At 61.6% G+C, this 172901-nt stretch carries 181 protein-coding genes, 2 tRNA genes and 1 pseudogene; 99 read left to right on the top strand and 85 right to left on the bottom strand.

Annotated features, from left to right (window positions below):
- The first annotated feature begins 569 nt into the window (after window positions 1-569).
- The 3 genes from EA795_RS15035 (at window position 570) to malE (ending at window position 4271) form a co-directional block, all read left to right on the top strand.
- Window positions 570-1862 carry a maltoporin gene (locus tag EA795_RS15035; protein ID WP_014852442.1) on the top strand — a complete coding sequence of 431 codons (1293 nt, stop codon included), beginning with the start codon at window positions 570-572 and terminating at the stop codon, window positions 1860-1862.
- Between the two features lie 148 nt (window positions 1863-2010).
- Complete coding sequence (locus EA795_RS15030) at window positions 2011-2934, top strand: MalM family protein (protein ID WP_122078182.1); 924 nt, start codon at window positions 2011-2013, stop codon at window positions 2932-2934.
- Window positions 2935-3011: 77 nt separating this feature from the next.
- Complete coding sequence (malE, locus tag EA795_RS15025; RefSeq protein ID WP_122078180.1) at window positions 3012-4271, top strand: maltose/maltodextrin ABC transporter substrate-binding protein MalE; 1260 nt, start codon at window positions 3012-3014, stop codon at window positions 4269-4271.
- A gap of 28 nt (window positions 4272-4299) precedes the next feature.
- Here malE and EA795_RS15020 read toward each other — a convergent pair whose 3' ends face one another.
- The 4 genes from EA795_RS15020 to EA795_RS15005 form a co-directional block, all read right to left on the bottom strand.
- Window positions 4300-5637, bottom strand: coding sequence for an MFS transporter (locus EA795_RS15020; protein ID WP_014852439.1), 1338 nt, complete (start codon window positions 5635-5637; stop codon window positions 4300-4302).
- 46 nt (window positions 5638-5683) lie between these two features.
- Window positions 5684-6010 (bottom strand): AzlD domain-containing protein, encoded by a 327-nt coding sequence (locus EA795_RS15015; RefSeq protein ID WP_014852438.1) that lies wholly within the window; start codon window positions 6008-6010, stop codon window positions 5684-5686.
- Window positions 6010-6723 (bottom strand): AzlC family ABC transporter permease, encoded by a 714-nt coding sequence (locus EA795_RS15010; protein WP_014852437.1) that lies wholly within the window; start codon window positions 6721-6723, stop codon window positions 6010-6012. The genes EA795_RS15015 and EA795_RS15010 overlap by 1 nt, the downstream gene beginning before the upstream one ends.
- A gap of 229 nt (window positions 6724-6952) precedes the next feature.
- Entirely contained in the window at window positions 6953-7522 is a 570-nt protein-coding gene (locus EA795_RS15005; protein ID WP_058075249.1) for a GNAT family N-acetyltransferase, read from the bottom strand.
- A 504-nt stretch (window positions 7523-8026) separates the two neighbouring features.
- Between EA795_RS15005 and EA795_RS15000 the strand changes: the two genes are divergently transcribed.
- Window positions 8027-11497, top strand: coding sequence for a hybrid sensor histidine kinase/response regulator (locus EA795_RS15000; RefSeq protein WP_122078178.1), 3471 nt, complete (start codon window positions 8027-8029; stop codon window positions 11495-11497).
- An 84-nt stretch (window positions 11498-11581) separates the two neighbouring features.
- On the top strand, window positions 11582-12826 hold the full coding sequence (locus EA795_RS14995; protein ID WP_058078220.1) for an MgtC/SapB family protein: 1245 nt from the start codon (window positions 11582-11584) through the stop codon (window positions 12824-12826).
- Between the two features lie 23 nt (window positions 12827-12849).
- On the opposite strand, the gene EA795_RS14990 is transcribed toward EA795_RS14995, so the two are convergent.
- Complete coding sequence (locus EA795_RS14990) at window positions 12850-14328, bottom strand: DNA recombination protein RmuC (RefSeq protein WP_122078177.1); 1479 nt, start codon at window positions 14326-14328, stop codon at window positions 12850-12852.
- A 520-nt stretch (window positions 14329-14848) separates the two neighbouring features.
- Here EA795_RS14990 and EA795_RS14985 point away from each other — a divergent pair.
- Genes EA795_RS14985 through EA795_RS14975 form a run of 3 tightly spaced genes read left to right on the top strand, consistent with a single transcriptional unit; the run spans window position 14849 to window position 18002 of the window.
- The gene (locus EA795_RS14985; RefSeq protein ID WP_170162238.1) at window positions 14849-17419 is read left to right on the top strand and encodes an intermembrane phospholipid transport YdbH family protein; all 2571 of its coding nucleotides are present in this window, start codon (window positions 14849-14851) and stop codon (window positions 17417-17419) included.
- Window positions 17420-17457: 38 nt separating this feature from the next.
- Window positions 17458-17649 (top strand): YnbE family lipoprotein, encoded by a 192-nt coding sequence (locus tag EA795_RS14980; protein ID WP_014852431.1) that lies wholly within the window; start codon window positions 17458-17460, stop codon window positions 17647-17649.
- Between the two features lie 8 nt (window positions 17650-17657).
- Window positions 17658-18002 (top strand): YdbL family probable chaperone protein, encoded by a 345-nt coding sequence (locus tag EA795_RS14975; protein ID WP_058078217.1) that lies wholly within the window; start codon window positions 17658-17660, stop codon window positions 18000-18002.
- A gap of 45 nt (window positions 18003-18047) precedes the next feature.
- On the opposite strand, the gene EA795_RS14970 is transcribed toward EA795_RS14975, so the two are convergent.
- Complete coding sequence (locus tag EA795_RS14970; protein WP_122078175.1) at window positions 18048-19034, bottom strand: lipid A deacylase LpxR family protein; 987 nt, start codon at window positions 19032-19034, stop codon at window positions 18048-18050.
- Window positions 19035-19160: 126 nt separating this feature from the next.
- Window positions 19161-19742, bottom strand: coding sequence for a methylated-DNA--[protein]-cysteine S-methyltransferase (locus tag EA795_RS14965; RefSeq protein ID WP_205891494.1), 582 nt, complete (start codon window positions 19740-19742; stop codon window positions 19161-19163).
- Window positions 19743-19824: 82 nt separating this feature from the next.
- Between EA795_RS14965 and EA795_RS14960 the strand changes: the two genes are divergently transcribed.
- Window positions 19825-20613 (top strand): AraC family transcriptional regulator, encoded by a 789-nt coding sequence (locus EA795_RS14960; RefSeq protein ID WP_122078173.1) that lies wholly within the window; start codon window positions 19825-19827, stop codon window positions 20611-20613.
- A 48-nt stretch (window positions 20614-20661) separates the two neighbouring features.
- Here the strand turns inward: EA795_RS14960 and EA795_RS14955 are convergent, their stop codons facing one another.
- The 4 genes from EA795_RS14955 to EA795_RS14940 form a co-directional block, all read right to left on the bottom strand.
- The gene (locus EA795_RS14955; RefSeq protein ID WP_205891493.1) at window positions 20662-21906 is read right to left on the bottom strand and encodes an MFS transporter; all 1245 of its coding nucleotides are present in this window, start codon (window positions 21904-21906) and stop codon (window positions 20662-20664) included.
- A gap of 288 nt (window positions 21907-22194) precedes the next feature.
- Window positions 22195-22614, bottom strand: coding sequence for a hypothetical protein (locus EA795_RS14950; protein WP_122078171.1), 420 nt, complete (start codon window positions 22612-22614; stop codon window positions 22195-22197).
- Between the two features lie 18 nt (window positions 22615-22632).
- A complete protein-coding gene (locus EA795_RS14945) occupies window positions 22633-24084 on the bottom strand; it encodes a GMC oxidoreductase (protein ID WP_122078169.1) in 1452 nt (483 codons plus the stop codon).
- Window positions 24085-24251: 167 nt separating this feature from the next.
- Complete coding sequence (locus tag EA795_RS14940; protein ID WP_122078168.1) at window positions 24252-25829, bottom strand: winged helix-turn-helix domain-containing tetratricopeptide repeat protein; 1578 nt, start codon at window positions 25827-25829, stop codon at window positions 24252-24254.
- A gap of 188 nt (window positions 25830-26017) precedes the next feature.
- On the opposite strand from EA795_RS14940, the gene EA795_RS14935 reads away from it, so the two are divergent.
- The 6 genes from EA795_RS14935 (at window position 26018) to arsH (ending at window position 30250) form a co-directional block, all read left to right on the top strand.
- Window positions 26018-26767 (top strand): SDR family oxidoreductase, encoded by a 750-nt coding sequence (locus EA795_RS14935; protein ID WP_122078166.1) that lies wholly within the window; start codon window positions 26018-26020, stop codon window positions 26765-26767.
- 56 nt (window positions 26768-26823) lie between these two features.
- Window positions 26824-27234: a cupin domain-containing protein gene (locus EA795_RS14930; RefSeq protein ID WP_122078165.1), complete on the top strand. Its 411-nt coding sequence runs from the start codon at window positions 26824-26826 to the stop codon at window positions 27232-27234.
- Between the two features lie 151 nt (window positions 27235-27385).
- Window positions 27386-27733 carry a metalloregulator ArsR/SmtB family transcription factor gene (locus EA795_RS14925; protein ID WP_122078193.1) on the top strand — a complete coding sequence of 116 codons (348 nt, stop codon included), beginning with the start codon at window positions 27386-27388 and terminating at the stop codon, window positions 27731-27733.
- Window positions 27734-27754: 21 nt separating this feature from the next.
- Window positions 27755-29038: an arsenic transporter gene (locus EA795_RS14920; protein ID WP_122078163.1), complete on the top strand. Its 1284-nt coding sequence runs from the start codon at window positions 27755-27757 to the stop codon at window positions 29036-29038.
- Window positions 29039-29065: 27 nt separating this feature from the next.
- On the top strand, window positions 29066-29536 hold the full coding sequence (locus EA795_RS14915) for an arsenate reductase ArsC (RefSeq protein WP_058075262.1): 471 nt from the start codon (window positions 29066-29068) through the stop codon (window positions 29534-29536).
- A gap of 12 nt (window positions 29537-29548) precedes the next feature.
- Entirely contained in the window at window positions 29549-30250 is a 702-nt protein-coding gene (gene arsH / locus EA795_RS14910; RefSeq protein ID WP_122078161.1) for an arsenical resistance protein ArsH, read from the top strand.
- Here arsH and EA795_RS14905 read toward each other — a convergent pair.
- The 3 genes from EA795_RS14905 to EA795_RS14895 form a co-directional block, all read right to left on the bottom strand.
- The gene (locus tag EA795_RS14905) at window positions 30235-31131 is read right to left on the bottom strand and encodes a LysR family transcriptional regulator (RefSeq protein ID WP_122078160.1); all 897 of its coding nucleotides are present in this window, start codon (window positions 31129-31131) and stop codon (window positions 30235-30237) included. The two genes, arsH and EA795_RS14905, sit on opposite strands and share 16 nt — an antisense overlap.
- Window positions 31132-31348: 217 nt before the next feature.
- Window positions 31349-32053, bottom strand: coding sequence for a ribonuclease activity regulator RraA (locus EA795_RS14900; protein ID WP_122078192.1), 705 nt, complete (start codon window positions 32051-32053; stop codon window positions 31349-31351).
- A gap of 22 nt (window positions 32054-32075) precedes the next feature.
- Entirely contained in the window at window positions 32076-32861 is a 786-nt protein-coding gene (locus EA795_RS14895; protein ID WP_170162236.1) for an SDR family oxidoreductase, read from the bottom strand.
- 278 nt (window positions 32862-33139) lie between these two features.
- On the opposite strand from EA795_RS14895, the gene EA795_RS21060 reads away from it, so the two are divergent.
- The 3 genes from EA795_RS21060 (at window position 33140) to EA795_RS14885 (ending at window position 38378) form a co-directional block, all read left to right on the top strand.
- Window positions 33140-33280 carry a hypothetical protein gene (locus tag EA795_RS21060; RefSeq protein ID WP_205891492.1) on the top strand — a complete coding sequence of 47 codons (141 nt, stop codon included), beginning with the start codon at window positions 33140-33142 and terminating at the stop codon, window positions 33278-33280.
- Window positions 33277-34434 carry an MFS transporter gene (locus EA795_RS14890; protein ID WP_122078157.1) on the top strand — a complete coding sequence of 386 codons (1158 nt, stop codon included), beginning with the start codon at window positions 33277-33279 and terminating at the stop codon, window positions 34432-34434. Before EA795_RS21060 ends, EA795_RS14890 begins: the two co-directional genes overlap by 4 nt.
- A gap of 539 nt (window positions 34435-34973) precedes the next feature.
- Entirely contained in the window at window positions 34974-38378 is a 3405-nt protein-coding gene (locus EA795_RS14885) for a P-loop NTPase fold protein (protein ID WP_240645031.1), read from the top strand.
- A 293-nt stretch (window positions 38379-38671) separates the two neighbouring features.
- Here EA795_RS14885 and EA795_RS14880 read toward each other — a convergent pair whose 3' ends face one another.
- A complete protein-coding gene (locus tag EA795_RS14880) occupies window positions 38672-39229 on the bottom strand; it encodes a nucleotidyltransferase family protein (protein WP_122078154.1) in 558 nt (185 codons plus the stop codon).
- Between the two features lie 671 nt (window positions 39230-39900).
- Between EA795_RS14880 and EA795_RS14870 the strand changes: the two genes are divergently transcribed.
- From EA795_RS14870 to EA795_RS14855, 4 genes are all read left to right on the top strand, one after another.
- Window positions 39901-40458 (top strand): PAAR domain-containing protein, encoded by a 558-nt coding sequence (locus EA795_RS14870; protein WP_122078190.1) that lies wholly within the window; start codon window positions 39901-39903, stop codon window positions 40456-40458.
- Complete coding sequence (locus EA795_RS14865) at window positions 40455-41234, top strand: hypothetical protein (protein ID WP_122078152.1); 780 nt, start codon at window positions 40455-40457, stop codon at window positions 41232-41234. The genes EA795_RS14870 and EA795_RS14865 overlap by 4 nt, the downstream gene beginning before the upstream one ends.
- A complete protein-coding gene (locus EA795_RS14860) occupies window positions 41231-41602 on the top strand; it encodes a DUF7079 family protein (RefSeq protein ID WP_122078150.1) in 372 nt (123 codons plus the stop codon). Before EA795_RS14865 ends, EA795_RS14860 begins: the two co-directional genes overlap by 4 nt.
- Before the next feature lie 74 nt (window positions 41603-41676).
- Window positions 41677-42375: a LysE family transporter gene (locus tag EA795_RS14855; RefSeq protein WP_240645030.1), complete on the top strand. Its 699-nt coding sequence runs from the start codon at window positions 41677-41679 to the stop codon at window positions 42373-42375.
- 52 nt (window positions 42376-42427) lie between these two features.
- Here EA795_RS14855 and EA795_RS14850 read toward each other — a convergent pair whose 3' ends face one another.
- Together EA795_RS14850 and EA795_RS14845 are read right to left on the bottom strand one after the other, a co-directional pair.
- A complete protein-coding gene (locus EA795_RS14850) occupies window positions 42428-43048 on the bottom strand; it encodes an FMN-dependent NADH-azoreductase (RefSeq protein WP_122078146.1) in 621 nt (206 codons plus the stop codon).
- Window positions 43041-43499, bottom strand: coding sequence for a GNAT family N-acetyltransferase (locus tag EA795_RS14845; protein WP_122078145.1), 459 nt, complete (start codon window positions 43497-43499; stop codon window positions 43041-43043). The genes EA795_RS14850 and EA795_RS14845 overlap by 8 nt, the downstream gene beginning before the upstream one ends.
- A gap of 205 nt (window positions 43500-43704) precedes the next feature.
- On the opposite strand from EA795_RS14845, the gene pdxR reads away from it, so the two are divergent.
- Window positions 43705-45111, top strand: a complete 1407-nt coding sequence (gene pdxR / locus EA795_RS14840; RefSeq protein ID WP_122078143.1) for a MocR-like pyridoxine biosynthesis transcription factor PdxR — start codon at window positions 43705-43707, stop codon at window positions 45109-45111.
- Between the two features lie 75 nt (window positions 45112-45186).
- Here the strand turns inward: pdxR and EA795_RS14835 are convergent, their stop codons facing one another.
- The 7 genes from EA795_RS14835 to EA795_RS14805 form a co-directional block, all read right to left on the bottom strand.
- On the bottom strand, window positions 45187-45666 hold the full coding sequence (locus EA795_RS14835; RefSeq protein WP_014852396.1) for a carboxymuconolactone decarboxylase family protein: 480 nt from the start codon (window positions 45664-45666) through the stop codon (window positions 45187-45189).
- 159 nt (window positions 45667-45825) lie between these two features.
- Window positions 45826-46371 (bottom strand): Tll0287-like domain-containing protein, encoded by a 546-nt coding sequence (locus EA795_RS14830; RefSeq protein ID WP_014852395.1) that lies wholly within the window; start codon window positions 46369-46371, stop codon window positions 45826-45828.
- 59 nt (window positions 46372-46430) lie between these two features.
- Entirely contained in the window at window positions 46431-46862 is a 432-nt protein-coding gene (locus EA795_RS14825) for an OsmC family protein (protein ID WP_058078202.1), read from the bottom strand.
- Window positions 46863-46891: 29 nt separating this feature from the next.
- The gene (locus EA795_RS14820; RefSeq protein WP_043942751.1) at window positions 46892-47080 is read right to left on the bottom strand and encodes a YgaP family membrane protein; all 189 of its coding nucleotides are present in this window, start codon (window positions 47078-47080) and stop codon (window positions 46892-46894) included.
- A 14-nt stretch (window positions 47081-47094) separates the two neighbouring features.
- The gene (locus EA795_RS14815) at window positions 47095-47514 is read right to left on the bottom strand and encodes a DUF6691 family protein (RefSeq protein WP_122078141.1); all 420 of its coding nucleotides are present in this window, start codon (window positions 47512-47514) and stop codon (window positions 47095-47097) included.
- Window positions 47515-47516: 2 nt separating this feature from the next.
- Window positions 47517-47951: a YeeE/YedE family protein gene (locus tag EA795_RS14810; protein WP_122078140.1), complete on the bottom strand. Its 435-nt coding sequence runs from the start codon at window positions 47949-47951 to the stop codon at window positions 47517-47519.
- Window positions 47948-48262, bottom strand: coding sequence for an ArsR/SmtB family transcription factor (locus EA795_RS14805; protein WP_014852390.1), 315 nt, complete (start codon window positions 48260-48262; stop codon window positions 47948-47950). The genes EA795_RS14810 and EA795_RS14805 overlap by 4 nt, the downstream gene beginning before the upstream one ends.
- Before the next feature lie 251 nt (window positions 48263-48513).
- Here EA795_RS14805 and EA795_RS14800 point away from each other — a divergent pair, with 251 nt between their 5' ends.
- The 3 genes from EA795_RS14800 to EA795_RS14790 all read left to right on the top strand — a co-directional run bounded on the left by EA795_RS14800 (window position 48514) and on the right by EA795_RS14790 (window position 50928).
- Complete coding sequence (locus tag EA795_RS14800; RefSeq protein ID WP_122078138.1) at window positions 48514-49272, top strand: class I SAM-dependent methyltransferase; 759 nt, start codon at window positions 48514-48516, stop codon at window positions 49270-49272.
- 129 nt (window positions 49273-49401) lie between these two features.
- Window positions 49402-50238 (top strand): AraC family transcriptional regulator, encoded by an 837-nt coding sequence (locus EA795_RS14795; protein WP_122078136.1) that lies wholly within the window; start codon window positions 49402-49404, stop codon window positions 50236-50238.
- A gap of 90 nt (window positions 50239-50328) precedes the next feature.
- Window positions 50329-50928 (top strand): LysE family translocator, encoded by a 600-nt coding sequence (locus EA795_RS14790; protein WP_122078134.1) that lies wholly within the window; start codon window positions 50329-50331, stop codon window positions 50926-50928.
- On the opposite strand, the gene EA795_RS14785 is transcribed toward EA795_RS14790, so the two are convergent.
- Complete coding sequence (locus tag EA795_RS14785; protein WP_122078132.1) at window positions 50925-51926, bottom strand: GlxA family transcriptional regulator; 1002 nt, start codon at window positions 51924-51926, stop codon at window positions 50925-50927. The two genes, EA795_RS14790 and EA795_RS14785, sit on opposite strands and share 4 nt — an antisense overlap.
- A gap of 142 nt (window positions 51927-52068) precedes the next feature.
- Window positions 52069-52617, bottom strand: a complete 549-nt coding sequence (locus EA795_RS14780) for a cysteine hydrolase family protein (RefSeq protein ID WP_122078130.1) — start codon at window positions 52615-52617, stop codon at window positions 52069-52071.
- Window positions 52618-52723: 106 nt separating this feature from the next.
- Here EA795_RS14780 and EA795_RS14775 point away from each other — a divergent pair, with 106 nt between their 5' ends.
- On the top strand, window positions 52724-53701 hold the full coding sequence (locus EA795_RS14775; protein ID WP_122078128.1) for a GlxA family transcriptional regulator: 978 nt from the start codon (window positions 52724-52726) through the stop codon (window positions 53699-53701).
- A 124-nt stretch (window positions 53702-53825) separates the two neighbouring features.
- On the top strand, window positions 53826-54719 hold the full coding sequence (locus EA795_RS14770; RefSeq protein WP_122078127.1) for an MBL fold metallo-hydrolase: 894 nt from the start codon (window positions 53826-53828) through the stop codon (window positions 54717-54719).
- A gap of 300 nt (window positions 54720-55019) precedes the next feature.
- Here the strand turns inward: EA795_RS14770 and EA795_RS14765 are convergent, their stop codons facing one another.
- Together EA795_RS14765 and EA795_RS21435 are read right to left on the bottom strand one after the other, a co-directional pair.
- The gene (locus tag EA795_RS14765; RefSeq protein WP_240645028.1) at window positions 55020-55964 is read right to left on the bottom strand and encodes an aminotransferase-like domain-containing protein; all 945 of its coding nucleotides are present in this window, start codon (window positions 55962-55964) and stop codon (window positions 55020-55022) included.
- Window positions 55965-56187: 223 nt separating this feature from the next.
- Window positions 56188-56364: pseudogene (locus EA795_RS21435) on the bottom strand (GntR family transcriptional regulator); the annotation flags it as partial.
- Between the two features lie 163 nt (window positions 56365-56527).
- Between EA795_RS21435 and EA795_RS14760 the strand changes: the two are divergent.
- From EA795_RS14760 to tcyN, 7 genes are all read left to right on the top strand, one after another.
- Entirely contained in the window at window positions 56528-57574 is a 1047-nt protein-coding gene (locus EA795_RS14760; protein ID WP_240645027.1) for a TlpA family protein disulfide reductase, read from the top strand.
- 34 nt (window positions 57575-57608) lie between these two features.
- Entirely contained in the window at window positions 57609-58529 is a 921-nt protein-coding gene (locus EA795_RS14755) for a protein-disulfide reductase DsbD domain-containing protein (protein ID WP_122078123.1), read from the top strand.
- Window positions 58501-58743, top strand: a complete 243-nt coding sequence (locus tag EA795_RS14750; protein WP_122078122.1) for a thioredoxin domain-containing protein — start codon at window positions 58501-58503, stop codon at window positions 58741-58743. Before EA795_RS14755 ends, EA795_RS14750 begins: the two co-directional genes overlap by 29 nt.
- A 130-nt stretch (window positions 58744-58873) precedes the next feature.
- A complete protein-coding gene (locus tag EA795_RS14745; protein WP_122078120.1) occupies window positions 58874-59893 on the top strand; it encodes a D-cysteine desulfhydrase in 1020 nt (339 codons plus the stop codon).
- An 89-nt stretch (window positions 59894-59982) separates the two neighbouring features.
- Window positions 59983-60780, top strand: a complete 798-nt coding sequence (gene tcyJ, locus EA795_RS14740; RefSeq protein WP_122078118.1) for a cystine ABC transporter substrate-binding protein — start codon at window positions 59983-59985, stop codon at window positions 60778-60780.
- On the top strand, window positions 60777-61445 hold the full coding sequence (gene tcyL / locus EA795_RS14735; protein WP_122078116.1) for a cystine ABC transporter permease: 669 nt from the start codon (window positions 60777-60779) through the stop codon (window positions 61443-61445). Before tcyJ ends, tcyL begins: the two co-directional genes overlap by 4 nt.
- Window positions 61445-62203, top strand: coding sequence for an L-cystine ABC transporter ATP-binding protein TcyN (tcyN, locus tag EA795_RS14730; RefSeq protein WP_122078115.1), 759 nt, complete (start codon window positions 61445-61447; stop codon window positions 62201-62203). Before tcyL ends, tcyN begins: the two co-directional genes overlap by 1 nt.
- A 169-nt stretch (window positions 62204-62372) precedes the next feature.
- Here tcyN and EA795_RS14725 read toward each other — a convergent pair whose 3' ends face one another.
- The gene (locus EA795_RS14725; protein WP_122078188.1) at window positions 62373-62852 is read right to left on the bottom strand and encodes a VOC family protein; all 480 of its coding nucleotides are present in this window, start codon (window positions 62850-62852) and stop codon (window positions 62373-62375) included.
- Between the two features lie 310 nt (window positions 62853-63162).
- On the opposite strand from EA795_RS14725, the gene EA795_RS14715 reads away from it, so the two are divergent.
- The 5 genes from EA795_RS14715 (at window position 63163) to EA795_RS20965 (ending at window position 66862) form a co-directional block, all read left to right on the top strand.
- Complete coding sequence (locus EA795_RS14715) at window positions 63163-63786, top strand: GNAT family N-acetyltransferase (protein WP_170162235.1); 624 nt, start codon at window positions 63163-63165, stop codon at window positions 63784-63786.
- 224 nt (window positions 63787-64010) lie between these two features.
- Window positions 64011-64607, top strand: coding sequence for a LysE family translocator (locus EA795_RS14710; protein WP_122078111.1), 597 nt, complete (start codon window positions 64011-64013; stop codon window positions 64605-64607).
- A gap of 129 nt (window positions 64608-64736) precedes the next feature.
- Window positions 64737-65213, top strand: a complete 477-nt coding sequence (gene soxR, locus EA795_RS14705; RefSeq protein ID WP_122078109.1) for a redox-sensitive transcriptional activator SoxR — start codon at window positions 64737-64739, stop codon at window positions 65211-65213.
- A 463-nt stretch (window positions 65214-65676) separates the two neighbouring features.
- Window positions 65677-66111 (top strand): hypothetical protein, encoded by a 435-nt coding sequence (locus EA795_RS20970; RefSeq protein WP_147456315.1) that lies wholly within the window; start codon window positions 65677-65679, stop codon window positions 66109-66111.
- 175 nt (window positions 66112-66286) lie between these two features.
- Entirely contained in the window at window positions 66287-66862 is a 576-nt protein-coding gene (locus tag EA795_RS20965; protein WP_147456314.1) for a hypothetical protein, read from the top strand.
- A gap of 135 nt (window positions 66863-66997) precedes the next feature.
- On the opposite strand, the gene EA795_RS14700 is transcribed toward EA795_RS20965, so the two are convergent.
- Complete coding sequence (locus EA795_RS14700) at window positions 66998-67234, bottom strand: DNA-binding protein (protein WP_240645026.1); 237 nt, start codon at window positions 67232-67234, stop codon at window positions 66998-67000.
- A 151-nt stretch (window positions 67235-67385) separates the two neighbouring features.
- Between EA795_RS14700 and EA795_RS14695 the strand changes: the two genes are divergently transcribed.
- The 5 genes from EA795_RS14695 (at window position 67386) to EA795_RS14665 (ending at window position 70950) form a co-directional block, all read left to right on the top strand.
- The gene (locus EA795_RS14695; protein ID WP_122078105.1) at window positions 67386-67604 is read left to right on the top strand and encodes a DNA-binding protein; all 219 of its coding nucleotides are present in this window, start codon (window positions 67386-67388) and stop codon (window positions 67602-67604) included.
- 20 nt (window positions 67605-67624) lie between these two features.
- The gene (locus EA795_RS14690; RefSeq protein ID WP_170162239.1) at window positions 67625-67819 is read left to right on the top strand and encodes a hypothetical protein; all 195 of its coding nucleotides are present in this window, start codon (window positions 67625-67627) and stop codon (window positions 67817-67819) included.
- On the top strand, window positions 67812-68201 hold the full coding sequence (locus tag EA795_RS14685; protein ID WP_122078101.1) for a hypothetical protein: 390 nt from the start codon (window positions 67812-67814) through the stop codon (window positions 68199-68201). Before EA795_RS14690 ends, EA795_RS14685 begins: the two co-directional genes overlap by 8 nt.
- A gap of 455 nt (window positions 68202-68656) precedes the next feature.
- A complete protein-coding gene (locus tag EA795_RS14670; protein ID WP_122078098.1) occupies window positions 68657-69937 on the top strand; it encodes a hypothetical protein in 1281 nt (426 codons plus the stop codon).
- Window positions 69937-70950: a phage integrase gene (locus EA795_RS14665; protein ID WP_122078096.1), complete on the top strand. Its 1014-nt coding sequence runs from the start codon at window positions 69937-69939 to the stop codon at window positions 70948-70950. Before EA795_RS14670 ends, EA795_RS14665 begins: the two co-directional genes overlap by 1 nt.
- A 375-nt stretch (window positions 70951-71325) precedes the next feature.
- Here the strand turns inward: EA795_RS14665 and EA795_RS14660 are convergent.
- The 4 genes from EA795_RS14660 to dapA all read right to left on the bottom strand — a co-directional run bounded on the left by EA795_RS14660 (window position 71326) and on the right by dapA (window position 74543).
- A tRNA-Ser gene (locus EA795_RS14660) sits at window positions 71326-71415 on the bottom strand.
- Between the two features lie 126 nt (window positions 71416-71541).
- Window positions 71542-72411: a phosphoribosylaminoimidazolesuccinocarboxamide synthase gene (locus EA795_RS14655; protein WP_122078094.1), complete on the bottom strand. Its 870-nt coding sequence runs from the start codon at window positions 72409-72411 to the stop codon at window positions 71542-71544.
- Window positions 72412-72525: 114 nt separating this feature from the next.
- Complete coding sequence (gene bamC / locus EA795_RS14650) at window positions 72526-73626, bottom strand: NlpB/DapX family lipoprotein (RefSeq protein WP_122078092.1); 1101 nt, start codon at window positions 73624-73626, stop codon at window positions 72526-72528.
- A gap of 38 nt (window positions 73627-73664) precedes the next feature.
- The gene (dapA, locus tag EA795_RS14645) at window positions 73665-74543 is read right to left on the bottom strand and encodes a 4-hydroxy-tetrahydrodipicolinate synthase (RefSeq protein WP_058075292.1); all 879 of its coding nucleotides are present in this window, start codon (window positions 74541-74543) and stop codon (window positions 73665-73667) included.
- A 236-nt stretch (window positions 74544-74779) separates the two neighbouring features.
- Here dapA and EA795_RS14640 point away from each other — a divergent pair, with 236 nt between their 5' ends.
- Together EA795_RS14640 and EA795_RS14635 are read left to right on the top strand one after the other, a co-directional pair.
- Window positions 74780-75340, top strand: coding sequence for a glycine cleavage system transcriptional repressor (locus EA795_RS14640; RefSeq protein ID WP_058075293.1), 561 nt, complete (start codon window positions 74780-74782; stop codon window positions 75338-75340).
- Between the two features lie 19 nt (window positions 75341-75359).
- Entirely contained in the window at window positions 75360-75833 is a 474-nt protein-coding gene (locus EA795_RS14635) for a peroxiredoxin (RefSeq protein WP_058078177.1), read from the top strand.
- Window positions 75834-75862: 29 nt separating this feature from the next.
- Here EA795_RS14635 and EA795_RS14630 read toward each other — a convergent pair whose 3' ends face one another.
- Entirely contained in the window at window positions 75863-76105 is a 243-nt protein-coding gene (locus EA795_RS14630) for a sulfurtransferase TusA family protein (protein ID WP_058078292.1), read from the bottom strand.
- Between the two features lie 106 nt (window positions 76106-76211).
- Here EA795_RS14630 and EA795_RS14625 point away from each other — a divergent pair, with 106 nt between their 5' ends.
- The gene (locus tag EA795_RS14625; protein ID WP_122078091.1) at window positions 76212-77642 is read left to right on the top strand and encodes a M48 family metalloprotease; all 1431 of its coding nucleotides are present in this window, start codon (window positions 76212-76214) and stop codon (window positions 77640-77642) included.
- Window positions 77643-77726: 84 nt separating this feature from the next.
- Here EA795_RS14625 and nadA read toward each other — a convergent pair whose 3' ends face one another.
- The 17 genes from nadA to aspS all read right to left on the bottom strand — a co-directional run bounded on the left by nadA (window position 77727) and on the right by aspS (window position 92689).
- Window positions 77727-78785 (bottom strand): quinolinate synthase NadA, encoded by a 1059-nt coding sequence (gene nadA / locus EA795_RS14620; protein ID WP_014852356.1) that lies wholly within the window; start codon window positions 78783-78785, stop codon window positions 77727-77729.
- A 384-nt stretch (window positions 78786-79169) separates the two neighbouring features.
- Window positions 79170-79245: transfer RNA gene (locus EA795_RS14615), tRNA-Lys, on the bottom strand.
- Window positions 79246-79304: 59 nt separating this feature from the next.
- Window positions 79305-79979 (bottom strand): 7-cyano-7-deazaguanine synthase QueC, encoded by a 675-nt coding sequence (queC, locus tag EA795_RS14610; protein WP_122078089.1) that lies wholly within the window; start codon window positions 79977-79979, stop codon window positions 79305-79307.
- 56 nt (window positions 79980-80035) lie between these two features.
- Complete coding sequence (gene queE / locus EA795_RS14605) at window positions 80036-80683, bottom strand: 7-carboxy-7-deazaguanine synthase QueE (RefSeq protein WP_058078175.1); 648 nt, start codon at window positions 80681-80683, stop codon at window positions 80036-80038.
- A 113-nt stretch (window positions 80684-80796) separates the two neighbouring features.
- Window positions 80797-81618: a tol-pal system protein YbgF gene (gene ybgF, locus EA795_RS14600; RefSeq protein ID WP_122078087.1), complete on the bottom strand. Its 822-nt coding sequence runs from the start codon at window positions 81616-81618 to the stop codon at window positions 80797-80799.
- A 6-nt stretch (window positions 81619-81624) separates the two neighbouring features.
- On the bottom strand, window positions 81625-82128 hold the full coding sequence (pal, locus tag EA795_RS14595; RefSeq protein WP_014852352.1) for a peptidoglycan-associated lipoprotein Pal: 504 nt from the start codon (window positions 82126-82128) through the stop codon (window positions 81625-81627).
- A 51-nt stretch (window positions 82129-82179) separates the two neighbouring features.
- Window positions 82180-83481 (bottom strand): Tol-Pal system beta propeller repeat protein TolB, encoded by a 1302-nt coding sequence (tolB, locus tag EA795_RS14590; protein WP_014852351.1) that lies wholly within the window; start codon window positions 83479-83481, stop codon window positions 82180-82182.
- Window positions 83478-84482, bottom strand: coding sequence for a cell envelope integrity protein TolA (gene tolA / locus EA795_RS14585; RefSeq protein WP_014852350.1), 1005 nt, complete (start codon window positions 84480-84482; stop codon window positions 83478-83480). Before tolA ends, tolB begins: the two co-directional genes overlap by 4 nt.
- On the bottom strand, window positions 84482-84934 hold the full coding sequence (gene tolR / locus EA795_RS14580; protein WP_014852349.1) for a protein TolR: 453 nt from the start codon (window positions 84932-84934) through the stop codon (window positions 84482-84484). Before tolR ends, tolA begins: the two co-directional genes overlap by 1 nt.
- Before the next feature lie 12 nt (window positions 84935-84946).
- A complete protein-coding gene (gene tolQ, locus EA795_RS14575; RefSeq protein WP_014852348.1) occupies window positions 84947-85639 on the bottom strand; it encodes a protein TolQ in 693 nt (230 codons plus the stop codon).
- Between the two features lie 2 nt (window positions 85640-85641).
- Window positions 85642-86085 (bottom strand): tol-pal system-associated acyl-CoA thioesterase, encoded by a 444-nt coding sequence (ybgC, locus tag EA795_RS14570; RefSeq protein WP_014852347.1) that lies wholly within the window; start codon window positions 86083-86085, stop codon window positions 85642-85644.
- 51 nt (window positions 86086-86136) lie between these two features.
- On the bottom strand, window positions 86137-87189 hold the full coding sequence (ruvB, locus tag EA795_RS14565) for a Holliday junction branch migration DNA helicase RuvB (RefSeq protein ID WP_122078085.1): 1053 nt from the start codon (window positions 87187-87189) through the stop codon (window positions 86137-86139).
- On the bottom strand, window positions 87189-87794 hold the full coding sequence (gene ruvA, locus EA795_RS14560) for a Holliday junction branch migration protein RuvA (protein WP_014852345.1): 606 nt from the start codon (window positions 87792-87794) through the stop codon (window positions 87189-87191). Before ruvA ends, ruvB begins: the two co-directional genes overlap by 1 nt.
- A 56-nt stretch (window positions 87795-87850) precedes the next feature.
- Complete coding sequence (gene ruvC / locus EA795_RS14555; RefSeq protein WP_014852344.1) at window positions 87851-88375, bottom strand: crossover junction endodeoxyribonuclease RuvC; 525 nt, start codon at window positions 88373-88375, stop codon at window positions 87851-87853.
- A gap of 263 nt (window positions 88376-88638) precedes the next feature.
- Window positions 88639-89808 carry an IS4 family transposase gene (locus EA795_RS14550; RefSeq protein ID WP_014851547.1) on the bottom strand — a complete coding sequence of 390 codons (1170 nt, stop codon included), beginning with the start codon at window positions 89806-89808 and terminating at the stop codon, window positions 88639-88641.
- A gap of 281 nt (window positions 89809-90089) precedes the next feature.
- Entirely contained in the window at window positions 90090-90836 is a 747-nt protein-coding gene (locus EA795_RS14545) for a YebC/PmpR family DNA-binding transcriptional regulator (RefSeq protein WP_014852343.1), read from the bottom strand.
- Window positions 90837-90913: 77 nt separating this feature from the next.
- A complete protein-coding gene (aspS, locus tag EA795_RS14540) occupies window positions 90914-92689 on the bottom strand; it encodes an aspartate--tRNA ligase (RefSeq protein WP_122078083.1) in 1776 nt (591 codons plus the stop codon).
- Between the two features lie 336 nt (window positions 92690-93025).
- Here aspS and EA795_RS14535 point away from each other — a divergent pair, with 336 nt between their 5' ends.
- Window positions 93026-93496: a Dps family protein gene (locus tag EA795_RS14535; protein ID WP_014852341.1), complete on the top strand. Its 471-nt coding sequence runs from the start codon at window positions 93026-93028 to the stop codon at window positions 93494-93496.
- Window positions 93497-93811: 315 nt separating this feature from the next.
- A complete protein-coding gene (locus EA795_RS21520; RefSeq protein WP_122078081.1) occupies window positions 93812-94432 on the top strand; it encodes a cold-shock protein in 621 nt (206 codons plus the stop codon).
- Between the two features lie 77 nt (window positions 94433-94509).
- Here the strand turns inward: EA795_RS21520 and EA795_RS14525 are convergent, their stop codons facing one another.
- The gene (locus EA795_RS14525; RefSeq protein WP_014852339.1) at window positions 94510-94716 is read right to left on the bottom strand and encodes a SlyX family protein; all 207 of its coding nucleotides are present in this window, start codon (window positions 94714-94716) and stop codon (window positions 94510-94512) included.
- A 3-nt stretch (window positions 94717-94719) separates the two neighbouring features.
- Window positions 94720-95142: an HIT family protein gene (locus EA795_RS14520; RefSeq protein ID WP_122078079.1), complete on the bottom strand. Its 423-nt coding sequence runs from the start codon at window positions 95140-95142 to the stop codon at window positions 94720-94722.
- 411 nt (window positions 95143-95553) lie between these two features.
- On the opposite strand from EA795_RS14520, the gene EA795_RS14515 reads away from it, so the two are divergent.
- The 4 genes from EA795_RS14515 to EA795_RS14500 all read left to right on the top strand — a co-directional run bounded on the left by EA795_RS14515 (window position 95554) and on the right by EA795_RS14500 (window position 100221).
- Window positions 95554-96795, top strand: a complete 1242-nt coding sequence (locus EA795_RS14515) for an OprD family porin (protein WP_058078168.1) — start codon at window positions 95554-95556, stop codon at window positions 96793-96795.
- Window positions 96796-96965: 170 nt separating this feature from the next.
- Window positions 96966-98681, top strand: coding sequence for a proline--tRNA ligase (locus tag EA795_RS14510; protein WP_122078078.1), 1716 nt, complete (start codon window positions 96966-96968; stop codon window positions 98679-98681).
- 8 nt (window positions 98682-98689) lie between these two features.
- Window positions 98690-99643 carry a hypothetical protein gene (locus EA795_RS14505; RefSeq protein ID WP_122078076.1) on the top strand — a complete coding sequence of 318 codons (954 nt, stop codon included), beginning with the start codon at window positions 98690-98692 and terminating at the stop codon, window positions 99641-99643.
- A gap of 5 nt (window positions 99644-99648) precedes the next feature.
- Window positions 99649-100221, top strand: a complete 573-nt coding sequence (locus tag EA795_RS14500; RefSeq protein WP_122078075.1) for a lytic transglycosylase domain-containing protein — start codon at window positions 99649-99651, stop codon at window positions 100219-100221.
- 163 nt (window positions 100222-100384) lie between these two features.
- On the opposite strand, the gene EA795_RS14495 is transcribed toward EA795_RS14500, so the two are convergent.
- Together EA795_RS14495 and EA795_RS14490 are read right to left on the bottom strand one after the other, a co-directional pair.
- On the bottom strand, window positions 100385-100861 hold the full coding sequence (locus tag EA795_RS14495) for a TlpA family protein disulfide reductase (RefSeq protein WP_058075310.1): 477 nt from the start codon (window positions 100859-100861) through the stop codon (window positions 100385-100387).
- Window positions 100858-102150 (bottom strand): YihY family inner membrane protein, encoded by a 1293-nt coding sequence (locus tag EA795_RS14490; protein ID WP_122078073.1) that lies wholly within the window; start codon window positions 102148-102150, stop codon window positions 100858-100860. Before EA795_RS14490 ends, EA795_RS14495 begins: the two co-directional genes overlap by 4 nt.
- 172 nt (window positions 102151-102322) lie before the next feature.
- Between EA795_RS14490 and arsC the strand changes: the two genes are divergently transcribed.
- The 4 genes from arsC (at window position 102323) to scpC (ending at window position 105494) form a co-directional block, all read left to right on the top strand.
- Complete coding sequence (gene arsC, locus EA795_RS14485) at window positions 102323-102676, top strand: arsenate reductase (glutaredoxin) (protein ID WP_014852331.1); 354 nt, start codon at window positions 102323-102325, stop codon at window positions 102674-102676.
- Entirely contained in the window at window positions 102673-103278 is a 606-nt protein-coding gene (gene wrbA, locus EA795_RS14480; RefSeq protein WP_122078071.1) for an NAD(P)H:quinone oxidoreductase, read from the top strand. Before arsC ends, wrbA (EA795_RS14480) begins: the two co-directional genes overlap by 4 nt.
- Window positions 103271-103681 carry a DUF2069 domain-containing protein gene (locus tag EA795_RS14475; RefSeq protein WP_122078070.1) on the top strand — a complete coding sequence of 137 codons (411 nt, stop codon included), beginning with the start codon at window positions 103271-103273 and terminating at the stop codon, window positions 103679-103681. Before wrbA (EA795_RS14480) ends, EA795_RS14475 begins: the two co-directional genes overlap by 8 nt.
- 304 nt (window positions 103682-103985) lie before the next feature.
- Window positions 103986-105494, top strand: coding sequence for a succinyl-CoA:acetate CoA-transferase ScpC (gene scpC, locus EA795_RS14470; protein WP_058075313.1), 1509 nt, complete (start codon window positions 103986-103988; stop codon window positions 105492-105494).
- 96 nt (window positions 105495-105590) lie between these two features.
- Here scpC and hda read toward each other — a convergent pair whose 3' ends face one another.
- The 3 genes from hda to EA795_RS14455 form a co-directional block, all read right to left on the bottom strand.
- A complete protein-coding gene (gene hda / locus EA795_RS14465; protein ID WP_058075314.1) occupies window positions 105591-106295 on the bottom strand; it encodes a DnaA regulatory inactivator Hda in 705 nt (234 codons plus the stop codon).
- Window positions 106292-107374 (bottom strand): AI-2E family transporter, encoded by a 1083-nt coding sequence (locus EA795_RS14460; RefSeq protein ID WP_122078068.1) that lies wholly within the window; start codon window positions 107372-107374, stop codon window positions 106292-106294. Before EA795_RS14460 ends, hda begins: the two co-directional genes overlap by 4 nt.
- A gap of 111 nt (window positions 107375-107485) precedes the next feature.
- Window positions 107486-108610, bottom strand: coding sequence for a DUF2066 domain-containing protein (locus EA795_RS14455; RefSeq protein ID WP_122078066.1), 1125 nt, complete (start codon window positions 108608-108610; stop codon window positions 107486-107488).
- Between the two features lie 289 nt (window positions 108611-108899).
- On the opposite strand from EA795_RS14455, the gene purM reads away from it, so the two are divergent.
- The 5 genes from purM to dapC are packed head-to-tail and all read left to right on the top strand — an operon-like array spanning window position 108900 to window position 113290.
- A complete protein-coding gene (purM, locus tag EA795_RS14450; RefSeq protein WP_058078161.1) occupies window positions 108900-109958 on the top strand; it encodes a phosphoribosylformylglycinamidine cyclo-ligase in 1059 nt (352 codons plus the stop codon).
- Window positions 109958-110605, top strand: coding sequence for a phosphoribosylglycinamide formyltransferase (gene purN, locus EA795_RS14445; RefSeq protein ID WP_122078064.1), 648 nt, complete (start codon window positions 109958-109960; stop codon window positions 110603-110605). The genes purM and purN overlap by 1 nt, the downstream gene beginning before the upstream one ends.
- Window positions 110606-110613: 8 nt before the next feature.
- Window positions 110614-111324, top strand: a complete 711-nt coding sequence (locus EA795_RS14440) for a DUF3108 domain-containing protein (protein WP_058078159.1) — start codon at window positions 110614-110616, stop codon at window positions 111322-111324.
- Between the two features lie 59 nt (window positions 111325-111383).
- Window positions 111384-112046, top strand: coding sequence for a COG3650 family protein (locus EA795_RS14435; protein WP_122078062.1), 663 nt, complete (start codon window positions 111384-111386; stop codon window positions 112044-112046).
- A 47-nt stretch (window positions 112047-112093) separates the two neighbouring features.
- Window positions 112094-113290: a succinyldiaminopimelate transaminase gene (gene dapC, locus EA795_RS14430; RefSeq protein WP_122078060.1), complete on the top strand. Its 1197-nt coding sequence runs from the start codon at window positions 112094-112096 to the stop codon at window positions 113288-113290.
- 173 nt (window positions 113291-113463) lie between these two features.
- On the opposite strand, the gene EA795_RS21055 is transcribed toward dapC, so the two are convergent.
- Entirely contained in the window at window positions 113464-113613 is a 150-nt protein-coding gene (locus EA795_RS21055; RefSeq protein WP_014852319.1) for a hypothetical protein, read from the bottom strand.
- Window positions 113614-113623: 10 nt separating this feature from the next.
- Window positions 113624-113869 (bottom strand): hypothetical protein, encoded by a 246-nt coding sequence (locus EA795_RS14425; RefSeq protein WP_014852318.1) that lies wholly within the window; start codon window positions 113867-113869, stop codon window positions 113624-113626.
- Between the two features lie 139 nt (window positions 113870-114008).
- Between EA795_RS14425 and EA795_RS14420 the strand changes: the two genes are divergently transcribed.
- The 5 genes from EA795_RS14420 (at window position 114009) to EA795_RS14400 (ending at window position 117574) form a co-directional block, all read left to right on the top strand.
- On the top strand, window positions 114009-114356 hold the full coding sequence (locus tag EA795_RS14420; RefSeq protein WP_065985012.1) for a thioredoxin family protein: 348 nt from the start codon (window positions 114009-114011) through the stop codon (window positions 114354-114356).
- Between the two features lie 37 nt (window positions 114357-114393).
- On the top strand, window positions 114394-114765 hold the full coding sequence (locus EA795_RS14415) for an ArsC family reductase (RefSeq protein WP_065985011.1): 372 nt from the start codon (window positions 114394-114396) through the stop codon (window positions 114763-114765).
- Between the two features lie 42 nt (window positions 114766-114807).
- The gene (gene dapD, locus EA795_RS14410) at window positions 114808-115842 is read left to right on the top strand and encodes a 2,3,4,5-tetrahydropyridine-2,6-dicarboxylate N-succinyltransferase (protein ID WP_122078058.1); all 1035 of its coding nucleotides are present in this window, start codon (window positions 114808-114810) and stop codon (window positions 115840-115842) included.
- A 113-nt stretch (window positions 115843-115955) separates the two neighbouring features.
- Window positions 115956-117161: an aminotransferase class V-fold PLP-dependent enzyme gene (locus EA795_RS14405; protein ID WP_122078056.1), complete on the top strand. Its 1206-nt coding sequence runs from the start codon at window positions 115956-115958 to the stop codon at window positions 117159-117161.
- Window positions 117158-117574, top strand: coding sequence for a SufE family protein (locus EA795_RS14400; RefSeq protein WP_122078055.1), 417 nt, complete (start codon window positions 117158-117160; stop codon window positions 117572-117574). Before EA795_RS14405 ends, EA795_RS14400 begins: the two co-directional genes overlap by 4 nt.
- A gap of 147 nt (window positions 117575-117721) precedes the next feature.
- Here EA795_RS14400 and EA795_RS14395 read toward each other — a convergent pair whose 3' ends face one another.
- Together EA795_RS14395 and tcdA are read right to left on the bottom strand one after the other, a co-directional pair.
- Window positions 117722-118222 carry a methyltransferase family protein gene (locus EA795_RS14395; protein ID WP_122078053.1) on the bottom strand — a complete coding sequence of 167 codons (501 nt, stop codon included), beginning with the start codon at window positions 118220-118222 and terminating at the stop codon, window positions 117722-117724.
- Between the two features lie 82 nt (window positions 118223-118304).
- A complete protein-coding gene (tcdA, locus tag EA795_RS14390; RefSeq protein WP_014852311.1) occupies window positions 118305-119120 on the bottom strand; it encodes a tRNA cyclic N6-threonylcarbamoyladenosine(37) synthase TcdA in 816 nt (271 codons plus the stop codon).
- A 168-nt stretch (window positions 119121-119288) separates the two neighbouring features.
- Between tcdA and dapE the strand changes: the two genes are divergently transcribed.
- The 3 genes from dapE to EA795_RS14375 are packed head-to-tail and all read left to right on the top strand — an operon-like array spanning window position 119289 to window position 121631.
- Window positions 119289-120437, top strand: coding sequence for a succinyl-diaminopimelate desuccinylase (dapE, locus tag EA795_RS14385; RefSeq protein ID WP_122078051.1), 1149 nt, complete (start codon window positions 119289-119291; stop codon window positions 120435-120437).
- On the top strand, window positions 120431-121237 hold the full coding sequence (locus EA795_RS14380; protein WP_122078050.1) for a putative RNA methyltransferase: 807 nt from the start codon (window positions 120431-120433) through the stop codon (window positions 121235-121237). Before dapE ends, EA795_RS14380 begins: the two co-directional genes overlap by 7 nt.
- 22 nt (window positions 121238-121259) lie before the next feature.
- A complete protein-coding gene (locus EA795_RS14375) occupies window positions 121260-121631 on the top strand; it encodes a hypothetical protein (RefSeq protein WP_122078048.1) in 372 nt (123 codons plus the stop codon).
- 190 nt (window positions 121632-121821) lie between these two features.
- Here the strand turns inward: EA795_RS14375 and EA795_RS14370 are convergent, their stop codons facing one another.
- The 5 genes from EA795_RS14370 to EA795_RS14350 all read right to left on the bottom strand — a co-directional run bounded on the left by EA795_RS14370 (window position 121822) and on the right by EA795_RS14350 (window position 126804).
- Window positions 121822-122031 carry a cold-shock protein gene (locus EA795_RS14370; protein ID WP_014852307.1) on the bottom strand — a complete coding sequence of 70 codons (210 nt, stop codon included), beginning with the start codon at window positions 122029-122031 and terminating at the stop codon, window positions 121822-121824.
- A gap of 146 nt (window positions 122032-122177) precedes the next feature.
- The gene (locus EA795_RS14365; RefSeq protein ID WP_122078046.1) at window positions 122178-124013 is read right to left on the bottom strand and encodes a GldG family protein; all 1836 of its coding nucleotides are present in this window, start codon (window positions 124011-124013) and stop codon (window positions 122178-122180) included.
- A 10-nt stretch (window positions 124014-124023) separates the two neighbouring features.
- Window positions 124024-124755 carry an ABC transporter permease subunit gene (locus EA795_RS14360; protein ID WP_122078045.1) on the bottom strand — a complete coding sequence of 244 codons (732 nt, stop codon included), beginning with the start codon at window positions 124753-124755 and terminating at the stop codon, window positions 124024-124026.
- Window positions 124752-125675, bottom strand: a complete 924-nt coding sequence (locus tag EA795_RS14355) for an ABC transporter ATP-binding protein (protein WP_058078147.1) — start codon at window positions 125673-125675, stop codon at window positions 124752-124754. Before EA795_RS14355 ends, EA795_RS14360 begins: the two co-directional genes overlap by 4 nt.
- 166 nt (window positions 125676-125841) lie before the next feature.
- Window positions 125842-126804, bottom strand: a complete 963-nt coding sequence (locus EA795_RS14350; protein ID WP_122078043.1) for an integron integrase — start codon at window positions 126802-126804, stop codon at window positions 125842-125844.
- Window positions 126805-126959: 155 nt separating this feature from the next.
- Between EA795_RS14350 and EA795_RS20960 the strand changes: the two genes are divergently transcribed.
- The 8 genes from EA795_RS20960 to EA795_RS20935 all read left to right on the top strand — a co-directional run bounded on the left by EA795_RS20960 (window position 126960) and on the right by EA795_RS20935 (window position 131977).
- Window positions 126960-127718 carry a hypothetical protein gene (locus tag EA795_RS20960; RefSeq protein WP_147456313.1) on the top strand — a complete coding sequence of 253 codons (759 nt, stop codon included), beginning with the start codon at window positions 126960-126962 and terminating at the stop codon, window positions 127716-127718.
- A 511-nt stretch (window positions 127719-128229) separates the two neighbouring features.
- The gene (locus tag EA795_RS14345) at window positions 128230-128808 is read left to right on the top strand and encodes a lysozyme inhibitor LprI family protein (RefSeq protein ID WP_122078041.1); all 579 of its coding nucleotides are present in this window, start codon (window positions 128230-128232) and stop codon (window positions 128806-128808) included.
- Between the two features lie 111 nt (window positions 128809-128919).
- Window positions 128920-129288, top strand: coding sequence for a hypothetical protein (locus tag EA795_RS20955; protein ID WP_147456312.1), 369 nt, complete (start codon window positions 128920-128922; stop codon window positions 129286-129288).
- 95 nt (window positions 129289-129383) lie between these two features.
- Window positions 129384-129590, top strand: coding sequence for a hypothetical protein (locus EA795_RS20950; protein ID WP_147456311.1), 207 nt, complete (start codon window positions 129384-129386; stop codon window positions 129588-129590).
- A 23-nt stretch (window positions 129591-129613) separates the two neighbouring features.
- Window positions 129614-129856 (top strand): hypothetical protein, encoded by a 243-nt coding sequence (locus EA795_RS14340; RefSeq protein ID WP_122078040.1) that lies wholly within the window; start codon window positions 129614-129616, stop codon window positions 129854-129856.
- 113 nt (window positions 129857-129969) lie between these two features.
- Complete coding sequence (locus EA795_RS20945; protein WP_147456310.1) at window positions 129970-130530, top strand: hypothetical protein; 561 nt, start codon at window positions 129970-129972, stop codon at window positions 130528-130530.
- Window positions 130531-130622: 92 nt separating this feature from the next.
- Window positions 130623-131138, top strand: coding sequence for a hypothetical protein (locus tag EA795_RS20940; RefSeq protein ID WP_147456309.1), 516 nt, complete (start codon window positions 130623-130625; stop codon window positions 131136-131138).
- Between the two features lie 179 nt (window positions 131139-131317).
- Window positions 131318-131977, top strand: coding sequence for a hypothetical protein (locus EA795_RS20935; protein WP_147456308.1), 660 nt, complete (start codon window positions 131318-131320; stop codon window positions 131975-131977).
- A 179-nt stretch (window positions 131978-132156) separates the two neighbouring features.
- On the opposite strand, the gene EA795_RS14335 is transcribed toward EA795_RS20935, so the two are convergent.
- A protein-coding gene (locus EA795_RS14335; protein ID WP_085988588.1) for an IS3 family transposase occupies window positions 132157-133244 on the bottom strand; the annotation gives its coding sequence in 2 pieces (ribosomal slippage) (window positions 132157-132992 and window positions 132992-133244; 1089 coding nt in all).
- Between the two features lie 79 nt (window positions 133245-133323).
- On the opposite strand from EA795_RS14335, the gene EA795_RS14330 reads away from it, so the two are divergent.
- The 7 genes from EA795_RS14330 to EA795_RS14305 all read left to right on the top strand — a co-directional run bounded on the left by EA795_RS14330 (window position 133324) and on the right by EA795_RS14305 (window position 136705).
- A complete protein-coding gene (locus EA795_RS14330) occupies window positions 133324-133725 on the top strand; it encodes an NUDIX domain-containing protein (protein WP_240645025.1) in 402 nt (133 codons plus the stop codon).
- Between the two features lie 76 nt (window positions 133726-133801).
- Window positions 133802-134413 carry a hypothetical protein gene (locus EA795_RS14325; protein WP_147456307.1) on the top strand — a complete coding sequence of 204 codons (612 nt, stop codon included), beginning with the start codon at window positions 133802-133804 and terminating at the stop codon, window positions 134411-134413.
- 380 nt (window positions 134414-134793) lie between these two features.
- Window positions 134794-135414 carry a hypothetical protein gene (locus EA795_RS20930; RefSeq protein ID WP_147456306.1) on the top strand — a complete coding sequence of 207 codons (621 nt, stop codon included), beginning with the start codon at window positions 134794-134796 and terminating at the stop codon, window positions 135412-135414.
- Between the two features lie 153 nt (window positions 135415-135567).
- The gene (locus tag EA795_RS21515; protein WP_276310935.1) at window positions 135568-135690 is read left to right on the top strand and encodes a hypothetical protein; all 123 of its coding nucleotides are present in this window, start codon (window positions 135568-135570) and stop codon (window positions 135688-135690) included.
- Window positions 135691-135756: 66 nt separating this feature from the next.
- The gene (locus EA795_RS21425; protein ID WP_349771816.1) at window positions 135757-135900 is read left to right on the top strand and encodes a hypothetical protein; all 144 of its coding nucleotides are present in this window, start codon (window positions 135757-135759) and stop codon (window positions 135898-135900) included.
- A gap of 3 nt (window positions 135901-135903) precedes the next feature.
- Window positions 135904-136164: a bacteriocin immunity protein gene (locus EA795_RS14310; protein ID WP_122078032.1), complete on the top strand. Its 261-nt coding sequence runs from the start codon at window positions 135904-135906 to the stop codon at window positions 136162-136164.
- A 136-nt stretch (window positions 136165-136300) separates the two neighbouring features.
- Window positions 136301-136705 carry a lysozyme inhibitor LprI family protein gene (locus EA795_RS14305; protein ID WP_240645024.1) on the top strand — a complete coding sequence of 135 codons (405 nt, stop codon included), beginning with the start codon at window positions 136301-136303 and terminating at the stop codon, window positions 136703-136705.
- Between the two features lie 104 nt (window positions 136706-136809).
- Here EA795_RS14305 and EA795_RS14300 read toward each other — a convergent pair whose 3' ends face one another.
- Window positions 136810-137220: an SRPBCC family protein gene (locus tag EA795_RS14300; RefSeq protein WP_122078028.1), complete on the bottom strand. Its 411-nt coding sequence runs from the start codon at window positions 137218-137220 to the stop codon at window positions 136810-136812.
- 157 nt (window positions 137221-137377) lie between these two features.
- On the opposite strand from EA795_RS14300, the gene EA795_RS14295 reads away from it, so the two are divergent.
- The 5 genes from EA795_RS14295 (at window position 137378) to plsB (ending at window position 141920) form a co-directional block, all read left to right on the top strand.
- Window positions 137378-137644 (top strand): hypothetical protein, encoded by a 267-nt coding sequence (locus tag EA795_RS14295; protein ID WP_122078027.1) that lies wholly within the window; start codon window positions 137378-137380, stop codon window positions 137642-137644.
- 46 nt (window positions 137645-137690) lie between these two features.
- Window positions 137691-138401: a class I SAM-dependent methyltransferase gene (locus EA795_RS14290; RefSeq protein WP_122078025.1), complete on the top strand. Its 711-nt coding sequence runs from the start codon at window positions 137691-137693 to the stop codon at window positions 138399-138401.
- Window positions 138398-138730 carry a hypothetical protein gene (locus EA795_RS14285; protein ID WP_122078024.1) on the top strand — a complete coding sequence of 111 codons (333 nt, stop codon included), beginning with the start codon at window positions 138398-138400 and terminating at the stop codon, window positions 138728-138730. Before EA795_RS14290 ends, EA795_RS14285 begins: the two co-directional genes overlap by 4 nt.
- Window positions 138731-138830: 100 nt before the next feature.
- Window positions 138831-139238, top strand: a complete 408-nt coding sequence (locus EA795_RS14280; protein ID WP_122078022.1) for an ester cyclase — start codon at window positions 138831-138833, stop codon at window positions 139236-139238.
- A 174-nt stretch (window positions 139239-139412) separates the two neighbouring features.
- Complete coding sequence (gene plsB / locus EA795_RS14275; RefSeq protein WP_122078020.1) at window positions 139413-141920, top strand: glycerol-3-phosphate 1-O-acyltransferase PlsB; 2508 nt, start codon at window positions 139413-139415, stop codon at window positions 141918-141920.
- Here the strand turns inward: plsB and EA795_RS14270 are convergent.
- The 3 genes from EA795_RS14270 to EA795_RS14260 all read right to left on the bottom strand — a co-directional run bounded on the left by EA795_RS14270 (window position 141908) and on the right by EA795_RS14260 (window position 146685).
- On the bottom strand, window positions 141908-143077 hold the full coding sequence (locus EA795_RS14270; RefSeq protein WP_122078019.1) for an L-lactate dehydrogenase: 1170 nt from the start codon (window positions 143075-143077) through the stop codon (window positions 141908-141910). The genes plsB and EA795_RS14270 overlap by 13 nt on opposite strands.
- Window positions 143078-143090: 13 nt before the next feature.
- Window positions 143091-144821, bottom strand: a complete 1731-nt coding sequence (locus EA795_RS14265; RefSeq protein ID WP_122078017.1) for a thiamine pyrophosphate-binding protein — start codon at window positions 144819-144821, stop codon at window positions 143091-143093.
- A gap of 262 nt (window positions 144822-145083) precedes the next feature.
- The gene (locus EA795_RS14260) at window positions 145084-146685 is read right to left on the bottom strand and encodes an FAD-dependent oxidoreductase (protein WP_122078015.1); all 1602 of its coding nucleotides are present in this window, start codon (window positions 146683-146685) and stop codon (window positions 145084-145086) included.
- A 334-nt stretch (window positions 146686-147019) separates the two neighbouring features.
- Here EA795_RS14260 and EA795_RS14255 point away from each other — a divergent pair, with 334 nt between their 5' ends.
- The 4 genes from EA795_RS14255 to EA795_RS14240 all read left to right on the top strand — a co-directional run bounded on the left by EA795_RS14255 (window position 147020) and on the right by EA795_RS14240 (window position 151590).
- Window positions 147020-148024, top strand: coding sequence for an AraC family transcriptional regulator (locus EA795_RS14255; RefSeq protein ID WP_058077381.1), 1005 nt, complete (start codon window positions 147020-147022; stop codon window positions 148022-148024).
- A 53-nt stretch (window positions 148025-148077) separates the two neighbouring features.
- Window positions 148078-148764, top strand: coding sequence for a DUF4197 domain-containing protein (locus tag EA795_RS14250; RefSeq protein ID WP_122078014.1), 687 nt, complete (start codon window positions 148078-148080; stop codon window positions 148762-148764).
- 21 nt (window positions 148765-148785) lie between these two features.
- On the top strand, window positions 148786-149403 hold the full coding sequence (gene trhA, locus EA795_RS14245) for a PAQR family membrane homeostasis protein TrhA (RefSeq protein ID WP_122078012.1): 618 nt from the start codon (window positions 148786-148788) through the stop codon (window positions 149401-149403).
- Between the two features lie 237 nt (window positions 149404-149640).
- The gene (locus tag EA795_RS14240) at window positions 149641-151590 is read left to right on the top strand and encodes a DNA topoisomerase III (RefSeq protein ID WP_122078011.1); all 1950 of its coding nucleotides are present in this window, start codon (window positions 149641-149643) and stop codon (window positions 151588-151590) included.
- 227 nt (window positions 151591-151817) lie between these two features.
- Here EA795_RS14240 and mdoH read toward each other — a convergent pair whose 3' ends face one another.
- The 8 genes from mdoH to EA795_RS14200 all read right to left on the bottom strand — a co-directional run bounded on the left by mdoH (window position 151818) and on the right by EA795_RS14200 (window position 162265).
- On the bottom strand, window positions 151818-154349 hold the full coding sequence (mdoH, locus tag EA795_RS14235) for a glucans biosynthesis glucosyltransferase MdoH (RefSeq protein ID WP_122078009.1): 2532 nt from the start codon (window positions 154347-154349) through the stop codon (window positions 151818-151820).
- The gene (locus EA795_RS14230; protein ID WP_349771815.1) at window positions 154342-155886 is read right to left on the bottom strand and encodes a glucan biosynthesis protein G; all 1545 of its coding nucleotides are present in this window, start codon (window positions 155884-155886) and stop codon (window positions 154342-154344) included. The genes mdoH and EA795_RS14230 overlap by 8 nt, the downstream gene beginning before the upstream one ends.
- Before the next feature lie 344 nt (window positions 155887-156230).
- Window positions 156231-158513 carry a beta-glucosidase BglX gene (gene bglX / locus EA795_RS14225; RefSeq protein ID WP_122078007.1) on the bottom strand — a complete coding sequence of 761 codons (2283 nt, stop codon included), beginning with the start codon at window positions 158511-158513 and terminating at the stop codon, window positions 156231-156233.
- Window positions 158514-158704: 191 nt separating this feature from the next.
- On the bottom strand, window positions 158705-159244 hold the full coding sequence (locus tag EA795_RS14220; RefSeq protein ID WP_122078006.1) for a DUF3087 domain-containing protein: 540 nt from the start codon (window positions 159242-159244) through the stop codon (window positions 158705-158707).
- A gap of 199 nt (window positions 159245-159443) precedes the next feature.
- Entirely contained in the window at window positions 159444-160043 is a 600-nt protein-coding gene (wrbA, locus tag EA795_RS14215; RefSeq protein WP_014853509.1) for an NAD(P)H:quinone oxidoreductase, read from the bottom strand.
- 309 nt (window positions 160044-160352) lie between these two features.
- Complete coding sequence (locus EA795_RS14210) at window positions 160353-161051, bottom strand: pirin family protein (protein WP_014853508.1); 699 nt, start codon at window positions 161049-161051, stop codon at window positions 160353-160355.
- 141 nt (window positions 161052-161192) lie between these two features.
- Window positions 161193-161903, bottom strand: coding sequence for an LrgB family protein (locus EA795_RS14205; protein ID WP_122078004.1), 711 nt, complete (start codon window positions 161901-161903; stop codon window positions 161193-161195).
- Window positions 161900-162265 (bottom strand): CidA/LrgA family protein, encoded by a 366-nt coding sequence (locus EA795_RS14200; RefSeq protein ID WP_122078003.1) that lies wholly within the window; start codon window positions 162263-162265, stop codon window positions 161900-161902. The genes EA795_RS14205 and EA795_RS14200 overlap by 4 nt, the downstream gene beginning before the upstream one ends.
- A gap of 404 nt (window positions 162266-162669) precedes the next feature.
- Here EA795_RS14200 and ccoG point away from each other — a divergent pair, with 404 nt between their 5' ends.
- The 3 genes from ccoG to EA795_RS14185 all read left to right on the top strand — a co-directional run bounded on the left by ccoG (window position 162670) and on the right by EA795_RS14185 (window position 165996).
- On the top strand, window positions 162670-164082 hold the full coding sequence (gene ccoG, locus EA795_RS14195; protein WP_058077371.1) for a cytochrome c oxidase accessory protein CcoG: 1413 nt from the start codon (window positions 162670-162672) through the stop codon (window positions 164080-164082).
- Window positions 164083-164170: 88 nt separating this feature from the next.
- A complete protein-coding gene (gene mapR, locus EA795_RS14190) occupies window positions 164171-165580 on the top strand; it encodes a GntR family transcriptional regulator MpaR (RefSeq protein WP_122078001.1) in 1410 nt (469 codons plus the stop codon).
- 74 nt (window positions 165581-165654) lie between these two features.
- Window positions 165655-165996: an FKBP-type peptidyl-prolyl cis-trans isomerase gene (locus tag EA795_RS14185; protein WP_122078000.1), complete on the top strand. Its 342-nt coding sequence runs from the start codon at window positions 165655-165657 to the stop codon at window positions 165994-165996.
- Window positions 165997-166017: 21 nt separating this feature from the next.
- Here the strand turns inward: EA795_RS14185 and EA795_RS14180 are convergent, their stop codons facing one another.
- Both EA795_RS14180 and EA795_RS14175 read right to left on the bottom strand, forming a co-directional pair.
- Window positions 166018-166797: a PhzF family phenazine biosynthesis protein gene (locus EA795_RS14180; RefSeq protein WP_204934989.1), complete on the bottom strand. Its 780-nt coding sequence runs from the start codon at window positions 166795-166797 to the stop codon at window positions 166018-166020.
- A gap of 57 nt (window positions 166798-166854) precedes the next feature.
- Complete coding sequence (locus tag EA795_RS14175; RefSeq protein ID WP_082641841.1) at window positions 166855-167697, bottom strand: MBL fold metallo-hydrolase; 843 nt, start codon at window positions 167695-167697, stop codon at window positions 166855-166857.
- A gap of 146 nt (window positions 167698-167843) precedes the next feature.
- Between EA795_RS14175 and EA795_RS14170 the strand changes: the two genes are divergently transcribed.
- Window positions 167844-168404 carry a TetR/AcrR family transcriptional regulator gene (locus EA795_RS14170; RefSeq protein WP_058075361.1) on the top strand — a complete coding sequence of 187 codons (561 nt, stop codon included), beginning with the start codon at window positions 167844-167846 and terminating at the stop codon, window positions 168402-168404.
- 23 nt (window positions 168405-168427) lie between these two features.
- On the opposite strand, the gene EA795_RS14165 is transcribed toward EA795_RS14170, so the two are convergent.
- A complete protein-coding gene (locus tag EA795_RS14165; protein ID WP_058075362.1) occupies window positions 168428-171508 on the bottom strand; it encodes an efflux RND transporter permease subunit in 3081 nt (1026 codons plus the stop codon).
- Between the two features lie 4 nt (window positions 171509-171512).
- The gene (locus EA795_RS14160) at window positions 171513-172613 is read right to left on the bottom strand and encodes an efflux RND transporter periplasmic adaptor subunit (protein WP_122077998.1); all 1101 of its coding nucleotides are present in this window, start codon (window positions 172611-172613) and stop codon (window positions 171513-171515) included.
- Window positions 172614-172901: the final 288 nt, after the last annotated feature.

Below are 172901 nucleotides of genomic sequence, written 5' to 3'. Positions count from 1 at the left end.
CGTGGCCCGCTCTAGCAGGCGGATTCGGTGCGGTAGGTCACAATCTCCAAGGGATGATGAACGGCGTGATCGAGCAAGGCCACGATGCGTCCCGTGGCACTCACAGCATGGCATTGGCCGGATCATGTTCCGATTCTTCGGCGCCGCCTTCGTTCTTGCATGGGGGCGTAGCCCTACGGGACGGCTGCCACTACGAAGGATGAGACGGTTCACCCCCGGAGGATAAGGCCCGCCAAAACGGGGGAATCCATCGACGTTCGCACTTTTCACCGACCTTCACGCGGCGATTCTCGGCTGCATGTCGAGCACTCGCGCCGTCATGCGCAAGCGCCTCTTCGCGGCGAAACACCTGCGCCACCGCTCTGGCATCCACTCTCTTGCCTGCCTACTCCCCTGACAGACAGCTACGCCCGACAACTCAGCCATCGTTTTTTTTCACCAGGGAGGATGTGGCGGCGCCATGCCATCACTGACTCTAGTTCACGTCGATCCGACCCCAGTGTGGCTGGCGCTGGAGCGGCAATGTCACGGCTATCGCAGCACCAACAAAAATAACAAGGACCCTCATCATGAAGCACAAGCAGATGCCCCCCTTCCTGTTCAAGCCCGGATACGTTCTGGCCGCGATGTTGGTCAGCGCCCCTGCCCTGGCAGTGGATTTCCATGGCTACATGCGTTCCGGTGTCGGCGCCACTGCGGGCGGCGGCGACCAGGCCTGTTTCCAGGCGGCGGGTGCGCCGGCCAAGTACCGCCTGGGTAACGAGTGCGAGACCTACGCCGAGATCGGTCTTGGCCAGGAAGTCTGGAAGGAAGGCGACAAGAGCTTCTACGTCGACAGCATGATCGCCTACAACTCGCGCCAGGCTAACGATTATGAAGCGACCCGCACCGACACCAACGGCGGCGCCAACCACCCCTTCGACGAAGGTGGTGACGTGGCCATACGCCAGTTCAACGTGGTCGGCCACAACCTGATCGAGAGTCTGCCGGGCGCCGACATCTGGGCCGGCAAGCGTTACTACAAGCGCCACGACGTGCACATCAATGATTACTACTACTGGGACGTATCCGGTCCTGGCGCGGGCATCGAGGACATCGACCTGGGCTTCGCCAAGGCCAGCATCGCCTGGATCCGCAATACCGACGGCGATTACGTCTACCAGGGCTCGGGCACCGGCACCAACATCGCCAACGACACCCTCGACATCCGCCTGGCCGAGATCGACGTCAACCCCAACGGCAAGCTGGAAATCGGCTACGACTACGGCAAGGCCAACCTCACCGACGAGCAGGAGCGCGACCCTGGTTACACCGACCAGAAAGGTCATCTGATCACCCTGGAGCACACCCAGGGCGACTGGTTCGGCGGCTACAACAAGCTCGCCCTGCAGTACGGCACCGACGGCATCATCGGCAGTAGCGGGCGCAACAGCACCGGCAACAGCGACGGCAAGATGTTGCGCCTGGTCAACCAGGGCGTGGTCGGCCTGACCGACAACATCGAGATGATGTACGTGCAGATTTACGAGGACCGCGATTTCGACAACGACTCCGGCCAGGAATGGCTCTCCTTCGGCGTGCGCCCGGTCTACAAGTGGAACGAGACCATGAGCACCGCGCTGGAATTCGGCTACGACCGCATCGACCCGCAGGCCGACGGCGAACGCAGCCGCGACCTGAAGAAGCTCACCCTGGCCCAGCAGTGGTCCGCCGGTCGTAGTTTCTGGGCACGTCCGCAGATTCGCGTATTCGCCACCTACGCCAAGTGGGACGGCGGCCGCTACCAGGCGGCCAGCGAATCCATCGATGCCGGCGACGACGACGGCCTGACCTTCGGCGTACAGGCCGAAGCCTGGTGGTGATTGGCTGAGACCCGACTGGTGGCGGTCCCTCTCCTCCCGCTCAGTCCATTCGGGCACAGCCTGTTTTTTCCGCTCCACCGTCTCGGCGGTGTTTCAACCCCGGCTTGGCTGGCCGGGGTCTTTTTTGTCTGGACCGGAGTACGTCTCAATGAAGAACAGCATGCCCCTGGTGCTCGGACTGGCCGCCGTCATGACGACCGGCTGCGGTAGCGAGCCGCTGAAGCGCGTCGATGCGTTTTCACACAGCCCCGCCCCGCTCGAACTGTCCGAAAGCAACGCACGGCAGGCACTCGCCGCGGCCGCTCCGTGCTGCGTGCGGATCGAGCAATTTCCGTTTCAGTCCATCCCCGTGGATTTCAGCGCGAGCGTGCTGATCGATACCAGCGCACCCGCCTTCGAGTTCGACAGCGGCAAGAGCTTCTTCCGCGCCTTCGCCCTGCCGCGTGACAGCAAATCCTTCGAGATTCGCCTGTACAGCCAGGCCGGCGACACGGTGCTGGCTCCCAGCGCCATGCTGCTCGACAGCCGGTTCCGCATGACTCGCCTGCTGGATGCCGACGATTTCAGCTACGTACCGGCCGAGGGCCTGAAGGGCGATAGCCTCGACGCCCGGCTGCGCATCGACCGGCTCTACCTGGACAACCCGGGCAACGAGCACTACCTGGTGCTCTTCAGCTCCGAGCGCGACAGCACCGGTCGAACTACCCTGCAGCACCCGGCCAAGGCTTACGCCAAGGCGCTGGGCAACGAGCCGCCAAGCATCCCCGACCCGGTCGCGCGGCACTCGCCGACGGGCGTGATCAAGATGGTACTGATCGAAGACAAGGTCGCCGGCCAGCAGGCCAACACCTACGTTCCGGCCTACAGCACCGGTCGCGAAATGGGCAATCAGTTGCCATCCGTACCCGCACCGGCGGTGCTGCCGGAAACCAAGGCGTACTACCGCCAGGGGATCGATGCTGCATTGGCGAGCAAGGATCTGGAGCGCGCGCTGCACCTGGCCGACGAGGCCGCACGCATTGGCGACGCAGACGCCCGTGCCTATCTGCTGGAGCGCATCCAGATCAAGTAGTCGTTTTCATCGCAACGGAAATCGCCACCCGGCCCTGACACGGCCGGGTGCGCCACTGCCAAGCAAGGAGCTGGAAGATGATCACGTTGCTCAATGCCGCCGTTCTGCTGGTTCTTCTCTGCCTGCCCGGCGCCACCCAGGCCTTCGAACGCGACAGGCTGCTGGTCTGGGTCAATCAGGACAAGGGGTTCAATGGTGTAGCCGAGATCGGTCGACGCTTCCAGGCCGAGACCGGCGTCGAGGTCGAAGTCACCACGCCGGATGATCTGGCCGCACGCTTCGACCGGCTCGCCGGTACCGCGAAGGGGCCGGACATCGTCATCTTCGCCCACGACCGCTTCGGCTCCTGGCTCGACGCCGGACATCTCGCCGCGCTGCAACCGAGCCAGGCCGCGCGGCAGCGCACGCCGGATTTCGCCTGGGAGGCGGTCAGCGTGGCCAACCGCATCTATGGCTATCCCCTGTCCACCGAAGTGGTCAGCCTGATTTACAACCGCGACCTGGTAGCGAAGCCGCCTCGTACCTGGCAGGACTTGATCGAGCTGGATCGGGACCTGCGTGCCCGGGGCAAACGTGCCATCGCCTGGGATTACGCCAACCTGTATTTCTCCTGGCCGGTCATCGCCGGCAGCGGCGGCTACAGCCTGCGCAAGCGTGACGGACTATACGACCTCGACGACCTGGGCATCGCCAATGCCGGCGCGGTGGCGGGCTTCGAACAGATCCGCCGGTTGCTCGAGCTCGGCGTGCTGACGCCCGAAGACAACTACGAACGGATGATGAAGGCCTTCAAGGCCGGCGAACTGGCCATGATGATCAATGGCCCCTGGGTATGGAATGAACTGCGTGAAGCGGGCATGCGCTTCGGCATCGATCACGTGCCGGGAATCGACGCCGACCGGCCCGGCAAGCCTTTCGTGGGCATCGTCGCCGCCGCGATCAACGCGCACAGCCCCAACCAGGCCCAGGCGCAGCGCTTTCTCGACGACTATCTGACCACCGCCGACGGCCTGCGTGTCATCGACGCCGACAAGCCGCTGGGCGCGGTGGCCAACCTGCAGTTGCTGGAAACGCTGCAGCGCGACCCCCTGATCGCCCACACCTACCGCTCGGCCGCCAGCGGCGAGATCATGCCCGACGTCCCCGAGATGAAGCGTTTCTGGAGCCTGTTCGACAGCCGCCTGCGCCCGATGCTTCAAGGCGAGCGGGAAATTCCCGCGACGCTGGAGCAGATCAGCGCGCGCCTCAGGCAGCACGCACAGATGCAGACGGTACGCCGCCGCTTCTACCCCACCGCCGAGATGGCCGTTGCGGCTGACTCAGTCACCCGCGAATGACGCCCTGCGGTACTCGCGGACTGGCATTTCAGCGTGCCGGCGGCAACTCAGGCTCGCGCAGTGCCCAGCGCCGGAACCGCACCACGAATTCCGGCACCGAGTGGAAGATCCAGCCGGCAACCAGCACGTTGAGCAGCGAGACGGCGAGGAAGAGTTGCGGAATCGACAACCCGACCACCGTCAGCACGAGGATGGCGAACAGCGCCGATACCACCATGAACAGCGCGTTGAGGATGTTGTTGGCCGCCACCACCCGCGACCGTTCCTGCAGGGCGGTACGAGCCTGGATCAGCGCGTACAGCGGCACTATGTACAAGCCGCCGAAGGCTCCCAGGCCCAGCACTGCGAGCAACGCCCACCAGGCGCCGGGCTCGAGCAGCAACGCCAGCCAGTCGCGGCTTTCCGTCACCGGCGGCAACCCGCCGGCCTGCCACCAGAGCAACACGCCGAACACCGTCAGACCGATGGAGCCCAGCGGCACCAGGCCGATCTCTACGCGATGCGCCGACAACCGCTCGCAGAGCATCGAACCCAGGGCGATGCCGATGGAGAAAGTGGCCAGGATCAGCGTCACCACGCCCTCGTCACCCTGCAGCAGTTCCTTGGCGAAGGCCGGTATCTGGGTGAGATAGGTCGCACCGAGAAACCAGAACCAGGAATTGCCGATCATCGCGCGCGACACCGCCCGCTCCTGCCCCAAGCCCAGCCGCATGATGTGCCAGGACTGGCGCAGCACCTGCCAGTCGATCTTCAGGTCCGCAAAGGCCGGCGTCGTCGCGGGAATCGCGCGGCTGGCCAGGTAGCCCAGCAATGCGATGAGCACCACGGCGATGGAAACCAGCACCGCGTAATCGGCATCGTTCATCAGGATGCCGGCGCCGATGGTGCCGCCGAGGATCGCCAGGAAGGTGCCCATTTCCACCAGCGCGTTGCCGCCGATCAGCTCGTCCTGGTGCAATTGCTGCGGCAGGATCGAGTACTTCACCGGGCCGAACAGCGCCGACTGGGTACCCATGCAGAACAGCACCACCAGCAACAGCGGCAGGTTGCCCAGCAGCAGGCCCAGCGCCCCCACCAGCATGATCAGGATCTCGGCGAACTTGATCCGCCGAATCAGCCAGGCCTTCTCGTACTTCTCGCCGAACTGGCCGCCCAGCGCGGAGAACAGGAAGAACGGCAGGATGAACAGCATGGCGCACAGGTTGACCAGCAGGCTGGTGTCGGCGCTCGTGCTGAACCGGAAGAGAATCGCCAGGATCAGCGCCTGTTTGAACACGTTGTCGTTGAAGGCACCGAGCAGCTGCGTCACGAAGAACGGCAGGAAGCGGCGTTTGCCCAGCAGCCGGATCTGCGATGGCTGGCTCATGACAACTCGCCGGATCGATTCGATGACGAGGCACGCGGCAGCGCGTTCACAGCGGCAACTGCCCGAACGCCCAGCGCAACAGGAAGAAACTCAGCAACCCACCGGCGATGGTCGCCAACAGGTTGCGACTGAGCGCCGCGATCAGGATCGCCAGCACGCCGGCCAGCAGATAGGCGTTGTGCCAATGCAGCGCCCAGTGCCCCTCCGGCATCAGCATGCCCGGCACCACGATGGCGGTCAGCACGGCCACTGGCACGTAGTGCAGGCCCTGCTCCACCAGGCGCGGGAAGCGCAGGTCGGGCCAGGCGAAGAAGCTGTAGCGAATCACGAAGGTGATGGCCAGCATGCCCAGGATCAGCAGCCAGATCTGCATCAGTGGGCCTCCTGTCGCACGCGGCGTTCGGCCAGTTGCTCGAGCCCGACGCCGACGACGATACCGGCCAGGGCCGCGGCGATCAGGCCCAGCTTGTAGGGCAGCTCCCAGGTCAGCAATGCCACGGCGCCGGCCACCAGCGCGGAGGCCACCTGTGGCCGGGTGCGCATCATCGGCACGGCGATGCCGATGAAGGTGGCGATCATGGCGAAATCCAGGCCCCAGCGAGCCACGTCGGGCACCGCCTGGCCGAAGGCGACGCCGGCGAGGGTCGCCAGTTGCCAGCTCAGGTACATGGTCAGCGCGGCCCCGAGGAAGAACCAGTGCTTGTGCGGCGAGGCATCGTCACGGGCATAGCGGTGCTGGATCACGGCGAAGGCCTCGTCGGTCAGCCAGAAGGCCAGCGGCACCCGCCAGCGGCTCGGCAGGTGGCGCACGAAAGGTTGCATCGCCGCGCTGTAGAGCGCGTGGCGCAGGTTGACCACGAAGGTGGTCAGCAACACCACCAGCGCACCGACGCCACCGGTGATCAGGGTGACGGCGATGAACTGTGCGGAGCCGGCGAATACCAGCAGCGACATGCCCATGGTCTGCCACGCCGACAGCCCGGCGCCCACCGCGAGCGTGCCGAAGATGATACCGAAGGGAATGGCACCGACGATCAGCGGCAGGATATCGCGACAACCATGCAAGAACTCTTGCGAGCGGGACATCGGGGCTCCTTGGGGTCCACAACGGAACCGGCTATATGCCGCTGTTGCGCTGCAGAGTACGGAATATCGAAGACGGATCGATGACGCGGGACGGATCGCCCGCGAAAACGGCAAACCTTACCCGATGTTGGCAGCCGAGGCGATGGGTCGTATGGCGATACCAGGCAATCGCCGCGCGGCTCGGCCGGAAACGCTCAGATGGTGCTGCGCCCGGCCCTCATGGAACGAATCAGTCGTTCGTTCCGCCCTCCAGCAACGCCTTCACCGCCGGCCATTCGCGGTCGGTGATGCTGTACAGCACGGTGTCATCCAGACGCCCCTCCGCGAGGCGGCGATGATTGCGCAGCAACCCTTCGCGCTGGGCGCCCAGTTTCTCGATGGCGCGTTGCGAGCGCAGGTTGCTCGCCGCGGTCTTCAATTGCAGGCGTACCAGTTGCCACTCCTCGAAGGCATGCTTGAGCAGCAGGTACTTGATCGAGGCATTCAGACCGCTGCCGTGCTCGGCGCGATCGATCCAGGTCCAGCCCAGCTCGGCGGCCGGCAGGGCCGGGTTGAAGTCGGCGACGCGCGTGGTGCCGATGATGCGATCGGCCAGGCGCAGGGTGAACACCACCGCACGTTCTTCCCGCTGCTCGGCCAGCGCGTGACGATACCAGTCGGGGCGCAAGGGCCCGTTCATGTAGATCAGCTCTTCACGGTTTTCTTCGGCCAGCTCGACCAGGGCAGGAATATCGGCCTCCGCCAGCGGGTCCAGACGCATGGCGCCTCGCTGCAAGGTGACCGGACGCGGCGTGAACATTGGTTTCTCCTGATGAATGAAGAGACGGCCAGGCTGTTGAGATCGTTCGCCGGGCCGGAAGTGCCCGGCGGCGCAACTCCCATTCGGACCGAACCGGCCATGGTGAACGAAACGACCAGCCGAACCTGCGCCCAATCGTCGCTGGGCGCCACGGATGATAACCCGAGAAAAGCGCCGAGAAGCTTCTGGCGCAGTACTTTCGCCTGTTCCGCAGCGGTTCGCCAGCTGCATGCGACCATGGTCGCAGCCGCCACACGCGCCCCTCGTTTGCTGCGAAACTTTATCCATATCCGATTTATATGAGCGGCAACATCCCGGTTCGTTGAAAACCAGCCAAGCTTGAGTATCACCACGGAACGATACGACCCTGGTCCGTAGCATGGCGCTGTTGCCAGCGCGCCAGCCGGCCGAATCGCTCCGGGTATGCTCGTTGGTATCGCTTGCCCGATTCGCCCGAATCGAGGTCGGGCGGGATGACCGCACGTCTTGCTGCTTGGAGTTCGCATGTCGCTGTCCGGTGGGCTGATCGCTCTGGTCGCCCTTTCCTACATGGCTGTTCTGTTCGCCATCGCCTTCTATGGCGACCGCAATCGCGACCAGATGTCGCCGCGCCTGCGCCCCTGGGTCTACAGCCTGTCGCTGGCCGTCTGGTGCACCAGCTGGACCTTCTTCGGCGCGGTCGGGCAGGCTGCCGAACAGCTCTGGTCGTTCCTGCCGATCTATCTGGGTCCGATCCTGCTGATGCTGCTGGCGCCTCATGTGTTCCAAAAGATGATCATGATCAGCAAGCAGGAGAACATCACCTCGATTGCCGACTTCATCGCCGCGCGCTACGGCAAGTCGCAGCTGCTGGCCATCGTGGTGACGCTGATCTGTCTGGTGGGCGTGCTGCCCTATATCGCCCTGCAGCTCAAGGGCATCGTGCTGGGCGTGAACCTGTTGATCGGCAATGAGGGCGAGGCCGTCGCCGGCTCCGGCACCCAGGACACCGCGCTGATCGTGTCCGTGGCCCTGGCCCTGTTCACCGTGCTGTTCGGTACGCGCAACCTGGACGTGACCGAGCACCATCGCGGCATGGTTCTGGCGATCGCCTTCGAGTCACTGGTCAAGCTGCTGGCCTTCATGGCCGTCGGGGCCTTCGTCACCTTCGGCCTGTATGACGGCTTTGGCGACCTGTTCAACCAGGCCCATGCCAGTGCGGAGCTGTCGAGCTTCTGGGAAGTCACGGTGAACTGGCCGGCAATGGTGGTGCAAACCGGCGTGGCGATGATGGCCATCGTCTGCCTGCCACGGCAGTTTCACGTCACCGTGGTGGAGAACATCGAGCCGAAGGACTTTCGCATGGCGCGCTGGGTATTCCCGCTGTACCTGGTGCTTGCCGTGTTGTTCGTCATCCCTATCGCGCTGGCCGGACAGATGCTGCTGCCGGCGGGCATCAGCCCCGACTCCTTCGTGATCAGCCTGCCGCTGGCCGAGAGCCATCCGGCTCTGGCGATGCTGGCTTTCATTGGTGGTGCCTCGGCGGCAACCGGCATGGTCATCGTCGCCAGCGTGGCGCTGTCCACCATGGTCTCCAACGACATGCTGCTGCCCTGGCTGCTACGCCGCCAGGAAGCCGAGCAGCCCTTCGAGGCCTTCCGCCACTGGATGCTCTCGGTCCGCCGCATCACCATCATCGTGATCCTGCTGCTGGCATACGTCAGTTACCGGCTGCTGGGCAGCACCGCGAGCCTGGCGACCATCGGCCAGATCGCCTTCGCCGCCCTCACCCAGCTGGCCCCGGCGATGGTCGGCGCGCTGTACTGGAAACAGGCGAACCGCCGCGGCGTATTCGCCGGCCTCACCGCCGGCTCGCTGATCTGGCTCTATACGCTGATCCTGCCGCTGCTCGGCTGGCCGCTGGAAATGTTCCCCGGCCTGCAGTGGATGTACACCACCGACCTGCCCTTCAATACCAGCGCACTGACACTCGGCGTGATGCTCTCGCTGCTGGGCAACGCCACGCTGTTCTTCTGGGTCTCGATACTGTCGCAGACGCGCGTGGCCGAGCACTGGCAGGCCAGCCGCTTCATCGGTCAGGAAATCGCCTCGCCCACCGGTAGCCGGCGCCTGCTGGCCGTGCAGGTCGAAGATCTGCTGATGCTGGCGTCGCGCTTCGTCGGCGCCGAGCGTGCCGAGCTCAGCTTCCAGCGCTTCGCCCGCCATCACGGCCAGGAGTTCTCCCCGCGACAACCCGCCGATGGCCAGTGGATCGCGCATACCGAGCGCCTGCTGGCCGGGGTGCTGGGCGCCTCTTCCACACGTGCGGTGGTCAAGGCTGCGCTCGAAGGCCGCGACATGCAGGTCGAGGACGTGGTGCGCATCGTCGGCGAAGCCTCCGAAGTACTGCAGTTCAACCGAGCCCTGCTGCAAGGCGCCATCGAGAACATCACCCAGGGCATCAGCGTGGTCGACCAGTCGCTGCGCCTGGTGGCCTGGAACCACCGCTATCTGGAAATGTTCGACTACCCCGACGGGCTGGTGTACATCGGTCGCCCCATCGCCGACATCATTCGCTACAACGCCGAACGCGGGCTGTGCGGCCCGGGCGATGCCGATACCCACGTCACCAAGCGTCTCTACTGGATGCGCCAGGGCCGTGCGCATACCTCCGAGCGCACCTTCCCCAATGGCCGGGTGGTGGAACTGATCGGCAACCCGATGCCCGGCGGCGGCTTCGTCATGAGCTTCAGCGACATCACCGCCTTCCGCGAGGCCGAGCGGGGGCTGAAAGACGCCAACGAGGGCCTGGAACAACGCGTCAGCGAACGGACCCAGGAACTGTCGCTGCTCAACCAGGCCTTGACCGACGCCAAGAGCACTGCCGAGGCGGCCAACCAGTCGAAGACGCGTTTCCTCGCCGCGGTCAGCCACGACCTGATGCAGCCGCTGAACGCCGCGCGCCTGTTCTCCGCCGCCCTGTCCCATCAGCACGACGCCCTGCCGCGCGAGGCGCAGGAACTGGTGCATCACCTGGACAGTTCGCTGCGCTCGGCCGAGGATCTGATCTCCGACCTGCTGGACATTTCGCGCCTGGAAAACGGCCGTATCACCCCAGATCGCAACGCCTTCGCACTGTCGAACCTGTACGACACGCTGGGCGCCGAGTTCACCGTGCTGGCCGCCAAGCAGGGCATTGATTTCCGCGTGCACGGCAGCCGTCTGCGCATCGACAGCGATATCAAGCTGCTGCGCCGGGTGCTGCAGAACTTCCTCACCAACGCCTTCCGCTATGCCAAGGGGCGCGTGGTGCTCGGCGTACGGCGCCAGGGCAAGTCGCTGCGCCTGGAAGTCTGGGATCGCGGACCGGGCATCGCCAAGGACAAGCTGCGGGTCATCTTCGAGGAGTTCAAGCGGCTCGACAGCCATCAGACACGTGCCGAAAAAGGTCTGGGCCTCGGGCTGGCGATCGCCGACGGCTTCTGCCAGGTGCTCGATCATCCGCTGTCGGTGCGCTCGTGGCCGGGCAAGGGCAGCGTGTTCAGCGTGACGGTGCCCATCGCCGCCAACGTAGTGAAGCAGTATCGTCTCAACGGCAAGATCGAGCCGCAGCACACCGCCCTGACCGGGGTGCAGGTGCTGTGCATCGACAACGAGGAAAGCATCCTGATCGGCATGCACAGCCTGCTGTCGCGCTGGGGCTGCCAGGTCTGGACCGCGAGCAATCGCGCCGAATGCGAAGCCCTGCTGGCCGAGGACGTACATCCGCAGCTGGTGCTGGTGGACTATCACCTGGATCACGGCGAAACCGGCTGCGATCTGATGGCCTGGCTGCGTATGCGCCTCGGCGAACCGGTACCCGGCGTGGTGATCAGCGCCGACGGCCGCCCCGAGCTGATCGCGACCATCCATGCCGCCGGCCTGGACTACCTGTCCAAACCGGTCAAGCCCGCCGCCCTGCGCGCGATGATGAGTCGACACCTGCCGCTGAACTGAATCGCAACGGATTTGCCTCAGCGCAAGTCCGCTGCGTGGTCCTGCGAATAGACTGGTCCTGTTCTGAACTGCAGGCTGCCGCTCATGACCCTGGAATTGCTCTTGAATCTGGCCACGGCTCTTGGCGTGGGTCTGCTGATCGGTACCGAACGCAGCTGGAGCGAACGACACCGCGACGCGCAGGAGCTGGCCGGCATGCGCACCTTCGGCCTCAGCGGCCTGTTCGGCGGGCTGGCGGTGCTCGGCGCCGATCACTTCGGCGCCATGGCCTGGATCGCCATGTTCGTGGTGCTGGCCCTGCTGGTCATCACCGGCTACCTGGTCGAATCCCGCGCCAATGCCGATCACGGCCTGACCACCGAGGTGGCGATGCTGCTGACCTTCCTGCTGGGCAGCCTGGCGGTGGCGGAAAGCCGGCTGCTGGCCGCTGCCCTGGCGGTGGTGGTGGCGCTGCTGCTGAGCCTCAAGGCACGGCTGCACGGCGCTCTGCACAAACTCAGCGAGGAAGAGGTCAGCGGCGCACTGAAGCTGCTGTTCATTTCCGTGGTGTTGCTGCCTGCCCTGCCCAACCAGGGCTACGGCCCGTGGCAAGCCTTCAACCCCTATACCACCTGGTGGATGGTGGTGCTGATCGCCGGGATAGGCTTCGCCGCGTACGTGGCGATCCGCCTGCTGGGTACCCGCCACGGGCTGATGATCACCGCGCTGCTCGGCGGCATCGTCTCCTCCACGGCGATGACCATCACCCTCTCACGCCTCGACGAGGGCAAGCTCCGGCCGGCGCTGGCGGCCGGCCTGCTGGTGGCCTCGGCCTTGATGTTCCCTCGGGTGTTGCTGGAAGTCGGCCTGGTCAATCCCTCCCTGCTGCCTTCGCTACTGCCCGCGCTGCTGGCGACCGGGCTGACCTATGCCGCCGGCGCCCTGTTTCATTACCTGCGCGCGGCCCAGCAGCCCGAGAACCCCGCCGAGCTGCCACTGAAGAACCCCTTCAAGCTGGGCCCGGCACTGCGCTTCGCCGCGTTGCTCGTGCTGATCCTGTTCCTGGTCGAAGGTGCGCAGCATGCTCTGGGCGATACCGGCGTCTACCTGGTGTCGCTGCTGTCCGGGCTGACCGACGTGGATGCCATCACCCTGTCGCTGGCCAGCAGCGCGCAGACCGACCTGAGCAACCAGGTCGCGGTGCGCGGCATCTTCCTCGCCGCGCTGAGCAACAGCCTGGCCAAGGCCATGCTGGTCCTGGTTATCGGAGGCCGCCAGCTGGCGGCGATGACACTGCCGTTCATGTTCGGCGGGATACTTATCGGGCTTGTAGTGCTGCTGCTCACCTAGGGTCGACGTTCGCGCTACAACCCCTATTCCTCGACTTCTCCCGGCAAGGGCGTTTCGGCGCCGGCGCGCTCCAGCCAGTCGGCTGGCAGGCGCTTGCTGGCGCGGGCGCCGAGCAGCTTGAGCTGTTCGGCGCGACCGACCAGATTGCCGCGGCCATCGGTGAGCTTGTTGCGTGCGCCCAGGTAGGCCTTGTCCAGCTGTTGCAGGCGGCTGCCGATCTCGTCCAGGTCCTGGATGAAGGCGGCGAACTTGTCGTACAGCGCCCCGGCGCGTTCGGCGATCTCACGGGCGTTCTGACTCTGCCGTTCCTGGCGCCAGAGGCTGTCGATCACCCGCAGCGTGGCCAGCAGCGTGGTCGGGCTGACGATCACGATGTGCCGGCCGTAGGCTTCCTGGAACAGCTCCGGGTCGGCCTGCAGGGCGGCCGCGAAAGCCGCTTCGATGGGCACGAAGAGCAATACGAAATCCAGGCTCTGCAAGCCTTCGAGACGCTGATAGTCCTTCAGCGACAGGCCTTTGAGGTGGTTGCGCAGCGATTGCACGTGCTGCTTCAGCGCCAGCGCGCGGCTGCCCTCGTCCTGCGCACCGGTCAGCATCTGATAGGCGGTCAGACTCACCTTGGCGTCCACCACCACCTGCTTATCGCCAGGCAGCTGGATCAGCACGTCCGGCTGGAAGCGCTCGCCGCTCGCACTCTTGAGGCTGACCTGGGTGTGGTACTCGCGCCCTTTTTCCAGCCCCGCATGCTCGAGCACCCGCTCGAGAATCAGCTCGCCCCAGTTGCCCTGGGTCTTCTGCCCCTGCAGGGCGCGGGTCAGGTTGGTCGCCTCGTCACCCAGACGCTGGTTGAGCTGCTGTAGGCGCTCGAGCTCCTTGGCCAGGGAAAACCGCTCGCGAGCCTCGCTCTGGTAGCTTTCCTCGACGCGCTTCTCGAACGACTGGATGCGCTCCTTCAGCGGATCGAGCAACTGCCCCAGGCGTTCGTGACTGGCCTCGGCAAAGCGCTGCTCGCGCTCATCGAAGATCTTCCCGGCCAGCTCGGCGAACTGCGCACGCAACTCGTCGCGAGCCGCCTGCAGATCCTGCAGGCGCTGCTGATGGGTCTTCTGCTGTTCGTTCAGCTCGGCGCTCAGGCTCGCGTGGGCGGCGCTCAACGCACGCAACTCGGCCTGCTGCGCATCGCGCTCGGCATGCAGATCGTCGAGGGCTTCCCGAGTCTCCAGGCGCTGGGCCTGCAACCACTCCGTCTCCCGGCGCAGGGCCGCCAGCTCGGCCTGCAGCAGCGAACGCGATTCGGCGAGGTCGGCCTGCTCCTGCTGGCTGCGCTCCAGCTGAGCGCTGAGCCCCTCCTGCGCCAGCGCGGCTTGCCCCAGGCGCTCGTCGAGCAGCGCCTGCTCGGTCTGGCTGCGCGATAGCCGCCGCTGCAGGACGCCCGCCAGCGCAGCCAGAACCAGGCAAAGGCTGCCGAGCCCGGCACTCAGGTAGTAAGGGTCGAGAGGCATGGGCTGCTCCGAGAAAAGTGTCCGGCAGTATATCGCGCGGAGTCAGGAACGACGGCCGTTCCGCGCTGTACGGATCAAACGGGCGGCACGAGCGCCGCCCAGGTACGAAAAATGAAGTGGGTCACAGAAAAAATTCCATCCACAGAAGCTGTGGATAACTCAGTGGACAAGCCGGTTACAGTTTTCTCCAGCGCCGATATTTCGGGGGCTGCGGTCAAACTGGCGGTTTTTTCGCCACTGCAAAATTCCCATATTTTTCAGCTAGTTAAATATTGCTCTATGTGCTTGACGGTTTGCGACACTTTGTCATAAGCGCTTGACAAAGCGGCATCGCAAAATGTGCACAAGTTGCCGGGACAACACGCGCATCGCCCGCGCCAAGCGGCTCCGCGGCTGTTCAAGCGGCAAAAATAATGGAACTTTTTCGCGGCATTGGTGTGCGGAACGCCAGCCCTGAATCCGTTCGTCATCGGTCATCCGCCCGGCTTATGCTGTGCCTTCGACCGGATCAGGAAGCACCATGACGAAGCGGCGACAACTACTGCTCGGGATGCTCTCAGGCGTGCTTCTGCTAACGCTGGGCCTGGGAGCCTACGGCTATTACCAGTGGCAGCAGTTCAAGCAGGCGCAGGGCATAGTCGCACTCGACCTCGACGGCCTGCGTCTGACATGGAAGGGGCTTCAGCTGGACCGGATCAAGCTGTCGCGCCAGTCGAGCGCAGGCGAAAGGCTCGATCTCGCAGTCGATGGCGTACGGCTTAAGCTGAACGCCTGGTGGCGGCCGCTGCCAGCCGACTCGCTGTATATCGAGCACGTCCAGCTGCAATGGCAGCCCGCACCGGAGCCGCATGCGGATGACACACCCGACGAACCCCTTACCTTGCCCGCCCGCGAGCAACTGGAGCGCTGGGCGGCCTGGATACCTCGCAACGGCCACATCGCCTCTATCGACCTGGCCTTGCCCTGTCTGCAAGGCACCTGTACCGAGCAGGCCGAACTTCACTGGCGACATGGCGGCGCGCAGGCCCTGCCGCTGACGGCAAGCCTGCATCTGCTGCGCAACGAGCATCGTCTGACGCTGCAGGCGAACGCCGCCGAGGAACAGGCCACGCTGCATTTCGACCTTCAATTGCACCTCGACGAGCAGCTGCGCCTCAGTTCGCAGCACCGGCTGACTCGTGCCGCGCAGGCGACAGGCTGGGAAGGCACACTGGCCATGAGCGAGCTGCCCGAGGCCCCATGGCTGCTGGACTGGCTGGGCGAATGGCTGCCTTACGAACCACCAGCGTTCGCAGAGCTGCCGCAGCAGATGCGCATCGGTGCCGGCTGGAGCATGCAGCTCGATGAGCGGAATCCGTCGAACTGGCGCGCGCTGCGCGGCGAATTCCGGCTGTCCGCTGATCTGCCGGCACCCTGGCCGATCGTAGGGCTCGGGCAGTTGCAGGGCCGGCTGGACCTGACCGCCACGGGTAACGATGGCCTGTGGATACCGACCGAGATGGCGGCGGACCTGCAGTTGCAACCGGCGCCCCCGCTGGTCGCCGACCTGCCCGAGCCGCTGCGCCCGACGGCCCTGCACCTGCGGGTCACACCCGGCGCGGCCAGCGAGTCCTCGGGAGAGCTGCCGCTACAGCTGCAACTGGCGGCCCAGGGCAACAGTCCCGCCACGCTGGCTGCACGCCTGGCCCTCGATACCGCCGCGCCCTACTCCCTGCGTTTCACCGAGACCCGACTGAAGCTTGAGAGCCCCGCGCTACAGCTTTCCGACATGGCCCTGAAGGGGCTGAACGCCGACCTTCGGCTCAGCGGCGAGGCCAGCCAGCAGGCGGCCCGTGTACGACTCGAAGCAGGCTCGCGGTTCACCCTGGCCGGCCTGACCCGCGGCCCAGATCTCGCCGCGAGCAAGCTGCAACTGGACCTCGCAGGCCTGGCCGTCGAAGCGGATCTGGCCGACCAGCAATTGCAGCGCCTGCAAGCCAGCGGCCCAATGGCGATCAAGCTCGCCCAACTGCGCCAGCCGGCGCTGCGCCCGCAAGGCTGGCGCTGGAACGGGCAGCTGGACACCGATCTGCAACGACTCTCACTGCAAGGGCCGCTGACCAACGATAGCGGGCTGGCACTGTCGCTGAAGCTCGCTCACGACTGGCCACGCGCGACCACCCGCCTGAACGCGAACCTGCCGGAAATATTCCTGCGTGCGGGCAATCCACTGGCCTCGACCCTGGCCGACTGGCCGCCTCTTCTGGAGCTGAATACCGGCCGGCTGCAAGCGCAGGGGCAGCTCGACCTGCCCGCCAAAGGCCCACTCGCCGCCAGCGCCACGCTCGATGCACGCGGGCTGGGTGGCATCTTCGACCGCACCGAACTGAGTGGGCTCGATACCAGCCTGGCGCTGACGCTGCAGGGCGAGCGACTGCGCCTGAAGGTGCCCGAGCTGACACTGAAGCAGGCCAACCCTGGAATAGCCTTCGGCCCGCTGAGTTTCCGCGGCGAGTATGTCGGCAGCCTGGAGCGGCTCGAACAGGGGCGGCTCGACTGGCAGAACGCCGAGGTTCGAGTGCTGGGCGGCCGGCTCTGGCTCGATCCCGGCGCCGCCGACCTGGCTGCCCGCGAGCAACGCCTGAGCGCACACCTGCGTGGCCTGCAGTTGCCGCTGCTGCTGGAGGCCTACCCGACCGAAGGCCTGGCCGGCACCGGCGTCATCGACGGCGAGTTGCAACTGCAGCGCAGCGAAGCCGGCCTGAGCATCGAGAAAGGTTCGCTACAGGCACGCGAACCGGGCGGCGTGCTGCGCTTTCGTTCGGCGAAGATGCAGGCGCTGGGCCAGTCCAACCCGGCGATGCGCCTGGTGGTCGAGGCGCTGGACGACTTTCACTACCACCTGCTCACCAGTGATGTGCACTACTCCACCGAAGGCAAGCTGGACCTCGGTCTCAAGCTGAGCGGCCGGAATCCGGCCCTGGAAGGTGGTCGACCCATCAACCTGACGATCAACCTGCAGGAGGACATTCCCGCCCTGCTGACGAGTCTGCAACTGTCCGACCGGGTCAGCGAAACCATCCGGCGGCGCGTGCAGGAACGCCTCGAATGAGGCACTGTATGCGCACCCCCGCCAAGGAGAAACCGGTCATGCGGTTGCGCCACCCGATCAGCATCCTGATGCTGGCCCTGCTCGCCAGCGCCTGTACCCCGAGAGTGGAACTGGCCGTGCCCAACGAGCCGATCAACATCAACCTCAATGTGAAGATCGAGCACGAGATCTATATCAAGGTCGACAAACAGCTCGACTCGATCATCAACGAAGACAGCGGTCTGTTCTGAGGAGCCTCATGAAAACCCATCTCAAACTCGGCACCCTGTTCCTGGCGCTGTGCCTGGCCCTGCCCGCCGCCGCCATGTCCCTCAACGAAGCCATGTCCGCGCTGGGTCAGGCCAAGGCCAGCGGCCAGCTGGGCGAGAAACCGGACGGTTATCTGGGCGTGGTGCAGTCCAGCGGCCAGGCCGAGGAGATCGCCAGCCAGATCAACCAGGCACGCCGCGCCGAATACCATCGCCTGGCGCAGAAGAACGGCATCAGCGTCAGCGACGTGGAGGCCATCGCCGGCAAGAAGGCCATCGAGAAAACCCCACCGGGGCAGATCATTCAGCTCAATGGCAGCTGGGTGAAGAAGTAACCGAGACCACGGGGCGCACCCCACTAGGCGTGCCCCGCCCTTTCCTCAGAACCAGGCCGAGAGCGTCAGCGAGCCGAACTGATCGTGCTCGTCCTGGCCATGAAATTCCTTCGTCCGCCAGACACTGGCGAATGCCAGCTGCCAGCTGTGCCAGGTCAGCGCGACGCCGGCCTTGGCATCACCGACCCATTCGCGGCTGTCCACCGAATGGCTGTCCTTGAAGGTGTTGCCCTCGAGCAGCATGTTGTGCGCCATGTAGCGACCTTCCAGGTTGGCGAACAGGCTCCAGGCGAAGCCACCACCCTGGTCGAAGTACATGCTGCCGCTCTGCGCCGGCGCCACCGCCGGGATGCTGAAGCTGCGCGCCAGCCCCTGCCCGATGCGCACACCCAGCCCCGCCGAACCATAGGTGTAGAGGTTGCCCAGCGAGCCTCCCAGGCTCGGCCCGTATTCGAGCTCCAACCCGGCGAAACGCTGTTGCAACCACCAGCGTTTCTGATAGCCGATGTTGACGAAGGGCTCGTTGCGCAGCTGGTTGTTCCAGCCCCTGGGCTCATCGCTGTCGGTGATCTTGTGCACGCCGCGCTGAATTTTCTTGCCACCCGCTCCCGGGCCGACCAGGCCGACATCCAGGTGCAGGCCACTGGTCTCGCGCCAACCCTCGTAGGCCAGATCGCTGAACATCGAAACGCCCGCGAACAGCAACCCGGCATAGGGCCGGTCGTCCTCGATCAGGTCGGCGGTCTCGATCTCGTTCGGCGTGTATATCTGGTGACCGAACCGATAGGCAACATTGTCGATTTCATCGGAGGCCCAACCCGGCATCGCGGCGGCGAAACGGCGCGACCAATGGTCGGCCTCCGGCTGGAAGGACCGCATCAGCTCGAAACCGTTGGTGTAATGACCATCACTGCCGCTTGAGATGATGTCGTTTTCGATCTTCAGCGAATACAGGTCCGCATGGCTGGCCAGCGGAACGAGGCCGATGAATACGGCGAGGGATGCACGAAGGGGAAGACGCGGGATTGCCATGACCCAACTCCTTGGTTACATGCAATTGAGAATGTATGCACCGGATTTAGAGCGGACCGTTCTGAAAAACGTTCAGTCAGTCGGAGCTGACGGGCCAAAGAAGCAGAGTCGGATGATGCGCGAGCTTCAGAGGGCGGTACCTTTCGAGGGGATATGGAACAGCGGCAGCATCGCGCCTTCGTGCTCCAACAACTGCACCTTCTTGGCGAGGCCGCCGGCATAACCCGTCAGGCTGCCGTTACGTCCAACGACCCGGTGACAGGGAATGATGATGGAGATCGGGTTGTGCCCCACCGCGCCACCCACCGCCTGGCTGGACATGCTGGGCAGGTTCGTCCGGTTGGCCACCACCCGGGCGATCTCTCCGTAGGTCGTGGTCTCGCCGTAGGGAATCTCGCACAAGAGCGCCCAGACGGCCTTGCGGAAGCTGCTGCCGGAGGGCTCCAGCGGCAGGCTCGCGATGGCCGGCTGCTCACCGGCGAAGTACTGATCCAGCCACTGTCGCGTCTGGATGAACAGCGGCAGGTCATCCTGCGGGACAAGGTCACCCGTTACGCAGCCTCCGAAATACTTCTGCCCTTCCATCCACAACCCCACCAGATGGCTGCCATCGCTCGCCAGATGCAGGGGGCCAAAGGGAGATGGGTGGATCGTCGAATACAACATAACGGTGTCGCTCCAGAAGCGGTCGTCAAGGTGGAATTCCATGGCAGGCCATGGAAAATACCTGTCTTTTCCAGTGTCGTGTCGCAAAACTGCCTACCACGATCGCCCCCAACGAAGGACAGCCATGATCAAGCCTTTGCCGATCTTCCTGAGAGAGATCGATGACGCCGCCTGGATCGTGCATTCCAGCGCGACGGACTATCCCGATGGCTGGGTCATCGAGCCCCATTCGCACAACAAGGATCAGCTGATTCATGCGATCGAAGGCGTCATGGTCGTGTACACCGATCAGTGCCAGTGGACAGTGCCGCCCAATCGCGGAATCTGGATGCCCAGCGGCCGGGTCCATTCGATTCGCTGCGCCGGCCCCCTGAAGATGCGCAGCGTCTTCATCCAGGCCGGCCGGACGTCGAGCCTACCGGCGGCAACGACGATCCTGAGCATTTCGCCGCTGCTCAGCGAACTCATCAAGGCATCGGTCGGCATGAAGCTGACCCCGCACGAGAACTCCCGCGAATCGCGGATCATGAGCCTCATCCTGGACGAAATCTCCCTGCTGCCCGCCGTGCCCCTGCAGCTCCCCCAGCCAGCCGACGCTCGCCTCAGACAAATCAGCGCCGCCCTGGTGGCCAAGCCCGACGACAACTCCACGCTGCATGACTGGAGTCGGGAGCTGGGGATCGATGAGCGAACCATCCAGCGCCTGTTCCAGAAAGAGACCGGCCTGACGTTCGGCCAATGGCGGCAGCAGTTCCGACTGTTGCTGGCGCTGGAGATGATCGCGCGTGGCGACAAGGTCATCGATATCGCCGCGCAACTCGGCTATGAAAGCCCGAGTGCCTTTACCGTCATGTTCAAGAAGCAGTTCGGCAAGACGCCGAGCAACTTCTTCAAAGACCAGGGCGGCAAGTAGCAGCACCGGGCGATGTCAGAGCCTGGCATCGCTCCCGTTCAATGCCGCTCAGCCTTTCGGTTGCAGCGCACGCGTGCGCGGCAGGAACGCGGTCACCAGACCGAGAAGCGGCAGGAACGAAACCAGCTGGTATACCCAGACGATGCCGTGACTGTCTGCCAGCTCACCCAGCCCGGCGGCGCCGATGCCGCCGATGCCGAACATCAAGCCGAACATCACGCCAGACACCATCCCCACGCGCCCCGGCACCGCCTCTTGCGCATATACGACCAGCGCCGCGAACGCAGACGACATGACCAGGCCGATCATGATGGCCAATACCGCAGTCAGCGTAGGGCCGGCATAGGGCAGCGCCAGTGCGAACGGCGCGACACCCAGGAACGAAATCCAGATGACCGCCTTTCGCCCTATCCGATCGCCCACCGGGCCGCCGGCGAAGGTGCCGGCTGCAACCGCCGCCAGGAAGATGAACAGATAGATCTGGCTCTCCTGGACGCTCAGGCTGAAGCGCTCGATCAGGTAGAAGGTGAAGTAGTTGGTGAAGGCGGCGATGTAGACGAACTTGGCGAACATCAGGATGGCGATCACCACGATTGCCTGAATCACCTGTGCGCGATTCAGGCCTACAACCTGGTTGCGGGCGAGACTCTTGAGCTTCGCCTGTCCGTGCCGGATGGTCCACGCGGTGAGCCTCGACAACACGAAGATCGCCAACGCCGCGGCGAGCATGAACCAGGCGATCGCGTGCTGTCCGTAGGGGATGACGATGGCGGCGGCCAGCAGAGGGCCGATGGCCGAGCCCGTATTGCCGCCGACCTGGAAGGTCGATTGCGCCGTCCCGAAGCGGCCGCCCGAAGCCATCCGTGCAACTCTCGAAGCTTCCGGGTGGAAGGTCGCAGACCCGACACCCACCACCGCGGACGCCACCAGGAGCATCTCGTAGCTGCCGGCAAAGGCGAGCAGCGCGATGCCGATGAAGGTCACCACCATGCCCGAGGGCAGCAGGTATGGCTTGGGGTGCTTGTCGGTGTACAGGCCGATCCATGGCTGCAGCAGAGAGGCCGTGACCTGATAGACCAGCGCGATCCAGCCGATCTGCGCGAAGCTCAGCGAAAACTGGGTTTTCAGCATCGGGTACACGGAGGGCAGTACGGCCTGGATGAGGTCGTTCAGCAGATGCGAGAAGGCGGCGGCCCCCACCACCGGCAGGAGAAACGGATGGGCCTGGTGGGACGTTGATGTGTCCTCTGGAACAGGCGCGACAGGAGCGAGTTCGGCTGTATTGGTTGTCATACGCAAGGCTTCGAATGGATAGATTCCGCGGCGGCCGGCCAAGACGTGGCGGGCCGCTGTTACGGCACGCAGGCAAGCTTAAGTTCGCTTCCCGCGACTGTCTCACGGGATTCGGGCGCGAAGCGTCGCGTTTAGGACATTTCGGCAATCAATCGACCCGGCGAGTTGTGGTCGACACCAATGCATTGCCGGAACGGGAAGGATGCGGCGAGCGATAATGAAGCCGCTCGACGGCATCCGGGGTGGGTGCGTAACGCCGAGCTTTCTGTCAGATACCGCTACGGCCGGTCAGCTCACACCCTCGAAGCGCGCATAAGGGTTGCTGCAGGGCAGTCGGTAACCGAGGAAAGACACCTTGGGGTTTTCCGCCTGGCGCTGACGCAGATAGTCGGTCGAGACCATGAAATCGGTGACCAGGCGCCGCTCGAACTGGTCCACTTTCGGGTTGGTGTAGTCGCTGCCCAGCCCCGTCTGCGCACGTATCTTGTACAGCGCCATCAACGCCTTGAGCTTGCGGGCACCATAGTGCTCGGTCATGGCATCGACGAACTTGCGCTGATCCTCGGCCTCCATGCGGAAGTCGCCGACCAGTTGCTGCAGCAGCTGCGGCACGAACACGTGGCTGTCTTCATAGACCCAGGCCGCAGAGCCCACGGCGGCGACACCGAGCGTGGCGGCGGAAGCGATCAGTAAGGTGCGACGTTTCATCGGTGGTGGTTCCTGGACTTAGCTATACAACAGATCGGCGGCGCGCAGAGACAAGGCGGCGGCGGTCAGGCTGGGGTTGGCGGGCGAGCAGCTGGGGTAGGTGGAGGTGCCCACCACCACCAGATTGCGCATGCGGTGGTGCAGCATCTGTCCGTCGACCACCGAGCCGTCATCAGCCTGCCCCATGCGCAGCGTGCCCTGCACATGGGATTCGGTCAGGCGCCATTCGCGGAAATGGATCGACTCCACCGGCAACGGCGCCAGCAGCTTTTCCAGGTTATCCAGGCCGAACCGCACCCCCTTCATGCCGTAGTCGGCCTCGCCCCGGTAATCGATGATCGCATCGCCCGTTTCGGGATCGACGATCACCCGGTTTTCGATATTGGGCAGGTCCTCGCCGACCACCATCAGCGGCAAGGTCTCGTTCCAGCGACCGCGTTCGGGACGCAAGCCATAGGGCCAGCGGTTCTCGAAGTACACCAGGCAGGCCGAATGCTCCTTGCGGAAATCACCGTCGTAGAGGGAATAGTTCAGGCCCGTGGTGATGGTGCTGCCATCGAAATTGCCCAGCCCGTCGAGATACACCTCGACGTTGGCACCCACCTGCTCATGCAGACCCATGCCGGTTTCGCCGTCATCGATACCCGAACGGAGCAGGATGGCCGGGCTCTGGATGGCGTTGGCGCCGAGCACGAACAGGTCGCCACGCACCTTGAATTCGCCCTCCTCGGAGCGAATGGTCGCCGCCTTGATGCTGTTCCCCTCGTATTCGAGCGTGCGCACCTCCGCCTTCAGGCACACGTCCACCTTGGGATGGCTGAACAGCTCGGCGAAGCCGTTCTGCGCGGTGAACTTGGCATTGACCGGGCACAAGTTGCAGGTCGCATTGGCGCAGCAGACGCCACGCTTGCCAGTGGCCACCCGCGCCCGCCCGGTGGGCATGATGAAATGATGATCGGGCATCGCCTGCTTCATGATCATGTCGATCGAGGAGCCCTTGTGCGGCGGCTGCGGGAAGGGCTGGCTGCGCGGCAGCACCTTGCCCATGTCCGGGTCGCCGGCGATCGACATGATGGTTTCGGCCTGGCAGTAGTAGGGCTCGAGATCGGCGTAGCTCAGCGGCCAGTCGTGGCCCACGCCGTAGCGCGTACGGAGGGCGAAATCGCTGGGATGCAGGCGCGGCGTCTGCGAGAACCAGCAGTTCATGCCGCCCCCCAGGGCAATGGTGGTGTTCCAGGGCTTCTCGCCGCGGTTGTCGTAGGTCGATTCCGGCTTGATGAGGGAGCTCTGCTGGTTCTGGATCTGCCAGTCCCAGGCATGAAAGTCGCCCCACTCGATGATCAGGGCGCGACCGGTGAGGTGTTTCAGCGCCTCGCTGAGAAAGAAGCACGAACCAAAACCGGACCCTATTACCACCAACTCGTATTGCGCTTCGTTGACGTCCCTGCTGCTGACACGATTGATTTCCACGAACTCTCTTCCCTTCTGCACAGCGACGTTTTCCGAGCCGAGCCGTCAGCTCGATAGCGGCACGCCCGTCGTTTCGCCTGAGCAATGCCAAGATAACGTGACTGGAGAGGCGCGATTAAGTTCCGAATCAGCCGGGAATCCGCACCTTTTGCAAGCGGCTGGGCGCGTCACTCGGGCAGGCCGGCCCTGCGCAGCCCATCGACCAGCACGGCGAGATGCTCCGCCCGCTGGATCGGCAACCAGTCGGCGACGGAGCCAAGCCGCAGGCGGGAATCGAGCCGGCGCAATTGCTCCAGCGCTCGCCGCGCCTCGGTCAATCTCCCCGCCAGCGCATGGCTGGCCGCCAGGATGGCGACGGCCAGGAGAAAGCTCGGCAGTTCCCGAAACGCCTTCTGCGCCCATGACGAGGCCGCCTCGAAGTGCCCCTGGAAAAGGTTCGCCAGCGCCATGCCCGCCTGCATGCGATACAGCTCCGGATCGAGCGGGCTCAAGCGCATGGCATGGGCGAGATATTCGATGGCAGCGCCGGTTTCACCGTGCCAGATGCGCAGGAAGGCACCGAGAAACCACGCCGCCGCCAGGTTCGGATTCAGCACCAGCGCCCTGTCCAGCAAGGCGATGCCGCCCTCCAGTTCGCCAGCAAGATGACCGAGGGCGTGTCCGCTGCGGGTCAGCGCGACGGCATCGCCCCGGTTCAGCTCCACCGCCCGCCGAGCCAGGCGGATTCCCTCCTGCGTTTCGCCTGGCCGATCCTCCATCCAGCCGTTGACCTTGCGCCAGCAGTGACACCAGGCCGCCATGGCGTAGGCCGAGGAAAAATCCGGGTCGATCTCGATGGCCTTGCGAAACAGCATCAGGGCCTGGTCGATGGTCTCCCGCGAGCCGTGATGCAGCCTGGCCATGCCACGCAGGTAGTAGTCATAGGCATCCAGGCTTTCCGTCGGCTTGTGCTTGGCGCGCTCCATCTCCACGCGTTCGAGCTGCGGCGCGATGGCGCCGACCACGCTCTCGGTGACCTCGTCCTGCAGCACGAAGATGTCCTCCAGCACGCCTTCGAAACGCCCCGCCCAATGGTGCGCCCCGCTCGCCGCGTCGACCAGTTGCCCCGTGATACGCACACGTTTCCCGGCCTTGCGCCAACTGCCCTCCAGCACATAGCGCACGCCCAGCTCGCGACCGACCTGCTTCACATCCACCGTGCGGTTCTTGTAGGTGAAGCTCGAATTGCGCGCGACGACGAACAGCCAGCGATACTGCGACAACGCCGCGATGATGTCCTCGACCACGCCGTCGGCCAGGTAGTCCTGTTCGGGATCGCCACTCAGATTCACGAACGGCAGCACCGCGATGGAGGGTTGGGTGGGCAACCTCGGTGCCGTGCCGCCCTCCTCGATTGCCTGTACCGGGTCGGCCGACGCACCGGCATCCATCGAACCCTCCACGACAAGCTCGGCCACGAAGCGAAACCCCTTGCGGGCAATGGTTCGAATCACGCGCTGTTGCTGGCCGTTGTCACCCACCGCCTTGCGCACCGCGTTGATGTGGCTGGCCAGGGTCGACTCCGAAACGATTCGCCCATCCCATACGGCGCCGATCAGATCGTCCCGGCTGACCACCCGCCCGCGGTTTTCCGCCAGGTAGGCCAGCAGGTCGAAGACCTTGGGTGCGACCGCGATGGCCTCGGCGGCGCGGAAAAACTCGCGTCGGTCCAGGTCGAGCACGCAATCGTCGAACAGATAACGCATACGGAGCTCCTTGCTCGGGGGCCGTCCAACGTGGGGCCGATGCCCTCCTGTTCAAAGGCCCAGGACGAATATCCAAGCGCAATCCAAGGGAAAGCCAAGGTCGTGACAAGGTCTTCCCGCCACCAGATCCGCATGCTGGAACCCTCGATCAACACAACGCTGATCGATAACGCATCGAGGACCACAACATGAAAATAGTCGTAGTTGGCGGTAGCGGCCTTATCGGGTCGAATGTCGTGCACAGGCTGCGTCGCGACGGTCACGAAACCGTCGCGGCCTCTCCGGGTAGCGGCGTGAATACCATCACCGGCGAGGGCCTGGCACGTGCACTGGAAGGCGCCCAGGTGGTGATCGACGTCGCGAACTCACCGTCTTTCGAAGATGGGGCGGTACTGAAGTTCTTCGAAACCTCCAGCCGAAACCTGCTCGCCGCCGAGGCGCAGGCCGGTGTGGAGCACCACCTGGCGCTCTCGGTGGTCGGCACCGATCGACTTTCGCAAAGCGGCTACTTTCGCGCCAAGATCGCGCAGGAAAAGCTGATCCAGGCCTCGAGGATTCCCTACACCATCCTGCGCGCGACGCAGTTCTTCGAGTTCGTCGGAAGCATCATCGAGGCCGCCAGCGAACGCGACGGCATTCGGCTTTCCCCGGCCCTCATACAACCCATCGCCGCCGATGACGTCGCTGCCGCCCTGGCCGACCTCGCGGTCGGAACGCCGCTGAACGGCATCGTCGAAATCGCCGGCCCGGACCGTTTTCCGCTCGATGAGCTCGCACGCAAGTTTCTGGCCGCGCGGGCGGACTCGCGCCAGGTCATCGCCGACGTCCACGCGCGCTATTTCGGCAGCGAGCTGAACGACCGATCCCTGGTCGCCGGCGACAGCCCGCGCATCGGCCCGACCCGTTTCCAGAACTGGCTCAGCCGCACCTCGCAGTAAGCAGCCACTCCGGGGCCCGCGCCGCCTGGTTTGCCTAACATTCACGAGGAACCGCCATGTCCACTTTCTTCAGACCCATCGCCCTTGTCATGGGGTTGCTCATTACAGCCACGACCGCCAGTGCGCAGGAGCACGCCCCACCGGTGCAGGTCACCGCCTTGATGACCAAGGCCCTGGCCGACCATCCGGGCAAGGAAGCCGCGATCATCGAGGTGACCTATCCACCGGGCGGAGGCGATCCCGTTCACCGGCACAACGCGCACGGCTTCGTCTACGTGATCGAAGGTTCGATCGTGATGGGCGTGCGCGGCGGCGAATCCGTCACGCTGAAGCCGGGCCAGCTTTTCTACGAAGGCCCGGACGACATCCATACGGTCGGACACAACGCCAGCGCCACCGAGCCGGCAAAGTTTCTGGTCTTCCTGCTGAAGAACAGCGGCGAGCCTATCCTGACGCCGGTGCGCTGATTTCGTCGCGGAATTGTTGCCGTTTCAGACGTGGCCGCGTTGAAACGGCAACAGGGCCAGTCGAACGTTAGAGACATTCGCGAAGCCAGCGACTTGCTCTTCACATATGGAAATCCGTATATTCGACTTTCCGTATATCCAAGCCCTCACCATGATCACCCCACCCGATGTCTTCAAGAGCCTGGCCGATGAGACCCGCGCTCGCGCCACCCTTCTGATCGCCAACCTGGGCGAACTCTGCGTCTGCGAGCTGATGTGCGCGCTCGGTGACAGCCAACCGAAGATCAGCCGCCACCTCGCCCAACTGCGCAACAGCGGCCTGCTGCTGGATCGCCGGCAAGGCCAATGGGTGTACTACCGCCTCAATCCGCAGCTGCCCGCCTGGGTACAGGAGCTGCTGCACGTGACACTGCAGGCCAACATCGAGTGGCTGCAGCACAACCTTTCCCGCCTGCAGAACATGGACGGCCGTCCCGTCCGCGATGCCGCCTGCTGCTGACCCCGCCTGAACGAGTCAACCATGCTGATTGCCGTTGCCGTATTCGTCTTCACCCTCGTGCTGGTCATCTGGCAACCCAAAGGCCTCGGTGTGGGCTGGAGCGCCACCATCGGCGCAGCCATCGCCCTGGGCGTCGGTGCGGTGTCGTTGCAGGACATCCCCGTGGTGTGGGCCATCGTCTGGAATGCCACCGCCACCTTCATTGCCGTGATCATCATCAGCCTGTTGCTGGATGAGGCGGGCTTCTTCGAGTGGGCGGCCTTGCACGTAGCGCGCTGGGCCAGGGGCAGCGGCCATCGCCTGTTCTGCTTCTGCGTGCTGCTGGGGGCGGCTGTTTCGGCGCTGTTCGCCAACGACGGCGCGGCGCTGATCCTTACTCCCATCGTCATGTCCATGCTCATCGCCCTGCGCTTCTCGCCCGCCGCGACCCTGGCTTTCGTCATGGCCGCCGGGTTCATCGCCGACACCGCCAGCCTGCCGCTGGTGGTGTCCAACCTGGTGAACATCGTTTCCGCCGACTATTTCGGGCTGGGCTTCGCCGAGTACGCTTCGGTGATGGTACCGGTGAGCCTGGCCAGCGTTGCGGCCACCTTGCTCGTGCTGTTCCTGTTCTTCCGGCGAGACCTGCCGCAACGCTATGCCCTCGATGCGCTGCCGGAGCCGAAGACGGCCATTCGCGATCGCGCCACCTTCGTCGTGGGTTGGTGGACGCTGCTGGTGTTGCTGGTCGGCCTCTTCGCCCTGGAGCCCCTGGGCATTCCGATCAGCGTGGTGGCCGCTGCCTGTGCGGCGATGCTCTTCGCCGTCGCGGCCCGTGGTCATCGGATTTCCACCCGGCGCGTACTGCGCGAAGCACCCTGGCAGGTGGTGGTGTTTTCCCTCGGCATGTATCTGGTGGTGTACGGCCTGAAGAATGCCGGCCTGACGGACTTTCTCACGTTGCTGCTCGACGGCCTGGCCGAGCAGGGCCTCTGGGCCGCGGCCATCGGCACGGGTGTGCTTTCGGCACTGCTGTCCTCGGTGATGAACAACATGCCCAGCGTGTTGATCGGTGCGCTGTCGATCCAGGCCAGCGGCGCCGAGGGCGTCGTCCGCGAGGCGATGATCTACGCCAACGTCATCGGCTGCGACCTCGGCCCGAAGATCACTCCCATCGGCAGCCTGGCCACGCTGCTCTGGCTGCACGTGCTGGAGCGCAAGGGCATGCGTATCACCTGGGGTTACTACTTCAGGGTCGGCATTTTGCTGACCTTCCCGGTCCTGTTCATCACCCTTTCGGCCCTAGCGCTGCGCCTGAGCCTTTGACGACCGCCCCGGCGGCAGGAGCACCCCATGCGAGTCCTGTTCATGTGCACGGCCAACAGCTGCCGCAGCATCCTTTCCGAAGCCATGTTCAACCATCTGGCACCGGCAGGCTTCGCTGCGGTGAGTGCCGGGAGCTTTCCCAAGGGGCAGGTATTGCCGCGCAGCCTCACCACATTGCAGCAGGCCGGTATTTCCATCGCCGGTCTGAGCAGCAAGGGCAACGACGCCTTCGCCGACAACCCGCCGGATATCGTCATCACCGTCTGCGACAAGGCCGCGGGCGAAGCCTGTCCGCTGTACTTCGGCCCGGCGCTGAAGACTCACTGGGGGCTGGAGGATCCATCCGAAGCAGTCGGTGACGAGGCTGCGATGGATGCCGCCTTCCGCGCCACGCTGGCCCGTATTGAGCAACGCTGCAGAGCTTTTCTCGCCCTGCCCTTCGACACCCTCGGGCGCGACGAGCTCAAGCACGAGCTGGATCGCATCGGCACTCTCTGAACCGGAGGACAGATGACAGAACAACTGCCCAACCTCGACCTTTCGCTGTTCGACGGCACGCCGGCCGTGGCCGGTTCGAGTAGCCACAAACCACGCATCCTGCTGCTGTACGGATCGACCCGCGAGCGCTCCTTCAGCCGCCTGCTGGTGGAGGAAGCCGCGCGCCTGCTGGAACACTTCGGTGCCGAAACCCGGATCTTCGATCCATCCGGCTTACCGCTGCCCGACGACGCTCCCGTGGAACACCCCAAGGTGCAGGAGTTGCGCGACCTGATGCAGTGGTCGGAAGGCCAGGTGTGGTGCTCCCCCGAGCGGCACGGCGCGCTGTCGGCGGTGTTCAAGGCGCAGATCGACTGGATTCCCCTGGCCCTCGGCGCCGTCCGCCCCACCCAGGGCAAGACGCTGGCGGTGATGCAGGTCTGCGGCGGCTCGCAGTCGTTCAACGTGGTCAACCAGCTGCGCGTGCTCGGCCGCTGGATGCGCATGTTCACCATCCCCAACCAATCTTCGGTACCCAAGGCCTACATGGAATTCGACGACGCCGGCCGAATGAAGCCCTCGGCGTACTACGACCGGGTCGTCGACGTGATGGAGGAGTTGGTGAAGTTCACCGTGCTGCTACGCGACCGGCAGGCGTTTCTGGTGGATCGTTATTCCGAGCGCAAGGAGACTGCCGAGCAGTTGTCGGCTCGGGTGAATCAGCGGTCGATTTGACGACGACTGCAAGTGCGGTCGGCAACGGCGTGAAGAATCTCGACAAAATCCATGATCGGATGGCCTGCTTCCTTTTCGGCCCGATACACCGTGCCGACTTCCCTGTGGAAGGTATCGACGCCCAGGTCGATTGACCTGATCCCGGCGGGCCAGCATCGCGTCCCCAGCGTTTCGGGAATCAGTGCCACGCCAACAGCGTTTTCCACGAGCTGCACGATCGCATCGAGCTCGTCCAGCTCGCATGTTTCTCGTGGACTCACATCCTTGCGCTGCAGGAACCGGTCGACTTGCCGTCCGCCAAAAGACGCCCGGTCATAGCGGATGAAGGGCTCGTTCGACAGGATTTCTCGCCAGTCGTCGCCCTGCGTACTTTTGGGCACGATCAACCTGTAGGGCTCGCAGGCTAACGTTCTCCAGCGCAAATCCGCCTGTATCGAGAAAGCGGGCCTTATCATCACGGCCATATCGATCTCACCCGAATCAACCAGATCGAGCAGATGGATCGATAGGCCAGGCAGGACTCTGCTACGCAACGTCTTGTGCAGTTTGTGAAACCTGGCGAGCGCCAGCGGAAAAACATTTCGCTGCAGTGAAGCGATCGCACCAATCGCGACCAGCGAGGGAGCCCCCGCTCCAGGCAGTGAGGCACCGAGGCCCTCGTACATCCGAATCAGGTCTTTCGCTTGTTGCAGCGCCTGGAGACCGATCGCGTTCAGTTGTGCGGAGCGACCGGACCGATCGAACAGCTCGACTCCGAGCTCAATCTCAAGCCTGTGAATCTGGGCACTCACAGCCGCTTGCGTCAGGCCGATCCTGTCGCCGGCAGCCGTGAAGGTTCCCTCGCGGGCAACGGCAATGAAGGTCTTGAGCTCTTTGATCATTCACAAATTTCCGTTGTGGTAGCTCAAAAAATATAGCGCCCCTTCGGTAATGTCACGGGCTCCGTATTGCCGGAGTCGACGCGCTTGCAATCCGCCTGCTGCTTCTCGGAAGGCCAGTTCCTGCATTTCCAATGGCTCATAAACGCAAGACGGGCCATGAGGCCCGTCTTCTTTCGGTCACGCTTTCTTTACGGAATCAGGCACACAAGCCGAGTTCCTACAGATCTTTCTTGGCCGCCTCATAGCGCGCCCGGTTTTCCTCATTGGCCGGATACAGGCCGGGAAGTGCTGCACCGTTCTTCACTTCGTTCATGATCCAGGCTTCCAGGCGTTCCTGTTCCACAGCCTCTTCGACCACCTCATCCAGGAGAGCCGCCGGGATCACCACTGCGCCGTCGATGTCGGCAACGATGACATCCCCGGGAAACACCGCCACGCCACCGCACCCGACAGGTTGCTCCCAATCGGCGAAAGTCAGCCCGGCGACCGAAGGCGGAGCTGCGGCACCGTTGGCCCAAATCGCCAGGCCTGTGGACTGGACCCCGGCCAGATCCCTGACGGCCCCATCGCTTACCAGAGCAGCCACGCCCCGCTCGGCCATGCGTTGACACAGGATATCCCCCCAGAACCCGGCATCGGTGACGCCGTTTGCATCGACGACCGCAATACAGCCTTCAGGCATCTGTTCAATGGCGCCGCGGGTAGAGTTTGGCGAACTCCAGGATGCCGGGGTCGCGAGGTCTTCCCGGGCGGGAATGAAACGCACCGTGAATGCACGCCCTACTTTCCGCTCGGAGGCGGAACACAATGGCCGCGCACCCCGTATCCAGACGTTACGAAGCCCTTTTTTCAACAGTACGGTGGTCAAGGTCGCCGTGGTGACCTTCGCCAGGGCGTTGAAGGACTGCTCATCATTGTTCATGGTCATGAGTTCCGATGGAGTTTTAGATGCTTGGAATGAGGCCGCCATCGATCCGGACGGTCGTGCCCGTCACGTAGCTGGCCCGCTCGCTGGCGAGGAAAGTCACCACATCGGCATATTCGTCCGTGGTGCCATAGCGCCCCAGCGGAATGCTTGCGGCGCTCTCCGCTTCGACCGACTCGACATCGCGCCCTTCGCGCTTGGCGCGCGCTTCGTCAAGGAAGCGCGTGCGGTTCGTACCGATGCGGCCAGGAATGACCACATTCGAGGTGATGCCATCCTTGGCCACGTCCCGGGCCAGGGTCTTGGACCACCCCAACAGCGAGGCACGCGCGACATTGGAAAGTGCAAGATTCGCAATGGGCGCAACCACCCCCGAAGAGGTGCTGGTGATGACCCTGCCCCAGCCGCGCTCACGCATGCCCGGAAGCAAGAGATCCGTGATGCCGATTACAGAGATCACCATGGATTCGAACGCCGCGCGCCAGTTCTCCAGCGACTGCCCGAACGCAGGCCCCGGCTGAGGGCCACCCGTGTTGTTGATCAGGATGTCGATACCCCCGACATCGGCCAGGATTTTCTGCACCCCCTCACGGCATTGTTCACTCTCGCTCAAATCCCACACGTAGGTCCGTACTTGGCCTCCTACCGCCTGGACGCGCTCAGCCGTGGCGGTTAGCGACTCTTCGCTGCGACCAGCGATGCACACCAATGCACCCTCTTTCGCCAACGCGACCGCTATTGCACCGCCTAGACCACCGCCAGCGCTGAGAACCAGAGCCCGCTTACCTTTGATACCAAGATCCATCGTCATCCCCGTGCGTTTTAGTAGAACCTGACCAACAACAGAACCTACCATCATCAGCAGGCAAGACAGGCAGGATGCCTAGGCCATACAGCCCCTGACATCGAGCTTATTCGTTGAGAACAGGTCCATCCTAGTGAGGGGAAAGCAGTCAAAAAAACAATAAATAATCGTGCAACTGAAAAAGAAAATTTATGAATGGACGGTACGCATTTGATTAGGCGGCCTGCCTGGCTCTCAACTAAACATCGGTTCTACGCCTTAAAATGCCTGCCGCTTTCATGCGGGTGATCTCTGCAATTTCCGCAGCCGCCATCGGTGCTTTTGGTTTTGTGCAGATGATTGTGGGATTGCACGCCGTTTATAACGGACGGCAGCCCGCTCTGAAGATTGATCCCGTTGGTGGCTTTCTGGAGTTCTGATGCTACCCATTCTGCTTTTGTCGGCCGCCGGTTTCACCGTGCTGACCACCGAGTTCATCATCGTCGGCCTGCTGCCCGGAATCGCCCGTGACCTGGCCGTCAGCATTCCCCAGGCGGGCTTGCTGGTCACCCTTTTCGCCTTCACGGTCGCGTGTCTCGGCCCCTTTCTGACGGCTTACTTTGCTCGATTCGAACGTCGCAAGCTGTTTGTCAGCATCATGGTGCTGTTCGGTCTGGCCAACCTGCTGGCGGCAATGGCACCCAACATTGAGGTGATGGCTGTGGCCCGCTTGCTACCAGCGTTGGCGCTGCCGGTATTCTGGGCCCTGGCCAGCGAGGCGGCGATGGATCTGGTCGGCGCAGAACAGGCCGGACAGGCAGTGGCAAAAATTTCGTTTGGCGTGGTGTGCGCCACGGTATTTGGCATTCCCGTCGGCGCGCTGGTCGCTGATGCGCTGGGTTGGCGTGCGGCCTTTGGCCTGTTGGGCGCGCTGGCATTTGCCAAGGCGCTTCTGCTGTTCTTTTTTCTGCCTACCATCCAGGTGCACAGTGCAGAGACGTCCTTGCTCAAACAGTTTCGGGTACTACGCAGCCTGGAAATGCAGGGGCACGTGTTGCTTTCGGTTCTGGTGTTTTGTGGGATGTTCACTGCCTACACCTACCTTGCGGACATCCTCGAACGCTTGGCCGGCTTCAATGGCACAGTCGTGGGTTGGTGCCTGATGGCATTTGGCGCAGTGGGATTGATCGGCAATTCGCTAGGCGGCCACGCTGTGGATCGCCACCCATTGTGGGCATCCATTGGCTTTTCACTGTTCATGATCATGGGCATGGTCGCGTTGATCCCAAGCATCCATTCGACCACTGCGCTAGCCATCGCCATGGCGGTGTGGGGCATCACTCAAGCGGCGCTCTTTTTGGTCAGCCACGTTCGGTTGATGAAAACAGCACCCGAAACGCCAGCCTTTGGTGCCTCGCTAAACATTTCCGGCGCGAACCTGGGGATTGGCTTGGGCGCCATTGTTGGTGGTCATGTAATCGACAATTTCGGCCTAGGCAGCTTGGGCTATGCGGCATCCGGCTTCATTGGTCTGTCGATCTTGCTAGCGCTGGTATTGATGCGTGGGCCACTGAGCGAGGTAACGCAAGTGTGAGCCGAGGTATTGGTTTTCCACGTTAGTTAGCGAGCGTCCGCTTCTGGCCCAGACTGTGTAAAAACCTGATCGGAAACTGAAGTGCGTGCTTCTGCGTCAATTCTGGAAAAGCAGGGCTGCTCTCTACAGACCAATAATTCACGTAAAGCGCGATTTTTGGGGTGTTTTTGCATCAGCCAAGCTGCGTTTGGTGTTTTTACACAGCCTCGGCCGGAAGCGACCCTGACAATCGGCTGCATTCAGCCAGAAGTAGGCATCCAGCGTCTGTTATCTTTCGTTCATACGAATCACCCGTTCCGATAGTCAGCCCTTGATACACGGTTGCGCATTAAGCCATGGAGCAGATTTGATGCGCTCCGGAAAATGCCCTCTACGCTAGCGTGCATGGCTACTTGCCATCCAAGTAGTACGCCACTATCTTGTGCTTTATATTAACGTGATTACTAAATATGGTGCTTTGGCTTGGGCGGATGTCTCGCTGACAATCTCATTTAGCTCCGAGCGAACTCACCCAGTGCAATCTGTTGTGAAGGTTTGACATGAAAGGGATTTCTATGCGGTTGATTAATTTCCATACCGAACACCCTGCAAGCGAGGATGTATTCCCTGGTGGCAGCCACGACAAGGTGGCGAGCGCAATACATGGTCATTTGCTGAGTGCTAAGCCATCTAAGGTGGTGGGGCTTGACGGTGAGTTTGGTTCCGGCAAGAGCTCGATCCTGAACATGTTGAAGGCGAAGCTGACGGCTGCTGACCCCGACTTCAGGGTCTGGTTTTTCGATTGCGAGCAAAACTACCAGGGCTCGATCAAAAGCAACTTCATCGAGCTGTTCACCGACGTGGTGCTTCAGGATGTGCCTCATGTCAGCAGGGCAGCGGCAGCTGTACAGGCCTCGCGAGACAGGGGATTAGGACGTCTTTTCGAGTACACCAAAAAAACAAACAGTCGCGTAAGTGTATGGGCCTTGGGCGTGATAGCCAGTCTGTTTTTTGCCGCTACCTCATTCCGAGAGATATTCGCCCTATCGCGCAGCGTGCAGGTTGCTACGGCGGTCAATGCCCCTGAAGCAACTTGGCTCCCAGGTTTTCTTCAAGGTACCTCTCCGTGGCTGATTGGCATCCACTGCATTTCCTTGCTGAGTCCGATATTTATCCTTGGAATCGCGAAACTGTGGCACTGGTATACCAAGGTAGGTGATGAGGATTGGAGCTTGCTCAGCCTGTTCAAGGGATCAAGCGACGATCGCATTAAGGAAAAGATCGAGGTGGGCAAGGAGGTCACACCCTTGGATCTTAAGAGGACGCTGATTGAACAACTGAGGGTTGTTGAGGACAAGCGCTTCGTCATCATCCTGGACAACCTAGATCGCTTGCCCAAAGACAGTCTGCGCTCAGTCTGGAGCGACTTGGAGATCTTTATCGCAGTCGCTGCCGAAGCTGCGAATCTAACCGTCATTGTTCCCTTCTGCTCGACGAAAATCGCAGAGTATTTGAAGGCAGATGGCGATCGCCGGTACGACAGCAAGGACTTCATTGCGAAGAAGTTCCCTGTCGTGTTCCGCTCACCACCTGTCATTACTTCAGGCTGGAAGGACGGATTCCGTCAGCTATGGAACCACTCGTTTCCAGATACAGATGGACGCCTCATTGAGCAAAGCGCTCAACTGCTGCAGCGTCACAGCCCGATGGCCAACAGCCTTGTCACACCTCGACTGCAGAAAAAATTCATTAACGACATTGCCGCCACTGCTCTCGTGGTAGGGGAAGAGATTAGTCTCCTGGCTATCGCTGGCCATCTTCTGCTCTGCAAGTATGCCGAGTTCCCCTTGGTAGAGATCCTTCGCACAGATGGGTTTTCGGCGCTCTATTTGGAGGAGTTCGAGAAAGTTCAGAAAGCCCAAATGGAGCTAGTCAGGGAGACTCAAACCCTGCTGAGCTCGATCCTTGGCGATACAATGGAGACAGGTTGGCAGATCCAGTTTCTGCAAATTCATTACCTAACAACGGGTGATATCGCAATCGCTGAGTTGTTGGACACACCGTTGGCTGAGGCTTTCGCGCGCAACGATCACGAGTCCTTGGGCAGGCTTACTGCTCTGTTCGGCTTCTCAGATGCCATAAAGCGGCTCATAGCTCAGCGACCGGTGCTGGCCTCTCTGCTGCCAACCATTTCCAACGCGCATCAGGCGGAAGAAGGCGAATGGATTACACCTTTGCTGGATCTGATCAACAACGCGCAACTGGAATTATTCAGCGAGTCGCTAACAGGGTCTGAAGATTTCTATGATGCTGTACGGTACTGCAAAGGCCGAGGGCTGGACGGTCGTCTGCTGATTAATCATGGTGATCATCTGAAGGCCAGTCTGATAAAGGTGCTGAATTCCAGTTTTGATCAGGAGCAGCTGGGGCTGGTATGGAACCTCATGGAGGAATATGACCGCTATCTCCACGCGCAAGGGTTCGAGTTTGAAAAGGTCATCGTCAAGCGGGCAGAGTATGTGATGCATTTGTTGCCCGATATGGCCCATCTGCATGTGATCAATTCCAAGGCGATTAGCATCGCTAAAACCGGTTTAGGCGAGGCGCAGTTGCAATTGGTCAGTTGTGCTGACTATCCGCTTGACCGAGTTCCGTTGCCTAGTGGATCTGTCGTGCAAGCGCTTGAATGGTTGTACGCGGATCTCGATCTGGGTGGCGGCGTGACTGATGGCATTGAGCCTGCAGAGGTCGCCGCGCTGGCAAAATTCGTTGGCACTGCTGGTGAGGCTGAAAATGCAGTGCTAGGTCTGGCGTTGGCCGCGAATGTTGATCAGGTCATAGGCACCACCATCACCACGTTGCTTGCAAATAATGCCAGTCCCCTGATCAAAGCGGTGGCTGCAGTTACCTATATCCGCCAAACAGATGCGGACGCTTTGGCCAAGCTGGAAGATTTAGACGGAGTCTTCGAATCGTCGGTCTTCCGCGCACTTGCGAACGCAACGCTGCAAACGGCCTCTCTGTTCAAGCTCCTAGCTAATGAACAAGTCGGTGAACCAGTCGGCGGTTTCTTGGCGTACTTAATCCGGGAACGGCGTATTGGGTCGTTGCGCTGTGACTGGGTAGCTGCTCACTTCAGGGTTCTGACAAACGCTGTTGCACCTTTTGAGATGTCTGAGCTTGACGTCGCAATCTGGTTGACCCCGTGGGACGTGCACATTGAAAAAGCATGCCGGGATGTTCTAAAAACGGACGACCAATTGATCAGAATCGTCATGGCGTCGGATGAGAAGGTACTGCCCAAAACACGGGAGGGACTGCTCAAACAGGTCACGATAGAAGAGCGAACTTGCGATGAGTGGGTTCAGCTCATCATGGCTGGAGAGAAGCAGTACTTGTCAATCGTGGATGCGGTTATGCAAAGAGGGATTTCTATACCAACCATTGATGCTGTCAACGATGCTCTGATCCAAGTGCTCAACTCCCTTGCTAATAGTTCGATAACGTCTCCGTGGGGGGGAAAGCAGTACGCAATGGTGAATGCACTGTTGAGGGGGCTTGATACCCAGCAACGAGATGTCATCGGTATTCGCTTGAGGTCGTTACTCTTTGCCGAATCTGTAGAGCCTGAGCACTTTGTTGCACCGCTTGCAAAATACGGCCACCTGATTCCAAGTATTCAGCCATCGAACCCGCAAGAGGTGCTACGGATCGTACTGTTCCTGTCATACCTCAGCCGAAACCCCGAAGGCCTTGCAGCTTTGGCCGAATTTTTCGATGCGAGGGCCGAGCAAATCGCTACATTTAAATACTCACCTGAACTCCGTAGCGCGATGGGGGAGGCCGTTGCCAAGTTGTCTCGGGTCACCCCTGCTTTGTACAAAAAGTTTGCTGAAACAAGGGGATTCAAGAAACTGATCCGGTCGCTCAAAGGAGTCGCGCGTGACACTGAACCTGAACAGTAAATCGCTCCGGTTTACCTAGATATCTCGGAGCCTATAAAAGAGGCAGCCTCAGGCTCAGGTAAAGATTTGATCCGTCCGCTTTTGGCCCAGACTGTGTAAAAACCTGATCGGAAACTGAAGTGCGTGCTTCTGGGTCAATTCTGAAAAAGCAGGGCTGCTCCACAGACCAAGAATTCACGTAGAAGCGCGATTTTTGGGGTGCTTTTGCATCAGCCAAGCTGCGTTTGGTGTTTTTACACAGTCTCGGCCGAGAGCAGACTGGACAGCAAACCGTTTTGTTGCCGCCAGCCACACTAGATTAGCTTCAGTTTGGGCCACGTAGCTTGCCAGTTCTTGGAGTGAAGGCGGTCCAGATAGATCTGCCTCTTTTCGGCCTGGAAGTTCGGGCCTGGTCGCACCACGAGCTCACATAGGTCCTCCAGCCCCAACGGCGCTGCTATTTCAATGAGATCGTTCTCTAGAAGCCTGACTGCTACGGCTGTAGCAGTCTCTGGCCAAGCCCTCATCGCTTCCACTGCCGAGCGATAGGGTCTGTCGCCGTTGCGGGCATGCATACGCGCCTGGTTCTTTACCGACCAGTTCAGAGTGCTATCGAACGCCTGCAGGCTGGCCTCTATCGCTGCGTCGACGTCAGGGTGATCGTTCATTTTGTCGAACCAGATGACATCGATGTCAGGAGGCAATGGCGAACTCGCACGACCGTGCTGCCGATCCCAAACAGCGCTACGAACAAAGCCCGCGGCGACCCAGCAATCGGGAAGACCAAGCGCACTCACGAACCGCAGAATCCGCAGGCGTGCGGGATCGTCTTTGATGACAACTTGTACCTGTCGTTTGTAGAGCAGATTCATGCGCTGAGTTCGATGATCCGAGGAAAATAGAGTGCAAGTCGGCGGGAGCTATCGATCACGAACGACCGAAACTGACCGCCCTATTAGGAGATATCAGTTCACCGCTCTCTGGTATGGATAATCCCCGCTATAAGAGCCACGAAGGGAGCGAGCAGCACCAAGCCACCGACGGCTACCGAACAGCCCCAAGCAAAGCCCCGTTCTCCCTGGAACCGCCGTCGCTTAGAAAGCCCAGCACGCAAACGCCGACACGTAAGCCAACAGATTGATTACGACGTCTGAGATGAAGTCCATTTGATATTTGTGCCCTGCCAAGCCCAGCGGCAAATGGCGATGGGTGTTAAGCATACCTATAGGCGGCCTGTGCTTCTGATTGCTGCTGGCAGCCGGCTCTCAACTCAACACCGGTTACCACGCTGCGCACACGCCCCCGAAATTTGCCCGATAGCCGACACCTTGATGCAGATGTTGAGCAATATTCTCCGAGAGGTTGAACTGACGCGGCCCATGAAGCGATGGAACTGATTCTCGCTGGAGAACACAGCACGTGTGGCTGATCAGAAATGACAATGCGCGATGAAGATCACCGCAACGCTCTACTTCGTTCGATACAGTCATCTGCGATGATCCAATGGATCTACACCCTGGACGAAACCACGAGAAGGACTCTCATGTCAGCCAAACCCGCCGCTCGTCTGAGCGACCCAACCTCCTGCCCGGTCCCCGGACATGGCACGCCGGCCATCCAGTCCGGTTCCCCGGATGTGCTGATCAATGGCCTCCCCGCCGCGCGCCTGGGAGACACCGCCGGCTGCGGCCAGACCATTTCCGGTGCCTACTCCACAACCGTATTCATCAACGGCAAGAACGCCGTGACGCTCGGCACCACGCTGAGTCATGGCGGGGTAATCATCGGAGGATCGGGCGACGTACTGATCGGCGATACGGTCGTCGCGGCCCCCTTCATCACTCCATCCCTTCTAGCGACCGAGAAGTGGATCAGCTTCCAAATCCCGGCAGTCGAGCGTTACAGCGGCTGGCGGTGCGTCGCGCACTTCGATGATGGATCGAGGCTCGTCGGCATCTTCAACAGCGACAACCGGGTGGCCTTCAGCAATCCGTCGGGATCGATCTGCACCCGCGTCGAGATTCCCGTACCGGATGCGGGCGAGCAGCCCTCCGTTACGGACAAGCTGCTCTCCATTATCACGGGGAGTGGTCAAGGATGAACAACCTTGAGGTTCTGGGCCAATACCAGACGCAGAACGGGCACATACTGCCACGCTCCCCGCTCGACGAGGCCCTTGCCGGCATGGAAGGCGCGGCGACAAAGTTTTCGCTCGATGCCATCAACGACGCCCAGACTCGTGCCAGCTATGCCGCCAACATCAAGCGGATGTCCGCGCAGGTACGCGCGGACGTGGCGGCCGGCAGAATCAGCAGCCAGGAGGGTGTCCAGTTCTGCCATGAGATGCGTAACAAAATCATGGCGGAACACCGCAAGATCACCTCGATTACCGGACTCGCCAAGGCGCAGCAGCACAAGAAAACGCCGCCGACCCTGCCTCACCTATTCGAAAAGTACGCCACCAACAAGTATGGCAAGTCCTACGAGGTGCTCTCAGTCGATCAGAAGCAACAGATTCACTACGAAATCATCGAATCTTCCGGCCGGGACAACGCCAAGTTCACCAAGGGCTCGGATCGACTGCGCATCATGGGCAAGGTAGGCATCCTGGTCACTGCGGCATTTGCCACCTACGAGATCCTAAACGCCGACAACAAGATCAAGGAGACAGCGCGCCAGGGGATGATCATCGGCGGAGGTGCTGCCGGCGGGTTTCTCGCAGGCCTTGGCGTCTCGCTCATCTGTGGCCCGGGCGCGCCCTTCTGCGCCATTGCCGTGGTGCTGGCAGGCAGTGCGGCTGGCGGAATTGCAGGCAGCTTGGCTGCCGACACCCTGGATGACGAACTCGAGGAGTTCTCCAAGTGGGAAGTATTTTGACCCGAGACGAGCGCATCCGGTTATGGTCGGCGCTGTCGGATGCCTTCGTGGACAACAAGGTCGACTACCCTGCCATCGCCCGTCAGTTGGCAGGATTCGACCGTGCCGCGATAAAGGCGGCCTTCTTCGAGGAAGTGGCACCAGTCTGCTATTCGAACCTGCAAGCACCTATCCCACCAATATGGACGGCGTTCGACAGCGCTTGGCTCGTCGAGACCATCGACGCTAACCAGCAAGCTCGCCGATCCTCGACGTTTCGCCGCATGCGCGACCGAGCCCTCGTAGCCTATCTGCGTAATCGGCTCAGGGAAGAGTGGCATCGCATCGAGCGAGAGCTGGAGCGACAAGATTCGGCGGAGACTGGTTGAGGGCAAGACCGACCGCACGACGCTTTGCGACCTATTGTGCAAGCGAGTAGCCAAAGCCACGGACAAGTGGCGCCATGGCGATGGTAATGTTTCATGTACATCAGGCGGCGCTCGCCGAGTTCCGATCAATAACGTCTCGAGTTGGATTCATGGAATACCTGTCTCAATTGCTCACGCTCTCCGGCATCGTTCTCCTGGCTTGCATCAGCCCCGGTCCGGATTTCGTCGCCGTCACGTCCAACGCCTTGAATGACCGACGATCCGGCATGCTCGTCGGTCTGGGCATCGCTTGCGCCGTGGTCGTCTGGGCAAGCTTGGCGATCCTCGGGTTTGGATTGCTCATCAAGGAGTTGTTCTGGCTCTATGAAACCATCCGCCTGGTCGGCGCGGCTTACCTGATCTACCTCGGCGCGCGGATGCTGATGGCCTCCTTCAAGGCCGGGAACAGCGAAGCGCGCGTCGAGGGTGTTCCGCGAGTCGGGGCGCTGCAAGCGTGGCGCCAGGGTTTCATGGTCGGCATCACCAACCCGAAGACGGCGACCTTCTTTGCCACCCTGTTCGTCACCGTGCTGCCGGTCGGCGCGCCGACCTGGGTCTATGTCAGCGTGGTTGCGCTGGTCGGTCTGATAACGGCTGGGTGGCTGGGGGCGCTTGCTGCGTTCTTTTCCGTGGGGCGCGTTCGATCCGTCTATGCGCGCATGAGCCGAGTGATCGATGCCGTGATGGGTGCAGCACTCGTGGGGTTGGGGATTCGCCTGGCCAGCAGTCGTTAAGGCGAGAGCCAAGTCAGGTGTTTGCGAACCGCACATCTATCATGCGCCGCGGTCATGCCGGCGCAAGCCCTGCGAACAGTGGCTCCAGGGATAAGCGTTGGCGCGCTGCCTCGTATTCGGCATTCACCGCACTCTCACCTGCGACCAGCCCTTCCAGATACACGAACTGAACGTCGAACAAACCGATGGTGCTCAGTACATGGCGCAGATACACCGTCAGAAAATCAGGCTGGCGAGCACGCGCGCCGCGATGGAAACCGCCGGAGCTGACGATCACATAAACGGGACGGTCTGCCAGCAGCCCGACTTTGCCATCGGGCGTGGCTGCGAAGGTGCGGCCGATCCGGACGACATGATCGATCCAGAGTTTGAGTGCCGCCGGTAGCGTGAAATTGTGCATGGGCGTGGCGATCAGCAGCGCGTCGCTGCGCTCGAGCTCACCAATCAGGCTTTCTGACAAGGTGAAGATCGGATCGGTATCCGGAGTTCGACGGGTAAGCGCGTCGGCGTAGCTGTCACCCAGTGGAGCAAGCGCGACACGCCCAAGATCCCGCCGCGTCACGATCAGATTGGGGCGGCGAATGCGCAGAACATCGACCAGCTCGTTCGCCAGCTGATAACCCACGGACGCGTCCGGGCGTGGGCTCGCATTGATCAACAAGACTTCATCCATGGCGCGCGTCCTCGCTCTGCAATGGCTGAACGAAGTGCATGCCCTTGGCAAGCAGGCCTTCGCGAAAATAGAACCGTTGCGCGAGCGGCATGTGCAGTCCGGTATCGAGTACCAGATGCGCGCTTCCCTCGCGTGCGGCCTCTCTCCGTACCGAGTCCAGTAGCTGCGCCCCAACGCCGTTCTGGCGCCACGCTTGTGCAACCACCAGATCGTCTACATAGACGAACCGGCCGTAGAGCAGATTCTCCAGCGTACGAAAGCCCGCCAGGCCGATCAGTTCGGTGCCAAACCATGCCCCGAGCATTCGATAATGCTGCTCGAACTGGCGCGCCATCTGAGCGAGGAATGCCGCACGCTCTGTCATGTGCGGCCTGAGTTCACGCATCAGTTCGAACGCGTCGTGCAGGTCGGCTTCCTCCGTCAGGTGGCGAAAGGTTGGCGCTGTCTTCATGGTCGATGCCTTCAACGAAATGGACCTTCACCATAGGTCGATGACCGCTCCGGCCACAGAGCCAAGAACGACGAAAATGCATGGGCCATCGCGGCGTGCGGCGGCTCGATCAGCTGCGCGACGAGACAACCGATCACCGTGCGCGCTTCTCCGACCGATACACCCGCTTGCGCTACTATCCGACAGCCAACTCCAGGAGGTCACGATGTCAGGTCGCGAAATGCCGGATCGCGCGAATGCCGTCCCTGTTTTCCGCCAACTGTACGTGCGCTACCGCGACGCCATCAGCTCCGGCCAGTTGAAGCCGGGCGATCGGGTGCCATCGGTGCGGGCGTTGGCGTCCGAACTGAATCTGGCACGAGGCACGGTGGAAGCGGCGTATCAGCTGCTGATCGGCGAAGGTTATCTGGAGACTCGCGGACCGGCGGGTACGATCGTGTGCCCACAGCTCTCGACACCGACATCCAGTATTCCACCGGCCCCGCCTGCGCCTGCCGCATACAACGGGATTCATACAGGCCGCGCGCCGCTGTCTTTGCAGATGGGCCTGCCGGCCCTCGATGCCTTTCCGCGCAAGACCTGGACGCGACTCGCCAGCCGTGTGATTCAACAAGGCGGCCTGGACGGAATGATCTACCCCAACCCGCAAGGCGATGAGGCGCTGCGCGTGGCACTCACCCGCTATCTCGCCATTTCCCGCGGGATCGCCTGCACGCCTGATCAGGTGTTCATTTGCGCAGGTTATCGTGCCTGTCTGGAGCTGATCTCGCGCAGCGTGCTGAAGGCGGGTGACCGAGGCTGGTTCGAAGACCCAGGCTACTTTCTGGCCAGGCGATTTTTCGAGGAAACGCACACGCGGCTCGTTCCTGTTCCGGTGGATGAGCAAGGGCTGTGCGTGGATGTCGGTGTCGAGCGTGCGCCCGACGCGCGTTTTGCGGTCGTCACGCCATCGCACCAGAGCCCTTTGGGCGTCTCCCTGTCCCTGCCCCGCCGGCAGGCACTATTGGCCTGGGCAAGCGATCAGCGCAGCTGGATCATCGAGGATGACTATGACAGCGAGTACCGCTACGTCGGGCGTCCACTGCCGGCCTTGAAGAGTCTCGATACGCAAGGACGCGTGCTCTACACGGGAACGTTCAGCAAAGTGCTGATACCCGGTCTGCGTCTAGCCTATCTCGTGGTGCCGAATGAGCAGGTCGCGCATTTCGCGAGAATGGCCGACGCCTTGCAGAACCATTGTCCGCAACTGCTGCAACGCACCACCGCAACGTTCATCGAAGAAGGCCATTTCGCTCGTCATCTGAAAAGGATGCGCAGCCTGTACGCCCACCGTCGAACTCTGTTGAGCGATGCCCTGACTGCGAGGCTCGGCGAACGCATGCAACTGGAGCTGCGAGCCGGTGGCATGCACGTGCTGGCCGGCCTGGCAGACGGACTGGAGGACAGCGCCATTGCCGATCGCGCATCCCGCGCCGGGCTGGCGTTGCAGGCACTGTCGGAATGGTATCAGGACGCGCCTGCGCGTCAGGGGTTGCTGATGGGGTTCACCAATGTGAAGGATGCGGACTCGGCGGCGGACATCGCCGAGCGCATCGCCGGACTGCTTGACTGATAGCTGCCTGCCGTATGGAGAACAAAGCGGACGCTGCGCACGTGTTCGGTCCGTTGCGTCCGCTCGGCTCGACCTTCAGTGAAGGTCGGCCTTGTCCAGTCCATAAAGCTTGTCTGCCGACCCCGGTACCGCCTGAAACGCCACGCTCAGCCGATTCCAGCCGTTGATGGAAATGACCAGGAAGGACAGATCGACGAGCTCCACATCGGACAGCTGTTCGCGCACGCTGTTGTAGATCTCGTCAGGTACACCGTGCGACCCAAGCCGGGTCAATGCTTCGGTCCATTCCAGCGCCGCACGCTCGCGAGCCGAGAACAGCGTCGACTCACGCCAGACCGTCACGTGGTGCAAACGCAACTCACGCTCCCCGTGAATCCTGGCTTCCTTGACATGCATGTCCACGCAGAACGCACAGCCATTGATCTGCGAGGCCCGCAGCGTGACGAGATGCCCCACCTCGGCGAGAAACGGCTTCTTGTTCAGCAGCTGCGTCAGCTCGATGTACTTGCCGGCGGCGTCAGGGGATAGCTTGTAGTAGTCAAGACGTTGGGACATGGCGTTTCTTCCTATTGGCGTGGGTTACACCGGCGCGGTTACGCAAGCGGTACGCACACTCTATCGCTACCATGTCCAGCCGAAAGGGCCAAAAAACACATTCTCCACTAGGCCATCGATGGCTAAGCAAAGCGCCGAGTGACTGCCATCACGCCTTCGCTACTTCACCGCCCGCCGCAGCGTGAAGGCGCCGCGCAGGTCTCCGACTTCGAAGCCGCGGGCCTGGTCCTCGGGGTAATACTGGTCGATCAGGGCAGCCAGCTCGGGTTCGACCGCGTGGCCATGGCAGGCCAGGCAGGCTTCCGCGGTGGGAATGGCTTTCATGAGACGCAACTCGCCATCCACCCGCTCGGCGTATCGCATCTGCTCCAACTGTTCACCGGCCGCAGCGCGCTGCCGGAATTGCTCCAGCACCTTACGTTCCCAGGCATCGGGGGCATTATCCGGGTTGCGCACGCGCAAGGCGGTGCGCCCGATCTGCCAGCTCCCGCCGCTGTGCTCGTGGGTGATCTGCGGCGCCAGCTCCTGGCAAGCCTGCACGGCCCTTTGCGGGCCGCCGCTGTCCCTGGCGGCTTTCACCGTAGCCATCAGTTGCTGCTGGAAAGGCGCGATCAACGCCATGCCCTGGGCAACCAGCGGATCGGTGGATTCGGCCTGGGCAGACAGGCTCAAGGCCAGACAGCAGGCGAGCGACAGACGACGCAATGCAGACTCCTTGGCAGCCAGGCTGGCTGCCGGCGATCGAAGGTATCGATAAGTTCGGTTCAGGCGGCCAACTCGCTATGCAGGCGCGTGCCGTGCAGCAGGTTGTCGACCAGGGGGCAACGGCGTTCCACTTCCCTAAGGAATTCAAGCTTCTGCTCCTGGTTCAGATCGGCATCGATCTCCACCCGCAACCGCACCTCTTCGAAACCCGGACGCACGGAGGCATCGCGCCCCAGCAGCCCGGCCGGATCGTAATCGGCCTCGATCTCGAAGCGCATGCCCCGCAGCACGATCTTGCGCTGATGGGCGACGAAGCGGCCGATGGTGCCGAAACAGCCACCCAGCGCCGCCAGAACCAGCTCTAGCGGGCTGGGCCCGGTATCGGTACCCAATGCGCTACGCGGCTGGTCGATAAACACCTGGTGGTTGCCGCAGGTCATGTCGATGGCAAAACCCGCACCCATGCTGCCTTGAACGCCGATGGTCTTCATGTGTCACTCCTTACCTTGCGAAGAAAGCTTCAGGAACACTTGCAGGAGCTGATACCCAGCAACCGGTAGGCCGGGCAGAACCGGAAGAGACCTGTGGCCAGCGGCACCACGCCGAGCCAGCCCCACCAGCCAATCACCCCGAACAGGCTGAGGACGATGAGAAACAGGCCTGCAGCGATGCGCAGGCTGCGATCCAGGGTGCCAATGTTTGCTTTCATGCCGATCTCCTCGATCAAAGGGCGCGCCTGCTTTCCAGCGCGCTGAACAGTCCCATGCCGGCCAGCATCGCCAGCACGAACAGAAATGCCTGCCAGTACCCCGCCAACAGCAGCGACAGCGCCGGTGCCGGACAGATACCCGCGATGCCCCAGCCGATGCCGAACAACAGGCTGCCACCGACCAGCCGGCGATCCGGCCTGCGCCTGAGCGGCAGTTGCATGAGAGCGCCGAGGAGCGAGCGCTGCTGCCTGCGGGCCCACTGCATGGGCACAATCGCCACGGCAATGGCGCCAGCCATGACCAGCCCCAGCGAAGGGTCCCATCTGCCGAACAGATCCAGGAAACCCAGCACCTTGGCCGGATCGCCCATGCCGGCCAGCAACAGCCCCATGCTGAAGATCAGCCCCGCGGCGAACGCCGTCAGCTTGCGCATGCTCAGCTCCCCAGCAGGTGACGCATGACGTAGACGGTGGCAACACCGCTGGCGATGAAACTCGAGGTCGCGATCAGCGAGCGCAGCGAGAGCAGTGACATCCCGCAGACGCCATGGCCGCTGGTGCAGCCGGAGCCGTAACGCGTGCCGATGCCGACCAACAGGCCAGCCAGCATCAGGCCGGGCAACCCGACCTGGAATTCAGCCTGCGGCCAGTCGCCGAACGCTCGCCACAGCAGTGGCGCCAGGACAAGCCCCGTCAGGAAAAGTCCCTTCTCCGCCCACCCTTCGCTACCGGGCCGCAAGAGGCCGGCCAGCAGTCCGCTGACCCCGGCGATACGGCCGTTGACAACGACGAACAGGCTGGCAGCCAGGCCGATCAGCACGCCGCCGGCCAGGGATGTCCAGGGTGTGAAGCTCGGCCAGTCGATATTCATTTGCCCTGCTCCGCGCAGAACAGCTGATACAGGGTGTTGATCACCGCCAGTGCCGCCGGGCTGTCGATCCGGTAGAAGATCTGCTTGCCTTCCCGGCGCGTCGCCACCAGCCCTTCCCGGCGCAAAACGCCCAGTTGCTGGGACAGTGTCGGTTGCTGAATGCCCAGCAGCGTTTCCAGCTCACTGACGCTGCGCTCGCCTTCGACCAACTGGCACAGCAACAGCAGGCGATCCGGATTACCCAACGCTTTCAGAAGCTGACCTGCAGCATCGGCATTGGCCCGCAGCTGCTGTATGTCCGATTGCTTCACGTATTCACCTCGGTAGATTTCGCGAAAGATATTATATTTTTTAATATTATGTCTGCAAGCATATTATTTGCCGAAGCATGACCACACTCACAGCCGATCCTGATCGAGCGGACCGGCTTGCAAATCAAGTTAGCGCTGATGCAAGTTGCTTCCAGCTGCGCCCGCGTACGGCAAGCAGCCTCGCTGCGGCAGTGTTTTCTCGCAGCGCCTGACCGACATCAAGCAATGCCCCGCAGCAGGAGTTTCCAACGATGAATAGCCCCGACGCGGAACGGAAGAACTGGTTCGACCAGGGCGGGCAGGCCTACGCGCGCTTCCGGCCCGAATACCCGCCGGCGCTCGCGGCCTACCTGGCCTCGCTGGTGCCCGACACGGCGCTGGCAGTCGATGTCGGCTGCGGCAACGGGCAACTGAGCAAACTCCTTGCCTCGCATTTCGAGGCGGTGGCCGGGTTCGACCCAAGCGAGGATCAGATCGCCCACGCCGCACCGCAGGAGAACGTCGTCTATGGTTGCGCTCCGGCGGAAGAGCTGCCCCTCCCGAGCCGCAGCGCCAGCCTGATCACCGCCGCCCAGGCGGCGCACTGGTTCGACTTGCCCAGGTTCTATGCCGAAGTACGCCGGGTAGCGGCACCGGACGCGATACTGGCGCTGGTCAGCTATGGCGTGCTGCGCCTCGGCGGCGAGCTGGGCACCCGTTTCGAGCAGTTCTACTGGGACGAGATCGGTCCGTACTGGCCCGCCGAGCGCAAGCTGGTGGACAGCGGCTACTCGACCATCGACTTCCCCTTTTCCGAGCTGCAAGGTCCTCCAATAGCCATTGAGCTGGAGTGGCGCCTCGAAGAGTTCCTCGGCTACCTCTCGACCTGGTCGGCGGTGCGCAGCGCCAGGGAAGCCGGGCGCGAGGATCTGCTGCATCGATTCGCCGCAGACATCGCCGAGCCATGGGGCGACCCCACGACCCGACACTCGATCACCTGGCCCATCAACATGAGGATTGGACGCGCATGAGCAACCCATCCCCCGCAACCCGTGCCACACGTGAACAAATCGAGCGCTGCCCTGCACAAATCTTCTAACCTTCCAGGTCCCGACCCGCTAAGGTCTGCATTGGCCTTGATACTCCCACCGGAATGCCCCTTGAACGCTCGCAACTGGATCGACCTTGCTCAGGATGCCGACACCGGTATCGAGTCGATCCGCGCGCATTTCCGGGGGCATGCCTATGATCCGCACTGGCACGACAGCTTCCTGGTGGGCGTGACCGAACAAGGTGTGCAGCAGTTCCACTGTCGACGGATGAAGCATGTGAGCACACCGGGCAAGGCCATCCTGCTCGAACCGGGTGAGCTCCATGACGGCCACGCGCCGACGGAGGACGGCTTCACCTACTCGATGCTCTACCTCGATCCGCGATGGCTCGAGCGCGAGCTGCACGCATTGTTCGAGCATGCGCCGGCCGACAGCCAGCCGAGCTTCGCCGACACCCTGAGCACCGATCGATACCTGTCGGGGGCCATCTTCCGCGCGTTCCACGCCTTGCACGCGCGCGAGCTGCGCATCGTGCGACAGAGCGCCATCGACGATCTGCTCGCCACCATGACCGGCCACCTGCACTGGCGCAAACGTGCCAACCCGGACCCGCGCCTGCCACTGGTGGCGCAGATCGCGCGGGACTACCTGCATGCACATTTCGCCCAGGACATCGGCCTGGACGAGCTTGCGGCGGTTTGCGCGGTGGACCGCTTTCGTCTCAGCCGCGCCTTCAAGAGCGCCTTCGGCCTGGCGCCCCATGCCTACCTGATCCAGCTGCGCCTGGCCAAAGCGCGTCAGCAACTCGCACGAGGCGACAGCCCTGCGGATGTCGCCTGTGCCCTGGGGTTCGCCGACCAGAGCCATCTGGGCCGCTGGTTTCGCCGCGCCTACCAACTCACCCCCGCCGACTACCGCCGACGCTGCTCAAAACTTCCAGACTGAACCAGCAACAGTGACCGAGCATGGCTTTCCATCGAGGAGAACCATGCCATGCCTGACAACCATCCACATAACAGCCGGAGGGACTGAACCATGCAGTCCCTGCTGCCCTTTCTCATCTTCGCCTTCGTCGCCAGCATCACGCCGGGGCCGACGAACATACTCGTCCTCGGCCACGGCGCGCGCTTCGGCCTGCGTGCAACCCTGCCGCTGGTGCTCGGCGCCAGCCTGGCCGCCGCGCTGATCGTACTGCTGGTGGGTCTCGGCCTGGGCGAGGCGCTGCAGCGCTACCCGCGCGTGCAGCAGGCGATGAGCCTGCTCGGCGCGCTATGGCTGAGCTGGCTGGCCTGGCAACTGCTGCGCAGCGCGGCGCAATCCTTCGAGACAGCTTCGGCAACGCATCGCGAGCTGGGACCGCTGGGCGCGGCGCTGCTGCAACTGGTCAACCCCAAGGTATGGATGATGGCCGTCGCGGTGGTCAGCGTGTTCGCTGCGGGCTCTGCGGACAAGGCCGTACGGGTCGCGGAGCTGTCGTTCGTCTTCCTGCTCATGACGCTGCCCTGCATGAGCGTCTGGGCGCTGCTCGGTGCGGGCAGCGCGCGTCTCCTGCAATCACCGCAACGGGTGCGGCGCTTCAATCAGCTGCTGGCGATACTGCTGCTGGCTTCGACCTGGCTGGCGTTGTTGCTCTAGAAGCCCAAGCTGCCTTTAATCGACTCAGCGCCTTTCGTGCGCAGCTCCTTGCAGAAGGTTCGCCGGTAATCCGAAGGCGTAGTGCCCAGTTGTGCAGCGAATTGCTGGCGCAGCGAAAGCGACGTTCCGAAACCTACCTCCGATGCGATGCAGTCGATCGGCATGTCAGTGGTTTCCAGGAGTTGCTGTGCCCGCGCTACACGTTCGGCGTTGAGCCATCTGATGAAGGTCGTGCCCGTGGTTTCGCGAAAGCGACGGGTGAAGGTGCGACGGCTCATGCTGGCCACATCGGCCAGCGTGTCGAGCGACAAGGGTTCGGCCAGATGTTCCCGCGCCCACTCCAGCACGCCGGGCAGCCGGCTTTCGCTCGGCAGCTGCGGAACAGGCTGTTCGATGTACTGCGCCTGCCCGCCTTGCCGGTGCGGGGGCGTAACCAGCAGCCTGGCCAGCCGATTCGCCACGTCGGCTCCATGTCGCTGACGCAGCAGGTGCAGGCAACAGTCGATGGCTGCGACCGTACCGGCCGAGGTGACGATGTTGTCGTCGGCAACGTAGAGCACGTCCGGGCGGAAGTGGCTGCTGGGGAAGCGCCGCGCGAACAGGTCGCGCGCCACCCAATGCGTGGTGGCTTCGCGGCCATCCAGCAGACCGGCATCGCCCAACACGAAAGCGCCCAGGCACAAGCCGACGACCAGCGCGCCCTGCGCATGACACCGGCGCAAGGCCGCGGTCAGTTCGGCCGGCGCGTGCAGGCTGGGATCGCTCCATGCCGGCACGATGACGATATCGGCACGCGCCATCGCCTCCAGCCCATCGGACACTTCGATCATCACGCCTTGTTCGCTACGGATCTGGCCCGGCTTTGCAGCGCAATAGCGCACTTCGTAATGCGGCAGGTCCGGTGCATCCTTGGCTGCGCCAAAGACCATTCCGGGCACGGAGAGGTGGAACAGGCTCACGCCATCGAACGCCAGGACGGCAACGCGAAGCATGGACATAGACGATCCGTCTTAGAAAAAAAGTTGGCCTGAAAATATCCATGACTACCATTCAGGTCAAACCGCGTAGCCAAGCGGTATCGCCGACGGGTGCTTTCCCGACCTGCGGATCGTGCACAGATCGGGGAAGCCAACGGATGGCTCAAACCGTCAGATAGGCTTGTGTCGAAATCACATTGGCGTAGCCGAACTTCAGTGCAGCCATCATGGCCGCATGCACCTGGGCTGCCGGAACCTGTACGCCCTCAAACTCCAGGTCGAGCGTCGCGCAGGCATCGTGCAGCACGGTCACCGAATAACCCAGATCCGCCGCGGCACGAACGCCGGCATCGACGCACATGTGGCTCATCGCGCCGACGATCACCACTTCCTCGATGCTCCGCTCGTCTAGCAGCTGCTGGAGTTCCGTTTCACGGAACGAGTTGGGGTAGTTCTTGACGATGAGGGCTTCGCCATCCTGCGGGGCGACAGCCGGCTGGATATCCACGTTGGGAGTGCCCGGGACGAAAACCGGCATTTCTCCATGAGCGAATTCATGGCGGACGTGAATGACCGGAACGCCCTTGGCGCGGGAATCGGCAATCACCTTCACCGCGTTGGCGACGGCGGCCTCGATACCGGTCAGCGGTAGATTGCCCGTCGGCAGATATTCGTTCTGCAGGTCGATTACGACCAATGCACGCTTGCTCATTACTGGCTCCTTGACGATGGTGTATGGGGGAACGCGACCATCATCGGCCAACGTGGCGCTTGTTGCGAAGTGGCGAGATCGACATCTTCAAGGGCTGTATCGACACATGTCGGATAGAAACATCATTGAGATAGGGATTCTGCTTTATCCCGCTGCGCAACTGGCGACGGTACTGGGCCTGACCGATCTGTTCGTTTTCGCACAACGAATCACCAGCGAGCGAGGGGTGCCAGACACGCCGCCCCTGCGCATCAGTCAGTGGCAAATGCAAAGCCCCTACGAATCCCCGGTGCGCATTCAAGATTCGCTTCCTGGCACGAATACCAGGCCCGCCGTGCTGATTCTTCCTCCCAGCCTGGAAGAACCGATTTCCACCAGCGCAGCCGCGCCGTACAGGGAATGGCTGCAGGCGCAGCATCGCGACGGGACCACGCTCGCATCCGTGTGTGCCGGCGCATTCCTGCTCGGCGAAACAGGCTTGCTGTCCGGTCGCACGATCACTACGCATTGGCTTTACGTGGAGAAATTCACGGAGCGCTTCCCCGGCGTGCAGCTCGATGTCGATCAGCTCATCATCGACACCGACGACATCATCACCGCTGGCGGCGTCATGGCCTGGATCGACCTGGGATTGCGCCTGGTGGACCGCTACCTGGGCGCTACGGTGATGATCGACACTGCCCAGATGCTTCTCGTCGATCCGCCCGGACGCCAGCAGCGCTACTACAGCGCCTTCGCGCCGCGGCTGGCTCATGGCGACCAGGCCGTGCTGGCCGTTCAGCACTGGCTGCAAGAGACGGGCGCCAGACAGGTCGTCCTGGCCGATCTGGCGCAACGTGCCAGCATGGAGGTGCGCACCTTTCTGCGCCGCTTCCAGAAAGCTACCGGCATGACCACCACCGAATACTGCCAGCGCCTGCGCGTGGGCCGCGCCCGGGAAATGCTGCAGGCGAGCCAGCTACCCATCGAGCGAATCGCCTGGGAGGTCGGCTATGGTGACCCCGGAGCGTTCCGCAAGGTGTTCACAGGCATCGTCGGACTCACACCTAGCGAATACCGACGACGTTTCAGCGCGGTTTCATAGACAGGCTTGGCGCAGCCCCGTCAAAGAATGGCCCGTTTTTATCCACGATTGTCTTTTGGGCCGCTATTGCTTCTTCCCTCCCGCTCCCACAATGCGCTCCTTCGAAACGAACCAGGAGTGTTCCATGCCCTTTGCAAACATCAGTGGCTCACTGGCCTTGGCCGTCGGCCTCGCCTTCACCAGCGCATTCGCCTCGGCACAACCAGCAGACACATCGCCCACATCTGCCGAGCAGGTGCAGTTGCAGCAAATCCGCAGCGCAACGCTGAAAATCTCCTATGCCGACACGACCTTCCTGATCGACCCGATGCTCGCCAGGAAAGGCACCTATCCCGGGTTCGAGGGCACCTATCGCAGCGAGCTTCGCAACCCGCTGGTCGAGCTGCCGATGCCGGCCGAAGAGGTACTCGCCGGGGTCGATGCGGTAATCGTCACGCATACGCACCTGGATCACTGGGATGACGCTGCCCAGCAGATGTTGCCCAAGGATCTCCCGCTGTTCGTACAGAACGAGTCCGATGCCCAGATCATTCGTGGGCAAGGCTTTCGCGACGTCCGAATCCTCGAGGACCAAGTGGCGTTCGGTGGCGTCACGCTGAACAGAACCGGCGGCCAGCACGGTACCGACACGATGTTCGCCACTCCTGAACTGGCAGAGTTTCTCGGCGTTGCGATCGGCGTCGTCTTCGAGGCGCCCGGACACAAGACGCTCTACCTCGCAGGCGACACCATCTGGCGCGACGAGGTCGACCAGGCGCTGACCCGGTACAAGCCGGAAGTCGTAGTGCTGAATGCGGGTTATGCGCAAGTGACTGGCTATGACGGCGCCATCATCATGGGCAAGGAAGACGTGCTGCGCGCCGCCCAGGCGTTGCCGGAAGCAACCGTGGTAGCGACCCACATGGATGCCATCAACCACATGGGCCAAAGCCGCAGGGAGCTGCGAGTCTATGTCCAGGAAAAAGGCATCCAGGAGCGCGTCGAGATTCCAGAGGATGGGGCGCTGCTGAAGTTCTGACCGAGCTCGAGTCCAGCTTCGAGGCGAGGTTCGCCGCACTGCGTTCTTGGGCTGGGCTGGCGCGAAGGCGCTACCCTGAACGATCCCCAAGCCGCTGCCCATAAACACGAAGCCCCTGATTTCTGGCTTGGAATCAGGGGCTTCGGTTTTCATGTAGTGGCGGAGATTTGAACCCCGCCGGGAATCCTTCAGGGCCGCTGGAGGCCGCTAAAATCCATGCTTCCCGCCAACCAGGCCGGTCCATAGCGGCGTCCAGCGGCACAGGCCGAGCACGCTTCAACGGTATGGTTTTCCCCCTTTCTATATAAACGCTTCAGTGAATCGAACCAGGCGGCTGCAACAGTCCTCGATGCCTTCGTCTGGAACGTTGGTGACGCACAGCAGCAAACCGCTTCGGGCCTGTGCGGCGTCGGCATACCAGATAGATAACGGTAAGGGCGCAAGCCCGACTGCCAGTGCTTGCTGGCTGATAGCAACGTCGTCCGCACCTTGAGGCAAGTGCACCAGCAAGGCTAACCCCGCCATCGCCTCGGTGGTGGCGGGAATGCTCAAGGCACGCTGTAGAGCAGCCAACCGGGCAGTATAGGTGCGCTTCATTCTGCGCAGATGGCGCAAGTAATGGCCCTTGCGCATGAACTCTGCGAGCGCCCATTGGCAGGTGATCGACGCAGCGGGTGCCAGCGCAGCCGCTGTATCTGCGACCCGGTTTGCCAAGGATGTTGGCGCCACCACGAATCCCAGACGCAGGCCCGGGTTGATGGTCTTGCTGAAAGTACCGATGTGAATGACCCGGCCTGAACGATCCTGGGAGGCAAGCGCAGGGGCCGCCCGACCGACGAGTTGAAGTTCGCTCAGGTAGTCATCTTCGATGATCCAGCTACCGTTCTCATCCGCCCATTCCAGCAGGCGAAGGCGCCGTGGCAATGACAACGTCACCCCCAGCGGGGCCTGTTGCCCTGCGGTGACGACCGCCAATGCCGCATTCGGCGCACGTCGGATACCTTCTTCGACGTCCAACCCATACTCGTCAACACTGACCGGTATCGTTTCGATACCCGCCATGGAAAGCGCCATTCGCGTCATTGGATAACCGGGATCTTCCATCCACGCCGTTTGCCCTCGCAAACCGAGCGCATGCAGGATCAGCCCAAGGCCACCGGAGTAGCCGGAGGTGATAACAACCTGCTCTGGCGCACAGATGATGCCTCGCGCCACTGAAAGATAGGCGGCGATTTCGGTCCGCAACCCCGGCAATGCGTGACCACACCTTGTAGGGAAAAACGTCCTGCGCGGGAATGCCGACCTGAAACACCATGGGCGAATTGCTGAATGGATGTTGGTAGAAATCCGGCAATGGCGAGCGCAGACTGCTGACTTCAGTCGGTCGGACCGCAGGCAACGGCTGCGCGACAAAGGTGCCCGCAGCGCCGCGGGAGACGATCAACTGTTCGTCGATCAGCCGTTCATAAGCCGCCCGCACGGTGCCACGAGCAACGCCCAGCTGGACGCTGAGGTCCCTCCAGGACGGCAATCGTGCACCGGCATACAGATGCCCCTCACGGATCGATCTGCCGATGGCTTCAACGATTTGCTCAACCAGAGAACGCCCTGCTTTCCGGTTGAGTTCAATGCGCAAATCTTCCATGCAGCCCTCACTCACTCGCTTGCGTTGATGAAGAAGGACGACATCAACTTCAGCGCACCGATGGTACAGTCAGAATGCGCCATTCATGGGCCTTTTTATTGGACCTTTAACCAATATGATGAAGCACTAGAACCTCAAGCCCATCATGGTCAAGGAGCTCCCCTTGCAATCACCGTCTCTCCTCTCATTCATCAAGCAATTCGCCGCCCTGCTCGTGCTCGGTAGCACGCTCCACTTGGCTCACGCGGACGGCAATCTGGACGATGAGGGTGAGCGGCGGGCACGTACCGCCGGCGCTTCGCTGATCGGACAGCCTGGGCCGGTTGCCGTACTCGAAACCATCGATGGAACAAAGATCGACCTGGCTGAGCTGTACGGGAAAAAGCCGGTTTATCTGAAATTCTGGGCCACATGGTGCGTGCCCTGCCGCCAGCAGATGCCTGGCTTCGAGCAGTTGCAACAGGCAATGGGTGACAAGGTTCAGGTCATCGCGGTGAACACGGGCTTCAGTGACGACATTGCCTCGATCCGCGCATACCGCAAGGAGCACCGGTTGACCATGCCGGTCGTGATCGATGATGGCAGTCTTGCGGCGGACCTTAACCTTCGGGTCACACCGCAGCATGTGGTGATCGGCCGCGATGGACTGATATCCCATATCGGTCACCTAGATGACCAGGCGCTGCATACCGCGCTGGAGCGTGCCGTATCAGAACAAACGGCCTCCGCCAGTCGCTCGGAGATCAATACAGCACCCAAGGCGCCGCAGTTCGCTGTGGGCGACACTGTAAACGACCTGAACATCGAGACTCTAGATGGCAATCAGGTGAGGCTGGGCAAGGGCGACAAGCCGCGCGCACTAGTATTCTTCGCTCCCTGGTGCGAGTCCTATCTCGAGGAAAGTCGGCCCGAGACGTCCCAGGCTTGTCTACGGGTACGCAAGGATGTGGACAGCCTGATGGGCCAGGTCGACATGGAGTGGCTGGGTGTTTCTTCAGGACTGTGGGTTTCGGCCAGCGACTTGCAAGATTACAAAAACACCACGCCTACCACCCTGCCGCTGGCGCTCGACGAGCAGGACGAGCTCTTTCGCGCATTCGCCATCCGGGACATTCCGACGGTGGTTCTCCTGGATGCGCAAGGTCGTGTCGCCAATATCCTCAAACCGCAGGACGACAATCTCGTAGAGGCAGTCAAGGCACTGCATTGATCCGGATCGCCCCGCAGTTACGGGAGGAAGCGCCATGACGCCTTCTATCTTCTATCCACTCAATACTTTCATCAGGAAGGCCATGCCAGTGCTATCGCTAAAAAGGCTCCTGCTCTGCTTTTGCCTGTGCGTTCACAATCTGCCTGGCCTGGCAGCAGAGATGCCCGGCCCTGACGACGTATTGATCGCCTCATCGCTGATCACTTCAACCGGATCACCTTCACCTGGATCGACCACGACATTGGCGATCCTCATGGAGCCTCAAGGCGAGTGGCACGGCTACTGGAAGCAACCAGGAGATGTTGGGCTCCCTGCCACGTTTACCTGGCATCTGCCGGACGATGTAACGGTGGGCGCCCCCGCCTATCCGTTGCCGCAAATGCTGCTGATCGAAGGTCTGATGAACCATGTCTACGAGCACCCCTACGCGCTGCTCGTTGACCTGACCCTCGACGACGACTTGCCAGACGGAACTCCATTGCCGATCCGTGTGGATATGCAATATCTGGCTTGCCGGTATGACGCCTGCGTCCCCGAGCACGCCTCGTTGGAAACGACATTACACGTAGGTGATGGTCACCAGTTGCCGGACGTTGCAGCCCGTTTCGCCAGTTGGCGCCAGGCGCTGCCCAGGCCGCTGGCTGCGCCGGCCAGTTTTGACGTGGAGGGTGATCTCCTACGCCTGCGCGTGCCCCTTCCGGCCAGCGTATCGATCCAGGACCCGCATCTGTTTTCTGCGACCAGGGGTGCGATCGACAACGCCGCCCCGCAACGCATCGAGCGCCGCGGCGATGAGTTGATTGTTGAAACGCGCGCGGGAGCCCAGATAGCTGATGCTTTCCAGGCCACGCTGAAACTGAGCGACAGCCTAGGCCTGGATATAGGCGCAAAACGCGGCAGCCCGACAAGCGTGCCTGACGGGGAAGGTGAACGAGCAAGACGCCATCAACCGTGACGCGACCGCACAGGCTTTCGCCGCGGCCGGGGTTGAAATGATGCGAGGTGACTGGACCAATGGCGATCCTGTGATCACCGCATTTCTCGAACGCCACGGTCGCTCAGGCGTTCCGTTGTACCTGTGGTACGGAGTGGGTGAAGCCGAACCGCGGCTGCCGCCCCAGATCTTAGGACCGAGTTCGCTGATCGAACTGGTGCAACGGCAATTCTGACTGTCGAAAAAGGAAATCGCCGGTCATGCATAGCGATGCGCAGCCCGTCAGCGCTCCCCGGGTATCGCCTTGCTGCACCTTCGAATTGCCTTCTACAGTGATAATTCATCCTTATTCAGAAGCCTGCCCGATGCTCACCGACGCCCTCGCCCGCTTCCCTCGCCTTGAACTGATCACCGCCTCCACGCCCCTGGAGCACTTGCCGCGCCTGTCACGCCACCTGGGTCGGGATATCTGGATCAAGCGCGACGACCTCACCCCGCTGGCACTCGGTGGCAACAAGGCGCGCAAGCTCGAATACCTCGGCGCCGAGGCCCTTGCAGAGGGCGCCGATGTGCTGGTTACCGCCGGTGCCATCCAGTCCAACCATGTGCGCCAGACCGCGGCCCTGGCGGCCAGGTTGGGCCTCGGCTGTCTGGCGCTCTTGGAGAATCCGCTGGGCACGTCCGAGGGCAACTACCTGGGCAATGGCAACCGCCTGCTGCTCGACCTGTTCGGCTGCGAGATCGAAGCCGTGGCCAACCTGGACAGTGCCGACGAATTGCTGCAGGCCGCTGCCGAGCGCCTTCGCGGCTCTGGGCGCAAGCCCTACGTGGTGCCCATTGGCGGTTCCAATGCGCTCGGCGCGTTGGGCTACGTGCGCGCCGGCCTGGAGCTGGCCGAGCAGATGCACGGCACCGGTGAGGATTTTGCCGCCGTGGTGCTCGCGTCCGGTAGCGCCGGAACCCACAGTGGCCTGGCCTTAGCGCTGGACTATGCCCGTCCGGGCAGCCGGGTGGTCGGGGTCACCGTGTCGCGCCCGGAGGCGGCTCAGCGGCCCAAAGTCGAGGGCCTGTTGCAACGCACCGCCGAGCTGCTCGGCGTCGAAGTGCCGACGGGCCTGCAGGTCGAGCTGTGGGACCAGTATTTCGCCCCGCGCTATGGTGAGCCAAATGCCGGCACCCTGGCCGCAATACGCCTGCTGGCCGAACAGGAAGGCGTGCTGCTCGACCCGGTGTATACCGGCAAGGCTTTCGCCGGGCTACTCGACGGCATTGCCCGGGGCGCCTTTCCCAGCCAGGGGCCGCTGCTGTTCCTGCACACCGGTGGTGCCCCGGCATTGTTCGCCTATTATCCATGGTCACTGGGTGCGGAAAACCTTATTCCCTAGACTCAGGACGTAATGCCTTCTAATTGTTTTATCGAATATATATCCGCCGTTAGAGTTGTGTGACCGTTCCGTCCCCCTGGAGGCCTGCCATGACGTTTGCCCTTCTGCGTCGCCATCTGCTGCTCGGCAGCCTGAGCCTGCTGCTCGGCTCGAGCCTGTTCATGCCAGTGTTCGCGGCCGATCTGCTCGATGAGATCAAGGCCAACGGCTCCCTTAAGGTCGGTCTGGAAGGCACCTACCCGCCCTTCAACTACCAGGACGAAAGCGGTCGGTTGACTGGCTTCGAGGTGGATTTCGCCAACGCCCTGGCAGAGGAACTGGGGGTCAAGGCCGAATTCCAGCCAACCAAGTGGGACGGCATTCTCGCCGCCCTGGAATCCAGGCGCCTGGACGTGGTGATCAATCAGGTGACCATCTCGCAGGAGCGCAAGCAGAAGTACGACTTCTCCACACCCTATACCGTCTCCGGCATCCAGGCACTCACCCGCAAGGCCGATGCCGACAGCATCAGGAGTCCGGCGGACCTCGCCGGCAAGAAGGTCGGCGTGGGCCTGGGCACCAACTACGAGCAGTGGCTGAAGGAGAACGTGCCACAAGCCGATATCCGCACCTACGACGATGACCCGACCAAGTTCCAGGACCTCGCCGTCGGCCGCATCGACGTCATCCTGGTCGACCGTCTGGCCGCCTTCGAGATGGTCGAGAAAACCGGCGATCGCCTGGCGGTGGCCGGTGATGCCTTCTCCCGCCAGGAATCGGGTGTCGCCCTGCGCAAGGGCAACCCGCAGCTGCTCGCCTCCATCGATGAAGCCATTGCCAAGCTGCGCGCCGATGGCACGCTCAAACAGCTATCGGAGAAGTGGTTCGGGGCTGACGTTACGCAATGATCGAGGGCAGCCTGCAACTGGTACTGGACTCCCTGCCCTTCCTGCTCAAGGGGGCGTGGTGGACCGTGGTGCTGAGCCTGGGGGGCATGTTCTTCGGCCTGCTGCTGGGCTTTGGCCTTGCCCTGCTGCGGCTGTACGCGTTCTGGCCGCTGCAGTGGCTGGCACGGGTCTATGTGTCGTTTTTCCGCGGCACGCCCCTGCTGGTGCAGTTGTTCATGATCTATTACGGCCTGCCGCAACTGGGCATCCAGCTCGATCCGCTGCCAGCCGCGTTGATCGGTTTCTCGCTGAACATAGCGGCCTACACTGCCGAGATTCTGCGCGCCGCCATAGCCTCCATCGACCGTGGCCAGTGGGAGGCAGCCGCCAGTATCGGCATGGGACGCGCGCAGACTCTCTACCGGGCCATCCTGCCGCAGGCCGCACGCACCGCCCTGCCACCTCTGGGCAACAGCTTCATCTCGCTGGTCAAGGACACCGCCCTGGCTGCCACCATCCAGGTGCCGGAGCTGTTTCGCCAGGCGCAGCTGATCACCGCACGCACCTTTGAGATTTTCACCATGTACCTGGCCGCCGCCCTGATCTACTGGTTGCTGGCCAGCGTGCTGGCGTACTTCCAGGGACGCCTGGAACACCGGGTCAACCGTCACGAGCAGGACGCCTGATGATCTCCGTGCGCAACCTGAGGAAATCCTTCAATGGCCAGGAGGTGCTCAAGGGCATCGACCTCGACATCGCTCCCGGCGAGGTGCTGGCGATCATCGGCCCCAGCGGCTCGGGCAAGACCACCCTGCTGCGCTGCCTCAACCTGCTGGAGCAACCCAGCGGCGGGCAGATCAGCGTCGGGACGATCCACATCGACGCGGACAAGCCGCTCAAGGCGCAGCAACGGCTGATCCGCGAGCTGCGCCAGCATGTCGGTTTCGTGTTCCAGAATTTTAACCTGTTCCCCCACCGGACCGCCCTCGAGAATGTCATCGAAGGCCCGGTGCAGGTAAAGAAGGAGCCGCGTAGCAAGGCTATCGAGCGCGGCCGCGCGCTGCTGGCCAAGGTCGGTCTGGACGGCAAGGAGGACGCCTATCCCAGGCGTCTCTCCGGCGGCCAGCAACAGCGCGTGGCGATCGCCCGCGCATTGGCGATGCACCCGGACGTGATCCTGTTCGACGAACCGACCTCGGCGCTGGACCCGGAACTGGTCGGCGAAGTGCTCGCCACGATCCGCGGCCTGGCCGAGGAAAGGCGCACCATGGTCATCGTCACCCACGAGATGAGCTTCGCGCGCGACGTGGCCGACAGGGCGATCTTCATCGACGACGGGGTGATCGTCGAACAGGGCGACGCCAGGCAGTTGCTCAGCGCACCGCAGCACGAACGCACGCGGCAGTTCCTGAGCAAGTTCATTGGCGACCACGACGGGTACTGACGAACCCGTTCGCCGCTGCCTCGATCCTCGACCATGCTCTTCGCGCTCGGCTGTCCGTCTCTGGTTTGGCTTCGGCCTTTCTCTGGCAAAGGTTCATCGTTGCCGATGGTCCAATGAACTGTCGGCCCGATTGGGCCTACTCGCCGGCCCGGCTCGGTTCGAAATGCCGTTAACCCTTCAATGCCGCTTCGATCGTAGCAATGTCGATCTTGCGCATCCCCATCATCGCTTCGAACGCGCGCTTGGCCGCCGCTTGATCAGGGCTGGTATAGGCGGCCGTCAATACGCGCGGCGTGATTTGCCACGACAGGCCCCATTTGTCCTTGCACCAGCCGCATTCGCTTTCCTGGCCGCCGTTATCGACGATCGCGTTCCACAAGCGGTCCGTCTCGGCCTGGTCGTCGGTTGCGACCTGGAACGAGAATGCCTCGCTATGTTTGAACGCCGGTCCCCCATTTAGCCCGAGGCAAGGGATCCCCATCACGGTGAACTCGACCGTCAGTACATCGCCCTGCTTACCCGAGGGATAGTCACCAGGCGCGCGATGAACAGCGCCCACTGTGCTGTCCGGGAAGGTTTCGGCATAGAAGGTAGCAGCCTCGAGCGCGGTACCGTCATACCAGAGGCAGATGGCGTTTTTGCTGGTCATCATTTTGGGGCTCTGTGTTGATCAACAGGATGTCACCAAGCCGGTGGGGTGAAGCGCGGCCGTAGGACTTGACGCTTTACACCGCATTCGCCTTGGCAATAGCCAGAACTAGTCGCACGAGCGCCTGTGAAATCGACACCTCGTACAGACTTGCGTTGCGGCAGATCGGCTGGACCCTCGGTCTCCCTCCTCGGTACCGGAAAAATCTTCGCTCCGGCTTATTGACCTCAAGTTCACTTGAACTTTTAGAGTCCTGGCGTCTGGCGCTCGCCTGCGGCGTCGCCTTCAACCAGAACAGGACTAGAAGCCGATGTGCCTTTTCAATGAGCTCTCGCTGGATACAGGCGAGTCTGTCGAACACAGAGATCACCGCCGTACCGATGCCGCTGGCGCTGGGCGTGGGGGCATCAGCATCGACCAAGGTCAAGGTGCCATCCATGGTCCAATGCACACCGGCTCGTTGCCGCAAGAGAGCCGGGTGGAACTTCGACGAGCGGCGTGCAGTGATCTGCTCAAGCTGTTCGAGATTCACCGGGCCGTGTTCCTGCCCCACATCGCGCGGACCTGGGGTTGGGACGAACGCTGGCAACGCGGCAATTTTCTGGAAGAGATGGCCACGGCTAGCACTTGGGTGGTGCAGGCGGATAACGAGGTCGCGGGTTACCTGCAGATTCAGAACCAAGCCGAGCGGATCTACCTGCGCAACATTGCGCTGCTGCCTGCGCTTCAAGGCCGCGGAGTCGGTACCCGACTCGTGGGCCAACTTCAGGTGAAAGCGGCCGAACGTGGTATGCCCATCGAGCTTAGCGTGTTCAGGATAAACGTGGCGGCAAGGCGCTTCTACGAGCGCCTCGGGTTCACCAGGACGCAAGACGGACAAACCCATATCGGCATGACTTGGCACAGCCCTGAGCGCGAGCAACGGGGGACGTGAACGATCTATGAATGCCGGCTGATGCTGCGATCGCCGGCGACCTGGGGTCACGGTACGCGCGTCGCGAGAGTCGCCCGCCGCATGCGCGGCCCAGGCAGTGCCACTGACCGGGTCGATTCGTTGATGGCTGTGCATGGATCACGGTCACTCGATGGCTGAGACTTCTTGGTTCATGCCTGCCAGCGAAAGCCAATCTTTCCGGTCGATAGCACTCGGAGGAACTCATGCCGTCAGAAACCCTGCTCGCCTTCATCACCTATGCCTTCGTGACCTCCGTAACTCCGGGGCCGAACAACACGATGCTGCTGGCCTCCGGCTTGAACTACGGGTTCGTACGTAGCCTGCCGCATGTCCTGGGAATCAGTATCGGCTTCGCGGTGATGGTAATGGGCGTGGGCGCCGGACTGGGTCGCCTGTTCGAGGCCTATCCCTCGCTGTATGCCGTGTTGCGCATCGTTGGCGGCGCTTACCTGGTGTACTTGGCCTGGCAAATCGCGACGGCCGCTCCGATGGGGGACGCTTCGACGCATGGCCGGCCGTTCGGGTTCTGGAAAGCTGCGGGTTTCCAATGGGTCAATCCGAAGGCGTGGATCATGGCCATCGGGGCCATCACGGCTTACTTGCCCGCCGGTGGCGGCATGCAGGCGGTCGTGGTGCTCTCGCTGCTGTTCGCGCTCGTCAACGCACCCAGCGTGACGGTCTGGGTCACGTTCGGTACAACCCTACGCCGCTGGCTGACCGACCTGAGACACCTTCGGGTATTCAACGTATCCATGGCGATAATGCTGGTGCTGTCGCTGTACCCACTTCTGTTTGAATGAGTCGCCGCCATCGATGCGCATCGCCAGTTTTCCATTTCGAGACCGCCGCAGGCTCTCGCGATCAAGCAGATGACCTGCTTCTCTTCAACCCAAACGTACCTTCATCTGTAGTTTCAGGGAGGCCACCGGATGCCTGGACAAGCGTTCAAGAAGGATCCTTTGCTACCGATCGGTGAAATTACCAAACGTAGCGGCGTGGCGGCCTCTGCCCTGCGCTACTACGAATCGCTCGGCTTGATCAGCTCGTCCCGTCAGGGAACTACCCGCCGCTACTTCCCCCGCTCGACGCTGCGCCGCGTGGCATTCATCCTCTTCGCGCAGAAGATCGGCTACTCGCTTGAGGAAATCGGTCAGCAGCTGGCGCGCCTACCCACCGACAAATTGCCAACGAACAGGGATTGGCAAGCGCTATCTCGAGGGTGGAAGCAACAGGTCGCCCAGCGCATCGAGGAACTGCAGCGACTCGACATGGACCTGGATCACTGCATCGGCTGCGGCTGCCTCTCGCTGCAGCGCTGCAAGCTGGCGAATCCAAACGACCTGGCCGGAACCAGTGGCACCGGTCCTCGGCTGTGGCTCTCCGATAAGGCGCCAGAACATGACTGAAGGCCGAGCCTCCGAATCTTGGAGGCACGACTTGGACTTGAAGTTTACTCGAGGCCCTATAAGAGCAGCACGGTTTACAGCGAGCTAGAGCGTGAAGATTTTGTCCTAATGCTGAACCCAGAAACACGAAGCCCCTGATTTCTGTTTTGAAATCAGGGGCTTCGGTTCTCATGTAATGGCGGAGAGATAGGGATTTGAACCCCATTTTTTGATTCGTGTTGCCCTGCAAAGCCCGGCATTACAGGGCTTGCCGCCCCGTGTCGCCCGCATTGCGCCGCGTTAATCGGCAGTGATTTCGACAGTTATTCGACATGGCAAGCCCGACGAAGGCGCGCTAGGTCGCACTCTAGTCGTTCCGCTGATACATACCATTTCAAGCTTCGCGCCAAATGGTTAAGCTGCGCTTAGCTCACAGGGACGCACAAAGGCCCCTTCCATCGGTCAAGGTCAAAAGGATTTCACCTTGGAAATAACGAAGAAAGACAAATACATTTCCGCAGCCACGCCCTTCATAATTTTTTTGTCGGGATCAATTGATACTTGGGCAATGCTAATAGCCCCAGTGCTTCTTTATTTCACCTACAGAAGATTATCTTTTAGCTATGCGCAATTGACAGCCCTAAAAATATTTGACTTATCTATCTCTCTATTGGTGCTAGCCTTTGCTTTGGGTCTAGTAAATTCATCATTAGCAATTGTTTCTCGTGATTTTCAAGTAGAAATTCTACTAGTTATGAGTGACCTATTAACTTACATCATTGTGTTTGGTTTGCTTGGCTACTACATTACCTATCTAGTAATCTTTACGATATTTTCATTCCGCCAGAGAGTTGCCTCACCTTATCTCTCATTCGGAATGTTTGAAGCACTTAGAGGAAAGCGTGTCGTTGCGCTCTAGGCTCTATTTGGTATCTATAAAGATATTTGGTGGCGCATGGTTCGCAGTAATGGGCGCCTGCATACTCACTAACATTAGCGCACGCTAGCCTAACTAGTGGTTCAGAAAAACCATTCGCTTCGCTCACTGGGATGGGCCAATGCCGGCCCCTCAACAAAATTCAAGGAGTCGGTCTATGTCATGGAAGGCAGCGCTCTATGGTTCTGCTGATGTTTCCAAAAGTCGAGTCATCATAACTAACGTCGCTCTAGTAGTGACGCTGATTAGCATTTATGGATGGTGGACAGATTTTGTGCCATCAGCAGCGTGGGTCGTTACAGGTTTTAGTATTGCGATGACAGCGACAATCATCTGCGTCGCGGCCTTCTACTGGGCTGTGCTAACAGAGCGAACGACATTCCGCCCTAACACCTCAGTGCCAATGAAAATACTTGTTGTTCTTTTTGGGCCTATCGTAGTCTTTTTAATTTTTTCACTATCGATAATGCATGGCGTTGGCGACATTACGACGCGAGTGATTGGTCGTGGCGAGCAGCTAATAAGCGATCTCTCCAAGCACTATAATCGCAGCAGAAGAAGCTGCGATTTCCGTCTTGAAGGTCATGACATCGATACTGCGTTTCCGAATCACGTGTGTATTACCGAAGCTGCGTTTACTCGCCTTCCGCAAAAAGGTGTGTATAGGCTACATATACTACGCTCCGAGTTAGGATTTCATATCGTATCGTTTGACCTTGCACCTAGCCGCTAGCATTGTGCTCAATGCGTTCGCTCCACTCCTTGAAAATGCCATGGTCCGCCCGTTAGCCAACGGTTTTAGTGCTGCTCCTTCACTTTGCTCCCTGCGCTCGGGCATACCATCGCCTAGCTACTTTCCGTGTGATTGCTATCCCGCGCTTGGTGGGCTCAAGTTTCGGTTGGCCTCGTCGTAGACCGGGCTGGTCTGGCCGATCTCCGGGGCAATCTGTCCGCTTGCCAACCATAGGGCGTACTGAGGGTAGATCTTCACCAGTACGTCTATCTCGTCTGCGCTTACGCGCACCGCGCCTTTGCTGACGTTCCGCCAGCGCTCGTAATCACCACCTTGTTCGCTTGCCCGTTTGGGGCCGATCAGCTTGAGCAACGCGCGTGCTCTATCGGATGCGCTGTGCATGCAGAAAAATTTCCTGAGTAGCTATTGCTCCACCATGCGAGATGGGTAACAATCGCTCCATGGGTAGTTGTTACCCATTAGTTGATTGGTTATCAAAGCCGAACATAGTGGAGTAAAGCCGATGGATACGGAAGGTCTTGACCCGCAAAAGCTGCACGGCGCTCCGCCCCTGATGCCGTGGCAGAAGTTCGCCGAGTGGATCGGTATGGGTGACGAGCCCATCGTGGTACGCACCTGGGTGGAGCGGAACTACCTGCCTTCGCAGAAAGTGGGCAAGCGCACCATGATCAACGTGGCCCTTCTGCATCAGCAGCTTCTTGAACAGGAGTGGACCCTGTGAGCACCAGAAAAGACGACAGCATGGACCTGTGCAGCATCAAGACCTTTGCCGAAATGAGCGGTGTATCGGTTGAGGAGGCCATCAACTGGGCCGACTCTGGCGCTATCCCGAGCATGAAGCTGGCCGACTTCCGCATGGTCAATCTGGCGCGCCTGCGTGATGACCTGCTCAAGGGCAAGACGGAGTTTCAACCGGGGGATTACAGCCATGTCTAGCCAACGTCTCGCACTCGACGCGCAAACCGCGCTGGCCTATGTCGGCCAAACCGTTCTGGTGGAGCTGCGCTGGGACGATGAACCGGAATCCTTCTGGCAATGCATGCACATCCTGGGTGTAGTGCTGCCGATGGAAGGGGTCTGTGATCTGGCCTATTTCATGGGGCTGAACGTCTCCAGCCAGCTCGACTACCCGAACGAAGTCTACTTCTCCGATATCTGCACCATCAGGGTGATGCGGCACCGCGACCGGCACGGTTCCGGCAACGTACTGGGCCGTATCACCCTTCCTAAGCACGCAAGGTCAAGGGCCGCGCTCCCGGCTCGTCGGAACAGCTCCACCGTTCCGTCGAACGGAAGCACGGGCGCAGCGCACCCTTGACCCTGCACGATCATGACCAGCCTATCGCGGGGAGTGTGGGGTAGCTTCTCCACCCCACGCTCCCGAGCCCTCGGCGGCAAGAGCGGGATGACAAGGGCAGCGCCCTTGGTGTTCTTCCTGTCGCGCCGCGCCGATCTCCGACTTTCCCACCTGCCTCTCGGGCTGGCCTGCCTTGCGCTCTGCATCGCACTGGCCGGCATTCCGCCGCCCGACCATCCCTACCTGATGACCTTCATCCAGGAACAACCCTGCCTGGATGACCCGCCCGTCGTTTTCACTGATCCGGTTACCAGAGATAGCCAATCAGAAGCATGCCTGCTCCCCGCTCACGCGGTTTGCCGAGGCACGAGGCATCGCGCGTGCGCGGGAGCAGGCTGGGCGCCTGACGTCCCTGTAACACGTCAGATAAACGAAGGTTGAGAACCGCATTAATCAGCATTAGGAAGTGAAACCAAATGGCCAAACCAAAAGATTTTCTCCGTCTGGACATGCTTGCCCGTGAAGATCGCAACGGGCGTCTGTTCGTAGATCCGGGCACGGCGGCAATCGTCGATCTGTCCAAGGTCCGTTTGCTGCGCTGCGGCGTCGATACGGTCCGCCAGCTGTACCGCGGGCTGATCCGCCCCGAGATCATGGCGCTGTTCGAGAAGCCGGGCGCGATGGTCGAGTTCGCCGGGGAGATCTGGCACTCGGGGCGAGTGGGCCGGGACTCGGGCTACCAGTACAAGCTGCAGAACGCTGATCTTGGCTTCGTGCTGCTGATCAAGAACTTCAACGCGAAGCTCGAACAGATCGGCCCACACCTGAAAATCGAAGTGTCACCGCACGCCATCGACGCGCTGTCGCCGGAACGCCTGCAAGAACGCATGGACTACTACGCCGCAGCCGTGATGACGCACCGCGAGCGTAACCAGTGTGCGGTCCATCTGGCGTTGGACCTGCAGGGCTGGAAACCGCCGGTGGATCTGGTCGCCCGCCTGCATTGCCGAGCCAGAACGCATCGGGATATCTCGGGCATCAATCAGGTGGAGTGGGCGACCAAGTCCAGTGTCTACGGTCGCGGCGAAACGTCCATGTTCGGCTCGGCTGGCGGCGTCCAGCTGTGTATCTACAACAAGACCGAACAGGCCCGCGCAACGGACAAGCTCGACTACTGGGAAAGCGTCTGGCGTCGCCGTGATTCGTTCGATGCCAAGGACCCCGAGAACTACAACCCGGCCCAGGACGTGTGGCGCGTGGAGCTGCGCTATCACCACTCGATCATCCAGCAGTTCGCCAGCGGCTCGACTGACGTGAAGACCGGCCAAGTCATTGATACGGACTCCTTCGCAGCCTTCTCGGCCCATCTGGACGGCCTGTGGCGCTACGGCCTCAGTCAGTTCAAGTTGCTCGCCCGACCCGGCTATTTCGATCCGATCTGGACGCTAATGCGCGACGACGCGCGGGTCGATCTGCCAGTCGACTCCCTGGTCGATGAAACCGAGTACAAGCGGTACTACAAGACCTCTCGAGGCTTCTCAGGCAAGAACGTGGAACTGTTCCTGGGAAACTTCGTAAGCCTGCTGGCAAGGGAGCGAGTGGGCGCTAAGAAAGCATTCGAGACGCTGAAGCAATGGGATTGCTGGCCGGTCATCCGCGACCACTACGCCGCCAAGGACATGAGCGAGCGGGATCTGTACAAGCACATCAAGGATCTGCTGCAGGAACGCCATGTAAGGTGGGGCAGAGCGATCTAATGGCGATCCAGCAAACCGACGATGGCCGCTGGAAAGTCGATGTAGAGCCGATCAAGGGCAAGCGCTTCCGCAAGACCTTCAAGACCAAGGGCGAAGCCCAGCGGTTCGAGGCGACGTGTCGGGCGAAGGTGATAGAGACGCCGGACTGGTACCCCAAGCCGAAGGACGCTCGCCGCCTGCTGGAACTCGTCGATCGCTGGTTCGTGTTGCACGGTCACACCCTGGCAGACAGCGAAGCACGCCGACGCCTGCTCGATGAAATGGCGAGACAGCTCGGCAATCCGGTGGCACGTCGAATCACTGGCAACCAGTACGCTGAGTACCGCGCCGCCCTGCTCGCCAATAAGGCCAACCCGAAGACGTTGAACAATCGCCTCGGCTACCTGCGCTCGGTTTACAACGTGCTGCGACAGCTCGGCGAGATCGACTATCCGAATCCGCTGGCCCAGGTGCGCCCGCTTCGCCTTCAGGAAAAGGAACTGGCCTACCTGACCGATGCCGAAGTCGCCCTGCTCTTTCAGACCATCCACACGCGCTGCAAGACGCCGCACGTGGCAATGGTGGCTGCTATCTGCCTTGCGACGGGCGCACGATGGGGCGAGGCTCAAGCATTGGTGCCTGAACGGGTGCGGTCGGGTCTGGTGACGTTCGTGAACACGAAGAGTAAGCGGGTCCGGTCGATCCCGATTGATCCCATCCTGGAACAGCGGATCTCCGAGCACTTTAAGCGACACGGCCAGTTCTCGAACTGCCTGAATAGCTTCGACAAGACCCTGACGGCATCAGGTATCACCCTGCCCGCTGGGCAATCGTCGCATGTGCTGCGGCACACCTTTGCCAGTCGCTTCGTAATGAACGGCGGAAACATCCTGACCCTGCAGAAGATCCTGGGTCATGCGTCGCTGGCGATGACGATGCGCTATGCCCATCTTGCGCCAGACCATCTCAAAGATGCGGTCACGCTTGGCCCACAATCATGGAGAAAGGCGTTTCAACCGGAGGCAGATCACTAGAGCAGCGACCTGCCTCGTACCCTGGTTTATTTCTTCCTGGGCTTGCCCGCGTCGCTACGTTTGTCGCGGATCTGCCCGTCGTTGTTTCGGGAGCGTGGCTGCTCTCCGCCACCGGGCTTGGGTACATTCACGTGCGGGTTAATCGGTCTTCTGTCGGCCATAAGTGACGCCCTCTATTAGCTGATGGATGTCGACCGCAATCTCTACATCCGAGCCGCAATATAAGGTGCTCGAGAAATGCTGGACCAACAAAAGCTAGCAAAGAGCCATCATCATCGCTACTGGTTGTTTCGACACTTCTTCGACAGTTGGCCCGCCTAGAAAAGCAAAAGCCCCCGAAACTCTAGGAATTTCAGGGGCTTAGGCTATATGTAGTGGCGGAGAGATAGGGATTTGAACCCTAGGAACAGTTGCCTGTTCAACGGATTTCGAATCCGTCCCGTTCGGCCACTCCGGCATCTCTCCAGCGGCGCGCATGATAGCAGCTCGGCGCCCTTTGTCGAACCCCGGCTGCATACATTTTTTTCAGCTTTTCAGCAGGTTGTGACCACAGCGGTGGCCACGCCGGTTGTTGCCATGGCTCCTTACCAGTCACGCGGTCAGGCGAGTCAGGGCTTCGCGGTACTTGTCGGCGGTCTTGCGGGCGATTTCCTCCGGCAAGGCGGGCGCTGGCGGTTCCTTGTTCCAGCCGGTGGAGTTCAGCCAATCGCGCACGAACTGCTTGTCGAAGCTGGGCGGGTTGCTGCCTTCGCGGTAGCTGTCGGCTGGCCAGAAGCGGCTCGAATCGGGGGTCAGCACTTCGTCCATCAGGGTCAGGGTGCCGTTTTCGTCGAGGCCGAACTCGAACTTGGTGTCGGCGATGATGATGCCGCGCGTGGCCGCGTATTCGACCGCGGCGCTGTACAGGGCGATGGAAACATCCCGCACCTTAGCCGCCAGCTCTGCACCGATAATGGCTTCGCATTGTTCGAACGAGATGTTCTCGTCGTGGTCGCCCACCGCCGCCTTGGTCGAAGGTGTGAAGATCGGCTGCGGCAGTTTCGCCGCCTCTTTCAGCCCTGCCGGCAACTGGATGCCGCAAACGGTACCGCTCTGCTGGTATTCCTTCCAGCCGGAACCGACGATGTAGCCGCGCACGATGGCTTCCACGGCCACCGGCTTGAGGCGCTTGGCAACCACCGCGCGACCTTCGACCAGCGGCAGCTGTTCGGCCGGCACCACGTCCTCGACCCTGTCGCCCGTGAAGTGGTTGGGTATCAGGCCGGCCAGCTTGTCGAACCAGAAGTTGGAGATGGCGGTGAGGATCTTGCCCTTCTCCGGAATGGGTTCGGCCAGGATCACGTCGAACGCGGACAGGCGATCGGTCGCGACCATCAGCATGCGTTTGTCGTCGATTTCGTAGAGGTCGCGGACCTTGCCAGAGTAGATTTTCTTCAGGCCGAGAGTGTTGCTGGTGCTCATGTGAGGTTCCCGCTGTAATCGACCATCAAGACGGACTCGATGGTGGCTCATCAAAAACGAATCAGGCGAAACCACTGGTTTCGCCTGATGGGTGGGTGATGCAGCTAGTGCCGGTCAGCCCAGGTTGTCTTTCAGCATGTTCAGCACACGCCGCGCCACGTCTGCAGGCGCCGGAGTGTCGACATCCTCGACCAGCGTGACCCGGACGGTACCGTCCGCTTCGCCGAGCCGAACCTGGTAGCGCTCGGCTCGTGCCTCGATCTCTTCCTTGTCCGCGCCGCCACCAAACAGACGGGAGAAGAAGCCGGGCTCGTCGTCGGGGTTCTCGGCACCTTCGGCCAGGTTGACGTAGTAGATGCCCTGGCTGCGATCCAGGTCGTCCACACGAATGTCGCTCGCCTCCAGTGCACGGCCGACGCTCGACCAGGCGCGGTTGAAATCGGTATCCAGTTGCAGCACCGGATGGCTGCCAGCCGCTTCGATCAAGCTGACGCGGCTGGGCGCATCGAAATCACGCTCGGCCAGCAGGGAGACGGAATCGCCCTTCTCCACGCTACGCGTGAGGTTGGCCTGCAGCTCATCGAGCAGTACGCGATCCAGTTCCTGGTTGACCGCGCGCTCCGGCCAGGACACATCGGCCGTGCTGCCTGCGGGCCGTTGAACGCTCAACAGGTAGATTTCGCTGGTATTGCGCTGCACGCCGGGCTCCACACGAACGCGAACCCGGGTCTCGTTCTGCTGCAGCCCGAGTTCGCGAACCAGCGCGGGGGCAATCTGATCGGGCGTCTGCCAGGCGGTGGTGAACTCGCCGGTCTGCGGGCGATCTTCAGCGATCTGGAAGCCGTTGTCGGTGAAGAACTGCCGGGCAGCGCTCCAGACCTGCGAAGGCGCACGCATCGCCACCAGCCAGCGCGCATCTTCCGAGGTCTGCAGGCTGAATTCGCTCTCTTCGATGGTGACCACCAGCTTCTGCGGACGCGGCACTTCGTACTCGCCGGTTACGCGCGCATCGGCGATCTGGTGCGGAATCGGCAGCAAAGGCTCGACCGGACGCAGTTGAACATCGGCCGGCACCTGCATGGGCGCCACCTGGTGTGCTTGCAGGTAGTCGCTGCCGCGATCACGGAAATATCCATCGTCGCCCCACAGCCAGCCACAACCGCTGGTTGCAGAAATGGTCAGGGCCAAGGTCGAAAGGCCGGCCAGTCGCTTCATGCATGTTCCTTCATTGTTGAGCCCGTTCAACGGGGTCGTTAAGCCAGCACACCGCATTGGCGCATCGCCTGACGCAGTGGCTCCTGGCAATGCTGGCTGAGCCAGGTCAATGGCAGGCGAATCCCATCCGACATCAGGCCCATCTCGTGCAACGCCCACTTCACCGGAATCGGGTTCGCTTCGATGAAGAGCATCTGATGCAGCGGCATCAGTTTGGCGTGAATCGCCCGAGCCGTCTCCGCATCACCGGCAAGAGCAGCCGTGCAGAGTTCGCTCATCGCGCGGGGCGCCACGTTCGCGGTGACGGAGATATTGCCCTTGCCGCCCATCAGTATGAGTTCGACGGCGGTGGCGTCGTCGCCGGAATAAACGAGGAAATCCTTGCCGACGCGATCGAGTACTTCCTGGCCGCGCTTGAGATCGCCCGTCGCTTCCTTGATGCCGATGATGTTCGACACCTTGGACAGCCGCTCCACGGTCTCCGGCAACATGTCGCAGGCCGTGCGACCCGGTACGTTGTAGAGAATCTGCGGAATCGCCACGGACTCGGCGATATGCCTGAAGTGCAGGTAAAGGCCTTCCTGGGTCGGCTTGTTGTAGTACGGGGTGACCAGCAGGCAAGCATCGGCACCAACAGCCTTGGCTTTCTCGGTCAGCTCCAGCGCCTCGCGCGTGGAGTTGGCGCCCGTGCCTGCGATGACCGGAATACGACCGTTGACCTGGTCGACCACACGGCGGATCACTTCGATGTTCTCGCTGTAGTCGAGCGTCGCCGACTCACCCGAGGTGCCGACAGCCACGATCGCATGGGTGCCTTCCTGCAAATGGAAGTCCACCAGCTTGCTCAGGCTATCCCAGTCGATACCGCCCTGCGCATCCATGGGAGTGACGAGCGCCACAATACTGCCTGAGATCATGCAACCACTCCTGCCGGAAAAAGAGAGGCGTAATGGTACAAGGCTCCTTTGCGCTTTGCGAGTAGCCTATTCGATGGCGCATGGCGGGCCGAACACTGCAGGCGGCCCGGCAGCTTTCGCCTCGTCCCCGGCACTTCATCATCGTTCGGCGCTTTTGCTACCCGTAGCGCTTTTCGCTACCCTTAGCCCTTTTCGGCTTGGCTGGCCGACCGATTCATCACCGCCAGGAATGCTGCATGTCCACCCCCCCCGTACCACGCGAACAGTTCCTCGTCATCAGCGCCCTGGGCAAGAATCCCATGGAGCTCACCAACGTGCTCTGCCGGGCCAGCAACGAGAACCGCTGCGCCGTCGTGAGCACTCGTCTGACGCGCCACGGCGAGCGTTGCGCACTGGTGCTGGAAATCAGCGGAAGCTGGGATGCCCTGGCACGCATGGAAGGCGCGCTGCCGGGCCTGGCGAAGAAACATGACTTCACCACCAACCTGGTACGCAGCGAGGCCCTGGAAAACCGACCACAGGCACTTCCGTACGTCGCCTACGTCAGCTCCGTCTATCGCCCGGACATCCTCAACGAGCTATGCCAGTTCTTCATCGATCACCATGTCGAACTGGAAAGCCTGACCTGCGACACCTATCTGGCACCCCAGACGGGCGGCACCATGCTCAATGCCACGCTGACGGTCACCCTGCCCGCCGGCACGCAGATCAGTTGGCTGCGCGATCAGTTTCTCGATTTCGCCGACGCGCTAAACCTCGACGCGCTGATAGAACCCTGGCGCCCCCAGAACCCATGAAACACCTGGAGAGCCGTGCATGACCCTCGAACTCGACCAATCCGTCCCACCCTTTCAGGCTCAGGCGACTGGCGATCGGCAGATCAGCCTCGAAGCCCTGCGGGGCCGCCAGGTCGTGCTGTACTTCTATCCCAAGGACAACACACCCGGCTGCACCACCGAAGGCCAGGACTTTCGCGACAGGCATGATGACTTCCTGGCGGCGAACACCCTGGTGTTCGGCGTATCACGCGACAGCCTGCGGACCCATGAGAACTTCAAGGCCAAGCAGGGCTTCCCCTTCGAGCTCATATCCGACAAGGACGAACAGCTCTGCCAGCTTTTCGGCGTCATCAAGCTCAAGAAGCTCTACGGCAAGGAATATATGGGAGTCGATCGCAGCACCTTCCTGATCGACCGCGACGGCGTGTTGCGCCATGAGTGGCGCGGCGTGAAAGTACCCGGCCACATCGACCAGGTGCTGCAGGCCGCCCAGGCACTGCAGCAGCAATAAAAAGGAAGCCGGCGACTGCCGGCTTTTCTTCAGGCCTTGCGCAACCAGTAGCGGTAGATGCCGCCCTCCTCTTCCTCGTGTATCAATGCATGGCCCGCCAGCTTCGCGAAGCTGCGGAAGTCCCGCTGGGAACCGGGATCGGTCGCGATGACCTTGAGAACGGCGCCGCTGTCCAGCCGATTGAGTTCCAGCTTCGCCTTGAGCAAGGGCATCGGGCAACTCAGGCCCGAGGCGTCCACTTCGGCATCACAGGCTATTGCTGTTCGAGTCATGATCATCTCCGCAAAATCCATGCAGGATACCCAGCGTAACCTGGCTCTGGCCAGTCACCCGAACACAAGGCTACAGTAGCGCTCTTCTTTCATGAGCCCGTTCTGGATGAAATTGCTGCGCCCCACACTGCTGACACTGGCCTGCCTGCTCACGACACCAGCGATGACCAATGAGCTGCCGTCACTCGGCGATTCCAGCTCGGGCATCGTTTCTCCCGAACAGGAACATCAGCTCGGACGCGCCTGGCTGAGTTTGCTGCGCGGCCAGGTGCAGCAACTGTCCGATCCGCTGGTGAAGGACTACCTGGAGCGCAGCGTCTACCGCCTGGCCGAGACCAGCCAGCTGCAGGATCGGCGCCTGGAATTCGTCCTGCTCGATAGCCCGCAGCTGAACGCCTTTGCCGCACCCGGCGGCATCATCGGCGTGAACGGTGGCCTGTTCATCCACGCCCAGACCGAAGCGGAATACGCCTCGGTGCTTGCCCACGAACTCGCGCACCTTTCCCAGCGCCACTTCGCCCGCGGCCTGGAAGCCCAGCAACGCATGCAGTTGCCACTCATGGCGGCGATGCTGGCTGGCGTCGTAGCGGCCGCCGCAGGGGCAGGCGATGCAGGCATCGCGGCGATCGTCTCGACCCAGGCCGCCGCCATCCAGGCGCAGCGACGGTTCTCGCGCCAGAACGAACAGGAAGCCGACCGCATCGGCCTCATCAACCTCGAGCGCGCCGGCTACGATCCGCGCGCCATGCCGGACATGTTCGGTCGCCTGATGCGCCAATATCGTTATGACCAGAAGCCGCCGGAATTCCTCCTCACGCACCCGGTCAGCGAGTCGCGTATCGCCGATACCCGAAACCGCGCCGAACAGTATCCCGACGGCGGAGTCCAGGACAGCCTGCGCTATCAGCTGATGCGGGCCCGTATTCAGCTGAAGTTCGAGAGCACACCAGGGCTGAGCGCCAAGCGTTTCCGCGCCATGCTCAGCGACGATCCGGGCCTGGATGCGGCACGCTACGGCCTGGCACTGGCACAGATCGCCAGCGGTCAGCTGGAAGACGCCGCAAGCAACCTGCAACCGCTGCTCGAAAAGATGCCGGATGATGCCACCTACAATCTCGCGCAGATCGAACTGGACATCACCGCCAACCGCCTGCAGGCGGCTCAACAGCGTGTGGAGCGCCTGCTTCAGCTATATCCGGGCAGCTATCCTGTGCGCCAGGCGAACATCGACCTGCTGAGCAAGCAGAACCGGCTTGACCAGGCCGAGCGCGAACTCGACAAGCTGGTCGAGGTGCGCCGCAACGATCCCGATGTCTGGTATCAGGTCTCGGAAATACGCGGCCTGACCGGCAACATCGTCGGCCTGCATGAGGCGCGCGCGGAGTTCTTTGCGCTGGTGGGCGACTACGACCAGGCTATCGAGCAGCTGGATTTCGCCAAAAAGCGCGCAAACAATTTCCAGATGTCGGCGCGCATCGACGCACGTCAGAAGGCCTTGGCCGACGAGAAACGCATGATAGAGAGCATGCTGCGCTAGCGAACGGCCGGGCCCGAAGCCCCTTCACTTACAGACCGCAGCCCCAGCCGAGGCCTGTGTTACCGGCCTTTCAGCTCCGTAGGCTCAGGCGTTACCAGCCTGTTTGAGGCGTGCCGCCTGGGTGAAATCGAGCATGCGCTTGAGCGGCCTGACCGCGCGCGGAATCAGCGCCGGATCGACGGTTATCTCGTTGCTGCCATCACGCAGGCACTGCAGGGTCCGCTGCAGGGTATTCATCGCCATCCAGGGACAGTGCGCGCAACTGCGGCATGTCGCCCCGCTGCCCGCCGTGGGCGCCTCGATGAACTCCTTGTCGGGGCACAACTGCTGCATCTTGTAGAAGATGCCGCGGTCGGTGGCCACGATGAACTTCCGGTTGGGCAGTGTCTGCGCCGCCTTGATCAACTGGCTGGTGGAGCCGACGGCATCCGCCAGCTCGATCACCGCCTCGGGAGATTCGGGGTGCACGAGAATCGCCGCCTCGGGATACAGCGCCTTCATATCCTGCAGCTGTTTGGCCTTGAACTCTTCGTGAACGATGCACGCGCCATCCCAGAGCAGCATGTCCGCACCGGTTTCACGCTGCACATAGCTACCGAGATGCTTGTCCGGAGCCCAGATGATCTTCTCGCCGTTGTCCATGAGGCTCTCGACGATTTCCAGCGCGCAACTGGAAGTCACCACCCAGTCGGCACGTGCCTTGACCGCAGCAGAGGTGTTGGCATAGACCACCACGGTGCGCTCGGGATGCTGATCGCAAAAAGCCGAGAACTCCGCAACGGGGCAGCCAAGATCCAGCGAGCAGGTGGCATCGAGCGTTGGCATCAGCACGCGCTTTTCGGGATTGAGAATCTTGGCCGTCTCACCCATGAACTTCACGCCGGCGACCACTACCGTCTGCGCCGGATGCTCATTGCCGAAACGCGCCATTTCCAGCGAGTCCGATACGCAACCACCGGTTTCCTCGGCCAACGCCTGGATCACCGGATCGGTGTAGTAATGCGCCACGAGCACTGCATTCTGCTTCTTCAACTCAGCGGCAATCTCGCCACGCAATTGCGCCTCCTGCTCGGGCGTCAGGGGCGTGGGCTGCTTGGCGGCCAGATGAGCCTGCACAAGGATGCGTTCGGGTATCTGCGTCATGTTCGCTGGTTCCTGCAAGCACACCAGGGTGCGTCGAGCGCCGAAAAAACTGCTTGCTAACAAGCAGTTACCGGCATGGCGAGAGGGTGGAGAGCGGGAGCGAAGGAAACGCTGCACAGTCCACCCGTACCTTTCAACGGGGGCAGCATGTTAGCTGAAGCGCTCGAAAAAAGGGAGCGATGCGGCCGAGAGCCCCCACGGATACACAGCTGGGAACCTCCCAGACGGCGAAACGGATAACTGCGGCCAGATTATGCTGAAGACGGAAGCCCTGAAAGAAAGCCCGATAGGCAGCCTACTGCAGGGCAAACTCAAATCACGAATAAAAAAAAGCCGGACGACTGCTGCTCAGTCTCCGGCTTCTGTCTCCATGAAGGAGCTATGTGGTGGGTCGTGTAGGATTCGAACCTACGACCAATTGGTTAAAAGCCAACTGCTCTACCAACTGAGCTAACGACCCGATGCGGGGCGCATGATACTGATTTGATTGGCTAATTCCAACTTTTTTTCAAAAAAAATTCAGTGGTAACGCGTTGGATCCTCGACACCCGCCGCCTGGAAGCCGGCCTTGCGCAGGCGGCAACTGTCGCATTTGCCACAGGCGCGACCCTCGTCATCCGCCTGATAACAGGACACCGTGATCGCGTAATCGACCCCCAGGCGAATGCCTTCCTGGATGATCTGCGCCTTGCTGAGGTTCTGCAGCGGCGCCTGAATACTGAAGCCCTGCCCTTCGACGCCCGCCTTGGTCGCCAGATTGGCCATGCGCTCGAACGCTTCGATGAATTCGGGGCGACAGTCGGGATAGCCGGAGTAATCGACCGCATTGACACCAATGAACAGATCTCGCGCGCCAATGACCTCCGCCCAGCCCAGCGCCAGCGAAAGGAACACCGTGTTCCGTGCCGGCACGTAGGTTACCGGGATGCCCTCTTCGGGCGCTTCGGGCACATCGATGGCACTGTCGGTGAGCGCCGAGCCACCAATACCGTTTAGATTCAGTCCGATCACCTTGTGCTCGACCACACCCAGCTGGCTGGCGACCCGCTCCGCCGCCTGCAACTCGGCGCGATGCCGCTGACCATAGTCGAAACTCATGGTGTAGCAGCTGTAGCCTTGCGCTTTCGCCATCGCCACCACCGTGGCGGAATCCAGCCCGCCGGACAGCAGAACCACCGCTTTCTTGTCGTTCATGGGTTTACCTTGTAAATGTGTCTGAGCCAGTACTGGTTACGCCGCAAAACAGCAGGTCAGTGACCCGGTGCGTCATTCCACAGGATCTTGTGCAGTTGCAACTGCAGACGCACGGGCAGATTATCGCTGACGATCCAGTCGGCCAGCGCGCGCAGGTCGATCTGACCATAGCTCGGCGAGAACAGCACCTCACCCGCGCGCGCATCCAGCCGATACTCGATCAGCTTGGAAACTGCCCAGTCGTAGTCTTCCCGCGAGCAGATGACGAACTTGACCTGATCGTTACGACTCAGATGCTCGATATTGGCGTAAAGATTGCGGCCGACCTCGCCCGAGCCCGGGGTTTTCAGATCGACGACGCGACTGACCCGCTGATCGATCTCGGCGATGGACAGCGCCCCGCTGGTTTCCAGCGACACTTCGTAGCCGGCGTCACACAGACGTTGCAGAAGCGCCTGACAGGCTGGCTGAGCCAACGGCTCCCCGCCGGTGACGCAGACATAGCGCGGCTTGTAAGCGGCGACGCGCTCGAGAATCGCCTCGAGCGACATGATTTCACCACCGCTGAACGCGTAAGCGGAATCGCAGTATTGACAGCGCAGGGGGCAGCCGGTCAGGCGTACGAACACAGTGGGCAAACCACTGGTGCGTGTCTCCCCCTGCAACGAGTAGAAAATCTCGGTTATTCGCAGGGTATGGTGCATATCAGCCACGGGCGTAACGGCTAAACAGGCCATCCGCCTCCGTTGCGGGAAAAGGGCCGGTAGTTTAACGAAAAAACCCGCCTCAAGGGCGGGTTTCGTTCAGGTCAGTGCAATCAGCGATTCAACTGGCGCTGCGCCAGCTGGGCAGCGGAGCTGTCGGGGTACTGCGCGATGACCTGACGCAGCATCTGTTGGGCTTTTTCCTGGTTGCCCAGGCGCAGCTCGACATCGGCAAGCTTGTAGAGCGAGTCGGGTACCTTGGCGTGTTGCGGGTAGGCCTGACTGACTTTCGCAAAGGCTTGCCCAGCGCCTTGCAGATCACCCTGGGCCAGGTTCACTTCACCCAGCCAGTATTGTGCATTGCCGGCGTAGCGGCTTTCAGGGTAGCGACGCAGGAAAGCCGTGAATGCCTGACTGGCCTTGTCGAAGTCCTTCGCCTTGATCAGGTCGAAGGCGGCGTCGTAATACAACTTTTCCTTTTCGGGGTCAGCCGACACGCTACTGGCGCCAGCTGGCGCCACATCACGGTTCGGCGACGACGAAGAGCCGCCGGCGTCTGCGCCAGCGGCTGGAGAATTCGGCGTGCTGGTTGCACCTGGGCCGGCGTTCATCAAACGCTGGTCGAGATCCTGGTAACGCTCCAGCCCTTCCTGTTGCAGGCGCTGGATCTGATTCTGCTGCTCCTCGAGCATGCCGCGCAATTGCGCGATCTCGCCCTGCATCTGTTGCAGTTGCATGAAGAGCATGCCCTGCGCCGAAGACGGAGCCGCAGCTCCGCCCCCGGCGCTGGTACCGCCATTACCCGGCCCGGACGCCGAATACCCCGGAGCGCTCACGGCGCCGCCGGATTCATATTCGACTACCGGCACCTGCGCCCCTGCAAGCAGCGGCAAACCAAGTGCAACAAAGGTCAGAGCATGGCGGTATTTGAGCATGGCTTATTACTTGCGCAGCTCTACACGACGGTTCTGAGCCCAGGACTGCTCGTCGTTACCCATGGCGACAGGACGCTCTTCGCCGTAGGAAACCAGTTCCAGCTGAGCCGGGGAAACACCCTGCAGAACCAGGTAGCGCTGTACGGCCTTGGAACGACGCTCGCCGAGGGCCATGTTGTACTCGCGGGTGCCACGCTCGTCGGTGTGACCTTCCAGAACGACACGGTTGCCGGCTGCCTGCAGGTCCTTGGCGTGGACGTCCAGTGCGCGCATGGCTTCCGGCTTCAGGTCGGAGCTGTCGTACTCGAAGTAGAAGGTGGTGATGGCGCGCAGAGCGGCTTCTTCGCTCAGGCTGCCGTCAACGGCACCGGTGTCCGCACCGTAACCGGCGTTGGGATCGATGGCAGTCGAACCTTCGCCCGAATCATCGCCGCCCTTGGAGGAACAGCCGACGGCAACAGCCATGGCCAGAGCGAGCGCAGCAAACTTACCGAATTTCAGCATTTCCATGTGTAACAACCCCAGGTTTGTGTTTGATTTTAGTGGAACATTGATACCGCATCAGTTCAGGTAAGGGGACCACGATGGCTCACGGACTTCGCCTTGAGCAGTAGGAAGCGGGAGCCTAACTCGACCATTGATGGATACGAGCATCAAGACTCCCCGGCCCTGCTGGCGGGTGGCGTAGATTAGCATGGTGCCATTAGGCGCAACAGTGGGTGACTCATCGAGACTGGTGTCCGAAAGCAACCTCAGATTGCCACGCTGCAGATCCTGCGCCGCTACCTTGAAGTTAGTGTAGCCATCCTGACGATGGATCATCACCAACGTCTTCTCATCAGCCGACAACTTAGGGTTGGCGTTGTAGTTACCCACGAAGGTTACCCGCTCGGCGTTGTTGCTACCGAGGCGCTGCTTGTAGATCTGCGGCTTGCCGGCACGGTCCGAGGTGAAGTAGATGGTCTGGCCATCAGCGCCCCAGAACGGCTCGGTATCGATCGCGTAATGATTGGTCAGGCGCTGAAGCTGGCGCGAGCCAAGGTCCATGACATAGACCTCGGGATTGCCATCCTTCGACAGCACGAATGCGAGCCGATTGCCATCCGGAGAGAACGCCGGGGCGCCATTGAGACCCTCGAAGTTGGTGATCTGCTCGCGCCGCCCGGTATCGATGTGCTGCATGAAGATGCGCGGTCGCTTCTGCTCGAACGAAACATAGGCGATACGGCGACCATCGGGCGAATAGCGCGGCGACAGGATCGGCTCGCGCGACTGCAACAGGGTCACGGCGCGGGCGCCGTCGTAGTCGGAGCGTTGCAACGTATAACGGGTGTTGTTCGCACTCATGCGCTCGGCGGTCACGTAGAGCAGGCGTGTGGAGAACGCGCCCTTGATCCCGGTGAGTTTTTCGAACGACTGGTCGGCAATGTAGTGGGCCATGTCACGCAACTGTTCAGGGGTGCCGCCGACGCTGCCGGTCATCACCTGCTGCTCGGTGGTCACGTTGAACACCGCGTACTGCACCTGCAGACGGCCACCGGAAGGCTGGATGTCGCCGATCAGCAGGTACTGGGCACCCAGGGCCTTCCAGTCACGGAAGATGACCTCGCTGGGCCGTGCCGGCATGCTGATCATGTTCTGCTTGGGAATGGGCTGAAATATGCCGGAGTTGCGCATGTCGTTGCCGATGATCTCGGCCATGTCTTCCGACAGCACGTTGCCGCCCTGCCAACCGAACGGTACGACGGCGATCGGAATCGCACGATCGCTACCGCTGGTGACGACGATATTTTTCTCCTGCGCGACGGCACTTCCCAGCACCAGCGACAGGAGAACGATAAAACCTCGGAGGTAGTTGATCACAACGCAAGATCCTCAGGCGTAAATGTCATCGTGAACGAGCGGTACGGCTGGAACTCCTGGGCGGAAAGCCCCTGCATCTCGGTCAGCCGACCGATATTCTTCACCGCGGCAACCGCGGAATTGTCGAACGGCGCATCACCACTCGACCGGGAAACGTTGACCGCGGTGATGGTGCCGTCCGGCAGCATGTTCACCCGCAGCGTTACCGACATGTTATTGCGCGCCGATGGCGGCCGGGTCCAACCCTGCGCCGCTCGCATACGGATGAGATCGTCGAAGTCGCCGGCCACCTGGTCGCCCTGGGTATCGGCCATGGCCTGCTGACGCTGTGTATCGTCGGCGAGCAACTCGGCAAGTGCCTGCGCCTTCCTGTCTTCCGCCGCCTTGCGCGCAGCCTCGGCAGCCGCTTTCTTCTTGGCCTCTTCGGCGGCTTTTTTCTTCGCAGCCTCGGCAGCCGCTTTTTTCTTCGCCTCTTCAGCCGCCTTTTTCTTGGCTTCTTCAGCGGCCTTCTTCTTTGCGGCTTCGTCGGCGGCCTTCTTCTTCGCCGCCTCGTCCGCCGCCTTCTTCCTGGCGATTTCCGCCTGCTTCTTCTGCTCGGCTACCTTTCGCGCTTCTTCGGCTTTCTTCGCATCAGCAGCCTTCTTCGCCGCTTCCACCTTCGCTGCTTCGGCCTTTCGAGCATCCGCAGCCTTCTTTTGTTCCGCAGCCGCCGCGGCCTGTTTTTCCTGCTCGATCTTGCGCTGCTCCAGCTGCTCGGCCTCGTACTGCTTGGCAGCCGTCTTCTGCGCCTCACCGGCAAGTTTCTGGTTGGTCTGGGTGGTGGCCTGGCTCTGCGACTTCAACTGGTACAGCGTCGCCTGGACGATAGGCTTGGACGGCGGCAGATCCGGCGTCATGGCGAAGCTGACGAAGAGCATGCCGAAGATGATGACGTGCAGCCCCACCGCCAGGACGGTAGGCCAGAAGTAACTCTGCGCAGATGAACGCTCGGTCGGCTGCATCAAGGTGCCTCGGTGATCAGGCCGACGTTGCCGACACCGGCCTGCTGCAGGCCACCCATGGCGTTCATGACCGAACCGTAATCCACCGCCTTGTCACCGCGCACGAATACCTGGATCTGCTTACCCTGGCTGCGATTCTGATTCATGATCGCAGTCACCGCGCGGGTCATTTCTTCCAGTGTCAGTGCCTGGTCCTGGACCGTTTCGGTATCGACTTCGCTGCCCATGTTCCAGTAGTAGGTCTTGTCGGCCTTGATCGAGATGGTCAGCACCTGGGCATCGTTGTCCTGGGGCAGCACTTCGCTGCTGACCTGCGGCAGATCGACCTTGACGCCCTGGTTGAGCATCGGCGCGGTGACCATGAAGATCACCAGCAGCACCAGCATCACGTCGATGTAGGGCACCACGTTCATCTCGGCGACCGGCTTGCGTCTGTTGCGAATTCTAGCCATGGCCTGGGGGCCTCAATCTTCGGTGGTGTGGACTTTGCGGTGGAGAATCGCCTGGAACTCATCGGCGAAGGTGTAGTAGCGGCCGATGAGCATCTCGCCACGTGCCGAGAAGCGGTTATAGGCGATGACCGCCGGGATCGCCGCGAACAGGCCGATCGCGGTCGCGATCAGTGCTTCGGCAATACCGGGCGCGACAGTGGCGAGCGTCGCCTGCTGCACCTGGGCCAGGCCGCGGAAGGAGTTCATGATGCCCCAGACGGTACCGAACAGGCCGATGTAGGGACTGGTCGAACCGACGGTGGCGAGGAACGGTAGGCTCTGCTCGAGCTTCTCTTCCTCACGGGAGATGGCGACGCGCATGGCTCGGTTCACGGCATCCATGACCGCATCGGGGTCCACGCCCTGCTGCTGGCGCAGACGGGAGAATTCCTTGAAACCGGCCCGGAAGATCTGCTCGACACCCGAATCCGGATCGGGATTGCTGCCCGCCTGGCGATAGAGCTTGGACAGGTCGATACCCGACCAGAAACGCTCTTCGAAAGTATCCAGCGAGCGCTTGGCGGCGCGCAGCAGGTTGCCGCGCTGGAAAATGAGGATCCATGAAGTCACCGAGGCAGCCACCAGGATCAGCATGACTAGCTGAACCACGAAGCTGGCATTGCTGATCAGGCTCCACATGGACATGTGATCGACGTTGGCTTCCACGCTTACTCTCCTGCAGGGGGTAGACCCGACTCGACGAACGCTGTGCGCAGCGCTTCGGGGATAGGTCGGGGTTTCAAATTCTCGGTGCGCACGCAAGCCACCAGAAACTGCCCTTCACAGAGCAGCAGATCATCCTGGGCCCGCCGCACCTGCTGCCGAAAACGCAGGCTGGCACGTTTCATCTCGACGACTTCGGCAGTTACCAGCAGTTCGTCGTCCAGCCGCGCCGGTGCGTGGTAGCGCGCCTCGCTGCTGTGCACGACGAAGAGCAGATCCTGGCCGGCCAGCTGCGACTGGGCGAAACCCAGGCTGCGCAACCGTTCGGTACGGGCCCGCTCCATGAACTTGAGGTAATTGACGTAATAAACGATGCCGCCGGCATCGGTATCTTCGTAGTACACCCGACACCGGTGGGTGAAGGGTTGACCAGCTGTTTCCGCGCGCATACTAGAGCCAGGCCCTGCAAATTCCAATTGGGTGAGACAACAATATTTTCATCACGCCGGATCGCTGCCGAACAGGTCACCAACCGGGGATTCTTCCATGCGCCGTGGCAGGTTCAGACCGAAATGCAGGTAGGCGTGGCGGGTGACCACACGCCCACGCGGTGTACGCATGATGTAGCCCTGCTGGATCAGGTAAGGCTCCAGTACATCCTCGATGGTGTGGCGCTCCTCGCTGATCGCCGCGGCAAGGCTGTCGATGCCGACCGGCCCGCCATCGAACTTCTCGATCAGGGTCAGCAGCAGCCGTCGATCCTGATGGTCCAGGCCGCGCTCGTCGACGTCGAGCATGTTCAGGGCAAGATCGGCAATGGCCCGGGTGATCTCGCCATTGCCCCGCACTTCGGCAAAGTCACGCACTCGACGCAGCAGCCTGTTGGCGATTCGCGGCGTGCCACGGGCGCGACGAGCGATCTCGAACGCCCCCTCGACCTCGATCGGCAGGCCGAGGATACCGGCCGAACGGCTGACGATGGTCGCCAGGTCCGCGGTGGAGTAGAACTCGAGCCGCTGAACGATCCCGAAGCGATCGCGCAGCGGATTGGTGAGCATGCCCGCCCGGGTGGTAGCACCCACCAGGGTGAAGGGCGGCAGGTCGAGCTTGATCGAGCGCGCCGCCGGCCCTTCGCCGATCATGATGTCCAGCTGGAAATCTTCCATCGCCGGATACAGCACTTCCTCGACGATGGGCGACAGCCGGTGGATCTCGTCGACGAAGAGGATGTCGCCCTGCTCCAGGTTGGTCAGCAGCGCGGCGAGGTCGCCCGGCCGCTCCAGCACCGGGCCGGAGGTGCTCTTGATCGAGACGCCCATTTCCTGCGCGATGATGTTCGCCAGCGTGGTCTTGCCCAGCCCCGGAGGACCGAATATCAGGGTATGGTCCAGCGCCTCGCTGCGTCCTCGCGCAGCGCGGATGAACAAGTCCATCTGCTCGCGCACCAACGGCTGGCCGATGTAGTCGGCCAGGCTCAGCGGACGAATGGCGCGGTCGAACTGTTCTTCGCGATCACGACCGGTGGGGGCAATCAGACGATCAGCTTCGATCACTACACCATTCCCTTGAGTGCACGGCGGATCAGGTCTTCACTGCTCAAATCGTCTTCCTGTACGGCGGAAACGGCACGGCTGGCCTCTTGGGGTTTGAAACCGAGGGAAATCAGCGCACTGACCGCATCATTCTCGGCGCTTGAGACTGCCACATTCGCCCGGGGTTCCACCACCAGAGGCGCGATGGACGGCATGTTCTCCCAGGCCTTGAAGCGATCCTTGAGCTCGACCAGCAAGCGCTCGGCCGTCTTCTTGCCGACTCCCGGTATCTTCACCAGCACGGAAGTATCCTGCGCCTGTACACAACGCACCAACTCATCCACTTCGAGCCCGGACATCAGCGCCAGCGCCAGCTTGGGGCCCACGCCATTGAGGCGGATCAGCTCGCGGAACAGCTCACGGTCGCGCTTTTCGGCAAAGCCGTAGAGCAGCTGTGCATCTTCACGCACCACCAGGTGGGTGTGCAGCGTCACCGGCTCGCCAAGCGCCGGCAAACGGTAAAGCGTGGTCATCGGCACCTCGACTTCATAGCCGACGCCGTTTACATCCAGAATCAAATGTGGCGGCTGTTTCTCAGCCAGGGTGCCGCGCAAACGTCCAATCACGGTAATCACTTCCTATTTCGACCGATCGAGCGGCCCGAATGACCTGCATGCCGCCTTTACAAACGCAGGCGTCCGCCTCTTCGCCTGGCGCCCGCCAGGCCGTGGGGGATCAGGCTTTGCCGATGGTGCGCATGGCACAGGGCGATCGCCAGCGCGTCGGAGGCATCGATCTGCGGCTTCTTCACTAGTTTCAGCAGGTGCATCACCATCATCTGTACCTGCTCCTTGTCGGCGCCCCCGGTACCGGCAATGGCCTGCTTGACCTGAGTAGCCGTGTATTCGGCAATCTCCAGCCCCTGCTCCGCCGCCGCCACGATCGCAGCCCCCCGCGCCTGCCCGAGCTTGAGCGCGGAATCGGCATTGCGCGCCATGAACACCTGCTCGATGCCCATGGTTACCGGGCCGTGCAGGCGAATCACCTCGCTGACCCCGGCGAACACTGCCTGCAACCGGGCGGACAGCTCGCCACTGCCCGTGCGGATACAGCCAGACGCCACATACTCGCAATTGCGACCGGTATCGCGGACGACGCCGTAGCCGGTGATGCGCGAGCCGGGATCGATCCCGAGGATAAGGGTCATGCGTCCGCCATACTGTCTATTTATCCAGCGGCAAGTATAGGGAGCTCGTGGCTCGGCGGCTAGCCACATAACTCCGCGTCCGCGACGCCAATAGGGCCGAACCTGTCCGAGATCGTTCCCACGCCTCCAGCGTGGGAACGCCAACCTTGCCGGGTGCCCACGCGGGAGCGTGGGCACCATCGGTTGAAGAAATAACCTCGCGCTACCCCATATCCAACGCTCGTTTCCACGCTTCCGCGCCACTAGTGTCCGGGGAAAATTGTTCATAGCTGAAGGCTTCCCATGGCGATCCTCAGCTTCGCCTGGTTACGTCGTCGCTCAGCCGCTTTGAGCATCGCCGCTGGCCGTTCGAACAGGCTGTACGCAAGCTGAGTAGCAAACTCATAAATGCTGCCGGTGGCACATGAGTGCCGCCGGTAGGCATGCAGCAAGAGAAACGCAAGCAGGGCACTGTAGATCTGCAGGCGCACGGCATTTTCCGAACAGCCGAAATAGTGCTTGAGCTTCAGATGCTGCTTGATCCATTTGAAGAACAGCTCGATTTGCCAGCGCTGCTTGTAGAGTGCAGCGATCTGCTGGGCGCTTCGTTTGAAGTCATTGGTGATCAGGATCAGGTCGGGCTTGTCGCCATCGCGGTTGACCCGAATACGGCGCACATCCTGTCCGAAATAGCGGTTGGGGCGTTTGGTGTTGAGGATTTTCTTGTTGAAGCGAACCACCTCGTCCGACTCGATACCGGGTTCAGTACCGGTCTTTGTCAGCTCTCGAATACGCGCCACATTGGCATTTTTCTTCAGCCGAGTGACAAAGACAGAACCCGCCTGATCGATGCGGTGCCACCAGTTGTAATCGCAGTAGCCCTTGTCGAATACGTAGGTAACACCCGCCTCGATAGGCATTTGCAGCGCATCGCTCAGGTCATTGAGGTTGGCGGGTGTGACGTTCACGTACGTTGGGGCCAGTTGTTGGGCATCCAGCCCGACATGGATCTTGAGCCCCTGGGTGATCCGCGTCTTGGTGGCGAGAGTCCAGTCGTCGAACCTGGGGCCTCGCAGGGTAATGCAGGTCGAGTCGATCAAGCTGATCATCGGCGCTATCGAGCGTCTCTGCTTGCGCCCGACCTGGGTCAGCAGTAGCTGACAGACCGCCTTTAACGGTTCGGGCGATCGCTTTTGCAAGGCATCACTGAGTGTCGAGCGGCTCAGACTGTTGGCGTTGAGGTGGTAACGATGGGGCTGCAACGCCTGTGAGGTCACAGCCAGCGAACGCAGGCTCCGCGCCTGAGTCAACTGCCCCAATAGCAGGGTAACCAACAGGTCCCATGAGCTGACCTTCTTGACGTACCGGTCGGCCTGACTCTGCTTGACCGCTGCATTAAAGGCCGCGCGTGGAATGAATTGCAGGATGTGGGAAAGGCGGATGGGTGAAAACATTTACGGCTGCTCAAATCGAGTCTAGAAACCCGATTATCAGCCAAAGGCCTACGGCAGCGGGGGGTGTGGGGCACCCCCGCGTTTTTACCGGACACTAGTGACGCTTCCGCGCGGGAATGCACCTAAGAGGTCCTGCCACCCAACGGACGCATCCCATCGGGGCGCCCACGCCGGAGCATGGGCGCCATCGACTACTGACGATCCAGTTGACAGCATCCGCTACTCCAATAAAAAACCGGAAGCACCAAGGTGACTTCCGGTTCCTGGCCTGCGCCGACGGATCAGTCCAGCTGTTCCATCAGCTCATCAGGAATTTCAGCGTTATGGTAGACGTTCTGCACGTCGTCCAGATCTTCCAGCGCGTCGATCAGGCGCAGCACCTTCTGTGCGGTTTCCAGATCGGCGAGCGGTGCGGCGATGGAGGGAATCATGGCGATGTCCGCTTCCTCGCCCTTGAAGCCGGCGGTGCTCAGCGCTTCGTTGACGGCATGGAAATCGGCGAAGCTGGTGGAGACCAGCGCCGAGCCATCATCACCCATCTCCACATCATCGGCACCCGCCTCCAATGCCGCTTCCATCAGCGCATCTTCGTCCACGCCCGCGGCAAAACTGATCTGGCCCTTGCGGTCGAACATGTAGGCGACCGAACCATCGGTGCCCAGGTTGCCACCATGCTTGCTGAAGGCATGGCGCACTTCGGCGGCGGTGCGGTTGCGGTTGTCCGTCATGGCCTCGACGATGATGGCCACGCCGCTGGGCGCATAGCCCTCGTAGGTCAGCTCCGTCATGTTGTCGGCATCGTTGGTGCCGGCACCACGGGCGATGGCACGGTCGATCACATCGCGCGACATGTTGGCCGTCAGCGCCTTGTCCACGGCCAGGCGCAGGCGCGGGTTGTCCGCCGGGACCGGACCGCTCTTGGCGGCAACGGTCAGCTCACGAATGATCTTGGTGAAAATCTTGCCGCGCTTGGCGTCCTGGCGCCCCTTGCGGTGCTTGATGTTGGCCCATTTGGAATGACCAGCCATAACTGCCTCCCTCTTTGATCAACTTTCTACTTGCTGTAACGCAGAAGCCCAGGTTTCCCTGGGCTCCGGCTTTGCCGTTATTCGGCTTTGGGCTGCTCGCGCAGGCGAATATGCAATTCGCGCAGTGCCTTGCTGTCCACCGCACCCGGCGCCTGGGTCATGACGTCCGCCGCGCTCTGAGTTTTCGGGAAGGCGATCACCTCGCGAATCGATTGCGCGCCAGTCATCAGCATCACTAGGCGGTCCAGGCCGAAGGCCAGGCCACCGTGCGGCGGCGCACCGTACTTCAGTGCATCGAGCAGGAAGCCGAACTTCTCGTTCTGCTCCGCCTCGTCGATACCGAGGATGCGGAATACGGTCTGCTGCATGTCCTTGCGATGAATACGGATGGAGCCGCCACCGAGCTCGGTGCCGTTGAGCACCATGTCATAGGCGCGCGACAGTGCGGCGCCCGGATTGGCTTCCAGTTCCTCGGGGGTGCACTTGGGTGCAGTGAAGGGATGGTGCAACGCCGACAGCGAACCGTCGTCGTTCTCCTCGAACATCGGGAAGTCCACCACCCACATCGGTGCCCATTCGCAGGTCAGCAGGTTCAGGTCATGCCCCAGCTTGATGCGTAGCGCACCCAGCGCCTCGGACACGATCTTCGCCTTGTCGGCGCCGAAGAAGACGATGTCGCCATCGACCGCACCCACACGATCGAGGATCGCATTGAGATTGGCTTCCGGGATGTTCTTGACGATCGGCGACTGCAGGCCTTCGACACCCTTGGCGCGCTCGTTGACCTTGATGTAGGCCAGCCCCTTCGCGCCATAGATGCCGACGAACTTGGTGTAGTCGTCGATCTGCTTGCGCGGCAAGCTCGCCCCGCCCGGCACGCGCAGCGCGGCAACGCGGCACTTGGTATCGTTGGCCGGGCCGGCGAATACCTTGAATTCGACGTCCTTGAGCTGGTCTTCGACATCGACCAGTTCCAGCGGGATGCGCAGGTCCGGCTTGTCCGAGCCGTAGCGACGCATGGCTTCCTCGAACGGCATGTGCGGGAACTCGCCGAACTCGACGCCCAGCACTTCCTTGAACAGCTTGCGCACCATGCCCTCGGTGATGCCGATGATGTCGGATTCGTCGAGGAAGCTGGTCTCGATGTCGATCTGAGTGAATTCCGGCTGACGGTCGGCCCGCAGGTCTTCGTCGCGGAAGCACTTGGCGATCTGGTAGTAGCGATCGAAGCCGGCCACCATCAGCAGCTGCTTGAACAGCTGCGGCGACTGCGGCAGGGCGAAGAAGCTGCCGGGATGAGTGCGGCTGGGCACCAGGTAATCGCGGGCGCCTTCAGGGGTGGCGCGGGTCAGGATCGGCGTCTCGACATCGAGGAAACCGTTTTCATCCAGATAACGACGGATGCTGGTCGTGATACTGGAGCGCAACTTGAGCTTCTCGGCCATTTCCGGGCGGCGCAGGTCGATGAAACGGTAGCGCAGACGAGTTTCCTCGCCCACGTCGCTGTATTCGTTGAGCGGGAACGGCGGGGTTTCCGCCTCGTTCAGCACTTCCAGCTCATAGCCCAGCACTTCGATGGCGCCGGAGGCCATGTTCGGGTTGCGCGCGCCTTCCGGGCGCAGGCGGACCTTGCCGGTGATCTTCACGACATACTCGCTGCGCACCCGATCGGCCGCCGCGAACGTCTCGGCGCGGTCGGGATCGAACACCACCTGGGCCATGCCTTCGCGATCACGCACGTCGAGGAAAATGACCCCGCCGTGGTCGCGGCGGCGATGGACCCAACCGCAAAGAGTGATTTCCTGGCCGTCCAGGCTTTCGTTCAACTGGCCGCAATAGTGGCTGCGCATCATGGTGGGGTTCGCTTCTCGTATCTTGAATTCGTTGGGTCGCACAAAACGCGACAAAGCTGACGGTACCTTGGCGGTGCATCCGCCGCCTGGCGCTGACGGGCTTGCGATGATGCGGCACTGCAGCTTCGCTGCCTCGCGCTCTTTGGGCCGTCAGGCACAAGGGCGGGATTATATCTGGTTAATCCACGCGACGCAGCCGTCGACCCATCGCCCGTTTGAACCCACGCGGCGCATGGGCCTCCAAACGATGCATCGGTGCGACACCGCATCGCCTCACAAATCTTCCACGTTTTCTGGCATAACTATTAGCCGAACCAACCGACTCAGGAGAGAACCATGGAAATCGATATCGGTATCGACGAGAAGGACCGCGCCGCCATCGCCGAAGGCCTGTCCCGCCTGCTCGCCGACACCTACACCCTGTACCTGAAGACCCACAACTTCCACTGGAACGTTACCGGTCCGATGTTCAACACCCTGCATACGATGTTCGAAACCCAGTACACCGAACTGGCCGTGGCCGTCGACGATATCGCCGAACGCATCCGCGCTCTCGGCTTCCCTGCGCCTGGCACCTATGGCGCCTATGCGCGCCTTTCTTCGATCAAGGAAGAAGAAGGCATTCCGGCTGCCGAGGAAATGATCAAGCTGCTGGTGCAGGGCCAGGAAGCCGTGGCACGTACCGCTCGCGGCATCTTCCCGTTGCTGGACAAGGTCAGCGACGAGCCCACCGCCGACCTGCTGACCCAGCGCATGCAGGTTCATGAAAAAACCGCATGGATGCTGCGCAGCCTGCTGGCCGCCTGAGCACGCTGACTTCAGAGGTGGATCGCTTCGGCGATCCGCCCTGCCTTCATCACCGGCCGCACCCCACGCACCGAAGAAATTCCGCGACACCCTCCAGCCGACGTACACGACCGCCTGTTCGAATACCCGCCGAGCGGTTGTTCGCCCCGATCCCGCTCGATTTGAGCGGCGCCTGCCTTTGCTGTTAAATACGCCCGCGCCGCAGCCTGAGTCGCCATCGAAATCGGACAGTGTCGCTTCCTGCCCGCCGAGCCTCCTACACGGCCCAGTGCCTGCCGCTTTTCCTATCGTGTTAGTTAACCGTGAGTCGTGAAAATGCTGAAAATCGTCCATGTATTGACGGGCATCCTTGCCCTTGTGTTGTCTTTTGTTCCAAGCCTGAGTAGCGGCATACCGCTGCTGCTTCACCCAGAGGCGATCTGCCTGCTGCTGCTCGGCCTGCTGAACGCCCAGTTCATTCCGTCTGCCCAACTGCACGCACGCGGCTCCAAGTGCCCCGTGATCCTGGCCGTCTCGATCCTGCTGGTGCTTGCCGTCGTCATACAGATCGGCGTGCTGCTGATTCCCGTTTCAGCCATCGCCGGACAACCCGCCACACTGGCGAGCCTGCTACTGGCCTTCATTGCCGTACTGCTGCACCTGGCTACCGCTCAGACGCGCGATGAGCGTCACGGCCGCACCGCCTCCGCACCACGCGCCAGAAATACGGGTGCCGTAGCCCCAGCCGCAGGCCGCGAGACCGGAACGGTCAAATGGTTCAACACATCGAAAGGCTTTGGCTTCATCTCGCGCGACAGCGGCGATGATGTCTTCGTCCATTTCCGCGCGATTCGTGGCGAAGGCCACCGGGTACTGGTCGAAGGCCAGCGTGTCGAATACACCATCATGATGCGTGACAAGGGCCTGCAGGCCGAAGACGTGGTCACCACTCACTAAGCGGTCTGACGAAGCACTATCCCTAGATAACGAAAAAGCCAGGGTTTTCGCCCTGGCTTTTTCGTTTCCCGAATCAATCAATAGTGTGGCGGAGGCGCCTCGTCTTCATCGCCGCCTATCCTGTTCTGCAGATCCGCCTGCCTCCTGGCCAGCATGCCCATCTGCGCCTGCAACAGGTCGATGGCACGCTGCTGCTCGACCAGCACGTCGTTCAAGGCCTGAATCGTATCGTCCTGAAAGGCCAAACGTGCCTCCAGATCGGCCATGCGGCTGTCCAACTCCATCATCTATTCTCCGAAGCGGAAATCATCGGTAAGCACCAGCTCCAGCTTCCGCCGAATCGCCGCAATCTGTTGCTCGGTGTAGGGCTCGGCGGGGTGGCGCCCCCAGACCGGAGCAGGCCAGGCCGCATCGTCGCGCCGCCGAGCGATGACATGCATGTGCAGCTGCCCCACCACGTTGCCCAACGTGGCGACATTCATCTTGTCCGCGCCGAAGGTATCCTTGAGGGTTTCGGCCAGGGCCGTGGTTTCACGCCACAACGCCTGCTGATCGTCAGCATCCAGCTGAAACAGCTCGCTGACCTCCTCCCGACGCGGCACCAGGATGAACCATGGATAGTGGCTGTCATTCATCAACAACAGGCGACACAAGGGGAAATCCCCCAGCGGCAAGGTGTCCTGCTCCAGCCGAGAATCGAGAACGAACATAGCGACGCTCCTGCTCAGATTTTTGCGCAAGGATACTCCAAACCCGCCAATACCGCCCTGCACCGAAGCGGCCCGAACTCTCGGCCTCATGCTCGTTTCTGGCGCAGGCCTGTGCGCCGGCATGGCACCAAATCACGAGAAACCGCGGCACGGCGAAATTGCGCATGGTTATTGCAACGGCTCGTATGAGCTGAAAAGGGGCAGGAAAATCTATAAAGGCTGCGGTAAGCTTGCCGCCGTTCGTTTCTCAGGCTACACAGTAATTCTCGGAACTTGATTTCCAGGAGTTGCTACAGGTCACGACCAGCCGAACAAACGTTGATTAGATTGAAGCTCGATACAAAAAACAAAATGCCCCTCTCCGGCACACCGAAGAGTAAGCACCAATTAGAACCAAGGGAGCGATCACTGATGAAAGTGATGAAGTGGAGCGTCATAGCAATGGCCGTTGCGGCCGGTACCTCTCAGCTGGCATTCGCCAGTGCCCAATCGGAATCCAAGGGTTTCGTGGACGATGCCAGTCTGGATCTGTTGCTGCGCAATACCTATTGGAACCGTGACCATAACAATGGCAACCACGACAGGAAGACCTGGGCCCAAGGCTTTATCTTGACGTTCGAATCTGGCTTCACTCAAGGCCCGGTAGGCTTTGGTGTCGATGCCTATGGCTTGCTCGGCCTGCGACTTGATGGTGGACAGGACGACATGTTCCCCGGCGGCCCCACCGATTCAGAGCTCCCAGGGGACTGGGCGGATGATCTTTCCGAAGCAGGCGCCGCTGTGAAAATGCGTCTTTCCAACACCACGCTCAAATATGGCAACCAATTCGTCAATCTGCCTGTAATCGCCTCCGACGACTCTCGCCTACTGCCCGAAGCCTTTACTGGCACTTTTATCACCAGCACTGAAATCGAAGGCCTGGAGCTGAATGCTGGCCGCTTCACCGCAGACAGCCCAATGGGTTCACCCGCTCGCGATGACAATGGCCTGAAGAGCCTTGATGTCTTCGGAGGAACATATGCCTTCACTGACAACCTGAGCGCTTCATTGTACTTCTCCGACGTCGAAGACACTTACGACAAGAAGTACGCCAACATCAACTATGTGATGCCCCTGGCTGAAGATCAGTCGCTGACATTCGATTTCAACTACTACAAAACAGATGATATTGAAATCGTCGCTGATGCCGATGACAACACTATTTGGAGTCTTTCGGCCAAGTATGCCATCGGCTCGCATGCCTTTATCCTCGCGCACCAGCGCGTTTCGGGCGACACCGGCTATCTGTACGACAATGGCGACGGTGGCGGCAGCATTTGGGTAGCCAACTCCTTCCTCTCGGACTTCAACTTCAAAGACGAGCGGTCCTGGCAGGCCAGCTACGAGCTGGACTTTAGCGGATACGGTGTACCGGGGCTGGCTTGGAAAACCGCATACCTGCGTGGCGATAACATCGACGCGGCATTCTATGGTGGCGAGGGCGAGGCGACCGAGCGCGAAATCTTCAACCAGGTTTCCTACACCTTCCAGAATGGTGCAGCCAAGGACCTGACTCTCAGAGCTCGCAACTCGATTCTGCGGACTAACAACCCCGCCTGGAACGATGTCAACGAATGGCGTCTCTATGCCATTTACCCGTTGAACATCCTGTAATCCTTCGCGGTTACGCATGAAAGAAGCCCGGCTCTAGCCGGGCTTCTTTTTTTGCGTGAAATCATCGTATTTCCCCGCCACCCATCAGCCGCCGCACACCTGTACGCCACCCCCCGGCAGCCGTACAATGCCGAGCCAAATTACCGCTCTGCAAGGACACAACGGCCCTCATGCGCACCAGTCAGTTCCTGCTTTCGACCCTGAAAGAAACTCCATCCGATGCAGTGGTCATCAGCCACCAGCTGATGTTGCGCGCCGGGATGATCCGCAAGCTGGCTTCCGGCCTCTACACCTGGATGCCGATGGGCCTGCGCGCGCTGCGCAAGGCCGAGGCCATCGTCCGTGACGAGATGAACAAGGCCGGAGCCCTGGAAGTGCTGATGCCGGCAATCCAGCCCGCGGAGTTGTGGCAGGAATCCGGTCGCTGGGAACAATACGGCCCTGAACTGCTGCGTCTTCATGATCGCCACGACCGCGAATTCTGCGTGGGCCCGACCCACGAGGAAGTCATCACCGATCTGGCCCGCAACGAACTGAACAGCTACAAGCAGTTGCCGATCAATTTCTATCAGATCCAGACCAAGTTCCGCGACGAGATCCGCCCGCGCTTCGGCCTGATGCGCGGACGCGAGTTCCTGATGAAGGACGCCTACTCCTTCCACCTCGATCAGGATTCCCTGCAGCAGACCTATGACCGCATGCACCAGGCCTACTGCAACATCTTTTCGCGCCTGGGCCTGGACTACCGCCCGGTGCAGGCCGACACCGGCTCCATCGGTGGTACCGGCTCCCATGAATTCCACGTGCTGGCCGAATCCGGCGAAGACGATATCGCCTTCAGCGACAGCTCCGACTACGCCGCCAATATCGAGAAGGCCGAGGCCATTCCGCGCGAATCCGAACGCGGCGCCGCGACCGAAGAACTGCGCCTGGTCGACACGCCCGACACCCGGACCATTGCCGACCTGGTCGAGCAGTTCCAGCTACCGATCGAGAAAACGATCAAGACACTGGTTGTGCACGGTGCCGAAGAAGGCCAGCTGGTGGCGCTCATCGTTCGTGGCGATCATGAACTGAACGAGATCAAGGCCGCCAACCTGAGCCAGGTAGCCAGCCCGCTGGTATTCGCTTCCGAGGCCGAGATCCGTGCTGCCATCGGTGCCGGTCCGGGCTCGCTGGGCCCGCTGAAGTTGTCGATTCCCTGCGTCATCGACCGTTCGGTGGCGCTGATGAGCGACTTCGCCGCGGGCGCCAACGAAGACGGCAAGCATTACTTCGGCCTCAACTGGGAGCGCGACCTGCCGCTGCCGGAGATCGCCGACCTGCGCAACGTGGTGGCCGGCGACCCGAGCCCGGATGGCCAGGGCACTCTGGTGATCAAGCGCGGCATCGAGGTCGGGCACATCTTCCAGCTCGGCACCAAGTACAGCGAAGCCATGAACTGCAGCGTCATGGGTGAGAACGGCAAGCCGACCACTCTGACCATGGGCTGCTACGGCATCGGCGTATCCCGCGTGGTGGCTGCCGCCATCGAGCAGAACTACGACGAGCGCGGCATTCTCTGGCCGGACGCCCTGGCGCCCTTCCAGATCGCTCTGGTGCCGATGAAGTACGAGAACGAAGCGGTCCGCGACGCGACCGACAAGCTCTATGCCGAGCTCATCTCCGCCGGTTTCGAAGTTCTGCTCGATGACCGTGACAAGAAAACCAGTCCGGGCGTCAAATTCGCCGACATGGAACTGATCGGCATCCCGCATCGCATCGTCATCGGTGACCGCGGGCTCGCTGAGGGCACCCTGGAGTACAAGCATCGCCGCGATGCGCAGGCCCAGAGCGTTCCCGCTGCCGATATCCTCGACCTCATCAGATCACGCGCGAGTCGCTAACGGACATCATGCTCAACCGAAGTGTTTTCGCTTCAACCGGCGCCACGCTCTGCGTGGCGCTTCTTCTTGGCGGCTGTGCCAACCAGTTGCCGCAGCGCAGCGAGCACGAGGCGCGCACCGAAAGGCAGCTGCTCGATCACAGCCTGCGCATAGAAGTCGGCGAGCCGCTGCTGGAACTACCACAACGGCGCATCCGTATCCTGGACCAGAAGACCTTCGAAGTGACCGACTTCGAGGTGAGCCGTCGCTATGACCGCTACACGCCTTATCAGGCGTGGCGCGAGCTGTACGAGATTCCGCTGGGCGCTGTCGCCGTGGTCGCGGGTGTCGGGGCTAACGTGCTCAATGTCGTGCTGCTCGGCAATCTGCCCGAGAGCGCCACGCGTGGCTGGATCAGCTATGGCTTTGCCGGGCTCAACCCGTTCATCAATACCGAATCGAACGGCCGTGCACAGCAGAATCTCGCCAGCATCCAGGAGCAACGGCGAGATACGCGGCTGGAGTACTCGAGTCTTCCCTGGGCCGAACGCCCGGTACAGGTTGTCGCCGGCCCACAGACTCACGAACTGAACACCGACCGTAACGGCGTGCTGCGGCTCAACCTGCTCGATGGGCCGTTCGCCGAGCAGCACATCAGCGAGATCGGCAAACTGCTGCTGACGGTCGAAGACGAGCAGGACGGCACCCGTGCCGACGCCTATCTACTGGTCAGCCGCAACCTCCGTGGCAAGTTGCAGGAAGCTCACGACCTGATCTACGCGGACCTGGAAGGCGACGACATCGCCCAGTGGGTACACCGGGTCAAGCGGCTGTCCGAACTGGGGCTGGAAGAGGAAGCCAGCGAACTCGAGCAGAGCCTGATCGAGCTCACCCGCAACGACCCGGAACTGCAGCAGGAATTTCTGCACAAGCTGATGCAGGACGCCGGACGCCAAGCCAACGATCTCGGCAAGAGCGACTGACCGCCATGGCGCTGCGCAGTGCCCTGCTGATGCTGCTATTGGCGCTCGCACTGCCAGCCACGGCGAGCCTGCGTCAGGCGCCAGAACCCGAACTGCGTGATTTGCTGCAGCGCACCGTCGCCGAAGCGGACAGCTTCCAGGACCGTTTCGATGCCGAAGTCTGGCTGCTGGACATGTCGACGCGTCTCACGCGCTACATGCCGGATGCATCGGAGCGCCTGACGCTGCTGCGTCTGGTGCACCGCGAAGCCAGCAAGGCCGGCCTGAAGCCGGACATGGTGCTGGCCCTGATCCATGCCGAAAGCCATTTCGACCGCTTCGCCATTTCCAGCGTCGGTGCCCAAGGCCTGATGCAAGTGATGCCCTTTTGGAAAGCGGAATTGGGACGGCCGCAAGACAACCTCACCGACAACGCCACCAACCTGCGTTACGGCTGCACCATTCTCAGCTACTACCTCAAGCGTGAGAACGGCGATATCCAGCGCGCGCTCGCCCGCTACAACGGCAGCCTCGGCAAGACCCGCTACCCGGCGAAGGTGATCGGATTCTGGCAGGACTTCTGGTACGTGAAGCCCTGAGCTCCGGAGCCGATTTTCAGTGTGGCGTCGGATCGCCAGCAAGCTGGCTCCTACGGCACGCTGCAGGCGGCGTTTGGTTTTGTAGGAGCGAGCTCGCTCGCGATCAGCGCTCGGTGACTCCGAATCAGACAAAAGCGTAAACCCACGTTCGAGGAATATTGAGTTAGTCGGTACTCTGCCCGCTCCCTTCACGTCCCAGTTGCGCCAGCTGTGCTTCGAGCCCTTCCGCGGTCTGTTCACCCACCAGTTGCTGACGAACCTTGCCTTCGCCATCCACCAGAAAGGTCACCGGCAGCACCGCGCTGCGCGGCAACTGCAGACGTTCGGCCGGATCTTCCGCCAGCACCCGGAACTCGATACCCAGCGCCTGCGAGGCCTGGGCCAGCTCCTCACCCTGAAGTCCATCGAAATTCACCCCGAGCACCACCGGGCCATCGGGCGAGGCGGCCATGGCGTTTAGCTCGGGAATCTCCGTACGGCAGGGGCCGCACCACTCCGCCCAATAATTGATCACCAGCCACTGGCCCTCCAGCTGCGCGGCCGTTACCGGCTGACCGTGCTGATCCACGCCCCATTCCTCGCCGCAACCGGCCAGCGCCACACAGCCCAGTAGGCCGACCACCCGCATGAACCTGCTCATCGCTCGTCCTCTGACAATCTCATGGATTCGACTCCGGGCGCACCCGCTTTTCTTCGCGAGGCGGCGCTTACGCCCTCCTCGCCTTGCAACCAATCCGCGATGCTGCCACCAAACAAGCGGGTCTGCTCGCTACGCAACAGCTCCAGCGACTGGCGCACGGCAGGGTACCAAGGCTCGTCGAGCTGCTCCGGCAGTGCCTGCGAGCCCGCCATGGGCCAGGGGTTATGCCGCAGCAACCGATCGAAACTGTAGTGATCGAGGTCCCGACACAGCACCCAGCCCGACGAGCCGGTCCGGCAGACCAGCCGTTCGCGCTCGAAGAACTCGAGTATTTCGTCCCATTCATCCTGTGGGAGAAGCCAGCCACTGCGGTGCACGTCGCGCAGGCGCACCTCACGTCCCGACTGCTGGCGCTCATGGAGAATTCTCAGCAGCACCAGCATCACCAACAGGCGGGGCGTCGACTGGCGCCGCCACCGCTGCGAGGAAGATTGCCCACAGACCAGCTCGGCACCGAACAGGACAATCATCCAGGACAGGTAGATCCAGAGCAGAAACAGCGGTACCGCCGCGAAAGCGCCGTAGATCAGCTGATAGCTGGGGAAAAAACGCACATAAAGTCCGAACAGCTGCTTGGCCGCCTCGAACAGCACAGCGGTAAACACCCCGCCGACCAGCGCATGGCGCAGCGACACGCGCGTATTGGGCACCGCGGCGTAGATAAGCGTGAAGGCCGCGATGCTCAGGATCAGCGGCATTGCCTTGAGCAGGATGCCGACGCCGAGCAAGGCGTCCGGCCCCGAGATCAGCGACAGGGAAGTGATGTAGGTGCTCATCGCGAACGCCGCCCCCAGCAACAGGGGGCCAAGGCTCAGAATCGCCCAGTAAAGCAGGAAGCTCGACATGCCGCGCCTGGGCTGGCGCACCCGCCAGATGGCATTGAAGGCTTTCTCGATGGTCAGCAACATCATCAGCGCCGTCGCCATCAAAAAGCCCACGCCGAACCAGGTCAACTGCCGTGCCTGGTCGGTGAAGGCCACCAGATACTGCTGGATGGTCGCGCCAGTGGAGGGTATGAAGTTGCTGAAGATGTACATCTGGATCTGCTCACCCACGCCCTGGAATGCGGGAATGGCGGACAGCATGGCGAAGGTGACGGTCATCATCGGCACCACGGCGAACAACGTGGTGTAGGTCAGGGCCGCCGCGCTTTGCGGTCCTCGGTCGGCCAGAAAACGCTGCAGCAGGAAGCGACAGAATTCCACCAGATCATCGATGCGCTGTGGCATGCCCTCTCCTTTGCAAACGAGGCCGCCAACCACACGGCACCCGCCCGGACGGCGATCCGGCCGGTTTCTCGACGTTCATTCGATGTTTCCAGCCGAGGCGACGCCGACATTTCAGGCATCGCCTCGTGGAAGGTTAGAATGGCCAACTCCTCTGGCGCGAAGCAACCCGAAAATGACCGAACTGACGCTCTATCACAACCCCCGCTGTTCCAAGTCGCGTAGCGCGCTGGAACTGCTCGAAGGCCGTGGCCTGACCCCAACCATCATCCGTTACCTCGAAACGCCCCCGACAGCCGCAGAACTTCAGGATGTGCTGAACAAGCTGGGCATCGCGCCCCGGCAGTTGCTACGCACTGGTGAGGACGAATACAAGCAGCTCAATCTGGCCGATTCCGACTTGTCCGATGAGCAACTGATCGAAGCCATGGTGGCTCATCCACGGCTGATCGAGCGGCCAATCCTGGTTGCGGGTAACCGCGCAACTGTCGGCCGCCCACCGGAGAAAGTGCTGGAGATCCTGCCGTGAGCGCACCCTACATCCTGGTGCTGTATTACAGCCGTCACGGCGCCACCGCCGAAATGGCCCGCCACATAGCCCGCGGCATCGAACTGACCGGTATGGAAGCGCGGTTGCGCACGGTGCCCGCGGTATCCAGCGAATGCGAGGCGGTCGCGCCCGCGGTGCCTGAGGAAGGCGCCGTCTACGCGACCCTCGAAGACCTCAAGAACTGCGCGGGCCTCGTCCTGGGCAGCCCGACCCGCTTCGGCAACATGGCCGCGCCGCTGAAGTATTTTCTCGACGGCACCAGCGGCCTGTGGCTGACCGGCGAACTGGTCGGCAAACCCGCAGGCGTATTCACCTCGACGGCAAGCCTGCATGGCGGCCAGGAAACGACGCTGCTGTCGATGCTGCTGCCCCTGCTGCACCACGGCATGCTGGTGCTCGGCCTGCCCTACAGCGAGAACGCCCTGCTGGAGACCTCGGGCGGCGGCACGCCTTATGGCGCCAGTCATTTTGCCGGCGCCGACGGCAAACGCCGCCTGGACCCGCACGAAATCACCTTGTGCCGCACACTCGGCCAACGTGTGGCGCAGACGGCCATAGGCCTGGAGAACGTTCGTGGCTAGAAAACCCAAACCCCTGCCCTCGCTGGAGTGGCTGAAGCCGCGCGTGAAGATCAGCCGCGCCGTCAGCCTGATCAGCTTCGCCGCCCTGGCCGTACTGCTGCTGGTGTGGAACCTGGCGTTCGCCGACCTGCACGGCGCAAGAACCTGGGTGGTGGTCAGCATCCAGCTGATCCCGCTGCTGCTGGTCGCACCCGGCATGCTTACCGGCAGCCCGCGCGCGCATGCGTGGCTGTGCTTCATCGTCAATCTGTATTTCATCCAGGGTGTGCTGGCTACGATAAACCCCGCGCGGATGGTCTTCGGCTGGCTGGAAGCGATCATCAGCCTGGTGCTCTTCGTCGCCGCACTGCTCTACACCCGCTGGGGTTATCAGTACGCGCGGAAGGCTGCAGGCGAAAGCTGAGCGGCTCGAAAGAGCGGCCGCCTCACTCGGTAGCGGAAGGACGGTGAAGCGGCAACAAGCGGATACAACCCGATCTGGCAATCGACCTTAGTATAACTGCCAAAAAAGCGAGGGCCTCTAAAATGGGTGGCGAGCATCTAAGTATGTACGTTATAAGCGCGATGAAGTTCAATGCGGCCCAGTGGTAAAGATCGATTTTGCCTGGACCCGAGGCAGTTGCATCCAGCGCCCATCGAGACGCCTTCAGATGTGCGGCTGCCGGACCATCGACAGACATCCATGAGACGAATTCAGCGGTGACTTCATGACAACGGATTTAAACAAATACATTCGCAATGCTGCATTTTTGGACAAAGTCGTCTCCGCAGAAGAGGCAGCATCGTGGGTCGAAGACGGCATGACGCTGGGGATGAGTGGCTTCACCCTGTTCGGCGAGCCGAAGGAATTCCCCCGAGCGTTGTCTGAGCGCGGCCAGAAAGAGAAGTTCAAGGTCAACCTATTCACCGGCGCCTCCATGGGCCCGGCCGCTGACCAGTCCATGGCCGAAGCCGGCATCATCAACAAGCGCATCCCCTATCAGGGCAACCCGGTCCAGCGCAAGAAGATCAACGCGGGTGAAGTGCTCTACATCGACCAGCATCTGTCCCACATGGCGGAACTGATCCGTCAGGGCGTACTGCCTCAGGTCGACTACGCGATCATCGAAGCGGCAGCCATTACCGAAGACGGCCAGATCATCCCGACCGGTTCCGTGGGCAACTCCCCGATCTTCGTACAGACCGCCAAACACGTGATCATCGAGCTGAACACTTCTGCTCCGCGCGAGTACGAAGGCATGCACGATATCTATATCCCGGGCCCTGCCGGTGAAAACGCCCGTAAGGACATTCCTGTCTACGACATCAGCACCCGTATCGGTACCGTGGGCATCCCGGTCGATCCGGCCAAGGTCCGCGGCATCGTGCTGTCCAGCCAGCCGGACATTCCTTCGCCGCTGTTCGAACCGAACGCGGAAACCCAGAAAATCGCCGACAACCTGCTGGACTTCCTGCGCGCCGAAGTGAAATCAGGCCGTCTCACCAACAGCCTCGCCCCGCTGCAGTCCGGCGTGGGCTCCGTTGCCAACGCGGTTCTGAACGGCATGCGGACTTCCGAGTTCAAGGACCTGGTGGTGGCTTCCGAAGTGCTGCAGGACGGCGTGTTCGACCTGATCGACGCAGGCGTCGTGAAGTTCGCTGCAGGCACCGCGTTCTCCCTGTCGAAGAAGCGCGTGGACAACCTGGCGTCCGACATGGCCAAGTACGCCGGCAAAGTGGTGTTCCGCCCTCAGGAAATCTCCAACCATCCTGAAGTCATTCGCCGCCTGGGCATCATTTCCTTCAACACGGCACTGGAAGTGGATATCTACGGCAACGTGAACTCCACTCACGTCAGCGGCACCCACATGATGAACGGTATCGGCGGCTCGGGTGACTTCGCCCGGAACGCGCGTATCAGCATCTTCGTGACGACTTCCACGGCCAAGAACGGCAACGTCTCCTCCATCGTGCCTTTCGTGACCCACGTCGACCACACCAACCATGATGTTGACGTGATCATCACCGAACAGGGCTTTGCGGACCTGCGCGGGCTGGCGCCCATCGAGGCGGCCGAGCGCATGATCAACAACTGCATGCACCCGGACTACAAGCAGCAGGCGCTGGATTACCTGGAAGAAGCCAAGGCGCGCGGCGGTCACACCCCGCACGTGCTGGAAAAGGCCTTCTCCTGGCACAATCACCTGGCCGAGCACGGCACCATGAAACTGAAGTAATTCAGCGTCATGAACAAAAAGGGCCCCTTGGGGCCCTTTTTCATTTCCGAAGTGGTTGCTTTGCTTGCCAGGCCAAACCTGTGGCCTACCAGCCATCTACCAGCCGAGGGTTTCCTTGAGGAAGGGAATGGTCAGCTTGCGCTGTGCCTGCAGCGAAGCCTGATCGAGGCGGTCCAGCAGCTCGAACAGCGCACTCATGCTGCGCGCACCACGGGTGAGGATGAAGCGTCCCACATCATCCGGCAGGTTCAGGCCACGGCGCGACGCACGCAGCTGGAGCGCGCGCAGCTTGTCCTCATCTGAGAGCTGCTGCAACTGGAACACCAGAGCCAGGCTCAGCCGCGACTTGAGATCCGGCAGTTGTACGGCGAGCTCACGGGGCGAGGCCGCGGCAGCGAGCAGCAAGCGTCGACCACTGTCACGCAACCTGTTGAACAGATGGAACAGGGCTTCTTCCCACACCGGATCACCCGCAACGGCGTCCAGGTCATCCACGCATACCAGCTCGCTCTGCTCGAGATCATCGAGCAACGCGGTGCCGTACCCGGCCACTTCGGCAAGCGGCAGGTAGACGGCCAGTTCGCCACGCTCTTCCACCCGCAGGCAGGCGGCCTGCAACAGATGGCTGCGTCCGACTCCAGCCTGCCCCCAGAGGTAGATCAACTCATCGGACCAACCGGCCGCCGGCGAACAGAGCCGTTCGACATAACCCAGCGCCGCAGCGTTGGCGCCGGGATAGAAGTTGGCGAAGGTGGCATCGTCGCGCAGACGGATGCCGAGAGGGAGCTGGATGGGTTTCATGGTTGGCTGGGAGGTTCGGCCGGTGCGTAAAGGTCCGAGAGTTTATAGAGATCATGCACATGGCGCAGCAGAACCATGATCACCGCCGCGACAGGCAGCGCCAGCAGCACGCCGGTGAAGCCAAACAACTGCCCACCAGCAAGCACCGCGAAGATCACCGCGACCGGATGCAGGCCGATGCGATCACCGACCAGCAAGGGCGTCAGCAACATGCCCTCGAGCAACTGGCCGACCGTAAATACCGCCGCCACGCCGAGCAAGAGGTAGAGATCAATACCGGACTGGAACAACACCGCGACGATCGCCGCCCCGATACCGACCACGAAGCCCATGTAGGGCACGATGCTGGCCAGGCCGGCCAGCACACCGATCAGCAGCCCCAGCTGCAGCCCGATCAGCATCAGGCCGCTGGCGTAGACCACGGCCAGCGCCAGCATCACCAACAATTGTCCGCGCAGGAACGCCCCTATCACCTCGTGGCACTCCCGCATCAGCCCGACCACCATCGCCTCGCGGCGACGCGGCAGCAATTTGCGCAGCTTGGCCATGATCAGATCCCAGTCACGCAGCAGATAGAAGCCGACCACCGGCACCAGCAGCAGATTGCCCAGCCAGGCCAGCAGCGCGAGACCGGAGGCCGTGGCCTGGCTGAGGATCAGCCCTACCACGTCGGTGGTGCTGCCGAGATTATCGGTAATGGCCTGCTTGACCCTGTCGAAGCGCCAGAAGTCCTCCTCCAGACCGAACTGCATCTGCATCCAGGGCAACGCCTCGAGCTGCAGCCAGTCCAGCGCCAACGGGGTCAGCTGGTACAGGTGCATCAGCTGCTTGCCGAGCATCGGCACCAGCACCAGGATCAGCAATACCAGCAGCAGGCTGAACAGGGTGAACACCGCCACCACACCCCAGGTACGGGACAGCTTCCAGCGCTCCAGACGATCCACCAGCGGATCGCCCAGATAGGCCAGCAGGATGCCGACCAGAAAGGGCGACAGGATCGGCGTGAGCTGATAAAGCAGCCAGCCACACAGCAGCAATGCCACCAGCCAGGGCCAGCGATTCGATTGGGTGATGGTCATGTTCGATCCCTGAGTCAGGTGGCTTCCGGTAAACAGATTATGTTCGGGCGGCGCCGCCAGGCCCCGGCTGCACGCTGCCAGAAGCGCTCAGCCGGCACCCGGCCGCGGGGCTCACCAGCGATAACGCAACAGCAGGCCTACGTCGGGCTGCAGCAAAGGCTTCTCGCCTTCGGGCAGAGCGCCTTCGTCGGACGGGGCCTCTGTCGTCGCTTGCGCTTCTGGCGCTGGCACTTCGGCAGGCCCCTGCTCCGGTGGCTGGCCTTCTGTCGAAAGCGTATCGACCGGCATTTCTTCAGCTGGCACCTCATGCAGCCGTGCCAGGGCAAGCTGCGCCCGCAGCTGCTCGGGCGAGGCCGACAGGCGATACACCAGGCGATCGCTTTCCACCCGAATCAGTCGCCCCGCCAGCGGTGTCAGCAACTGCTCCAGCTCGGCAAAGCGGCTGACGTCGGCGCTCAGAACCTCCAGGGTAATATCCTCGACCTCACCCGCCGCGACGGTGTAGCGCGGTGCCAGGAACTTGCTCACCGCCAGCATCACGGCATCGGCCAGAGCCTCGTGCGTTTCACCGCTGGCCTTGCCTCGGGTCTGCTCCTCGCCGAGCCAAAGATGCCAGCTGGCCTCCCATTGCGAACCTGTCTGAACGGCGGAGACGGCCAGCAACGCATCGGCATCGTAGCGTTCGGAAGCCTCGCGCAGCGCCTGCGCATCCTGGCCCTGCGCCGCCTCAGCGACGCCGAGCATCTGCTCGCCGAGGTCCGCCAGTGGCAGGCGCAACGGCAACCCGCGATGCTGAGCGGCCACCCGCAGCGCACCGGACTGATCCTGGCCGTCGCCAATCAGGCGCGCGCCCTCACCCGCATCGACCAGCCACCAGCTCAGGATGCTCGGGCGATTGGCGCCCCACAGGGCCAGCCCGGCCCCGCGCAAGCTGCGCTCGGTGGTTTGCGGATCGAAGAACGCCCGGATGCCTTCGTTTTCGTAGGCATAGCGGCTGATCAACTGCTGCGGATTCTTGCGCAGCTCGGCCACTGCCGGCCGCTGGCCCGCCTCGGGGTCGCCGGTCAGGCGCAGCACCAGGGTGTCGAACGCCCGCTGCAGAGCCGCTTCGCGTTCCTCGGGCTGCTGGTCGGCGACCGGTTCGCGTACCTCGTAGAGATTGCTCAGCGGCGCGGCCAGGCTGGGCAGAGCGAAGCAGGCTGCGCACAGCATCAGGAGGCGAGAGATTAGGCGCATGGGGTAGTTCTCACAGGCTGGAACAATTGGCGGATCTGGATTGGACTGCAACAGATCGGCAAATCTCATGAAAGGAAGCGCTATACCTTAAACAGCCGCCCCAATCGCAGCAACCGCCACGCTGCAATGCTGAGCGACATCCCACACTCGGCCGCGGGATGGTCGCTATGCGGCAAGCCTGATAAAATCGCGCGCTTTCCGCAGACCGGTCCGCCGTTCTCCCGGCTTTGAAGCACAGCAGCCGCTTCGGGCCCGGTCGCCCCGCACTCCTTTCACAGGTCCGGACTCTATGAGCAAGCAACCCTCCCTCAGCTACAAGGACGCAGGCGTCGACATCGATGCAGGCGAAGCGCTGGTCGAACGCATCAAGGGCGTCGCCAAACGTACTGCTCGTCCTGAAGTCATGGGCGGCCTGGGCGGCTTCGGCGCGCTCTGCGAAATCCCTGCCGGCTACAAGCAGCCGGTACTGGTTTCCGGCACCGACGGCGTGGGCACCAAGCTGCGCCTGGCGCTGAACCTGAACCGGCATGACAGCATCGGCCAGGATCTGGTCGCCATGTGCGTCAACGACCTGGTGGTGTGCGGCGCCGAGCCGCTGTTCTTCCTCGACTACTACGCCACTGGCAAGCTCAACGTGGATATCGCGGCGACCGTGGTCACTGGCATCGGCGCCGGTTGCGAGTTGGCCGGCTGCTCGCTGGTCGGCGGTGAGACCGCCGAGATGCCCGGTATGTACGAAGGCGAGGACTATGACCTGGCCGGTTTCTGTGTCGGCGTGGTGGAAAAGAGCGAGATCATCGACGGCTCGAAAGTCGCGGCCGGCGATGCACTGATCGCCCTGCCCTCCTCGGGCCCGCATTCCAACGGCTATTCGCTGATCCGCAAGATCATCGAGGTCGCCGGCGCCGATATCGAGAACACTCAGCTCGATGGCAAGCCGCTGACCGAGCTGCTGATGGCGCCGACGCGCATCTACGTCAAGCCACTGCTCAAGCTGATCAAGGACACCGGCGCGGTCAAGGCCATGGCCCATATCACTGGCGGCGGCCTGCTGGACAACATCCCGCGCGTGCTGCCCGAGGGCAGCCAGGCGGTCATCGACATCGCCAGCTGGCAGCGCCCGGCGGTATTCGACTGGCTGCAGCAGCAAGGCAACGTCGACGAGCACGAGATGCATCGCGTGCTCAACTGCGGCGTCGGCATGGTCATCTGCGTCGCACAGGATCAGGTCGAAGCGGTGCTGGCTAACCTGCGCGCCTCCGGCGAAACCCCATGGCTGATCGGCCAGATCGCCACCGCGACCGAGGGCGCCGAGCGCGTCGTGCTGAACAACCTGAAAAGCCACTGATGACCGAACCCTGCAATGTGGTGGTACTGATTTCAGGCTCCGGCAGCAACCTGCAGGCGCTGATCGACAGCCTGAATGAAAGCAATCCCGCCCGCATCCGCGCGGTGATTTCCAACCGCGCCGAGGCCTTCGGGCTGCAACGCGCGCAGGCGGCCGGCATCGACACCCGAGTGATCGATCACAAGCAGTTCGCCGACCGGGACGCCTTCGACGCGGCGTTGATGGAACACATCGATGCCTATGCGCCGCAGCTGGTGGTGCTGGCCGGTTTCATGCGCATCCTCACGCCTGCCTTCGTCCGCCATTACCAGGGGCGCCTGCTCAATATCCACCCGTCCCTGCTGCCCCGGCACAAGGGGCTGGACACCCATCGCCGCGCACTCGAGGCCGGCGACAGCGAGCATGGTTGCAGCGTGCATTTCGTCACCGAAGAGCTCGATGGCGGCCCCGTAGCGATACAGGCGGCCTTCACGGTGCGCCCCGAGGAAGGCCTGGACGCGCTGACCAGCCGGGTGCATGCCGCCGAACACGTAATCTACCCCCTTGCCGTGCGCTGGTTCGCCGAAGGACGCTTGCGCCTCTGCGAACAAGGCGCGATGCTGGACGGCGCCAAGCTGCCGGCCACCGGTCACCTGATCAGAACCTAGGAGTCACTATGCGTCGCACCCTGCTGCTCGCTCTCAGCCTGCTTGCCTTGCCGGTCCAGGCGCTAGAGCTCAAACCTTTCTCCGCCAGCTACACGGCAGACTGGAAGCAGGTGCCCATCAGCGGTACCGCTCAGCGCAGCCTCGAGAAAACCGACGGTGACCTCTGGAGGCTCGATTTCGAGGCTTCGATGCTGGTGGCCAGCCTCAACGAGCGCAGCACCTTCCGTGTCGACGGCGACACCCTGCTGCCGCAGCGCTATCGCCTCAAGCGCAGTGGCCTGGGCAAGGGCAAGAACATCGAGCACAACTTCGACTGGGACGCCAAGCTGGTGACTGGCGAAGATCGCGGCGACCCGGTCAAGCTGCCACTCAACCGCGGCCTGCTGGACAAGTCCACCTACCAGATCGCTCTGCAGGAAGCCGTGGCCGCTGGCGAGAAGAGCATGAGCTACCAGGTGGTCGACGGCGACGAGATCGAGACCTACGACTTCCGCGTGCTGGGCGAAGAACAGGTCAGCACCAAGGCCGGCCAGGTCGACGCGATCAAGGTCGAGCGCGTGCGTGACCCCACCCAGAGCAAGCGCCAGACCATCCTCTGGTTCGCCACCGAATGGGATTACCTGCTGGTTCGCTTGCATCAAGTGGAAAAGGACGGCAAGGAATACCAGATCATGCTCGAAGAGGGCATCGTCGACGGCAAGGCCGTTCGCGGCAACTGAGCCACCCCGGCGCCAGGCGATCTGGCGCCATCCCGCACCACCACGGAACGAACCCGCCGATGCGCCGCCACCCTACCCTGCTGCTCCTTCTGATTCCGCTGATCGCCGGTTGCCAATCGCTTGGCTGGAAAGACGAAGCACCGCCGCGCCCGACCGAGCGCCTGCAAGGCCAGCTCACCGTAATCGACGGGCAGCTGGCGTTTCGCTCCTGCCAAGGCGAGCGTCGGCTGCGCCTGGTCGATTCGATCGATAGCGGACTGCTGGACGATGCACTGGCCCTGGGCAGCGACACCGGCACGCCTCTGTTCACCGATGTCCGCGGCGTGCTACAGCGCCAGAATAACGAAGACCGCATGGAGCTCACACGCCTCTATCGCGTACAGGCCGAGGGTCATGGCTGCGACGCGCCGGACTTCCGACAACTGCTGCTCGCCGCCCACGGCAACGAGCCCGGCTGGAGCCTGCGCGTCACCCGCGAAGGCATGCTGCTCGAACGCATGGATCACTCGCCCCTTGCGCTGCCTTATCTGGAAGAACAGCTTCCCGGCGGCCAGACCCATTTCAGCAGCGAAGCCAATGGCCAGCAGATCGGCCTGTGGGTCGCACCGCAACGTTGCGTGGATGACGCCAGCGGCGCGGTCAGCCACCTGACCGCCGAACTTCGCCTGGGCGACGACGTGCTCCGCGGCTGCGCCTACTACGGTGGCGCTCGCAACGACTGACCACGCAGCATGCAACTGCGCCATACCGACCGCCTTGAAGAATTGCCATGAATGACGACCTGACCCGCCTGCAGCCCTACCCCTTCGAAAAGCTCCGCGCCTTGCTCGCGGGCGTGCAGCCAGCGGAAGACAAGCGCGCCATTGCGCTGTCCATCGGCGAACCCAAGCATCGCTCACCGGAATTCGTGGCGCAGGCGCTGGCCGACAACCTGGACCAGCTGTCGGTCTACCCGACCACCCTCGGCATAGCCGCCTTGCGCGAGGCTATCGCCGGTTGGTGCGAACGCCGTTTCGACCTGCAGCCAGGTGCCCTCGACCCGGCACGCCAGGTACTGCCGGTCAATGGCACGCGCGAAGCGCTGTTCTCCTTCACACAGGCGATGGTCCAGCGCTCGGCCGATGCGCTGGTGCTCAGCCCCAATCCCTTCTATCAGATCTACGAAGGTGCCGCGTTCCTGGCTGGCGCCACCCCGCATTACCTTCCCTGCCTGGCCGAAAATGGTTTCAACCCCGATTTCGATGCCGTGCCGGTGGCCATCTGGCAGCGCACGCAGATTCTGTTCCTCTGCTCGCCCGGCAACCCCACCGGCGCGCTGATCCCGCTGGAAACACTGAAGAAGCTGATCGCCCTGGCCGACGAGCATGATTTCATCATCGCTGCCGACGAGTGCTACAGCGAACTCTACTTCGACGAATCGGCACCCCCGCCCGGACTGCTGAGCGCCTGTGCGGCGCTGGGCCGAAACGATTTCAGACGCTGCGTGGTCTTCCACAGCCTGTCCAAGCGCTCCAACCTGCCAGGCCTGCGCTCCGGATTCGTCGCGGGCGACGCGGACATCCTCGAGGCCTTCCTGCTCTACCGCACCTACCATGGCTGCGCGATGCCGGTGCAGACGCAGCTGGCGAGCATCGCGGCCTGGAACGACGAGGAACATGTACAGGCCAACCGCAAGCTGTACCGGCAGAAATTCGATGCAGTGCTCGAGATTCTCGCGCCGGTCATGAACGTGGAGCGCCCCGATGGCGGCTTCTACCTGTGGCCGGAAACGCCGGTGGATGACCAGCGATTCACCCGCGAACTCTTCGCCCGCGAGCACGTCACCGTGGTGCCGGGCTCCTATCTTTCGCGTGACGTCGACGGATTCAATCCCGGTGCCAACCGCGTGCGCCTGGCGCTGGTGGCTCCGCTGGAGGATTGCATCGAGGCGGCGCAGCGGATTCGCTCGTTCGTGACGGATTTGTAGCGCTGCGATAGCAGGCGCGCGTTGTGCCAACTTCAACGGTGCCCCTCTCCCCAGCGGGGGGCAGTTCGAGCCGTTGCCAAGCACAGCGTTAAACCCCTCTCCCCCTTTGGGAGAGGGCCAGGGTGAGGGGTAGCGATCCCACTACCAAGTCCAAAATATTCGGCCCACGCAGCTCAAGCCACCCCCGGCGGAATTCCGTCCTTGCCGTAATCGCGCAGCTTCTCCAGATTTTCCGGCTTCATGTGCTCAGGAATGTCCGCCTTTTCCGGCTCGCGCTCATCCTCGCGACAATCCTCGTCAGCGCGTTTGTCTGGCTCGTTCATGGTTCACCTCTCAGATCGCATGCTCTTCCCAGATCAGCTCGGCCTCGTCACTGATCTCTACCACCTTGGTCAGGGCCGCATCGGCCGCCACCTCGGCTTCGGAGGCCAGATCGTAACGGCGGCCATCGGCGACCTTGAAGATGTGCAGCGACTCATCGCCATCGCGGCGCTTGACAGCGATCACCGCCTCGAACGCATCCTCCGCCGGAACGGCGGATGAAATCGCCTCGAACTTCTCGAAATGCTTGCGTGCCATATCTCGCCTCTCATCGTTTCGGCTGTCATCAATGGACAACGTGACGGCGGAAAGATCGTATGGCGCACAAGAAGCGACCTGGCCTGAACCCAGTCCCTCGAACGCACTCACAATGCCATGAACCCGAAGGAGAGCCCTCATGTCCATGAACGACGTTTATGCAGCAACCGAACCCGGACGTGCCGAGGTCGATGCGCTGCAAGGTCTGACGTTGCTGGAGTTCGGCGCACCCTGGTGCGGCCACTGCCGCGCCGCACAGCCGTCGCTGGCCAAGGTGCTGGCGGATCGTGATGACGTCCGTCACCTGAAGATCGAAGACGGGCCGGGCCGGCCGCTGGGCCGTTCGTTCCGGGTCAAGCTCTGGCCGACGCTGATTCTGTTGCGCCAAGGGGAAGAGCTGGCACGGCTGGTCCGTCCGACGAATGCAGATGACATCCGGCAAGCGCTCGACCATGCGTCCGACAACCATGGCGTCGACATGGCATAATTCGCCACCCTGTGGCCTGAGAAAAGAAAATCCGTTTATGCCTCACCCAACCCAAGGACTCCGTCTCTACGGCATCAAGGCCTGTGACACCATGAAGAAGGCCCGTACCTGGCTCGATCAGCAGGGGCTGAGCTATGACTTTCATGACTACAAGAGCGCCGGCATCGACCGCGCCCATCTGGAAGCCTGGTGCGACGAACACGGCTGGCAGACAGTCCTCAACCGTGCAGGCACCACGTTTCGCAAACTCGACGACGCCCAGAAGGCCGATCTCGACCAGGCCAAGGCCATCGAACTGATGCTGGCCCAGCCTTCGATGATCAAGCGTCCCGTGCTCGATCTCGGCGACAGAACGCTGATCGGCTTCAAGCCCGACGTCTACGCGGCCGAACTGGCCACCAAGAACTGATTGCCGCTCGCTACGGCGAGCGTGACCAAGACAAGGATTTCCATGAACACGACCTTATTCAGCCTGGCCTTCGGTGTCGGCACCCAGAACCGCCAGGGCAACTGGCTCGAAGTCTTCTACGCACAGCCCCTGTTGCAGCCAAACGCAGAGCTGGTCGCGGCCATCGCGCCGCTGCTCGGCTACCAGGGCGGCAACCAGGCGATCGCCATCAACACCACCCAGGCGGCGCAACTGGCTGATGCCATCAAGCAGTTGGATGCCACACAGCACGCGCTGTTGACCCGCCTCGCGGAAAGCCAGCGCCCGCTGGTCGTCACCCTGCTGGCCGAAGACGCCGCACCGACGTCCACGCCCGAGGCCTACCTCAAGCTGCACCTGCTGTCCCATCGCCTGGTCAAGCCGCACGGCGTGAACCTCTCCGGCATCTTCCCGCTGCTGCCCAACGTCGCCTGGACCAACCAGGGCGCCGTGGACCTGGCCGAGCTGGCCGAGCGCCAACTGGAAGCGCGTCTGAAGGGCTACCTGCTGGAAGTCAACTCGATCGACAAGTTTCCCAAGATGGCCGACTACGTGGTGCCTACCGGCGTACGCATCGCCGACAGTGCGCGCATTCGCCTGGGCGCCTACATCGGCGAAGGCACCACGGTGATGCACGAAGGCTTCGTCAACTTCAACGCCGGCACCGAAGGCCCCGGCATGATCGAAGGGCGCGTCTCGGCGGGCGTCTTCGTCGGCAAGGGCTCGGACCTCGGCGGCGGCTGCTCCACCATGGGCACGCTGTCCGGTGGCGGCAACATCGTCATTTCCGTCGGTGAAGGCTGCCTGATCGGCGCTAACGCCGGTATCGGCATCCCGCTGGGCGACCGCAATACCGTCGAATCCGGTCTGTACATCACGGCCGGCACCAAGGTGAACCTGCTAGACGAACAGGGCGAGCTGGTCAAGGTGATCAAGGCGCGCGAACTGGCCGGCCAGAGCGACCTGCTGTTCCGTCGCAACTCGCTGAGCGGCGCCGTGGAGTGCAAGACCCACAAATCCGCGATCGAACTGAACGAGGCGCTGCACGCGCACAACTAAGAAGCCGATCAAAAGCGCTGGAGGCTGGAGGCGAAACGAAGAGCGCGCTGTGGCGTTCTCGTCCAGCCTTCAGCCTCCAGCGGCTTTCAAACTCCGAGCCGAAGGGTCGAACGATGTCTCTGGTATCTCCCTGGCGTTCCGATTTCCCTGCCCTGGCGATTCTCGAAGCCCAGGGCCAGACCTATCTCGACAGCGCCGCGACCGCGCAGAAGCCTCAGGCGCTGATCGATGCGCTGACCGGCTACTACACCTGCGGCACCGCCAATGTGCACCGCGCCCAGCACCAGGCGGCCGAACGCGCCACGCGGGCGTTCGAGAACTCACGGATCAAGGTGGCTCACTGGCTGAATGCCCAGAGCCCGACCGAGATCGTCTTCACCCATGGCGCCACCGAGGCGCTGAACCTGCTGGCCTACGGGCTCGAACATCGGGTGCGCCCGGATGACGAGATCGTCGTCAGCGCCCTCGAACACCACGCCAACCTGTTGCCCTGGCAGCAACTGGCCCGGCGACGTGGCGCCAGGCTGGTGGTATTGCCGCTGGACGAACAGGGCCTGATCGACCTGGATGCCGCCGCCCGGCTTATCGGCCCGCGCACGCGCCTGCTCGCCGTCAGCCAGCTGTCCAACGTGCTGGGCGCCTGGCAGCCGCTGGCGCAGCTGTTGCCGCTGGCCAAGGCCCAGGGCGCGCTGACCGTCGTCGACGGCGCCCAGGGCGTGGTGCATGGCCGCCACGACATGCAGGCACTGGCCTGCGACTTCTACGTGCTGTCCAGCCACAAGCTCTACGGACCAGAAGGCGTCGGCGCGCTCTACGGCCGTGGCGAATCCCTGCTCGAACTCCATCACTGGCAGTTCGGCGGCGAGATGGTCCGGGTGGCCGATTTCCAGAGCGCGGAGTTCCATGCCGCGCCGCTGGGTTTCGAGGCCGGCACGCCACCCATCGGTGCGGTGATCGGCCTTGGCGCGACCCTGGACTACCTGGCGAAACTGGACGGTGCGGCCGTCACCGCCCATGAGCAGGTCCTGCACATGAAGTTGCTGGCGGGGTTGGCCGTTCGTCCTAGCGTGCAGGTACTGGGCAAGCCGCAGGTGGCGCTGGCCAGTTTCCGCGTCGAAGGCGTGCACCATGGCGACCTCGCGCACCTGCTTACCGAGCAGGGCATCGCCATCCGCAGCGGGACGCATTGCGCGCAGCCGCTGATGAAGTCCCTCGGCGTTGACGGCGCGATTCGCGTCTCGCTGGGACTGTACAACGACGGCACCGACCTGGAGCGCTTCTTCGCGGCCCTGGACCAGTCGCTGGAGCTGCTCCGATGAGCACCTTGCCCGCCCCTGCCAGCGAAGCCCTGCAGGCGTTCCAGCAGGCGGCCGGCTGGGAGCAACGGGCGCGCCTGCTGATGCAGTGGGGCGATCGGCTCGAACCGCTCAGCGAACTCGAGCGCAACGAGGACAATCAGGTGGCAGGCTGTGAAAGCAGGCTGTGGTTGATCGGCGAACGCCAGGGGGATCGCTGGCATTTTCGCGGCACCAGCGAAGCGCGCCTGCTGCGCGGGCTGCTCGCCGTCCTGCTGGTGCGGGTCAACGGGCTGGACGCTACCGAGCTGCAACGGCTCGACGTCGTGCAATGGTTCGAGCAGCTCGGCCTCTCGCGGCAGCTGTCGCCCTCGCGCAGCAATGGCATGAATGCTGTGCTGGCGCGTATGCGCGAATTGAGTCGGCACACGCCCTAACAGGCCGTTGAAAAACTATCTGCGTTGCCATTACTGCGTTAAAAACAGGCTCGGAGTGCTCATTTACAACTCGTAAACTCCGCGTCCTCGCCTGTTTTTGCCCTGCACTGGCTGCCTCGCCTACGTTTTTCAAGCGCCTGCCAACGGCTATTCGGCAGTACGCCAGGGAAACCAGCGCGGCGTGTGCCGGCAGTAATCGCGGTACTGCTCGCCGAATACCGATTCCAGATAAGGCTCTTCGTAACGGGCGATGTACAACGCGGCGAAACGGCTCCAGATCGCCAGCCACAGCGCCAGCAGCGGCGAGCTGTAGACCAGCATCAGACCGACCAGCACGAAGGTGCCCGACCACATCATCGGATGCCTGACCCAGGCGTACGGGCCGCTACGCAGCAGACTCTTCGGCCCGACAAAGGGGCTGACCGTCTCTTTGCCATGGCGATACATCATCAGCGCACAAACGACCGCCAGCAGCCCGCCCAGGTTCATCAGGGTGACGCCGGCATATTTCAGAACGGCCAGGCGCGGCAGTTCGATGCTCAGTTGCTGTTCCAGTTGCAGCAGGTAACGCGGGAACACGTAAAGCACGCCGAACGGGCCGACGATCAGATAGATCAGCGTATCGATTCTGCCGAGCAGCTTTTTCACGTCGTAGGGCGTCCGATCTTCTCCAGGAATCTGAAGACAACAAGCGCAACGGCCAGGTTCGTCCTCGATTGCCGCAGCGGCTTCAGGGCTTGCCGGCCGCGACGCGCTCCGCGGGCCGCCGTGCGCCTGCCACCAGCTTGTCCACCGCACGCGCCGCCGCCACCATGCCGAAGCTGGCGGTGACCATCATCGCCGCACCGAAACCGCCGGCGCAGTCGAGCTTCACCCCTTCACCGACGAAGCTCTTGCTCTGGCAGACGCCGCCATCGGGTTTGGGATAGCGCAGCTGCTCGGTGGAAAACACGCAGGGCACGCTGTAGGTGCGACCCGGCGTGCGCGAGAAGTTGTACTCGCGACGCAGCAGCGAGCGCACCTTAGCCGCCAGCGGGTCGTTGAAGGTCTTGTTCAGATCGGTAACCTGGATCTGCGTCGGGTCCACCTGCCCACCGGCGCCGCCGGTGGCGATGATCTGGATCTTGCGCCGCTTGCACCAGGCGATCAACGCGGCCTTGGCCGGCACGCTGTCGATGCAGTCGATGACGCAATCCAGCTGCTCGGTGATGTATTCGGCCATGGTTTCCCGGGTGACGAAATCGGCCACCGCATGCACCACGCAGGCCGGGTTAATGGCGCGGATACGCGCCGCCATCTCGTCCACCTTGGGCTTGCCCACCGCGCCCTCCAGCGCATGGATCTGGCGGTTGGTGTTGGTGATGCAGACATCGTCCAGATCGAACAGGCTGATCTCGCCGACGCCGCTGCGCGCCAGCGCCTCGGCCGCCCAGGAACCGACCCCGCCGATGCCGACCACGGCGACATGCGCCGCTGCCAGCCGTTCGAGCCCGGCCCGGCCATACAGACGGGCAATGCCGCCGAAACGCTGATCTTCGCTAGACATACCGACCTCTGAAAAACGTCCGCCGATTATAGGACCTGCGGCTGGCAAGGTTCACCTGCCCGACCACACAGCAAACGACCTCAACGAAGACAACCAGGCGCTTTTCGGCGCTCCTGGCGGCCTTTTTTAATTTACTATGGCGCCCTTTACCGCCCTACCGGAGCCCCGATGACCGCCCCTGCCCTGTCGCCCACCCTGGAACTCGCCTGCGAGTTGATCAATCGGCCATCGGTGACCCCGCTGGACGAGGGCTGCCAGCAGTTGATGAGCGAACGTCTCGCCGCCTGCGGCTTCGCCATCGAGCCGATGCACTTCGAAGACGTGGAGAACTTCTGGGCGATTCGCGGCAGTGAAGGCCCGGTGCTGTGCTTCGCCGGCCACACCGACGTGGTGCCCACTGGTCCTGTGCAGGCTTGGCAGAATCCCCCTTTCGCGGCACGCATCGACGAGCACGGCATGCTCCACGGGCGCGGTGCGGCGGACATGAAGGGCAGCCTGGCGTCGATGATCATCGCGGTGGAGCGTTTTACCGCCGACCATCCGCAGCACAAGGGACAGATCGCCTTTCTCATCACCAGCGACGAAGAAGGCCCGGCGCACCACGGCACCAAGGCGGTGGTCGAGCGCCTGCGCGAGCGGGGTCAGCGGCTGGACTGGTGCATCGTCGGCGAGCCTTCGAGTACGGCCCTGGTGGGCGACGTGGTGAAGAACGGCCGGCGCGGCTCGCTCGGTGGCACCCTCACAGTTCGTGGCCAGCAAGGCCACGTGGCCTATCCGCACCTGGCGAAGAACCCGATTCACCTGGCGGCGCCGGCGCTGGCCGAACTGGCCGCCGAGCACTGGGACGACGGCAACGCCTTCTTCCCGCCGACCAGCTTCCAGATTTCCAACCTCAACTCCGGCACTGGCGCCACCAACGTCATCCCCGGCACGCTGGAGGCGGTGTTCAACTTCCGTTTCTCCACTGAATCCACCGTCGAAGGCCTGCAGCAGCGCACCGCATCGATCCTCGACAAGCACGGCCTGGACTGGCACGTCGACTGGGCGCTGTCCGGCCTGCCCTTCCTGACCGAGCCGGGCGAACTGCTCGACGGCGTCGCCGCGGCCATCCGCAGCGTGACCGGGCGCGAAACCACGCCCTCCACCAGCGGTGGAACATCCGACGGGCGCTTCATCGCCACCCTCGGCACCCAGGTGGTGGAGCTCGGCCCGGTCAACGCCACGATTCATCAGGTCGACGAACACATCCTCGCCAGCGACCTCGATCTGCTGACCGAAATCTACTACCAGACCCTGGTCAATCTGCTCGCATGCTGACCTGCCCCATCTGCCAGGCACCGCTGCAAACGGTGGACAATGGCGTCGCCTGCCCGGCCAACCACCGCTTCGACCGTGCGCGCCAGGGCTACCTCAATCTGCTGCCGGTGCAGCACAAGAACAGCCGCGACCCCGGTGATAACCAGGCCATGGTCGAGGCGCGCCGACGCTTTCTCGACGGCGGCCACTACGCGCCGCTGGCCGAGCGCCTGGCGCAGCTGGCCGCCGAACGTACGCCGGCGCGCTGGCTGGATATCGGCTGCGGCGAGGGCTACTACACCGCTCAGATCGCCCGGGCCCTGCCATCCGCCGAAGGCTACGCGCTGGATATCTCCCGCGAAGCGGTCAAGCGCGCCTGCAAGCGCGCGCCGCAGCTGGAATGGCTGGTGGCGAGCATGGCCCGTGTGCCGCTGGCCGATGCCAGCTGCGACCTGCTGGCCAGCGTCTTCAGCCCGCTGGACTGGACCGAAGCCCGACGCCTGCTCGCACCCGGCGGCGGCCTTCTGCGCATGGGGCCGACCCGCGAACATCTGTGGGAGCTGCGCGCCCGGCTGTATGACGAAGTACGGGATTACGACGACGAAAAACACCTGTCGCTGATTCCCGAAGGCATGCACCTGGCCCACAGCGAAACCCTCGGCTACGAGCTGCAACTCGACGATCCCCAGGCCCGCGCCGACCTGCTCGCCATGACGCCCCACGGCTGGCGCGCCAGTGCCGAACGCCGCGCCGCGGTCATCGACGCGCCACTGCGCGTGCGCGTTGCGATACGCTACGACTGGATTCAGCGCGATCAGTAACTCCTTCACACAAGGCACCGCCATGCGCCAACCGGATATCGAGATCTACCTCAGGGACGCCAGCCAGCAGGCCGTCACCGATTGGCTCACCCAAGCCATAGGCCCCTGCTCGCCCTGGCAGCAGAAGGGCAAGACATTCAAGTGCCAGGCCGGCAAGATTCCAGTGACCTGGCTGCCGAAAGCCGTCGGCAAATGGCACAGCCTGCTGCTGGACAGCGACGCCACGCCCTGGGAAGACGACATCGCCTGCGCCCGCGCCGCCTTCGCCGCGCTTGGTGTGGAAATCCGCTGCGCGCCCGGCGGCTGGCAGGAAGAGGAAGCCGAGGAAGACGCCGACCGCTGGATCAGCATCAGCGAACGTGGCGAAGAAGAGATCATATGGCGTACGGATTGAGCGCTGTTTTGCTTTGCGGGAGATGCTGCTTAGCTTGTGGCGGGCCTTGAAGCCCTCTTCGCCGCGCGCCTCCCACAAAGGCGGGGCGGTGCCCACTGCGGCTTTCGTGGGGCCCCGACCTCGGGGCGAAGTTTTTGACCTTCGCTAACGAAAAGCCCGCCATTCGGCGGGCTTTTTTGTTACGGCAGAATCAGAGTCCCGCCACATCCTCGGCCTGCAGGCCCTTCTGGCCCTGGGTCACCGAGAATTCCACCTGCTGACCTTCGGCCAGCGAACGGTGGCCTTCACCACGAATCGCCTGGTAATGCACGAACACGTCCGCGCCGCTACCACGCTGAATGAATCCATAACCCTTGGCATCGTTGAACCATTTGACGGTTCCGGTCTCGCGCTCAGCCATTTGCTTCTCCAACTCTTCTTGTTATGACTTTCAGGTTCGATCAGGCCAACCCGTTCGAGGGTCGGCCCGACTCGCGACAATGTACCCGAGCCCACCGGAAAAATCGCCAGCCGATTCCGCCGTCATATCATCGAGCTCGGAGACGATCACGCCGGCCGGCGGCGCCGCCAGAACCACAGCCCCAGCACACCTATTGTCAGCAACAACGGCACCAGCGCGATATTGAGGAATTTCAGGGTGCGTCCCAACGCTTCGATATCGGCATTGAGCTGGTAGCGCACCTCGCGCAGCTCCTTGCGAATCCGCAGCTTCTCCTGCATGTAACCCTGCAGCGCGGCCTGCTGTTCGGCCGTCAGTTCCAGGGCCTGCTCGGGATCGGGGCTCTGCAGTTCGGCCAGCTGCGCCTCGGTCTCGGCCAGACGGCGTTGCAACACCTCCTCCGTCTCGCGGAAGCGATTCTCGGCCTGACGCTGCAGCTCCTCCACCACCACGAACGGGCGGGCGAAACGACCACGCGAGCGCACGCTGATCAGCGCATCGCTACCGGACAGATTGTCCAGCGCGTTGATGACGAAGCTGCCGTTGTCCGCCCACGGCTGCGGGAAGCGCTGGCCGAAGAAATCCTGCACCTGTACCCACATGCGATCGCTCAGCAGGTCCGTGTCGGCCACCACGATGATGTTGATGCTGTCGCTTTCCTTGAGGCCATCCTTGCGGCCTTCGATGCCGTTCGGATACGCCGATTGCGCCGGCCCCTGAATACGCGCCGCCAGCGTGTAGCGCTCGCCGGTAGGCTCCAGGCCTCGCAGCAATTCCTCGGGATTCTGCAGCGCGGCAAAACGCCCCGCCTCGATCGGCATGGCATAACCGGAACTCTGCAACAGCGGCGTGAAGCGCGTGCTGGCGCCCTCCAGCGGCTCGAGCAAGCCGGTGGTGGCCATGGTCAGACTCTCCAGCGAGGCCGTGGTGACGTCTTCGGCATCCAGCGCCTGCTGCGGCAGGCTCAACCAACCGGGATGGCGCACCGCCCTGCGCTCGGGGCCTATGCCCACGGACATCGCGTAGGAAGCATCCGCCACCACCTGATCGGCGGGCATGCGCAGCCCCCAGGCCTTGAACAGCGGCTCCAGCTCCGAGGCCTTTTCCTCGGCAAAACCTCCCGGCCCCATCATCGAGCCCGGATCGGCTTCGCTGAACGGATCGACGAACACCAGCACCTTGCCGCCACGCATCACGAACTGGTCGACCGCATACAGCGTCTGCTCCGGCAACTGCTTGGGATGCACCAGCATCAGCACCGAGACATTGGTCGGAATCATGTCGATATCGTGCTTGAGGCTTTCGATATGGAACAGCTGGCGGATGTCCTCGAGCACCATCCACGGCGGCGTCGCCTGTTGAGTGCGCATGTCGAAGCCGCCATTGATCTGCAGCCCCGACAGCACCCCCACCACCGGCAGCTGTGCCGTCGCCAAACTCTGCACCAGGCGACTGACCTCGTACTCGAGGAACTCCTCCTGATCCAGCGGGAAGAACGGAATGGTCTGGGTATGGCCCTCGGCATTGGTGCCGGCGAGGCCGAAATAGACCTTGTCGCCGCCGCGATCCAGGGGCACCGCCTGCAGGCCGAGCTCTGCGGCACGGTCCTCTTCCTCGGAGAACGGCTGCGGGTCGATCACCTGCAGCTTGAGCTTGCCACCGGCCGCCCGCTCGTAGGCCCGCAGCAGCTCCTCGACCCGCCGCGCATAATTGCGCAGCGCCACCAGGTCCCGAACGGCCCCATCGGAATAGAAGAACTGCAGCTCGATGGGCGACTCCAGCTCCTCGAGAATGCGCTCGGTGCCCTCGGAAATGGTGTAGAGCTTCTGCTCGGTCAGATCCAGCCGGGCATTGGTGAACAGCAGGCCGGAGACGACATTGAAGACCAGGAACGCCAGCGCGATTAGCAGCAGCCCGGCACCCGAATAAATCACTCGTTTCATGTGGGCTCCCTTATGCCGCTTTCTTCAGATCGACGACCACCGCGGTGGCCGCCAGCCAGGCGACGATCAGCGTGACGAAATACAGCAGGTCGCGCAGGTCGATCACACCCTTGCTGAGCGCGTCGAAACGGATCAGGAAACTCAGCGAAGCCACCGCATCCACCAGCCACTGCGGGGCCCAGGCAAAGGCATCGAGCACCATCGGCAGGCCGCTGGCGATGAACAGGAAGCACACGCTGACCGCCAGGATGAAGGCGATCACCTGGTTCTTCGCCAGCGCCGACATGCACGAGCCGATGGCCAGGAAGGCGCCCGCCAGCAGCCAGCTGCCGAAGTAACCGGCGAGAATCGCGCCATTATCCGGCTCGCCCAGGTAGTTGACGGTGATCACCATCGGAAAGGTCAGCACCAAGGCGATTCCGGCGAATACCCAGGCGGCGAGGAACTTGCCCGTTACCGCCTCGAAACGGGTGATCGGCAGCGTCATCAGCAACTCGATGGAGCCGGATTTGCGTTCCTCTGCCCACAACCGCATGGCGATGGCGGGAATCAGGAACAGGTACAGCCAGGTATGGAAGCTGAAGAACGGCACCAGATCCGCCTGGCCGCGCTCGTAGAAGCCACCCAGGTAGAAGGTGAACACCCCCGAGAGCACCAAGAAGATCAGGATGAACACATAGGCCAGCGGCGTGGCGAAGTAACTGCCCAGCTCGCGTTTGAAAATCACCGGCAACTGGCTCATAGCGCCTCCCCGCGAGTCAGGTTACGGAATACCTCATCCAGCCGGCCACGCTCCACGTCCAGCTCCTTCACCACCCAGCCGCGCTGAGCGACCAGCGCATTGACCTGCGGGAAGATCACCTGCCCCGGCTGCGCCAGTACGGTCAGGCTGCTCTCGGCTTGATTGACCTCGACCCCCGCCACGCCCGGCAATGCGGCCAGCGCGACATCGTCCAGCGGCTCGTCGCTGATCAGCGTCACCGCCTGGTGATACTTCGAGCGGCTCTCCAGCTCCAGCGGCGTGCCGTCGGCCACCAGCCGACCGCTGGCGATGATCAACGCACGGGTGCACACCGCCGTGACCTCTTCGAGGATATGCGTGGAGATGATCACGATCTTGTCCTGGGCCAGTCCCTGGATCAGCTCACGCACCTGATGCTTCTGGTTGGGGTCCAGGCCATCGGTGGGCTCATCGAGAATCAGCACCCGAGGATCATGCAGAATCGCCTGCGCCAACCCGACCCGACGCTTGAAGCCCTTGGACAAGGTCTCGATGGACTGCCCCAGCACCTTCTCCAGCTCCACCTGGGCCGCGGCGGTCGCCACGCGCTGCTTCTTCTCCGCGCCGCGATAGCCGCGCACCTCGGCGATGAATTCGAGAAAGCCGCGCACCGTCATATCGCCATAACAGGGCGCGCCCTCGGGCAGATAACCGATCTGCCGCTGGGCTTGCAGCGTCTGGGTCTGGATGTCGCAACCGAAGATGCTCGCCGTACCGGAAGTCGGCGCGAGAAAACCGGTGAGCATCTTCATCGTGGTGGACTTGCCGGCGCCATTGGGGCCGAGAAAGCCCAGCACCTCGCCAGGCTGGACGCTGAATGACAACGCGTCCACGGCCGTGTGCTGGGCAAATCGTTTGGTCAGATTCTTGAGCTCGATCATTGGCCTCTCATCCATGGATCAGCCGACGCGCATGCATGCGCCGCGCACCCGGCCTGCAAAAAATGCCGGCGGCACTATATGAAGAGCCGCGCGGCGATTGCAACGGCCAGGATGAGAAGAGAAATTAACGGAAGATTGCAGGACATGAGCGAATCGCAGTCGCGAACTATCGATCCAGAGGACTCAGCACCGACAGTCCGCCACGATTGAGCACATGGGTATAGATCATCGTGGTTTTCACATCGGAATGTCCGAGCAGTTCCTGGACCGTGCGAATATCCTGCCCACTCTCTAGCAGATGTGTCGCAAAACTGTGCCGCAAGGTATGTGGCGTGGCCGGCTTGACGATACTCGCACCCCTGACCGCACGCTTGAACGCACGTTGAATGCGCTTCTCATCCAGATGATGACGCCGGACCACACCGGACCTGGGGTCGACGGAAAGCCCGGATGCCGGAAAAACATACTGCCAGCCCCACTCTTTCGGCGCTTTCGGATACTTGCGAGCCAACGCGAAAGGAAGCCAGACATCGCCTCGCCCCTGCTCGCGCTCCGAATCATGGATAGCCTTCACCACGGCCAAATGCCGCCGCAGCGGCTGCACCAGACTGCGAGGCAACATGGTGACGCGATCCTTCATGCCCTTGCCGTCGCGGATCAGAATCTCGTGCCGGGAAAAATCCACATCCTTGACGCGCAAACGCAACGCTTCCATCAGTCGCATACCGGTCCCATATAGCAGGCTGCACACTAACCAAGGTTCGCTCTCAAGCTGCGCCAGGGCTGAACGCACTTCTTCAACGGTCAGAACCACGGGCAAACGTTGTGGTTTCTTGGCTCGCACAACGTCGGCGAGCCAGGGCAAATCGATTGACAGTACTTCTTTATAAAGAAACAACAGAGCCGACAATGCCTGGTTCTGCGTGGATGCCGATACATTACGTGCTACAGCGAGCTCAGTAAGAAAGGCCTCGATTTCTTGAGCGCCCATCTCCTGCGGGTGGCGATACTGATGAAAACGAATAAAACGCTTTACCCATTCACAATAGACGCGCTCAGTACGAATGGAGTAGTGTTTGAGCCGAATGCGCTCACGCATCTGATCGAGCAAGCGAGGCTTTCCGTCCATGGTGCATACCCTCCCAAACAGGTCGTCCTGACCCGGAAAGCAGCAGCCTAGACAAGGAATAGGAAAATGACAAGGAAGATTATCCACCAGTCCCGCTCGGGGAGTTATGCACCACTTGGTGTCTATTTATAGTTAGCACCCAGAATGGAGACCTCGTGTTTAGCAAAACTGACATTCGCGAATTAATTATTAAGCTAGGCAGAAGGTGGTTTTTTCCAGACTTCTCCAACAAGATCACTTGGGCGATCATCAGCCTAGGCGCGGGTGTTGTTCTGACTCCAACACCGTTGAAACTAATTCTCTATAACTGGCTAGTTGATACCTTTAATCTGAATTCAGGCAATCATTTTTTGCTTGCAGAGTTAAGCTCTGGCGCTGCTGATTACTGGACTGGCTTTGCCTTAATTACATCTGCCTTTGCTCACAATATTTTCAGCAAATGGCTTCAGCTGAACCATGAAAAACTAAGCAGTGAAGATATAATAGCCATTATAGAGGCGGATAAAGTCTTATATAAAAAATTTATTGAAACGATCCCATCTGGATCACGCTCAATACACTTACTCCAGTCACATGACTTTGGAAATTCATTTAATCTTGAGTCACTAAACGAAATAGATAACTTTGTATCCGAATGGAATTACGCAGAATCAAAATTTCTAAACGAAGAATTAGAAAATCTGCGTGACGCTCTATGGCAAAAAAGCAATGAGTTCAGTTGGTTACTCGCCAAAAAGTCCGCACCAACCGCTGGTGGTCGTCTTCAGAGCGTTGTACCAGATCAACATCGTAACGATTGGAACTGGCCAAAATGGGTGGATGATGATGTAAAAGCCGTAAATTCAATGGCCTCAGAAGTCGTTGAACTTCATCAAAAATTCATTGCCACGGCAAAGCGCGTACTGCGGTGCTAACAACTGGTTCAAACCGCTCGCTGCGCTCACTGGGACGGGCTAAAGCCCGCCCCTTAACCAAACGTTAGGTATCCCAATGAACCAGGCCTCATCTGCAAAACTCCTAATCATACGCTTATTAAAAATAGCCTCTCCGCTATGGCTTCCACTTCTTTCAGCCATAGTCGCAGGGCATATACAAAAGATTTTCGGCCCCCTATCCAGAATAGAAACAAACTGGCTATTTTATATATTCGTAGCACTGCCTGTTATTTTTTCATTTATCTGGGGAAATATTGCAATAACAAAATTTCCGAACCTCAGGACTCTTGACAAATTTCTCGCATGCACCTGCTATTCATTCGTTGCATTTTTTGTACTATTTTTTGCAGGCTGGGGCGCGCTAATGCACTTACATATTTGAGCCTATCCTAACAACTGGTTCAAGTCGTTCGCTTCGCTCACTCGGGACCGGCTAAAGCCGGCCCCTTAACCAAAGGTTAGGGCAAAGCCAAAAATCGAAATCATACTTATGATCGAAAAAATTGGATTAATACTGATTGGCGTAATAATTAGCGGAATTGGCTACCTGATTAAGCGAAGAATCGAGAGTAAGCCTCAAATCGAATCCCTCGACAAGCATAAGAAACTGCTTGATATACACAAGCAAATGAATGAACAAGGCATAGATATTGAAGGGCTCCGGGAACTAGAGGCAAAGCTAACCGGAAAAGCCGCAGCTATTCAGAGCAAAGCAATAATTTTGCAATCAGAGTCAATACCGCTTATAGGCGAAATTCAGTCGGAAGACCTGACGCAGACAGAGTTAAACTCCCGAGCAGCGCAGAGTTTTGAAAAGGCAAAGATTAAAATGCAGGAAGCACTTGCCGGAATAGACAGCCGAGTGGGCGATTTTGAAAGTCAATCACTTATGCATAGTCAGACAGAGTGGGAGCGCTACAGTGTAAGCCAGGCTGAAGCTGCAGCTGCTAGCTACCGAGATGGCAGTATTTATCCCCTGATATATTTCTCAGAGCTAGAGTCGTTAACCAATGAAAGAACTGCACGACTACAAGCCGAACTTGATGAGCTTATTAGGCTTGGCAACTAATGCCCTAACAAGTGGTTCAAGTCGCTCGCTTCGCTCACTGCGGGACCGGCTAAAGCCGGCCCCTTAACCAAACGTTATATTTAGTCTTGGCACATCAATACAGGAAGAAAAATGGACAGGGAAGAAATCAAGCAGATAATTTCCGAGCTACATAAAGAAAATTTACCCTCGGCCGTTTATCGACAAAAACTTCAAGAGCTTTTTAAGTTTCGCTCTATGCTTGAGTTTGACCATCCTTGGCTTCCAGAAGTTAACAATACTATAACCAACTGCCAGAATTTCTTAAAAATTAAAATCCATGAAGAACAGACATCCATACCCGCACTAATAAAAAGAAGTTTAATTACAGAAACCCTTAAGTTTATGGTCCCATTCATCCTTGGGTTCGCGGTTGCATTTTACGGAATCCCAAATTTCACAAAAGAGAACGCATCAACGAGCGTAGAAAAACGGCCTGAAACAACATCGCAGTCCCAGTAAAAATATAACAACTGGTTCAAACCGTTCGCTTCGCTCACTGGGACGGGCTAAAGCCCGCCCCTTAACCAAACGTTATGTTTCATTAGGAGAGTTCTGTGCATAAGCAAGCATATGATGCAAACGGAAGTCACATCGGAACATTTGATGGTGAGTTCCTTTACAACATGTCTGGAAAAATAGCGCTACGCGTAGATGGCGATGAAGTCTATACGACAGAAATCCCAAACAAATACATTGGAGTGTACGAAAATAACGAAGCCAGAAAATTAGATGGCTCGCTATTATTTTGCGCAGAAGAATAGGCCACCAACCGCCAAGGAATTCCATGACAGTCATAACCAAGAAAGACGAAAAAATCGCTGCCACGGCTGCAGCATTGGGAGAAAATTTCTCGCCAGATGAATTCGTTGAAAAATTCAAAGAATTGCACCCAAAAGACTGGGAGAAAATCGAGAGAAACTTCCGCAAGCATGAGCGAGACACCAAGCCTGGGAAAAGCCACCCCATGCCAGAGCCTGTTCAATACATTAAAAATGCTCTTAACGTTTGGGCGGGCAAACGTAAATGAAACATAACAAGTCGCTCAACACCGCTCACTTCGTTCGCTGGACTCGCAAAAGCTGCGCTTTTGCTCGCCTGTTAGCTTAATCGTTATGTACTCATCTGGCACTGGAGCAGCCTTTGAAAATCTATTACGTCGACGCTGAAAACATCGGCCTCAGCATGCTGGATGAACTAACGATTTCCATCCTCGATAGAGTTTTCGTTTTCACAAATTCAGAAAACCTAAAATCTGCCTGCAGTAACGCCTTATTAACCTGCGTAAGTGGCTATCCATCGGGGCAAAATCAAGCAGATTTCTACATAATCGCTCATCTATCTAACGTCTTATCTCATCTCTCAAAAGCTGAGAAAAAAGCAATAGAATTCAACCTTTGCTCCAGAGACCAAAATCTTTGGAAGGCTTTTGAATTTCAATGCTCACTTGCAGGCGTAAAATCTAGCGCACCACATATCGCTATAGAAACAGAGAGCAACAATGCTGTGGTCGCAATTGACACATCCATTGAGGCAAAAATTCTCAAGCTAATGTCTCAACCAATCACATCAATTGAGATACAAAATAAACTCAAGATTCCGCAGCCCGAATTCACCACTTCGTTCAATCAGCTTATAAAATCTGGCAAGGTCAAGCGCCAGGAAAACTCAAAAAAGCATTGGCTACGAGTTAAGAGCACGTAACAACTGGTTCAAATCGTTCGCTTCGCTCACTGGGACGGGCTAAAGCCCGCCCCTTAACCAAACGTTAGGCGAAAAGAAACCGGACATGACAAATGGATCATAACATCTACAAAACTCCGGCCTCAGACCTAGGCGAGCAACCTGAAAGCAGCCTCCTCAGCAAAAAGAAAAGAATTTTTATTGTTATATTGTGCTACTTACTGTCCAGCATAGGGCTATTGACTCTTGTCAGCGGGCTTATTTCCGCCATGATTAACTTTGACGGATCCCTGCTAACTACTCTACCTTTCGTTATAATTGCCCCAATGTGGATGCACATAAAAATGAGTCGTGCCTGGATTGAAGACTTGAGGCTAGGAAAAAAAATCCCAATCATCGGCACCGCATTATCACTCACTCCACTTTGTATACTCGCAGCCGAAGATCTTCTGTCAACCGGGTACAGTCATGGCATTACTGTAGTCGTGGGCTCTGGTGTTTTCGCCATGTTGTTTTTCTCGCCAATGATTTTATTGGCTATTTATCTATGCATATTCCACTCAAGCACAAATTCCATTAAAACAAATAACCTACGCTCAATAATGGATTCCCAAAGGAATAATCAATGAAGCGCATACAGGCAAATAACGAATAAAAGCTAGGTATCGCGTCGCACCAGCGTCCTACGGCTGCTTTACGAACCGCCGCCTAACAAGCGGTTCAAATCGTTCGCTTCGCTCACTGGGACGGGCTAAAGCCCGCCCCTTAACCAAACGTTAGCCGCATCATCAATCGATAGGAATTAACAATGAATCCACAAGAGTCAGGGCTTAGCGCAATCGAGCTTTTCTCATTAATTTCGTCCATTGCATCTTTAATATTGGCAATCGGTGCAATTTGGCTTTCCATAGTATTCTTTAAAATGTCAGATGCCGCATCTAAAGCAACAACAGAAGCAGCAAAAGGCATCGGCGCGAGTGTTGAGAGGCTTGAAAAGCTCTTTGACAAATTATATTCAGACACATTCTCAATGATGCGCGACACAGTATCTGACATGCGAAAGCACATTTGGAACAATCCAAACGAGGAAAAACCAGAAATTAGTCAATCTATAAAGAGCGAAATTTCAAGACAAGTTTCCAAGGTTCTTGAAGAGGAAGGTCTAAATAATTCTCCAAAGAAACAAGAAGTGTCTGAAAAGCTGGAAAGCGTTTTAGAGGACATTTTCAAACAGGCAAAGCAGAGAAAACAAACAGTAAAATCTGAAAAGTTGCTGGCTACAATTAAAGAGCATCAACCCGTAACAATGTCTAAACTTGCTAAGATACTGGGCATGGAAGAAGAGGATGTGGCAATTCCAAATATGTTTAGCCTTAGAGGGGCAGGGAAAATAACATGGGATGGGCCATCCCACTCCCTGTCTTCTGACTCTGTAATAACGCTCAAAGTCGAATCCAGTGAAGGCTAACAAGTCAATGCAGCCGACCCGCTAAAGCGGGCGGCTGATTTCCAACGTTAGGCACAATTCAATCAAAGCACGCATTACGCTTGGGGCAGAAATGGAAGTCAGAAAATCCTCTAGATTATTTATCGTGGATAGCGAAGGACGGTAATCCACCCATTTTTAGTACTCACCAGAAGTAGAGGTCAGGCCGCGAGGGCCAACTTCTGTTTGGGGGTGATGCCTCCCAGGGCCATATTTGGTCGCTCATGATTGTATGTCCAGATCCATCGTGTGGCGTGTTCTTGCACCTCAGCGATGGACTCGAACAGGTAATGCCCCAGCCAGTCATAACGTACCGTGCGGTTGTAGCGTTCGACGTAGGCATTCTGCTGGGGATTGCCGGGCTGGATATGTTCTAGGCGGATGCCATGCTTCTCTGCCCACAGCACAAGCTTGCTGCTGATGTATTCCGGGCCGTTGTCACTGCGAATCGACCGGGGTTTGCCACGCCATTCGATCACCTGATCCAGCGCACGCACCACCCGCTCTGCTGGCAGTGATAGGTCTATATCCATGGCCAGGGCTTCGCGGTTGAAGTCGTCGATCAGGTTAAACAGGCGGAAGCTGCGACCGTCTGCCAGTTGGTCATGCATGAAGTCCATCGACCAACAGTGATTGATCGCCTCCGGCACAGCCAGAGACTCGGGCTTCTCACGCACGATGCGTTTGCGCGGCTTGATTCGCAGGTTCAGCTCCAGCTCGCGATAAATCCGGTACACCCGCTTGTGATTCCAGCGGTGGCCTTTCACGTTGCGCAAATACAGGAAGCACAGGCCGAAACCCCAGTTGCGCTGGTTGTGCGTAAGCCGGATCAGGTGGTCGGCGATCTCGGCATTTTCCGAGGACAACCGTGGCTGGTAGCGATAGCAGGTGACGCTAACCCCGAAGGCCTGGCATGCCAGCTTGATGCTAGCTCGACCAGAGCGAACTGCACGCTGCGCCATCTCTCGCCGCCGAGATGGCTTCACCACTTTTTTGCCATCGCTTCCTGGATGATCTCGGCCTTCAGGCGCTCTTCGGCGTACATCTTCTTGAGGCGACGGTTCTCATCCTCCAGTTCGCGTAGCCGGGCCATCAATGAAGCGTCCATGCCACCGAACTTGGCGCGCCACTTGTAGAAGGTTGCCGAACTGATGCCATGCTCGCGGCAAAGCTCAGGGACTGGGCTGCCGGCTTCGGCCTGCTTGAGGATAGCGATGATCTGGCTGTCCGAAAAACGCGATGTCTTCACGCAAAATTTCCTTGATCCGATTAGGAGAAAATTCTACTTCTGACGAGTACTGATTTCAGGGTGGATTACCGGACGTCTTTTGTTATTTTTATACAAGGACGAGCATCAAGCACCATTCTGGGCAACCGCTGGCGGCGAGCTTAAGTCGGGAGAAAGCTACACCGATGCAGCCGCACGGGAGCTATACGAGGAAACCGGGCTTACTCTGAAAATTGGAAATCTCTTGAAAGAGCGAGATGAAGTATATGCCGTAGCACGTTCAACACCTGCGCGCTGGCTAGAAAAATACTATTTAGTAAAGTGCCCACCAAATTCAAATATATTCGCCGCAGAATGGACCGACGAAGAAAAATTCACTATTCAAAAGTGGAAATGGTGGAGTCTTAAAGAAATGCAAAATGAGAATTCAACCATATTCAAACCCGAGTGGATTCCTGAGCTGTTAAGCGCCGTATTGAGTCAGCACCACCATTGCGCCTAACAAATGGTTCAAAACGCTCGCTTCGCTCACTGGGACGAGCTAAAGCCCGCCCCTTAACCAAACGTTAGAGTACAAGATGGCATACGAAGACTCGGATCCAGAAAGAAGAAACTTGATGCTAACCTCATTAGCATTTATCGCCTTTTCTCTTGCAGGCGGGGAATTTCGTGAAAACGTCGTCCAGCTGCAAGTTATCAATGCTCACTTCACAAAGCCGAATATCTTGGCGGTAATGGCCTGGATGATGCTTTTTTGGTTCATATATAGATACTGGCAAAAGCATAGCGGGAACTTCACCAAAGAATTCAAAAGCGAATTCGCAGAATGGCAACATAAAGAGTACATAAGAAATTATTTCAATATAAAACTCGATGGAAAAACTATTACAGACAAAGACGAAGGCCACCATATAAACGATATAGAGTGGACAACAAAAGGCATAGTAATTTCGTACTTCTACGGCTCTGATTTAAAGCGAGGGAAAGACCGAAGAATTGGTTCCTACTCTTCTCGCGGCGGGAACAGCAGCGACGGCAAGACGACAATAAACGACTTTAAAGGCTGGCTGGTTGGATTCAGAGCAACGGTAGAGTGCATTATTGAGAAACCAAGTTTCTCTAATTATGTAGTGCCGTATATTTTAGCCATCATAGCAATAGCAAGCACATCACTGCGGAATGTCCTCTAACAATTGGTTCAAGTCGTTCGCTCCGCTCACTCGGGACCGGCTAAAGCCGGCCCCTTAACCAAACGTTAGGTCTCACATGAAGAACCCTGAGTGGACGTCCAAAGGCAAGACAATAGCCGGCCTGGTTAAGGAACTACTCTCGTTTGAGGATCAAGAGATGGAGGTAAGGGTATCGCTGGATGGTGGTGACACTTCATTGCCCATTTCCTTAGTAGGTAAGTCCAATGGCAAGTATGTCGTGCTCCAGAACTGCCAAGATATTCCAACCCCAATCAGGCATCGTGATGAAACCTAACAAGTCGCTGAAATCGCTCACTTCATTCGCTGGGACGACGTACCGCGCCCCTTAGCTTAATCGTTATATGACATGGAGACACCGAGTGGAGCCGCTATTTCTAACGGGCAAACGGACCCTACTGTATCCACAAACAGCAAGAAGAGTTGAGCTTCTCGATAACGCAATTTTTGAAAAAATCCAAAAGTGGCGGATGTTTCCGGCGCGTTGGGAGTTAGAAACAGAAGACTTTCATGGCAAAAAAATATCCTATAGAGGCATAAAATATACCGGATCTCCTGAAATGGTGTTCTGGTGCTATTTTCAGCCTTTCTTTGATCATGAAATACCAAAAGTACTAGCTGAAATAGAAAAAGAATGCTCAAACAAAAATCTTCCTCCTGAAGAATTTTTGAAAGAGGCTGCTGATCTTTTAAAAGTCATGGTCAGTCGCTTATGGAAAGAGATTGCAAAAACGCATCAGATTTTAAAAGGCAATGGCTTTCCTAAAGTTGAAGATTTGCGTGATATGTCAGGAACAATCAGCGCTGCAAAAGAAAAAATTGATGCCGAGGTAGCAGCCCTTCTCCTTAGAGGCACACCGGCACTTCACGAAAATAATCCATCACCAGAAGACATTCTAGAAATAAAACCTAACGTAATGGGTATTGGCATTAATTTTAATGCTTTCGTTCGCTGGGCAATACGCAAGTGGAAAGGCATATAACAACTGATTCAATTTGCTCGCTCCGCTCGCTAGGACGAGCTAAAGCCCGCCCTTTAGCTTAACTTCGGAAATTCCTATCCGATTGGCTTTACCCGCAATACCGCGTCGCCAATTAGCACTCTAGTTACTGGCATTATCGAAAGGAGCCGCTTTATGCCGGGCAACGGCACAAATAACTTACCGCTCTCACCTTCCAGCTTGGCTGGCATCAGCTTTTTCTTTTCTGATTTTGTCGATCCAATCATTTCTATGCGCCAAAAAGCCGGTACTTTATAGCCCTAAAAAATCAAGGACGCGGGTGTATCTCGCACAGACAAGGACGCGCATGAAAAGACTTCAGAAATGGGTGCAGGGTCACGGAGTGGGTCGGCAGCTATAGCTACTTTAAATCACGTTGAGCGAATTGCTGACGGCGGCGCTGTATATAACGTAGACAATCTTCGTGCAAACACCCCTCGAAATCACATAGATATTCACCGGAAATAGTCCATGAAAAAGCGCCTTTCTGACTACACCGAAGCGCAATTCATTCAATTTCTTCAAGAGATTCGTGCTGCGAACAAGAGCGCATCTGACGAAGTGCTGGGTGAACTGCTTGAGCAATTCAGGCTGCTAACAGAGCACCCTGACGGCACTGACTTGATATATTACCCGGAAGCTGGTGCAGACAATTCAAACGAAGGCATCACTGAAACTGTAAAGAAGTGGCGCGAAGCAAATGGTCTTCCAAGCTTCAAGTCTCATTTCTAAGCAGTTGGAGCATGCAAATCTTCCTGCGTTACAGCGACTACCGCATTGGACCAGACAGGCCTAACAACTGTTCAAATCGCTCACTGGGACGAGCTAAAGCCCGCCCCTTAACCAAAATTAGGTGCTAGGTGTAAATTTGAAAGCAATATATTTTGTGTTTTTCTTCATTTCAGCAACAGCCTTTGCCATTGAGGAAAGTGATGATCCTTGCAATGCCCAAGGAGGAGGTGTTACAGCAGGCTATATGTGCGTGGCACAAAAAAGCAAACTCGCTGACGAGCAGTTGAATGCAGAATACAAAAAAGCTATAAAAAGAACCGAAGAGGAAGAAACTGCATTACGTCAGAACTGGCCGCACACCGAACTCGTTAGCTTATTTCGCTCATCTCAAAGGGCTTGGCTTAAATTTAGAGATTCCGAGTGTGAGTTCATAGGAGTATCGTCCACCCCATCTCCTTGGCAGGGCGTCCAAGTAGAAGAGTGCAAACTAAGAATGACTATTGAACGAATAAAGTATTTTAAAGGTATCCACTCAGGCTAACGCACCCAACAACTGGTTCAACAGGTTCAAATCGCTCGCTTCGCTCACTGGGACGGGCTAAAGCCGCCCCTTAACCAAACGTTAGGCCAACTTATCGTCCCACCTCAACTCTTGGCTTCCACATACCGACCAAAGTTATCCAAGATTGCCTGCCAACCCTGGCGCTGGAGTTCAGGTGGGTTTTCGGTCTCGGCGTCGAAACTGACGGTCACGAGAATGCCGTCGGAGTGCTCGGCAAACTCGATCTTGGCTTCACGGCCGTCGCTCATCCGGTATTCGATGAGCCTCTTCGGTACGACGCGGGTGTAGGTGCCTTCGAAGTCGAATCCCGCGCTGCCGTCCTTCGCTTCCATGCGTGACATGAAGGCACCGCCTTCGCGCAGATCGACGGTGCTGCTGGTCGTGTGCCAGTCATCCTGAGCCGCATTCCATTGCTTGATGTCCGCGGGATTGCTGTAGGCGTCCCAGACCTTGCCCAGATCGGCCTTTACGTGAGTTTCCACGGTGATTTTCATGGTGCTCTCCTTTGGATTGCAGTTGCCCTGCCCTATGGTCGAACAGGGAAGTAGAAAATCGACACGGTAGTTGTCACGGCGGATATGCAATCCTCGATACCGGTAGCGAACGGCAGGTGACCTGCCCGCTTCTCAGTCCGCATATTAAGGATCATCGATGGCATTCGTGGCAGGCCTTATCGCAACACTGTTCCTGGCGGGTTATTTGCGTGGGCGCCGTGTTAAAGCGCTGGTGGCGATTACCGGCGCCGGGCTGGTTTTGCCGGTGTTGGTGGCGTTCACCTCCTTCGTTTACCCGGCGGACCCGGAAGCACGCATGTGGGCGGCGATTGCCGTTCCGGTCTCATACCTGTGGGGGTTGACCGCGGCGGGTGTGGGCTATGGTGCAGCGGTGCTGGTACAGATTGGCCGGCGCGATATCTGATACCCCGAGGCGTGTACCCGACCTGAGCTTGCAAAAGGAGCCCCCAATGCGCAGCGATGAGATCAAGGCGATATTCGATCAACAGGCTTCGAGCTACGATGAGCGCTGGGCCAAGACGGCGTCCATTCGCGAGGCCTTGCACTTCCTCCTCGAAGCGGTGTTTGCCGAGCTTCCGGCCAATGCACGGCTACTGTGTGTCGGTGCGGGTACGGGTGAGGAGATCGCCTATCTGGCACAACGCTTTCCGCAGTGGACCTTCACGGCGGTGGAGCCGTCCGCTGCCATGCTGGATGTGTGCCGCGACAAGGCGATTAAGGGAGGCTTTGCGGTGCGCTGCGAGTTTCACGAGGGTTATCTGGAGTCACTGCCAGAGCAGGCGCCATTCGCTGCAGCGACCTGCTTCCTGGTTTCCCAGTTCATTCTGGAGCCGGAGGCTCGCACCGCGTTTTTCCGGACCATCGCGACGAGGCTTGGTCCGGGGGCGATATTGGCGAGTTCCGATCTGGCAGCGGATGTGGATTCGACCGCGTACGACGCCCTCCTCCATACCTGGATGAACATGATGCGGGTGGCGGATATCCCTGCCGCGGGCGTCGAGCAGATGCGTGCGGCCTATGCCAAGGACGTTGCGATTCTTCCTGCCGAGCGAATAGCTGCCATCATCGAGGCCGGCGGCTTCGATGAGCCCGTTCCCTTCTACCAGGCGGGGTTGATCCATGCCTGGTTCGCTAAGCACGCATCAGGCGAGGCGCCATGAGCCGGCCATGGGTCCTGCCCTTCCTGATCGCCGCGCTTGCAGGCGCGGCCATCTGGGCGTTGTCGCCCTTGCTCACAGGCCGGGCTGAACCCTGGGACGCAGGCCTGTACTACAGCGGCGCGCTGTTGGCAGCAGGGTTGCTCTCGGGCGTCACGGTGCCGAAGCCGCTCTGGGCGCACTATCTGGGTGGCCTAGTCGGGCAGGCGCTGTACCTGCTGCTGTTCTTGCCGCCCAGCCCCTTGATGGCGGTAGGCCTAGTGTTCCTGTTGGTGTGGTCACTGCTGTTGCTGGTCGGTGCCTGTGCTGGTGCTCGCATTCGGACACGCTGAAGGCCTTACCCCTCGCCGCTGCTCGTATAGCCAGCACATATCGCGCGAAGCTGAACCAGTGTTTTCAAGACCGACAACACGACGCAACGGAGGATAGCCGATGACCCCAGCCGATCTGGCCAGCATCTATCGACAGTACATTGCCTGCCTGAATACCAGGGATTGGTCGAACCTGGGGCGCTTCGTGCATGACGAGGTGAGTCATAACGGCAAACGAATCGGCCTGGCCGGTTATCGCCAAATGCTGGAGAACGACTACGCCAGCATTCCCGATCTGCACTTCAACATCGAATTGCTGGTTGCCGAGCCGCCTTATGTCGCGAGCCGGCTGCAATTCAACTGTTCGCCAAAAGCCCGGTTTCTGGAGCTGGACGTCGACGGGCAGAAGGTTTCGTTCGCGGAGAACGTCTTCTATGCGTTCAAGGACGGACGGATCGTCGAGGTCCGCTCTGTCATCGACAAGGCCGCCATCGAGGCGCAGCTGTCGACTCGGCCCGAGGGCACTTGATCCTTCGCCGGCACACCTTGGCTCGAGTCGGTGGGAAGTGGATACCTGCGGTGGAAAACGCTGCGCGGTTTTCCACCCTACGCACACCGAGCATCAGAGTTTTTGCTCGCTGCCTGCGCTTGCGGCACACTTGCCGCCTTCGAGGGCCCTGCCCCTTTTTAGCCGAATCTTCGTATGACCCGCTCCCCGATCCGTCGTCTGCTCTTCTCCATCGTGCGCCGCGTCCTGTATTTCTGGGTTCGCTCGGAAACCATCAGTCAGTCCGCCTTCAACCTCAAGCTGGACCGTAGCAAGCCGGTGTTCTACGTGCTGCAGCGTGCCTCGCTGAGCGACCTGGCGGTACTCGACCACGAGTGCGGCAAGACCGGCCTGCCGCGTCCGGTGGCCGAGGTTGCCGTGGGCAACCATATCGAGCCAGCGGCGTTCATCTTCCTCAACCCTGCTGCGAGCTGGTTCGGCCGCCGCACCCGGGTAGTACCGCCGGCTGCGCTGGTGCGACTGGTCGGCGCGCTGGAGCAGAATGCCGTGGACAACGCGCAGATCGTCCCGGTGAGCGTGTTCTGGGGCCAGTCGCCAGATCGCGAGACGAGTCCCTGGAAGCTGCTGTTCGCCGACAGCTGGGCAGTGACCGGGCGGCTGCGCAAGCTGCTGAGCATTCTGATCCTCGGGCGCAAGACCCGCGTGCAGTTCTCCGCGCCCATCCAGCTCAGCGAGCTGGTGGCGCAGAACAAGGGGCACGAACGCACGTTGCGCATGGCCCATCGCATGCTGCGGGTGCATTTCCGCAACCAGAAAACCGCAGTGATCGGCCCCGACCTGTCGCACCGGCGCAACCTGGTCAAAGGCCTGGTGCATGCACCGCAGGTGCGCCAGGCGATCCGCGAGGAAGCCGAACGGGAGAACATCTCCATCGAAAAAGCCGAGGCCAAGGCCTTGCGCTACGGCAACGAGATTGCCTCGGACTACGCCTACACCGCGGTGCGTTTTCTCGAGGTGGTGCTGTCCTGGTTCTGGAACAAGATCTACGACGGCATTCGGGTCAACCACATCGAGCAGATCCAGGACTCGGTGCAGGGCCACGAAGTGATCTACGTGCCCTGCCATCGCAGCCATATCGACTACCTGCTGCTGTCCTACCTGTTGTTCCGCAACGGCCTGACGCCGCCGCACATCGCCGCCGGCATCAATCTCAACATGCCGGTGATCGGCAGCCTGCTGCGCCGTGGCGGGGCCTTCTTCATGCGCCGCTCGTTCAAGGGCAACCCGCTGTACACCTCGGTATTCAACGAATACCTGCACACGCTGTTCAGCCGTGGCTTCCCGGTGGAGTACTTCGTCGAAGGCGGCCGCTCGCGCACCGGGCGCATGTTGCAGCCCAAGACCGGCATGCTGGCGATCACGCTGCGCAGCTACCTGCGTTCGCCGCGGCTGCCGATCCTCTTCGTGCCGGTGTACATCGGCTACGAGCGCGTACTGGAAGGCCGTACCTACCTGGGCGAGTTGCGCGGCGCGCAGAAGAAGAAGGAATCGATCTTCGACATCTTCAAGGTCATCGGCGCGCTCAAGCAGCGCTTCGGCCAGGTCTGGGTGAATTTCGGCGAACCGCTCAGGCTCAATGAGTTTCTCGATGGGGAACAACCCGGCTGGCGCCAGCAGAACCTGGCACCGAGCTACCGCCCGGAATGGCTCAGCGACACCACCAATCGCCTCGCCGAGCGCATCGCCCAGAAGCTCAACGAAGCGGCGGCGGTCAACCCGGTCAACCTGGTGGCGCTGGCCATGCTGTCCACCAGCCGTCAGGCGCTGGACCAGCGTTCTCTGGCACGCATCCTCGATCTCTACCAGAGCCTGTTGCGCGCCGTGCCCTACTCGCCCCATACCACGCTGCCGGAGGGCAACGGCGAGGCGCTGATCGATTACGTGAAGGCCCTCGGACTGCTGGCCGAGCAGAAGGACGCGCTGGGCAACATCCTCTATCTGGACGAGCAGAACGCCGTCCTGATGACCTATTACCGCAACAACGTGATGCACATCTTCGCTCTGCCGGCGCTGCTGGCGAGCTTCTTCCAGAGCAGCTCGCGGATCAGCCGCGAGCAGATCCTGCGCTTCACCCTGGCGCTGTATCCCTACCTGCGGGCCGAGCTGTTCATGCGTTGGGAGCCGGTACAACTGGAGACGGTGATCGACCAGTGGCTGGCGGCCTTCGTCGAACAGGGCCTGCTCAAGCTCGATGGCGAGACCTATGTGCGTCCGGCGCCCAGCTCGCGGCAGTTCGTGCTGCTGACGCTGCTGGCGCGGGTCATCGTGCAGACGCTACAGCGCTTCTACATGGCGATCTCGCTGCTGCTCAACAGCGGCCAGCACAGCCTCACTGCCGAGGAGCTGGAAACGCTGTGCACGGTGATGGCCCAGCGGCTGTCGATCCTGCATGGCCTGAACGCGCCGGAGTTCTTCGACAAGAGCCTATTCCGCCATTTCATCAAGAGCCTGCAGGACGAAGGCGTGCTGCATCAGGACGAAGCCGGCAAGCTCGGCCACCACGACAAGCTCGGCGAACTGGCAGAAGGCGTGGCCAAGCGCGTGCTGCCGGCCGAGATTCGCCTGTCGATCCGTCAGGTGGCGCTGGAGCGGCATGAGGAGGAAACGCCGGTCGAGCCGCCGGAGGGCGATCAGCCGCGCTGATCAGGCGCCAGCAGACCGCCATCGATAGCGGCCAGGCTCTTCACACCACAGAGCGCCATGGCCACCGCCAGTTCGCACTGCAGGCTGGCCAGCAGTTGCGCGACGGCTGCCTCACCGCCGGCGGCCAAAGCCCAGGCCCAAGGGCGGCCGATCATCACGCCCTGCGCGCCCAGGGCGAGTGCCTTGAGGATGTCCACACCGCTGCGAATGCCGCCATCGAGCAGGATCGGCAGGCGCCCGTCGAGCGCCTCGGCCACCGCCGGCAACTGGCGAATGGTGGAAGACACGCCGTCCAGCTGGCGCCCGCCGTGGTTGGAGAGGACGATGCCGTCGGCGCCGCAATCGAGCGCCTGCAGGGCGTCGTCCGGCTCCAGAATGCCCTTGAGCACCAGCTTGCCCGGCCATTGCTGGCGCAGCCAGCGGATATCGTCCCAGGTCACGCAGGGGTCGAATTGCGCATCCAGCCAGGCCTTGAAGGCGCGCAGGTCGTTGGGGTCGGCGACCTGGTCGGTGAGGCTGCCGAAATGGTGTGGCTTGCCACGAATGCCCACGTCCAGCAGCCAGCCCGGTCGCCGCGCCAGCTGGCTGGCCTTGGCGAGCTTGCCGCGCCAGCCGGGGTCGAGCATGCCGTTGCGGATATCGCGCCGGCGAATCCCCGCGACCGGCAGATCCACGGTGAACAACAGGGTGTCGCAGCCGTTGGCCAGCGCCTGTTGCAGCAGGCCCTGCACCGCTTCGCGGTCGCGCAGCATGTAGAGCTGGAACCAGGCATTCTTCCCGCTTGCCGCCTGCACCTCGGCCAGCGAGCAGATGCCCACGGTGGACAGGCTGAACGGCACGCCGGCCGCAGCGGCCGCCCGCGCGGCCTGGGCCTCGCCACGGCGCGCGTAGAGCCCGGCCATGCCCAGCGGCGCCAGCGCCAGGGGCATGCTCGCCGCCTGACCGATCAGCTCGCAGCGGGTATCGGGATTTTCCACGTCGCAAAGCACCCGCTGACGCAGGTGCACGCGCTGGAAGTCCCGGCAGTTGGCGGCCAGGGTGTGTTCGTCGCCCGCGCCGCCGTCGATGTAGTCGAACAGGAAACGCGGCAAGCGGCGCTCGGCCAGGCGCCGGTAGTCGTCGCAGCTGGCGGCCAGGCAATGCGTGGCACGGCTCATGACGTCGCCCTCCTCAACCGGTCACCCGCCGCCACAGCGCCCGGCCCACCACCCGTACCTTGTCGCGCGGCATGAAGCGCTTGAGGGTGGCCTTGACCACGCCTTCGGTGAAGCGCGTGCGCTTGCTGTAGTCGATGCGCACATCCACCAGTACCGGCCTGCCCTCGCCGGCCAGCGCCATGGCACGGGCGACGCCTTCGACGCACTGATCACTGCTCTCGATGGCGACGAAGGCGGCGCCGGTGGCCTCGGCCAGCGCGGCGAGGTTGAGCGGCTGCAGCACGGTGCAGGTCTTGCGGTTGTAGGGGATTTCCTGGGCCTGGGCGATCTGCGACAACTCGCCGTCGTTGAACACGAACAGCGCCACGCCCAGCCCCAGGCTGCTGGCAGTGACCAGTTCCAGCCCGGTCATGCGCAACGCACCGTCACCCACCACGCCCACCACCTGGCGACCGGGGTTGGCCAGCTTGGCGCCGATCATTCCCGGCACGCAGTAGCCCATGGCGTTGAAATCGCTGGGCGAGATGAAACCGCGCGGACCGTGGATGGGCATGAGCTCGGCCAGCAGGAAGGTGTGGTTGCCATCATCGGCTACCACGATGGCCTCGTCGTTCAACTGCTCGCGCAGGGCCTGGCAGAACGCCGCCGGGTTCACCCGCCCACGGCTGTCGTGCTGCAGCCATTCCTTCAGATAAGCGGCCTTGTCGGCAGCGATGCGCGCCGGCAGCGGGCTGACCGGCGCCTCGCTGCGCAGTGCCCGGACCTCGGCCAGCAACGCCGGAATCAGCTGCTCGGCGGCCCCGGCCAGGGCGACTCGCGTGGGGTAGTTGGCGTCGAACACCTGCGGGTTGATGTCCAGGTGAATCAGATTCTCGGGCACCGGCATGCTGTAGCTGCCGGTGGGGATTTCCGCGAAGCGCGTGCCCACCGCCAGCAGGCAGTCGCAATCGCCGAAGGCATTGGCGGCAGCCGGCACCGCGTAGTCGCCGAAGCCCATGCCCACATGCAGCGGATGCGTGGCGGGAAAGGCGCTGAGGCCCTGCAGGGTGGTGCAGACCGGCGCGCCTAGCAGTTCGGCCAACTGGATCAGTTCCGCCTGCGCCCCCACCGCGCCCCAGCCGAGGAACAGGCCGGGCTGGCGTGCCTCGACCAGCAACCGCGCGGCTTCGCGCAGCTGCGCCGGATCATGACTGGCCGCCAGCGGATCGGCGACGAAGGGCGGCATTTCCGCCACTTCGCCGAGGAAATTGCCGATGTTGTAGGGCAGCTCGACGAACACCGGCCCCGGCTCGCCGCCGGTGGCAATGCGGTAGGCCTGGTACAGCGTGGGGATGACTTCGGCATGGCTGAGAATGCGGAACGTAGCCTTGGTGATGGGTGCCAGCAGGGCATGCTGGTCGATATCGTGCAACTGGTAGCGACGACCGCTTTCGCTGTGGATGCCGCCGGAAATGATCAGCATGGGAATGCCGTCCAGCCCTGCCTCGCCAATGCCACTGGCCGCGTGGGTCACGCCTGCTGCCGGAACGATTACCAGGGTGCCGATGCTCGATCCGGTGCGGCTGAAGGCATCGGCCATGAAGGCCGCGCCGCATTCGTGGGTCACCAGCACCGGCTGGATGCTGTCCGAAGCGTTCAGCTCGTCGTACAGCTCGGTGTTGTGTACCCCGGGGATACCGAAGGTGTGGCTGACACCCAATTGTTCCAGGGCGAAACGTGCCAGTGCGGCGCCGGTTTTCTTCATGGTGGTGCTCCTTGTTCTTGTAAGTCGTATGGATCGTTCGCGTGGGAGCCATCACCCCCCGCAAATGTTGATCGTGCCCATGCTCCTGCGTGGGCATGCCCGGCCAGGGCATCTTCGAGCGGTTCCCACGCTGGAGCATGGGAACCATCACCCCACAATTGTTTATCGTGCCCACGCTCCTGCGTGGGCACATCTGGCGAGGGGATCTCCGAGCGTGTTCCCACGCAGAATCATGGGAACCGTCGTCTGCCATCGGTCATCATCACCCACCACCGGCGATGGCCTGCGCGGCGCGGCGGCCATTGAGGATGCAGTTGGAGAGGAAGGTGCCTTCCAGCGAGCGAATACCGCTGATGCCGCCGCCACCGAAGCCCGCCGCCTCCCCTGCCGCATACAGACCGGAAACCGGTTCGCCCTGGGCATCCAGCACCCGCGAATGCAGGTCGGTGAGCATGCCGCCCATGCTCTTGCGGCTGATCAGACGGGTGCGAATGGCGATCAGCGGGCCGCCACCGGTATCCATGATCGGCTGCACGCGGCAGGTCCGCAGCCGGTCGCCACGCCATTGCCGCAGCTGCTGCAGGCGGCGCAGCTGTTCGTCGTTGTACAGCGCCGGGCCGCGGCGGATGCCGGCGTCGTAGTGCTGCACCGTGGCCACCAGCAGGTTCGGGTCGAGACGGCCATCGCCGGCCAGGGCGGCCATCTTGCCAGCCAGCTGCGGCAGGTTCTCGGCGGCCAGCACGTCGGGGCAGCGCTCGATCAGCCAGCGCACCAGCTCGCGGTTGCCGGTGACCAGTTGCCACAGCAGCCGCAGCAGCTTGCGATCGCGAAAATGCGGATTGCTGTCGGTGCCGGAAATGGCTATTTCCTTGATCGCGATGCGCCAGTTCAGCAACTGCCAGCCGTACTGGCCGGGCAACTGACCGATGCGCTTGCACTGGTCGTGGGTATCGAAGCCTCCTACTAGAGGCTGCGGGCCGATGCGCCGGCCTGTGGCGTCGAGCCAGAGCGCCGAGCGCGAGGGAATCAGGCTCAGGCCATGCTGCGGATACTGCGGTTCGGGATGGGCGATGCCGGCGGCGTAGTTCCACATTCGCCCGAGCTTGACCACCTGCCCACCCGCAGCCTGCACCTGGGCGTGCAGCTCGCCGTCGGCGCGCGGATCGGTGCCGTTGAGGATGTTCTCGGGGAAGGGCCCGTAGAGCGGGTCCCAGTGCTGACGCACCTTGGCCAGGTCGCCGTTGATGCCGCCGCTGCACACCACCACGTGCTCGGTCTCGATACGGAAGTCGCCCTCGGGGCCGCGCCCATGGCAGCCCACCACGGCGCCGTTGCGTGTTTCCAGCCCCAGCACCCGATGTTCGAACAGGCAACTCAGCCTGTCGTGCTCGAACATCTGCCGAGTCAGCGTCTGAGCGATCCCGCGCCCGCAGCCCCAGGCCACGTGGTAGCGCGGCAGCGAGTTGCCATCGCCGAAATTGCCGCGCTCAACCCATTGCACCGCCGGGAAGAAGCTCACGCCGCGCTGGCGCAGCCAGTCGTAGATATCCGCCTTGTTGCGCTCGGCATAGTGCTCGGCCCAGCGCCGTCCCCAATGATCGTCGGGCTCGAAGGCGGCCACGCGCAGCCAGTCTTCGAGCAACAGCTGCGGCGAATCCTGCACCTTATTGCGCCGCTGCTCGGGCGTGCCGCACAGCAGCATGCCGCCGAAGGCATCGTTGGCCTGGCCACCGCAGTGACTGCGCGGCGCGGCATCGAGCAGCAACACCTCGCGGCCCTGGTCGAGCAGTTCCAGCGCGGTGCTGATCCCTGCCAGCCCGGCACCGATCACCAGGGTTTCACAACGATGAAGCGCAGCACTCATAGGGCCTCCTGGCAAACGCAGCAACAGCCTTGAGACTAGGCCGGCCGACGCGACTTGGCCTGACATTTCACGAAGACCAGGTTGACATATTGCGAATACGCGGCAGATTACGACGTGCTGATACGGCCAAACTGCTGCTCCCTCATACGGAATGAGAGGAAGGCGTCGCGCCCGGTGCAGCGCTCCCAAGCAGGAGCATGGGAGTGATCGAATAACGTTTAGCCCGATGGTGCCCACGCTCCTGCGTGGGCACCCGGAAGGTCGAAGCTGGGCGTTCCGGCACAGCGAGCCGAAGCATGATCGATCGAGTATCAGAACTCGCCGAGGAATTTGCATGACCCAGATCGCCCGCAGCGCCGTGTTCATCGGCTTCGACAGCCTCTGTCGCCGCCATGGCCTCAACCCCCACGAGTTGCTGCGCCGCTGCGAGCTGGACCCGCTGGTGCTGCGCCGTCCCGATCTCTACGTGCCCTACGCGCGCTTTGCCCAGGCGCTCAACCTGGCCGCCGCCGAAGGCCCCGCGCCGAGCTTCGGCCTGCAGCTGAGCGAATACCACGACTACCTGGTATTCGGCCCGTTCGGCCTGCTGTTGGCCCAGGCGGACAGCTTCGCCGAGGTGCTCAAGCTCACCCAGCAATACGTGCACCTGCATGCCCAGGGCATCTCGCTGCATCTGCAAACGCAAGGCGAGCAGCTGCGAGTCGAATACCGCCTGCAGTTGCAGGAGCCGGTGGATCTGCGTCAGCTGCGCGAGCTGGGCCTTGGTGTTACCCAGCGCACCATGGCCGGACTGTTTGCGGCTGAATGGCAACCGCGCCGGTTACTGATCAGCCACGCGGCGCTGGGCGAACCGCATGAATATGCGCGGCTGTTCTCCTGCCCGGTGCTGTTCGAGCAGCCTTGCAGCGGCTTCGTCACCGACGCCGACATCTTCACTCTGCGTCCGGTGGAACAGCGCAGCCAGCTCAAATCGCACCTGATCGAACAGTTTCGCCACAACTCGCAGCTACCGACGGACCACGTCGAGCGCACGCGCTATATCCTGCAATCGATCCTTTCCACCGGCGAGGCCCGACTGGAGGTGGTCGCCAGCCTGCTCGGCCAGCATCCGCGCAGCCTGCAACTGGCGCTGCAACGCCAGGGTCACAGCTTTCGCAGCCTGCTCGACGACGTTCGCTACGACGAGGCGCGCCAGCAGTTGCGGCTTTCCGCGCAATCCATCACCGATCTGGCGCTGCACCTGGGTTACGCCGACGAGACGGCCTTTTCCCGCGCCTTCAAGCGCTGGAGCGGGATGGCACCGCAACAATGGCGCAAGGCGCATTTCGATGTCACATAGCGCGCCCGAGAGACCTGCTAAGCTCGCCCCTATCACAACCAGAGGAATCACCCATGCGTCGCATCACCACCCTTATCGCCGGCCTGCTGCTGTCCAGCAGTGCCTTCGCGCTTTCGCTGTCCGACCTGAGCCAGGGCGATGCCAGCGCGGGGCTCAAGGATGCCTTGAGTCAGGGCGCCAAGGTCGCCGTGCAGCAACTGGGCAAACCCGGTGGTTTCAGCAATGACCCCGATGTGCGCATCGAACTGCCGGGCAACCTCGGCAAGGCTTCGCGCATGCTGAAGATGATGGGCATGGGTTCGCAGGTCGAGGCCCTGGAAAACAGCATGAACCAGGCCGCCGAAGCCGCCGTGCCCCAGGCCCAGGAACTGCTGCTCGATGCCGTGAAGAAGATGACCGTGGCCGACGCCAAGGCGATCCTGGCCGGCGGCGACGACTCGGCCACCCAGTACCTGGACAAGACCAGCCGCGAGCAGATCCGCGACAAGTTCATGCCCATCATCAAGCAGGCCACCGACCAGGTCGGCGTCGCCCAGCAGTACAACGCACTGGCCGCCAAGGCGTCCGGCCTCGGCGCGGTCGATGCCAGGTACGGCACCATCGAAGGCTACGTAGCCGAGCAGGCGCTCGACGGGCTATTCACCGTCATCGCCGAGCAGGAAGCGAGCATCCGCCAGAACCCGACCCAGGCGGCCACCAGCCTGGCCAAGAAGGTGTTTGGCGTACTGAGCGGCAACTGAGCATTCCCGAGCAGGGTCGCGATGTATCACGGGGAAAAGCTCAACGCCTGGACGCACCTGGCCGGCGGCGTGCTGGCGGTGATCGGCAGCGTCTGGCTGCTGATCATGGCGGCCATGAGCGGCGACGTGGCGAGGATCGTCAGCGTGGCGATCTACGGGCTCACCCTGGTCCTGCTGTACAGCATCTCCACGCTCTATCACAGCCTGCGCGGCCGGGCCAAGGTGATCATGCGCAAGCTCGATCACCTATCGATCTATCTGCTGATCGCTGGCAGCTATACGCCCTTCTGCCTCGTGACCCTGCGCGGCAGCTGGGGCTGGTGGCTGTTCGGCATCGTCTGGGGCCTGGCCGTCATCGGCATGCTGCAGGAGATCAAGCCACGCTCGGAAGCGCGCGTGCTGTCGGTCGTCATCTACGCGGTGATGGGCTGGATCGTGCTGGTAGCGGTCAAGCCGCTGCTCGCAGCGCTCGGCGGCGTCGGCTTCAGCTGGCTGGTCGCGGGCGGCGTGCTCTATACGGTGGGCATTATCTTCTTTGCCTACGACCAGCGCTTTCGACACTGGCACGGCATCTGGCACCTGTTCGTGATGGCGGGCAGCCTGCTGCATTTCGTGGCGATTGCGGGATACGTAGTCTAGCTCCCCTCCAGCCAAGGGCCGGTCGGCCGAATGAATTCGGCCCTACATTGATGCGGCTTCCGCGGCCCGTAGGGCCGAACTTGTTCGGCCATAGGCCATGCCAGTCATCTCGCTACCAAAGGCCCAATGAATGAGCCCTACACATGCCATAAACTGTATATTCATACAGATAAAGATTGCCTAAAACCATTCTGCTGCGCATGCTATGCCCATTGCGAAAATGGATAGATGACGGCGATGCGGCTGTTTCTCTGCGAAAAACCCTCCCAGGCCAAGGACATCGCCAAGGTGCTCGGCGCCAACCGGCGTGGCGACGGCTGCTGGCTCGGCCCCGGCGTGACGGTGACCTGGTGCATCGGCCATCTGCTGGAAACCGCCCCGCCGGACGCCTATGACGCCCGCTACAAACGCTGGGTGCTGGGCGACCTGCCGATCGTGCCCGAGCGCTGGAAGATGCTGGTCAAGCCGAAAACCGCCAGCCAGTTCAAGGCGGTCAAGCGTTTGCTTCTCGAAGCCAGCGAACTGGTGATCGCCACCGACGCCGACCGCGAAGGCGAGATGATCGCTCGCGAGCTGGTGGAGCACTGCCGTTATCGCGGCCCCATCCAGCGCCTCTGGCTCTCGGCGCTGGACGATGCCTCAATCCGCAAGGCGCTGGCCGCGCTCAAGCCCGGCGCGGAAACCTTCAGCCTCTACCATTCGGCGCTGGGCCGCTCGCGCGCCGACTGGCTGATGGGCATGAACATGAGCCGGCTGTTCACCCTGCTCGGGCGGCAGTCCGGTTACCAGGGCGTGCTGCCGGTGGGCCGCGTGCAGACGCCCACCCTGCGCCTGGTGGTGGATCGCGACCGCAGTATCGCCGACTTCGTGCCGGTGCCCTACTGGACCATCGAGGTCGCGCTGCAGGCCGGCGATATACCCTTCACCGCGCAATGGCGCGCAGCCGAGGATCGCTGCGACGACCAGGGGCGCTGCCTCGACCCGGAACATGCGCGCCAGGCAGCCGCCGCCATCGGCAGTGCCGCCCAGGCACAGGTGCTGAAGCTGCGCACCGAGCGCATGCGCGAGGCACCGCCGCTGCCCTTCGACCTCGGCACCCTGCAGGAAATCTGCTCGAAGAAACTCGGCCTCGGCGCCCAGGAAACCCTGGATATCGCCCAGGCGCTCTACGAAACCCACAAGCTGATCACCTACCCGCGCAGCGACTGTGGCTACCTGCCGCTGAGCCAGCACGGCGAGGCGCCGGCGATCGTCGCCGCCTTGGGTCGCAGCGATCCGTCGCTGTCCGAACTGCTCACGCACGTGCAGCCACAACACCGCTCGCGTGCCTGGAACGATGCCAAGGTCAGCGCTCACCACGGCATCATCCCCACCGCCGCCGCGACCGATCTGTCACGCCTGGTAGGCAAGCAGCGCGCGGTCTATACGCTGATTCGCGCCCGTTACCTGGCGCAGTTTCTGCCCAACCACGAATACGACCGTACCCAGGCCGACTTCGACTGCGCCGGTCAGGCGCTGCGGGCGGTGGGCAAGGTGATCGTCGAACCCGGCTGGCGCCGGGCACTGCCCGAAGCCCTGACACCCGCAAAGGGCCGTGAGCAGGCGCCGACCCAGGCACTGCCGGCGTTGAGCGAGGGCCAGCACTGCAACGTCGTGGGCGTGAACCTCAAGGATCTCTGGACCCAGCCACCCAAGCCCTTCACCGAAGGCGACCTGATCAAGGCGATGAAGAACGTCGCCAAGCTGGTGGACGACCCACGCCTGAAACAGAAGCTCAAGGACACCACCGGCATCGGCACCGAAGCGACGCGGGCCGGCATCGTCCAGGGGCTGCTGGATCGCGGCTACCTGAGCAAACAGGGCAAGGCGCTGTCAGCCAGCCCGGCGGCCTTCAGCCTGATCGACGCCGTGCCACGGGCGATTGCCGACCCCGGCACCACGGCGATCTGGGAACAGGCGCTGGACATGGTGCAGAGCGGCGAAATGAGCCTGGAGGAATTCGTCGCCAAGCAGTCCGCCTGGATGAGCAAGCAGGTCGAGCGCTGCCGCGACCTGCGCCTGACCATCAGCGGCCCGCCGAACCCGCCCGGCAAAGGCGCGCCCTGGAAGAAGAAGCGCAAGGCGGCGCCGCGCAAGAAGGCCAGCGCCGGCAAGCGGAAGTCGCGCAAGGCGTCAGTCGAGGCGTAAAGCTTGCCCGAAAATGTCATCGAGCCCCCAAAAGGCTTCGCCAGCAAGCTGGCTCCCACAAAAGCGTCACGCCGACCCCGACCTGTAGGAGCGAGCTTGCTCGCGAAGGGTGGCATCAAGCTAAAACTTCGCGAGCAAGCTCGCTCCTACAAAAGACAAAGCGACCAGAGCCACTAAGCCTCGTCACCAGACAAAGATGCTTTTCGGAAGCTTCCTTGTTTGACCGACTACCGCCGCTCATACGCCTCACGCCAGTCCCGATGCTGCTCGTCCTGCCAGACTCGCTCATGCAGGCGCGCCATGCCTTCAGGGTCGTTGAGCAGTCGCCAGCGCGTCGCTTCGGCAGCCCCTTTGGGGCCGGCGGCGAGAATTTCACCCAGGCGCTGCTCGCGCAAGGTTTCCGCAGCCGGCACCACCTTCGCGTGTCGCGCGCGCGCCATGGCGCAGACCAGCGCGTTGTACGATGGATCCACCGTGGCGGCGATGAACCCCTGCTGCAGCGCGTTGGCCTGGTTCTGCTGGTTGTAGCGGTCCGTGGCGGCCAGTTCGGTGGGCGGGTCGAATTCCTCCGGAATCAGGAACAGCTTGCGCCGGAACGCCGCCAGCCCAGGGCCCGTGCGACTGGTCAGCACCGAGACCGGCGCCGAGAGGATCAGCGACACCACAATGGGCGCCAGCCACCAAAGGAACGCCGGATCGAGCCAGGCCACCAGAGCCGTCCAGAGCACGCCCAGCAGCATCTGCGAACCATGCCGGCGTAGCGCTTCGCCCCAGGGCGTGGCGTTGTCGGCGCGTTGCGGCGACTTCCACTGCACCGACCAGCCAAGGAACGCCGCGGTGACGAAGACGGTATGGAACAGCATGCGCACCGGCGCCAGCAGCATCGAGAACAGGGTTTCCAGAATCATCGACAGCAACAGGCGGATTCCGCCGCCATATTCGCGTGAGCCCTGGATCCAGATCAGCACCACGCTGAGCAGCTTGGGCAGGAACAGCAGCGTCAGCGTCGCAGAGAACAGCGCAATCGCCTCCTGCGGATGCCACTGCGGCCACAGCGGATACAGCTGGTTGGGCTGCAGGAAATACTCCGGAACCATCAGCGTATGGATCGCCAGCAGCCCTGTGGACAGCGCCAGGAAGGTGAACCACAGCGGCGCCGACAGGTAGGACATCACTCCGGTGAGGAACACGAAGCGGTGCACCGTGTGCATGCCCTTGACCAGGAACAGCCGGAAGTTCATCAGGTTGCCGTGGCACCAGCGGCGGTCGCGCTTGAGCTCATCGAGCAGGTTCGGCGGCAGCTCTTCGTAGCTGCCGGGCAGGTCGTAGGCGATCCACACGCCCCAGCCGGCACGGCGCATCAACGCTGCCTCGACGAAATCGTGGGAGAGGATGTCGCCGGCGAAGGAACCCTTGCCCGGCAGCGGTGCCAGCGCGCAGTGCTCGATGAAGGGTTTGACCCGGATGATCGCGTTATGCCCCCAGTAATGCGACTCGCCCAGCTGCCAGAAATTGAGCCCCGCGGTGAACAGCGGCCCATAGACCCGCGTGGCGAACTGCTGCATGCGCGCGTAGAGCGTGTCCATGCCGGAAGCCTTGGGCCCTGTCTGGATGATGCCGGCGCCGGGATTGGCTTCCATCAGCCGCACCAGGCTGGTCAGGCAGTCACCGCTCATCACGCTGTCGGCATCCAGCACCACCATGTAGCGATAGCTGCTGCCCCAGCGCCGGCAGAAGTCGTCGATGTTGCCGCTCTTGCGCTTCACCCGGCGCCGGCGGCGGCGATAGAAGATATGGCCGAAACCATCCACATCGCGGCACAGCTCCAGCCAGGCCTTCTGCTCGGCCACGCAGGTGTCGGGATCGTTGCTGTCGCTGAGCACGAAGATATCGAAGTGCTCGATCTCGCCCGTGGCCAGCAGCGACTCGTAGGTCGCCCGCAGCCCGGCGAACACCCGCGGTACGTCCTCGTTGGCGATGGGCATCACCAACGCCGTACGCGCCTCGGCCGGAATCGGTTCGTTGCCCGCGCTGGTGGCGGAAATGTTGTAGCGATCACGCCCCTTTAGCAGCTGGAAGAAGCCCATCAGCGCCGTCCAGAAACCCACCGAGACCCAGCAGAACAGCAACGCGAACAGCAGCAGAATGCTGGTCTGCACCAGGTAGGGCAGGATCTGCCGCGCCGACTCCTGCAGCGGCTGGCGATAGACCTCCTGCAGATCCACCAGCGCCCAGCCCTGATAAGGCAGCACGGCCTTCATGTGCCAGGTGGCGATAGCGGTCTGCACCAGCATCAGGCACAGCAGCGCAGCGCGCCGGTACGCGGCGACCCGGCGCCAGCCCGACCTGTCGAGCGGGTGCGGCGTGTCGGGTTGCTCCACCGTACGGTTCTTCTTGAACAGCAGCCGCCACCAGCTCAGTCGCAGCACGCTGGTATGCCAGGGTTCCGGCACCATCCGCGTACGCACGATCGGCGGCGTCGACTGGATGCAGGTGCGGCCCTGATGATCCTCGGTCAACACCCCACCGCGCTCGAAAAGCTCACCCCAGGCCAGCTTCAGCCGCGCCGCGACCGAACCGAGCGGATCGCTCGGCGATACTGTTCCTTTGGCTGCCCCCTGCGCCAGTGTCCGATGGACATCGGCCAGTTCGCCCCCCTGCTGCTCCACCTGCTCACCCAGCGTCTGGCGTCGGCCGGCATCGAGGGGAAGCTCGGCGAGATAATGCTGGGCGGGCGATCGTTGCGCGTGTTCAGTCATGGACGGGTATCTGATAGCTCCAGGTTTCGGACAGCGTGGTCTCGCCATCCACCAGCGCAGCGCGCAATTCCACCGGGCGCGCCGGGTCCTTGACCCGTAGTCGCAGGGTCAGCCGCCAGCCCTCGGTGACCGGGTTATGGCGCAGGTTGTTCTCCACCAGTTCGACATTGTCATCGACGCTGACCTGGGTGCTGACCGGCGCATCGGCCGGCAGTTCAGCCAGGTTCGGCCCGACGAAGTCGACGATCAGCGCCGTGCTGCCATCGGGTTGGCGAATCAGGTTGGACTGTTTCACGTCACCGGTCGACAGGCGCGTCTGCTTGACCCAGGCGAGCTCGGGGTCATGCAGTTCGGGTTCGTCCATGCTGAAGTGCAGCCGGTACGCGATATCGATCGCTTCGCCCGGCGCCGGCTTCTTCTCCGGCACCCAGAAGGCGACGATGTTGTCGTTGGTTTCGTCCGGCGTGGGAATCTCGACCAGTTCCACATGCCCCTTGCCCCAGTCGCCAACCGGCTCGATCCAGCCGCTGGGCCGCAGTTCGTAGCGGTCGTCCAGGTCCTCGTAACGGCCGAAATCGCGGGTGCGCTGCAGCAGACCGAAGCCCCGAGGGTTCTCGACGCTGTAGCTGCTGATGGCCAGGCGCTTGGGGTTGTTCAGCGGACGCCAGATCCACTCGCCGTTGCCGGCGTGGATCGCCAGGCCTTCGGAATCATGCAGCTGTGGCCGGTAGTTGAGCTGCTGGCTGGGCTGATTGGCACCGAACAGGTACATGCTGGTGAGCGGCGCGATGCCGAGCTTTTCCACCGGCGCACGCAGGAAGACCTTGGCCTGTACATCCACGATGCTGTCCTTGCCCGGCGTGACTTCCATGCGGTAGGCGCCGGTGGCACGCGGTGAATCCAGCAAGGCGTAGATCAGCAGGCTGCCGCGGTCGGCCTGCGGGCGCTCGACCCAGAATTCGGTGAAGCGGGGAAACTCCTCGCCGCTCGGCAGCGCCGTGTCGATCGCCAGCCCGCGTGCCGACAGGCCATAGACCTGTCCTTTGCCGACCACGCGGAAATAGCTGGCGCCGAGCAGCGTCATCAGCTCGTCCTGCTTGTCCTTCTTGTTCAGCGGATAGAGCACCTTGAAACCGGCGAAACCGAGATTCTGCAGCGCAGCGGGATCGATATCGACGTTGCCGAACTCGAACGATTCGGGGTCATAGGGGATTTCGCGAACACGCGTGGCGGTGACTTCGTTGATCTTCACCGGCACGTCGAAATGCATGCCCTGATGATAGAAACGCAGCTCGAAAGGCGTTTCGGCATCGCGCCAGTAGCCCTTGTCTTCGCGAAAGCGCAGCTGCTGGTAATCGGCGAAGGCCATCTCACGGAACACCGCCGGCAGATTGCTCTTGGCCGGCACGTAGGGTGCCGCAGCCAGTTTCTCGGCCTTGCTGGCCACATCACCCAGGCTGAAGGCCCAGCTGCTGCCAACGCAGAAAGCCATGCATAGACCCAGCAGATTGCCCAGCGCCTTGCCTCTGGTACGCATGTCCGATCCTTTAAACAGAGTGGTTAACACAAAGCCTCCTGAATGGTGAATAAAGCGAGACCAGGCTGTGTGGAAACTGCTGCGCTCGGCCATGCTGCGTTAAAAACAGGCTCGGGCGCGCCCGATCAAAATGTTCATTTACAACGCGTAAACTGCATTTTTCGCCTGTTTTGACTCGCTGCGCTCGCCCTTCGGACCAGCCTTCGGCTGTCACTCCCGTTGGTCGTTGCGCTTTGCCTGACCGCCGCTCGCTACGTTTTCCTACAACCTGGGGACTGCGCCAGCTCGCGTTCGTTGGTCTACGCCACGCACAAATGATTCCCCCGACAACCGAAACGACGCTCTCAGCGCAACTCGAACCGCTGCGTCTGAACGTGCTGCGAATCGAGCCCTGCCTGCACCTCGAACACCCCCGGTTCAGCCACCTGACGCAGTTGCGCATCGACGAACGTCAGCTCGTCTTCGCCAACGCTGAAACGCACCTGCTGCTCTTCGCCGGCCTTGAGCCAGACCTTGCGAAACCCTTTCAGCTCCTTGACCGGGCGCACTACCGAGGCGGCCAGGTCACGGATGTACAACTGCACGACAGTCGCGCCATCGCGCTTGCCGGTGTTCTTCAGCGTCACGCTGACCTCCAGGCTCTGGCCATGTGAAAGCACATCGGTCGACAGGCGCGGGGGCGACAGGCTGAACTGCGTGTAACTCAGGCCGTAGCCGAACGGGTACAGCGGACCGTTCGGCTCATCGAAATATTGCGAGGTGTAGTTGCCCGGCTTGCCTTCGACGAAGGGTCGGCCCAGACGCGGGTGGTTGTAGTAGACGGGAATCTGCCCGACCGAGCGCGGGAACGAGATCGGCAGCTTGCCCGAAGGGTTGTAGTCGCCGAACAGTACCTCGGCGATGGCGTGCCCGCCTTCGGTGCCGCTGAACCAGGTTTCCAGCATCGCATCGGCATTGGCCTGCGCCCAGGCGAGATTCAGCGGACGGCCGTTCATCAGCACCAGCACCAGCGGTTTGCCGGTCTGCTTCAAGGCGCGCAGCAACGCCTGCTGACTGGCGGGAAGCTGCAGGCTGGTGCGGCTGGACGATTCATGGGACATGCCGCGCGACTCCCCTACCGCGGCGACGACGACATCGGCCTGCCGGGCCGCGGCCACCGCTTCGGCAATCATCTGATCGGCGGGACGCGGGTCCTGCACCACTTCGGGATTGTCCCAGTTGAGGAAATTCAGGTACTCGACCAGCTTCTCGTCGTCGGTGACGTTGGCGCCGCGGGCGTAAACCAACCGTCCGTGGTCACCGAGGGCGGCCTGCATGGCCTGGCGCAGCGTGACCGTCTGTTTCGCCACACCGGCAGCCGACCAGCTGCCGAGCATGTCGATATGTGAATCGGCCAGGGGCCCGACCAGCGCGATGCGGTCGGCCTTGTCGAGCGGAAGGACGCTGTTGCGGTTTTCCAGCAGTACCAGCGACTGGCGCGCCACGTCCCGCGCGGCCTGGCGATGCAGGCGGCTTTCGGCGTTGACCTCGGGCGGGTCTTCGCTGACCTGGCCGATGCGCCGATAAGGATCGTGAAACAGACCCAGATCGTATTTCGCGCCCAGTACTTCACGCACCGCCTGGTCGACGACCTGCATCGGCACGTCGCCGGCCTGCACCAGCTCGGCCAGATGCTGGCCGTAGAGCGAGTCCGCCATGCTCATGTCGAGCCCGGCATCGATCGCCAGCTTCGCCGCCTCGCGCCCATCGGCGGCCACGCCATGACGGAGCAACTCGGTGATCGCGCCATGGTCGCTGATGGTCACGCCGGAAAAGCCCCAGTCCTTGCGCAGCAGGTCGCGCAACAACCAGCGGTTGGCGCTGGCCGGCACGCCGTTGATGGTATTCAGCGCCACCATCACTCCGCCTGCCCCGGCCTCGATGGCGGCGTGGTAAGGCGGCAGGTAATCCTGGTGCATGCGCAGCGGACTCATGTCCACCACGTTGTAGTCGCGCCCGCCTTCGACCGCGCCGTAGAGGGCGAAATGCTTGACGCTGGCCATCAGGCTGTCGGGATTGCGCAACGACTTGCCCTGATAGGCGCCGACCATGGTCCGGGCGATCTCGGAAACCAGATACGGGTCCTCGCCGAAACCTTCGGAAGTCCGTCCCCAGCGCGGGTCGCGGGCGATATCGACCATGGGTGCGAAGGTCATGTCGAGCCCGTCGGCACTGGCCTCGATGGCCGCAACACGCCCCGCCGTGGCGACCGCCTGCATGTCCCAGCTCGACGCCAGGCCGAGGCCGATGGGGAAGATGGTGCGATGCCCATGTATCACGTCGTAGGCGAAGAAGATCGGTATCTTCAACCGGCTGCGCAGCGCGGCATCCTGCAGGGGGCGATTGTCCTGCCGGGTGACCGAATTGAAGGTGCCGCCGACATTCCCCGCGGCCAGTTCCTCGGCAAGCCGCTCCCTGGGCATGTCCGCGCCGATGCTGATCAGGCGCAGCTGGCCGATCTTTTCCTGCAGCGTCATCTGCCGCAGCAGTTGCTCGATGAACGCCGGCTTGTCGTCCAGCCTGCTCTCGGCCAGAACCGGAAAGGCTACCGAAAGAGCGATCAAGCCGAGCAGACACAACCTTTTCATGATGGGTTTTCCGCAGACGTGTCTTGGAGGCGCAGGGCTACGCTTCACTTGGACCCCTGGATCACTGTGTAGTGGCATGACCGAGAATGAACCGCACCAGAATGCGAACCCAGAGGCAGGACGCCTCTGGAGAAGAAAGGTTTCCGCCCGTGCTCAAGTGAGCGCAAGCGAGACGGCGATTATTACCGCCTTCATTTCACGGCGTCGATCTTTTTTACAGTCTCGATCCAGCCTGGTTCCAGGCGCGGCTGATCGACATCCAGGCGCGCCGCTTCCATGGCGCTGCGATGCTGTTCGATCTCCGCCCTCATTTCGAGAAGAGAGCCGCTGTTGGCATCCAGCTGGTGCATCTGCTCCAGCCCCTGGTGGTAGAAGCGCAGCAGCTTCATCGCGGTGGGGTCCTCGATCGCCACGCCCGCTTTCACGTGATGCATGACGTTGGTCACGCTCATCAGGGCGCGCTTGAGCCGCCAGCCGTAGGCCGCCGACGCCATCCACGGCTGCTGCCAGTAGACCAGGCGCACCAGCAGCACCGTCACCCCGAGCCCGATCGCCACACCGGCGATATTCAGGCGCAGGTTGTCGCCGCCCGGTTCGCCGAACATCGCCACCGCCGCGGTGGACAGCCCCATCGCCAGCACCACGAAGGTCACTGCGACGATCAGAGTGCTGCGTCGAGTCTGCTTGCGGTAGGTTTCGGGATTCAGGGGTTTGATTTCGAAGGCGGGCATCGGCTTCCTCGATTGCTGGTTCTGTCGGGCTGTTGCGTGCGCCGCGAGTGTCTGGCGCCGCGGCAGGTCTCGCATTATCACCGCATTCGACGATGACACCCAGCTATCGTATGGAAACGGAAAACGAGCCGGACAGGCAGTGCCATCCGACTCGCTGGCAGGCTGTTGTGCAGGCAGGCCGTTTCCGGCGCCGCGAACCTCAGCCCTTGAGCTTGACCGTGGTCTTGGCCACCAGCTCACCCTGGTAACGCGCGATATTCAGTTCCTTGGTGGACGGCTGGCGCGAGCCGTCGCCGCCGGCGATGGTCGAGGCACCGTAGGGCGTGCCGCCGTTGGTTTCGGAAATATCGAAGAATTCGCCGATACCGTAGCCGGTGGGCACGATGATCATTCCGTGGTGGGCCAAGGTGGTCCAGGTGGAGGTAATGGTCATTTCCTGGCCGCCGCCAGTGCCGGTGGAGGTGAACACGCTGGCGACCTTGCCGTGCAGCAAGCCCTTGGCCCAGAGGCCTCCGGTCTGGTCGAGGAAGTTGCGCATCTGCCCGGACATGTTGCCGAAGCGGGTCGGCGTGCCGAAGATGATCGCATCGTACTCGGGCAGCTCGGCCGGGCTGGCCACTTCGGCGGCCTGGTCGGTCTTGCCGCCGGCGTTCTTGAATACCTCTGCGGGCATGGTTTCCGGCACCCGCTTGATGGTCACCTCGGCGCCCTCGACGCTGCGAGCGCCTTCGGCAACGGCGTTGGCCATGGTTTCGATGTGGCCGTACATGGAGTGATAAAGCACGAGAATCTTTGCCATCTTGTCGTTCCTCTTGTGGATATTCGTTTGCTCGGACGCTAGGGTCTCTTGACGTTTCGTCGCGAGCCGCGTTGCTGCGAGAAATGGCGCCAGGTTAGGCGTAGGACGCAGGTAATGGTCATTCCCTTGCCAAGTCCTACAACGACAGCTGGCGCCATTTCCCGCGCAACCCTTCGGGCCGGGCCTGTTTTTACGCGATGCGGCGTTATTCGTCGTTCATTTGGAATGCCAAACTTCTCTCCTCATGCCTTGCCTCGCGTAAAAACAGGCTACGGCGCGGCCGCGAGCGAAACGTCAACAGACCCTAGTTCAGCGGGCGTCCACCAGAACCACTTCGCTATCTTCAACCACCTTGACCCGCAGCAGCGCTTCATCACGAATGGCCACGCCGTCACCGGCTGCGGCGATCACCTCGCCGACTTCGATCCGCCCGCTGGCCGGCACCAGATAAACCTTCCGGCCGGCGCCGATGGGGTATTCGGCAACCTGGCCAGCCGAAAGTGTCGCCGCGACCAGCCGAGCATCGGCACGGATCGGTAATGCATCGGCATCCCCCTCGATGCCGCTGGCCAGGGTCACGAAGGCGCCGGCACGCTCACCGCGCGGAAAAGGTCGGGTGCCCCAGCTCGGCGGCAGGCCGCTTCGATCAGGGTAGATCCATATCTGGAAAAGCTCGCAGGTTTCGTCTTCCCGGTTGAATTCGCTATGGACGATGCCGGTGCCGGCGCTCATCACCTGCACGTCACCCGCCACTGTGCGACCGATGTTGCCCAGGCTGTCCTCGTGGCTGATGGCGCCCTTGCGCACGTAGGTGACGATTTCCATGTCGCGATGGGGATGGGGCGGGAAACCCGAATGCGCCGCGATGCTGTCGTCGTTCCAGACGCGCAACCGGCCCCAGTGCATGCGCGATGCGTCGTGGTAGTCGGCGAAGGAGAAATGGTGATGGGTATCGAGCCAGCCGTGATTGGCACGGCCCAGCTCGGCCCGAGGACGTAGTTCGATCATGGATTCAGCCTCTTCGTTAATGCCGACTCGTTGTTACTAGAGCCCTGCATCGGATGAGGCCATCATCCATCGATTCAACAAAGATATGGTTGGATTTTTCCGCGCAAACCAATCGAACAAATCGATTGGTTTGCGCGCAGCTCAGCCAAGCGCCAGTGGCAGGAACAGCGCGATCAGAATACCCAGCAGGCTCATCCCCAGTGCCGCGAAGGCTCCGCATTCGTCGCCCTCCTCCAGCGCTCGCGCCGTGCCGATGGCGTGGGCGTTGATGCCGTAGCTCAGGCCACGCGCCGCCGGATGATCGATGCCAGCCCAGCGAAACAGGAACGGCCCCATCGCGGTACCGATCACGCCGGTGAGCATCACGAACACCGCCGCCAGCGAAGCGAGGCCACCGAGCTGCTCGGCCACCAGCATCGCGATCGGCATGGTCGCCGCCTTGGGCGACAGGCTCATCAGCACCGACAGATCGGCACCCATGGCTCCGGAAATCACCAGCGTCAGGACCACGCTGAGTACGCCGCCGACCACCAGGGTGATGAGAATCGGCCAGAAAAGTTGCTGGATGCGCTTGAGGTGGCGATACAGCGGTACCGCCAGCGCCACGGTCGCCGGGCCGACCAGAATGGCGATCATCGATGCGCTGTCGCGGTAGCTCGCGTAGTCCAGCCCGCACAGGTAGAGCGTGCCCACCACCAGCAGCATCCCCACCATCACCGGCTGCAGCACCAGCCAGCCGCTGCGGCGATAGAGGGCCAGCGCCAGCTGGAAGGCGATCAGGGTCAGTGCCACGGAGAACAGCGGGTGCTCCAGGGTCATCGCCCAGACGGTGGCGATATCGAGATTGGTCATGCCTTGTCCTCCTGCCGACGGTCCATGCGACGGATCAGCACCTGCATCAGCCAACCGCAGAACGGCACCGTGATCACCAGCGACAGCACCAGGCCGGCGGCGATGGCCGGCAGGTCGCCCAGCAGCGCATCACTGCTGGTCATGATGCCCGCCGCCGGAACGATCAGCAGCAAGGGCAGATACTGCAGCAACAGCGCGGCGGTCTTCTCCAGCGATTCGGGAATGCCCCGGCGCACCAGCAACAGGCCGAACAGCAGCACCATGCCGATGATCGGCCCCGGCAGCGCAGGCAACAGCAGAAGGTTCACGACGCTGCCAAGCAGCTGCAGCAATACCAGCCAGGTCAGGCCTTTGAGAATCATGGGGCTTCCTTTGGTTAACTCAACAGACGGATCGAACGAGCCCGCAGGCCAGGAGATACGCAGCGTCTCCAGCAGCCCTCGCCTGGGCCGGCAACGCCGCAAAAGCCTCGGACTATGGCCCGGCTCGAAGAGCGGGAACAGGTGCAGATGCCGCTGAAAAAAGCGGATCAGTTCCAGCCAGACATAACGGCAGGCGACCATACCTGCTTTTTCATCGCGGCGGCAGACGCAACGGCAAGATAGATAGCCATCAGCATGATCTCGGCCCTACAGTCGATTCTGGGTATGGGGCGAAGGTACCAGCGCCATTCTGATCCGTATTTTTTACCAATACCTGAGTCTGTTACGCATACATTCGGTAGCCGATGATCCGCCTCGCCTGAAAAAGCCTCCGAGGCCCTGTCATGACCGATCGAATACCCGCCAGAATCATCGAAACCCTGGACCGCGAGAAACCGGTGCGCCTGACGCCGGCGCAGGCTGGCGGAGCCATTCACACCCGCAGCTTCACGGGTCTGTATCGCAATCTGCGCCTGCTTGGCGGCGCTGTGCTGTTCCTGCTCTATTTCGGCACGCTGTGGTTGAACTGGAATGGTCGCCAGGCGGTGCTCTGGGACCTCGGCACCCAGCAGTTCCACATCTTCGGCGCGACCTTCTGGCCGCAGGACTTCATCCTGCTGTCGGCGCTGCTGATCATCGCCGCCTTCGGCCTGTTCTTCATCACTGTCCTGGCCGGTCGCGTCTGGTGCGGCTACGCCTGCCCGCAGAGCACCTGGACCTGGATATTCATGTGGGCCGAGAAAATCACCGAAGGCGATCGCCACCAGCGCATCAAGCTCGACGCCGCCCCATGGTCGGCCGGCAAACTGCTGCGTCGCACCGCCAAACACCTGCTCTGGCTCGCGGTAAGCCTGGCCACCGCGCTGTCCTTCGTCGGTTACTTCACGCCGGTTCGCCAGCTCGCCGCTGACCTGGTCACCTTCGAGATTGGCATGACCGCAGCTTTCTGGTTGTTCTTCTTCACCGCCGCCACCTATATCAACGCCGGCTGGCTGCGCGAGAAGGTGTGCCTGCACATGTGCCCTTACTCGCGCTTCCAGAGTGTAATGTTCGACGCCGACACCCTGGTGGTGGCCTACGATGCCGCACGGGGTGAAAGCCGCGGCGCCCGCCGCAAGGACAGCGATTCGCGTGCTCAGGGCCTGGGCGACTGCATCGATTGCACCTTGTGCGTGCAGGTCTGCCCCACCGGCATCGACATCCGCGACGGCCTGCAGCTGGACTGCATCGGTTGCGGCGCCTGCGCCGACGTCTGCGACAGCGTGATGGACAGGATGGGCTACGCGCGCGGGCTGGTCCGCTATACCTCCGAACAGGCATTGCAAGGCGGCCGCACCCGACTGTTCCGGCCGCGCCTGGTGGGCTATGCGGCGGCGCTGCTGGTAATGATCGGCGCCTTCGTCTGGGCGCTCGACGAGCGCCCGCTGTTGTCGCTCGACGTCACCCGGGATCGCACCCTGTATCGCGAGAACACGCACGGGCAGATCGAGAACATGTACCGCCTGAAGCTCATCAACAAGACACAACAGCAGCGCGAATACGGCGTCTCCCTCGGCGAGGGTCCCTTCGAGCTGCACGGTCGGCGTCAGGTCAGCCTGGCACCGGGCGAGATCCTTGACCTGCCGGTGAGCGTGACGCTGGTCGACGCGAAACAGACGCAGGGCCTGACCCGCGAGCTGCGCTTCGAAGTACGGGACCTGGACGACCCCGCCAGTGTCGTCGACACCCGCAGTACCTTCGTCGCACCGGCTCGTTAGGACTGTTGCCGTTTCATTCGGGGCTCGCGATGAACAGCAACACACCCCAGAGGTAAGATCACCCGGCATTTTCACGGGAATTGCGCAGATGAAGCGTTACGAGAAACTCGCCGACGAAATTGCCGAGCTGATCCGCAGCGGCGTGCTGGCTCCCGGCGAGCGGATACCTTCGGTGCGCCACGCCAGCCGTACCTACGGCGTCAGCCCGTCCACGGTGTTCCAGGCCTATTACCTGCTGGAAGATCGCGGGCTGATCCAGGCGCGAGCGCGCTCGGGCTATTTCGTCCGCGAGCATGCCCAGCGCCCGTTGCACGAACCCGACATCGGCGCCCGTCTCGCGGCAACCACCGATGTGGGCGTCAGCGAGCTGGTGTTCTCCGTGCTCGCCTCGTTACGCGACCCGGACACCGTGCCTTTCGGTTCGGCCTTTCCCAGCGCGGAGCTCTTCCCGATGCAGCGGCTGGCCCGCTCCATGGCCCAAAGCGTCCGGGCCATGCCGGCCAGCGGGGTGATCGCCGAGATGACCGCCGGCAATCCCGACCTGCGACGGCAGATCGCCCTGCGCTACATGGTCAGCGGCGTGATGTCGCCCATGGAGGAACTGGTGATCACCAGCGGTGCGATGGAGGCGTTGAACCTCTGCCTGCAGGTAGTGACCGAGCCGGGCGATCTGGTGGCCATCGAAGCACCGGCCTTCTATGCGACGTTGCAGGTACTGGAACGGCTCAAGCTCAAGGCGGTGGAAATCCCGGTGCATCCTCGTCACGGCATCGACCTGGACGTGCTCGCCGACAGTCTCGCGAACCTGCCGATCAAAGCCTGCTGGTTCATGAGCAGTCTGCAGAATCCTTTGGGCGCCAGCATGGGCGAAGCCAGGAAACGGCAACTCTACGATCTGCTGCAGCGCCACCAGGTGCCGCTGATCGAGGATGATGTCTATGCCGAGCTGTACTTCACCCGCGAGCCGCCGAAACCGATCAAGAGCCATGACCGCGACGGCCTGGTGATGCACTGCGGCTCCTTCTCCAAGAGCCTGGCGCCGGGTTACCGGATCGGTTGGGTGGCCGGCGGGCGTTACGCCGAGCAGATCAGCCGGCTCAAGCTGATGACCACCATATCCCCGTCCGTGCCCGCGCAGGCGGCCATCGCCGATTACCTGCAGCACGGCGGTTACGACCGCCATCTGCGCAAGCTGCGCCACGCGCTGGAAATGCAGCAGGGCGCCATGCTCGCTTCGGCCGCACGTCACTTCCCGGCCAGCACACGGGTGACGCGTCCCAGCGGAGGCTACTTTCTCTGGTTCGAATTCCCCGAGCAGGTGGATTCGCTGCAACTGCTGCAACTCGCCCTTGCCCAGGGCATCAGCCTGGCGCCGGGTCCGATCTTCTCCGCCACGCAACGCTTCCGGAACTGCGCACGCCTGAATCACGGCCATCCGTGGGATGCGCGCAGCGAGAAAGCGATGGAGCTGCTGGGAAGGATGGTGAAGTCGTTCTGATGCGCCACAGGCCTTGCCAACCGACCGCTTTCCTGCCAGAAAGCGCCTCCTTTCCCCCTGATTCGAGGCGACGAATGAGTAACGAACTGCTGATCAAGGACATCCAGCCCGGCGCGGGCAAGGAAGTGGTCAAGGGCGCGCTGATCACCACCCAGTACCGTGGCACCCTGGAAGACGGCACCGTCTTCGACTCCTCCTACGAGCGCGGCAAGCCGTTCCAATGCGTGATCGGCACCGGCCGGGTGATCAAGGGCTGGGACCTGGGCCTGATGGGCATGAAGGTCGGCGGCAAGCGCAGGCTGTTCGTGCCGGCACACCTGGCTTATGGCGAGCGGCAGGTCGGGGCTCACATCAAGCCGAACTCGAATCTGCACTTCGAGATCGAGCTGCTGGAAGTCCTGACCCGCGACGATTGATCTCCCGCGCCGGCGAGCTCTTCAGAGTTCGATCTGCCCCTGCAGGTACTTCACCGCCGCGCCGGCGACGAATACACGCTCACCCTCGACGCGGCAGTACAGCAGGCCAGTGCGCTTCGAAGCCTGCAACGCCACGAGCGAAGACTTGCCCAGGCGCGCGGCCCAATAGGGTGCGAGACCGGCATGGATGGAGCCGGTGACCGGATCCTCGTCGCCACCATTGGCGGGCCAGAAGTAGCGCGAGGCGAAATCCTGGCGATCGCCAGGCGCGGTCACCACCACATCCAGCGGCGCCAGCGCTTTCAGCGCCTCGAGATCGGGCGCTGCGGCGCGTACCTGTTGTTCGCTGGCGTAGACGACGAACCAGGCCTGCGGATTCCTCAGCACCGCCTCGGGCACGATATCGAGTGCTTCCAGCAGCGCCTGCGGCGGCTCGGCGATCGTTTCCGGCGCGCGGTTGGGAAAGCTCATTTCCAGCAACCCGTCGTCGCGCAGGGTGACCTCGATATCCCCTACCGCTGCGGCACGGAAGGTCAGCGGAGCCGCGGCAATTCGCTGTTCAAGAATGACGAACGCGCTGGCCAGCGTCGCGTGACCACAGAAGTCGATCTCGGTCAGCGGCGAAAACCAGCGGATATGGAAGGCGCCATCGGGCTCACGGACGAAGAAGGCGGTTTCCGAAAGATTGTTCTCCGCGGCGATGGCCTGCATCCGCGCATCGTCCAGCCACCGCTCCAGCGGCACCACGGCGGCCGGGTTGCCCTTGAAACGTTCAGTCGTGAAGGCATCGATCTGGAAAATTGGCAGCAGCATGTCATTTCATCCTTAAACCGGTTCGCCATAGCCAAGGCAGACAGTCTAAGGCGCCCCGGTCATTGCCGAAACCGGAAAACACCTGTCATTTCCCTGCGCAAGGTCTGGCTGCGGGTTGGACTTCGACTCGGAGTGGCTCGCATAGGCTTGCACCCAGCCGGGATAGAATCCCGAGCCCGCCACCTCTCGCCAACTCTGGAGGCCGCCAGGTTGTATCTTCAGTTTCTCGGGCTCGCCAAGTGTGTCACCCCTGAAAAAGAAGCGGACACCGTCGGACAGCGTCAGGAATAGACCGAGCGCACCTGCCCTGGGCAGAGGCACCAGAACCACGCGGCCATCCCCGAAGAGGTCAAGGCTCTGGCTGAATTCACCGACTGGCCTGGCGTCGAATTGCAGCGGCTGCCAGCGTACGGAATGAGCAAACTGACTGGGCAGGACAGCCGGCGGCGTTGCGGCTTGGCTGTAGTCGATCGCCTTGGCGCTGGCCAGTACCGGCACATCGGGAAAGTCCGCCAAGCCGGAGGCATGATCCCACCGGGCATTGGCAAGCAGGATGCGGTCTATTTTCAATCCATCGCGCTCCAGTTGATCGCGCACCGGCACCACCAGGCTGTAACGCTTTGCCCGCCACGGCAGTTCGGCGTCGAGCTGCGCGTTTATCTGCCGTCCCAGCCCGGTGCCGAAAAGCAATCGAGAGCCCTGATACTCGATCAGTAGTGCCAGGTGGTGCACCGGTTCAGGCTGCTCCCAGCTACCGTTACGCCAGGAATAGTCGCCGGGCCCGTCAGATTGTGCCGTCTTGACCAAGCTGAAGCGCAGTTCGTCATCTGCCATCGCGCTTGTGGCCAGGCTGAGCAGTAGCAGCGTAACGAGCTTCGCCACGTTCATGGTTTCCCACTCCTTAGAGATTCGTTCTTGGATGACTAGATAATAGACAGACCTGTCTGTACACTTCAAGCACGATCTGACGACGCAGATGATCGGTTGGAGGACGCTCGGCAGCTGCGCATAATGACCAGCCAGAGGAGGCATTCATGGCATTGAACAAGCGCGACCAGCTAATCGAAAAGGCGCAAGAGCTTTTCTATCGCGAGGGTTACCACGCCACGGGGATCGACCGCATCCTGGCGGAGTCCGGCGTGGCCAAGATGACGTTGTACAAGCACTTCAAATCCAAGGAAGACCTGATTCTTGCGGTGCTGGAAACACGCCATCGGACCATGATCGAGCGGCTACGGGAGCGCGCCAGCAGGCTCCCACCGCGCGAGGCGCTGCTGGCCGTGTTCGACGGCCTGCATAACATGATCCACAGCACTGATCAGTTCTGTGGCTGCCTGTTCGTCAACGCCGCGGCGGAGTATCAGGACCGGGAACACCCCATCCATCGCCGCTCGTGCGCCTACAAGGCGGAGCTGCAAACCTACCTGCGCGACCTACTGGAACAGCTGGCTGCGCCCCACCCGCAGCAACTCGCACGCCAGCTGCAATACCTGCTCGAAGGCGCGCTCAGCATGGCTCACATCGAAGGCCCCGGTGAACAGGCGCGAGACGCCAAGGAAGCGGCGCAAGTGCTGCTCAGCGCCGCAGGCCTCTGAGCCGACGGCGCACCGACAGCCAGTCAACGGCTGGCCGCCTCGTCCTCATCGACGCGGAACCAGGCCGCGTACAGCGCTGGCAGGAACAGCAGCGTCAGCGCCGTGGCAACGATCAACCCGCCCATGATGGCCACTGCCATCGGTCCGAAGAACACGCTGCGCGACAGCGGGATCATCGCCAGCACCGCGGCCAACGCGGTGAGCACGATGGGCCGGAAGCGCCGCACGGTCGCGTCGATGATCGAGGTGAAGCGGTCATGGCCGGCGCCGATGTCCTGCTCGATCTGGTCCACCAGAATCACCGAGTTGCGCATGATCATGCCCGACAGCGCGATGGTGCCGAGCATGGCGACGAACCCGAACGGCTGATTGAACGCCAGCAGGAACAGCGTCACGCCGATCAGCCCCAGCGGCGCGGTGAGGAACACCATGGCCGAGCGCGAGAAGCTCTTGAGCTGGATCATCAGCAGACCGACCACGACGATGATGAACAACGGAATGCCGGCCATCACCGAGCGCTGACCGCGGCTGGAATCCTCTACCGTTCCGCCCACTTCCAGCAGATAGCCGCCAGGCAGCGCGTCACGTATCTCGTCCAGTGTCGGTTGGATCTGCGTCACCAGCGTGGCCGGCTGCAGCTCGCCGTTGACATCGGCGCGCACCGTCACGGTCGGCAAACGGTTGCGGTGCCAGATCACACCCTCTTCGAAGCCATATTCCAGCGTCGCCACTTGCGACAGCGGCACGCTGCGCCCGCCTTCGGTGGGGATCGCCAGACTCGGCAGCATTGACAGTTCGAGGCGTTCACGCTCGGTGCCGCGCAGCAGGATCTCGATCAGCTCGTTGTCTTCGCGGAACTGGCTGACGCTGGCGCCAGTGAAGGTGCGCCGCAGGAACGCCGACAGCTCGGCGGTACTCACCCCCAGGACCCGCGCGCGGTTCTGGTCGACATTCAGCCAGACCACCTTGCTCGGCTCCTGCCAATCCAGATGCACGTTATCCACGTGCGGGTTCTCGCGCACCTTGGCGGCGACCTGGCGCGCCAGCCCGCGAACCACGTCGATGTGCTCGCCGGTGACCCGGAACTGGATCGGATAGCCCACCGGCGGACCATTCTCCAATCGGCTGACACGCCCGCGCAGGTTGGGAAACTCGTCGCGCAGTACCTCGACCAGCCAGCCGCGCAGCACCTCGCGCTGCTCCAGGCTGTCGGCCAGCACCACGAACTGGGCGAAGCTGGTGGCCGGCAGCTGCTGGTCCAGCGGCAGGTAGAAGCGCGGCGAGCCTGTCCCCACGTAGGCTACGTAGTTGTCGACGCCGGCGCGCCCGGCGAGCATTTTTTCCAGGCGCAGCACTTCGGCTTCGGTGGCCTTGAGCGAGGCGCCCTCGGCCAGCTTCAGGTCCACCATCAGTTCCAGGCGCCCGGACACCGGGAAGAATTGCTGCTGCACCAGGCGGAACAGGCCCAGCGAGGCGACGAAGGCCAGCAGCGTCAGCACGATCACCGTCTTGCGATGCCGCACGCACCATTGCACCAGGCGGCGCACGCGCTGGTAGAACGGCGTCGAGTAGGGATCATGGCCATCGGCACTGCCGCCGTGCTTGGCCGCCGCGCGCTTGGCCAGATCCGGCAGCAGGCGCTCACCCAGCAGCGGCACGAACATCACCGCCGCGATCCAGGAGGCGATCAGCGAAATGGTCACCACCTGGAAGATCGAGCGGGTGTACTCGCCGGTACTGGATGCAGCGGTGGCGATGGGCAGGAAGCCGGCGGCGGTGATCAGTGTGCCGGTGAGCATCGGGAACGCCGTGCTGGTCCAGGCGAAGCTGGCGGCCTTGAGCCGGTCGTAGCCCTGTTCCATCTTGATCGCCATCATCTCCACCGCGATGATCGCGTCGTCCACCATCAATCCCAGCGCCAGCACCAGGGCGCCGAGGGAAATCTTGTGCAGGCCGATGTTCAGGTAGTGCATCGTGGCGAAGGTCATCGCCAGCACCAGCGGAATCGAGAACGCCACCACCAGGCCGGTGCGCACGCCCAGCGAGAAGAAGCTCACCAGCAGCACGATCACCAGGGCCTCGATCAGCACCTGGACGAATTCGCCGACGCTGGTCTTCACCGCCGCCGGTTGATCGGACACCTTGCGCAGCTGCATGCCGGCGGGCAGCTCGGCCTGCAGGCGGGCAAACTCGCCTTCCAGCGATTCGCCGAGCATCAGGATGTCGCCGCCATCCTTCATCGCCACCGCCAGGCCGATGGCCGGCTCGCCCATGAAGCGCATGCGCGGCGCCGGCGGATCGTTGAAGCCACGATAGACCTCGGCAACGTCGCCGATGCGGAAGGTACGGCCCGCAACCCGGATGGGAAAATCGCGGATCTGCTCGACCGTCTCGAAGTTACCCGTCACGCGCAGTTGCACCCTGTCGCTGGGGGTCTCGACGAAGCCCGATGCGCTCACCGCATTCTGCGCCTCGAGCGCCTGCTGCACGGCCTGCAGGGGTACGCCGAGCGTGGCCGCCTTGAGGTTGGACAGTTCGATCCAGATCTTCTCGTCCTGCAAGCCGAGCAGCTCGACCTTGCCGACGTTGCCGATCCGCTGCAGTTGCAGCTGGATGCGGTCGGCGTAGTCCTTGAGCACCGCGTAGTCGAACCCCTGGCCGGTCAATGCATAGATATTGCCGAAGGTGGTGCCGAACTCATCGTTGAAGAACGGGCCTTGCACGGTCGGCGGCAGGGTGTGCCGGATGTCGCCGATCTTCTTGCGGATCTGGTACCAGAGCTCGGGAATCTCCTCGGAGTGCATCGAATCGCGCGCCATGAAGGTCACGTTGGATTCGCCGGGGCGGGAGAAGGACACGATGCGATCGTATTCACCGGTCTCCATCAGCTTCTTCTCGATGCGCTCGGTGACCTGCCGGGATACTTCCTCGGCGCTGGCGCCCGGCCAGTTGGTCTGGATAACCATGGCCTTGAAGGTGAACGGCGGGTCCTCGCTCTGCCCCAGCTTGCCGTAGGACAGCACCCCGAGCACCGCCACCAGCAGCATGAGGAACACGACGATCTGGCGGTTGCCCAGCGCCCATGCGGAAAGATTGAAGCGCATCGGGCTACTCCTCGGCGGCCAGCACGACAGGGCGATTGTCGCGATCGACCGGACGCACCGGCTGATCCGGCTGAAGCATCTGTACGCCTGCCATCACCACCCAGTCATCGGCGCGCAGACCTTCCAGCACCGGCACCAGCCGCTCGCCATAGGGGCCGGTACGCACCTCGACGCGCTCCACGGTGGAGTCGGGCCTGAGCCGCCAGACATAGGCCACGCCCCGCTCGGCACTGAGCGCCGACAGCGGCACGGCCAGCGCCGCCGCGCCGGCGCTTTGCAGCGTCACCCGAGCACTCTGGCCGAGTTCCGCCGTTACATCCTCGTCGCTGAAGGCGACACGTGCGGCGAAGGTACGCGAATGCGCATCGGCCGCCGGCGAAAGCTCGCGGATATGGCCCGAATACTGGCGCCCCGGTTGCGACCAGAGCTCGACCGAAGCGCTCTGACCGACCTTGTAGCGCTCCAGCGACTGCTCCGGCAGGTCGATCGCCACTTCCCGCTCGCCATCGGCGGCAAGGACGAAGGCCACCTGCCCCGCCGCCACCACCTGCCCGACCTCGATCAGACGCTGCACCACCACACCATCGCGCGTGGCGCGCAGCACCGCGTAGTCGACCTGGTTGCTGGCGACTTCGAACTCGGCCCGCGCTTGTTGCAGGCGGGCGGCCGCCGAGCGATAGGCATTGTCGGCGCTGTCGAACTGCGACTGGCTGACCAGTTGCCGGCCAAGCAGCGTCCTGTAGCGGTCATGTTCGGCCTTGGCCACCCGCAGGTTGGCTTCGGCGGCCGCCACTTGGGCGCGCATGCCGTCGAGCTGCAGGCGCACGTCCTGCGGATCGAGCCGGGCCAGGGGTTGATCCTTGCTCACCCGGTCGCCGGCCTCGACCAGCCGCTCGACCACCTTGCCACCGATGCGGAACGCCAGTTCCGGCTCGTAGCGCGCGTGCACGGCGCCGGGGTAGCTCTCCAGGGTTTCGCCGGCCGGCTGCGGCTGCATCACCATCACCGGGCGAGCAGGCACCTCCACGGCGACATCGTCGCCACAGGCCGTCAGCAACAACGCACTCGCGAGCACACAAACGAAGGGAAGAACTGGGCGGGGCACGGCGAAACTCTCTCTGTCGCTGAGCGGGTTGGAATACTTATACTGCCGGGTATAGTAAGTCAGGGTGCCATGGGGTGTGAAGGAGGCATTGCGCTGGTTTTCGATCCCTCCAATTCACACCTTAAACACCCTTCCGCACCCTTGATTGGTACAAAAATTGGTACAGGATTCCCTGTTCTATCTCAGCCTGTCCGGGCGCCCCCAATCACCGAAGCAACAAGACACACCCCATCATGGTCAACTGCTCATTGAGAAGCGAGGCGAGACCATGTGCGGACGAATCACACA

Source organism: Stutzerimonas nitrititolerans (assembly GCF_003696285.1).
In the GTDB taxonomy this organism is placed as follows: Bacteria; Pseudomonadota; Gammaproteobacteria; order Pseudomonadales; family Pseudomonadaceae; genus Stutzerimonas; species Stutzerimonas nitrititolerans.
Note: the sequence above shows the minus strand (reverse complement) of the source record. Positions and strands in the feature narration are given on the sequence as shown.

Bases quoted from the DNA above. Each gene is read 5' to 3' on its own strand.
- EA795_RS15035 (WP_014852442.1), top strand. From the start codon at position 570: ATGAAGCACAAGCAGATGCCCCCCTTCCTGTTCAAGCCCGGATACGTT.
- EA795_RS15030 (WP_122078182.1), top strand. From the start codon at position 2,011: ATGAAGAACAGCATGCCCCTGGTGCTCGGACTGGCCGCCGTCATGACG.
- malE (WP_122078180.1), top strand. From the start codon at position 3,012: ATGATCACGTTGCTCAATGCCGCCGTTCTGCTGGTTCTTCTCTGCCTG.
- EA795_RS15020 (WP_014852439.1), bottom strand. From the start codon at position 5,637: ATGAGCCAGCCATCGCAGATCCGGCTGCTGGGCAAACGCCGCTTCCTG.
- EA795_RS15015 (WP_014852438.1), bottom strand. From the start codon at position 6,010: ATGCAGATCTGGCTGCTGATCCTGGGCATGCTGGCCATCACCTTCGTG.
- EA795_RS15010 (WP_014852437.1), bottom strand. From the start codon at position 6,723: ATGTCCCGCTCGCAAGAGTTCTTGCATGGTTGTCGCGATATCCTGCCG.
- EA795_RS15005 (WP_058075249.1), bottom strand. From the start codon at position 7,522: ATGTTCACGCCGCGTCCGGTCACCTTGCAGCGAGGCGCCATGCGTCTG.
- EA795_RS15000 (WP_122078178.1), top strand. From the start codon at position 8,027: ATGTCGCTGTCCGGTGGGCTGATCGCTCTGGTCGCCCTTTCCTACATG.
- EA795_RS14995 (WP_058078220.1), top strand. From the start codon at position 11,582: ATGACCCTGGAATTGCTCTTGAATCTGGCCACGGCTCTTGGCGTGGGT.
- EA795_RS14990 (WP_122078177.1), bottom strand. From the start codon at position 14,328: ATGCCTCTCGACCCTTACTACCTGAGTGCCGGGCTCGGCAGCCTTTGC.
- EA795_RS14985 (WP_170162238.1), top strand. From the start codon at position 14,849: ATGACGAAGCGGCGACAACTACTGCTCGGGATGCTCTCAGGCGTGCTT.
- EA795_RS14980 (WP_014852431.1), top strand. From the start codon at position 17,458: ATGCGGTTGCGCCACCCGATCAGCATCCTGATGCTGGCCCTGCTCGCC.
- EA795_RS14975 (WP_058078217.1), top strand. From the start codon at position 17,658: ATGAAAACCCATCTCAAACTCGGCACCCTGTTCCTGGCGCTGTGCCTG.
- EA795_RS14970 (WP_122078175.1), bottom strand. From the start codon at position 19,034: ATGGCAATCCCGCGTCTTCCCCTTCGTGCATCCCTCGCCGTATTCATC.
- EA795_RS14965 (WP_205891494.1), bottom strand. From the start codon at position 19,742: ATGGAATTCCACCTTGACGACCGCTTCTGGAGCGACACCGTTATGTTG.
- EA795_RS14960 (WP_122078173.1), top strand. From the start codon at position 19,825: ATGATCAAGCCTTTGCCGATCTTCCTGAGAGAGATCGATGACGCCGCC.
- EA795_RS14955 (WP_205891493.1), bottom strand. From the start codon at position 21,906: ATGACAACCAATACAGCCGAACTCGCTCCTGTCGCGCCTGTTCCAGAG.
- EA795_RS14950 (WP_122078171.1), bottom strand. From the start codon at position 22,614: ATGAAACGTCGCACCTTACTGATCGCTTCCGCCGCCACGCTCGGTGTC.
- EA795_RS14940 (WP_122078168.1), bottom strand. From the start codon at position 25,829: ATGCGTTATCTGTTCGACGATTGCGTGCTCGACCTGGACCGACGCGAG.
- EA795_RS14935 (WP_122078166.1), top strand. From the start codon at position 26,018: ATGAAAATAGTCGTAGTTGGCGGTAGCGGCCTTATCGGGTCGAATGTC.
- EA795_RS14930 (WP_122078165.1), top strand. From the start codon at position 26,824: ATGTCCACTTTCTTCAGACCCATCGCCCTTGTCATGGGGTTGCTCATT.
- EA795_RS14925 (WP_122078193.1), top strand. From the start codon at position 27,386: ATGATCACCCCACCCGATGTCTTCAAGAGCCTGGCCGATGAGACCCGC.
- EA795_RS14920 (WP_122078163.1), top strand. From the start codon at position 27,755: ATGCTGATTGCCGTTGCCGTATTCGTCTTCACCCTCGTGCTGGTCATC.
- EA795_RS14915 (WP_058075262.1), top strand. From the start codon at position 29,066: ATGCGAGTCCTGTTCATGTGCACGGCCAACAGCTGCCGCAGCATCCTT.
- arsH (WP_122078161.1), top strand. From the start codon at position 29,549: ATGACAGAACAACTGCCCAACCTCGACCTTTCGCTGTTCGACGGCACG.
- EA795_RS14905 (WP_122078160.1), bottom strand. From the start codon at position 31,131: ATGATCAAAGAGCTCAAGACCTTCATTGCCGTTGCCCGCGAGGGAACC.
- EA795_RS14900 (WP_122078192.1), bottom strand. From the start codon at position 32,053: ATGAACAATGATGAGCAGTCCTTCAACGCCCTGGCGAAGGTCACCACG.
- EA795_RS14895 (WP_170162236.1), bottom strand. From the start codon at position 32,861: ATGGATCTTGGTATCAAAGGTAAGCGGGCTCTGGTTCTCAGCGCTGGC.
- EA795_RS21060 (WP_205891492.1), top strand. From the start codon at position 33,140: ATGCGGGTGATCTCTGCAATTTCCGCAGCCGCCATCGGTGCTTTTGGT.
- EA795_RS14885 (WP_240645031.1), top strand. From the start codon at position 34,974: ATGAAAGGGATTTCTATGCGGTTGATTAATTTCCATACCGAACACCCT.
- EA795_RS14880 (WP_122078154.1), bottom strand. From the start codon at position 39,229: ATGAATCTGCTCTACAAACGACAGGTACAAGTTGTCATCAAAGACGAT.
- EA795_RS14870 (WP_122078190.1), top strand. From the start codon at position 39,901: ATGTCAGCCAAACCCGCCGCTCGTCTGAGCGACCCAACCTCCTGCCCG.
- EA795_RS14865 (WP_122078152.1), top strand. From the start codon at position 40,455: ATGAACAACCTTGAGGTTCTGGGCCAATACCAGACGCAGAACGGGCAC.
- EA795_RS14855 (WP_240645030.1), top strand. From the start codon at position 41,677: ATGGCGATGGTAATGTTTCATGTACATCAGGCGGCGCTCGCCGAGTTC.
- EA795_RS14850 (WP_122078146.1), bottom strand. From the start codon at position 43,048: ATGGATGAAGTCTTGTTGATCAATGCGAGCCCACGCCCGGACGCGTCC.
- EA795_RS14845 (WP_122078145.1), bottom strand. From the start codon at position 43,499: ATGAAGACAGCGCCAACCTTTCGCCACCTGACGGAGGAAGCCGACCTG.
- pdxR (WP_122078143.1), top strand. From the start codon at position 43,705: ATGTCAGGTCGCGAAATGCCGGATCGCGCGAATGCCGTCCCTGTTTTC.
- EA795_RS14835 (WP_014852396.1), bottom strand. From the start codon at position 45,666: ATGTCCCAACGTCTTGACTACTACAAGCTATCCCCTGACGCCGCCGGC.
- EA795_RS14825 (WP_058078202.1), bottom strand. From the start codon at position 46,862: ATGAAGACCATCGGCGTTCAAGGCAGCATGGGTGCGGGTTTTGCCATC.
- EA795_RS14820 (WP_043942751.1), bottom strand. From the start codon at position 47,080: ATGAAAGCAAACATTGGCACCCTGGATCGCAGCCTGCGCATCGCTGCA.
- EA795_RS14815 (WP_122078141.1), bottom strand. From the start codon at position 47,514: ATGCGCAAGCTGACGGCGTTCGCCGCGGGGCTGATCTTCAGCATGGGG.
- EA795_RS14810 (WP_122078140.1), bottom strand. From the start codon at position 47,951: ATGAATATCGACTGGCCGAGCTTCACACCCTGGACATCCCTGGCCGGC.
- EA795_RS14800 (WP_122078138.1), top strand. From the start codon at position 48,514: ATGAATAGCCCCGACGCGGAACGGAAGAACTGGTTCGACCAGGGCGGG.
- EA795_RS14790 (WP_122078134.1), top strand. From the start codon at position 50,329: ATGCAGTCCCTGCTGCCCTTTCTCATCTTCGCCTTCGTCGCCAGCATC.
- EA795_RS14785 (WP_122078132.1), bottom strand. From the start codon at position 51,926: ATGTCCATGCTTCGCGTTGCCGTCCTGGCGTTCGATGGCGTGAGCCTG.
- EA795_RS14780 (WP_122078130.1), bottom strand. From the start codon at position 52,617: ATGAGCAAGCGTGCATTGGTCGTAATCGACCTGCAGAACGAATATCTG.
- EA795_RS14775 (WP_122078128.1), top strand. From the start codon at position 52,724: ATGTCGGATAGAAACATCATTGAGATAGGGATTCTGCTTTATCCCGCT.
- EA795_RS14770 (WP_122078127.1), top strand. From the start codon at position 53,826: ATGCCCTTTGCAAACATCAGTGGCTCACTGGCCTTGGCCGTCGGCCTC.
- EA795_RS14755 (WP_122078123.1), top strand. From the start codon at position 57,609: ATGACGCCTTCTATCTTCTATCCACTCAATACTTTCATCAGGAAGGCC.
- EA795_RS14745 (WP_122078120.1), top strand. From the start codon at position 58,874: ATGCTCACCGACGCCCTCGCCCGCTTCCCTCGCCTTGAACTGATCACC.
- tcyJ (WP_122078118.1), top strand. From the start codon at position 59,983: ATGACGTTTGCCCTTCTGCGTCGCCATCTGCTGCTCGGCAGCCTGAGC.
- tcyL (WP_122078116.1), top strand. From the start codon at position 60,777: ATGATCGAGGGCAGCCTGCAACTGGTACTGGACTCCCTGCCCTTCCTG.
- tcyN (WP_122078115.1), top strand. From the start codon at position 61,445: ATGATCTCCGTGCGCAACCTGAGGAAATCCTTCAATGGCCAGGAGGTG.
- EA795_RS14725 (WP_122078188.1), bottom strand. From the start codon at position 62,852: ATGACCAGCAAAAACGCCATCTGCCTCTGGTATGACGGTACCGCGCTC.
- EA795_RS14715 (WP_170162235.1), top strand. From the start codon at position 63,163: ATGTGCCTTTTCAATGAGCTCTCGCTGGATACAGGCGAGTCTGTCGAA.
- EA795_RS14710 (WP_122078111.1), top strand. From the start codon at position 64,011: ATGCCGTCAGAAACCCTGCTCGCCTTCATCACCTATGCCTTCGTGACC.
- soxR (WP_122078109.1), top strand. From the start codon at position 64,737: ATGCCTGGACAAGCGTTCAAGAAGGATCCTTTGCTACCGATCGGTGAA.
- EA795_RS20965 (WP_147456314.1), top strand. From the start codon at position 66,287: ATGTCATGGAAGGCAGCGCTCTATGGTTCTGCTGATGTTTCCAAAAGT.
- EA795_RS14695 (WP_122078105.1), top strand. From the start codon at position 67,386: ATGGATACGGAAGGTCTTGACCCGCAAAAGCTGCACGGCGCTCCGCCC.
- EA795_RS14690 (WP_170162239.1), top strand. From the start codon at position 67,625: ATGGACCTGTGCAGCATCAAGACCTTTGCCGAAATGAGCGGTGTATCG.
- EA795_RS14685 (WP_122078101.1), top strand. From the start codon at position 67,812: ATGTCTAGCCAACGTCTCGCACTCGACGCGCAAACCGCGCTGGCCTAT.
- EA795_RS14670 (WP_122078098.1), top strand. From the start codon at position 68,657: ATGGCCAAACCAAAAGATTTTCTCCGTCTGGACATGCTTGCCCGTGAA.
- EA795_RS14665 (WP_122078096.1), top strand. From the start codon at position 69,937: ATGGCGATCCAGCAAACCGACGATGGCCGCTGGAAAGTCGATGTAGAG.
- EA795_RS14655 (WP_122078094.1), bottom strand. From the start codon at position 72,411: ATGAGCACCAGCAACACTCTCGGCCTGAAGAAAATCTACTCTGGCAAG.
- bamC (WP_122078092.1), bottom strand. From the start codon at position 73,626: ATGAAGCGACTGGCCGGCCTTTCGACCTTGGCCCTGACCATTTCTGCA.
- dapA (WP_058075292.1), bottom strand. From the start codon at position 74,543: ATGATCTCAGGCAGTATTGTGGCGCTCGTCACTCCCATGGATGCGCAG.
- EA795_RS14640 (WP_058075293.1), top strand. From the start codon at position 74,780: ATGTCCACCCCCCCCGTACCACGCGAACAGTTCCTCGTCATCAGCGCC.
- EA795_RS14635 (WP_058078177.1), top strand. From the start codon at position 75,360: ATGACCCTCGAACTCGACCAATCCGTCCCACCCTTTCAGGCTCAGGCG.
- EA795_RS14630 (WP_058078292.1), bottom strand. From the start codon at position 76,105: ATGACTCGAACAGCAATAGCCTGTGATGCCGAAGTGGACGCCTCGGGC.
- EA795_RS14625 (WP_122078091.1), top strand. From the start codon at position 76,212: ATGAAATTGCTGCGCCCCACACTGCTGACACTGGCCTGCCTGCTCACG.
- nadA (WP_014852356.1), bottom strand. From the start codon at position 78,785: ATGACGCAGATACCCGAACGCATCCTTGTGCAGGCTCATCTGGCCGCC.
- queC (WP_122078089.1), bottom strand. From the start codon at position 79,979: ATGAACGACAAGAAAGCGGTGGTTCTGCTGTCCGGCGGGCTGGATTCC.
- queE (WP_058078175.1), bottom strand. From the start codon at position 80,683: ATGCACCATACCCTGCGAATAACCGAGATTTTCTACTCGTTGCAGGGG.
- ybgF (WP_122078087.1), bottom strand. From the start codon at position 81,618: ATGCTCAAATACCGCCATGCTCTGACCTTTGTTGCACTTGGTTTGCCG.
- pal (WP_014852352.1), bottom strand. From the start codon at position 82,128: ATGGAAATGCTGAAATTCGGTAAGTTTGCTGCGCTCGCTCTGGCCATG.
- tolA (WP_014852350.1), bottom strand. From the start codon at position 84,482: ATGCAGCCGACCGAGCGTTCATCTGCGCAGAGTTACTTCTGGCCTACC.
- tolR (WP_014852349.1), bottom strand. From the start codon at position 84,934: ATGGCTAGAATTCGCAACAGACGCAAGCCGGTCGCCGAGATGAACGTG.
- ybgC (WP_014852347.1), bottom strand. From the start codon at position 86,085: ATGCGCGCGGAAACAGCTGGTCAACCCTTCACCCACCGGTGTCGGGTG.
- ruvC (WP_014852344.1), bottom strand. From the start codon at position 88,375: ATGACCCTTATCCTCGGGATCGATCCCGGCTCGCGCATCACCGGCTAC.
- EA795_RS14550 (WP_014851547.1), bottom strand. From the start codon at position 89,808: ATGTTTTCACCCATCCGCCTTTCCCACATCCTGCAATTCATTCCACGC.
- EA795_RS14545 (WP_014852343.1), bottom strand. From the start codon at position 90,836: ATGGCTGGTCATTCCAAATGGGCCAACATCAAGCACCGCAAGGGGCGC.
- aspS (WP_122078083.1), bottom strand. From the start codon at position 92,689: ATGATGCGCAGCCACTATTGCGGCCAGTTGAACGAAAGCCTGGACGGC.
- EA795_RS14535 (WP_014852341.1), top strand. From the start codon at position 93,026: ATGGAAATCGATATCGGTATCGACGAGAAGGACCGCGCCGCCATCGCC.
- EA795_RS21520 (WP_122078081.1), top strand. From the start codon at position 93,812: ATGCTGAAAATCGTCCATGTATTGACGGGCATCCTTGCCCTTGTGTTG.
- EA795_RS14525 (WP_014852339.1), bottom strand. From the start codon at position 94,716: ATGGAGTTGGACAGCCGCATGGCCGATCTGGAGGCACGTTTGGCCTTT.
- EA795_RS14520 (WP_122078079.1), bottom strand. From the start codon at position 95,142: ATGTTCGTTCTCGATTCTCGGCTGGAGCAGGACACCTTGCCGCTGGGG.
- EA795_RS14515 (WP_058078168.1), top strand. From the start codon at position 95,554: ATGAAAGTGATGAAGTGGAGCGTCATAGCAATGGCCGTTGCGGCCGGT.
- EA795_RS14510 (WP_122078078.1), top strand. From the start codon at position 96,966: ATGCGCACCAGTCAGTTCCTGCTTTCGACCCTGAAAGAAACTCCATCC.
- EA795_RS14505 (WP_122078076.1), top strand. From the start codon at position 98,690: ATGCTCAACCGAAGTGTTTTCGCTTCAACCGGCGCCACGCTCTGCGTG.
- EA795_RS14500 (WP_122078075.1), top strand. From the start codon at position 99,649: ATGGCGCTGCGCAGTGCCCTGCTGATGCTGCTATTGGCGCTCGCACTG.
- EA795_RS14495 (WP_058075310.1), bottom strand. From the start codon at position 100,861: ATGAGCAGGTTCATGCGGGTGGTCGGCCTACTGGGCTGTGTGGCGCTG.
- EA795_RS14490 (WP_122078073.1), bottom strand. From the start codon at position 102,150: ATGCCACAGCGCATCGATGATCTGGTGGAATTCTGTCGCTTCCTGCTG.
- arsC (WP_014852331.1), top strand. From the start codon at position 102,323: ATGACCGAACTGACGCTCTATCACAACCCCCGCTGTTCCAAGTCGCGT.
- scpC (WP_058075313.1), top strand. From the start codon at position 103,986: ATGACAACGGATTTAAACAAATACATTCGCAATGCTGCATTTTTGGAC.
- hda (WP_058075314.1), bottom strand. From the start codon at position 106,295: ATGAAACCCATCCAGCTCCCTCTCGGCATCCGTCTGCGCGACGATGCC.
- EA795_RS14460 (WP_122078068.1), bottom strand. From the start codon at position 107,374: ATGACCATCACCCAATCGAATCGCTGGCCCTGGCTGGTGGCATTGCTG.
- EA795_RS14455 (WP_122078066.1), bottom strand. From the start codon at position 108,610: ATGCGCCTAATCTCTCGCCTCCTGATGCTGTGCGCAGCCTGCTTCGCT.
- purM (WP_058078161.1), top strand. From the start codon at position 108,900: ATGAGCAAGCAACCCTCCCTCAGCTACAAGGACGCAGGCGTCGACATC.
- purN (WP_122078064.1), top strand. From the start codon at position 109,958: ATGACCGAACCCTGCAATGTGGTGGTACTGATTTCAGGCTCCGGCAGC.
- EA795_RS14440 (WP_058078159.1), top strand. From the start codon at position 110,614: ATGCGTCGCACCCTGCTGCTCGCTCTCAGCCTGCTTGCCTTGCCGGTC.
- EA795_RS14435 (WP_122078062.1), top strand. From the start codon at position 111,384: ATGCGCCGCCACCCTACCCTGCTGCTCCTTCTGATTCCGCTGATCGCC.
- dapC (WP_122078060.1), top strand. From the start codon at position 112,094: ATGAATGACGACCTGACCCGCCTGCAGCCCTACCCCTTCGAAAAGCTC.
- EA795_RS21055 (WP_014852319.1), bottom strand. From the start codon at position 113,613: ATGAACGAGCCAGACAAACGCGCTGACGAGGATTGTCGCGAGGATGAG.
- EA795_RS14425 (WP_014852318.1), bottom strand. From the start codon at position 113,869: ATGGCACGCAAGCATTTCGAGAAGTTCGAGGCGATTTCATCCGCCGTT.
- EA795_RS14420 (WP_065985012.1), top strand. From the start codon at position 114,009: ATGTCCATGAACGACGTTTATGCAGCAACCGAACCCGGACGTGCCGAG.
- EA795_RS14415 (WP_065985011.1), top strand. From the start codon at position 114,394: ATGCCTCACCCAACCCAAGGACTCCGTCTCTACGGCATCAAGGCCTGT.
- dapD (WP_122078058.1), top strand. From the start codon at position 114,808: ATGAACACGACCTTATTCAGCCTGGCCTTCGGTGTCGGCACCCAGAAC.
- EA795_RS14405 (WP_122078056.1), top strand. From the start codon at position 115,956: ATGTCTCTGGTATCTCCCTGGCGTTCCGATTTCCCTGCCCTGGCGATT.
- EA795_RS14400 (WP_122078055.1), top strand. From the start codon at position 117,158: ATGAGCACCTTGCCCGCCCCTGCCAGCGAAGCCCTGCAGGCGTTCCAG.
- tcdA (WP_014852311.1), bottom strand. From the start codon at position 119,120: ATGTCTAGCGAAGATCAGCGTTTCGGCGGCATTGCCCGTCTGTATGGC.
- dapE (WP_122078051.1), top strand. From the start codon at position 119,289: ATGACCGCCCCTGCCCTGTCGCCCACCCTGGAACTCGCCTGCGAGTTG.
- EA795_RS14380 (WP_122078050.1), top strand. From the start codon at position 120,431: ATGCTGACCTGCCCCATCTGCCAGGCACCGCTGCAAACGGTGGACAAT.
- EA795_RS14375 (WP_122078048.1), top strand. From the start codon at position 121,260: ATGCGCCAACCGGATATCGAGATCTACCTCAGGGACGCCAGCCAGCAG.
- EA795_RS14370 (WP_014852307.1), bottom strand. From the start codon at position 122,031: ATGGCTGAGCGCGAGACCGGAACCGTCAAATGGTTCAACGATGCCAAG.
- EA795_RS14365 (WP_122078046.1), bottom strand. From the start codon at position 124,013: ATGAAACGAGTGATTTATTCGGGTGCCGGGCTGCTGCTAATCGCGCTG.
- EA795_RS14360 (WP_122078045.1), bottom strand. From the start codon at position 124,755: ATGAGCCAGTTGCCGGTGATTTTCAAACGCGAGCTGGGCAGTTACTTC.
- EA795_RS14355 (WP_058078147.1), bottom strand. From the start codon at position 125,675: ATGATCGAGCTCAAGAATCTGACCAAACGATTTGCCCAGCACACGGCC.
- EA795_RS14350 (WP_122078043.1), bottom strand. From the start codon at position 126,804: ATGGACGGAAAGCCTCGCTTGCTCGATCAGATGCGTGAGCGCATTCGG.
- EA795_RS14345 (WP_122078041.1), top strand. From the start codon at position 128,230: ATGATCGAAAAAATTGGATTAATACTGATTGGCGTAATAATTAGCGGA.
- EA795_RS20955 (WP_147456312.1), top strand. From the start codon at position 128,920: ATGGACAGGGAAGAAATCAAGCAGATAATTTCCGAGCTACATAAAGAA.
- EA795_RS14340 (WP_122078040.1), top strand. From the start codon at position 129,614: ATGACAGTCATAACCAAGAAAGACGAAAAAATCGCTGCCACGGCTGCA.
- EA795_RS20940 (WP_147456309.1), top strand. From the start codon at position 130,623: ATGGATCATAACATCTACAAAACTCCGGCCTCAGACCTAGGCGAGCAA.
- EA795_RS20935 (WP_147456308.1), top strand. From the start codon at position 131,318: ATGAATCCACAAGAGTCAGGGCTTAGCGCAATCGAGCTTTTCTCATTA.
- EA795_RS14325 (WP_147456307.1), top strand. From the start codon at position 133,802: ATGGCATACGAAGACTCGGATCCAGAAAGAAGAAACTTGATGCTAACC.
- EA795_RS21515 (WP_276310935.1), top strand. From the start codon at position 135,568: ATGCCGGGCAACGGCACAAATAACTTACCGCTCTCACCTTCCAGCTTG.
- EA795_RS21425 (WP_349771816.1), top strand. From the start codon at position 135,757: ATGGGTGCAGGGTCACGGAGTGGGTCGGCAGCTATAGCTACTTTAAAT.
- EA795_RS14310 (WP_122078032.1), top strand. From the start codon at position 135,904: ATGAAAAAGCGCCTTTCTGACTACACCGAAGCGCAATTCATTCAATTT.
- EA795_RS14300 (WP_122078028.1), bottom strand. From the start codon at position 137,220: ATGAAAATCACCGTGGAAACTCACGTAAAGGCCGATCTGGGCAAGGTC.
- EA795_RS14295 (WP_122078027.1), top strand. From the start codon at position 137,378: ATGGCATTCGTGGCAGGCCTTATCGCAACACTGTTCCTGGCGGGTTAT.
- EA795_RS14290 (WP_122078025.1), top strand. From the start codon at position 137,691: ATGCGCAGCGATGAGATCAAGGCGATATTCGATCAACAGGCTTCGAGC.
- EA795_RS14285 (WP_122078024.1), top strand. From the start codon at position 138,398: ATGAGCCGGCCATGGGTCCTGCCCTTCCTGATCGCCGCGCTTGCAGGC.
- EA795_RS14280 (WP_122078022.1), top strand. From the start codon at position 138,831: ATGACCCCAGCCGATCTGGCCAGCATCTATCGACAGTACATTGCCTGC.
- plsB (WP_122078020.1), top strand. From the start codon at position 139,413: ATGACCCGCTCCCCGATCCGTCGTCTGCTCTTCTCCATCGTGCGCCGC.
- EA795_RS14270 (WP_122078019.1), bottom strand. From the start codon at position 143,077: ATGAGCCGTGCCACGCATTGCCTGGCCGCCAGCTGCGACGACTACCGG.
- EA795_RS14265 (WP_122078017.1), bottom strand. From the start codon at position 144,821: ATGAAGAAAACCGGCGCCGCACTGGCACGTTTCGCCCTGGAACAATTG.
- EA795_RS14260 (WP_122078015.1), bottom strand. From the start codon at position 146,685: ATGAGTGCTGCGCTTCATCGTTGTGAAACCCTGGTGATCGGTGCCGGG.
- EA795_RS14255 (WP_058077381.1), top strand. From the start codon at position 147,020: ATGACCCAGATCGCCCGCAGCGCCGTGTTCATCGGCTTCGACAGCCTC.
- EA795_RS14250 (WP_122078014.1), top strand. From the start codon at position 148,078: ATGCGTCGCATCACCACCCTTATCGCCGGCCTGCTGCTGTCCAGCAGT.
- trhA (WP_122078012.1), top strand. From the start codon at position 148,786: ATGTATCACGGGGAAAAGCTCAACGCCTGGACGCACCTGGCCGGCGGC.
- EA795_RS14240 (WP_122078011.1), top strand. From the start codon at position 149,641: ATGCGGCTGTTTCTCTGCGAAAAACCCTCCCAGGCCAAGGACATCGCC.
- mdoH (WP_122078009.1), bottom strand. From the start codon at position 154,349: ATGACTGAACACGCGCAACGATCGCCCGCCCAGCATTATCTCGCCGAG.
- EA795_RS14230 (WP_349771815.1), bottom strand. From the start codon at position 155,886: ATGCGTACCAGAGGCAAGGCGCTGGGCAATCTGCTGGGTCTATGCATG.
- bglX (WP_122078007.1), bottom strand. From the start codon at position 158,513: ATGAAAAGGTTGTGTCTGCTCGGCTTGATCGCTCTTTCGGTAGCCTTT.
- EA795_RS14220 (WP_122078006.1), bottom strand. From the start codon at position 159,244: ATGCCCGCCTTCGAAATCAAACCCCTGAATCCCGAAACCTACCGCAAG.
- wrbA (WP_014853509.1), bottom strand. From the start codon at position 160,043: ATGGCAAAGATTCTCGTGCTTTATCACTCCATGTACGGCCACATCGAA.
- EA795_RS14210 (WP_014853508.1), bottom strand. From the start codon at position 161,051: ATGATCGAACTACGTCCTCGGGCCGAGCTGGGCCGTGCCAATCACGGC.
- EA795_RS14205 (WP_122078004.1), bottom strand. From the start codon at position 161,903: ATGACCAATCTCGATATCGCCACCGTCTGGGCGATGACCCTGGAGCAC.
- EA795_RS14200 (WP_122078003.1), bottom strand. From the start codon at position 162,265: ATGATTCTCAAAGGCCTGACCTGGCTGGTATTGCTGCAGCTGCTTGGC.
- ccoG (WP_058077371.1), top strand. From the start codon at position 162,670: ATGACCGATCGAATACCCGCCAGAATCATCGAAACCCTGGACCGCGAG.
- mapR (WP_122078001.1), top strand. From the start codon at position 164,171: ATGAAGCGTTACGAGAAACTCGCCGACGAAATTGCCGAGCTGATCCGC.
- EA795_RS14185 (WP_122078000.1), top strand. From the start codon at position 165,655: ATGAGTAACGAACTGCTGATCAAGGACATCCAGCCCGGCGCGGGCAAG.
- EA795_RS14175 (WP_082641841.1), bottom strand. From the start codon at position 167,697: ATGAACGTGGCGAAGCTCGTTACGCTGCTACTGCTCAGCCTGGCCACA.
- EA795_RS14170 (WP_058075361.1), top strand. From the start codon at position 167,844: ATGGCATTGAACAAGCGCGACCAGCTAATCGAAAAGGCGCAAGAGCTT.
- EA795_RS14165 (WP_058075362.1), bottom strand. From the start codon at position 171,508: ATGCGCTTCAATCTTTCCGCATGGGCGCTGGGCAACCGCCAGATCGTC.